The sequence below is a fragment of the Rhodovulum sp. YNF3179 genome (genome assembly GCF_050586465.1).
Lineage (GTDB): Bacteria > Pseudomonadota > Alphaproteobacteria > Rhodobacterales > Rhodobacteraceae > CAJXYS01.
Map to the genome: position 1 here is coordinate 106,159 of NZ_JBOCEG010000005.1, position 223,739 is coordinate 329,897.

The 223,739-nt window shown below is 68.7% G+C and carries 212 protein-coding genes and 1 tRNA gene (2 of these 213 only partly in view); 117 read left to right on the plus strand and 96 right to left on the minus strand.

The window, feature by feature from the left end:
- The 3 genes in view from ACQ5SP_RS10320 to ACQ5SP_RS10330 are tightly spaced (at most 41 nt apart) and all read right to left on the minus strand, a layout consistent with a single transcriptional unit that may run on beyond the window.
- Positions 1 to 142, minus strand: partial view of a VOC family protein gene (locus tag ACQ5SP_RS10320; protein WP_430938285.1) — the 5' portion only. It extends 401 nt beyond the left edge of the window; 142 of the gene's 543 nt are visible here — the first part of the coding sequence; its start codon is at positions 140 to 142; its stop codon lies beyond the left edge, outside the window.
- Positions 143 to 183: 41 nt separating this feature from the next.
- The gene (locus tag ACQ5SP_RS10325) at positions 184 to 387 is read right to left on the minus strand and encodes a DUF2783 domain-containing protein (RefSeq protein WP_430938286.1); all 204 of its coding nucleotides are present in this window, start codon (positions 385 to 387) and stop codon (positions 184 to 186) included.
- An 11-nt stretch (positions 388 to 398) separates the two neighbouring features.
- The gene (locus tag ACQ5SP_RS10330) at positions 399 to 2,018 is read right to left on the minus strand and encodes an FAD-dependent oxidoreductase (protein WP_430938287.1); all 1,620 of its coding nucleotides are present in this window, start codon (positions 2,016 to 2,018) and stop codon (positions 399 to 401) included.
- Positions 2,019 to 2,120: 102 nt separating this feature from the next.
- Between ACQ5SP_RS10330 and ACQ5SP_RS10335 the strand changes: the two genes are divergently transcribed.
- Positions 2,121 to 2,687, plus strand: coding sequence for an HdeD family acid-resistance protein (locus ACQ5SP_RS10335; RefSeq protein WP_430938288.1), 567 nt, complete (start codon positions 2,121 to 2,123; stop codon positions 2,685 to 2,687).
- A 61-nt stretch (positions 2,688 to 2,748) separates the two neighbouring features.
- On the opposite strand, the gene ACQ5SP_RS10340 is transcribed toward ACQ5SP_RS10335, so the two are convergent.
- The 6 genes from ACQ5SP_RS10340 to kbl all read right to left on the minus strand — a co-directional run bounded on the left by ACQ5SP_RS10340 (position 2,749) and on the right by kbl (position 9,208).
- Positions 2,749 to 3,699, minus strand: coding sequence for an MBL fold metallo-hydrolase (locus ACQ5SP_RS10340; protein WP_430938289.1), 951 nt, complete (start codon positions 3,697 to 3,699; stop codon positions 2,749 to 2,751).
- Positions 3,700 to 3,782: 83 nt separating this feature from the next.
- Positions 3,783 to 5,066, minus strand: a complete 1,284-nt coding sequence (gene fahA, locus ACQ5SP_RS10345) for a fumarylacetoacetase (protein ID WP_430938290.1) — start codon at positions 5,064 to 5,066, stop codon at positions 3,783 to 3,785.
- A 72-nt stretch (positions 5,067 to 5,138) separates the two neighbouring features.
- Entirely contained in the window at positions 5,139 to 6,500 is a 1,362-nt protein-coding gene (gene hmgA, locus ACQ5SP_RS10350) for a homogentisate 1,2-dioxygenase (RefSeq protein ID WP_430938291.1), read from the minus strand.
- A 175-nt stretch (positions 6,501 to 6,675) separates the two neighbouring features.
- Positions 6,676 to 6,936, minus strand: coding sequence for a hypothetical protein (locus tag ACQ5SP_RS10355; protein ID WP_430938292.1), 261 nt, complete (start codon positions 6,934 to 6,936; stop codon positions 6,676 to 6,678).
- A gap of 44 nt (positions 6,937 to 6,980) precedes the next feature.
- Positions 6,981 to 8,006, minus strand: coding sequence for an L-threonine 3-dehydrogenase (gene tdh / locus ACQ5SP_RS10360; RefSeq protein WP_430938539.1), 1,026 nt, complete (start codon positions 8,004 to 8,006; stop codon positions 6,981 to 6,983).
- A 14-nt stretch (positions 8,007 to 8,020) separates the two neighbouring features.
- Positions 8,021 to 9,208, minus strand: a complete 1,188-nt coding sequence (gene kbl, locus ACQ5SP_RS10365) for a glycine C-acetyltransferase (protein ID WP_430938293.1) — start codon at positions 9,206 to 9,208, stop codon at positions 8,021 to 8,023.
- A 177-nt stretch (positions 9,209 to 9,385) separates the two neighbouring features.
- On the opposite strand from kbl, the gene ACQ5SP_RS10370 reads away from it, so the two are divergent.
- The 6 genes from ACQ5SP_RS10370 to ACQ5SP_RS10395 all read left to right on the plus strand — a co-directional run bounded on the left by ACQ5SP_RS10370 (position 9,386) and on the right by ACQ5SP_RS10395 (position 14,176).
- Complete coding sequence (locus ACQ5SP_RS10370; RefSeq protein WP_430938294.1) at positions 9,386 to 9,814, plus strand: MarR family winged helix-turn-helix transcriptional regulator; 429 nt, start codon at positions 9,386 to 9,388, stop codon at positions 9,812 to 9,814.
- Positions 9,811 to 10,446, plus strand: a complete 636-nt coding sequence (gene maiA / locus ACQ5SP_RS10375) for a maleylacetoacetate isomerase (protein ID WP_430938295.1) — start codon at positions 9,811 to 9,813, stop codon at positions 10,444 to 10,446. Before ACQ5SP_RS10370 ends, maiA begins: the two co-directional genes overlap by 4 nt.
- Positions 10,447 to 10,449: 3 nt before the next feature.
- Positions 10,450 to 11,625: an acetyl-CoA C-acyltransferase family protein gene (locus ACQ5SP_RS10380; RefSeq protein WP_430938296.1), complete on the plus strand. Its 1,176-nt coding sequence runs from the start codon at positions 10,450 to 10,452 to the stop codon at positions 11,623 to 11,625.
- A 165-nt stretch (positions 11,626 to 11,790) separates the two neighbouring features.
- Positions 11,791 to 13,008, plus strand: coding sequence for a TsoY family (seleno)protein (locus ACQ5SP_RS10385; protein WP_430938297.1), 1,218 nt, complete (start codon positions 11,791 to 11,793; stop codon positions 13,006 to 13,008).
- 105 nt (positions 13,009 to 13,113) lie between these two features.
- The gene (locus tag ACQ5SP_RS10390; protein ID WP_430938298.1) at positions 13,114 to 13,467 is read left to right on the plus strand and encodes a CidA/LrgA family protein; all 354 of its coding nucleotides are present in this window, start codon (positions 13,114 to 13,116) and stop codon (positions 13,465 to 13,467) included.
- Positions 13,460 to 14,176, plus strand: a complete 717-nt coding sequence (locus tag ACQ5SP_RS10395) for an LrgB family protein (RefSeq protein WP_430938299.1) — start codon at positions 13,460 to 13,462, stop codon at positions 14,174 to 14,176. The genes ACQ5SP_RS10390 and ACQ5SP_RS10395 overlap by 8 nt, the downstream gene beginning before the upstream one ends.
- Before the next feature lie 129 nt (positions 14,177 to 14,305).
- Here the strand turns inward: ACQ5SP_RS10395 and ACQ5SP_RS10400 are convergent, their stop codons facing one another.
- Positions 14,306 to 15,958 (minus strand): thiamine pyrophosphate-binding protein, encoded by a 1,653-nt coding sequence (locus tag ACQ5SP_RS10400; protein ID WP_430938300.1) that lies wholly within the window; start codon positions 15,956 to 15,958, stop codon positions 14,306 to 14,308.
- 127 nt (positions 15,959 to 16,085) lie between these two features.
- Between ACQ5SP_RS10400 and ACQ5SP_RS10405 the strand changes: the two genes are divergently transcribed.
- The gene (locus tag ACQ5SP_RS10405; RefSeq protein WP_430938301.1) at positions 16,086 to 16,649 is read left to right on the plus strand and encodes an NADPH-dependent FMN reductase; all 564 of its coding nucleotides are present in this window, start codon (positions 16,086 to 16,088) and stop codon (positions 16,647 to 16,649) included.
- 6 nt (positions 16,650 to 16,655) lie between these two features.
- Here the strand turns inward: ACQ5SP_RS10405 and ACQ5SP_RS10410 are convergent, their stop codons facing one another.
- On the minus strand, positions 16,656 to 17,054 hold the full coding sequence (locus ACQ5SP_RS10410) for a VOC family protein (protein WP_430938302.1): 399 nt from the start codon (positions 17,052 to 17,054) through the stop codon (positions 16,656 to 16,658).
- 38 nt (positions 17,055 to 17,092) lie between these two features.
- Between ACQ5SP_RS10410 and ACQ5SP_RS10415 the strand changes: the two genes are divergently transcribed.
- Positions 17,093 to 17,908: an FAS1-like dehydratase domain-containing protein gene (locus ACQ5SP_RS10415; RefSeq protein WP_430938303.1), complete on the plus strand. Its 816-nt coding sequence runs from the start codon at positions 17,093 to 17,095 to the stop codon at positions 17,906 to 17,908.
- 10 nt (positions 17,909 to 17,918) lie between these two features.
- Here ACQ5SP_RS10415 and ACQ5SP_RS10420 read toward each other — a convergent pair whose 3' ends face one another.
- Positions 17,919 to 18,971, minus strand: coding sequence for an NAD(P)/FAD-dependent oxidoreductase (locus ACQ5SP_RS10420; protein ID WP_430938304.1), 1,053 nt, complete (start codon positions 18,969 to 18,971; stop codon positions 17,919 to 17,921).
- 52 nt (positions 18,972 to 19,023) lie between these two features.
- Between ACQ5SP_RS10420 and mnmD the strand changes: the two genes are divergently transcribed.
- Together mnmD and ACQ5SP_RS10430 are read left to right on the plus strand one after the other, a co-directional pair.
- On the plus strand, positions 19,024 to 19,710 hold the full coding sequence (mnmD, locus tag ACQ5SP_RS10425; protein WP_430938305.1) for a tRNA (5-methylaminomethyl-2-thiouridine)(34)-methyltransferase MnmD: 687 nt from the start codon (positions 19,024 to 19,026) through the stop codon (positions 19,708 to 19,710).
- Entirely contained in the window at positions 19,707 to 20,573 is an 867-nt protein-coding gene (locus ACQ5SP_RS10430) for a DMT family transporter (protein WP_430938306.1), read from the plus strand. Before mnmD ends, ACQ5SP_RS10430 begins: the two co-directional genes overlap by 4 nt.
- Here the strand turns inward: ACQ5SP_RS10430 and ACQ5SP_RS10435 are convergent.
- Entirely contained in the window at positions 20,570 to 22,525 is a 1,956-nt protein-coding gene (locus tag ACQ5SP_RS10435) for a lytic transglycosylase domain-containing protein (protein ID WP_430938307.1), read from the minus strand. The two genes, ACQ5SP_RS10430 and ACQ5SP_RS10435, sit on opposite strands and share 4 nt — an antisense overlap.
- Before the next feature lie 148 nt (positions 22,526 to 22,673).
- Here ACQ5SP_RS10435 and dapA point away from each other — a divergent pair, with 148 nt between their 5' ends.
- The 10 genes from dapA (at position 22,674) to arfB (ending at position 29,255) form a co-directional block, all read left to right on the plus strand.
- Positions 22,674 to 23,549, plus strand: coding sequence for a 4-hydroxy-tetrahydrodipicolinate synthase (dapA, locus tag ACQ5SP_RS10440; protein ID WP_430938308.1), 876 nt, complete (start codon positions 22,674 to 22,676; stop codon positions 23,547 to 23,549).
- A gap of 7 nt (positions 23,550 to 23,556) precedes the next feature.
- On the plus strand, positions 23,557 to 24,051 hold the full coding sequence (locus ACQ5SP_RS10445; protein WP_430938309.1) for a TrmO family methyltransferase domain-containing protein: 495 nt from the start codon (positions 23,557 to 23,559) through the stop codon (positions 24,049 to 24,051).
- 45 nt (positions 24,052 to 24,096) lie between these two features.
- Positions 24,097 to 24,573, plus strand: coding sequence for an SsrA-binding protein SmpB (smpB, locus tag ACQ5SP_RS10450; protein WP_430938310.1), 477 nt, complete (start codon positions 24,097 to 24,099; stop codon positions 24,571 to 24,573).
- Positions 24,574 to 24,672: 99 nt separating this feature from the next.
- On the plus strand, positions 24,673 to 24,936 hold the full coding sequence (locus ACQ5SP_RS10455) for a hypothetical protein (RefSeq protein ID WP_430938311.1): 264 nt from the start codon (positions 24,673 to 24,675) through the stop codon (positions 24,934 to 24,936).
- 41 nt (positions 24,937 to 24,977) lie between these two features.
- Positions 24,978 to 25,151: a hypothetical protein gene (locus tag ACQ5SP_RS10460; protein ID WP_430938312.1), complete on the plus strand. Its 174-nt coding sequence runs from the start codon at positions 24,978 to 24,980 to the stop codon at positions 25,149 to 25,151.
- A 78-nt stretch (positions 25,152 to 25,229) separates the two neighbouring features.
- A complete protein-coding gene (sseA, locus tag ACQ5SP_RS10465; protein ID WP_430938313.1) occupies positions 25,230 to 26,081 on the plus strand; it encodes a 3-mercaptopyruvate sulfurtransferase in 852 nt (283 codons plus the stop codon).
- Positions 26,078 to 26,644: a GNAT family N-acetyltransferase gene (locus tag ACQ5SP_RS10470; RefSeq protein WP_430938314.1), complete on the plus strand. Its 567-nt coding sequence runs from the start codon at positions 26,078 to 26,080 to the stop codon at positions 26,642 to 26,644. The genes sseA and ACQ5SP_RS10470 overlap by 4 nt, the downstream gene beginning before the upstream one ends.
- A 10-nt stretch (positions 26,645 to 26,654) precedes the next feature.
- The gene (locus tag ACQ5SP_RS10475; RefSeq protein WP_430938315.1) at positions 26,655 to 27,839 is read left to right on the plus strand and encodes an aromatic amino acid transaminase; all 1,185 of its coding nucleotides are present in this window, start codon (positions 26,655 to 26,657) and stop codon (positions 27,837 to 27,839) included.
- A gap of 115 nt (positions 27,840 to 27,954) precedes the next feature.
- A complete protein-coding gene (locus tag ACQ5SP_RS10480; protein ID WP_430938316.1) occupies positions 27,955 to 28,575 on the plus strand; it encodes a queuosine precursor transporter in 621 nt (206 codons plus the stop codon).
- 257 nt (positions 28,576 to 28,832) lie between these two features.
- Positions 28,833 to 29,255 (plus strand): alternative ribosome rescue aminoacyl-tRNA hydrolase ArfB, encoded by a 423-nt coding sequence (gene arfB, locus ACQ5SP_RS10485; RefSeq protein WP_430938317.1) that lies wholly within the window; start codon positions 28,833 to 28,835, stop codon positions 29,253 to 29,255.
- Positions 29,256 to 29,258: 3 nt separating this feature from the next.
- Here arfB and ACQ5SP_RS10490 read toward each other — a convergent pair whose 3' ends face one another.
- The 3 genes from ACQ5SP_RS10490 to pncA form a co-directional block, all read right to left on the minus strand.
- Positions 29,259 to 29,873 (minus strand): DUF2238 domain-containing protein, encoded by a 615-nt coding sequence (locus ACQ5SP_RS10490; protein ID WP_430938318.1) that lies wholly within the window; start codon positions 29,871 to 29,873, stop codon positions 29,259 to 29,261.
- A 76-nt stretch (positions 29,874 to 29,949) separates the two neighbouring features.
- On the minus strand, positions 29,950 to 31,242 hold the full coding sequence (gene pncB / locus ACQ5SP_RS10495; protein WP_430938319.1) for a nicotinate phosphoribosyltransferase: 1,293 nt from the start codon (positions 31,240 to 31,242) through the stop codon (positions 29,950 to 29,952).
- 59 nt (positions 31,243 to 31,301) lie between these two features.
- On the minus strand, positions 31,302 to 31,913 hold the full coding sequence (gene pncA / locus ACQ5SP_RS10500) for a bifunctional nicotinamidase/pyrazinamidase (protein ID WP_430938320.1): 612 nt from the start codon (positions 31,911 to 31,913) through the stop codon (positions 31,302 to 31,304).
- A 94-nt stretch (positions 31,914 to 32,007) separates the two neighbouring features.
- Here pncA and ACQ5SP_RS10505 point away from each other — a divergent pair, with 94 nt between their 5' ends.
- A complete protein-coding gene (locus tag ACQ5SP_RS10505; protein ID WP_430938321.1) occupies positions 32,008 to 32,916 on the plus strand; it encodes a rhodanese-related sulfurtransferase in 909 nt (302 codons plus the stop codon).
- Positions 32,917 to 32,924: 8 nt separating this feature from the next.
- Here ACQ5SP_RS10505 and ACQ5SP_RS10510 read toward each other — a convergent pair whose 3' ends face one another.
- The 11 genes from ACQ5SP_RS10510 to mutM form a co-directional block, all read right to left on the minus strand.
- On the minus strand, positions 32,925 to 33,356 hold the full coding sequence (locus tag ACQ5SP_RS10510) for a DUF5333 domain-containing protein (RefSeq protein WP_430938322.1): 432 nt from the start codon (positions 33,354 to 33,356) through the stop codon (positions 32,925 to 32,927).
- A gap of 142 nt (positions 33,357 to 33,498) precedes the next feature.
- Positions 33,499 to 35,916, minus strand: coding sequence for a DNA topoisomerase (ATP-hydrolyzing) subunit B (gyrB, locus tag ACQ5SP_RS10515; RefSeq protein WP_430938323.1), 2,418 nt, complete (start codon positions 35,914 to 35,916; stop codon positions 33,499 to 33,501).
- 127 nt (positions 35,917 to 36,043) lie between these two features.
- Entirely contained in the window at positions 36,044 to 36,664 is a 621-nt protein-coding gene (locus ACQ5SP_RS10520; RefSeq protein ID WP_430938324.1) for a LysE family translocator, read from the minus strand.
- The gene (locus tag ACQ5SP_RS10525; protein WP_430938325.1) at positions 36,661 to 37,095 is read right to left on the minus strand and encodes a VOC family protein; all 435 of its coding nucleotides are present in this window, start codon (positions 37,093 to 37,095) and stop codon (positions 36,661 to 36,663) included. Before ACQ5SP_RS10525 ends, ACQ5SP_RS10520 begins: the two co-directional genes overlap by 4 nt.
- Before the next feature lie 4 nt (positions 37,096 to 37,099).
- A complete protein-coding gene (recF, locus tag ACQ5SP_RS10530) occupies positions 37,100 to 38,203 on the minus strand; it encodes a DNA replication/repair protein RecF (protein ID WP_430938326.1) in 1,104 nt (367 codons plus the stop codon).
- A 67-nt stretch (positions 38,204 to 38,270) separates the two neighbouring features.
- A complete protein-coding gene (gene dnaN / locus ACQ5SP_RS10535) occupies positions 38,271 to 39,389 on the minus strand; it encodes a DNA polymerase III subunit beta (RefSeq protein ID WP_430938327.1) in 1,119 nt (372 codons plus the stop codon).
- A 124-nt stretch (positions 39,390 to 39,513) separates the two neighbouring features.
- Positions 39,514 to 40,902, minus strand: coding sequence for a chromosomal replication initiator protein DnaA (gene dnaA / locus ACQ5SP_RS10540; RefSeq protein WP_430938328.1), 1,389 nt, complete (start codon positions 40,900 to 40,902; stop codon positions 39,514 to 39,516).
- A 23-nt stretch (positions 40,903 to 40,925) separates the two neighbouring features.
- On the minus strand, positions 40,926 to 41,375 hold the full coding sequence (locus ACQ5SP_RS10545) for a rhodanese-like domain-containing protein (RefSeq protein ID WP_430938329.1): 450 nt from the start codon (positions 41,373 to 41,375) through the stop codon (positions 40,926 to 40,928).
- A 252-nt stretch (positions 41,376 to 41,627) separates the two neighbouring features.
- Positions 41,628 to 41,894, minus strand: coding sequence for a 30S ribosomal protein S20 (gene rpsT, locus ACQ5SP_RS10550; protein WP_430938330.1), 267 nt, complete (start codon positions 41,892 to 41,894; stop codon positions 41,628 to 41,630).
- A gap of 174 nt (positions 41,895 to 42,068) precedes the next feature.
- On the minus strand, positions 42,069 to 42,845 hold the full coding sequence (locus ACQ5SP_RS10555) for an enoyl-CoA hydratase (RefSeq protein WP_430938331.1): 777 nt from the start codon (positions 42,843 to 42,845) through the stop codon (positions 42,069 to 42,071).
- Between the two features lie 60 nt (positions 42,846 to 42,905).
- On the minus strand, positions 42,906 to 43,772 hold the full coding sequence (gene mutM, locus ACQ5SP_RS10560) for a bifunctional DNA-formamidopyrimidine glycosylase/DNA-(apurinic or apyrimidinic site) lyase (protein ID WP_430938332.1): 867 nt from the start codon (positions 43,770 to 43,772) through the stop codon (positions 42,906 to 42,908).
- A gap of 84 nt (positions 43,773 to 43,856) precedes the next feature.
- Between mutM and ubiE the strand changes: the two genes are divergently transcribed.
- Positions 43,857 to 44,606, plus strand: a complete 750-nt coding sequence (gene ubiE, locus ACQ5SP_RS10565; protein ID WP_430938333.1) for a bifunctional demethylmenaquinone methyltransferase/2-methoxy-6-polyprenyl-1,4-benzoquinol methylase UbiE — start codon at positions 43,857 to 43,859, stop codon at positions 44,604 to 44,606.
- Between the two features lie 3 nt (positions 44,607 to 44,609).
- Positions 44,610 to 46,139 carry a 2-polyprenylphenol 6-hydroxylase gene (gene ubiB, locus ACQ5SP_RS10570; RefSeq protein WP_430938334.1) on the plus strand — a complete coding sequence of 510 codons (1,530 nt, stop codon included), beginning with the start codon at positions 44,610 to 44,612 and terminating at the stop codon, positions 46,137 to 46,139.
- Positions 46,140 to 46,153: 14 nt separating this feature from the next.
- Here ubiB and ACQ5SP_RS10575 read toward each other — a convergent pair whose 3' ends face one another.
- Together ACQ5SP_RS10575 and ACQ5SP_RS10580 are read right to left on the minus strand one after the other, a co-directional pair.
- A complete protein-coding gene (locus tag ACQ5SP_RS10575) occupies positions 46,154 to 46,825 on the minus strand; it encodes a flagellar hook capping FlgD N-terminal domain-containing protein (RefSeq protein ID WP_430938335.1) in 672 nt (223 codons plus the stop codon).
- Positions 46,826 to 46,836: 11 nt separating this feature from the next.
- The gene (locus ACQ5SP_RS10580) at positions 46,837 to 48,210 is read right to left on the minus strand and encodes a flagellar hook-length control protein FliK (RefSeq protein WP_430938336.1); all 1,374 of its coding nucleotides are present in this window, start codon (positions 48,208 to 48,210) and stop codon (positions 46,837 to 46,839) included.
- A 106-nt stretch (positions 48,211 to 48,316) separates the two neighbouring features.
- Between ACQ5SP_RS10580 and ACQ5SP_RS10585 the strand changes: the two genes are divergently transcribed.
- The 6 genes from ACQ5SP_RS10585 to ACQ5SP_RS10610 all read left to right on the plus strand — a co-directional run bounded on the left by ACQ5SP_RS10585 (position 48,317) and on the right by ACQ5SP_RS10610 (position 52,049).
- Positions 48,317 to 48,604: a rod-binding protein gene (locus ACQ5SP_RS10585; RefSeq protein WP_430938540.1), complete on the plus strand. Its 288-nt coding sequence runs from the start codon at positions 48,317 to 48,319 to the stop codon at positions 48,602 to 48,604.
- Positions 48,591 to 48,932 carry a flagellar protein FlgN gene (locus ACQ5SP_RS10590; protein ID WP_430938337.1) on the plus strand — a complete coding sequence of 114 codons (342 nt, stop codon included), beginning with the start codon at positions 48,591 to 48,593 and terminating at the stop codon, positions 48,930 to 48,932. Before ACQ5SP_RS10585 ends, ACQ5SP_RS10590 begins: the two co-directional genes overlap by 14 nt.
- Before the next feature lie 222 nt (positions 48,933 to 49,154).
- On the plus strand, positions 49,155 to 50,375 hold the full coding sequence (locus tag ACQ5SP_RS10595) for a flagellin (protein WP_430938338.1): 1,221 nt from the start codon (positions 49,155 to 49,157) through the stop codon (positions 50,373 to 50,375).
- A gap of 71 nt (positions 50,376 to 50,446) precedes the next feature.
- The gene (gene flaF / locus ACQ5SP_RS10600) at positions 50,447 to 50,824 is read left to right on the plus strand and encodes a flagellar biosynthesis regulator FlaF (RefSeq protein WP_430938339.1); all 378 of its coding nucleotides are present in this window, start codon (positions 50,447 to 50,449) and stop codon (positions 50,822 to 50,824) included.
- A complete protein-coding gene (gene flbT / locus ACQ5SP_RS10605) occupies positions 50,821 to 51,225 on the plus strand; it encodes a flagellar biosynthesis repressor FlbT (RefSeq protein ID WP_430938340.1) in 405 nt (134 codons plus the stop codon). The genes flaF and flbT overlap by 4 nt, the downstream gene beginning before the upstream one ends.
- Complete coding sequence (locus ACQ5SP_RS10610) at positions 51,222 to 52,049, plus strand: DUF1217 domain-containing protein (RefSeq protein WP_430938341.1); 828 nt, start codon at positions 51,222 to 51,224, stop codon at positions 52,047 to 52,049. The genes flbT and ACQ5SP_RS10610 overlap by 4 nt, the downstream gene beginning before the upstream one ends.
- On the opposite strand, the gene ACQ5SP_RS10615 is transcribed toward ACQ5SP_RS10610, so the two are convergent.
- Positions 52,043 to 53,386, minus strand: a complete 1,344-nt coding sequence (locus tag ACQ5SP_RS10615) for a FliI/YscN family ATPase (protein WP_430938342.1) — start codon at positions 53,384 to 53,386, stop codon at positions 52,043 to 52,045. The two genes, ACQ5SP_RS10610 and ACQ5SP_RS10615, sit on opposite strands and share 7 nt — an antisense overlap.
- An 88-nt stretch (positions 53,387 to 53,474) precedes the next feature.
- On the opposite strand from ACQ5SP_RS10615, the gene ACQ5SP_RS10620 reads away from it, so the two are divergent.
- Genes ACQ5SP_RS10620 through ACQ5SP_RS10660 form a run of 9 tightly spaced genes read left to right on the plus strand, consistent with a single transcriptional unit; the run spans position 53,475 to position 58,015 of the window.
- A complete protein-coding gene (locus tag ACQ5SP_RS10620; protein ID WP_430938343.1) occupies positions 53,475 to 53,861 on the plus strand; it encodes a FlgB family protein in 387 nt (128 codons plus the stop codon).
- An 8-nt stretch (positions 53,862 to 53,869) separates the two neighbouring features.
- Complete coding sequence (flgC, locus tag ACQ5SP_RS10625) at positions 53,870 to 54,250, plus strand: flagellar basal body rod protein FlgC (RefSeq protein WP_430938344.1); 381 nt, start codon at positions 53,870 to 53,872, stop codon at positions 54,248 to 54,250.
- Positions 54,251 to 54,266: 16 nt separating this feature from the next.
- Positions 54,267 to 54,554 (plus strand): flagellar hook-basal body complex protein FliE, encoded by a 288-nt coding sequence (gene fliE, locus ACQ5SP_RS10630; protein WP_430938345.1) that lies wholly within the window; start codon positions 54,267 to 54,269, stop codon positions 54,552 to 54,554.
- A gap of 2 nt (positions 54,555 to 54,556) precedes the next feature.
- The gene (locus ACQ5SP_RS10635) at positions 54,557 to 54,823 is read left to right on the plus strand and encodes a flagellar biosynthetic protein FliQ (RefSeq protein ID WP_430938346.1); all 267 of its coding nucleotides are present in this window, start codon (positions 54,557 to 54,559) and stop codon (positions 54,821 to 54,823) included.
- Positions 54,824 to 54,826: 3 nt separating this feature from the next.
- The gene (locus ACQ5SP_RS10640; protein WP_430938347.1) at positions 54,827 to 55,543 is read left to right on the plus strand and encodes a flagellar hook-basal body complex protein; all 717 of its coding nucleotides are present in this window, start codon (positions 54,827 to 54,829) and stop codon (positions 55,541 to 55,543) included.
- Positions 55,544 to 55,558: 15 nt separating this feature from the next.
- The gene (flgG, locus tag ACQ5SP_RS10645; RefSeq protein WP_430938348.1) at positions 55,559 to 56,344 is read left to right on the plus strand and encodes a flagellar basal-body rod protein FlgG; all 786 of its coding nucleotides are present in this window, start codon (positions 55,559 to 55,561) and stop codon (positions 56,342 to 56,344) included.
- Entirely contained in the window at positions 56,341 to 56,778 is a 438-nt protein-coding gene (gene flgA / locus ACQ5SP_RS10650; RefSeq protein WP_430938349.1) for a flagellar basal body P-ring formation chaperone FlgA, read from the plus strand. The genes flgG and flgA overlap by 4 nt, the downstream gene beginning before the upstream one ends.
- A gap of 8 nt (positions 56,779 to 56,786) precedes the next feature.
- Complete coding sequence (gene flgH / locus ACQ5SP_RS10655; RefSeq protein ID WP_430938350.1) at positions 56,787 to 57,512, plus strand: flagellar basal body L-ring protein FlgH; 726 nt, start codon at positions 56,787 to 56,789, stop codon at positions 57,510 to 57,512.
- A gap of 8 nt (positions 57,513 to 57,520) precedes the next feature.
- A complete protein-coding gene (locus ACQ5SP_RS10660) occupies positions 57,521 to 58,015 on the plus strand; it encodes a flagellar basal body-associated FliL family protein (protein WP_430938351.1) in 495 nt (164 codons plus the stop codon).
- On the opposite strand, the gene ACQ5SP_RS10665 is transcribed toward ACQ5SP_RS10660, so the two are convergent.
- The 10 genes from ACQ5SP_RS10665 to ACQ5SP_RS10710 all read right to left on the minus strand — a co-directional run bounded on the left by ACQ5SP_RS10665 (position 58,003) and on the right by ACQ5SP_RS10710 (position 67,813).
- Entirely contained in the window at positions 58,003 to 58,401 is a 399-nt protein-coding gene (locus tag ACQ5SP_RS10665) for a hypothetical protein (RefSeq protein WP_430938352.1), read from the minus strand. The two genes, ACQ5SP_RS10660 and ACQ5SP_RS10665, sit on opposite strands and share 13 nt — an antisense overlap.
- Positions 58,398 to 59,465, minus strand: coding sequence for an EscU/YscU/HrcU family type III secretion system export apparatus switch protein (locus ACQ5SP_RS10670; protein WP_430938353.1), 1,068 nt, complete (start codon positions 59,463 to 59,465; stop codon positions 58,398 to 58,400). The genes ACQ5SP_RS10665 and ACQ5SP_RS10670 overlap by 4 nt, the downstream gene beginning before the upstream one ends.
- Positions 59,462 to 60,238 (minus strand): flagellar biosynthetic protein FliR, encoded by a 777-nt coding sequence (locus ACQ5SP_RS10675; RefSeq protein WP_430938354.1) that lies wholly within the window; start codon positions 60,236 to 60,238, stop codon positions 59,462 to 59,464. Before ACQ5SP_RS10675 ends, ACQ5SP_RS10670 begins: the two co-directional genes overlap by 4 nt.
- Positions 60,235 to 62,319, minus strand: coding sequence for a flagellar biosynthesis protein FlhA (gene flhA, locus ACQ5SP_RS10680; protein WP_430938355.1), 2,085 nt, complete (start codon positions 62,317 to 62,319; stop codon positions 60,235 to 60,237). Before flhA ends, ACQ5SP_RS10675 begins: the two co-directional genes overlap by 4 nt.
- Positions 62,319 to 63,062, minus strand: a complete 744-nt coding sequence (locus ACQ5SP_RS10685) for a lytic transglycosylase domain-containing protein (RefSeq protein ID WP_430938356.1) — start codon at positions 63,060 to 63,062, stop codon at positions 62,319 to 62,321. Before ACQ5SP_RS10685 ends, flhA begins: the two co-directional genes overlap by 1 nt.
- A 71-nt stretch (positions 63,063 to 63,133) precedes the next feature.
- Positions 63,134 to 65,362, minus strand: a complete 2,229-nt coding sequence (locus ACQ5SP_RS10690; protein ID WP_430938357.1) for a hypothetical protein — start codon at positions 65,360 to 65,362, stop codon at positions 63,134 to 63,136.
- On the minus strand, positions 65,359 to 66,228 hold the full coding sequence (gene motA / locus ACQ5SP_RS10695) for a flagellar motor stator protein MotA (protein WP_430938358.1): 870 nt from the start codon (positions 66,226 to 66,228) through the stop codon (positions 65,359 to 65,361). The genes ACQ5SP_RS10690 and motA overlap by 4 nt, the downstream gene beginning before the upstream one ends.
- A gap of 78 nt (positions 66,229 to 66,306) precedes the next feature.
- Positions 66,307 to 66,897 carry a MotE family protein gene (locus ACQ5SP_RS10700; protein WP_430938359.1) on the minus strand — a complete coding sequence of 197 codons (591 nt, stop codon included), beginning with the start codon at positions 66,895 to 66,897 and terminating at the stop codon, positions 66,307 to 66,309.
- Positions 66,894 to 67,307, minus strand: a complete 414-nt coding sequence (locus ACQ5SP_RS10705) for a hypothetical protein (RefSeq protein WP_430938360.1) — start codon at positions 67,305 to 67,307, stop codon at positions 66,894 to 66,896. Before ACQ5SP_RS10705 ends, ACQ5SP_RS10700 begins: the two co-directional genes overlap by 4 nt.
- An 11-nt stretch (positions 67,308 to 67,318) precedes the next feature.
- On the minus strand, positions 67,319 to 67,813 hold the full coding sequence (locus tag ACQ5SP_RS10710) for a flagellar basal body-associated FliL family protein (protein WP_430938361.1): 495 nt from the start codon (positions 67,811 to 67,813) through the stop codon (positions 67,319 to 67,321).
- A gap of 133 nt (positions 67,814 to 67,946) precedes the next feature.
- Here ACQ5SP_RS10710 and fliF point away from each other — a divergent pair, with 133 nt between their 5' ends.
- Genes fliF through fliP form a run of 4 tightly spaced genes read left to right on the plus strand, consistent with a single transcriptional unit; the run spans position 67,947 to position 71,114 of the window.
- A complete protein-coding gene (gene fliF / locus ACQ5SP_RS10715) occupies positions 67,947 to 69,500 on the plus strand; it encodes a flagellar basal-body MS-ring/collar protein FliF (protein ID WP_430938362.1) in 1,554 nt (517 codons plus the stop codon).
- Entirely contained in the window at positions 69,497 to 70,096 is a 600-nt protein-coding gene (locus ACQ5SP_RS10720) for a hypothetical protein (protein WP_430938363.1), read from the plus strand. The genes fliF and ACQ5SP_RS10720 overlap by 4 nt, the downstream gene beginning before the upstream one ends.
- Positions 70,089 to 70,382: a FliM/FliN family flagellar motor switch protein gene (locus tag ACQ5SP_RS10725; RefSeq protein WP_430938364.1), complete on the plus strand. Its 294-nt coding sequence runs from the start codon at positions 70,089 to 70,091 to the stop codon at positions 70,380 to 70,382. The genes ACQ5SP_RS10720 and ACQ5SP_RS10725 overlap by 8 nt, the downstream gene beginning before the upstream one ends.
- A gap of 3 nt (positions 70,383 to 70,385) precedes the next feature.
- Complete coding sequence (fliP, locus tag ACQ5SP_RS10730; RefSeq protein WP_430938365.1) at positions 70,386 to 71,114, plus strand: flagellar type III secretion system pore protein FliP; 729 nt, start codon at positions 70,386 to 70,388, stop codon at positions 71,112 to 71,114.
- Between the two features lie 91 nt (positions 71,115 to 71,205).
- Here fliP and ACQ5SP_RS10735 read toward each other — a convergent pair whose 3' ends face one another.
- From ACQ5SP_RS10735 to ACQ5SP_RS10775, 9 genes are all read right to left on the minus strand, one after another.
- Positions 71,206 to 72,327 (minus strand): flagellar basal body P-ring protein FlgI, encoded by a 1,122-nt coding sequence (locus ACQ5SP_RS10735; RefSeq protein ID WP_430938366.1) that lies wholly within the window; start codon positions 72,325 to 72,327, stop codon positions 71,206 to 71,208.
- The gene (locus ACQ5SP_RS10740) at positions 72,327 to 73,331 is read right to left on the minus strand and encodes a flagellin (protein WP_430938367.1); all 1,005 of its coding nucleotides are present in this window, start codon (positions 73,329 to 73,331) and stop codon (positions 72,327 to 72,329) included. The genes ACQ5SP_RS10735 and ACQ5SP_RS10740 overlap by 1 nt, the downstream gene beginning before the upstream one ends.
- A 2-nt stretch (positions 73,332 to 73,333) precedes the next feature.
- Complete coding sequence (flgK, locus tag ACQ5SP_RS10745; protein ID WP_430938368.1) at positions 73,334 to 74,788, minus strand: flagellar hook-associated protein FlgK; 1,455 nt, start codon at positions 74,786 to 74,788, stop codon at positions 73,334 to 73,336.
- A gap of 37 nt (positions 74,789 to 74,825) precedes the next feature.
- Positions 74,826 to 76,127: a flagellar hook protein FlgE gene (locus ACQ5SP_RS10750; RefSeq protein ID WP_430938369.1), complete on the minus strand. Its 1,302-nt coding sequence runs from the start codon at positions 76,125 to 76,127 to the stop codon at positions 74,826 to 74,828.
- A gap of 87 nt (positions 76,128 to 76,214) precedes the next feature.
- Positions 76,215 to 77,042 (minus strand): flagellar motor protein MotB, encoded by an 828-nt coding sequence (locus ACQ5SP_RS10755; RefSeq protein WP_430938370.1) that lies wholly within the window; start codon positions 77,040 to 77,042, stop codon positions 76,215 to 76,217.
- 85 nt (positions 77,043 to 77,127) lie between these two features.
- Positions 77,128 to 77,203: transfer RNA gene (locus ACQ5SP_RS10760), tRNA-Thr, on the minus strand.
- Between the two features lie 46 nt (positions 77,204 to 77,249).
- Positions 77,250 to 78,827, minus strand: a complete 1,578-nt coding sequence (locus ACQ5SP_RS10765; RefSeq protein WP_430938371.1) for a heme biosynthesis protein HemY — start codon at positions 78,825 to 78,827, stop codon at positions 77,250 to 77,252.
- Between the two features lie 13 nt (positions 78,828 to 78,840).
- A complete protein-coding gene (locus tag ACQ5SP_RS10770; protein WP_430938372.1) occupies positions 78,841 to 80,409 on the minus strand; it encodes a mitofilin family membrane protein in 1,569 nt (522 codons plus the stop codon).
- A 92-nt stretch (positions 80,410 to 80,501) separates the two neighbouring features.
- Positions 80,502 to 81,212 carry a uroporphyrinogen-III synthase gene (locus ACQ5SP_RS10775; RefSeq protein WP_430938373.1) on the minus strand — a complete coding sequence of 237 codons (711 nt, stop codon included), beginning with the start codon at positions 81,210 to 81,212 and terminating at the stop codon, positions 80,502 to 80,504.
- A 71-nt stretch (positions 81,213 to 81,283) separates the two neighbouring features.
- Here ACQ5SP_RS10775 and tsaD point away from each other — a divergent pair, with 71 nt between their 5' ends.
- The 5 genes from tsaD to ACQ5SP_RS10800 are packed head-to-tail and all read left to right on the plus strand — an operon-like array spanning position 81,284 to position 84,464.
- On the plus strand, positions 81,284 to 82,375 hold the full coding sequence (tsaD, locus tag ACQ5SP_RS10780; RefSeq protein WP_430938374.1) for a tRNA (adenosine(37)-N6)-threonylcarbamoyltransferase complex transferase subunit TsaD: 1,092 nt from the start codon (positions 81,284 to 81,286) through the stop codon (positions 82,373 to 82,375).
- Positions 82,372 to 83,340 (plus strand): NAD(P)H-dependent glycerol-3-phosphate dehydrogenase, encoded by a 969-nt coding sequence (locus ACQ5SP_RS10785; protein ID WP_430938375.1) that lies wholly within the window; start codon positions 82,372 to 82,374, stop codon positions 83,338 to 83,340. The genes tsaD and ACQ5SP_RS10785 overlap by 4 nt, the downstream gene beginning before the upstream one ends.
- Positions 83,340 to 83,612, plus strand: coding sequence for a YciI family protein (locus ACQ5SP_RS10790; protein WP_430938376.1), 273 nt, complete (start codon positions 83,340 to 83,342; stop codon positions 83,610 to 83,612). The genes ACQ5SP_RS10785 and ACQ5SP_RS10790 overlap by 1 nt, the downstream gene beginning before the upstream one ends.
- Positions 83,612 to 84,025 (plus strand): EVE domain-containing protein, encoded by a 414-nt coding sequence (locus tag ACQ5SP_RS10795; RefSeq protein WP_430938377.1) that lies wholly within the window; start codon positions 83,612 to 83,614, stop codon positions 84,023 to 84,025. Before ACQ5SP_RS10790 ends, ACQ5SP_RS10795 begins: the two co-directional genes overlap by 1 nt.
- A 55-nt stretch (positions 84,026 to 84,080) precedes the next feature.
- Positions 84,081 to 84,464 (plus strand): DUF1761 domain-containing protein, encoded by a 384-nt coding sequence (locus ACQ5SP_RS10800; RefSeq protein ID WP_430938378.1) that lies wholly within the window; start codon positions 84,081 to 84,083, stop codon positions 84,462 to 84,464.
- 219 nt (positions 84,465 to 84,683) lie between these two features.
- Here ACQ5SP_RS10800 and ahcY read toward each other — a convergent pair whose 3' ends face one another.
- Positions 84,684 to 86,075: an adenosylhomocysteinase gene (gene ahcY, locus ACQ5SP_RS10805; RefSeq protein WP_430938541.1), complete on the minus strand. Its 1,392-nt coding sequence runs from the start codon at positions 86,073 to 86,075 to the stop codon at positions 84,684 to 84,686.
- Between the two features lie 136 nt (positions 86,076 to 86,211).
- On the opposite strand from ahcY, the gene ACQ5SP_RS10810 reads away from it, so the two are divergent.
- A complete protein-coding gene (locus tag ACQ5SP_RS10810; RefSeq protein WP_430938379.1) occupies positions 86,212 to 86,805 on the plus strand; it encodes a YfbR-like 5'-deoxynucleotidase in 594 nt (197 codons plus the stop codon).
- Positions 86,802 to 87,275: a GNAT family N-acetyltransferase gene (locus tag ACQ5SP_RS10815; RefSeq protein ID WP_430938380.1), complete on the plus strand. Its 474-nt coding sequence runs from the start codon at positions 86,802 to 86,804 to the stop codon at positions 87,273 to 87,275. Before ACQ5SP_RS10810 ends, ACQ5SP_RS10815 begins: the two co-directional genes overlap by 4 nt.
- A gap of 10 nt (positions 87,276 to 87,285) precedes the next feature.
- Here the strand turns inward: ACQ5SP_RS10815 and ACQ5SP_RS10820 are convergent, their stop codons facing one another.
- Together ACQ5SP_RS10820 and ACQ5SP_RS10825 are read right to left on the minus strand one after the other, a co-directional pair.
- Complete coding sequence (locus ACQ5SP_RS10820; RefSeq protein WP_430938381.1) at positions 87,286 to 87,840, minus strand: ActR/PrrA/RegA family redox response regulator transcription factor; 555 nt, start codon at positions 87,838 to 87,840, stop codon at positions 87,286 to 87,288.
- A gap of 68 nt (positions 87,841 to 87,908) precedes the next feature.
- Complete coding sequence (locus ACQ5SP_RS10825) at positions 87,909 to 88,532, minus strand: SCO family protein (protein WP_430938382.1); 624 nt, start codon at positions 88,530 to 88,532, stop codon at positions 87,909 to 87,911.
- Positions 88,533 to 88,632: 100 nt separating this feature from the next.
- Between ACQ5SP_RS10825 and regB the strand changes: the two genes are divergently transcribed.
- From regB to trxA, 9 genes are all read left to right on the plus strand, one after another.
- A complete protein-coding gene (regB, locus tag ACQ5SP_RS10830; RefSeq protein WP_430938383.1) occupies positions 88,633 to 90,030 on the plus strand; it encodes a sensor histidine kinase RegB in 1,398 nt (465 codons plus the stop codon).
- 153 nt (positions 90,031 to 90,183) lie between these two features.
- Positions 90,184 to 90,465, plus strand: coding sequence for a hypothetical protein (locus ACQ5SP_RS10835; protein ID WP_430938384.1), 282 nt, complete (start codon positions 90,184 to 90,186; stop codon positions 90,463 to 90,465).
- 61 nt (positions 90,466 to 90,526) lie between these two features.
- Positions 90,527 to 91,834, plus strand: a complete 1,308-nt coding sequence (locus tag ACQ5SP_RS10840) for a PAS-domain containing protein (RefSeq protein ID WP_430938385.1) — start codon at positions 90,527 to 90,529, stop codon at positions 91,832 to 91,834.
- Positions 91,835 to 91,875: 41 nt separating this feature from the next.
- On the plus strand, positions 91,876 to 92,382 hold the full coding sequence (gene tsaE / locus ACQ5SP_RS10845) for a tRNA (adenosine(37)-N6)-threonylcarbamoyltransferase complex ATPase subunit type 1 TsaE (RefSeq protein WP_430938386.1): 507 nt from the start codon (positions 91,876 to 91,878) through the stop codon (positions 92,380 to 92,382).
- On the plus strand, positions 92,375 to 93,394 hold the full coding sequence (locus ACQ5SP_RS10850; RefSeq protein WP_430938387.1) for an aminoglycoside phosphotransferase family protein: 1,020 nt from the start codon (positions 92,375 to 92,377) through the stop codon (positions 93,392 to 93,394). The genes tsaE and ACQ5SP_RS10850 overlap by 8 nt, the downstream gene beginning before the upstream one ends.
- Complete coding sequence (locus tag ACQ5SP_RS10855) at positions 93,373 to 94,080, plus strand: nucleotidyltransferase family protein (RefSeq protein ID WP_430938388.1); 708 nt, start codon at positions 93,373 to 93,375, stop codon at positions 94,078 to 94,080. Before ACQ5SP_RS10850 ends, ACQ5SP_RS10855 begins: the two co-directional genes overlap by 22 nt.
- The gene (addB, locus tag ACQ5SP_RS10860; RefSeq protein ID WP_430938389.1) at positions 94,073 to 97,012 is read left to right on the plus strand and encodes a double-strand break repair protein AddB; all 2,940 of its coding nucleotides are present in this window, start codon (positions 94,073 to 94,075) and stop codon (positions 97,010 to 97,012) included. The genes ACQ5SP_RS10855 and addB overlap by 8 nt, the downstream gene beginning before the upstream one ends.
- A complete protein-coding gene (gene addA, locus ACQ5SP_RS10865) occupies positions 97,009 to 100,398 on the plus strand; it encodes a double-strand break repair helicase AddA (protein ID WP_430938390.1) in 3,390 nt (1,129 codons plus the stop codon). Before addB ends, addA begins: the two co-directional genes overlap by 4 nt.
- Before the next feature lie 62 nt (positions 100,399 to 100,460).
- A complete protein-coding gene (trxA, locus tag ACQ5SP_RS10870) occupies positions 100,461 to 100,781 on the plus strand; it encodes a thioredoxin (protein WP_430938391.1) in 321 nt (106 codons plus the stop codon).
- Positions 100,782 to 100,839: 58 nt separating this feature from the next.
- On the opposite strand, the gene ACQ5SP_RS10875 is transcribed toward trxA, so the two are convergent.
- Genes ACQ5SP_RS10875 through ACQ5SP_RS10885 form a run of 3 tightly spaced genes read right to left on the minus strand, consistent with a single transcriptional unit; the run spans position 100,840 to position 104,052 of the window.
- Positions 100,840 to 102,078: a bifunctional folylpolyglutamate synthase/dihydrofolate synthase gene (locus ACQ5SP_RS10875; protein WP_430938542.1), complete on the minus strand. Its 1,239-nt coding sequence runs from the start codon at positions 102,076 to 102,078 to the stop codon at positions 100,840 to 100,842.
- 32 nt (positions 102,079 to 102,110) lie between these two features.
- Complete coding sequence (gene accD, locus ACQ5SP_RS10880; protein WP_430938392.1) at positions 102,111 to 103,103, minus strand: acetyl-CoA carboxylase, carboxyltransferase subunit beta; 993 nt, start codon at positions 103,101 to 103,103, stop codon at positions 102,111 to 102,113.
- 58 nt (positions 103,104 to 103,161) lie between these two features.
- Entirely contained in the window at positions 103,162 to 104,052 is an 891-nt protein-coding gene (locus ACQ5SP_RS10885) for a lysostaphin resistance A-like protein (RefSeq protein WP_430938393.1), read from the minus strand.
- A gap of 116 nt (positions 104,053 to 104,168) precedes the next feature.
- On the opposite strand from ACQ5SP_RS10885, the gene ilvD reads away from it, so the two are divergent.
- The 4 genes from ilvD to ACQ5SP_RS10905 all read left to right on the plus strand — a co-directional run bounded on the left by ilvD (position 104,169) and on the right by ACQ5SP_RS10905 (position 109,428).
- Complete coding sequence (gene ilvD / locus ACQ5SP_RS10890; protein WP_430938394.1) at positions 104,169 to 105,932, plus strand: dihydroxy-acid dehydratase; 1,764 nt, start codon at positions 104,169 to 104,171, stop codon at positions 105,930 to 105,932.
- A complete protein-coding gene (locus tag ACQ5SP_RS10895; RefSeq protein WP_430938395.1) occupies positions 105,913 to 106,587 on the plus strand; it encodes a hypothetical protein in 675 nt (224 codons plus the stop codon). The genes ilvD and ACQ5SP_RS10895 overlap by 20 nt, the downstream gene beginning before the upstream one ends.
- 70 nt (positions 106,588 to 106,657) lie before the next feature.
- Complete coding sequence (locus ACQ5SP_RS10900; protein ID WP_430938396.1) at positions 106,658 to 107,317, plus strand: DUF6478 family protein; 660 nt, start codon at positions 106,658 to 106,660, stop codon at positions 107,315 to 107,317.
- A 77-nt stretch (positions 107,318 to 107,394) separates the two neighbouring features.
- A complete protein-coding gene (locus ACQ5SP_RS10905; protein WP_430938397.1) occupies positions 107,395 to 109,428 on the plus strand; it encodes an FAD-dependent oxidoreductase in 2,034 nt (677 codons plus the stop codon).
- Positions 109,429 to 109,490: 62 nt separating this feature from the next.
- Here the strand turns inward: ACQ5SP_RS10905 and ACQ5SP_RS10910 are convergent, their stop codons facing one another.
- From ACQ5SP_RS10910 to pip, 5 genes are all read right to left on the minus strand, one after another.
- Complete coding sequence (locus tag ACQ5SP_RS10910) at positions 109,491 to 111,047, minus strand: ABC transporter substrate-binding protein (RefSeq protein WP_430938398.1); 1,557 nt, start codon at positions 111,045 to 111,047, stop codon at positions 109,491 to 109,493.
- 85 nt (positions 111,048 to 111,132) lie between these two features.
- The gene (locus tag ACQ5SP_RS10915) at positions 111,133 to 112,785 is read right to left on the minus strand and encodes an ABC transporter ATP-binding protein (protein ID WP_430938399.1); all 1,653 of its coding nucleotides are present in this window, start codon (positions 112,783 to 112,785) and stop codon (positions 111,133 to 111,135) included.
- Positions 112,786 to 112,789: 4 nt separating this feature from the next.
- Entirely contained in the window at positions 112,790 to 113,968 is a 1,179-nt protein-coding gene (locus tag ACQ5SP_RS10920) for an ABC transporter permease (protein WP_430938400.1), read from the minus strand.
- The gene (locus ACQ5SP_RS10925) at positions 113,965 to 114,963 is read right to left on the minus strand and encodes an ABC transporter permease (protein WP_430938401.1); all 999 of its coding nucleotides are present in this window, start codon (positions 114,961 to 114,963) and stop codon (positions 113,965 to 113,967) included. The genes ACQ5SP_RS10920 and ACQ5SP_RS10925 overlap by 4 nt, the downstream gene beginning before the upstream one ends.
- An 87-nt stretch (positions 114,964 to 115,050) precedes the next feature.
- Positions 115,051 to 116,034: a prolyl aminopeptidase gene (pip, locus tag ACQ5SP_RS10930; RefSeq protein ID WP_430938402.1), complete on the minus strand. Its 984-nt coding sequence runs from the start codon at positions 116,032 to 116,034 to the stop codon at positions 115,051 to 115,053.
- A gap of 62 nt (positions 116,035 to 116,096) precedes the next feature.
- Between pip and ubiG the strand changes: the two genes are divergently transcribed.
- Entirely contained in the window at positions 116,097 to 116,840 is a 744-nt protein-coding gene (ubiG, locus tag ACQ5SP_RS10935) for a bifunctional 2-polyprenyl-6-hydroxyphenol methylase/3-demethylubiquinol 3-O-methyltransferase UbiG (protein ID WP_430938403.1), read from the plus strand.
- Positions 116,841 to 116,981: 141 nt separating this feature from the next.
- Here the strand turns inward: ubiG and ACQ5SP_RS10940 are convergent, their stop codons facing one another.
- From ACQ5SP_RS10940 to ACQ5SP_RS10955, 4 genes are read right to left on the minus strand one after another with little or no spacing between them, the layout of a single operon-like run.
- On the minus strand, positions 116,982 to 117,425 hold the full coding sequence (locus ACQ5SP_RS10940) for a MarR family winged helix-turn-helix transcriptional regulator (protein WP_430938404.1): 444 nt from the start codon (positions 117,423 to 117,425) through the stop codon (positions 116,982 to 116,984).
- Positions 117,422 to 118,255, minus strand: coding sequence for a carbon-nitrogen hydrolase family protein (locus ACQ5SP_RS10945; protein ID WP_430938405.1), 834 nt, complete (start codon positions 118,253 to 118,255; stop codon positions 117,422 to 117,424). Before ACQ5SP_RS10945 ends, ACQ5SP_RS10940 begins: the two co-directional genes overlap by 4 nt.
- 3 nt (positions 118,256 to 118,258) lie before the next feature.
- Positions 118,259 to 118,519, minus strand: coding sequence for a glutaredoxin 3 (gene grxC, locus ACQ5SP_RS10950; RefSeq protein ID WP_430938406.1), 261 nt, complete (start codon positions 118,517 to 118,519; stop codon positions 118,259 to 118,261).
- Positions 118,520 to 118,552: 33 nt separating this feature from the next.
- Positions 118,553 to 119,287 (minus strand): double zinc ribbon domain-containing protein, encoded by a 735-nt coding sequence (locus ACQ5SP_RS10955; RefSeq protein ID WP_430938407.1) that lies wholly within the window; start codon positions 119,285 to 119,287, stop codon positions 118,553 to 118,555.
- A 42-nt stretch (positions 119,288 to 119,329) separates the two neighbouring features.
- Between ACQ5SP_RS10955 and ACQ5SP_RS10960 the strand changes: the two genes are divergently transcribed.
- Both ACQ5SP_RS10960 and hemH read left to right on the plus strand, forming a co-directional pair.
- Positions 119,330 to 120,187, plus strand: coding sequence for a methyltransferase domain-containing protein (locus ACQ5SP_RS10960; RefSeq protein WP_430938408.1), 858 nt, complete (start codon positions 119,330 to 119,332; stop codon positions 120,185 to 120,187).
- Positions 120,188 to 120,229: 42 nt separating this feature from the next.
- The gene (gene hemH, locus ACQ5SP_RS10965) at positions 120,230 to 121,288 is read left to right on the plus strand and encodes a ferrochelatase (RefSeq protein ID WP_430938409.1); all 1,059 of its coding nucleotides are present in this window, start codon (positions 120,230 to 120,232) and stop codon (positions 121,286 to 121,288) included.
- Between the two features lie 19 nt (positions 121,289 to 121,307).
- Here hemH and mutT read toward each other — a convergent pair whose 3' ends face one another.
- From mutT to ACQ5SP_RS10980, 3 genes are read right to left on the minus strand one after another with little or no spacing between them, the layout of a single operon-like run.
- A complete protein-coding gene (gene mutT, locus ACQ5SP_RS10970) occupies positions 121,308 to 121,709 on the minus strand; it encodes an 8-oxo-dGTP diphosphatase MutT (RefSeq protein ID WP_430938410.1) in 402 nt (133 codons plus the stop codon).
- Positions 121,706 to 123,088 (minus strand): bifunctional glutamate N-acetyltransferase/amino-acid acetyltransferase ArgJ, encoded by a 1,383-nt coding sequence (gene argJ / locus ACQ5SP_RS10975; protein ID WP_430938411.1) that lies wholly within the window; start codon positions 123,086 to 123,088, stop codon positions 121,706 to 121,708. Before argJ ends, mutT begins: the two co-directional genes overlap by 4 nt.
- A gap of 18 nt (positions 123,089 to 123,106) precedes the next feature.
- A complete protein-coding gene (locus ACQ5SP_RS10980) occupies positions 123,107 to 123,961 on the minus strand; it encodes a peptidylprolyl isomerase (RefSeq protein ID WP_430938412.1) in 855 nt (284 codons plus the stop codon).
- A 210-nt stretch (positions 123,962 to 124,171) separates the two neighbouring features.
- Here ACQ5SP_RS10980 and secA point away from each other — a divergent pair, with 210 nt between their 5' ends.
- The 3 genes from secA to ACQ5SP_RS10995 all read left to right on the plus strand — a co-directional run bounded on the left by secA (position 124,172) and on the right by ACQ5SP_RS10995 (position 129,925).
- Positions 124,172 to 126,898, plus strand: coding sequence for a preprotein translocase subunit SecA (gene secA / locus ACQ5SP_RS10985; protein WP_430938413.1), 2,727 nt, complete (start codon positions 124,172 to 124,174; stop codon positions 126,896 to 126,898).
- A 222-nt stretch (positions 126,899 to 127,120) separates the two neighbouring features.
- A complete protein-coding gene (locus ACQ5SP_RS10990) occupies positions 127,121 to 128,335 on the plus strand; it encodes a hypothetical protein (RefSeq protein WP_430938414.1) in 1,215 nt (404 codons plus the stop codon).
- A 105-nt stretch (positions 128,336 to 128,440) separates the two neighbouring features.
- Positions 128,441 to 129,925, plus strand: a complete 1,485-nt coding sequence (locus ACQ5SP_RS10995) for a substrate-binding domain-containing protein (protein ID WP_430938415.1) — start codon at positions 128,441 to 128,443, stop codon at positions 129,923 to 129,925.
- Here ACQ5SP_RS10995 and radC read toward each other — a convergent pair.
- From radC to sfsA, 3 genes are read right to left on the minus strand one after another with little or no spacing between them, the layout of a single operon-like run.
- Complete coding sequence (radC, locus tag ACQ5SP_RS11000) at positions 129,916 to 130,668, minus strand: RadC family protein (protein WP_430938416.1); 753 nt, start codon at positions 130,666 to 130,668, stop codon at positions 129,916 to 129,918. The two genes, ACQ5SP_RS10995 and radC, sit on opposite strands and share 10 nt — an antisense overlap.
- Positions 130,669 to 130,728: 60 nt before the next feature.
- The gene (gene map, locus ACQ5SP_RS11005) at positions 130,729 to 131,541 is read right to left on the minus strand and encodes a type I methionyl aminopeptidase (protein WP_430938417.1); all 813 of its coding nucleotides are present in this window, start codon (positions 131,539 to 131,541) and stop codon (positions 130,729 to 130,731) included.
- A gap of 50 nt (positions 131,542 to 131,591) precedes the next feature.
- Positions 131,592 to 132,320 (minus strand): DNA/RNA nuclease SfsA, encoded by a 729-nt coding sequence (gene sfsA, locus ACQ5SP_RS11010; protein WP_430938418.1) that lies wholly within the window; start codon positions 132,318 to 132,320, stop codon positions 131,592 to 131,594.
- 46 nt (positions 132,321 to 132,366) lie between these two features.
- On the opposite strand from sfsA, the gene ACQ5SP_RS11015 reads away from it, so the two are divergent.
- From ACQ5SP_RS11015 to ACQ5SP_RS11030, 4 genes are read left to right on the plus strand one after another with little or no spacing between them, the layout of a single operon-like run.
- A complete protein-coding gene (locus ACQ5SP_RS11015; protein ID WP_430938419.1) occupies positions 132,367 to 133,101 on the plus strand; it encodes a competence/damage-inducible protein A in 735 nt (244 codons plus the stop codon).
- On the plus strand, positions 133,098 to 133,826 hold the full coding sequence (locus tag ACQ5SP_RS11020) for a GNAT family N-acetyltransferase (protein ID WP_430938420.1): 729 nt from the start codon (positions 133,098 to 133,100) through the stop codon (positions 133,824 to 133,826). The genes ACQ5SP_RS11015 and ACQ5SP_RS11020 overlap by 4 nt, the downstream gene beginning before the upstream one ends.
- Before the next feature lie 39 nt (positions 133,827 to 133,865).
- A complete protein-coding gene (locus tag ACQ5SP_RS11025) occupies positions 133,866 to 134,420 on the plus strand; it encodes a peroxidase-related enzyme (protein ID WP_430938421.1) in 555 nt (184 codons plus the stop codon).
- Positions 134,417 to 135,358, plus strand: coding sequence for an OmpA family protein (locus ACQ5SP_RS11030; protein ID WP_430938422.1), 942 nt, complete (start codon positions 134,417 to 134,419; stop codon positions 135,356 to 135,358). The genes ACQ5SP_RS11025 and ACQ5SP_RS11030 overlap by 4 nt, the downstream gene beginning before the upstream one ends.
- Before the next feature lie 22 nt (positions 135,359 to 135,380).
- On the opposite strand, the gene ACQ5SP_RS11035 is transcribed toward ACQ5SP_RS11030, so the two are convergent.
- Complete coding sequence (locus tag ACQ5SP_RS11035; RefSeq protein ID WP_430938423.1) at positions 135,381 to 136,286, minus strand: LysR family transcriptional regulator; 906 nt, start codon at positions 136,284 to 136,286, stop codon at positions 135,381 to 135,383.
- A gap of 398 nt (positions 136,287 to 136,684) precedes the next feature.
- Between ACQ5SP_RS11035 and rimP the strand changes: the two genes are divergently transcribed.
- From rimP to ACQ5SP_RS11070, 7 genes are all read left to right on the plus strand, one after another.
- On the plus strand, positions 136,685 to 137,263 hold the full coding sequence (gene rimP / locus ACQ5SP_RS11040) for a ribosome maturation factor RimP (protein WP_430938543.1): 579 nt from the start codon (positions 136,685 to 136,687) through the stop codon (positions 137,261 to 137,263).
- Positions 137,260 to 138,909, plus strand: a complete 1,650-nt coding sequence (nusA, locus tag ACQ5SP_RS11045) for a transcription termination factor NusA (protein ID WP_430938424.1) — start codon at positions 137,260 to 137,262, stop codon at positions 138,907 to 138,909. Before rimP ends, nusA begins: the two co-directional genes overlap by 4 nt.
- A 24-nt stretch (positions 138,910 to 138,933) precedes the next feature.
- Positions 138,934 to 139,593 carry an RNA-binding protein gene (locus ACQ5SP_RS11050; RefSeq protein WP_430938425.1) on the plus strand — a complete coding sequence of 220 codons (660 nt, stop codon included), beginning with the start codon at positions 138,934 to 138,936 and terminating at the stop codon, positions 139,591 to 139,593.
- A complete protein-coding gene (gene infB, locus ACQ5SP_RS11055) occupies positions 139,590 to 142,076 on the plus strand; it encodes a translation initiation factor IF-2 (protein ID WP_430938426.1) in 2,487 nt (828 codons plus the stop codon). The genes ACQ5SP_RS11050 and infB overlap by 4 nt, the downstream gene beginning before the upstream one ends.
- A 117-nt stretch (positions 142,077 to 142,193) precedes the next feature.
- A complete protein-coding gene (gene hslV, locus ACQ5SP_RS11060) occupies positions 142,194 to 142,754 on the plus strand; it encodes an ATP-dependent protease subunit HslV (RefSeq protein WP_430938427.1) in 561 nt (186 codons plus the stop codon).
- Complete coding sequence (gene hslU / locus ACQ5SP_RS11065) at positions 142,751 to 144,061, plus strand: ATP-dependent protease ATPase subunit HslU (RefSeq protein ID WP_430938428.1); 1,311 nt, start codon at positions 142,751 to 142,753, stop codon at positions 144,059 to 144,061. Before hslV ends, hslU begins: the two co-directional genes overlap by 4 nt.
- A gap of 71 nt (positions 144,062 to 144,132) precedes the next feature.
- A complete protein-coding gene (locus ACQ5SP_RS11070) occupies positions 144,133 to 145,356 on the plus strand; it encodes an MFS transporter (protein ID WP_430938429.1) in 1,224 nt (407 codons plus the stop codon).
- Between the two features lie 30 nt (positions 145,357 to 145,386).
- Here the strand turns inward: ACQ5SP_RS11070 and ACQ5SP_RS11075 are convergent, their stop codons facing one another.
- The 3 genes from ACQ5SP_RS11075 to ACQ5SP_RS11085 are packed head-to-tail and all read right to left on the minus strand — an operon-like array spanning position 145,387 to position 147,705.
- The gene (locus ACQ5SP_RS11075) at positions 145,387 to 146,004 is read right to left on the minus strand and encodes a Smr/MutS family protein (protein WP_430938430.1); all 618 of its coding nucleotides are present in this window, start codon (positions 146,002 to 146,004) and stop codon (positions 145,387 to 145,389) included.
- A gap of 4 nt (positions 146,005 to 146,008) precedes the next feature.
- Positions 146,009 to 147,052, minus strand: coding sequence for a murein transglycosylase A (mltA, locus tag ACQ5SP_RS11080; protein ID WP_430938431.1), 1,044 nt, complete (start codon positions 147,050 to 147,052; stop codon positions 146,009 to 146,011).
- Positions 147,049 to 147,705 (minus strand): Tim44/TimA family putative adaptor protein, encoded by a 657-nt coding sequence (locus ACQ5SP_RS11085; RefSeq protein WP_430938432.1) that lies wholly within the window; start codon positions 147,703 to 147,705, stop codon positions 147,049 to 147,051. Before ACQ5SP_RS11085 ends, mltA begins: the two co-directional genes overlap by 4 nt.
- Positions 147,706 to 147,823: 118 nt before the next feature.
- Here ACQ5SP_RS11085 and ACQ5SP_RS11090 point away from each other — a divergent pair, with 118 nt between their 5' ends.
- On the plus strand, positions 147,824 to 148,339 hold the full coding sequence (locus ACQ5SP_RS11090; protein ID WP_430938433.1) for an FxsA family protein: 516 nt from the start codon (positions 147,824 to 147,826) through the stop codon (positions 148,337 to 148,339).
- 82 nt (positions 148,340 to 148,421) lie between these two features.
- Complete coding sequence (secB, locus tag ACQ5SP_RS11095; RefSeq protein WP_430938434.1) at positions 148,422 to 148,931, plus strand: protein-export chaperone SecB; 510 nt, start codon at positions 148,422 to 148,424, stop codon at positions 148,929 to 148,931.
- Here the strand turns inward: secB and dnaQ are convergent.
- From dnaQ to ACQ5SP_RS11115, 4 genes are read right to left on the minus strand one after another with little or no spacing between them, the layout of a single operon-like run.
- Positions 148,928 to 149,611, minus strand: coding sequence for a DNA polymerase III subunit epsilon (dnaQ, locus tag ACQ5SP_RS11100; protein WP_430938435.1), 684 nt, complete (start codon positions 149,609 to 149,611; stop codon positions 148,928 to 148,930). The two genes, secB and dnaQ, sit on opposite strands and share 4 nt — an antisense overlap.
- A gap of 1 nt (position 149,612) precedes the next feature.
- Complete coding sequence (gene coaE / locus ACQ5SP_RS11105; protein WP_430938436.1) at positions 149,613 to 150,221, minus strand: dephospho-CoA kinase; 609 nt, start codon at positions 150,219 to 150,221, stop codon at positions 149,613 to 149,615.
- Positions 150,218 to 151,060, minus strand: a complete 843-nt coding sequence (locus ACQ5SP_RS11110; RefSeq protein WP_430938437.1) for a shikimate dehydrogenase — start codon at positions 151,058 to 151,060, stop codon at positions 150,218 to 150,220. Before ACQ5SP_RS11110 ends, coaE begins: the two co-directional genes overlap by 4 nt.
- Positions 151,057 to 151,656 (minus strand): Maf family protein, encoded by a 600-nt coding sequence (locus tag ACQ5SP_RS11115; RefSeq protein WP_430938438.1) that lies wholly within the window; start codon positions 151,654 to 151,656, stop codon positions 151,057 to 151,059. Before ACQ5SP_RS11115 ends, ACQ5SP_RS11110 begins: the two co-directional genes overlap by 4 nt.
- Positions 151,657 to 152,092: 436 nt before the next feature.
- On the opposite strand from ACQ5SP_RS11115, the gene hemJ reads away from it, so the two are divergent.
- From hemJ to ACQ5SP_RS11150, 7 genes are all read left to right on the plus strand, one after another.
- Positions 152,093 to 152,542 (plus strand): protoporphyrinogen oxidase HemJ, encoded by a 450-nt coding sequence (hemJ, locus tag ACQ5SP_RS11120; protein ID WP_430938439.1) that lies wholly within the window; start codon positions 152,093 to 152,095, stop codon positions 152,540 to 152,542.
- A 140-nt stretch (positions 152,543 to 152,682) separates the two neighbouring features.
- Complete coding sequence (gene rho, locus ACQ5SP_RS11125; RefSeq protein ID WP_430938440.1) at positions 152,683 to 153,954, plus strand: transcription termination factor Rho; 1,272 nt, start codon at positions 152,683 to 152,685, stop codon at positions 153,952 to 153,954.
- Positions 153,955 to 153,988: 34 nt separating this feature from the next.
- The gene (gene mnmE, locus ACQ5SP_RS11130) at positions 153,989 to 155,281 is read left to right on the plus strand and encodes a tRNA uridine-5-carboxymethylaminomethyl(34) synthesis GTPase MnmE (RefSeq protein WP_430938441.1); all 1,293 of its coding nucleotides are present in this window, start codon (positions 153,989 to 153,991) and stop codon (positions 155,279 to 155,281) included.
- A 12-nt stretch (positions 155,282 to 155,293) separates the two neighbouring features.
- The gene (gene mnmG, locus ACQ5SP_RS11135) at positions 155,294 to 157,159 is read left to right on the plus strand and encodes a tRNA uridine-5-carboxymethylaminomethyl(34) synthesis enzyme MnmG (RefSeq protein WP_430938442.1); all 1,866 of its coding nucleotides are present in this window, start codon (positions 155,294 to 155,296) and stop codon (positions 157,157 to 157,159) included.
- On the plus strand, positions 157,156 to 157,776 hold the full coding sequence (rsmG, locus tag ACQ5SP_RS11140) for a 16S rRNA (guanine(527)-N(7))-methyltransferase RsmG (protein WP_430938443.1): 621 nt from the start codon (positions 157,156 to 157,158) through the stop codon (positions 157,774 to 157,776). The genes mnmG and rsmG overlap by 4 nt, the downstream gene beginning before the upstream one ends.
- Positions 157,769 to 158,581, plus strand: coding sequence for a ParA family protein (locus ACQ5SP_RS11145; RefSeq protein WP_430938444.1), 813 nt, complete (start codon positions 157,769 to 157,771; stop codon positions 158,579 to 158,581). The genes rsmG and ACQ5SP_RS11145 overlap by 8 nt, the downstream gene beginning before the upstream one ends.
- Positions 158,582 to 158,594: 13 nt before the next feature.
- Positions 158,595 to 159,524, plus strand: a complete 930-nt coding sequence (locus tag ACQ5SP_RS11150) for a ParB/RepB/Spo0J family partition protein (RefSeq protein WP_430938445.1) — start codon at positions 158,595 to 158,597, stop codon at positions 159,522 to 159,524.
- Here the strand turns inward: ACQ5SP_RS11150 and ACQ5SP_RS11155 are convergent.
- Genes ACQ5SP_RS11155 through rph form a run of 4 tightly spaced genes read right to left on the minus strand, consistent with a single transcriptional unit; the run spans position 159,502 to position 162,341 of the window.
- Positions 159,502 to 159,852 (minus strand): YbaN family protein, encoded by a 351-nt coding sequence (locus tag ACQ5SP_RS11155; RefSeq protein WP_430938446.1) that lies wholly within the window; start codon positions 159,850 to 159,852, stop codon positions 159,502 to 159,504. The two genes, ACQ5SP_RS11150 and ACQ5SP_RS11155, sit on opposite strands and share 23 nt — an antisense overlap.
- 3 nt (positions 159,853 to 159,855) lie before the next feature.
- Positions 159,856 to 161,052, minus strand: coding sequence for a radical SAM family heme chaperone HemW (hemW, locus tag ACQ5SP_RS11160; RefSeq protein WP_430938447.1), 1,197 nt, complete (start codon positions 161,050 to 161,052; stop codon positions 159,856 to 159,858).
- On the minus strand, positions 161,012 to 161,620 hold the full coding sequence (gene rdgB / locus ACQ5SP_RS11165; protein ID WP_430938448.1) for an RdgB/HAM1 family non-canonical purine NTP pyrophosphatase: 609 nt from the start codon (positions 161,618 to 161,620) through the stop codon (positions 161,012 to 161,014). Before rdgB ends, hemW begins: the two co-directional genes overlap by 41 nt.
- Before the next feature lie 4 nt (positions 161,621 to 161,624).
- A complete protein-coding gene (gene rph, locus ACQ5SP_RS11170) occupies positions 161,625 to 162,341 on the minus strand; it encodes a ribonuclease PH (protein WP_430938449.1) in 717 nt (238 codons plus the stop codon).
- 137 nt (positions 162,342 to 162,478) lie between these two features.
- On the opposite strand from rph, the gene hrcA reads away from it, so the two are divergent.
- Both hrcA and grpE read left to right on the plus strand, forming a co-directional pair.
- Positions 162,479 to 163,543, plus strand: coding sequence for a heat-inducible transcriptional repressor HrcA (gene hrcA / locus ACQ5SP_RS11175; protein WP_430938450.1), 1,065 nt, complete (start codon positions 162,479 to 162,481; stop codon positions 163,541 to 163,543).
- Between the two features lie 16 nt (positions 163,544 to 163,559).
- Entirely contained in the window at positions 163,560 to 164,159 is a 600-nt protein-coding gene (gene grpE, locus ACQ5SP_RS11180) for a nucleotide exchange factor GrpE (protein WP_430938451.1), read from the plus strand.
- Here the strand turns inward: grpE and mutS are convergent.
- Positions 164,123 to 166,783, minus strand: a complete 2,661-nt coding sequence (mutS, locus tag ACQ5SP_RS11185; protein WP_430938544.1) for a DNA mismatch repair protein MutS — start codon at positions 166,781 to 166,783, stop codon at positions 164,123 to 164,125. The two genes, grpE and mutS, sit on opposite strands and share 37 nt — an antisense overlap.
- A 158-nt stretch (positions 166,784 to 166,941) precedes the next feature.
- Here mutS and ACQ5SP_RS11190 point away from each other — a divergent pair, with 158 nt between their 5' ends.
- Together ACQ5SP_RS11190 and ACQ5SP_RS11195 are read left to right on the plus strand one after the other, a co-directional pair.
- Positions 166,942 to 169,206 carry an NADP-dependent malic enzyme gene (locus ACQ5SP_RS11190; protein WP_430938452.1) on the plus strand — a complete coding sequence of 755 codons (2,265 nt, stop codon included), beginning with the start codon at positions 166,942 to 166,944 and terminating at the stop codon, positions 169,204 to 169,206.
- Positions 169,203 to 170,081, plus strand: a complete 879-nt coding sequence (locus tag ACQ5SP_RS11195; protein WP_430938453.1) for a ribokinase — start codon at positions 169,203 to 169,205, stop codon at positions 170,079 to 170,081. The genes ACQ5SP_RS11190 and ACQ5SP_RS11195 overlap by 4 nt, the downstream gene beginning before the upstream one ends.
- Positions 170,082 to 170,126: 45 nt before the next feature.
- Here ACQ5SP_RS11195 and dnaJ read toward each other — a convergent pair whose 3' ends face one another.
- Together dnaJ and dnaK are read right to left on the minus strand one after the other, a co-directional pair.
- Complete coding sequence (gene dnaJ, locus ACQ5SP_RS11200) at positions 170,127 to 171,278, minus strand: molecular chaperone DnaJ (protein ID WP_430938454.1); 1,152 nt, start codon at positions 171,276 to 171,278, stop codon at positions 170,127 to 170,129.
- Positions 171,279 to 171,354: 76 nt separating this feature from the next.
- Entirely contained in the window at positions 171,355 to 173,277 is a 1,923-nt protein-coding gene (gene dnaK, locus ACQ5SP_RS11205) for a molecular chaperone DnaK (protein ID WP_430938455.1), read from the minus strand.
- Positions 173,278 to 173,503: 226 nt separating this feature from the next.
- On the opposite strand from dnaK, the gene ACQ5SP_RS11210 reads away from it, so the two are divergent.
- Positions 173,504 to 174,130, plus strand: a complete 627-nt coding sequence (locus ACQ5SP_RS11210) for an alpha-ketoglutarate-dependent dioxygenase AlkB family protein (RefSeq protein WP_430938456.1) — start codon at positions 173,504 to 173,506, stop codon at positions 174,128 to 174,130.
- A gap of 18 nt (positions 174,131 to 174,148) precedes the next feature.
- Here ACQ5SP_RS11210 and ACQ5SP_RS11215 read toward each other — a convergent pair whose 3' ends face one another.
- Positions 174,149 to 174,970 carry an ABC transporter permease gene (locus ACQ5SP_RS11215; RefSeq protein WP_430938457.1) on the minus strand — a complete coding sequence of 274 codons (822 nt, stop codon included), beginning with the start codon at positions 174,968 to 174,970 and terminating at the stop codon, positions 174,149 to 174,151.
- Positions 174,971 to 175,082: 112 nt separating this feature from the next.
- On the opposite strand from ACQ5SP_RS11215, the gene cysQ reads away from it, so the two are divergent.
- The 8 genes from cysQ to ACQ5SP_RS11255 all read left to right on the plus strand — a co-directional run bounded on the left by cysQ (position 175,083) and on the right by ACQ5SP_RS11255 (position 184,404).
- The gene (gene cysQ / locus ACQ5SP_RS11220; protein ID WP_430938458.1) at positions 175,083 to 175,880 is read left to right on the plus strand and encodes a 3'(2'),5'-bisphosphate nucleotidase CysQ; all 798 of its coding nucleotides are present in this window, start codon (positions 175,083 to 175,085) and stop codon (positions 175,878 to 175,880) included.
- Positions 175,881 to 176,678, plus strand: coding sequence for a 3-deoxy-manno-octulosonate cytidylyltransferase (kdsB, locus tag ACQ5SP_RS11225; protein WP_430938459.1), 798 nt, complete (start codon positions 175,881 to 175,883; stop codon positions 176,676 to 176,678).
- Positions 176,675 to 177,961 (plus strand): glycosyltransferase family 2 protein, encoded by a 1,287-nt coding sequence (locus tag ACQ5SP_RS11230; RefSeq protein WP_430938460.1) that lies wholly within the window; start codon positions 176,675 to 176,677, stop codon positions 177,959 to 177,961. The genes kdsB and ACQ5SP_RS11230 overlap by 4 nt, the downstream gene beginning before the upstream one ends.
- Before the next feature lie 107 nt (positions 177,962 to 178,068).
- A complete protein-coding gene (galU, locus tag ACQ5SP_RS11235; protein WP_430938461.1) occupies positions 178,069 to 178,962 on the plus strand; it encodes a UTP--glucose-1-phosphate uridylyltransferase GalU in 894 nt (297 codons plus the stop codon).
- Positions 178,963 to 178,995: 33 nt separating this feature from the next.
- Positions 178,996 to 180,207 (plus strand): glycosyltransferase family 4 protein, encoded by a 1,212-nt coding sequence (locus ACQ5SP_RS11240; RefSeq protein ID WP_430938462.1) that lies wholly within the window; start codon positions 178,996 to 178,998, stop codon positions 180,205 to 180,207.
- 41 nt (positions 180,208 to 180,248) lie between these two features.
- Entirely contained in the window at positions 180,249 to 181,259 is a 1,011-nt protein-coding gene (locus tag ACQ5SP_RS11245) for a glycosyltransferase family 2 protein (RefSeq protein WP_430938463.1), read from the plus strand.
- Positions 181,256 to 182,959, plus strand: coding sequence for a beta-1,6-N-acetylglucosaminyltransferase (locus ACQ5SP_RS11250; protein WP_430938464.1), 1,704 nt, complete (start codon positions 181,256 to 181,258; stop codon positions 182,957 to 182,959). The genes ACQ5SP_RS11245 and ACQ5SP_RS11250 overlap by 4 nt, the downstream gene beginning before the upstream one ends.
- Positions 182,959 to 184,404, plus strand: coding sequence for a nodulation protein NodH (locus ACQ5SP_RS11255; RefSeq protein WP_430938465.1), 1,446 nt, complete (start codon positions 182,959 to 182,961; stop codon positions 184,402 to 184,404). Before ACQ5SP_RS11250 ends, ACQ5SP_RS11255 begins: the two co-directional genes overlap by 1 nt.
- Before the next feature lie 7 nt (positions 184,405 to 184,411).
- Here the strand turns inward: ACQ5SP_RS11255 and ACQ5SP_RS11260 are convergent, their stop codons facing one another.
- The 7 genes from ACQ5SP_RS11260 to ACQ5SP_RS11290 form a co-directional block, all read right to left on the minus strand.
- On the minus strand, positions 184,412 to 184,876 hold the full coding sequence (locus tag ACQ5SP_RS11260) for a PTS sugar transporter subunit IIA (protein ID WP_430938466.1): 465 nt from the start codon (positions 184,874 to 184,876) through the stop codon (positions 184,412 to 184,414).
- A gap of 34 nt (positions 184,877 to 184,910) precedes the next feature.
- Positions 184,911 to 185,486 carry a ribosome hibernation-promoting factor, HPF/YfiA family gene (gene hpf, locus ACQ5SP_RS11265; RefSeq protein ID WP_430938467.1) on the minus strand — a complete coding sequence of 192 codons (576 nt, stop codon included), beginning with the start codon at positions 185,484 to 185,486 and terminating at the stop codon, positions 184,911 to 184,913.
- A gap of 244 nt (positions 185,487 to 185,730) precedes the next feature.
- On the minus strand, positions 185,731 to 186,492 hold the full coding sequence (gene lptB, locus ACQ5SP_RS11270; RefSeq protein WP_430938468.1) for an LPS export ABC transporter ATP-binding protein: 762 nt from the start codon (positions 186,490 to 186,492) through the stop codon (positions 185,731 to 185,733).
- Complete coding sequence (gene lptA, locus ACQ5SP_RS11275; protein WP_430938469.1) at positions 186,489 to 186,989, minus strand: lipopolysaccharide transport periplasmic protein LptA; 501 nt, start codon at positions 186,987 to 186,989, stop codon at positions 186,489 to 186,491. Before lptA ends, lptB begins: the two co-directional genes overlap by 4 nt.
- A 13-nt stretch (positions 186,990 to 187,002) precedes the next feature.
- Entirely contained in the window at positions 187,003 to 187,611 is a 609-nt protein-coding gene (locus ACQ5SP_RS11280; protein ID WP_430938470.1) for a hypothetical protein, read from the minus strand.
- 4 nt (positions 187,612 to 187,615) lie between these two features.
- On the minus strand, positions 187,616 to 188,593 hold the full coding sequence (locus tag ACQ5SP_RS11285; RefSeq protein ID WP_430938471.1) for a KpsF/GutQ family sugar-phosphate isomerase: 978 nt from the start codon (positions 188,591 to 188,593) through the stop codon (positions 187,616 to 187,618).
- Positions 188,594 to 188,602: 9 nt separating this feature from the next.
- A complete protein-coding gene (locus ACQ5SP_RS11290) occupies positions 188,603 to 189,214 on the minus strand; it encodes a ribonuclease D (protein ID WP_430938472.1) in 612 nt (203 codons plus the stop codon).
- A 745-nt stretch (positions 189,215 to 189,959) separates the two neighbouring features.
- Here ACQ5SP_RS11290 and ACQ5SP_RS11295 point away from each other — a divergent pair.
- The 8 genes from ACQ5SP_RS11295 (at position 189,960) to ACQ5SP_RS11330 (ending at position 210,772) form a co-directional block, all read left to right on the plus strand.
- Complete coding sequence (locus ACQ5SP_RS11295; protein WP_430938473.1) at positions 189,960 to 190,490, plus strand: LuxR C-terminal-related transcriptional regulator; 531 nt, start codon at positions 189,960 to 189,962, stop codon at positions 190,488 to 190,490.
- 234 nt (positions 190,491 to 190,724) lie between these two features.
- Entirely contained in the window at positions 190,725 to 192,587 is a 1,863-nt protein-coding gene (locus ACQ5SP_RS11300) for a sensor histidine kinase (protein ID WP_430938474.1), read from the plus strand.
- Between the two features lie 34 nt (positions 192,588 to 192,621).
- Positions 192,622 to 193,023, plus strand: coding sequence for a response regulator (locus ACQ5SP_RS11305; RefSeq protein ID WP_430938475.1), 402 nt, complete (start codon positions 192,622 to 192,624; stop codon positions 193,021 to 193,023).
- A 243-nt stretch (positions 193,024 to 193,266) separates the two neighbouring features.
- Entirely contained in the window at positions 193,267 to 203,532 is a 10,266-nt protein-coding gene (locus tag ACQ5SP_RS11310) for a peroxidase family protein (protein WP_430938476.1), read from the plus strand.
- A gap of 250 nt (positions 203,533 to 203,782) precedes the next feature.
- Positions 203,783 to 205,489 (plus strand): type I secretion system permease/ATPase, encoded by a 1,707-nt coding sequence (locus ACQ5SP_RS11315; protein ID WP_430938477.1) that lies wholly within the window; start codon positions 203,783 to 203,785, stop codon positions 205,487 to 205,489.
- 26 nt (positions 205,490 to 205,515) lie between these two features.
- Positions 205,516 to 207,366, plus strand: coding sequence for a calcium-binding protein (locus ACQ5SP_RS11320; protein ID WP_430938478.1), 1,851 nt, complete (start codon positions 205,516 to 205,518; stop codon positions 207,364 to 207,366).
- Positions 207,363 to 208,691, plus strand: a complete 1,329-nt coding sequence (locus ACQ5SP_RS11325; protein ID WP_430938479.1) for an HlyD family type I secretion periplasmic adaptor subunit — start codon at positions 207,363 to 207,365, stop codon at positions 208,689 to 208,691. Before ACQ5SP_RS11320 ends, ACQ5SP_RS11325 begins: the two co-directional genes overlap by 4 nt.
- An 86-nt stretch (positions 208,692 to 208,777) precedes the next feature.
- Positions 208,778 to 210,772 (plus strand): vanadium-dependent haloperoxidase, encoded by a 1,995-nt coding sequence (locus ACQ5SP_RS11330; RefSeq protein WP_430938480.1) that lies wholly within the window; start codon positions 208,778 to 208,780, stop codon positions 210,770 to 210,772.
- A gap of 30 nt (positions 210,773 to 210,802) precedes the next feature.
- Here ACQ5SP_RS11330 and ACQ5SP_RS11335 read toward each other — a convergent pair whose 3' ends face one another.
- Together ACQ5SP_RS11335 and ACQ5SP_RS11340 are read right to left on the minus strand one after the other, a co-directional pair.
- On the minus strand, positions 210,803 to 211,852 hold the full coding sequence (locus ACQ5SP_RS11335) for a permease (protein ID WP_430938481.1): 1,050 nt from the start codon (positions 211,850 to 211,852) through the stop codon (positions 210,803 to 210,805).
- A gap of 55 nt (positions 211,853 to 211,907) precedes the next feature.
- Positions 211,908 to 212,225 (minus strand): ArsR/SmtB family transcription factor, encoded by a 318-nt coding sequence (locus tag ACQ5SP_RS11340; RefSeq protein ID WP_430938482.1) that lies wholly within the window; start codon positions 212,223 to 212,225, stop codon positions 211,908 to 211,910.
- Between the two features lie 254 nt (positions 212,226 to 212,479).
- Between ACQ5SP_RS11340 and ACQ5SP_RS11345 the strand changes: the two genes are divergently transcribed.
- The 7 genes from ACQ5SP_RS11345 (at position 212,480) to ACQ5SP_RS11375 (ending at position 223,580) form a co-directional block, all read left to right on the plus strand.
- Complete coding sequence (locus ACQ5SP_RS11345) at positions 212,480 to 213,517, plus strand: substrate-binding domain-containing protein (RefSeq protein ID WP_430938483.1); 1,038 nt, start codon at positions 212,480 to 212,482, stop codon at positions 213,515 to 213,517.
- 76 nt (positions 213,518 to 213,593) lie between these two features.
- Positions 213,594 to 215,057 carry a phosphate ABC transporter permease subunit PstC gene (gene pstC / locus ACQ5SP_RS11350; protein WP_430938484.1) on the plus strand — a complete coding sequence of 488 codons (1,464 nt, stop codon included), beginning with the start codon at positions 213,594 to 213,596 and terminating at the stop codon, positions 215,055 to 215,057.
- Positions 215,054 to 216,412, plus strand: coding sequence for a phosphate ABC transporter permease PstA (gene pstA / locus ACQ5SP_RS11355; RefSeq protein WP_430938485.1), 1,359 nt, complete (start codon positions 215,054 to 215,056; stop codon positions 216,410 to 216,412). The genes pstC and pstA overlap by 4 nt, the downstream gene beginning before the upstream one ends.
- A 21-nt stretch (positions 216,413 to 216,433) precedes the next feature.
- Positions 216,434 to 217,228, plus strand: coding sequence for a phosphate ABC transporter ATP-binding protein PstB (gene pstB / locus ACQ5SP_RS11360; RefSeq protein ID WP_430938486.1), 795 nt, complete (start codon positions 216,434 to 216,436; stop codon positions 217,226 to 217,228).
- 11 nt (positions 217,229 to 217,239) lie between these two features.
- Complete coding sequence (gene phoU, locus ACQ5SP_RS11365; RefSeq protein ID WP_430938487.1) at positions 217,240 to 217,980, plus strand: phosphate signaling complex protein PhoU; 741 nt, start codon at positions 217,240 to 217,242, stop codon at positions 217,978 to 217,980.
- Positions 217,980 to 218,672 (plus strand): phosphate regulon transcriptional regulator PhoB, encoded by a 693-nt coding sequence (phoB, locus tag ACQ5SP_RS11370; protein WP_430938488.1) that lies wholly within the window; start codon positions 217,980 to 217,982, stop codon positions 218,670 to 218,672. Before phoU ends, phoB begins: the two co-directional genes overlap by 1 nt.
- Before the next feature lie 312 nt (positions 218,673 to 218,984).
- Positions 218,985 to 223,580 carry a Hint domain-containing protein gene (locus ACQ5SP_RS11375; protein WP_430938489.1) on the plus strand — a complete coding sequence of 1,532 codons (4,596 nt, stop codon included), beginning with the start codon at positions 218,985 to 218,987 and terminating at the stop codon, positions 223,578 to 223,580.
- Here the strand turns inward: ACQ5SP_RS11375 and ACQ5SP_RS11380 are convergent.
- A protein-coding gene (locus tag ACQ5SP_RS11380; RefSeq protein WP_430938490.1) for a hypothetical protein crosses the window boundary here: on the minus strand, positions 223,577 to 223,739 show its end. Its footprint extends 1,643 nt past the window's final position; only the last 163 of its 1,806 coding nucleotides appear in the window; its start codon lies off the right edge, out of view — the gene reads right to left on this strand; it ends in the stop codon at positions 223,577 to 223,579. The genes ACQ5SP_RS11375 and ACQ5SP_RS11380 overlap by 4 nt on opposite strands.

Below are 223,739 nucleotides of genomic sequence, written 5' to 3' on the forward strand. Positions count from 1 at the left end.
GATCGGGCTCGTGGGTCGAGGGCACGTGATCCTCGGCGATGGCGAGCACGAAATCCATGTTCAGCATCGTGGTATACCAGTCGACCGTCTCCTTGGCGTCCTTGCACCGATAGGCGACGTGGTGGATTTTCTCGATCTTCATCTTTCTGTCCTTTCCCGGGGTGCGCGTTTCCCGTGGGATGCTCAGTCGTGATGCCCGGCGGCCTGCGCGGCCTCCATCGCCTGCGAGAGGACCTCGCGGTCCCCGATATGGTTGGCCAGGACCAGGATCAGGCGGGCGTTGATCGCGTCGCTCTCGGCCTTGTCCCGGCCTTCGTGCAGCGCGAGCAAATCGGCGTAGAACCCGTCCGCGTCATCGATGTTCGGCGTTGTGATGAGTGTGCTCATGGGGTGTCTCCTCAGGCCCGGCCGGTCGCCTGGCGCAGCGCGGCGCGCACGGCGGCCTCGTCGAAATCGGTCCAGCGCGCCGCGACATGCTGGTCCGGGCGCATCAGGTAGACGGCGCCCGGCGCCGCGCCGAGGTATCTCTCGGCCAGGAGGGGGTCGGCATCGGGCGCCACACGCAGGGCATGCGCGGCGATGCCGTCGGCCTCGACCGTGTCCGGCACCTCGACGCCGATCGCAAGCAGCTGGAAGCGGTCGCCGAGGCGGTCCATCAGCCAGCCCTCGCCCGTCGGCGCGTCCGACGCGGGCGCGCCCGGGCGGGTGCGCGGCGGCAGGCCCGGCGCATCCGCACCGTTCAGCGGCCCGCCATCATAGGTGCAGGGCACGGACAGGCGCCCGGAATTGACCAGCGGCCGCGCGAAGTCGTTCTCTTCGGCCAGATCCAGCACCGCGTCGCGGAAAATGCGGCTCGTCTCGGATTTCGGCGTGATGAAATCGGTCGAGCGGCTAGAATTCAGGATATTCTCGTCCGCGCCGTAAACCCGTTCGGCGTCGTAGCTGTCGAGCAGGCGCTCGGGCGCCTTGCCGTCGAGCACCAGCTTCAGCTTCCAGACAAGGTTCTCGGCGTCCTGGATCCCGCTGTTGGCGCCGCGCGCCCCGAAGGGGCTGACCTGGTGCGCGGAATCGCCGGCGAAGACCACGCGGCCGTGGCGGAACTTCTCCATGCGGCGGCACTGGAAGGTGTAGATCGACACCCATTCCAGCTCGAAGCGGGCTTCCTCGCCCAGCATCTCCCTGAGCCGCGGAATCACCTTCTCGGGTTTCTTTTCCTCTTCCTTGTCGATGTCCCAGCCGAGCTGCAGGTCGATCCGCCAGACATTGTCCGGCTGCTTGTGCAGCAATGCCGACTGGCCGCGGTTGAAGGGCGGGTCGAACCAGAACCATCGCTCGGTAGGGAAATCGGCCTCCATCACCACGTCGGCGATCAGGAAGTTGTCCTCGAAGACGCGGCCGACGAAATCGAGCCCCATCATGCCGCGGATCGGCGAGGCCGCGCCGTCGCAGGCGATCAGCCAATCGGCTTCCAGCTTGTACGGGCCCTCGGGCGTGTCCACGTCGAGACGGACATGGTCGGCATGGTCGGCGAGATGGGTGATCCGGTTCAGGCCGCGAATCTCGACCGGCTTGCCCTCGGCCTGCAGCGCGCGCACGCGGTCGACCAGGTATTTCTCGAAGTGGTACTGCTGAAGGTTGATGAAGGCCGGGCGCTTGTGGCCTTCCTCGGGAAGCAGGTTGAAGTCGAAGATCCTGCGCTCGTCGAAGAACACCTTGCCGAGGTTCCACGTGACGCCCTTCCGGACCATCTCTTCGCCGCATCCGAGCCGGTCGAGGATTTCCAGCTGCCGCTTGGCAAAGCAGATCGCGCGCGAGCCGAAGCTGACCTTGTCGTTGTCGTCCAGCACCACCACCGGCACGTCCTGCCGGGCGAGATCGATCGCCGCTGCAAGCCCGACCGGACCCGCGCCGACGATGACGACGGGATGGCGGACCGCCGTCTCGGCGTCCTGGTCCTGAGACCGTTCGTAGGGATAGAGCGGGGTCTCGAAAATCTTCTGCTGCTGGTCGTCTGGCATCGGCCTTACCCTTGATGGACGGTCACTGTCGGGGCGGCATGGAACCGCAGGCGCGCCGTCCCCGTTTTCCGCCCGAATGGATTACGAAAGGAGTGGTTGCCCATGACCCCGACGACAGATCCGCACCTGGACCCGCATGGCTGGGCGGCGCCCGTCGACTGGCGCTGGATGCTCGCGCTGGGGATCGTCATGCTCCTCGGCGGCGTGCTCGCCTTCCTGAACCCCTTCATCGCCTCGCTGACGGTTGAGGCCATCGCCGGCGCAACCTTCCTCGTCGCCGGCGCGGTGCAGGCCTGGATGGCGTTTTCCGATGACGGCCAGGACCGCAATGCAAGGCTCTTGAACGGCATGCTCGGCGCGGCGCTGATCGTGCTGGCGGTGCTGCTGCTGGCCAACCCCCTGGCCGGGCTGGTGACGCTGACCCTCGCCGTGGCCGCGCTGTTCCTGGCCTTCGGGATCCTGCGCAGCGTGATCGCGTTCCGGCTGCGGCCACACGCCGCCTGGGGCTGGATGCTGGCCTCCGGGCTGATGTCGGTCGCCCTGGCGCTGCTGATCTTCCTCACCCTGCCCGAGGCCGCGCTCGGGCTGCTCGGGCTGTTTCTCGGCGTGGACCTGGTGATGTCGGGGGCGATGTCGCTCGGCATCGCGCTGGGTGCGCGCAAGGGCTGAGGCGGGCCGGGCGGCGCCTGCCGCCCGCCCCCGCCGGGTCCGGTGATCGCGCGCGGCCCGGTCATCCCTGCAACTGCTCCCACATCTCGAGGTCGCGCTGCGCGGTCCAGATCCGCGGCGTATCGATCCCGCGGGCCTCGTCATAGGCGCGGGCGACGTTGAAGGGCAGGCAGTGCTCGTAGATCGCGTAGTCGCTGAACTTCGGATCACACTCGGCGCGCACCGCGTCCCAGGCGTCCTTGAGGCTGCCGCCGCTGGCCGCGACCCTGGCCGCGGGCCGGTAGGTGCTTTCCACGAAGTCGCGGGTGTTCTCGATGGCGGCGGTGACCATCTCGTCGCCCACCAGCGCGTCGCCCCGGCCCGGCGCGATGCTGCGCGGCGCGAAGGCGGCGATCTCGCCGAGGGTATCGCCCCATTCGGTCAGGTGGCCATCGCCACAGTAGCAGGCCGAGTGGTATTCGACGATATCGCCGGTGAACATCACCTCCTGGTCGGGCACCCAGACCACCGCGTCGCCGGCCGTATGGGCCCGGCCCAGATGCATGATGTCCACCCGGCGATTCCCGAGATAGACGGTCATCGAGTCGCTGAAGGTCGTGGTGGGCCAGGTCAGGCCCGGGATGCTTTCATGCCCCTCGAAGAGCCGCGGGAAGCGCTGGAACTCGCTGTCCCAGTCTTCCTGCCCGCGCTCCACCACCATCGCGCGGGCATCGTCGGACATGATGATCTGGTTCACCGGGTAGGCCGAGGCGCCAAGCACCCGCACCGCGTGGTAGTGGGTCAGCACCAGATGCGTGATCGGCTTGTCGGTGACCTTGCGGATCTCCTCGATCACCTTGTTCGCCAGCCGCGGCGTGGCCTGCGCCTCGATCACCATCACGCTGTCGTCGCCGATGATGACGCCCGAGTTGGGATCGCCTTCGGCGGTGAAGGCCCAGAGCCCCTCGCCGATCTCGGTGAAGCTCGTCTTCTTCTCGGTCATGTCGCCTTGCGACGCGAATGCCTTTGCCATGGGTCTCTCCGTCGCCCCGGGGCGTGCCGCCGGGGTCCTGTCTTGCGCGTTTCAATCATCCCGGCCGCGACCGGGACCGCTCGTCACTTCGTCCAGTCGGGTTCCTCGACGGCCGGCAGCAGCTTGCCGCGGCATGCGCCGAAACCGATCCGGTAGCCGTCGCCCTGCGCCCAGCCCCGCAGCGTCAACGTATCGCCGTCCTCGAGGAAGCTCCGCTCCTCGCCGGTATCGAGCCGGACCGGCTCCTTGCCGCCCCAGCTGAGTTCCAGCAGGCTGCCGCGGCTCTCGCGGGTCTCGCCCGAGATCGTGCCGGAGCCGAGCAGGTCCCCCGCGTTCATCGCGCAGCCCGAGACGGCGTGATGCGCCAGCTGCTGGGCAGAGGAATAATACATCTCGCGGAAGTTGGTGCGGGTGATGGTCGTGGGCTTGCCGGCGTGTTCCGGCTCGAGATCCACCTCGAGCGCGATGTCGTAGATCATCGGCCCCGGTTCGCGCAGATAGGGCAGAAGCTCCACCTCGCGTTCGGGGGTCGAGGTGCGGAACGGCTCCAGCGCGGCCTTGGTCACGATCCAGGGGCCGATCGTCGTCGCCGTCGCCTTGGCCTGGAAGGGGCCGAGCGGCTGGTATTCCCAAGCCTGGATGTCGCGCGCCGACCAGTCGTTCAGAAGCACGTAGCCGAAGATCATGTCGTCGGCCTGGCTGACCGTCAACGGGCGGCCCATCTCCGACGACTGGCCGACCACGGCCCCCATTTCCAGCTCGAAGTCGAACCGTTTGCACGGGCCGAAATAGGGCACCTCGGCCGTGGGCGGTTTCAGCTGGCCCAGCGGGCGGTGGATCTCGGTGTCCGAGACCACGACCGTCGAGGCGCGGCCGTTATAGCCGATCGGGATGTGCAGCCAGTTCGGCGGCAGCGCGTTCTCGGCGCCGCGGAACATGGTGCCGACATTGGTCGCGTGGTTCCGGCCGGCGTAGAAATCGGTGTATTCCGACACCACGAGCGGCATGTGCAGATCCGCCTCGGCCATGGGCACCAGCGCCTTCTCGCGCAGCGCCGCGTCGTCGCGCAGCGCCGGGTCGCCATCGGCCTTCAGCAGCTCGATCAGGCGGGCGCGCAGGGCATCCCACGCCTTGGGCCCGAGTTCCATGAAATCGTTCCAGAACGGCATGTCGAAGACCGCCACCTCGTCCGGGGTGACGAGTCCCGCCTCTTCGAGCACGGCCATGTCGAGGATCATGTCACCGATCGCGACACCGCAGCGCGGCGTCCCGTCGGAAACCGAGAACACCCCGCAAGGCAGGTTGTTCAGGGGAAAGTCCGTCTCGGCGGAGTTCGCGCTCTCCACCCAGCTTTGCAATAGGGCCACGGGGCCTCCCTCGTCTGTCTGTTTCCGAGAAGTCGAGCGCCCCGGCCCGGCGGGCCGGGGCGCGGTCCGGTTCTACTTGATGCCCGGCGTGCCGTCGAATTTCTTCTCCAGCCCGTCCCAGCAGTCGATATAGGTTTCCTGCAGCGGCGCCTCGGTCGCGGCGAACTCGGTCAGGTGCTGCGGGAAGCGGGTCTCGAACATGAAGGACATGGTATTGTCCAGCTTCTCCGGCCCCAGCTCGGCGTTGGACGCACCCTCGAAGGCATCGCGGTCCGGGCCATGCGGCAGCATCATGTTGTGCAGCGACATGCCGCCCGGCACGAAGCCCTCGGGCTTGGCGTCGTAGATGCCGTAGATGTTGCCCATCAGCTCGGACATGATGTTCTTGTGGTACCAGGGCGGGCGGAAGCTGTGCTCGGCCACCATCCAGCGCTCGCGGAACAGCACGAAGTCGATATTCGCGGTGCCCTCGACGCCCGAGGGCGCGGTCAGCACGGTGAAGATCGACGGATCGGGATGGTCGAACAGGATCGCGCCAACCGGGCTGAAGGTCCGCAGGTCGTATTTGCAGGCGGCGTAGTTGCCATGCCAGGCCACCACGTCCAGCGGGCTGTGCGGGATCTCGGTGGCGTGGAACTGGCCGCACCATTTCACCACCACGCGGCTCGGCACCTCGCGGTCCTCGAAGGCCGCGACCGGCGTCTTGAAATCGCGCGGATTGGCCAGGCAGTTCGCGCCGATCGGGCCGCGGTTCGGCAGGTCGAACTTGGCGCCATAATTCTCGCAGACGAAACCGCGCGCCGGGCCGTCGACAAGCTCGACGCGGAAGACCATGCCGCGCGGCAGGATCGCGATTTCCTTGGGCTCGAGATCGATGATGCCGAGCTCGGTGTAGAAGCGCAGGCGCCCCTCCTGCGGCACCACCAGCAGCTCGCTGTCGGCCGAGTAGAAATACTCATCCTCCATCGACTCGGTGATCAGGTAGATATGCGCCGCCATGCCGACCTGGGTATTGACGTCGCCGGCGGTCGTCATGGTCCGCATGCCGGTGAGGAAGGTCAGCCTTTCCTCGGCATGGGGCACCGGATCCCAGCGATACTGCCCGAGAGAGATCACGTCCTCGACGATGTGCGGGGCGGAGCGGAAATAGGGCAGGTCGATCCGGGTGAACCGGCCGGTGTGCTTCACCGACGGCCGGATGCGGTAGCACCAGGTTCGCTCGTTCTGGCCGCGGGGCGCGGTGAAGGGCGTGCCCGAAAGCTGCTCGGCATAGAGACCGTAATTGCATTTCTGCGGGCTGTTCTGGCCTTGCGGCAGCGCGCCCGGCAGCGCCTCGGTCTCGAAGTCGTTTCCGAAGCCCGGCATGTAGCCCGCGACGGTGCCGGTGGTTTCGGCGGCCTTCACCATCTCGCGGGGGGATGTTTCGATGTTCATTGCGCGTTTCCTCCATGCGAAAGCATGTCTCGCCGCATATGCCCGGCATATGCGTGATTCCCGTGCGGACCATATCGTTGCATTTGCAACGATGTCAAGAAATCCGCGCCGGCCCACCCCCGGCGCCGGGCGTCGCGGATCACCGTGAACGCGAAGCGCGGCACCACGGGGCGGATCAGTTCCTCGGCTTCCGCTTCGCCCGGCCGTTCTTGCGAATCCAGGCCGCCAGCGACTTCACGTCGATCGCGATCACCGCGACGCCCAGGGGCAGCATCCAGAACCCCAGCACGGGCAGCGCCCCGAACACGCCACCGACCATCAAAAGCAACCCGACCACCGCGCGCAGACCGGGCGGCACGCGCCGCCGCACCCAGTCCATCACGCCGTTCCAGGCGCGCCGGGCCCGTTCGGTCCTCTTGCCTTTCTTCCGGTCCATCCGCGACATCTAGGGCCGCGGACCCGGCGATGCAAAGCACCGCATCACGTCCAGTCCAGCACGACCTTGCCGCTGGACCCGGACCGCATCGCGGCGAAGCCTTTCTCGTAATCGGCCACGGGAAAGCGGTGGGTGATGACCTTTCGCACGTCGAGCCCGTTCTGCAGCATCGCGATCATCTTGTACCAGGTCTCGAATATCTCGCGCCCGTAGATGCCCTTGATCGTGATCGCCTTGAACACGATCCGGGTCCAGTCGACCGGCGCGGGCCTGGGCGGGATGCCCAGCATCGCGATCCGCCCGCCCATGACCAGCGCCTCCACCATCTGGTCGAAGGCCGCCGGCGCGCCCGACATCTCGAGCCCGACGTCGAAGCCCTCGGTCATGCCGAACTCGGCCATGACCGTGCGCAGGTCGGTCTCCACCGGGTTCACGGGCCGGATATCGGCGACACGGCCGGCCAGCGCGAGGCGGTCGGGGTTTATGTCGGTGATGACGACATGGCGCGCACCGATATGGCGGGCGACCGCACCGGCCATGATGCCGATCGGCCCCGCCCCGGTGATCAGGACGTCTTCGCCCACCAGGTCGAAGGACAGCGCCGTGTGCACGGCGTTGCCGAGCGGGTCGAGGATCGCGCCGATCTCGTCGTCGATGTCGTCGGGCAGCGGTACCACGTTGAATGCCGGCAGGCGCAGGTATTCGGCAAAAGCCCCGGGTTCGTTCACGCCGATCCCGCGCGTCTCGGGATCGAGGTGAAACCGCCCGGCACGGTATTGCCGCGAGTGATGCCCGATCAGGTGACCCTCGCCCGAGCATCGCTGGCCGATCTCGAGATCCTCCACAGAGCGGCCGATCTCGACGATCTCGCCGGCGAATTCATGGCCGGTGACAAGCGGCACGGGAACCGTAGCCCGCGCCCAGTCGTCCCAGTTCCAGATATGGATGTCGGTGCCGCAGATCCCGGTCTTGTGAATGCGGATCAGGACGTCTTCGGGGCCGATCTCCGGCACCGGTTCGCGCTGCAGCCAGAGGCCTTCGCGCGGCGCGGCCTTCACCAGCGCCTGCATCGTGTTCGCGCGCGTCATATCGCCCCCACGTGCCGGCCAGCACTGGAAAACGCCTCGAGCGCGCGGTCGAGATCCGCGCGGGTCAGCGCCGCGTTCATCTGCGTTCGGATACGCGCCGTCCCCTTCGGGACAACCGGGTAGAAGAAGCCGGCGGCATAGACACCCTCGGCGAAGAGCGCCCGCGCCATGTCCTGGGCCAGCCGCGCGTCACCCAGCATGACCGGCACGATGGGATGCTCGCCCGGCAACAGGTCGAACCCCAGCGCCGTCAGCCCCTCGCGCCAGTAGGCGGCGTTCTCGAAGAGCCGCGCGCGCAGGTCGTCGCCGGCCTCCACCAGGTCAAGCGCGGCGAGGCCCGCCGCCAGCACCGCCGGCGGCAGGGCGTTGGAAAAGAGATAGGGCCGCGAGCGCTGGCGCAGCATCTCGATCACCGGTTTCGGCCCGGCGGTATAGCCGCCGATGGCCCCGCCCAGCGCCTTGCCGAGCGTGCCGGTCAGGATATCGACCCGGTCGGCCACGCCGTGATGGGCCGGCGTACCTGCCCCACGCGGGCCCATGAACCCGGTGGCATGGCAGTCATCCACCATCACCAGCGCGTCGTGGCGCCGGGCGAGATCGGTGATCTCCGGCAGCTTCGCCAGGTAGCCATCCATGGAAAACACCCCGTCCGTGGCGATCATCACGAAACGCGCGCCGTCGGCGCGGGCCTCGGCCAGCCGGCTTTCAAGCGCATCCATGTCGGAATTCGCATAGCGGTAGCGCCGCGCCTTGCAGAGCCGCACGCCGTCGATGATCGAGGCGTGGTTCAGCGCGTCCGAGACGATCGCGTCCTCGGGGCCCAGCAGCGGCTCGAACAGCCCGCCATTGGCGTCGAAACAGGCAGCATAGAGGATCGCGTCCTCCGTCCCGAGGAAGGCGGCGAGCCGGTCCTCCAGCGCGCGGTGCAGGTCCTGCGTGCCGCAGATGAAGCGCACGCTGGCCATGCCGTAGCCGTGATCGTCCATCGCGGCCCTGGCAGCCGCGATCAGGTCCGGGTGATCGGCCAGCCCCAGGTAGTTGTTGGCGCAGAGATTGAGCACGTCTCGCCCGCCCACCGTGACATGCCCGCCCTGCGGCGAGGTGATGAGGCGCTCGTGCTTCATCAGCCCGTCGGACTCGATCCCGGCAAGCCCGTCCCGCAGATGGTCCAGAAAATCGGTCATCGACGCCTCCACCGTTCCGGAACAGCATAACGGACAGAAGGGCCGGCGATGCAACAGTCGTGACGGGAACGGGGAAAATTCCCGGGAAACCGCGCTGGCCGCCGCATCCCGGGCCGCGCCACATGCGCCCGCAACACGTCGCTTGACGCGACCGGTGCATTTGCAATGATCGCGGGCATGAGCGGCTTCGACCTCGACGGGTTTCTTCCCTACCAGCTTACGGTCCTTGCGGGACGCATGAGCCGGGCGTTCTCGGAACGCTACCGGCAGAAATTCGGAATCTCGATCCCCGAATGGCGGGTCGTCGCCCATCTGAGCCAGACCGGCCCGGTGAGCGTGCGCGAGATCTTCGAGCGGGTGGACATGGACAAGTCCAAGGTCAGCCGCGCGGCGGCACGGCTCGAGGTCGCGGGCTATGTCACAAAACGCCCGCATCCCGAGGACCGCCGTCTCGTGGAGCTTTCGCTCAGCGACAAGGGCAAGGCGATGATGGCGGAACTCGGCCCCATCGCCGACAGTTTCGAAACCGAAATGCTGGGTGAACTCGGCCCCGAGGCGGAAGACTTTCGCCGGGCCGTTCGGCGGCTTCTGGAGATGACCGGATGAGCGTCGTGCTTTACGATTACTGGCGCAGCTCGGCGGCCTACCGGCTGCGGATCGCGCTCGGGCTGCTGGAGATTCCGCACGATGTCGTGCCGGTCAACCTTCTGACGGGTGAGCATCGCGGCCCCGAGAACCTGGCGCGGAACCCGCAGGGGCTCGTCCCGACGCTGGAAATCGACGGGCGGACCATGACCCAGTCGCTGTCGATCCTCGAATATCTCGACGAAACGCGCCGGGCGGGCTTCCTGCCCGAAGACCCGGCCGGACGCCAGCGTGTGCGGGCGCTCTCCTACGCCATCGCGATGGAAATCCATCCGGTCTGCAACCTGTCCGTGGCGAAATACGCCGCCGAACACTCCGGCGGTGGCGTGACCATGCAAGGCTGGATGCAGCAGTTCATCCCGCGCGGCCTGGCCGGGGTCGAACGGATGCTCGGCGACGGGATGGCCGGCACCTTCTGCCATGGCGACGGGATCGGCATGGCGGATATCTGCCTCGTCCCGCAGATCTACAATGCCCGGCGCTGGGAAGTGGATCTGACGCCGTTTCCCCGAATCTGCGAAATCATGGCGAACCTCGAAGACCTCGCGGCGGTCCGCGCCGCCCACCCAGACAATCACAAACCGGATGACTGACCCATGACCGACATCGTAATCCTGGACGGCGCGCGCACCGCGATCGGCACCTTCGGCGGCACCCTGGCCGGGACGCCGCCCATCCAGCTCGGCGCCCACGCGGCGCGGGCCGCGCTCGACCGTGCAGGGGTGGAGGGCGGCCAGATCGGCCAGGTCGCCTTCGGCCACGTGATCAACACGGAGCCCCGCGACATGTATCTCTCGCGCGTCGCCGCGATGGAGGCCGGCATCCCGGAAACGACGCCGGCAATGAACGTGAACCGGCTCTGTGGCTCCGGCGCGCAGGCGGTGGTGTCGGTCGTGCAGGCGCTGATGCTGGGCGACGCCGATTTCGGCCTTGCCGGCGGGGCCGAGAACATGAGCCGCTCGCCCTACATCCTGCCCCAGGCCCGCTGGGGCCAGAAAATGGGCGACACCGGCGCGCAGGACATGATGCTGGGCGCGCTCAGCTGCCCGTTCGGCACCGGGCATATGGGCGTCACGGCGGAAAACGTCGCCGCCGAGCACGGGATCAGCCGCGACGATCAGGACGCTTTCGCGCTCGAGAGCCAGGCCCGTGCCGCCCGCGCCATCGCCGGGGGCCGCTTCGCCGACCAGATCGCCCCGATCGAGGTCCGGGTGAAACGCGACACGGTCGCCTTCGCCACCGACGAGCATCCGAAGCAGACCACCGCCGAGGCGCTCGCCGGGCTCCGGCCGGTTTTCCAGAAAGACGGGACCGTGACCGCCGGCAATGCCAGCGGCATCAATGACGGCGCGGCGGCGCTGGTTCTGGCCCGCGCCGAGGCCGCCGAGAAGGCCGGGCTGAAGCCGAAGGCGCGGCTTCTCGGCTATGCCCATGCCGGCGTCCGGCCTGAGGTGATGGGGATCGGCCCTGTTCCGGCGGTCGAGCGCCTGATGGCGCGAACCGGCCTTTCGGTCGCGGATTTCGACGTGATCGAATCCAACGAGGCCTTCGCCGCGCAGGCGCTGGCGGTCAACGAGGGGCTCGGCCTCGACCCGGCGAAGGTCAATCCCAACGGCGGCGCCATCGCGCTCGGCCACCCGGTGGGCGCGACCGGCGCCATTCTCGCGGTCAAGGCGCTCTACGAGTTGGAGCGGACCGGCGGGCGGTACGCATTGGTGACCATGTGCATCGGCGGCGGACAGGGAATCGCGCTCGCCCTGGAACGCCTCTGAGCCATCGGGCGGCGGGCACTGACCGGATGACCGGCGCGCCCCGCGCCGGCGCCGTTTCCCTTTCCCGGGGACACGGGAATTTTCTGCGCCTGACTTGATTCAGATCAATTGCAATATGACTATGTATATATACATAGGCAGCAATGAATGTATCAGGAGGCAACCATGTCACTCTCACTGCCCCGCATGGGCGATAAATACTCGCCCCTCTACTTCCTCGCCTCGCTTGGCGCAGGCGGGCTTACCGTCACCTTCTTCATGTACCTGATGTTCTGGGTGCCGCATCCAGGTCAGCCCGTCCCGGTGTTCGAGGACCTGATGGCCGCCTTCGCCACCGGCGGGCCGCTGATGCAGGCCACGATCGCCGCGGCCATGGCCGGGATCGCGGTCTTCGCCTTCCTCAATATCCGCTACCTGGTCTGGAACCTCCGCTCCTATGCCGCCTTCGCCGGGACCGATGCCTTCCGGGCCCTCAGGCAGTCCAACGCCGAGACCCAGATCCTTGCGATGCCGCTGGCGCTCGCCATGTCGGTGAATGTCGGCTTCATCCTCGGCCTGGTCTTCGTGCCGCAGCTCTGGACGGTCGTGGAATACCTCTTCCCCATGGCGATCCTCGCCTTCCTCGCCATCGGCTATCTTGCCTTCCGCCAGATCGGCGGCTTCCTCGGCCGCGTTCTCGTCAAGGGCGGCGGCTTCAGCCACAAGGCCAACAACTCCTACGCGCAGCTTCTGCCGGCTTTCGCGCTCAGCATGGTGGGCGTCGGCCTCGCCGCGCCCGCCGCGATGAGCACCACGCCGCTGGTCGCCGGCATCTCGATCATCGCCTCGACCTTCTTCCTGGCGGCGGCCCTGATCTACGGCGCTGTGGCGCTGGTTCTGGGCGTCCATGCCATGATGGAACACGGTGCGGCCGAGGAAGCGGCGCCGACGCTGATGGTCGTGATCCCGATCCTGACGGTGCTCGGCATCCTGATGCTGCGCCAGGAGCACGGCCTGCACGTCCATTTCGGCGTCGAGGGCGCGGCGGGCGACACGCTGGCCTTCCTGGGCAGCCTTCTCTCGGTGCAGGTGCTGTTCCTGATGCTGGGGCTGCTGGTGCTGAACGGGCAGGACTACGCCCGCAAGTATCTCTCGGCCGGGGGCAAGCGATCGCCCGGGTCCTACGCGCTGGTCTGCCCGGGCGTCGCGCTCAGCGTGATGCTGCACTTCTTCGTCAACAAGGGCCTCGTCGGGGCCGGTATCATCGCCCAGTTCGGCATCGCCTACTGGGGGCTGACCGCCATAGCGCTCGGCTTCCAGGTCGCGATGATCGCACTGGTTTTCTGGCTGAACCGGCTGCATTTCGCCCCCGAGGCGGGCGCGCGGGCCATCCCGGCGGAGTGACCCGGTCGCGATCTCGCGGAACGGGCGCCCCCGGCGGGCGCCCGTTTCTCTTTCAGCCGGCGCCCCCGGCCGCTAGGATCGCCCGGCCAGCGGCGCAGGGGGCAGATGATCCGCACCGTCACCATTCTTCTCGGCTTCCAGCTCCTGGGCGAGGTCATCGCCCGGGGTCTGGGTCTCATCGTGCCCGGCCCGGTCATCGGCATGGCCCTGCTTCTGGCGCTGCTCTGGACCCGCCCCCGCCTGGCCGGGTCGATCATGCCGACCGCGCAGGGGCTGCTGGCGCATCTCTCGCTGCTCTTCGTGCCGGCGGGTGTCGGCGTGGTGGGGCATGCCGGCGCCCTGGGCGCCGAAGGCCCCGCGATCGTCATCGCGCTCGTCGCCAGCACGGTCCTGGCGATCGCCGTCGGTGCGCTGGTCTTCACCGGGGTCGCACGGCTGACCGGGGACGGCGATGACTGACTTCACCGAAATCTGGAGCTACCTGGCCGAAACGCCGCTGCTCTGGCTGGCGGCCACGCTCGGCGCCTATGTCATCGGCGATGCGCTGCACCGCCGCGCAGGTGGCACCCCGCTGGTGAACCCGGTTCTCGTCGCCGTGGTCATCCTCGCCGCGGCGCTTGCCCTGACCGGCACGCCCTACGCCACCTATTTCGAAGGCGCGCAATTCGTCCATTTCATGCTGGGCCCGGCCACGGTGGCGCTGGCCGCGCCGCTGCACGCGAACCTCGCCAAGGTGCGGAAATCCGCCGTGCCCATGGCGGCGGGCCTGCTGGCCGGGTCCGGCACCGCGATCCTGTCCGCGCTCGGCATCGCCTGGGCCCTTGGCGTCGACGCGGCGACGCTGGCCGCGCTCGCGCCGAAATCGGCCACCGCGCCGGTGGCGATGGGCGTGTCGGAGGCGCTCGGCGGCTCACCCACGCTGACGGCCGTGATGGTGATCTTCACCGGCATCACCGGGGCGATCCTGGCCGCGCCGGTTCTGAACGCGCTCCGGCTCCGCGACTGGCGGGCCCGCGGTTTCGCCACCGGCGTGGCGTCACACGGAATCGGCACCGCGCGGGCCTTCCAGGTCGACGAGACCGCGGGCGTCTTCGCCGGCGTCGGCATGGGGCTGAACGCGATCCTGACCGCGCTCCTCGCGCCGCTCGTGCTGGCGCTCTTCGTCTGAGGGCCGCGGTTTCGCGCGCAGGGCGCGCGAGGATATTTGGACCACTTGGAAGGGGCAGGCCGCACGCACCCTCCAAGTGGCGGAAATATCCCCGCCGGAGGCATGAACCGCCGCGCAGCGGCGATGCCGTCAGCCGCGCGCCCTGACCTCGGACAGGGTCTGCGCCGTGGACAGGGCCTCCGGGTCGAGCTTCAGCTCGATGATCGCGGGCACCCCCGCGGCAAGCGCCCGGTCCAGCGCGGGCGCGAACGCGGCCTGTGTCTCGACGGTTTCGCCATGTCCGCCATGGGCCCGGGCCAGCGCCGCGAAATCGGGATTGGCCAGCGTGGTGCCGCTGACGCGGCCGGGATAGGCGCGCTCCTGGTGCATGCGGATCGTGCCGTAGATCCCGTTATTCGCCACGATCACCACGATATTGGCGCCGTATTGCGTCGCGGTGGAGAATTCCTGCCCCGTCATCTGGAAACAGCCATCCCCCGCGAAGCAGATCACCGGGCGGTCGGGGTGGGCCAGCTTGGCCGCGACGGCCGCCGGCAGGCCGTAGCCCATCGAGCCGGAGGACGGGGCCAGTTGCGTGCCATGTTCCCGGAAGCGGTGGTAGCGGTGAACGAAGGCGGCGTAGTTGCCGGCCCCGTTCGTCAGGATCGCCTCCCGCGGGAGAACCTCGCGCAGGTGGCCGACCGCGTCGGCCATCCGCACCGCGCCGGGCAGGTCCACGGGCGTCTGCCAGTGCAGGTAGTCCTCGCGCGCGGCGTGGCGCCAGTTCACCCAGGCCGGCGCCGCCGGCGCGCTGGTTCCGGCCAGTTCGGCGACCAGCGCCGGCGCCGGCGCGGCCAGCGCGATGTCGGGACGGTAGACGCTGCCGGGCGTATCCGGGTCCGGGTGCACGTGCAGGATGGACTTGCCGGGTTCGGCGGGATCCACATGGGCGTAGCCGCCGGTCTCGATGTCGCCGAGACCGGCGCCCAGAACCAGCAGGCAATCGGCCTCGCGCAGCCGGAGCGCGAGGCGCGGGTTCATGCCGACACCCAGATCCCCGGCATAGCAGGGGTGGTCGTTGTCCATGTAGTCCTGGCGCCGGAACGCCACGGCGACCGGAAGGTCCCAGGCCGCCGCGAAGCGTTCGAGATCGGCCGCCGCGGCGCCGGACCAGGCCGGGCCGCCCGCGATGACGAGCGGCCGCTCGGCCCGTGCGAGCGCCCCGGCGATACGCGCCGCATCGGCCGGCGCGACCGCCTGGTCAGGGCGCGTCGCCCGGGCGAGATTGCCGACCACGGCCTCGGCGGACAGCATGTCCTCGGGCAGGGCCAGCACCACCGGCCCCGGCCGCCCCGATACCGCCAGATGGAAAGCGCGGCCGACATATTCCGGGATACGGTGCGGATCGTCGATCTCTGCCACCCATTTCGCCAGCGGTGCGAAGAAGCGGCGATAGTCCACCTCCTGGAAGGCCCCGCGGTCACGGTGGCCCCGTGCGATCTGTCCCACGAAGAGCACCATGGGCGCGGCGTCCTGCATCGCGACATGGACCCCGGCAGAGGCGTTGGTCGCGCCCGGCCCGCGCGTGACCAGGGCGACGCCGGGCGCGCCCGTGAGCTTGCCATGGGCGGCCGCCATCATCGCCGCGCCGCCTTCCTGGCGGCAGACGACGTTCTGGATGGCGCTGCCATGCAACCCGTCGAGCACCGCGAGAAAACTTTCTCCTGGGACGGAGAAGACCCGCTCCACGCCCTCGGTCGCCAGCTGATCGACCAGGATCTGCCCGCCGTGCCTCGCCTGCATGTCGCTCTCCCTCGTTGCCGGTACGGGTCATGGATGCGCCCCCGCGCGCGGCCCGTCAAGCCGCGGGCGGTTGCGAGACCGGCGCTGCGGTTTACATCCCTGTGGAGGGCACCGGATGGAGACACACATGAGCAAACCCGTTCTGCTGGGGATTTCGGGCTCGCTGCGCGGCGGCAGCTACAACACGAAACTGATCCGCGAGGCCGCGCGCCTCTTCGGCCCGGCCGATTTCGCCGAGGCCGATCTGCGCCTGCCGCTCTACGACGGCGATCTCGAGGATGCCGAGGGCATTCCCGCAAGCGTGCAGCGCCTGGCCGACCAGATCGCGGGGGCCGACGCGGTGGTCATCTCGACCACCGAGTACAACAAGGCGCCCTCGGGCGTCCTGAAGAACGCTCTCGACTGGGTGAGCCGGACGGACGGCACCCCTTGGAAGGACAAGCCGGTCGCCATCATGTCGGCCACCGGCGGTCGCGCCGGAGGGGAGCGCACGCAGTTCGCGCTGCGGCTGATGATGGTGCCGTTCCAGCCGAACCTTCTGATGGGTCCCGAGGTGCTGGTCGGCAACACTTCCGACCAGTTCGACGCATCGGACCGGCTGACCAACGCGCGCAACGCCAAGGCGCTCGGCGCGCTGATGAAGCGCCTGCGCGAGGCCGCCGGATTTCCCGCGGCCGAGGCCGCGGCCTGACCTGTCTCAGTCCGGCGTCGCGATCTCGATGAGGTTCCCGTCCGGGTCGCGCAGGTAAAGCGACCGGATAGGCCCCGTGGCACCGGTGCGGGCCACCGGGCCGGCTTCCACCGCGACCCCGGCGCGGGCCAGATGCGCCTGCCAGTCCAGGAGATCGTCCCCCGTCAGAAAACAGAGATCCGCCGCGCCGGGCATCGGTGTCGCCGCCTTCGGCGCGAACTCTTGCCCGGCCCTGTGCAGGTTGATCTTCTGGGTTCCGAACTTCAGCGCCATGCGCCGGGTGCCATCGGCACCGGTGAAGGCTTCGGGCCGCATTCCAAGGACATCGCAGTAGAACGCGACCGTCCGGTCAGGGTCGGACACGGTCAGCACCAGGTGGTCGAGCACTTGCAGGGTGGGCGTCATTCGGGCTTATCTCCGGCAGAACAGGTGATGGGGGCATCATGCACGAGGCAGAGGGAACGCGGCAAACACGGATCGACGTCATGGACCCGGCCCGCGCGGCGGCCCTGCACGCGGCCCTCGGCCGGCCGGGCCCCGCGCCGGAGGCCGGCGACCCGCTGCCGCCCTTCGGGCACCATCTCCATTTCTGGGAGGCTCGCCCGCCGGCCGCGCTCGGCCGCGACGGGCATCCGGCGACCGGCGGGTTCATCCCCGATCTCGGCCTGCCCCGGCGCATGTGGGCCGGCGGGCGCCTGGATTTCGCGGCCCCCGTCCGGCTGGGCGCGGCGGCCGAACGGATCAGCACCATCGCACGGGTGACACGGAAGAGAGGGCGGACCGGGCCGCTCGCCTTCGTGACGCTGCGCCACGAGATCCGGCAGCACGGCCGGGTCTGCGTGACAGAGGACCAGGATCTCGTCTACCGCGAGGATCCGGATCCCTCCGCGCCGGCACCGGTCGCACCGGCCGCGCCCACCGACGAGGACGTGGCGGAGCGCGCGACCTACGACACGACCCTGCTGTTCCGATACTCGGCGCTGACCTTCAACGGGCACCGGATCCATTACGACCTCGCCTATTGCCGCGAGGTCGAAGGGTATCCCGGCCTCGTCGTGCACGGCCCGCTGCTGGCGCAACAGCTCATGCTGATGGCCGAGGCACGGCTGGACGGGCTGGCGCGGTTTTCCTTCCGTGCCACGGCGCCCCTGTTCCATTTCGAGACCGCGACGCTTTGCGCACGGACCGCGGAGGACGGCCTGGCGCTCTGGGTGCGGGGGTCGGACGGCCGGCTCTGCCTGACGGCGGAGGCGGGCTAGGGTCACGACCCTAAGGCCGGATCGACGCCTCGACCCGGAACTCCGCCGGGATGCGGTCGCGGCCCTCGAGCACGAGATCGGCCATGATCCGTGCCACCCCGGGCGCGATTCCGAAGCCGATCTTGAAGCCGCCATTGGCAATGAAGACCCCGTCGCGCAGCGGATGCGGGCCGAGCATCGGCGCGCGTGTCCGGGCGCGCGGGCGCACGCCGGCCCAGCGCGCGATCACCGGCGCGTCTTCCAGCGCCTGGCAGGCGGCGACGGCCCGCGCATGAAGCGCGTCCAGCTGGTCGTCGGTCGTGTCGGGCGCCTCCCAGTCGCGTTCGCTGGTCGAGCCGACCGCGACCGTTCCGTCGCCATGGGGCACGATATGCAGCCCGTCCACGAAAAGCTGCGGGCGCTCCGCCGCCGCGAAACCGAGGCTCAGCGCCTGGCCTTTCACCCCCGCACCCACGGGCTGGCAGAGGTCGGTGGAGAGATCGGAAAGCCCCTCGTGGCCCGTCGCCAGCACGAGCGCCCCGGTCGCCCCCGGCGCGGCGGACCCGCGATCGATCCGGCCCCCGCGGGCCTCGATGGCGGCGGCGAGCGCGCGGCACGCGGCGGCGGGGTTCATGCGCGCGGTCAGCGTGTCGTGGATCAGGTAGCCGCTCGGGCTGGACGGCGCCCAGCCATCGGCGGGGGCCGCGATCACCTCCCATCGGGCGGCATCGCCCCAGGTGTCACGGGCGGCATCGGCCCGCGCGCGGGCAAGGTCCAGGCCACGGGCGTCGGCGACGGGCTGCAGGCGGCCGGTTCGCGCGTAGCCGGGCGAGACGCCGCCGGCCGCCGCCACCTCGGCCCAGAACGCCCCGGCGGCGACGAGGCTCTCGAACTGGAACTGTTTCTTGGGGTTCCAGCCGTCGGGCGTGTGCGGGGCAAGCGCGCCGACCACCCCGCCGGAAGATCCGGCGCCGACATGGCGTTTCTCCACCACGCGCACGGACGCGCCGCGGCGCAGGCATTCCCAGGCCACGGAAAGGCCGAAGATCCCCGCCCCCAGCACGGTCACCTCGGTCATTGCCATTCCCTTCTGTTCCTCCCATGCTCCGCCGCGACAGGTTACCTCGGGACATCGCATGGCAGAGGACACGCAGCAAGCGGCGCAGATCGCCTGGGGCCGGGGCGGCACGCCGGTCTCGACCCGGTTCGACGATCCGTATTTCTCGCTGGAGGACGGGCTGGCGGAAACCGCGCATGTCTTCCTGGACGGCAACGCCCTGCCCGCGCGGTTCCGGCCGGGTTTTCACATCGCGGAACTCGGCTTCGGCACCGGGCTCAACATGCTGGCCGCGCTCCGACTCTGGCGCGAGAGCGGCCAGGAGGGCCGGCTGCGCTACACGAGCTTCGAGGCCTTTCCGATGGATGCGCCCGACATGCGGCGCGCCCTCGCGGCCTTTCCCGACCTGGCGCCGGTCGCGGCGCCCCTGCTCGCCGCCTGGGAGCAGGGCGAAACCTGGATCGTCACGCCGGATCTGCTGGCCGAGATCGTGATCGGCGATGCCCGCGCGACGCTGCCGCGCTGGACGGGCAAGGCGGACGCCTGGTTCCTGGACGGCTTTGCGCCGGCGAAAAATCCCGAGCTTTGGGAACCGGCCCTCATGGCGGAGGTCGGCCGGCACACGGCCGCCGGCGGCACGGTGGCCACATACACGGCGGCGGGCGAGGTGCGCCGCGCGCTCGAAGCCGCGGGTTTTGCCGTGACCCGCGTGCCGGGTTACGGCCGCAAGCGCCACATGACCACCGGCCGGATGGAGGCCTCGTGAGCCAGTCGAACACCCGTCTCGGCGTTCTGCTGATGATCGCCACCACCTTCGTCTTCGCGGCGCAGGACGGCATCTCGCGGCATCTCGCGGGTGAATACAACGTCCTGATGATCGTGATGATCCGCTACTGGTTCTTCGCGGCCTTCGTCATCAGCCTGGCCGTGCGCAAGGCCGGCGGCATCGCGGCCGCCGCCGCGACGCGACAGCCGGCGCTGCAGATCTTTCGCGGCGTGCTGCTGGCCGGCGAGATCTGCGTCATGGTCGCCGCCTTCGTGGCGCTCGGCCTGGTGGAGAGCCACGCGATCTTCACCTCCTACCCGCTTCTGATCGCCGCCCTGTCCGGCCCGATCCTCGGCGAACGCGTCGGCTGGCGGCGCTGGACTGCCATCGCGGTCGGCTTCGTCGGGGTGCTGGTCATCCTGCAGCCGGGGATCACCGTGTTTTCACCGGCAGCCCTGATCCCGTTGACCGCGGCGCTGATGTTCGCGCTTTACGGGCTGCTGACCCGCTATGCCGCGCGGCTCGACACGACGGCCACGAGCTTCTTCTGGACCGGCACGACGGGGGCCGTCGCGATGACCACGGTCGGGCTGTGGTTCTGGGAACCGATGACCGCGCCCGACTGGGGCTGGATGGGCCTGCTCTGCGTCACCGGGGCGACCGGGCACTGGCTGCTGATCCGGACCTACGAGGTTGCGGAGGCCAGCGCGGTGCAGCCCTTCGCCTATCTCCAGCTGGTCTTCGCCTCGACGATCGGCCTGACGGTCTTCGGCGAGCGGCTGGAGCCCAATGTCGCCATCGGGGCCGCCATCGTGGTCGGCGCGGGGCTGTTCACGCTCTGGCGCGAGCGGCAGGCGCGCTAGTTCCGGCCCTCCAGCTCTGCCGAGAGCGAATGCGGCGGCGGCGCGCCGCGCAGCCGGGCGCGGTAGACGAGCAGGGATTCCATCACGCGCATGACGTAGTTCCGGGTTTCCCGGAAGGGAATGTGCTCGATCCAGTCGACCGGGTCGGTCCCCGCGCTGCGCGGGTCGCCGAAGCGTTCGATCCAGTCGTAGACCCGGCTCGGCCCGGCATTGTAGGCCGCCGAGACGAGCACCATGGACCCGTCGAAGGTTTCCACCAGCTCGGCCAGGTAGGCCGCGCCGAGGGTCGCGTTGTATTTCCAGTCCAGCGTCAGGCGCTCCGGCGCGTAGTCCAGACCCGTCTTGCCGGCCATCGCCTCGGCGGTGGCGGGCATAAGCTGCATCAGGCCGCGCGCGCCGACCGGGCTGATCACCAGCGGGTCGAACTCGCTTTCCCGCCGCGCGATGGCCAGCGCCACCTCGACGGCGACGGGCACCTCCATCTGCGCCAGGGCGGTCAGGGGATAGTAGCTCTTGGGGATCGTCACGCCCTGCCGCGCCGCCTGTTTCGAGATCATCAGCGCGATATGCGGCCGCCCGATGTCCAGCGCCAATTCGCCCAGCTGCGCCAGTTCCTGCGGATCGAGCGATTCGGCCAGGTGCACGAAGAACCGTTCCGACAGGTTCCGGTCACCCGCCTCGTGCAGGAGCAGCGCGGCCGCGAGGACCGAGCTGGTCGCGAAATCGGCCGCGCGCCAGTCGGGCACCGCGCCGGTGCCCGCGAGCGCCGGATCGGGGGGCAGCCCGGCGGCCTCCGCGGCCAGCTGGCCGTAAAAGCTGGTCTGATGTTCCGCCCCGGCCGCATAGGCCGCCGCCGCCGCGGCCTCCTGGCCCAGCGCTGCGTGCGCCCGGCCGAGCCAGTAGCCCGCGCGGCCCCGGCTGATCGGCGTCTCGACATAGGCATCGAAGCGCTGGAAATGCTCGAGCGCGGTTTCGGGGTCGTCGCGCTGTGTCAGCGCGATATAGCCGGCCAGCCATTCCAGGTCGGCGTAGTCGGACCCCTCGACCAGGTGATGGCGCGCGGCAAGCTCGTAGGCGAGCGCCGCCTCGCCCGCGCGCATCGCCGCGCGGGCGAAGGATCGGCGGCGGTTCGACCAGGCCCCGGGGCGGCCCAGCGCAGCGGCCGACTCGCTGCGTGCGCGCAGCAGCGCGCGGGCGTCGTCGTCGCGTCCCTTCCGCAGCCGCCAGAGGAACCGCTCATAGGCGAGCCCCGGATCGGCGGCCAGCGGTTCGGGCACCGCCGCGATCCGCGCATCGACCCCGGGCGCCAGCGCCCGCAGCGCGATCCGGGCCTCGGCCAGCTTGCGCCAGTTCGCGCCGACATGCGGGAACATCCGCCGCGCGGCGTCTTCGGCACCCTGCCAGAGCAGCATGTCCAGCCGCGCCTCGTGGTGGGGCGCGAGGATGTCGGGGAACGCCGCCAAAAGCAGCTTCTCGTCGCCCTCGTTCAACTCGAGTTCGCGCCAGGCCCGTACGACCTCGGCGCCGGCATCGCCCACACGGCCCAGCGCCGAATAGGCGCCCGCCAGCCGCACGATCCCGGCGCCGGTATCCGGGGGGCTGTCCCGGAAATAGGCGACCACGTCCCCCGGATCGGCATCGGCCGGGATCTGGGGTTCGCCCTTGCGGCGCAGATAGGGCAGGCCCGGCCAGTCGCCGTTGCGGGCCAGGAAAGCGCGGTAATCGACCCAGAAACCGGCCCCGGCCCGAAGCTTGATCCATTCGACGATGTCGCCCGCGGCCGGCGAGTCGATCCCGGCGACGGCATCCGCCGCCCGCGCCCAGTCACCCGAGCGGCTCGCCGACAGGGCCTCGGACAACGCCTCGCCGCGTTCCGTCACCGCGGCCGCGGGCGCGGGTCCGGGCAGGACCAGCGCCAGAGCGGCCAGGAGCGGGGCGAGAAAAAGACGCATGACGAGCCTCGGGACACGCGGCATGGGATGGACTGTAGTGGCGGGGCGGTCTATTGCAACGGCCAACTTGGCAAAGCCTGCGCCGGTCTATAGGGTCCGGGCGGTTTTGCGCCGACGACGCCGGGCTGCGACAGAGAAGGAGCGTGTCATGTTCAAAGGGTCGATTCCCGCACTCGTGACGCCGTTCAGGAACGGCGAAGTGGATCTCGACGCGCTCAGGGCGCTGGTGGAATGGCATGTCGAGGAAGGCAGCCACGGGCTGGTCCCGGTCGGCACCACCGGCGAGAGCCCGACGCTCAGCCACGAGGAACACGAACTGGTGATCGAAGAGGTCGTGAAGGCGGCCGACGGGCGCATCCCGGTCATCGCCGGGGCCGGGTCCAACAACACGGACGAGGCGATTCGCTTCATGCGCCACGCCGAGGCGGTCGGCGCGGACGCGGCGCTGGTCGTGACGCCCTATTACAACAAGCCGACCCAGCGCGGCATGATCGAGCATTTCCGCGTTCTGCACGATTGCTGCACGCTGCCGATCATCATCTACAACATCCCCGGGCGTTCCGTCGTCGACATGGCGCCCGACACGATGGGCGAGCTGGCGAAGCTGCCGCGGATCATCGGCGTCAAGGACGCCACGGGCGACGTCGTCCGCGTCTCGCGCCAGCGCGAGACCTGCGGCGCCGATTTCATACAGCTGTCCGGCGAGGACGCCTCGGCGCTGGGCTTCAACGCGCATGGCGGGGTCGGCTGCATCTCGGTCACGGCGAACGTGGCGCCGCGTCTCTGCGCCGAGTTCCAGGAAGCGACGCTTGCCGGCGACTATGCCAAGGCGCTGACCTTCCAGGACCGGCTGATGCCGCTGCACACGGCCATCTTCCTCGAACCCGGCCTGGCCGGCGCGAAATACGGGCTTTCGGTTCTCGGCAAGTCCGGCGACGAGGTTCGCTTGCCGCTGACGACCCTGCTGCCCGAAACCCGCCAGCGGATCGACGACGCGATGCGTCACGCCGGCCTCATCAACTGAGCGCCGGATGCACGACCGCGGCAAGCCTCCCCGCCCCGGCGAGATCGTCCTGGACCGCGTGCCGGGCACGGGCGACGGGCCGCGGATCGCGTTCATCGGCCGTATCCGCACCCCCTGGGGGCCGGGGGACGCGCCGCGGAACCTGCGCCAGGCCCGCGAGCGCGGGAAACCGGCACGCATCCTGCTCGAGCCGGACTACGCGCCCGGCCTGCTGGGGCTGGAGGTCGGCCAGGCGATCGTCGTGTTCTACTGGATGGACCGGGCACGGCGCGACCTGATCCGCCAGAACCCCCGCCACACCGACGGCGTCCGCGGCACGTTCGCGCTGCGCTCGCCGGTCAGGCCGAACCCGGTATCGCTGGCGACGGTGCGGATCACCGGGCTCGATGCCGCGGCCGGCGAGATCGAGATCGATGCGATCGACTGTTTCGACGACACGCCGCTGGTCGATATCAAGCCGTGGATGTCCACGATCGACGTGCCGCCCGGCGCCGATCTCTGATCGCGCCTTTTCCCGGGCCGCGGGATGGCCTATATCCCCTCGGCCATGGCCAAAGCGAAATCAGACCCGAACTACAAGGTGATCGCCGAGAACCGGCGTGCAAGGCACGACTACGCGATCGAGGAAGATCTCGAATGCGGGATCATGCTCGAGGGCTCGGAGGTGAAGTCGCTCCGGCAGGGGCAGGCCAATATCGCCGAGAGCTATGCCAGCGTCGAGGATGGCGAGTTGTGGCTGATCAACAGCTACATCGCCCCCTACGAGCAGGCCAAGACCTTCGGCCACGAGGAACGGCGCAAGCGCAAGCTGCTGGTCAACAAGCGCGAACTGGCGCGGCTCTGGAACGCGAGCCAGCGCCAGGGCATGACGCTGGTGCCGCTGGTCCTCTATTTCAATCACCGCGGCATCGCGAAGCTGAAAATCGCCATCGCCAAGGGCAAGAAGACCGTCGACAAGCGCGAAACCCAGAAGAAACGTGACTGGCAGCGCCAGAAACAGCGGCTTTTGCGCAACCAAGGCTGAAATTCTCGGCCGGCATAACACGTTTCGGTTGCCGCTCTGCGCCTGGTCCGTAGCCTGTGCCGGGTGAGTTGATTTGTGTGTCAGTGTCGCAGGTTGCGTATGATCGAGACGATTGCATTCCACATCGCCGCGGGGAGCCTCGGGGGCAACCTCGCCGGCGGTCTGCTGAAACAGCTCAATCTCGGACTGGGCGGAAACACGCTCTGCGGACTGGCCGGCGGCGCACTGGCGGCCGGCGCCGGGGCGGTGGCCGGCACGCTGGCGACGAGCGGCGGCCTGCCGGCGCTGGTCATCGGCGGGTGCGGCGGGGCGACCCTCATGGCGCTGGCAGGACTGCTGCGCGAGATTCGCGGGTCCGGCTGACCCGCTTCGCGACCAATGCCAACCTGCTGTCGGGATGCCTGGTGTGCTGCGTGATCGTGCTGATCTATCTCAGTGACCACGTGGCGCGCGACACGTCGTTGATCAACGCGGGGCTGTTCGTCGGGACCGTGTTGCTGCTGGTCTTCGGCTTTCCCTGCATCATGCTCGAGATCGGTGTCGCGGCACGGCGGACCGCAACCGACCCCTGCGACTGAGGTGGGCGCAGCCCTGCGCGCTTGCCTCCGCGGGGTCAAGCGCGTAACTCCGTGTGTCAGAACGCAGAGGAGCCCGCGATGCCTCAAGACGACCCGAAAACGCTCGTATCCACCGACTGGCTGGCGCAGCATCTGAACGACCCGGACCTGCGGGTGCTGGACGCCTCGTGGTACATGCCCGATGCAGAGCGTGACCCGAAAGCCGAATATGCCGCCGCCCATATCCCCGGGGCCCGGTTCTTCGATATCGACGAGATCGCGGACACGCGCTCGGAGCTGCCGCACACGGCGCCCCCGCCCGAGAAGTTCATGAGCCGCATGCGCGCCATGGGCGTGGGCGACGGCCACCAGGTCGTGGTCTATGACGGCGCGGGGCTCTTCTCGGCGGCGCGCGTCTGGTGGCTGTTCAAGCTGATGGGCCATGACGACGTGGCCGTGCTCGACGGCGGCTTGCCGAAATGGCAGGCCGAGGGCCGCCCGATCGAGGACATGGCCCCGATCCTGCGCGAACGTCACATGACCGCCCGGCGCCAGGCGCATCTGATCAAGGACGTCACCCAGGTGGCGGAGGCCTCGAAGCTGGGCGCGTCACAGATCCTCGACGCGCGCTCGCCCGGCCGCTTTGCCGGGACCGAGCCCGAGCCGCGCGCGGGCCTGCGCGGCGGGCGCATCCCCGGCTCGCGGAACCTCCATTACCGCGCCCTGCTGAACGAGGACGGCACGATGAAGGATCCCGAGGCGCTGAAATCCGTCTTCGCCGCGGCTGGCGCCGATCTCGGCAAGCCGGTCATCACCACCTGCGGGTCGGGCGTCACGGCCGCGATCATCAACCTCGCGCTCGAGCGGGTCGGTCATCGCGCCCATGCGCTCTATGACGGGTCCTGGGCCGAATGGGGCATGTTCGACGAGCTGAAAGTGGAGACCGGATGACCCGCCAGCCAGCCGGAACCGAGGTCGCCTACACCGTGACCTGGCTCGAGATGACGGAGCGGCCGGGCTACCCGTGGCCGCATGCGCCCGCGAACATCCCGGTCACGCTGCTGCCCTCCGACACGCCGCCGGTCTGGTACTTCCTCGCGCTCTACGACGCGGTGGGGCGCGACCACGCCTGGGAGGACATGCACGCGGAAGATCCCGAGACGGTCCGGGCGATGCTGCACCACCCGGACGTGACGCTCTACACCCTGCTCTCGGACGGCTGGCCGCACGGGTTCTTCCTGCTGGACTGGCGCCGGCCCGGCACCTGCGAACTGGCCTATTTCGGCCTCGTCCCCGAGGCGGTTGGCCGCGGGCTCGGCACGTTCCTGCTGCAGACGGCCGTGCATACGGGCTGGGACCGCGATGGCATCGAGAAGATGACCGTCAACACCTGCACGCTGGATCACCCCCGCGCGCTGATTAACTACCAGAAAAACGGCTTCGCGCCGGTGCGGCAGGAAGAGAGATCCCGTATACTCACCCGCGACCGCGACCTGTCGCGCATCCCAGAATGAAAGGCAGACCATGTTTGGCGCACTGAAACCACTTCCGGCCGACAAGATCCTGCAACTCATGCAGATGTATCGCGAGGACCCGCGCGAGGAGAAAGTCGATCTCGGCGTCGGCGTCTACCGCAACGCCGAGGGTGTGACCCCGATCATGCGGGCCGTGAAGAACGCGGAAAAGCAGCTCTGGGAAATGGAAACGACCAAGGCCTATACCGGGCTGGTCGGCGATGCCGGCTACCACAAGGCGATGACGGATCTCGTGTTGGCCGACTCGGTCGATCGCGCGCGTATCGCCGCCGCGCATACGCCGGGCGGCACGGGGGCGATCCGCCAGTCGCTGGAGCTGATCCAGATGGCCGCGCCCGAGGCGCGGGTCTTCGTCTCGTCGCCCACATGGCCGAACCACCTGTCGATCCTCAAGCATCTGAAGGTTCCCTTCACCGAGTACCGCTATTTCGACGACGAAAGCCGCGCCGTCGATTTCGACGGCATGATGGCCGATCTCGAGCAGGTGAAGCCGGGCGACGTGGTGCTGCTGCATGGCTGCTGCCACAACCCGACCGGCGCCAACTTGAACCCCGTCCAGTGGCAGCAGGTGGGCGACCTGTTGCTGGAAAAGCAGGCGATGCCCTTCATCGACATCGCCTACCAGGGCTTCGGCGACGGGATCGAGAAGGACGCCGCAGGCGTGCGCCACCTGGCCGGGCGCGTTCCGGAAATGCTGATCGCGGCGAGCTGTTCCAAGAATTTCGGCATCTACCGCGAGCGGACCGGCATCGTCCTGGCCATCGCGCCCGACGAGAAGACGCGCGACGTCACACAGGGCAGCCTGGCGCATCTCAACCGCCAGAACTTCTCGTTCCCGCCGGATCACGGGGCGCGGCTGGTGACCATGGTGCTGGAGACCCCGGCGCTGAAGGCCGACTGGATGGACGAGCTGGAAGACGTGCGCCTCGGCATGCTGGATCTGCGCGAGCAGCTGGCCGGAACGCTGCAGCAGATGACCGGCTCGGATCGCTTCTCCTTCATCAAGGAGCATCGCGGCATGTTCTCGCGGCTGGGCGCGACGCCCGAGCAGGTGCAGGCCATGCGCGAGAGCCACGGCATCTACATGGTGGGGGACTCGCGCATCAACATCGCCGGGCTCAACAAGGATACCGTGCCGATCCTGGCCGAGGCCATCGTCAAGGCCGGCGTCTGAGGCCGGCCCGAGATTTCCCTTGATCTGCCGGCGCGGCGGGCGTATGCCGCCGCGTCACCGGCCCCGCGCGGGCCGACAAGTCGCCGCGACCTTGTATAAAAAACGGAGCACAGTCATGTCCCGCTACCTGCCCGGCGTGATCGCGATGGCGATCATCGTCGTCACCTCCAACATTCTCGTGCAGTTCCTCTACGGCCAGTGGCTGACATGGGGGGCCTTCACCTATCCCTTCGCCTTCCTTGTCACCGACGTGATGAACCGCATCTACGGCCCCGCCGCCGCGCGCAGGGTCGTCTTCGCGGGGTTCGTCACCGGGGTGATCTGCTCGCTCATCGGCACCCAGATCCAGGGCGAGTTCGGCCCGCTCGTAACCTGGCGCATCGCGCTGGCCTCGGGGTCGGCCTTCCTCGTGGCGCAGATGCTGGACGTGGCGATCTTCGACCGGCTGCGGCAGGGCGCGTGGTGGCGCGCACCGCTGGCCTCGTCGCTGATCGGCTCGACGCTGGACACCGCGCTTTTCTTCTCGATCGCCTTCTCGGCACAGCTGGCCTTCCTCGAGCCGGCGAACGACGTGGCCTGGGCCAACGAGGCGCTGCCGCTCCTGGGTGCGGGTCCCGTCGCGCCGCTCTGGGTGTCGCTCGCGGTCGCCGATTACGGCGTCAAGCTGGCCATCGCGGCCGTCGCGCTGGTGCCCTTCCGCCTGATCGTGGACCGGCTGAGGGCACAGGTAGCGTAAAAACTTTTGACAAACACAAAATCTGTGGCACGCTTCCTGATAACGGCAACAGAGCAGAAAGGAGGTGGTCCAGTGTCTAGAGTGATATTGGAGAAAGAGGTCGGGCATCATCGGAGGGTTTTCGCCTAGGGCAGCCCCGACGCGGGACCCTTCGATGGGGCAGGACCCACCTGGCCCATCTCCTTTGATCTCGGGAGGGCCGTCCGGAACGCCGGGCGGCCCTTTCTCGTCTCGTGGTGCGGCTCTATGCTGCCCGCATGATCCGCATCACCGAAGATATCGCCATCGAGGACTGGGAGGTGACCGAGCATTTCGTGCGATCCTCGGGTCCCGGCGGGCAGAACGTGAACAAGGTGGCCACCGCGGTCGAGCTGCGCTTCGAGGCGGAGCGCTCGCCCCATCTGCCCGATCCGGTGAAGCGGCGGCTGCGGCGGCTGGCCGGGCGGCGCTGGACCGCCGACGGCGCGGTGCTGATCCGGGTCGAGGACACGCGCAGCCAGGCGCGCAACCGCGAGATCGCCCGCGACCGGCTCGCCGCGCTGATCCGCAAGGCCACCGAGACGCCCAAGCGCCGCGTGCCGACCCGCGTGCCGCACGGCCAGAAACGCAAGCGGCTCGCGGCCAAGAAGAAGCGCGGGCAGACCAAGGCGTTGCGCGGCCCCGTGGAGGGCGAGGACTGACCGCTAGCGCCGCCCGAACCCGATCAGCGCCACCGCCACCCCCGCGCCAAGCGCGTTGAAGACGAGGTCGAGCGCGGTGTTGTAGTAGCCGCCCACATTCGTCTCGGGCACCAGCAGGACGGCGGTGAACTCGATCATCTCGTTCAGCGCCCCCAGCCCCATCGCCCCGAAGAGCGGGTAGACCAGCGCCGTCACGCTGCCCCGCGTCGCCGGGAAATGCCGCGTCATCAGGTGCCAGAGCAGCCAGGCCGTGACCCCGAACCCGTAGGCATGCACCGCCTGGTCGTATTTCAGGATCATGTAACGCTCGGTCTCGACCAGCGGCAGCAGCGGCATGGAATAGAGCACCGAGTCCCCGACCGGCACGCCGCCCCCGGCCATGTGCAACAGCCCCCAGAGGCTCAGCGCCCAGAGCATCACCGGCGGGAAGGCCGCGCGCGCAAGGTTGAGGCCAACCAGCGCGATCAGCCCGGCCATGGTGATGACGTAGACGATGAACTCGAAATTGCCGATGGCGAAGAACCAGGCGGTGAAGCCCAGCACATAGGCGAGCGTCACGCCAGCCACGGCCCATTCTGCGCGGGTCGGATGGGCGGCCTGTGCGGTGGGGCGGGTCATCGGCAAAGGATGGCGCGACGCGGGCGGGGTGGCAAGGGCGGGCAGGCAGTCGACGCTGCCCCCGACGCCATGGCCGTCACACCACGACCTCCATCCGCTCCTGTTCGCCCACCCCGAAGACGCGCTTGTAGCGGGCGATCTCGTCGACCGGCCCGGTCGCCTTCTCGGGGTTGTCCGACAGCTTCACGCAGGGCCGGCCCTCGGCCTCGGCGGCCTTGCAGACCAGGCTGAAGGGCGCCAGCCGGTCGCCGTCCACCAGCCCGCGGAAATCGTTGGTCAGCAGCGTTCCCCAGCCAAAGCTCACCCGCACCCGGTCGCGGAAACGCGCATGCAGGTCCGCGATCACCTCCACGTCCAGCCCGTCGGAGAAGATCACCAGCTTCTCCCGCGGGTCCTCGCCACGGGATGTCCACCAGGCGATGGCGCGCTCGGCCCCGGTGGCCGGGTCGCCGGAATCCACGCGGATGCCGGTCCAGCCCGCCAGCCAGTCCGGCGCGTTCTCGAGGAAATTCTCCGACCCGAAGGTGTCGGGCAGGATGATCCGCAGGTTGCCCGAATGCTCCTCGTGCCAGTCGGCCAGCACCTGGTAGGGCGCACGGGCGAGGTCCGCGTCGGTGTCGGCCAGCGCGGCATAGACCATGGGCAGTTCGTGGGCATTGGTGCCGATGGCCTCCACCTCGCGGTTCTTGGCGATCAGGCAGTTCGAGGTGCCGACGAAGGCCTCGCCCAGCCCCTCCATCAGGGCCTGCACGCACCAGTCCTGCCAGAGGAAGCTGTGCCGCCGCCGGGTGCCGAAATCCGCCAGCTTCAGCCCGCCGAGCCCGCGCAGCCGCTCGACCTTTTCCCAGAGCTTGGTCATGGCGCGGGCATAGAGCACCTGCAGCTCGAACTTGCCCATCTCGTTCAGCACCGCGCGCGAGCGCAGTTCCATCAGCACGGCCAGCGCCGGTATCTCCCACAGCATGACCTCCGGCCAGGCGCCCTCGAAGGTCAGCTGGTACTGGTCGCCGCGGCGTTCGAGATGATAGTCCGGCAGGCGCAGGTTCTCGAACCATTCCATGAAGTCCGGCCGGAACATCTGCCGCTTGCCGTAGAACATGTTGCCGCGCAGCCAGGTCGATTCCCCCCGGCTGAGGCTGAGCGAACGGATATGGTCGAGCTGCTCGCGCAGTTCGCCCTCGTCGATCAGGCGGGCCAGCGGGATCTCGGCGCTGCGGTTGATCAGTTCGAAGGTCACGCGCGTATCGGGCTTGTTGCGAAAGACCGACTGGCACATCAGAAGCTTGTAGAAATCCGTATCGATCAGCGACCGGACGATCGGGTCGATCTTCCAGTGGTGATTGTAGACACGCGTGGCGATATCGACCATGGGGGCCTCCGGCTGCGGCAGCGGCCCCCGTTAAAGCAAGGCCGGCAGGCGCTGTCCAGCTAGTGGCCGAGTTCCACGCCCGCCGCCTTCATCGACTCGAGCGCCTCCTCGAGCGAGGACTCGAGGTCGATGGCACGGCAATGCTGTTCCAGGACATGGGTGCGGAAACCGAGCCGCGCCGCGTCAACGGCCGAGTAATGGACGCAGAAATCAAGCGCGAGGCCGACCAGCGTCACCGTGTCGACGCCGCGTTCGCGCAGGTAGCCCTCGAGCCCCGTGGGCGTCTCGTGATCGTTCTCGAAAAAGGCCGAGTAGCTGTCGATCGCCGGGCGGAAACCCTTGCGGACGATCATCTGCGCCCGGTCCGTGTCGAGATCCCGGTGGAAGGCCGCGCCGGTGGTGCCCTGCACGCAGTGGTCCGGCCAAAGCACCTGCGCCCCGTAGGGCATCTCCGTCACCTCGAAAGGCGATTTGCCCTCGTGCTGCGAGGCGAAGGAAGAATGGCCGGCCGGGTGCCAGTCCTGGGTCAGGATCACCACCTGGAACGCCTCCATCAGCGCGTTGATCCCCGGCAGGATCGCGTCGCCGTCGGGCACCTCGAGCGCGCCGCCGGGGCAGAAATCGTTCTGCACGTCGACCACGATCAGGGCTTCGGTCTCGGGACGGGTCATGGCATTCTCCTTTGCCTTGCTCCGGGGGTATGCAACCCCTGCCATCGCGTCAATGGCGTTGCGGCCCGGCGGGTATCGGGCGTATGGGGGGCGCATGACGCATGTAACGGTCGCCGCACTCTACCATTTCGTCCGCCTGCCGGACCCTGCCGTGTTGCGCGCGCCCCTGCGCCGGCTCTGCACGGACGCGGGCCTGCGCGGCTCGCTGCTGCTCGCGCCCGAAGGGATCAACGGCACGGTCGCCGGACCGCGCGCGGGGATCGACCGGCTGTTGGCACATCTGCGGGCGATCCCCGGAATGGAAACGCTCGAGCACAAGGAGAGTTCCGCCGCCGAGATGCCCTTCGGCCGGATGAAGGTACGGCTGAAACGCGAGATCGTGACCATGGGCCAGCCCGGGGTCGACCCGCGGGCCGGCACCGGCCACTATGTCGACCCGGCGGACTGGAACGCCCTGATCGCGGCGCCGGACGTCGCGGTGATCGACACACGCAACGCCTACGAGGTGGCGATCGGCAGTTTCGAGGGGGCGATCGATCCCGGCACGGAACGGTTCGGCGACTTCCCCGTCTGGTGGGCCGCCAACCGCCACCGCTTCCACAACAAGCGGATCGCGATGTTCTGCACCGGCGGCATCCGCTGCGAGAAGTCGACCAACTACCTGCTCGGCCAGGGGGTGGAGGACGTCTACCACCTCAAGGGCGGCATCCTGAAATATCTCGAGGAGGTGCCGGAGGCCGAAAGCCTCTGGCGCGGCGACTGCTTCGTCTTCGACGGGCGCGTGTCAGTCGGGCACGGCCTGCGCGAGGGGCCGCATGTGCTCTGCCATGCCTGCCGACGGCCCCTGACGCCCGAAGACACGCGGCACCCCGACTACGAGGCGGGCGCGGCCTGCCACCATTGCATCGACGAATACGACGAGGCCGACCGCGACCGGTTCCGGGAACGCCACCGGCAGGTCCGGCTCGCCGCGGCGCGCGGCGCGCGGCATCTCGGCGGCTGACACGCCCGTCAGTGTTCGCGCAGAAGGTAGCCGATCAGGCTGTTGCGTTCGATTTCCGCCCGGCCCAGGCGGCAGTAGCTTTCGATGTCGCCTTCCACCACGTCGTGACGTTCCAGATAGGCGTCGCGCAGCCGCCGCATCCGGTCCTGTTCCGCTTCCGACTCGATGAAGGCCTCGACCTGTTCGCGGGTATAGCCGAGATCCCGCGCCCGGTTTTCCAGGTCGTAGCGGCCGCGCAGCACGCGGAACCACCGTGGCGAGATGGTCGGACAGGCCTTGCGGATCTCGTCACCCACCGCGGCGGCGAAGAGGCGGTTGTAGATGTAGTCCTGCTCGCGCAGCGGCGGCAACTCGCCGTTCGCGCCGGCAGGCGTCGCAACGGCAAGGGCGGCGGCCAGCAAGCCGGCGGCAAGCGATGGGTGGTGGCGCGATCCCGGCATGGGACTCCTAGTCGGACGGTTACGGCTCTGGCTTGCAATATAGGAAGGACGCCCGACTTGGCGAAGACTCCGCGCGCCACGGCATCACCGCGGCGCGGAATCCCGCCGAGGCAGGTCCGCCCCCCCGCCGCCGGGGGATGGCTCAGAAATCCAGGTTCTCGACGCTGAGCGCGTTCTGCTGGATGAACTCGCGGCGGGGCTCCACGACGTCGCCCATCAGCTTGGTGAAGATGTCGTCGGCTTCGGCGACGTCCGCGACCCGGACCTGCAGCAATGTCCGCGCCTCCGGGTCCAGCGTCGTTTCCCAGAGCTGGTCGGGATTCATTTCGCCCAGGCCCTTGTACCGCTGCAGCGTGAGCCCGCGCTGCCCCTCGTCGAGGATGGCCTCGAGCAGCTCTGTCGGGCCATGGATCAGCTCGCGCTTTTCCTTGCGGCCCAGAACCGCCGGAACGCCGTAGATCTCTTGCAGGCTCTCCGTGAACCCGGCCAGCTTGCGCGCCTCGCCCGACCGCAACACCGGTCCGTCGAGCGTGCGCACCTCTTCGACGCCGCGCAGCACGCGCGTGAAGCGCAGACCCGCATCCTGGGTCGGACGACCCTGCCAGCCGCGTTCGTATTCGAGCGCCACGAGATCCAGCCGCTCGGCCACCGCGTCGGCAGTGGCCTGCGGATCGGCATCCACCTGTCCCGGCACGAGGGCCCCGGCGATCGCCGCCTGCTCGAGGATGTGGCGCGGGTAGTGCGTCGGGAAGGCGGTGAGCACGCGGCGCACCTGGCGCGCCTCCTCGACCAGCCGGGCCAGGTCCTGGCCGGTGATCTCCTCGCCGTTGCCAAGCCGCAGGACGGCGCCGTCGACGCCCTGTGCAATCAGGTAATCCTCGAGCGCCGGCTCATCCTTCAGGTACACCTCGGACTTGCCGCGCATCACCTTGTAGAGCGGCGGCTCCGCGATGTAGAGATGCCCGTTCTCGATGATCTCGGGCATCTGGCGGAAGAAGAAGGTCAGCAACAGCGTCCGGATATGGGCGCCGTCGACATCCGCGTCCGTCATGATGATGATCTTGTGATAGCGCAGCTTCGACAGGTCGAACTCGTCACGGCCGATCCCCGTGCCGAGCGCGGTGATCAGCGTGCCGATCTCCTGGCTCGACAGCATGCGGTCGAACCGGGCTCGTTCCACGTTCAGGATCTTGCCACGCAGCGGCAGCACCGCCTGGTTGGCCCGTGCCCGGCCCTGCTTGGCCGACCCGCCGGCCGAGTCGCCCTCGACGAGGAAAAGCTCCGACAGCGCCGGGTCCTTTTCCTGGCAGTCGGCGAGTTTGCCCGGCAGCGAGGCGACGTCCATCGCCGTCTTGCGCCGTGTCAGCTCGCGCGCCTTGCGCGCGGCCTCGCGGGCCAGCGCGGCCTCGACGATCTTGCCCACGATCATCTTGGCCTCGTTCGGATGCTCTTCGAACCACTCCGAAAGCTTTTCGTTCAACAGCCCCTCGACCGCCGGGCGCACCTCCGAGCTGACGAGCTTGTCCTTGGTCTGCGAGCTGAATTTCGGATCCGGCACCTTGACCGACAACACGCAGGTGAGCCCCTCGCGGGCATCGTCGCCGGTGAAGGAGACCTTTTCCTTCTTCGCCAGTCCCGAGCTGCTGGCATAGAGGTTGATGGTTCGCGTCAACGCGCCCCGGAAGCCCGCCATATGCGTGCCGCCGTCGCGCTGCGGAATGTTGTTGGTAAAGGGCAGGACCGTCTCGTGGTAGCCGTCGTTCCACCACAGCGCCACCTCGATGCCGATGCCGTCACGTTCACCCTCGATATGGATGGGCTCGGTGATCATCGGATGCTTGTTGCGATCCAGGTAGCGCACGAATTCCCGCACGCCCCCGTCGTAATGCATGTCGATTTCCTCGGCCTCGGCCGGGCGCTCGTCGCGCAGGCGGATATGCACGCCGGAATTCAGGAAGGCGAGTTCGCGCAGGCGGTGCTCGAGCGTCCTGAAACTGTAGTCGCGGTTCGAGAACGTATCCATCGAGGCGAGGAAGCGCACCTCGGTGCCGGTCTTGCCGCCGGAATCGCCCACCACCTCCAGATGCTGGGCGGTCTCGCCGCGTTCGAAACGGGCATGGTGTTCCTTGCCGTCCCGCCAGATGCGCAGCTCGAGCCAGTCGGACAGGGCATTGACCACGGAAACGCCGACGCCATGCAGGCCACCGGACACCTTGTAGGAATTCTGGTCGAATTTCCCCCCGGCATGGAGCTGGGTCATGATGACCTCGGCGGCCGAGACGCCCTCTCCCTGGTGGATGTCGACGGGGATGCCCCGACCGTTGTCGGTGACCGAGATGCTCTCGTCGGCATGAATCGTGACGGTCACCAGGTCGGCGTGCCCGGCAAGCGCCTCGTCGATGCCGTTGTCCACCACCTCGTAGACCATGTGGTGCAGGCCGGAGCCGTCATCGGTGTCACCGATATACATGCCCGGGCGTTTGCGAACGGCCTCCAGGCCCTTGAGAACCTTGATGGATTCCGCGCCGTATGCCTGCCCGGCCTGGTTTTCTTCGGTCATGTCGGGAAACCCTCTTGTCTTTGGCCGACAGGATATAGGTTTCCCCCGGGAATGTCACGCCGCAAGCCCGACTATTTCCGTCGCGATTTCAGGGGCTTGGGATGATTCGAATCGGGGATCGGGCGGCTCAGGTGAAGGGGATCGCCAGGCCCACGGCGATCAGCAGAATGCCGGCCGCGATATTGGTCCGCCGCAGCGCGTCCGGCGAGGTCAGAACCGCCCGCACCCTGTCGACGAACGCGGCCATGAACACGTTGCCCAGAAGGGGCACCAGCATCGATACGGCGCAGATCGCGGCGATGTCGAGCACGGTGATCCGGCTGATGTCGAAGAAGCCCGGCAACACCCCCATGTAGAACAGGATCGCCTTGGGATTGCCGATGATCACCAGCACCCCCGCCCAGAAGCCGGCCCACATGCCGGGCCGGGTCAGGCGGCTGTCCCCGTCGATCTTGCGGTCGGCGTGCCGGATCAGGAGCGTCCCCATCACCAGGAAGATCAGGCTCGCGCCATAGCGCAGCGCGATCAGGAAATCGGAATAGACCGAAACGATCCAGGCAACGCCGAAAATCGCCAGCAGCGGCCAGAGCGCATCGCCGATCACCACGCCCAGCGCCAGGGGCCAGGCGGCATGGAACCCGCCCGATAGCGCGCGCGCCAGCAGCGCGACCCAGACCGGCCCCGGCGTCAGGAAGAGCGCCAGGACGGCACCGGCATAAAGCAGAAGCTGCGCGGCGGTGACCGTCATGGCGCCTCCGGCAGGGTGACCGCCCCGGCGTCGTCGAGCGGCCAGAACGGGTTCATCGCCATTTCCCACACATGCCCGTCCGGATCGGCCCAGTAGCCGGAATACCCGCCCCAGAAGACCGTCTCCGGTGGCTTCAGCGCCGTCGCGCCGGCCGCCAGCGCCGCGGCAAAGGCCGCGTCGACCGCGGCCTCGGTGGCGAAATTCTGCGCCAGCGTCACCGCCCCGGTGCCCAGTGCCGCGTCCGGCCGGCCCTGGTCGGCGGCGAGCGCGGCGCGCCCGAAGAGCGTCAGGACCTGGCCCGGCAGCCGGAAAAACGCGACGGCCTCCTGCGAGGCGGGCGCTTCCCGCCAGCCCAGCGCCTTGTAGAAGGCCCGCGACCGGGCAAGGTCCGAACAGCCGAGCGTGATGACGCTGATGCGTTGCGGGGTCATGATCCTACGTCGCCTCCACCCGTGACAGTCCGTCCGCCGCGGTGACGTGCAGATACGCCGCCCGCGCGCCCAACGCCTCGAACAGCTCGCGCCCGGTCCCCGTCATCCAGGCCTGCGCGCCGAGCGCCACGATCTCGTCGTAGAGCGCCGCGCGCCGGTCGGCATCGAGATGCGCCGCCACCTCGTCGAGCAGCAGGATCGGCGGCGCGCCGAAATCCTCCGCAAGGGCGCGGGCATTGGCAAGCACCAGCGAGACCAGCAGCGCCTTTTGCTCGCCGGTCGAACAGAGGCGTGCCGCGATGCCCTTGGCCGCGTAGACGCCGACAAGATCCGCGCGATGCGGCCCGGCCAGCGTGCGCCCGGCCTGCAGGTCGCGGGGGCGGCCCCGGGCCAGCGCGTCCGCCAGCGCCTCGGCCGTTTCGGGCAACGCCACGCCGTCGGGCCCTTCCAGCGCCAGCTCCGCCGCGGGAAACGCCGTCTCGGCCCCGGCCTGCGCGGTCGCCAGGCGGTGCAACGCCGCCAGCCGGTTCTGCATGATGTCGGCCCCGTGTGCCGCCATCTGCCGCTCGAGCGCAGCGTACCAGCCCGGATCCTCGACACCCTCCTTCAGAAGGCGGTTGCGCTCGCGCATGGCCTTCTCGTAGGCGAGCACCGCCTCGGCATGGTCGGGCGTCAGGCTCATCGTCATCCGGTCGAGAAAACGCCGCCGCCCTTCCGCGCCCTCGATCCAGAGCCGATCCATCGACGGTACCAGCCAGAGCACCCGCAGCAAGCGACCCAGCGCGACCTGCGGGGACGCCTTGCCATCGATCCGCACCTGCCGGGGGCCGGCATCCTCCACCCAGGTCTCGACCTCGTGGCTCGACCCGGGCGTCTCGACCAGCGCCGACACCTTCCAGCCCGGGGCGCCCGGGCGCGCCATCTCGTCGGCGCCGGCCCGGCGCAACCCGCGCCCCGGCGAGAGCAGGGAGATCGCTTCGAGGATATTCGTCTTGCCGGCGCCGTTCGGGCCGTGGATCGCGACCGGGCGCCCGTCGCACGACATCCGCAGCGCCGCATGGGACCGGAACTGCGCCAGCGTCAGTCCTGTCAGCGCCAGCCGGGGCATGGAACGGCCTTTCCAAGTGGCGGAAATATCCCCGCCGGAGGCATGATCCGCCGCGAAGCGGCCAGGATCACACCCGCATCGGCATGACGACGTAGATCGCCGAGGTGTCGTCGCCCTCGCGCATCAGCGTCGGGTCGCCGGCGGAATTGAACAGGAACACGGCGTTCTCGCGATCGACCTGGCTTGCGATCTCCAGCAGATACTTGGCGTTGAAGCCGATCTCGAGGCGCTCGTCGCCATAGGCCACGGCCAGTTCCTCCTCGGCCGCGCCCGCGTCCGGGGCATTGACCGACAGCACCAGCCGGTCCTCGTCAAGCTGCAGCTTGACCGCGCGCGACCGCTCCGACGACACCGTCGCCACGCGGTCGACGGCCTTGGCGAACTCCGCCGCGTCGACCTCGAGCTTGCGGGTGTTGCCCATGGGAATGACCCGCGTGTAATCGGGAAAGGTGCCGTCGATCACCTTGGAGGTCAGCGTGATCTCGGGCGTGGCGAAGCGCACCTTGGTTTCACTGACCGAAACCGCGATCTCGGTGTCGTCGTCGTCCAGAAGCTTGCGCAGCTCGCCGACGGTCTTGCGGGGCACGATCACGCCCGGCATGTCCTCGGCGCCGGCGGGCAGCGGCGCGTCGATCCGGGCGAGCCGGTGGCCATCGGTGGCGACGCAGCGCAGCACGCGGCCGTCTTCGCCCTCGGCGACGTGCATGTAGACGCCGTTCAGGTAATACCGCGTCTCCTCGGTCGAGATGGCGAATTTCGACTTGTCGAAAAGCCGGCGCAGCACGGGGGCGGGCGCGGCGAAATTCGAACTGTATTCCGACGACGCCATCACCGGGAAATCTTCCTTGGGCAGCGTCGCAAGCGAGAAGTTGGAGCGCCCGGCGCTGACCTCGAGCCGGCCCGAGGCGCCGTCATCGGCCAGCGTGACCAGCGCACCGTCGGGCAGCTTGCGCACGATCTCGTGGAGCGTGTGGGCCGCAACGGTTGTCGCGCCCGACCGCTCGACCTGGGCCACGGCCTTGTCCACCACCTCGATGTCGAGATCGGTGGCGCGAAAGCTGACGGAATCGCCGTCGGCCTCGATCAACACATTGGCGAGGATCGGGATGGTGTTCCGGCGTTCGACGACGGATTGCGCCTGGGCCATCGCCTTGAGCAGCGCGGCACGCTCTATGCTGATCTTCATACCCTCGTTCCTTCGGCTGTCGGGGCGGCGAGACTAGCCGAACCGACCCGTAACACAATGGTTTTCTCAGGACTGTCCGACGAACCGGGCAGAGGGTCAAGAGGCGCGCCGCCACGCGCGCCCCTCACGCCTCCAGCATGCGGCGCAGAAGTTCCACGTCCTCGTCGATCTGGTTGTCGACGGCGCGCAGTTCCTCGATCTTGCGCACGGCGTGGATCACCGTCGTGTGGTCGCGCCCGCCGAAGCGCCGGCCGATCTCGGGCAGGGACTTGGACGTCAGCGTCTTGGCCAGGAACATCGCCACCTGCCGCGGCCGCGCGATGGTGCGGGTGCGCCGCGTCGACAGCAGGTCCGTCATCCGCAGATTGTAGTGGTCGGCCACCTTGCGGATGATCTCGTCGATGGTGACCTTGCGATCGGAGGCCCGCAGGATATCGGCCAGGCAGTCCTGCGCCAGGTCCAGTGTCACCTCGCGCCCGACCAGCGAGGCAAACGCGAAGAGCCGCGTCAGCGCGCCCTCGAGGACCCGCACGTTCGTCGAGATGCGGTGCGCGAGGAATTCGAGCACGCCGTCCGCGATCTTGAGATCGGGATACATGCTGCGCTGCGCCTCGACCTTCTGCTGGAGGATCCCGAGCCGCAGTTCGTAATCCGTCGGGTGCAGGTCAACCACCAGGCCCCATTGCAGGCGCGACTTGATGCGTTCCTCCAGCCCGTCGATCTCGCCCGGCGCCCGGTCCGCCGAGATGATGATCTGCTTGTTCTGGTCCACCAGCGCGTTGAAGGTGTGGAAGAACTCGTCCTGGGTCGAGTCCTTGCCGGCGATGAACTGCACGTCGTCGACCATCAGAACGTCGACGGAGCGGAACAGCTCCTTGAAGCCGATCATGTCCTTGAAGCGCAAGGCCTGGACGAAGCGGTACATGAACTGCTCGGCCGAGAGATAGACGACCTTGGCCCGCGGGTTCCGCCGCTGCAGGTCCCAGGCGATGGCGTGCATCAGGTGCGTCTTGCCAAGCCCCACCCCGCCATAGAGGAACAGCGGGTTGAAGGTGACCGACCCGCCCTCGGCCACGCGGCGGGCGGCGGCATGGGCCAGCTCGTTCGGCTTGCCGACCACGAAGGTCTCGAAGGTGAAGCGGACATCGAGCGGCGCGCCCGGCAGGTCGATGTCGTCGCGGCCGGGCGCATCCGGCGCGACCATGGTCTCGTCTGCCGGCGCCTCCGCCGGAGCCGCCCGGTCGGCCTCGGGGGTCTCGACGGCGGCGCCGCCCGATTTCACGCAGAAGTCGAGCCGGTGCACGTCCATGTCGTTGCGCCCGAGGGTGCGCAGGATCTCGTCGCCGAAGTTCCGCGACACCCAGGTCCCCATGAAGGAGGTCGGCACGAAGAACCGCGCCACCCCGTCGGAGATTTCTCCGAACTCGAGGGGCTCTATCCAGTTCTTGAAGGCATCTTTTCCAACCGATTGCAAAAGCTCAGAGCGTACACGTCCCCAAGTGTCGTGCGTCATTTCCAACCCGTCATTTTATTCGTTCAAGACTGCCGCCAGGGCAGCCCCCGGGCCTTCCAACCATTGGTCGTGCCCCGGTGTTTATTTGCATCCAAATCGCCCTCGAAGCCCTCGGCCACGTTAATACACTCGGCCCTTTGCCCGCGCGCCTGGAGTTCCGCAGCGAAAGCGGTGGCAGCCTCCATGGAACGCGCCCCGGACCGGCAGATGAAGAAGACCTTGGACGGCAGCGTGTCCCCGAACTCTTCCATCAGCGCCGCGGAGAATGCCGGGTTGACCGCCATGTCGGGGAACTGGCGCCACTCGTGCAGGATCACCGAGCGGCTCAGCGTCGACAGGTCGGGCACACCGACAAACCCCCATTCCGGCCGGGTTCTGACATCGATCAGCACGGCATCCGGAGTATCTTGCAGCTCTTTCCAGGTTTCGTCAGGCAATACCTCGGAAACGCTCGGACTCCGGTCCGCGCTCATCGCAGCTTCCCCCAAAGGCGGTTTGAATCGCTTGTCGAAGCTAGCAACAGGCTCACATGGGCGGCAACTTATCTTCGCGCTTGACTCTAAGCTTGCTGATTCCGAATCCCCGAAACTGTTACAGAAACGTCGCAGCCGGCAACCGACGCGGGTTCAGGACGCCCATTCGATGGGCAATCGACCACCCGAAACGCAAAAGGCGCGCCCGGAGGCGCGCCTTGCTGTCATCAAACCGTCAATGGAGCGGACGGCTCAGGCGCCGAGCGCCTTAACCCGGGCCGACAGGCGCGAAAGTTTGCGCGACGCGGTGTTCTTGTGCATCACGCCCTTGGTGACGCCGCGCATCAGTTCGGGCTGAGCCTTGCGCAGCGCCTCGGCCGCGGCTTCCTTGTTGCCGCCGGCGATCGCTTCCTCGACCTGGCGCAGATAGGTGCGGATGCGCGACCGGCGCGCCTTGTTGACGGCATAGCGGCGCTCGTTCTGACGGGCGCGTTTCTTGGACTGGGGCGTATTGGCCATGTGCGTGTTCCCTTCGTGGGGTCGGTATCAATTTGCGTTTGCGCGGGATGACCCCACCCCGGGTTCGCTACCGGGCGATTCTGGCCAAGGCGGGCCTCACGCGCATGTCTGGACCGGGCGTATAGAGAAAAGCCTGGCGATTGCAAAGGCCCTTTTTGGCGGGCCTTGCCGGGATCACTTGTCGCGGAACTGCGGCTCGCGCTTCTCGAGGAAGGCGGACATGCCCTCTTTCTGGTCTTCCGTGGCGAAGAGCGAGTGGAAGAGGCGACGCTCGAAGAGCAGCCCCTCGCGCAGCGTCGTCTCGTAGGACCGGTTCACCGCTTCCTTCACCGCCAGCGTCGTGATCTGCGATTTCTCGGCGATCTTCTGGGCGGCGGCCATCGCCTCGTCCATGAGCTTCTTGGCGGGCACCACGCGGCTGACGAGCCCGGCGCGTTCAGCCTCTTCGGCATCCATGAAGCGCCCGGTCAGATGCATGTCCATCGACTTCGACTTGCCGACGAACTTGGTCAGGCGCTGGGTTCCGCCGATGCCGGCGACCACGCCGAGATTGATCTCGGGCTGGCCGAACTTCGCCGTGTCGGCCGCGATGATGAAGTCGCACATCATCGCCAGTTCGCAGCCCCCGCCCAGCGCGTAGCCGGCCACCGCCGCGATGATCGGCTTGCGACAGCGAAGCATCTGCTCGACCTCGGCGCCGAACAGATCCTCGGTGAAAACCTCGACGAAGCTCTTCTCGGACATCTCCTTGATATCCGCCCCGGCCGCGAAGGCCTTGGACGACCCGGTCAGCACGATCGCGCGGACCTTGTCGTTGTCTTCGGCTGCCTTCAGCGCCTTGGCGAGCTCGGACAGCAGCGTGCTGTTGAGCGCGTTCAGCGCGTCCGGTCTGTTGAGCTTTATCAGCGCGACGTGGTCCTCGACCTCGACGATCAGCGTCTCGTAAGCCATCCGGGAACCCTTTTGATGATCTCGGCCAGATTCCTTACCAGCTATCGGCCCGCGTTCAACCTATCTCTGGCATCCCGGACAATAGAAAGTCGACCGTCCCGATTGAACGATCCGCGCGATCGTTCCGCCGCAGGCGTCGCGGCGGCATGTCTCGCCCTCGCGCCCATATACGGCGAACGCGTGCTGGAAATAGCCGAGTTCGCCGTCGGCCTGTCGGTAATCGCGCAGCGAGGATCCCCCGGCCGCAATCGCGTCCTGCAGGACCGCCCGGATGGCCGGCACCAGGCTCTGCAGCCTTTTTTGGCCGAGATTCCCGGCCTTTCGCCGCGGCGAGATGCGCGCCCGCCAAAGCGCCTCGCAGACATAGATGTTGCCGAGCCCCGCCACGACCCGCTGATCGAGCAAGGCCGCCTTCATGGGCGTGCGGCGCCCGGCAAGCCGCGCCGCCAGGTACGACTCGTCGAAGGCGTTGCCCAGCGGCTCCGGCCCGAGGCCGGCCAGCAGCCAGTGTTCCTCCGCGGTCGCGGTCGCCACCAGGTCCATCGCCCCGAAACGCCGCGCGTCGTTGAACGTGATTCGCGCGCCCCCCTCCATGTCGAGCACGACATGGTCATGCTTATCGGGCGCCGGATGGTCGTGGTGGAACTGCGCCACGGCGTGGCGCGCCGCATCGGGCAGGCTGACCAGCAGCCGCCCCGACATGCCCAGATGCACGATCAGCGTCTCGCCGGAGGACAGCGCCAACAACAGGTATTTCGACCGCCGCCCCAGGTGCAGGACGCGTTGACCGGTCAGCCGCGCGGCGAGCCGGTCGGGCAGCGGCCAGCGCAGATCGGGGCGCCGCACATCGGCACGCGCGATCCGTTTTCCAGCCATCACCGGCTCCAGCCCCCGGCGCACGGTCTCGACTTCGGGCAGTTCGGGCACAATCGCCTCCGTTCGGAAAGGACGCATTGCTCCGCCCCTCAGGCGCCCTATAAGGAGGGGGAGTTTCAGCCGAGTGCAAGACCCATGACCGACGCGCCCAAAACGACCCATTTCGGCCGCCAGACCGTGCCCGAGGACCAGAAGGCCGGGATGGTCCACGGCGTCTTTACCAACGTCGCCTCGAAATACGACGTGATGAACGATGTCATGTCCATGGGCATCCACCGCGTCTGGAAGGATGCGATGATGGACTGGCTCGCCCCCCGAAACGGCCAGCGCCTGCTGGACGTGGCCGGCGGCACCGGCGACATCGCCTTCCGCTTCCTCGATCGCGCGCCCGGCGCCACCGCGACCGTTCTGGACATGACCGAGAGCATGCTGGTGGAGGGCCGCAAGCGCGCCGAGGCCGCGCAGCTTGCCGACCGGCTGGACTGGGTGGTGGGCGACGCGATGGCCCTGCCCTTCGAGGATAACAGCTTCGACGTCTACACGATCTCCTTCGGCATTCGAAACGTGACCCGGATCGAGGATGCGCTGACCGAGGCCTTCCGCGTGCTGCGGCCGGGCGGCCGGCTGATGGTCCTGGAATTCAGCCAGCTGCCGAACCACGGGCTGCAATGGCTCTACGACCGCTACTCTTACAACGTCATCCCGGAAATGGGCCGCCTGATCGCGAATGACCGCGAGAGCTACCAGTATCTTGTCGAAAGCATTCGCCGCTTCCCCGATCAGGAGAGCTTTGCGGCGATGATCCGCGCGGCGGGCTTCGAGAACGTCAAGTTCCGCAACCTGACCTTCGGTGTCGCCGCGCTTCATTCCGGCTGGAAAATCTAGGCCATGCGCGGACCCCACAATATCTGGAGCCTGATCCGCACCGGCGCCACCTTCGAGCGCACGGGCGCCATGGGGGTCGCGCTCAAGGCCGTGAACGCGCCGCCCCAGATGCGGCTCGCCGCGCGGGTGGTCGGCTGGCCGTTCAAGTGGCTCGGCGCCAAGGGCGACCCGACCATGCCCCCGGTGACCCGTGCGCTGACCGCCATGGGCCCGGCCTACATCAAGTTCGGCCAGATCCTGTCGACACGTCCCGACGTGGTGGGCGACGAGCTTGCCCAGCAGCTTCGGGTTCTGCAGGACAAGCTGCCGCCTTTCGACACCGCCACCGCCAAGGCCTCCTTCGAGCGGGAAATCGAGATCGCCGCCGACGCGGCCTTCAGCGAATTCAGCGAACCGGTCGCGGCCGCGTCGATCGCGCAGGTTCACCGGGCGCGGCTGCGCAGCACCGGCCGCGACGTCGCGGTGAAGATCCTGCGCCCCGGCATCGAACGCGCCTTCCGCCGGGACATCGACGCCTTCTACTTCGTCGCCAACATGATCGAGCGGCTCTCCCCCGCCTCGCGCCGGCTGAAACCGACGGACGTGATCGCCCATTTCGAAGGCGTAGTGATGAAGGAGCTGGACCTGCGTCTCGAGGGCGCGGCGGCGGCGGAATTCGCGGCCTCGACCGCCGACGATCCGGGTTTCACCGTACCGGAAAACCACTGGCCGCTGTCAGGCCGCCGGGTGCTGGTGCTGGACTGGGTGGGCGGTATTCCCATGGGGGACGTGCCCGCGCTGCGGGCCGCCGGTCACGACCTGACGGCCCTGGGCGAACGCGTGCTGCAGATGTTCCTTCGCCACGCGCTCCGGGACGGATACTTCCACGCGGACATGCATCAGGGCAATCTCAAGGTGTCCGACAGCGGCGACATCGTGGCGCTGGATTTCGGGATCATGGGGCGGATCGACGAATACACGCGCCGGGTCTACGCAGAGATCCTGATGGGCTTCATCCGCAAGGACTACCGCCGCGTGGCCGAGGTGCATTTCGAGGCCGGCTACGTGCCCGCCGACCGCGACATCGACGCCTTTGCCCAGGCGCTAAGATCGGTGGGCGAGCCCATCTTCGGCATGGACGCGAGCCAGATCTCGATGGCAAAGCTCCTGGCCTACCTGTTCGAGGTGACCGAACGCTTCGGCATGGAAACCCGGACGGAGCTGATCCTGCTTCAGCGTACCATGGTGGTGGTCGAGGGCGTGGCGCGGTCGCTTCATCCGAACATCAACATCTGGGAAGTCGCGCAGCCCGTTGTCGAGGATTACATCCGCACCAATGTCGGCCCGCGCGCCTTTGCCCGCGACCTCGCCGAGACGGCGAAGGTCCTGGCCCGGTTCGGGCCGCGTCTGCCCAAGCTCGCCGAAGCCGCGATCATGGCGCAAGTCGACCCGCCGCAGCCGGACCCGCCGCGCCGGGGATGGCACCCGGTGGCCTGGGCCGCGCTGGGCGCCGCCGCGTCGGCCGCGGGTTTCGCCGCCTATCTCGGCCTGTGAACGCCGGGGGCCGATCAGTCGTCGGGCGCGCGCACCGCACTGATCTCGGAAGCCGGCACCTCCGCCCCGCCTGCCAGGACGAGAAGCGTGCGCTCGCCGTCGAGCCGGGCCTCCCGCACCGCGGCGTAGACCTCGGCGGGGTGTGTCTCCGTCTCGCCGCCGGAGGTCTCGCTCTCTACCGTGAAGCTGTAGCGCCCGGCCGGCAGGATCGCGCCGTTCGCATCGGCGCCCGTCCAGACGACGGGACCGTCCGCGACGGTCAGCGGCAGCGACTGCACGATGCGCCCCGCCGGATCCTGGACCACGAGCCGCGCGCTCTCGGCGCCGGTGGCGAAGCGCGGCACCAGTTCCAGCGGTGTTCCGTCGAAATCGGCCGGCACCGCGGCGCGGGCTTCCAGCCCGACCCACCCCGCCAGCGCCGTCGCGTCGGCGGCGCCAAGCTGGCTTTGGATGGCGGTCAGCAGCGAATTGGTCTGCACCTGCTGTTCGACCCCCGAAAACGTCGCCAACTGCATCGCGAAGTCGTTGCTGTCGAGCGGGTTGAGCGGATCCTGATGCTTGAGCTGCTCGGTCATCATTTTCAGGAACGTCTCGAAATCCGAGGTCACCATCTCGGCAGCGCCGAGCTGCGGGGGTGACGATGCCGCGGATCCGGCTCCGGCCGTTGCGGGATTGATCGGGTCCATCTCCTGTCCTTTCAGAGCCTGATATCCATGCCGCCATCGGTCGCCGCGCGGAGCGTGATCCGCTGCGCCGCATCGGTTTCGCCGGTGGTCTCTTGCGCCGCGAGGCCCGCGGAGACGGGCGTTCCGGCGGCCTGGTCCCCGCCGCCGTCCTGGCGGGCAAAGCTGAAGCCGGCGGTGCCGAGACCCAGCCGGGCGAAATCCTGCGCCAGCATGTCCACGTGCCGCCGGATGAGTTCGAGGGTCTCGGGCCGCTCGACCGACATCGCCACGGTGACGCCCTGATCGGTCAGGCTCAGGGTCATGCGCACCTGCCCGAGTTCCTGCGGCTCGAGACGGATTTCCACCGGCCGGCCTGGATCGAGGCGCGCCGCCTCGGCCAGCTGGGCCGAGACCGCGCGGGCCAGCGCGGGCGGCGTCTGTGCACCGCGGTCGGCGGCCAGGGGTCCGGAAGCCTGGAAAACGCGCTCCGCGCCCGGGCGATCCCCCGGACGCAGATCCGACGCGGCGGCCGGATCCTCGAAAATCCCCATCATTTCGGGACCGGCCGCGCGGCCCGTGGTTTCCGCCGAACGCCCCCCGGGCGCGGAGGGGCCGGCGGGCACCGCCGCTGGCGACGGCGCATCGATCCTGGGCGCGGCGGCGGGGGCGGGCCGGGCGGTCGTGGCGCGCAGGCGCGCTTCGACGCGCGGGGGCAGGTCCGCCCCATCGGCCATGGGCAGGGCTCTGGCCCGGGGCGCTGGGGGCGCCGCCAGCGGGGCCGCGGCAGTGTCGGGCCGCGCGCGCGGCATCTCGGTCCCGGGGGGATCCACGGGGCGGCCCGGATCGCCTGCCCGCACCTCCGGCACGGTCGGCGCGGTCGGGGCGCCCGCCCCGGACGCCGGCGCGAGCGGGGCCGGGGCATGGGCGGGCGGCGAGGCAGGCCCCCGGGCCGGCGGCCGGGTCGTCTCGGCGCGGCCGGGGTCGGCCATGGGGGGCGCCGGCGCCGCCTGCGGCCAGGCGGCCGGCACATCCGCCGCACCGCGGCCAAGGCCCGCCGGCATTGCCGCGCCGTCCTTTGCTGGGGGCGGTGCCGGATCGGCCTCGGGCGCCGGGACGAGGCCCGCAACGGCGACGTCGGTCATGTCCAGCCCGACCGCGTGTCCGGCTGCGGCCCGATCGGCCCGGCCCGGCGCGACGCCGGCCTCGTCTGGCGGATCGGCGGCCGTATCCTCGCCCGGCCCGTCGGTGGGGTCGTGACCGGTTCGTGCCAGGACGGCGACGAATCCCACCCGGACGACGGGCACGGAGCCGTCGGCCGGCACAGCTGTGGCGCCGGGCCCGTCGCCGCTGGCGCGGGACGGTGCGGCGTCGCCGCGCGGCTCGGTCGGCAGGATCAGGATATGCACATGCGCCTCCGGATTTCTGTCACCGGGGCAGCTTGCATGGCGCGGGTTACCGCTTCTTTACCCGTGCGGGGGAAAATCCGGAAACTTGTCAGGAATCGAGGCCGATATGCAGATCACGCCACATCCCGCCGCCCCGCCGCCCGCCCTGCGCCCCGAGACGGAGGACCGGCTGCGCGACGCGGCCCGCGCGCTCGAGGCGAGTTTCATCTCGCAGATGCTGAAATCCGCCGGTCTCGGCGAGACCCCGTCCGCCTTTGGCGGCGGCGCGGGCGAAGACCAGTTCGCGTCTTTCCTGCGCGACGCCCAGGCCCGCGCCCTGGCAGAGGCCGGCGGCTTCGGCCTGGCGGAGTCGATCTTCGAGTCGCTCAAGGGGCGGGCCGATGACCCGGCGTGACGTTCGCGAACTGGCCAGCCTGATGGATCGGGAGCGCCGGCTCCTGCTATCCGGCGATCTCGCGGCCCTGGCCCGTCTCGTGCCCGAGAAAACCCGGCTCGCCGCGGCCCTGCCAAGCGCCGGGGTCGACCGCGAGACCGTCGAGGCGCTCTCGCGCTCGGCCCACCGCAACGCCCGGCTGCTGGCCGCCGCGCTGAGCGGCATACAATCCGCCCAGCTCCGGCTTTCCGCCGCGCGCGACACGCCCCCGAACCTCGAGACCTACGACCGCGGCGGTCGCCGGCAGACGCTGGGCGGCGCGGGGATCCGCCACGATCACAAGGCCTGAAGGGGATGGTCCGCAATTCGCCTAAAATCAGCGGCTTCCGCGGCCCAACCCGTTAATAACCCGTTAGGATTTGCGCCGCAGTCTCGCCCCCGCATCCCGAAGCGGATGGCGCGGCCCGCGGAACACCGTGACCCGCAAAAGTCAGAAGGACGTGAGCGGCCGCCCCCGGGCGGCGAAAGGAACAGCGGTGTCAAAGACATCGCCGCATGGAAGGAAATGCACATGTCCAGCATCCTCACGAACACCAGCGCGATGATCGCGCTGCAGACCCTGCGCGGGATCAACGCCAATCTCGAATCCACGCAGAGCCAGATCTCCACCGGCAAGGCGGTGGCCACGGCCAAGGACAACTCCTCGGTATGGGCGATCTCCAAGGTGATGGAATCCGATGTGAGCGGGTTCACCGCCATCTCCGAAAGCCTGTCGCTCGGCGAGTCCACCGTCGCCGTGGCGCGCCAGGCGGCCGAGACGGTCACCGATCTCCTGACGCAGATGAAAGAGAAGATCGTCGCTGCGCAGGAAAACAACATCGACCGCGCCAAGGTCCAGTCGGACGTCGCGGCGCTGCGCGACCAGATCGCCTCCGTCGTCGGCGCGGCCCAGTTCAACGGGCTGAACCTGGTCGATGGCAGCGTCGCCAGCACCGATGTGCTGTCCTCGCTCGACCGGGATGCCTCGGGCAACGTGACCTCGTCCTCGATCACGGTGAGCGCGCAGGATCTCTCGACCGGCGGCTACGCGGCCAAGGACGTTCTGACCGGCTCGACCGGCGCCTCGACCAATGCCGACAGCGCGGCCTTCACCATCGACACCGGCGGGTCCACCGGCAACATCGTCACGAACGAATCGAGCGATACCTTCGCGGCCGGCGACCGGATCATCCTGTCGGTCGAAGACCAGACCGTCGCCTACACGGTCACCGCCGAGGACGCCGCCGCCTCCACCACCGGCGATATCGTGGCGCTGGGTCTCAAGGCCGCGGTCGACGCGCTGGGCATCAGCGACGCCACCGGCGCGCTCGACATCGACTACGACAGCGGCACGCCCGGCACCCTGGTCTTCACCAACAACACGGGCGAGGATGTCGCGATCAGCGCCCAGTTCGAGAATGCGGGGTCCGGCGGGCTCGGCCTTCTGGCCGGGATCGACGTCTCCTCGCAGGTCGGCGCCGCCAACGCGCTGGGCAACATCGAGTCGTTGATCCAGACTGCGGTCGATGCCTCCGCCGCTTTCGGCACCGCCGAGACCCGGATCGACATCCAGTCAAGCTTCGTGTCGAAGCTGACGGACTCGATGACCGCCGGGATCGGCTCCCTCGTCGATGCTGACATGGAAGAAGCCTCGGCGCGGCTGCAGGCGCTCCAGGTCCAGCAGCAGCTGGGGACCCAGGCGCTGTCTATCGCCAACCAGTCGCCCCAGAACATCCTTTCGCTCTTCCGGTAAGGGCCACGGGGCGGGGCGGCACCGCCGCCCCGCCCCTTCCCTGAACACCCACAGGACCGGAGGAGTCCCCCATGAACGCCACCGACATGGCGCGCACGGCCTATGGCGGCCCGGCCGCGCCCGTGCGCAGCGCGCGCAGCACCGAGTACGAGATCTTCGCCCGTGTCACCCGCCGCCTGAAAGATGCCGCCGACGCGGCCGAACCGCGGCTCGGCCCGATGGCCGAGGCGCTGCACCAGAACCGCCGGCTCTGGGCGATCCTGGCCGCCGATCTCGCCGGCGACGACAACGCCCTGCCCGAGGCGCTGCGCGCCCAGCTCGTCTCGCTCGCCGAGTTCACCCGCCAGCACACGCAGCGCATTCTTCGCGGCGAGGCGCAGCCGGACGTTCTCGTCGAGATCAACACCGCCGTGATGCGCGGACTGAGGCCGGAAGGAGTCCCGGAATGACCGGTCTCGTCCTGAAACTCGGGCCCCAGGAACGCGTGCTCGTCAACGGTGCCGTGATCGAGAACGGCGCCCGGCGCGGCCGCTTCAGCGTGCTCACGCCCGGCGCCAAGATCCTGCGGCTGCGCGACGCGATCCATCCCGAGGCCGCGAACACGCCCGTGCGGCGGGTCTGCTACATCGCCCAGCTGGTCCTGTCGGGCGACGCGGAGCCGGACGCCGCGCGCATCCAGCTGGTGCGGGGGATCGAGCAACTCAGCCAGGTCTTCACCGATTCCGACAGCCGCCAGTACCTGGACCGCGCCACCGAGGATATCCTGCAGGACCGGTTCTACCCGGCCCTCAAGGCCCTGCGGGCGCTGCTGCCCCGGGAGGAGCGGCTGATGGCCGCAAGCAAGAGATGAGCTTCCAGCCCGTCCTTCCCCTGGGCGGGCTGGCCGGGTTGCGCTTTCTCGACCGCACCCTGGACCGGCAGAGCGCGGCGTTCGTCCAGGCCCCCGAGATCCAGCGAAACACCGATCATTTCCGCGCCCGGATCGGCCAGATCGATACCGCCGCCGCGCTGGTCTCGGATCGCAGGGTTCTCGAGGTGGCGCTCGGTGCCTTCGGGTTGCAGGACGATCTCGGCAACCGCTTCTTTATCCGCAAGGTGCTGGAAGAGGGCACCCTTTCCGCGGACGCGCTGGCCAACAGGCTGGCCGATCCCCGGTATGCCGAGTTCGCGCGCGCCTTTGGCTTCGGGGATTTCGCAACGCCGCGCACGCAGCTGAGCGACTTCGCCGACGACATCGTCGCGCGCTACGAAACCCGCAGCTTCGAGGTCGCAGTCGGCCGGCAGGACGAGTCGCTGCGGCTCGCGCTCGAGGCCCGGCGCGCGCTGGGCGAGATCGCCGGAAGCGACGCGACCGAGCGCACCAAGTGGTTCCAGGTGCTCGGGGCACCGCCGCTTCGCAAGGTGTTCGAGACCGCGTTCGGGCTGCCGGCAGCTTTCGCGACGCTGGATATCGACCGCCAGGCCGACGAGATGCAGGCGCGCGCCGCGCGCGCCTTCGGCGGGGACAGCATCGGCCAGTTCTCCGACCCGGACCGGGTCGAGGCGCTGGTCCGTCGCTTCCTCGCGCAGGCACAGCTTGCGGCCGGCCCGCCGGCATCGGCGCCCGGCATGGCGGCGCTGTCTCTCCTGCAGTCGACCGGCAGCGCGCGGTCGATCCTCGAAGCGCTTTACTGATCCGCACCGCTCGCCGGGTCCGGCCGCGCAAGCAGCGTCTCCAGCCGGGCGAAACTCGCCGCGACGCCGTCCGGTGCGGGCTCGGCCAGGAAGGCGTCGAGCCCGGGCCAGAGCGCCACGGCCTCGTCGATCTGCGGATCGCTGCCCGTGGTGTAGAGCCCGGCCTGGATCATCATCTCGGACCGGTCATAGGTGCCGAGCACGCGCCGCGCCCGCGAGATCAATGCGTTCTCGGCGGTCGTCGCGGCGGCCGGCAGGCTGCGCGACACCGATCGCAGGAGATCGATGGCGGGGAAGCGGCCCCGCTCGGCGATCGCGCGGTCGAGCACGACATGGCCGTCAAGCACCCCGCGCAGGATGTCGGCCACCGGTTCTTCCATGTCCGAGCCCGGCACGAGCACGGTGAAGACCGCCGTGATATCGCCCTGCGCGCCCGTGCCGGGCCCCGCCCGTTCGCAGAGCGACATGATCATGTGCCCGGTCGATGGCGGATAGCCCCGCAGCGACCCCGATTCGCCCCCGGCGAGCGCGACCTCGCGATGGGCGTCGGCGAAGCGGGTGATCGAGTCGGCCAGCAGCAGCACGTGCCGCCCCTGGTCGCGGAAATGCTCGGCCACCGTCATCGCCGCCAGCGCGCAGCGCCGGCGCGTCAGGGCCGACTTGTCCGAGGTCGCGGTGACGATGACCGCCCGCGCCATGCCCGCGGGGCCGAGCACCGTTTCGACGAAATCGCGCAGCTCGCGCCCGCGTTCGCCGATGAGACCGATCACCACGACATCGGCGGCCAGGCCACGCGCGAGCGCGCCGAGCAACGAGGACTTGCCCACGCCCGATCCCGCGAAGAGACCCAGCCGCTGACCGCGCACGACGGGCAGCAGGGTGTCGAAGACCGCGAGCCCGGTCTCGAGCCGCGCGCCCAGTCCGCGGCGCTGGCCGGCATCCGGCGGCGCCGCGCGATAGCGCCGCGCCTGCGATCCGCGAAACAGGGGCCGCCCGTCGAGCGGCCGGCCATAAGGATCGACGATGCGCCCGATCCAGCCGTCATCCGGCGCCAGCGACGGGTGGCCCAGGAGCCGTACCCGGTCGCCCACGGACAGCCCGTCCACCGCGCCGCCGGGCAGCAGCGTCACCGTATCGCCGGACAGGACGACGACCTCCCCCTCGACGGGGGCGCCGGCCACGGGTTCCACCCGCAGCATGTCCCCGAGCGCGACCGAGGTACCAAGGCCGCCCACCTCGACGGCGCCGCGGGCGATGGCGGTGACCCGCCCCAGGGCATGCGCGGGTCTTATGGCCGCGATCTCGGCGGCGAGCGGCGCGTAGTCGGTGAAGGTCATGCGGGTCTCCATCCCTGTTTTCTCGCCAACCGTTTCTAAAGGAATCGCGCTTAAGCCTTGGTTGAAACCGATCGAGGGAGAAGCCCCGATGCCCGAGCAGCTCGAGATCATCCAGATGGCGCAGTCGATGGCGCGGCACGCCGCCGCGCGCAGCGCCGCCATCGCCCGCAACATCGCCCATGCGGACACGCCCGGTTACCGCGCCGTCGACCTGCCGCCCTTCAGCGAGGTCTACCAGCCCGTCCAGCCGGCCCGGCTGCGCGCCACGCGCCCGGGCCATATTTCGCAGGCCGGCGCGGACCTGCCGCGGGCGGACCACGCCGCCCGCCCGGTCGAGTCGCCCGACGGCAATACCGTCGCGCTCGAGATCGAGATGATGAAGGCGATCGAGTCCCGCCGCGCCCATGACCGCGCGGTCGCGGTCTACGGCAAGTCCCTCGACATTCTCCGCGCCAGCCTCGGCCGCATCCGATAGGTCCCGAAATGAATGCTCTGAACACTTCGATGGCGCTGGCCGCCAGCGGCATGCAGGCCCAGGCCACCCGCCTGCGCCTGACATCCGAGAACATTGCCAATGCCGACACGCCCGGCTTTCACCGCAAGACCGTGATGTTCCGCGACGCGGTCGAGGGCGACCGGGTCACGCTCGGCCCGGTCCGGCTCGACCCGACCGCGCCCGACCGCATTTACGACCCCGCCCACCCGCTGGCCGACGCGACCGGGCATTACCGCGGCTCGAACGTCGATCTCCTGGTCGAGATCGCCGACGCCCGCGAGGCCCAGCGCAGCTACGAAGCCAATCTCAAGATGTTCGACCAGGCCCGGCAGATGTCGAGCGGCCTGATGGAACTGCTCCGCCGTTGATCTAGGAGGATCCAGAATGACCCCGGCAAGCACCATCGCCCCGAATCTCTACTCCGCCGCGCGATCCGCGACGGCCCCGACCCCCCAGGCCGACGCCGCGTCGCGCCTCGGCGATGCCGCCAGGGGTTTCGCGGAGACGCTGCACCATGGCGAGACCACCGCCAAGGCAGCCATGGTCGGTGACGCCGACGCCCACGCGCTGGTGGAGGCCCTCGCCGCGACCGAGCTCGCGGTCGAGACGGCGGTCACGGTCCGCGACAAGGTCGTCGAGGCCTACCAGGAAATCCTGCGGATGCCGGTCTGACGATGACCGAAGCCCTGTTTTACGACACGCTCCGCCAGGGGCTCTGGGTCGCGGTGCTGATCTCGGCGCCGATCCTCGGCGTCGCGCTGATCGCGGGTGTCGCGGTCGGGCTGTTCCAGGCCCTGACCTCGATCCAGGAACTGACGCTCACCTTCGTGCCGAAACTGCTGGCGATCGTCGCGGTCTTCTGGGTGAGCATGGGCTTCATGAGTGCCTTGCTGACGAATTTCTTCAGCCGGCAGCTTCTGCCCCTGATCGCCGGGAGCTGACCCATGGACACCACCGGCTACACCACCCTGACGCGCCAGTCCGGCCTGATGCACGAGATGCGGGCGCTGGCCAACAACATCGCCAATCTGGGCACCACGGGCTTCCGCGCCGAGAGCGTCATCTTCACCGAACATGTGCGCGCCCTGGGCGAGAGCGCGGGCTCGCTGTCCATGGCGACCGCCGCGGCCCACGCGACCGCCGCCGGGCAGGGCGCGCTGACCCGAACCGGCGGGGCCTTCGATCTCGCGATCGAGGGGCCGGGGTTCTTCCAGCTCGAGACACCCGCCGGCCCGCGCCTGACCCGCGCCGGGGCCTTCCTGCCAAACGCCGCCGGGGAGCTGTCCACGCCCGATGGCTACCGGCTGCTCGACGCCGGCGGCGCACCGATCTTCGTGCCCCCGGATGCGGCGGCGGTCACGATCGCGGCCGACGGCACGCTCAGCGCCGATGGCCGGCCGCTGGCCCAGATCGGCCTGGTCCAGCCGGAGAGTCCCGTCGACCTCCGCCGCGAGGATGGCGTGCGGTTTCGTGCCAAAGGGCCGCTGGCGCCGGTCGAAAGCCCGGTGATCCAGCAGGGCTTCCTGGAACAATCGAACGTCGACCCCGTGATCGAGACGGCCCGGATGATCGAGGTCCAGCGCGGCTACGAGCTTGGCCAGGCCTTCCTCGAGCGCGAGGACGAGCGCATTCGCAACGTGCTCCGGACGCTCGGCAAGTAACCGAAAGGACATTCCATGCGCGCCCTCAAGATCGCCGCCACGGGCATGAGCGCCCAGCAGACCCGGGTCGAGGTCATCTCGAACAACCTGGCCAACATGAACACCACCGCCTACAACGCGCGCCGCGCCGAATTCGCCGACCTGCACTACCAGCAGGTGGCGCGGGCCGGCGCGATCAACGCGTCCGACGGCACGGTGCTGCCGGCGGGCGTCCAGCTCGGCCTCGGCGTCCGGCCCTCGGCCGTGACGGTCAACGTCGCCCAGGGCTCGCTGTCGCAGACCGACGGGGATCTCGACCTCGCCATCGACGGGCCGGGCTACCTGGAAGTGACGCTGCCCTCGGGCCTGCCGGCCTACACGCGCGACGGGGCGCTCAAACGCTCGGCCGACGGGCTGATCGTCACCGCCGACGGCCACGCGGTGGCCCCCGACCTCACCATTCCCGACGACGCGCGCAGCCTGTCGATCAATGCCGATGGCGAGGTCTACGCCTATTTCGCCGACCAGGTGGAACCGGAATTGCTCGGCCAGTTCTCTCTGGTGGGGTTCTCCAATGAAAAGGGCCTCGAAGCGATCGGCTCCAACCTCTTCCTGGAGACCCCGGCCTCGGGGGCCGCCCTGGTCGGCACGGCCGGGGAAAACGGTCTCGGCACCTTCCGCCAGGGCTATCTCGAGGATTCCTCGGTCGACGCGGTGCGCGAGGTGACGGAACTGATCGAGGCGCAGCGCGGCTACGAACTCAACGCCAAGGTCATCACGGCGGCCGACCAGATGCTGGGGGCGACGACGCAGATCCGATGATCCAGGCCACCGCTCTCCTCCTCGCCACGCTCGCCCTTGCATCGCCCGCCGGGGCCGAAACCGTGATCGCCGCCCGCACGATCCCGAGCCATGCGGTGATCGGGCCGGCCGACCTCTCGCTGCATCCGGGCCGTGTACCCGGCGCGCTCGACGACCCGGCAGAGGCCATCGGCCGCGAAGCCAGGGTCATTCTCTATGCGGGGCGGCCGATCCGCCCGGGCGATATCGGCCCGCCCGCCCTGATCGAACGCAACCAGCTGGTCACCATCGTCTACCGCCGGGGCGATCTCGAGATCCTGGCCGAAGGCCGCGCGCTCGGCCGGGCGGCCGAAGGCGAGCGGCTCCAGGTGATGAACCTCGCCTCGCGCGCCACCGTCACCGGCAAGGTCACCGGCACCGGGGCGGTCCGCGTCGCCTCCGGTCCACAGAAATGAGGCCCGCCATGCACCGCATCCTTCCCGTCCTGGTCCTGGGCATGATCGCCGGCTGCGCGCGGCTGGACCATGTCGGCAAAGCCCCGGATTTCTCGCCCGTCTCGGCAAGCCGCGAATACGCCGCCATGGCCCATGGCGGCCCGGCCTATGGCGCACGGAGCGGCATCCGCGGCGAACCGGCCTCGCTCTGGCGCGGCGGGCGGGATTCGCTGCTGGGCGATCGGCGCGCACAGCAGCGCGGCGATATCCTGACCGTGGTGATCGAGATCGACGAAAGCGCGCAGATCGCCAACAGCACCGCGCGGTCGCGCTCCGGCTCCGAGAGCATGTCGGTACCGGAATTCCTGGGGCTGCCGCAGCGCCTGGCCGAAGAGCTGCCCGATGGCGCCGGGATGGATCCCGCGGTGAGCGCCAATTCCTCCAGCAGTTCCAGCGGGGACGGCTCTGTCAGCCGTAACGAGAAGCTGACCCTGCGCGTCGCCGCAACCGTGGTGGAGGTAATGGGCAACGGCCACCTGAAGATCCGCGGCACACAGGAGGTGCGCGTCAACTTCGAGCTGCGCGAGTTGCTCGTCACGGGCTTCGTGCGACCCGCGGACATCTCGCGCCGCAACGAGATTACCTATGACAAGATCGCCTCGGCGCGGATTTCCTATGGCGGACGGGGACACATCACCGACGTTCAGCAGCCGCGCATCGGCCAGCAGCTGGCCGATATCTTCCTGCCGTTCTGAGGTTCCGGATGGCCAAGGTTCTTCCCGTTCTGTTCGCGTTGCTCGGTCTCGGCGCCGGTATCGGGGCCGGGTATTTCCTGCGTGTCCCGGACCCGCCGCCGGAAGAGACCGCCGCCGCCGACTGCCCCGCGCCGGGGCCGGAGGCCACGCCGGACAAGATGCCGCCGCCGGACTCTTCGCCGCGGAACTACGCCAAGCTGACGAACCAGTTCGTGGTGCCGCTCGTGTCGGACGGGGCGGTCACGGCGCTCATGGTTCTCTCGCTCAGCCTCGAGGTTGCACCGGCCGCCGCCGAACGGGTCTATGAACAGGAGCCACGGCTGCGCGACGCGTTCCTGCAAGTCATGTTCGAGCATGCCAATGCGGGCGGATTCACCGGCAACTTCACCCGGATCGAGAGCCTCGGCCCGCTGCGCCGCGCGCTGCTGGAAGCCGCGCAGAACACGCTCGGCCCCGAGGTGAGCGACGTTCTCGTGACAGATATCCTGCGTCAGGACAGCTGAGAGCCGTCGGCCGCGCGCCGCCGTGCGCGATTGCGGATAAAGGCGGCGGTCTCGGCCTCGGCCAGCCGCTCGGATACCCTTTGCCGCCCGAGATCCCGCGCCGCCCGCGCCCGCGCGCCCGCCTCGTGCGCAAGCGCTGCGGCAAGCGCGGTGTTGAGCTCCGCGCGCCGCGCGGCATGACGTGCCCGCCATGCCCGGTCGATCGTGGCGCGCACGGCCGGATCGCCGGCCCAGCCCAGCGCCTGCGCGGTTTCGGCATCGAGCGCGTCGATCTCGGACTCCAGCCGCCGGCGCTCGGCCACGGCCTGGCGCAGCGCGGCGAGCGCGGCATCGGACGCCGCCGCGGTCAGCCGGCCCAGCGCCGCCATGTCCCGCCGCCCCGTCATGCCTGCCGCGCCCGGGCCCGGCGCCGCATCGCCTCGGCGAAGCGGATCGCGGCGGCGACGGCCTCGTAGTGCTCGGGACGGATCTCCTGGCCGATGTCCACGCTCGCATGGAGCGCCCGGGCACAGGGCGGATCGCGGTGGATCGGGACCCCCGCGGCCTGCGCGGTCTCGCGGATGCGCGCCGCGATCTCGTCGACCCCCTTGGCCACGCAGACCGGGGCGCGCCCGGACCGCCTGTTCCAGCGCAGCGCGACCGCGAAATGCGACGGGTTCACCACGACCACGTCCGCCCCCGGCACGTCGTTGAGCATCCGGTTGGTGGCGATGTCCTGCCCGCGCTGCCGGCGCTCGCGTTTCATGTGCGGATCGCCCTCGGTCTGGCGCGACTCTTCGGTCAGCTCGCGGTGGGTCATCATGTTCTTGCGGCGGTGCTCGGCGACCTGCCAGAGGTAATCCACCGCCGCGATGGCGATCGTCAGCGCCAGAACGGCACCCAGGAACCCGAGGAGAAGTTCGCCCATCAACAGGCTCACCTGTCCCGGATCGCCGCGCAGGCTGCCGACGAGCGGGTCGCGGCGCGCCAGCAGGAACATGCCCACCGCGGCGGAGGTGACGAAGAGCTTGACCGCGCTCTTGGCGAACTCGAAGAGCCCGGCGCGGCCGAAGCGGTTCTTGGCCACCGAAACCGGCGAGATGCGCGAGAGCTTCGGCGTCAGTTTCTCCGGCGCGAAGACGAAGCCGCGCTGCGCCGCGACCGCGCCGACCACGAAAAGCAACGGCAGCCCCAGCACCGGGGCAAGTGCCACGCCGATCTCGCGCAGGAACGCGCCCGCCGGGGGCGCACCGCCCGACGCCGCCCGCTCGAGCCAGGCGGCCATCGCGGCGCCGGCCCGATCCGCGGTGAAGGCCCCGCCCGCGGCAAAGGCGAGGATCAGCCCGGCCAGCCCCGCGGCCGCGTTCAGGTCGGTGGACCGCGCCAGCTCTCCGCGGCGCCGCGCGTCGTCGAGTTTCTTCTGGGTCGGCTCGAAACTCTTCTCGGCGCCGTCCTCGGGCATCTGGCTCATGGGCGGGCCTCGAAGGGATTGGCCAGCAGGCCGTCGGCCCAGGCAAGCCAGACCGGCAGCATCAGCGGCAGCGTGACCGCCAGCAGGACGAGCCCGCCGAAGGTGATCGCCGGCGCCCCCACGAAGGCCACCATGAGCTGCGGCATGGCGCGGTTAATGACGCCCAGCGCCACGTTGTAGATGAGCGAGGCGATCAGGAACGGACCGGCCAGCGAGAAGCCGAGCGCCAGCGCCTCGGCGATGCGGCCTATGCCCCACTCGGCCGCCCCCCCGGCCAGCGGCATCTGCCCGGCCGGAAGCGTGTCGTAGGACAGGATCAGCGCCGCGGCGATCTTGACGTGCAGCCCCTGCATCGCCGCCAGCGCCAGCGCGGAGACGACCATGAGATTGCCCATCGCGGGCAGCGGTTCCGCCGCCGCGCCCCCGAAAAGCTGTGCCAGAGAGGTCGCCTGCGCGGCCAGCGCACCCGCGAACTGCAGCGCGACGATGATGAGCCGCATCACGATGCCGAGCGACAGCCCCGCCACGGTTTCGGTCAGGACGAACCGCCAGGGCATCGCCCCGGTCATGTCGGCCGGCAGGGTCGGCGCCACCGCCGGGAAGACCACCGCCGTGAAGGCCAGTGCCAGCACCAGGCGCACGCGCTGCGGCACACCCTGCTGGCCGAAGCCGGGCATCAAGGCCATGACCGCGCCCACCCGCAGAAAGACCACGAATGCGAGCGCGAGGCCCTCGCGCGTCCAGGCCGCGAGATCCGCCAGCGCCCCGGTCATGCCGCCACCATTCCCATCAGCGCGGGCTTGGCGTGGGTGCCAACCTCCTCGAAGGAGAGCACCGGGTTCGCGATCCCCTTGGCCGACAGAACGCTGCGCAGGAAACGCCGGCGATGGGCGCTGGTGACGATGGCCGGGTAGGCCCCGCCCTCGCCGGCGCGGGCGATCTTCTCGGCCACGGCCGCGGCCAGGCGGTTGAAGGTCTCGGGCGGCAGGGCCACGTCCGGCGCGCCGCGCTCCGCGCCGGTCTGGTAGGTCTCGAAGACCTGCTCCCAGTCAGAGGCGAGCTGGATCAGCGGCAGCGTGCCGTCCTCGCGCCGCAGCCCGGCCACCATCTGGAAGCCGAGCCGGCGGCGCACATACTCGCAGATGGAGTCGGGACCGGCGGCGCCGGGGCGGGCCTCGGCGATCGTCTCGAGGATCAAGGGCAGGTTGCGGATCGAAACCTGTTCTTCCAGCAGCAACCGCAGCACCGCCAGCAGCACGTCGACGGGCACCTTGTCGGGGATCAGTTCGTCCAGAAGCCGCCTGTTGGCCGCGGCCCGCGCCGGATCGGAAAGGTTGCAGAACTCGTCCAGCAGCCGGCGCAGGGCCTTCAACGTCATCAACCGCGAGAAGTTGCGTTTTATGACCTCGAGAAGATGCGTCGCCAGCACCTCGGTCGCGGTCACGACCGTATCGCCGGCCAGCGCGGCCTCTTCCTTGGCCTCCGGCGGGATCCAGCGCGCGGGCGCCCCGAAAACAGGTTCCCGGACACGGTCCTCGGCCCCGGGATCCGCGGCACCCTGCTCGAGCACCAGGACCCGGTCGGGTTCAAGCCGGTCACGGGCCTGCTCGACCCCGTGGATCCGCACGACATAGGTTCCGCGCGGCAGACTCGCGTTATCGGTCAGGCGGATCTCGGGCAGGATCATCCCGAAGGACTCGGCGATGTGATTGCGCATGCTGAATATGCGCGCGTCCAGCCCGGTCGCCGGATCCATCGCCATGGGAACGAGGTCGGTCGCGAATTCCACGTGGATCTCGTCGAGATCGAGCACGTCGCCGATCTCGCTGCCGGCGGGCTTGGGCTCCGGCGCCGGGGTGACCTCGGCCGCCGCGGCCTGCGCGGCGATCCGGCGTCCGACCCACCAGGTCGCCGCGCCCAGCACCGCCGCGCCCCCGATGAACGGCAAAAAGGGCAGCCCCGGCACCAGCGCGAAAAGCGCCATCAGCAGCCCGACCGTGCCCAGCGCGGCCGGGTGGCGGCCGAGCTGGCTGAAAATCGCGAAATCGGTCGCACCCGTCGCACCACCGCGGGCGAGCAGCAGGGCCGAGGCGATGGAGATGATGACGGCCGGGATCTGGGTCACCAGCCCGTCGCCGACGGTCAGGATCGCATAGGTTTCGAAGGCCTGCGAGAGCGGCATGTCATGGATCAGCGTGCCCATGGCCAGCCCCATCACGATGTTCAGAAGCGTGATCAGCAGCCCCGCCACCGCGTCGCCCTTGACGAATTTCGACGCACCGTCGAGCGACCCGAAGAACGTCGTCTCGGCCTGTTCGGTCTCGCGGCGGCGCTTGGCCTCGGTATGGTCGATCGCGCCGGCCGACATGTCGCTGTCGATGGCCAGCTGCTTGCCTGGCATCCCGTCGAGCGCGAAGCGCGCCCCGACCTCGGCCATGCGGGCGGCCCCCTTGGTGATGACGATGAAGTTCACGATCATCAGGACGCCGAAGACCACCAGCCCGAGAAACAGGCTGCCGCCCATCACGAACATGGCGAAGCCCTCGATCACCCCGCCGGCCGCGGCGGTGCCGCTGTGGCCCTCGCCGATGATGAGCTTGGTCGACGAGACGTTGAGCGACAGCCGGAGCATCAGCGAGGCCAGCAGAACCGTCGGAAAGGCCGAGAAATCCAGCGGCCGTTCGACGAAGAGCGTGACCGTGAAGATCAGGATCGCCAGTCCGAAGGACGCGGCAAGACCGGTATCGAGCACCCAGGCCGGCATCGGCAGGATCATCATCACGATCACCGCCATCAGCGCCAGCGCCAGCAGCACCGTCGGGCGGAACAGGGCGGCGGGGTCGAAGGCGGGCATCAGCGCGTTCCTGCCCCGACGAAGGGGCCGAACAGCGCGGCCTCGCGCAGCGGTACGAGCGAGCCGCGGGTGGCGGTTTCCGTCCGGCCGGGCTGCAGCAGCGGATAGCGGTTGGCCCCGGCACGCGACACGGGGGCGGGCGGCGCTTCGGGCGCGCGCTCCGCCGGCGGCGCCGCCGCGACACGGGCGAGGTGCCGCTCGAAGCGGGCGCGGTAACGGCTGGCCAGTGCGGGGGTGCGCGAGTGGTAGGCCCCCGCCGCGGCGGGCCATGTGCCCGTCTCGGCATAAAGCTTCTGCAGGAAATGCGCGGCATAGAGGGCGCCGGCCTCGGGCTCGAACATCTGCGCGGCCGAGTCGAACGCGGCCCCGTGCCAGCGGAAATTGATCTGGAAACAGCCGATGTCGAAACTGCGGGCGCCGCGCGCCTGGTGGCGCCGGACATAGGCCTCGGCCTCTGCGCGGCTATCGAACCAGTGACCGGCCCCTTCCATGTTGACGGTCCATGGCCAGGGGCTGATCCGGCCGTCACGCGCGCGGCCGGTCTCGGTCAGGGCGATGGCGCGCAGCACCGCGACCGGAACCCCGGTCCGGCTGGCGGCCATCCGGGCGGCGCGGTCGCAGAGCTGCGCGGGATCGCCTGCCGCCCGGGCGGGCAGCACGGCGAGCACCATCAGCACCGCGACCCCCAAGAGGCAGCGGATTCCGGTCAGGGGTGTGGGGCGCGGGTGCGGTGTCTGGGGCATGGACCGTCAGTTCTTGCCGATCTCTCTCTGGACCGGGCTACCGGCCCGGCGTTGAGATTCGGTAAGCGACGTCACTCCGGCGGGGCGGGTGCCTTGTCTTCGGGCACGCTGTCCAGCAGCGCCCGCAGCGCGCGGCGGGTCTCGGCGCTCTCGTCGAGGAGCGCCCGCGAGGTTGCGAGACCGGGGCCGGGGCCGGCCGGGGCCGGGGCCGCGTCCAGAACCAGCGATACCGCCTCGCGTTGTTCGGCCGTTCCGATTTCGGCCACCTGGTCCCAGCGGCCGGCCCGCCAGGCGAAGGCGGACAGATCGGCCGCATCGGCGGCCTGCTCGGCCGCGGCGAGGGCGGTGTCATGGCGCCCGAGACGCGCCAGGGCGCGACTGCGGACCGCCTCGGTGCGGGCGCCTGCAAGGCGGTTGAGCGCGGACAAGGCGGCCTCGGGGTTGTCGAGCGCGAGATGGATCTCGGCCCGGAGCAGCCGGTCCTCCGGATCGGGCGGATCCGGGCTGTCCTTCAGCAGCGCAAGGGCGGTCTCGGCAAGCCCGGCTTGCATCAGCCGGCGGGCCAGATCGCGCCTCTGCGCCGGGGTCACGACCTCAGCCGTCAACAGGTCGCGATGGGCGAAGACCCCCCGGGCCAGGTCCGCCGGATGCGCGTCCGAGATCATGCGAGACAGGATCTCCGGCAGGGCCGCCATCGCCGCCGGGGCGTCACCGGGCGCCGCGGTCACGCGGGCAAGCTCGTCCAGCGCCGCGTTATGCGCCCCGTTCTGCGCCAGCGCCAGAAGCTCCACCCGCTTGAGCTCGGCACCCTCCCCGGTGCCACGCCGCTCGAAGGCATAGGCGGCAGCGGTTTCCACGAGCCGCGCAGGAACCGCGCGATCCTGCGCGACCAGCAACTCGACCAGGTCGATCAGGGCCCGGGGCGAGAGCGCATCATCGGCCGCGACGACCGTGTCAAGCCGTGCCGCCGCGCTGTCGGCATCGCCTCTTTCCCGGTCGAAACGGGCCTGCATGACGGCAAGGCCGCTGGTCTCGGCACCGCCGGCGCGCTCGATCGCGGCGCGCACGGACGCCGCCAGCCCGTCATGCCCGGCATCGAGCAACCGCTCGGCGAGGACCGGCCCGAGATGGCGACGGATCGCGAGCGGCAGGGCCGAGAAATGGCGGCGGATCTCGGGCGCGTTGACGGGGGCAAGCGGCGCCAGTTCGGTCCGGGCCAGCACCGCCCAGAGCGCCGCCGGTCCGGGACAGGCGAGTTGCCCCTGCAGGGGGTTGCCGGCGGGCGCCCTGCCCGCGTCCATGATCGCGGCGAGGGCATCGAGAAGCGGCGCTTCGGGATCATCCTCCGCGAATTCCGCGAGGACCGCGCGCGCCTCGGCCCCGAAGCCGTAATGGATGTAGACCCGCGCAAGGGTTCGCACCGCGACGGGGTCCGGGCGATCGAACTCCCCCATCACGGCCCGGCGCGCGGTGGCGATGTCGGCGGCGGCCTCGCCCGTGCCGCCCCAGCCGGCGAGGTCCAGCTCCGCTTCCGCGGTGCAGGGGGCGGGCGCAGGCGTGTCGGGCAGCGGCTTGGCCCGGTCGCGGTCGACCGCGGTTTCGGCGGCGACGTTGTCGACTTCGCGGTCGGGGTCCGGCGGCAGGGCCCCGGCATCGGGATCGGCCGGGTCGAGCGGGGCCTCCGGGGCGGGATCGACGAGGCCCTGGGACAGGGCCCGCTGCATCTGTTCCAGCACCATCTGCCGGGCCGCATCGACCCGGGCGGAGTCGGTTACCGGTTCCGGTTCCGGCGCCGGCACGGGCGGCCGGGCCGGCGGCGCCGGCCGAGGCGCCAGCGACCCGTCGAGCCCGGCCTCGCCGCGCAGTTCCGGGCGGAGGGTGATGGGCAGCACGGGATCGGGGAGGGCGGCATCGGCCGCGGCGGCGGGTCGGGGCCAGGCGCTGTCCGCCGGACCCTCGATATCGACGACGACCCAGGACGGCCCGAAGCGAAAGCCGCGCGCCGTGCAGTCACAGTCGAGATCGATGACGAGGCGCCCCGGCCCCGGCTGGCGCAGCCCGCCGATGCGATCGCGCCCGATCCGTTCGAAAACGGCCGCGCTGTCGAACCGGTGGGATCCACCCGTGGTCAGCTCGTAGCCGCGCGCCCCGCGCGCCAGCTGCCAGCCGGCCGGATAGCTCTCGAAGGCCAGCACGAGCCGCGTGAACGCCCCGTGCTCGCCGGAACGCACCGGCACCGCGTCGCCCAGGGCGGGCCCGGCGGCCAATGCCAGGATCATTGCGGCGATCGATCCCCTCATGCGGCGGCCTTCTTCAGGTCTTTCAGCGCCTCTTCCAGCGCGTTGAAGCTCGGCCGGTAGGGCTCGGGCGTGTTCTGGCGGCCGACCTCGATGCAGATATTGGTCGGGTGGTTGTAGAGATTGGCGACCAGCACCTCGCGGATCAGCTGGTAGAAGTGCTGTTCTTCCTCGGTCACCGTCTTGAGCTTGCCGGCCGCGGGACCGACGAAGCCGTAGGACAGGAAAACCCCGAGGAAGGTACCGACCAGCGCGCCCCCGATCATCTTGCCGAGGATCTCCGGCGGCTGGTCGATCGAGCCCATCGTCTTGATGACCCCGAGCACCGCGGCCACGATGCCGAGGGCGGGCAGGCCGTCGGCCATGGTCTGCAGCGCGTGGCTGGAATGCAGCGCGTGCTTGAAATGCGTCTCGATCCGCTTCTCGAGAACCTCCTCGACCTGGTGCGGATCGTCGTAGTTCATGGAGGCCGCGCGCAGCGTGTCGCAGATCAGTTCGACCGCCTCCCGGTCGGCCAGGATCTTCGGATAGCGGCCGAAGATCTCGCTGGTCTCCGGCGTTTCGATATGTTCCTCCAGCGCGACGGCGTTCTGCCGGCCGAGCCGGATCAGTTCGAAGAGCAGGCAGAGCAGGTCGTTGTAGTCCTGCGGCTTCCATTTCGCGCCCTTGAAGACCTTGGCGACGTCCTTGAGGGTGTGCTTGATCCCGGCCATGTCGTTGGACAGCACGAAGGCGCCGGTCGCCGCGCCGCCGATCATCATCATCTCGAAGGGCAGGGATTTCAGGATGATTCCCAGCTTGCCGCCGGCCGCGAGATACCCACCGAAAACCATGGCGAAGGTCACGACGATGCCGATGATGCCGATCATGTACCTCTCTCCCTGCGGGTCCCGTGGCGCAGCGGCATCCTCTCAGCCACGGGTTAAGAAACCCTCATCCGGGGTGCGTCATTCGGTCGGCGCGGCGGCATTCCGGCCGGCCAGGATCACGCTGATCGCATAGGCCACGCCGGGTTCCAGGCCGGACAGGATTTCCGCCGCGGCCTCGGGACGCATGCGGCCAAGGAAGCCGGCCGCGAAATCCGGGGCCATGCTGGCGAAGACCTGCGACGCGACGGCTGGCTTCATGTTCTCGTAGACCGCGGTCAGCCGCGCGAGATCCTTCTCGGCCGCCTCGTCGGCGATGGCCAGCGTCCGGGCGAGTTCCTCTTCCGCGGCGACGAGTTCGGCCATCTTGCGCTCCACCGCTTCCTCGGCGAGGCGCAACGCCTGGCGACGATCCTCGAGCCGCGCCTCGCGCGCGTCCAGCGCCGCGCTGCGGGTCCGGATCGCCTCTAGCAGTTCCGGGATCTCCCCGGGCAAGCTGCAGGCGGCGGCCTCCGCCGCCGCATCGGTGGCGGTGCTGCCGACCGCGGCCTCGACCGCGGCGCGGGCCGTGGCGAAGTCGGCCGTGCCGAGCCGCAAGAGGCCGGATCCTGCCAGAAGCACCGCGATCAGCGGCAGCGCGACGGCGCGGCGGCGCAGACGCAGGGCGCTCATCCCAGGTCCTCCGATTCCATCTGGCTGTGGCGGCGCGAGGCGAAGGCCCCGGCATCCCCGCGCCTTTTACGTCCGGGTTTGCGCGCGGCGCGCGGGGCATCGTCGGGTTTCGGCGCCGGGTCCGCATCGGGCAGATCGTGCAGCGCGGCCATCAGCACCTCGAGCCGTGCGACGGCGGCCTCTGCGCGCTCTGTTTGCGCCGCGAGGGCGTCGCCGGAGGCCCCTGCCGCGGTTTCCGCGCGTTCCAGCGCGCGGGTCATCTCGCCGACCTGCTGCGACAGAACGGCGATCGCCGCGCCAAGCCCATCGTCAAGCCGGTTCAGGCGCCGGAGACGGCGCGACAGGATCAGGCAGTAAAAGGCCGCTGCCAGCGCCCCGGCCATCATCAGGAAATCGGCGATCAGGGTCATGGCAGCCTCCGTCAGTTCAGGACAAATTCGGTAATCAGCAGATCGCGCACCCGGCCCTCGCCGGTGACCACCTGGACCCGGCGCAGCATCTGCGCGCGCAGCCGCACCAGCGCGGCGGGATCCGAGAGCAGCGCGGTGTCCACCGCCCGCAGATACCCGTTCAGCACATCGAGGATGCGGGGCAGCAGGCTCTTGACCTCGGCCTCGTGGGTGCCCGGCACCTCGAGCTGGGCATGAAACCGCAAATGCCGATTCGCCGAACCCGGGCCAAGCGAGACGACCAGCGGCTTCAGGTCGACGAAGGCGATGTCGGGCAGGGGGTCCGGCGGGGGCTCGGCCGTCTGGGCCTTTTCGGCCTCGGCCCCCGATGGAAAGGCGATCAGCCCGGAATAGGCCGCGTAGAACCCGCCCGCCCCGAGCACAAGCGCCAGCACCAGCCCGGCGATCGCGCCCTTGCGACCGCGTTTCGGGGCCGGGGCCTCTTCGGTTTCGGTTTCGTTCGCCATCTCTGCCTGTCTCCCGCTTCTGCCGGACAAGGCGTCTATACCCCCGGGGTGGCTAACCGATTCTTAAGGCCGATCCCCGAATGATCGCGCTGACAGACAGGGCCAGAAGGCCCGGAACCACAGGGGACGTCCCGTGCAGCAACTGCTCTCGGTCTGGAATGCATTGACGCCGCAGCGCCGCGCGATCGTCGCGCTGGCAACGGTCGCGATTGTCGTGGCGGTGCTGCTGCTCGGTCGGCTGGCCTCCGCGCCCGGCATGGCCCTTCTCTATTCGGGGCTGGACCCGGCCGCGGCGGGCGACGTGGTGACCGCACTCGAGACGCGCGGCGTCGCGCACGAGGTGCGCGGCACCGCGATCTACGTCGATTCGACCCGTCGCGACTCGTTGCGGATGGAACTGGCGGCCGGCGGGTTGCCGGCCTCCGGCCCCTCCGGCTACGAGATTCTCGACGGGCTCTCCGGTTTCGGCACCACCAGCCAGATGTTCGACGCCGCCTACTGGCGCGCGAAGGAAGGCGAACTCGCCCGCACCATCATATCGGTTCCCTCCATCCGGGCGGCCCGCGTCCATATCGCCAACCCGGTCTCGCAGCCCTTTCGCCGCGACCTGACGCCAACGGCCTCGGTCACGGTCACCGCCGGGGCCGGCGGCCTGACGGCCGAGACCGCACGCGCGCTGCGCCACCTCGTCGCCTCGGCCGTGCCCGGCCTCTCGGCCGCCGAGGTCTCCGTCATCGACAGCGAGACCGGGCTGGTCGGCACCGGCGATGCCGGCGCGGCCCCGGCGGCGGACAGCCGCGCCGCCGAACTCAAGGAAAACGTTCAGCGCCTGCTCGAGGCCCGCGTCGGGCGCGGCCGGGCCATGGTCGAGGTCTCGATCGAGCCGGTGACCGACCAGGAGAAGATCATCGAACGGCGCTTCGACCCCGAAAGCCGGGTCGCCATCTCGACCGAGACCGAGGAAAGCACGAACACCGAACAGAACACCGGCCCGGCCGCCGTCACGGTCGCGAGCAACCTGCCGGACGGGGATGCGGCCGCCGAACAGAACGCGTCGCGCCAGGGCGCCGAGACCCGGGAACGCGTGAACTACGAGGTCTCCGAAACCCAGCGCGAGCTGCTGCGAACCCCCGGCGCGATACGCCGGCTGACCGTGGCCGTGCTCGTGGACCAGCTGCGCGAGACCGGCCCGGACGGCGAGGAAATCCTGACCCCGCGCAGCGACACGGAACTCGCCGCGCTCGAGGAGCTGGTCAAATCCGCCGTCGGGTTCGACGCGGGCCGCGGGGACGTCGTCACCATCAAGACCATGGCCTTCAGCACGGGTCCCGCGGCAGGCACGCTGGCCGCGCCCGGGCTGCTGGCGCGGCTCGGGCTCGACGTCATGAGCATCGTGCAACTTCTGGTGCTGGCCGTCGTCGCTCTTCTGCTGGGGCTTTTCGTGCTGCGCCCGATCCTTACCCGCCCGGCGTCGGGACCCTTGCCTGAACTTGGTCCGCCGCTGCCCGACACGGATCTGCCGGCCGGCGCCACGCCGCCGGAGGAGGACCCCGTCACGGCCCCTGATGCCGTCGCACTGATCGAGGAAGACCCGGTCGCGCGGCTGCGCTCGCTTATCGCGGAACGCCAGGACGACACCGCAGAGATCCTGCGCAGCTGGATCGAATCGCGGGAGGAGCAGACATGACCGGCCCGGACCTGAAGCTCGACGATTTCGACCAGGACGGCGCGGCCGCGTCACCGCTCATCACCCGGACCGGCGAAGCCTGGGAGTCGGCCCGCGCCGCGGCCTTCGCCGAGGGGTTCGAGGCCGGGCGCGAGATGGAGCGCCACGAACAGCGGGCCGCCGCGGAGACGGCGAGATGCGATATCGCGGAGGCGCTGCAGGCGCTGGACTTCACCCATGCCGCCGCGCGCCGCCAGGTGATCGAGTCGCTGCGCCCGCTCGTGACCGCACTGGCGCATGTGCTGGTGCCCCGCATGGCCGAGACCGGCCTCGCCGACCACCTGGCACGCGAGCTCCACACGCTGGCCGAACGCACGGCCGGCGCGCGGGTTACGCTGCGCGTCGCCCCCGGGCAGCGCGATGCCCTCGCGGCCCAGACCGCCGGCACGGTCGCGGATCCCGAGATCGTCGAGGATCCGTCGCTCGGCCCGAACGAGGTGCTTCTCGGCGCCGGCGCGCTCGAGCGGCATATCGACATCGACGGCGCGCTGGCGGAAATCGCCGGGCGCATCGCGGATTTCGACACCCTGACGGAGGAGATGCAGACCCATGGCTGACGACACGGAACAGGAACCTGCCGCGCCCCGCACGCCGACGGGGAACCCGCTGCATCACGTGCCCCTGGAAATCACCGTCTCCGTCGGGCGCGCGCGGCCGCTGATCGGCGAGCTGATGGCCCTTGGCGAAGGCGCGGTCCTCGCGCTCGACAGCCGGGTCGACGACCCGGTGGAACTCTACGCGGGCGACAGGCTGATCGCGCGCGGCCGGCTCGAGGAGAGCGCCGCGGACGGCGGGCTCGCCGTGCGCCTGACCGAGATCGCCGACTTGCGCTCGGGCCTCTGACCGATGCGCGCCGCGGTTCCGGCTTCCGTCCTGGTCCTCGCGCTGGCGGCGGTTCCCGCGACGGCGCAGGACATCACCCTGTCCCTGGGCGAGGGCGATTCGCTGACGTTGCGCAGCATCCAGCTCTTCGTGCTGATCACGCTTCTGAGCCTCGCGCCGGGCATCGCGGTGATGGTCACCTGCTTTCCCTTCATCGTCACCGTGCTCTCGATCCTGCGCCAGGCGCTCGGCCTGCAGCAGGCACCGCCCAACATGCTGATCATCAGCTTGGCGCTCTTCCTGACCTGGTTCGTCATGGAACCGGTCTTCACCGCGGCCTGGTCCGGGGGCGCCCGCCCCCTGATCGATGGCGAGATCGCGGTGGAGGAGGCCATCCCACGCACGCTGGACCCGTTCCGCGGCTTCATGGCCGCGCGGCTCGACCCGGCAACGTTCGACACCCTGGCGGCCCTGCGTGAAACGACGGCCCCGGCGGGCGGGATGGCCGAGGCGCCCCTGTCGATCCTGGTGCCGTCCTTTCTCCTGAGCGAGGTCGAACGCGCCTTCCAGATCGGGTTCCTCATCTTCCTGCCCTTCCTCGTGATCGATCTCGTGGTCGCGGCGGTGCTGATGTCGATGGGCATGATGATGGTGCCGCCCGCCATCGTGGCGTTGCCCTTCAAGCTCGCCTTCTTCGTCATGGCGGATGGCTGGGCGCTGCTCTCGGGCGCGCTGGTGCGCAGCTACTTCTGAAGGCGTCCGAACGCGGCCGGCCCGGCAGGACGCCGGGCCCTGTGCGCCGTGCCCGCCGCGCGGGGCAGGCGCGACGGGCCGCCCGCGGGCATCACCGCACCTCGAGGTCGGCATGCAGCGCGCCGGCGGCCTTTACGGTCTTGAGGATATCGATCATGTCGCGCGGCGAGACCCCGAGCGCGTTGAGACCCGAGACCACGTCCGAGAGCGACGTACCTTCGGCGATCTCGGCCAGCCCGATTCCGGGTTCTTCCTCGATCCCGACATCGGTGCGGGGCACCACGATCGTCTCGCCCTCGGCGAACGGGTTGGGCTGCACGACGGCGGGCGTTTCGTTGATCCGCAGCGTCAGGTTGCCCTGGGAAACCGCGACGCGGCTGATCCGCACGTCGGCCCCCATCACGATGGTGCCGGACGCCTGGTCGACCACCACGCGGGCCCGGGCCTCGGGCGCGACGCGCAGGTTTTCCACCTGCCCGATCACATGCGCCGGCGAGGGAGCCCGCGCCGTTGCAAGGTCGATGCGCACGGTGCCGGCATCCAGCATCCGCGCGACGGGCCGGCCATAGGCGGCGTTGATCGCGGACTCGATCCGCATGGCCGTGGTGAAGTCGGGATCGCGCAGCGCCAGGCGCAGCGTGTCGAGCGCGGCGAAATCGAAATCGACCTCGCGTTCGACGCGGGCGCCGGCGGGAATGATGCCAGCCGTCGGCACCCCCTGGACGACGCGCGCGGCGTCACCCTCTGCCGCGGCGCCACCGGCCAGGATCGTGCCCTGGGCGACGGCGTAGATTTGCCCGTCGGCGGCGTTGAGGGGGGTCATGATCAGGGTGCCGCCCTGCAGGCTCTTGGCGTCGCCGATGGCCGATACGGTCACGTCGATACGGCTGCCGGCCCGGGCGAAGGGCGGCAGCACGCCGGTGACCAGCACCGCGGCCACGTTGCGGGGGCGGAACTGCTCGCCGCTGACATTCACGCCGAGCCGTTCGAGGATGTTGGTCATGATCTCTTCGGTAAAGGGCGCGTTCCTGAGCCCGTCACCGGTGCCGTTCAGCCCGACCACCAGGCCGTGGCCCACGAGATCGTTGCCCCGCACCCCGTCGAAGCTGACGAGATCCTTGATGCGGATCGATCCCGCACAGGCCGGGCTCGCCAAAAGGGCCAGGCCGGCGACCAGTGCCAGGAGAGCCGTGCGAACGCGGTTTAACGCCATCACCGCAGGTAACGCGTCAGCGAGAGATCGGACAGCCGCGCCGTCGCGGCATAGAGCGTCTCGAGCTGGAGGCGCGCGGCCTCCAGCGCCGACGCGGTGGCGTAGGGATCGGCATCCTCGATCCGTCCACGCGCGAGTTCGAGCGAGGCCTTCTCGGCCGCGCTTGCGGCATCGACCCGGTCGATCCGGTCTTCCGCCGCGCCGATACCGGCGCGCAGGCCAATGAGATCTTCCTCGGTCGTGCGCAGCTTGGCACCGGCGAGATCCGCGAGGCGGGCGCGTTCCAGGTCGCTGAGCCCGGGAACCCCGCCATCGATGAGCGCCCCGGCGGCAAGGCCCGCCAGCGTCGCGCGGATCTCCGGTGCCAGCGCCGTGACGTCCAGCGCGACGCGGTCGCTCTCGGACAGCCGCAGCGGCTGAAGCGGTTGCGCATCACCGAGATAGGCGGTCGTCTCGTAGCCGCCGCCCGCGCCGAAATAGGTCTCGACCAGCGACAGCGCATCCGCCGCCGAGACGGCGCCGGACACCAGCGTTTGCAGGTCGCCAAGCATGTCGTCCGGCGCGACGAGCGCGGCGCGGTCGACGGCCTGGCCCGCGAACAACGTCTGGCCGCCGGCATCCCCGTTGAGCGCCCCGATCGCGGTCTCGAACGCATGGCGGGCGGTCTCGCCCGCAGCCGACAGGCCCGCACCGCGATCGGCGGCGTCGCCCATCAGCGCATCCGCCGCCGTGCGCCCGGCCGTCTGAACCGACTCCAGATGCGTCTGGATCATCTCCGCGCGAAGCGCGGCTTCCGCGCGCACCCGCGCGAAGCTTTCCATCAGCGTCAGCCGATGTCGGATCGCCGAAAGCGGCCGGAAATCGCCCCTGACCGTTTCGGCCAGATCGGCCTTGCGCCCCGAGCCGAGCTCGTCGGTCAGCCGGGCGACCTGCGCTGTCATCCGCGCCGTATCCCGCCGGGTCTGGAAGTGCTGCACCAGATCGCCAATGGACTGAAACGTCATCTCTAAATCTCCAGAAGGCGCGCGATCATGTCGTCGGCGGTCTGCATCACACGGGCATTCGCGGCATAGGCCTGCTCGATCAGCAGAAGCTTCTGCATCTCCTGGTCGGTATCGACGCCGAGCGCCCGCTCGTCCCGCAGATATCCCTCGACGAGGAAGGCGGCATGGGTCTGGTCCGCCTCGGCCGACTGCTGGCGCGCGGAGACGTCCGAGAGGAAGGCCGCCGCCAGCCCGGCCGCGTCGCCGGGCGTGGCCCAATCGCCGGTTACGGGCGTCCGGTCGGCCGCCAGCGCATCGGACATGGCGATCAGCAGGCCGGCCTCGCCAACCGGTCCCGGGGCCGCCGCGCCCAGCCCGTCGCGCAGCCGCCAATGGGTGCCGGCCTGGTCCGGGTCAACCAGGGCGTTGAGCGCGAGCCGCCCCGCCAGGCCCGGTTCCTCGGCAGGATCGAGCGCGGCCCCGGCATCGGTAAACAGGCCCGGCGCTCCGGGCGCGAGCGTCGGGTCGACGGACGGGTCGGCGAACCGCTCGATCAGGTCCCGCGCCAGCGCGTCGATCTGCGCATCGGCGGTGACCGCCCACTCGTCCCGCACCGAGAACTGCGCCGCCAGCGATCCACCTGCCAAGGGCGCCGAATCGCCCGCGGTCGCCACCGCCCGGCCGTTCAGGGTCAGACCGGACAGCGCCCCGCTGCCGATGGTCATCGCCGGGTCGATGTAGCCGGTCGCGGTGAAGCCCAGTTCGGCAGGGCGCCCGTCGAGCAGGGCCGACCCGTTCGGCGTGTAAAGCGCGACCTGCCCGCCTTCCCTGGGAACCTCGCGGATCGGGATGATCTCGGAGACCCGGTCGATCAGGCGCTGTCGCTCGTCGAGAAGGCCGCTCGGATCGCGCCCGGCACCCTGCAGCAAGCGGATCTGGCCATTCAGATCCGCGATCCGGGCCAGCGTATCGTTCACCTCGCGCACCTGGTTCGCGATTTCCCGGTCCGCCGTCATGCGGGCGGTCTGGATCTCGGTGGAGATCAGGTTGAATTGCCCGATGAGGCGATCCGCGGACCCCGCCACGGCGGCGAGACGGGACGCATCGTCCGGCCGGCTCTGGGCCTCGGCGAGGGTGGCGGAGAATTCGGCGAACAGGGTCCCGAGCGCACCAGGATCGCCCGGAAGGCCGGTCACGCGCTCGAGGCCGGCGTGAAACCCGGCATCGACCGATGCATGGGCCTCGGCGCCCGCGGCGAGCCGGCGTCCGGCGATGGCGGTCTGGTCCACGATGCGCTGAATGCCGTCGATACGCACACCCGCGCCCTGGCCCGCGACCGCCACGGAGGAAAGCATGATCTCGCGCCGGCCATACCCTTCGGTCATCGCGTTCGCGATATTGTTGGACACGACTTCCGTCGACCGCGCAGCGGCGGTCAGGCCGGAGAGGGCGTTGTTCAGGGTGCTGGCGATACTCATCTCTCACTCCGCTTGCAAGACCGGGCCCCTTGCGGGGTCACCGCTTGATGTTGGTTGTCTCCTGCAGCATTTCGTCGACGGTCTGGATGACCTTGGCGTTCGAGGAATAGGCGCGCTGGGTCTGGATCATCTGCGTCAGCTCACCGGCCACGTCGGTCGCGGATTCCTCGCGCGCGAAGCCGATGAGACCACCCACCGGACCGTCCCCGGCATCCCAGAGGTAATAGGACCCGCTCTCGCCGGATATCCGGTAGGTCTGGGCGCTTTCCGAGGTCAGCCCGTTCGGGTTGGGCACGTCGACCAACGGGATCTGGTAGATCGTGCGCGTGAAGCCGATATCGTAGATCGCCTGCACGAGACCGTTCTCGTCGACCTCCACCGAGGTCAGGATCCCGACCGGCGAGCCGTCCTTGGTGATTCCGCTCGGGGCGAAATCGTCGGAGAGCTGCGTCAGCCCGCTGGGGTCGCCGGGCGCCCCGATGTCGACGTCGATGGGCCCGCTGGCCGTGGTGACCGTGACCAGCCCGGTTGCCGGGTCATAGGCCCCGCCCGTGGTGGTGGCGACCGAGGCCACGGTGCCACCATCGATCCGGCTGTCATCGAAGGTCACCACGTATTCGCCGATGGTGGCCCCGCCACTGGCGCTGTCGGTGATCGTCACCGTCCATTCGTTGGAGGCGCCGGTGCCCGGGATCGTCGGCGTGAAGCTGATGTCGAGTGTCTCGGTCGTGCCGAGATTGTCGTAGTATTCTATCGCGATACCGAAAGGACCGCCGGTGGCACCCGCCCGGGTCTCGGTCGCGGGCAGGTTCATGCCGAGGCCGATTTGGGTGGTCGGATCGCCTTCGAACTGGTTGAGGTTGATGCGGATCGGTTCCAGCCCCGACATGCTGTCGCGCGCATAGGCCGGGATGCTGCCATCCGACGCCGCCGGCCAGCCGAGCAGCACCTGGCCGGCCTCGGTCCGGAGGATGCCCTCGGAATCCGGGCGGAAGGAGGCCGTGGTGGTCAGAAGCAGCGGGTAGCCGCCGGTGGCGTTGTCCACCGCCGTGGCGGTGGTCACCGGCAGGAAACCGCGCCCGGCCACGGCAAGATCGGTCGGGTTGTCCGTCGTGACCAGCGTGCCCTGCTCATCGATCTCGCGGGTCGTGGTCGCCCGGACACCGCCGGCCGAGTAGCGGCCGCTGGTGTCGCCGATCACCATCGACTGGAACTCGGCAACCGAGCGCTTGTAGCCGAAGGTCGAGGAGTTCGCGATGTTGTCGGAGATCGTGGCGAGGCGGCTGGCATTCACGTTGAGCCCGGCCACCCCGGCATTGAGCGAAGAAGAGATCGTCATGCGCACGCCTTTCTGTGCAAGGTCAGGGCCTGCACCGACTATCCGCATGGCGGTTTAACAGGACGCTAACAGATAAAATGCGCCGGATTACCGGGTCCCTGCGCCGCTGCGCAGCAGGGTGATTTCCAACCGGTTGTTGCGGACGTCCATCCGGTCGGGCTCGGTCGGGCGGCGATCGGCCCAGCCTGTGACCCGCTGCACCCGCTCCGCGCCGAGGCCGTCCCCGACGAGCTGCAGGCGCATGGCCTGCGCACGCCTGGTGGAGAGATCCCACACCGGGTTCCTGGCCAGCACGACCGGGTGGGCCCTGCTGTGGCCCGCGACGGCCACTTCGTTGGAGACCAGGGCGAAGACCTCGGCCAGCATCGCCGACAGCGCCTCGAGCACCGGGCGCGGCGTCGTCGTCCCCGGCGCGAAGAGCGGGCTGCCCGGCAGGTCGAAAAGCTCGACGATCAGGCCCTCGTCGGTGACGCGGGTGCGGATATGGTCGCGCAGGCTGTCGGCGACCGCGCTCTCGCCACTGTCGGCGGCAAGTTGCTCCGCGATGGCCTCCAGCGCCGCGGTTTCATCCCGGGCAACCTCGCCACGCGCGCGGTTGAGCGCCGTCGGGTTGGCGTTACTGGCACCGGTCCCGTCATGGGCCAGCGTGTCCTCGGACATGACGCTCTGGCCGCCGAGCGCCCCCTGCCCGCCGCCCGAGACCCGGTGCACCGGGATCGTCGGGCTGAAATAGTCGGCAATGCCCTTGCGCTGCTTTTCCGTCGTCGCGTTCAAAAGCCACATCAGCATGAAGAAGGCCATCATCGCGGTGACGAAATCGGCATAGGCGACCTTCCAGGCCCCGCCGTGATGCCCGTCGCCCCCGACGAGTTTCTTCCGCTTGATGATGACCGGCCGCAGATTGTCCTGCGCCATCGCACACCCCTCTCGCATACCCCGTCACCGGGCTAGCAAAGGCATGTGAACGGCACCTTAACGCGGGCGCTGGCTGGAGGTGAGGTGGTGCCGGTGAAGGGACTCGAACCCCCGACCCCATCATTACGAATGACGTGCTCTACCAGCTGAGCTACACCGGCACGGGGTGAGCGGGCGTTTAGCAAGTTCCGGCGCCGAGGTGTAGCCCTAATTTTTCGTTTTTTCCTCTTCGTCGCCGGCGGTCTGTTCCACGGGCGCGGCGGTCTCTCCGGCCGGCCCGGTCGCGCCGTCGCCGGGGGCGGTGGCGGGCTCTTGCGCCGAGGTCTCGTCCGGGGCCGGCTCTTCGGGCGCGCTCTCCGGCGTGATGTCCTCGACCCCGGCCTCCGGTGTGCCCGGCGCGGGCTTGTCGAGCGAGCCGACGATCAGGGGCAGCATTTCCGCGGTGCCGGCGACGACCTCCGCGCTCTCGGGCGGCTCCTTCCAGGCCAAGGTGTCGACCGCGCCGCAATTCTCGCAGGCGGGGGCCCAGGCCGGGTGGATGTGGTTGCAGTTCTCGCAGATCCATTGCGGACCACGCGGTGCCGCGAGCGCCTTGGTCAGCCAGGCCCGCACGATCGCGTCGGGCGCACCCTCGCCGCGCTCGATCGCGGCCATGATGGTCAGCGCACGCTGGGTCGGGTGCGTTTCGGGCAGATCGCCCAGGGCCCGCTTGGCGCCGGGGAAATCCTCGGCCGCGATGGCCAGTTCCGCGGCCAGCATCTTCGATTCCGGGTGGTCCGGCTTGGCGCGCAGCAGTACCTGGAAGCGCTTGACCCGGGCCTCGGGCGTTTCCTCGGGCTCGATCTCGGCGAAGGCGGCGGCGAGATCGGGATGCGGATGCGCGTCCCAGGCCTTGCGGATGATCTTGACCGCGGCCCGTTTCGCGCCCGCGCTGATCTTGGCGCGCGCGGCCATCACCGCGCCCGGCACCAGCTCGGGCGACATGCGGTTGGCCTGCAGGATGGTCCGGGTCGCGCTGTCGGTCTGCCCCTCGGCCAGCGCCTCGCGGGCCTCGGCCAGCGCCAGGACGGCGTCGCGCCGGGTATGGACGTTGCGCGGCAGGTTCGACGACCGCAGCTTCTGGGCCAGGGTCTTGCGGGCGCCATGCCAGTCTTCCTTGTCGGCCTGCAGGCGGAAGAGCGTGTCCTGCGTCGCCTCGTGCCTGGGCTTGAGCGCGAAGGCCTTCTCGGCCAGTTTCAGGGCCGTGTCCGTATCGCCCTCGGCCAGCTTCTGCTGCATCAGGCCCTGAACCCCGACGAAGCGCGTCCGCTCGTCCTGAACCAGGCGCTTGTAGACCTCGATGGCCTTCTTGGTGTCGCCGGTAAGCTCGGCGGCCTGCGCCGTCAGCAGGTTGGTCAGGTCCGGCCGCCCGAGATAGCGTTCGGCCTTGGCGGCCTTGGCCATGGCCAGGCGCCCCTCGCCCGAGGCGAGCGCCATCATCCCGTCGGCCAGCGCCTCGAAGCCGCGGCGTTCGCGGTTGCGGTCGAAATAGCGGGTGATCGCCGTCTCGTCCCCGTTGACGAACCGCAGCACCGCGACGACCAGCCCCGCGAGCTTGAGACCGATCCAGAGCACGATCACCAGAACGATGAAGGCGATGACCGCCGCCAGCGGCGTCAGGGTGAATTCCATGCCGCCGGCGGCGACGCGGATCGCCCCGCCGGTCTCGATCAGGAACCCGGCCCCGAAGGCCAGCAGGGCCACGAGGCCCACGAATATGATGATTTTCAGAAGGGACCAGAGCATCCGCGCGCCTTTCTCAGTTCGTGCCCGCGGGCGTGCCGAGCCCGGCCAGCGCGGCCATCGCCGCGCGGCGCGCCTCTGCATCCGCGATCCAGTCCGACATGGCCGCGCGGCCCTCGGCGGGAAGCGCCTCGAGTTCGGTCATGGCGCCGCCCAGGTCACCGGCCTCGAGTGCCGCCTGGGCCCGCGACAGCACCGCGTCCGGGTCGTCGCCCTCGCGCGGCGCCAGCGACCGTGCGCCCACCTGGGCCCGCAGGAAGGCGCTGAACCGGTCGCCCCAGCCTTCGCCCACGGTGACCTTGAGCGATTCCCGCAGCCCGTCGCGCGCGGCGGCGGGGAAGCGGCGCTGCAGGTCGGCCAGCGTCGCGATGCCGCCCGCGGCATGGTCCGTCAGCGCGGCGGGCAGATCGCCGCCGGCCGCGTCGCCCAGATCGGCCATCGCGCCCGCATAGGGCTGGCCGGTCTCGATCGCCGCGCGCAGCCGGCTGAGAGCGACGCCGCGATCCGCGGCGCGGGCCGTCTCGGCCAGGCTCTCGGCGCGGGCCTCCGCGGCGGCGATCCGCTCGGCGGCGCTCGAGGCCGCGGTCTCGACCTGCTCGGCCAGGGCTTCGTTCCGGCTGCGCTGCTCTTCCAGCGCCGCCTGCATCGCCTGCAACTCGTCACGATAGGTGCTGATCGCCGACGCGGCCGCCTCTGCGCCCTCGGCATCGAGCCCCTCGGCCGCGATCCGGTCGACGCGGTCGCTCAGCGAAGAGAGGCGCTCCTCTACGCCGGCCAGCCGATCCGAAAGCGCCGCGGCACGATCGTCGAAGACGGCCGTGGCCTCGTCGATCCGGGCGGCGAGGCGACCCTCGAGGGCGGCCGTATCCGGCGCCTCGGCCGCCGCGCTTTCGGCAGCGGTAACGCGGCTTTCCACTTCGGCGAGGCGTGTCTCGAGGGCGGCGCGGGCCTCGGCGGCCTCTTGCTGCAGGGCGGGGTCGCCACCGGTGGGCCAGCCTTCGGGAATGACGTAGCGCGCGGCGGCGAAGCCGATCGCGGCGGCGACCACGCCACCCAGAACCAGCGGCACGAACCCGCCGCCGCCGCCACCCCCGTTATCGGCGGGTGGCCTGGCGCCGGAATCGCCGCCGCCGCCGGTGGCGGCCGGCCTGGCGTCCCCGGCGGGCGCCCTGGTGTCCGCGCCCGAGGCCTTGCCGGCCTCTGCCTTGGCCGGCTCGGCGGTCTTGGCCGCGCCCGATCCCGTCCCGGCCTTGTCCCCGGCGTTCCCGGGCTTGTCCGGGGCCTTGGACGTCTTGGCCCCGGCGCTTCCCGGGGGCGCGCCGGTGGCACCGGACGCTTTCGGGGTCTTTGGCACCGTCGATGTCTTTTCGGCTGTCTTGTCCGCCGCGGTCGCCGGTTTGGCCGGATCACTCTTGGCCCGGGTGTCCGCACCCGTGGGCGTGGCCTTGCCCGAATCGGCGGCTGCCGGTTTCTGCGCCGGGGCGGTCCCGGGTTTCGGCGCGGTGTCCGGTGTGGTCTTGTCCGGCGCGGTGTCGCCTGTCTTCGTCTTGCCCGTATTGCCTTTGGAAGAGGTCGGTCGTGCCACGTCGGCGGTCCTTTCGGTCGGAATCGATGCAGGCGAGCAGTCGAGGCAAGCTTAGAACAGCGGCCATACCGCCACAAGGCAACCGGTCTGCGTCATTTCCATCCAGCCAGGAGTTCCAGCATGGCCGCACCGTCGGGCCGCGCCGCCGTTTCCGCCCGCGCGGCGAGATCGGCGGGCAGCGCCGCGCGGACGGCCGCGCTCAGGCAGACCGGGTGAACCCGGGTGCGGGCAGCCGCGGGCACCGCTTCGCCAAAGAGATCCGCCGTACGCGGCGAGAAGAGCGGCGCCAGAACCGGACCCGCCCCGGAGAGCGCGGCCTCCGCACCAGCCGTGAGCGGGCGGGCGACCTGCGCGTAGATCACGACGTCCTCGGCCGCCAAGCCGGCCGCGCGAAGACGTTCCACCAGCTGGCCGGCACGATGCCGCCCGCGAAGATGCAGGATCCGGCCGTCACGCGGGCCGTCGCGCGTCACGAGGGCCACGAGATCGTCGACGTCACCGGCGGCGGACCGGGCCGCAAGGCCCGCGTCCACGGCCGCGGCGGCGGTACGGTCTCCGACGCAGAAGGCGGGACGCCCGGCCAACCCCCAGCGCGCCGTCGCCACCCGCACGCCGGATTCGGAGGTGAAGACCAGCGCGGCGGCACCGGCGACGTCCACATCCGCGACAACGGGCGCGATGTCCATGAGCGGCGACAGGACAATGTCGAAATGCCCCGGGCAGCGCGCCTCGACCTCGGCCGCGAAGCGCGACGCCTGCGGCTCTGGGCGCGTGACGAGCAGGACGGGGCGCGGGTCGGGCACGGCATCACCGGGATTGTCTGGACACGCTCCCGGTGTTACCTGCCTCGGACCGCATTCACAACGGGGCGCGCATGGCCCGGACACTCACCCTTCTCGGCCTGGAGAGCAGCTGCGACGAGACCGCGGCGGCCGTCGTGCGCCAGGCCGAGGGCGCCGCGCCCGAGATCCTGGCCTCGGTCGTCGAGGGCCAGGCGCAGCTGCATGCGGCCTTTGGCGGGGTCGTCCCCGAGATCGCGGCCCGCGCCCATGCCGAGAAACTCGATCTCTGCGTCGAGGCCGCGCTGGCCGAGGCGGCTCTCGACCTGTCCGATCTCGACGCCATCGCCGTGACCGCGGGGCCCGGCCTGATCGGCGGGGTGCTCGCCGGTGTCATGTGCGCCAAGGGCATCGCCGCCGGGGCCGGCCTGCCGCTGGTGGGCGTCAATCACCTGGCCGGGCATGCCCTGACGCCGCGGCTGACCGACGGCCTGGCCTTTCCCTACCTGATGCTGCTCGTCTCGGGCGGGCACGCGCAGTTCCTGATGGTCCGCGGCGCCGAGCGCTTCGCCCGGCTCGGCGGCACCATCGACGACGCGCCGGGCGAAGCCTTCGACAAGACGGCGAAGCTTCTCGGCCTGACGCAACCCGGCGGCCCCGCGGTCGAGGCCGCGGCCGCCACCGGCGACGCGGCGCGGTTTGCCTTCCCGCGCCCGCTGCTGGACCGGCCCGGCTGCGACCTGAGCTTCTCGGGCCTCAAGACCGCGCTGATGCGGGCCAGGGATGAGCTGGTCGCGGCGCAGGGCGGGCTGCATGAACAGGACCGGCGCGATCTCTGTGCGGGGTTCCAGGCCGCGGTCGCCGACGTGCTGACAGAGAAGACGCGCCGCGCGCTGGCCGCCACCGGCGACGACCGGCCCACCGCCTTCGCCGTGGCCGGGGGCGTCGCGGCCAATGCCACGATCCGCGCCCGGCTCGAGGCCGTGGCCGCCGATCACGGGCTGCCCTTCGTCGCGCCGCCGCTCAGCCTGTGCACCGACAATGCCGCGATGATCGCGTGGGCGGGGCTCGAACGCTTCCGGGCCGGTCAGCGCGACGGGTTCGACCTGACCGCGCGGCCCCGCTGGCCGCTCGACACCGCCGCGCCGGCGCTCGTGGGATCCGGCCGCAAGGGGGCCAAGGCATGAGCGGCGTCCTGGTCGCCGGCGCGGGCGCTTTCGGCACCGCGCTCGCCGTCACGCTCGCGGCCGAGGGGCGCGCCGTCCGGCTCTGGGCACGGAACGCCGCGCAGGTCGGCCGGATGATCGCGGACCGCGAAAACCGCCGGTCCCTGCCCGGGGTGACGCTGCCCGAGGCGCTGACCCCCGTCGCGGATCTTGCGCCGGCGCCCGGGCAGACGGTGCTGATCGCGGTGCCCGCGCAGAAGCTCCGCGCGTTTCTCGAGCGGAACGGATCACGGCTGTCGGGCCAGCGGCTCGTCTCGTGTTGCAAGGGCGTGGAGCTCTCGACCGGGCTCCGGCCCAGCGAGGTGATCGCCGCCGCCCTGCCGGACGCCGAGACCGCGGTCCTGACCGGGCCGAGCTTCGCGGCGGACATCGCGCGGGGCAAGCCGACGGCGCTGACGCTCGCCGCGCGCGACGCGGCGACCGGCAGGCGCCTGCAGGCGGAGCTTTCGACCGAAACGGTGCGGCTTTACCGCACCACGGACCTGGCGGGGGCCGAGCTTGGCGGGGCGCTCAAGAACGTGATCGCCATCGCCTGCGGCATCGCCATCGGGGCCGATCTGGGCGACAGCGCCCGCGCCGCGCTGATGACCCGGGGCTATGCCGAGATGGTGCGCCTGGCAACGGCCCTCGGCGCGGAGCCGGCCACGCTGGCCGGGCTTTCCGGGCTGGGTGACCTGGCGCTGACCTGCACCTCGCTCCAGTCCCGCAACTTCGCCTTCGGCCACGCGCTGGGCCAGGGCACGGCGTTCGACCCGGCCAAGACGGTCGAGGGCAAGGCCACCGCGCGGGCCGTGGCCGGGCTGGCGGCCGCGCGTGGCATCGACATGCCGATCACGACCATGGTATCCGCCGTCCTGGAAGAGAGCGTCACCATCGCCGAGGCCATGGATGCCCTGCTCGCCCGCCCGCTGAAGGAGGAAGACTGATGCTCGTCGCCCTGACCGCCCGGGACAAGCCCGGCCACCTGTCGGTCCGCAAGGCCAACCGCGCGGCCCACCTCGCCTATGTCGAGGAAACCGGGGTCGTGGCACAGGCCGGGCCGCTGCTGGACACCGACGGCGAGATGTGCGGCTCGCTGGTGATCCTGGACGTCCCCGACATGGCGGCGGCCGAGGCCTGGGCGTCCGGCGATCCCTATGCCAGGGCCGGGCTGTTCGAGACGGTGTCCCTGGACACCTGGAAGAAGGTGATCGGCTGATGGCGTACTGGCTGTTCAAGTCAGAGCCCGCCACCTGGTCCTGGTCCGACCAGGTCGCCAGGGGCGCCGCGGGCGAGGAATGGGACGGTGTCCGGAACTACCAGGCCCGCAACATGATGCGCGAGATGCGCGTCGGGGACCGCGGGTTCTTCTATCACAGCCAGACCGAGAAGGCCGTCGTCGGCATCGTGGAGGTCATCGCCGAGGCGCATCCGGACTCGACCACCGACGACCCGCGCTGGGAATGCGTCGACGTGAAGGCCGTCGAGGCGCTGCCGCGGCCCATCACGCTGGACGTGATCAAGGATGACCCGCGGTTGTCGGAGATGGTGCTGGTCAGGAATTCGCGCCTGTCGGTGCAGCCGGTGACCGCGGCCGAATGGAAGATCGTCTGCCAGCTTGGCGGACTCTAGATTTCCAGCATATCTTGCCGCATACTCTAACCAGACAACAAGATATGGATCGTCTATGGATCTTCTCCCGATAATCGCCAGTGCCGGCGCCGCGTGGCTCTTCGGGGCTGTCTGGTACATGCTGATGGCCGGCCCCTGGATGCAGGCCACCGGCCTTTCGGACCGCGACGTGGATCGCAAGGATCCGCTGCCCTACCTGCTGAGCCTGATTTTCCTGACGCTCGTCGCGGGGATGACGTCTTACGTCTTCGTGATTGCCGGCGTGGACAGCGTGAGCGAGGGGTTCTGGACGGGGCTGGGGCTGGGGCTCTTCGTCGGCGTGCCATGGATGGCCAGCAGCTACATGTTCGCCAAGCAGCCGATGCACCTGATGCTGATCGACGGCATCTACGCCATGATCGGCAACGCGATCATCGGGGTCGGGCTGACGCTGTTCTGATTCCGTCGGACGCATGGAAAAAGGAGGGCCCCGTCGCCGGAACCCTCCTCACCCCACGTGCTCCCATCGGGCACCACACGCTCTTGAAAAGGTCCGGCCGTCCTGGCCTGCCCGACCTGTCTACGCGGACCGGGCGCGGCCGGCAACTCCGAAGCGTTTCGGATTTGAGGCAACTCCGCGCGATCCGGGGCCGGCCGGTCCGCCGGCCCCGCCGGCCTGTCAGTAGCGGTAATGCTCGGGCTTGTAGGGCCCGTCGACCGAGACGCCGATGTAATCCGCCTGATCGGGGGCGAGCTCGGTCAGCCTGGCCCCGATTTTCCGAAGGTGCAGGGTCGCGACCTTCTCGTCGAGATGCTTCGGCAGGACGTAGACCTCGTTGCCGTACTGGTCGCCCTTGGTGAAGAGTTCGATCTGCGCCAGCACTTGGTTGGTGAAGGAGGCGCTCATCACGAAGGAGGGGTGGCCCGTGGCGTTGCCGAGGTTCAGCAGCCGCCCCTCGGACAGCAGGATGATCCGGTTGCCCGAGGGCATCTCGATCATGTCCACCTGGTCCTTGATGTTCGTCCACTTGTGGTTCTTCAGGGACGCGACCTGGATCTCGTTGTCGAAGTGGCCGATATTGCCCACGATCGCCATGTCCTTCATCGCGCGCATGTGCTCGATGCGGATCACGTCCTTGTTGCCCGTCGTGGTGATGAAGATGTCCGCGCTGTCCACGGCATCCTCCAGCGTCACCACCTCGAAGCCGTCCATCGCCGCCTGCAGCGCGCAGATCGGGTCGATCTCGGTCACCTTCACCCGCGCGCCCGCGCCGCGCAGGCTCGCCGCCGAGCCCTTGCCGACGTCGCCATAGCCGCAGACCACCGCCGTCTTGCCCGCCATCATCGTGTCGGTCGCGCGGCGGATACCGTCCACGAGGCTCTCCTTGCAGCCGTACTTGTTGTCGAATTTCGACTTGGTCACGCTGTCGTTCACGTTGATCGCCGGGAACGGCAGGTGGCCCTTCTCCATCATCTTGTAGAGCCGGTTCACGCCGGTCGTCGTCTCCTCGGTGACGCCGCGGATCGCGTGGCGCTGCTTGACGAACCAGCCGGGGCTCTCGGCGAGGCGCTTGCGGATCTGGGCAAACAGCGCCTCTTCCTCTTCGGACTCGGGCCGGGCGATCAGGTCTTCCTCGCCTTCCTCGACCCGCGCGCCGATCAGGATGTAGAGCGTCGCGTCGCCACCGTCGTCGAGGATCATGTTCGCGCCGTCGGCGAACTGGAAGATCCGGTCGCAGTAGTCCCAGTATTCCGCCAGCGTCTCGCCCTTCACCGCGAAGACCGGCACGCCGGACTCGGCGATCGCCGCGGCCGCGTGGTCCTGCGTCGAGAAGATGTTGCACGACGCCCAGCGCACCTCGGCGCCCAGCGCCACGAGCGTCTCGATCAGGACCGCCGTCTGGATCGTCATGTGAAGCGACCCCGCGATCCGCGCCCCCTTCAGAGGCTGCGACGCGCCGTATTCCTCGCGCAGCGCCATCAGACCGGGCATCTCCGTCTCTGCAATGGCAATCTCCTTGCGGCCGTACTCGGCCAGGGAGAGATCCTTGACGATGTAATCCTTGGGCATGGGGGGCTCCGTCATGCTGAAAACCGTTGACCGGCACTTAGCACCGCCGCCGCGTGCCGGCAACTCGCCCCGTGCATTTACAGCGATGGCCAGAGCGGCTACCTCCGGATCGGACGCCCCGCGAACGGATCAGGACATGGCCAAGGAACCCCGCGCCTGGCAGCGCATGCTCTCGGGCCGCCGGCTCGACCTGCTGGACCCGACACCGGTCGATATCGAGATCGAGGACATCGCCCATGGCCTGGCCTTCGTGGCGCGGTGGAACGGCCAGACCTTCGGCGACTTCCCCTATTCGGTCGCCGAGCATTCGCTGCTGGTCGAACAGATCCTCGGCCGGCTGCAGCCCAAGGCGCCGGTCAGGTGGCGGCTGGCGGCGCTCTTGCACGACGCCCCGGAATACGTGATCGGTGACATGATCTCACCCGTGAAAGCCGCCGTCGGTCCCGGCTACGGCGAGCTGGAGGCGCGCCTGGCCGCCGCCATCCACCTGCGTTTCGGCTTGCCGGCCACCTTGCCCGCGACGGTCAAGAAACAGATCAAGCGCGCCGACCGCATCTCCGCCTGGCTGGAAGCCACCCAGATCGCCGGGTTCAGCCAGGTCGAGGCGAACCGCTTCTTCGGCCGCCCGCGACCCGAACAGATCGAGGGTCTGCGGATCGCCCTGCGGCCCCCGGTCGAGGTGCGCGCCGCCTACACCGCGCGCCACGCCGCGCTCATCGCGGCGCTATGACCCGTGACATCCGTCCCGCCGGTCCCGCGGATCGCGATGCGATGGCCGGCATCCTGAACCGGATCATCCGGGCCGGCGGTCTGACGGCCCGGACACGGCCGGTATCGGCAGAAGAGATCGGCGACTGGATGCGCACGGCCGGCGACAGGTCCGCCTGGCATGTCGTCGCGCGGGCCGATGGCGCGATACGGGGCGTCCAGTGGATCGCGCCCCATCCCGAGCTGCCGCCAGAGGCCTGTGACATCGCGACCTTCGTGTCGCTGGCCGAGCGGGGGCGGGGACTGGGAACCGCCCTCTTGCAAGTGACGCTCGAGGCCGCCCGCGAGCGCGATTACGGCTGGATCAACGCCTGTGTCCGCAGGGACAACGCCGGGGCACGCGCCTTTTACGGGTCGCGGGGCTTCGTGCACTGGCGGGACTGGCCGGACGCGCCGGTGGCCCCGCGCATCCTGATGCGCCGGGACCTGTAGCCGCCGGCGCCTAGCGCGGGCTGCGCTTGGCCAGGATGCGCTGCAGGGTGCGGCGATGCATGTTCAGCCGCCGCGCGGTTTCCGAGACGTTGCGGTCGCAGAGTTCGTAGACCCGCTGGATGTGTTCCCACCGCACGCGGTCCGCCGACATCGGGTTGTCGGGCGGCGGCGGAAGATCGTCGGTTTCCGCGAGAAGGGCGTTGGTGATGTCGTTGGCGTCGGCGGGCTTGGAAAGGTAGTCGGTCGCGCCCATCTTCACCGCCGCGACCGCCGTCGCGATGGCACCGTAGCCGGTCAGCACGATGATCTTGGCGTCGGGTCGCTTTTCGCGCAGCACCTCGACGACGTCCAGCCCGTTGCCATCTTCGAGCCGCAGGTCGATCACCGCGTAGGCCGGCGGCCGCGCGGTCGCGATCGCCTGTCCGGCCGCCACGGACATGGCCGTTTCGGGGGCGAAACCGCGCTTTTCCATCGCGCGCGACAGCCGGCGCAGGAACGGCTCGTCATCGTCTACGAGCAACAGCGAATTGTCTTCGCCGATCTCCCGCTGTGTTCGTTCCGTCATGCCGCCCCAACCCCTCGAAACTGTAACATTCACGACGTTTTAGAGCGCGGCGGTGCTGCGGTCAAATGTCACGACGCGGCGTCGAGGAAGCAGCCGACACGGTCGGCCATCTGTTCGGGCGTCAGCTCTCTCCGGAAGAAGTCGACGAAACCGTCTTCGGGCATCACCAGGTAGCTGAAGGTGGAGTGATCGACCAGGTAATAGTCCGGGTCGTCGCTCTCCTGCTTGCGGTAATAGGTGCGATAGGCCTGGCTCGCCGTCTTCACCTGCTCGGGCGAGCCGGTGAGGCCGACCATCTCGGGATGCATCACCTCGGCGAATTCCCCGACGACCTCGGGCGTGTCGCGCTCGGGGTCGATGGAAATGAAGACCGGCTGCACGTCGTAGCCGCGCTCTGCCAGGACGTCGATCGCGGCGGCGTTGCGCGACACGTCCAGGGGGCAGACATCCGGGCAGAAGGTATAGCCGAAATAGAGCAGGGACGGCTTGGTGATCACGTCGGCGTTCGTGACCGTCTCGCCGGCGCCGTTCACCAGTTCGAACGCCCCGCCGATATCCCCCGACCCGGCGATCTGGCCCTGGCGGCAGGCGGCATAGGGGTCGTCGCCGCGGCCCATGTAGACGAAGGTCGCGATGGCGCCGAGCATGGCGACGGCCAGGGCACCGGCGGTCAAAGCGTAGAGTCTGCTCATGGAAATGCCTTCCCGAAATGCGTTCCCGTTGATCGGTTAAGATCGGCGCTCTATCAAGAACCTGCAATCCGAGTGTGACAATGCATCCCATGACCGCCTGATGGCCGATCTCTCTGCCTCCGTCCTGGCCACCGAATCGCGCAGCGAGTGGGTGCGCCTGCGCACGCTGATCCTGCTCCGGTGGCTGGCCATCGCCGGGCAGTCGGCCGCGATCCTGTTCTCGACGCTCTATCTCAAGCTGCAGATCGACATCGGGCTCTGCTTCATGGCGATCGGCGCCTCGATGATCTCGAATCTCGTGGCGATGTTCGTCTACCCCGAGACCAAGCGCCTGAGCGAACGCGAAGCGCTTCTGACGCTGCTGTTCGACCTGTCGCAGCTGGCTTTCCTGCTTTACCTGACGGGCGGGCTGAACAACCCCTTCGCGCTGCTGATCCTGGCGCCGGTGACCATCTCGGCCACCGCGCTGCGGCTGCAGGCGACGCTGTTCCTCGGGATGATGGCGATCCTGCTGATCTCGGTGGTGGCGCTCTGGCACGTGCCGCTCCGGACCGAACAGGGATTCGTGCTGCGGATGCCGCAGCTCTTCGTCTACGGGTTCTGGATCGCGCTGGTGATCGGCATCGCCTTCCTCGGCGCCTATGCGCGGCAGGTCACGGTGGAGATGCATGCCATGTCCCAGGCGCTGCTGGCCGCGCAGATGGCCCTCTCGCGCGAGCAGAACCTCACCAATCTCGGCGGCGTGGTTGCCGCCGCCGCCCATGAACTCGGCACGCCGCTGGCAACCATCAAGCTTGTCAGCTCCGAACTGGCCGACGAACTCTCGGACCGTCCCGAGCTGGCCGAGGACGCGGCGCTGATCCGCGACCAGGCCGATCGCTGTCGCGATATCATGCGCAGCATGGGGCAGGCCGGGAAGGACGACCTGCACCTGCGCCACGCGCCGCTGGGCGCCGTCCTGCGCGAGGCCGCCGACCCGCATTCGGAACGCGGCAAGTCGATCCATTTCAATTTCGCGCCCGAACGGGGCGCCGACGGGGTCCAGCCGGAAATCTGGCGGCAACCCGAGATCATTCACGGCCTGCGCAACCTGGTGCAGAACGCCGTCGATTTCGCCGAGGCCAATGTCTGGATCGATGCGCGCTGGGGCCGGGATACCGTGACCGTCCGGATCTTCGACGACGGCCGCGGTTACCCGCCCGATCTCCTCGGGCGGATCGGCGATCCTTTCGTGCGCCGGCGCCGCACGGCGCAGGACCGTGCGCAGCGCCCCGAATACGAGGGGATGGGGCTGGGTCTTTTCATTGCCAAGACGCTCCTGGAACGCTCCGGCGCCGAGGTCACCTTTGCCAACGCGTCCGACCCCTTCCTCGACCCGTCCGAGCGCCCGGAACGCAGCGGCGCAATCGTCGAGGTCCTCTGGCCGGCCGCGGCCGTGATCGTCGATCCGGACGCGCTCAAGGCCCCGCTGGGAGAAAACCAGCCGATCCGCATCTGAGGGCCGTGCAGACCGGCGCCGGCATGGCGCGAAAGACCCCGTAAACCATCGTGGCGGCCCCGGCGTGCTCAGCCCGGCGTTTCATGCTACGCTTTCATTGTCATGCTTGCGGGCTAGGGTCCGTGACGCGCGCAGCTTGCCAAGGGGGATAAGATGCATCTTGCCGTGATGTTCGCCATCATCATGACCGGGGCGTCGATATATTTCTTCCTCTGCGTCCCGGTCGTGACATGGCTGATCAGCGACCCGGGGTTCGACTTTGTCCGGCAAATGCATCCGCGCGCGGAACTGGCCACGATCTTCTCCCTGTCGGCGATCTATACCTCGATGCCCTTCGCATGGGCCGAGAAGCGCTATTTCCGGATCATGGAGCGGCGCGACACGGATGCCGAGCCCGGCGACGACACCGGCGCGGCAGCACGCGCCGACCGGTAACTTTTGGTTAACGAACCTTTCCTAGCCTCCACCTGATGCGGGGATACGCGGCAGGCGGGACATGGTTCATCTCGATCTTCAGACGATGCTTTACATCGCCGCGACCTGTATCCTGACGGGTGCCGGCGTGCTGGCGCTGCTCCTCCGGGCCGATCGGCACCGCATGCGCCGCGACCCCGCCACGCCCGGCACCGATACGGCTGACCAGGGGCTCGGCGGCGGCGATGCCTGGAACGCCCGGCTGTTGCAGACGGTCGAAGACGCACCGATGCTGGTCTGGCACGAAACGCCCGAGGGACGCATCACCTGGGCCAACGCGGCCTATCGCGCGCTCGTCGTGCAGGCCGGGTATGGCGAACCCGACACCGCGGGCGAGATGCCGCTCGTCCACCTGTTTCCACCCGACCCGGAAAACCAGGTCGATGACGGGCCGCCCGGCCGCGTGGCCGTGCATCACCGCACCGGCGAAAGGACATGGTGGTTCGAATGCCAGGTCCAGCAGGCGGCCGACGGCAGCGTCCTGCGCTACGCGGTCTATGCCAACCCGGTCGTTCGGGCCGAGGACGCGCTGCGCAACTTCGTGCAGACCCTCACCCAGACCTTCGCGCATCTGACGATCGGGCTGGCGATCTTCGACCGCGGCCGGCAGCTCGCGCTGTTCAATCCCGCGCTCAGCGAACTGACCCGGCTGCAGCCGGAATGGCTCAGCACCCGGCCCGCGCTCTACGCCGTCCTGGACCGGCTGAGGGACATGCGCATGATGCCCGAACCCAAGGATTACGGCAGCTGGCGCCAGCGCATGGCCGATCTCGAGAAAGCCGCCACCGATGGCACCTACGAGGAAACCTGGCTCCTGCCCACGGGTCAGACCTACCGCGTCATCGGCCGTCCCCATCCGGAGGGCGCGGTGGCCTTCCTCTTCGAGGACATCACCGCCGAGGTGTCGCTGAAGCGCCGCTTCCGCTTCGAGCTGGAACTCAGCCAGTCCGTCCTGGACAGCCTGGAACAGGCGGTCGCCGTCTTCTCGTCCTCGGGACGGCTCGTGGTATCCAACGCCGCCTATGCCGGCCTGTGGGGGGTGGATCCCAGCACCACGCTGGGCGAAATCGGGATTCTCGAGTCGATCCGCGCCTGGGAGGCCGCGACCGAACCATGCGAGGCCTGGGCGCGGGTCCACAACTTTGCCAGCCGCTCGAACGGCCGCCAGGTCTGGACGGCCCAGGTCTGTATGCCGGGTGACGCGGCCGGAAAGCTTCACTGCCGTTTCGTGCCGCTGGCGCGGGGCGCCACGCTCTGCACCTTCATGCCGGACACCGCCGCGGGCCGGGCGGACCGGGCCGATGCACCGGCGCTGGTCGAACCGGACTGATCTGCCCTTGCGGGGGCGGGGCACGGCGATAGAGTTGCGCCATGACCGCCGCCGATGCAGACGCCCCCGCTTTCTCTGCCAGCTGCCGCCTGGCCGGCGCCGCCGCCACCGATGCCTTCGCCCGGGCGCTGGCCCCGCGGCTGGGTGCCGGGGACACGCTGCTTCTGGGCGGCCCGATCGGGGCCGGGAAAACCGCCTTCGCCCGGGCGCTGATCGAGGCCCGCGGCGTGGCCGAGGACGTGCCGTCGCCGACCTTCACGCTGGTCCAGACCTACCACGCGGACGGGCTGGAGATCTGGCACTGCGATCTCTATCGCGTGACCCGGCCCGACGACGTGCTTGAACTCGGGCTCGACGAGGCGTTCGACGACGCGCTCTGCCTTGTCGAGTGGCCGGACCGGCTGGGCGATCTCGCCCCGGCGGATGCCCTGCGGCTCGATTTCGCGCTGGTCGGGAGCGACCCGGATGCGCGGGCGCTGGCCGCCAGCGGCCCGGCGCGCTGGTCCTGGGTCGGCAGGCTTATGGCGGAGGGACCCGCCCATGGCTGATCGCGCCGCCTGCAAACACGCCTTTCTCGAGCGGGCAGGCTGGGCCGACGCGGCGCGCGCGCATCTCGCCGGCGACGCCTCGAACCGAAGCTACGCGCGGTTGCGCCGCGGTGCGCAGAGCGCCGTTCTCATGGATGCGCCGCCCGCGCGGGGCGAGGATATCCGCCCCTTCACCCGGATCGCGCGGCACCTGGCCCGGCTCGGTCTGTCCGCCCCCGCCATCCTGGCAGAAGATCCCGAGCACGGCTTTCTTCTGCTCGAGGACCTGGGCGACGCGCTCTTCTCGACGGTCGCGGAGGCGCAGCCGGAGCTGGAAGAGACGCTCTACGCCGCCGCGGTCGGGGTGCTGGCCGAACTGCACGCCCATCCCGTTCCCCCGGGGATCGCGGCCTACGATCCGCCGCTGATGGCCGGGCTGTCGGGCCTCGTGCTCGACTGGTACCTGCCCGCGGCCCTGGGCCATCCCGCGCCCGAAAGCGCCGAGGCCCTGCGCGCGGCCGTCGAGGCCGCGACCGCGTCCCTGGCCACGGACCGCCCGGTCCTGGTCCTGCGCGACTACCATGCGCAGAACCTGATCTGGCTGCCCGAACGGCAGGGGCCGGCCCGGGTCGGGCTGCTGGATTTCCAGGACGCGATGGCGGGCCACCCCGCATACGATCTGGTTTCCCTGCTCGAGGACGCCCGGCGCGATACCTCCGCCGCGCTCCGCGCGGCCATGTATGCACGCTACGCCACCGAGACCGGCACCGATCCGGAGAGCCTTGCGCGGGCCGTCGCGATCCTCGGCGCCCAGCGCAACCTGCGCATCCTCGGCGTGTTCGCCCGACTCTGCCTGCGTGACGGCAAACCCGGCTATGTGGACCTGATGCCGCGGGTCTGGGACCACCTGCAGCGGGATCTCGCCCACCCGGCCCTTGCGGCGTTGCGCGCGATCGTCGACGATCACCTTCCCGCCCCCGATCCCGACCTGCAGGCCAGGATGAAAGCGCAATGTCCCGCCCCGACTCCCTGATGATCTTCGCCGCCGGGTTCGGCACCCGCATGGGCGCGCTGACGCGCGACCGGCCGAAGCCGATGATCGACGTGGCCGGCCGGCCGCTGATCGACCACGCGCTGGCGCTGGGCGCCGCCGCCGGGATCGGGCGCATCGTGGTCAACCTGCACTACAAGCCCGAAACCCTGCGCGCCCACCTGGCGGGGCGCGGCGTCGCGCTGTCCGAGGAAACGCCCGATATCCTCGATACCGGGGGCGGGCTGCGGCATGCCCTGCCCCTGCTCGGGGCCGGCCCGGTCTTCACGCTGAATTCGGACGCCGTCTGGACCGGGCCGAACCCGCTGGCGCGGCTCGCCGCCGCATGGGCGCCGGACCGCATGGACGCGCTGCTGATGCTGGTGCCCGCCGCGGCGGCCCGCGGCCATGCGGGCACGGGCGACTTCCTGCCGGATGCCGAGGGGCGGTTGACCCGCACCACCGGCGGCGCCGGGCGGGCGCTGGTCTATACCGGGGCGCAGATCATCCGGACGGACGGCCTGGCGGACGTCGCGGACAGGGTCTTTTCGCTCAACCTTCTCTGGGACAGGATGATCGCGGAGGGGCGGCTTTTCGGCCTGACACATCCCGGTGGCTGGGCCGATGTCGGCACGCCCGAGGGCATCCCGCTCGCCGAGGCGATGCTGGCGGAGGCGGCGGATGTTTGAGCCGCGGCACACGCCCCGTTTCTTCGCGCTGCCCCCCGGCTGCGACTATTCCCGCGCCCTGGTCGAGGGCCTGCGCACCCGCCTGTCCGATGCCGCCCCCGAGGCCATCGCGCGCGTCGAGCTTTACGTCAACACGCGGCGCATGCAGCGGCGGCTCAAGGCGCTCTTCGCAGAGTCGGGCGCCGGGTTCCTGCCGCGGATCGCGCTGGTCACCGACCTGGCCGAAGACCCGCATCTCGCCGACCTGCCGCCGCCCGTACCGGCCTTGCGCCGGCGGCTGGAACTCGCCCAGGCGGTGGCGCAGCTGCTCGACAGCCAGCCTGATCTCGCGCCACGGGCCGCGATCTACGATCTCGCCGACAGCCTCGCCGGGCTCATGGACGAGATGCGCGGCGAGGGGATCGCACCCGAAGACCTGCGCCGGCTCGACGTGTCGGATTTCTCGGCCCACTGGAAGCGGAGCCTGGCCTTCATCGACGTGATCGCCCGGTACTGGACGCCGGACCAGCCGCCCGACACGGAGGAACGCCAGCGGCACGTGGTCGAGCATCTCGCCGCACGCTGGCGCGAGGCGCCGCCGCACCACCCGGTGATCGTGGCCGGCTCGACCGGGTCGCGCGGGGCGACGGCGCTCTTCATGCAGGCGGTAGCGCGCCTGCCGCAGGGGGCGGTCGTGCTGCCCGGCTTCGATTTCGACATGGGCATGCAGGTCTGGGGCGCGCTCGACGACGCGCTGACCGGCGAGGACCATCCGCAATTCCGCTTCCGCCGCCTGATGCAGGGGGCCGGGATCGCCCCCGAGGATATCCGGCCCTGGTCTGACACGGCCCCGGCCAACCGGGCCCGCAACCGGCTCGTGTCGCTGGCCCTGCGGCCTGCGCCCGTGACCGACCAGTGGCTGGCCGAGGGCCCGCACCTGCCGGATATCGACGGCGCAACCCGCGACATGACGCTGGTGGAGGCCTCCTCGCCGCGGGCCGAGGCCCTGGCCATCGCGCTGCGCCTGCGGGCCGCCGCCGAAGCCGGCGAGACCGCCGCGCTCATCACCCCGGACCGTGTGCTGACCCGGCAGGTCACGGCGGCGCTCGATCGCTGGGGGATCGTGCCCGACGACAGCGCCGGACAGCCCCTGCCGCTCTCGGCGCCGGGGCGGCTCTTCCGGCAGGTGGCCGCGCTGTTCGGCGTGCGGCTGACGGTGGAGCATCTGCTGGCGCTGCTGAAGCACCCGCTTGTCCATTCCGCGCCGGGCACCCGTGACGACCACACGCTCCGGACCCAGCGGCTGGAGCTCGACCTTCGCCGTCACGGCCCCGCCTTCCCGACCGGCACCGACCTGCGCGCCTGGGCGGCGCGCCAGGTGCGTGATCCCGGGGCGATCGCCTGGGCCGACTGGCTGGCCGCCGCGCTGGACGGGCTGGAACGGATCGGCACGCGCCCGCTGACCGACCACGTCGCGCAGCATGTCGCCCTGACCGAGCGGCTCGCCGCCGGGGCTGGTGCGGCGGCCGGGACCACCGGCCGGCTTTGGGAGGAGTCCGCCGGCGAGGAGGCGCGCAAGACCATCGACGCGCTCGTCGCCGAGGCCGACGCGGGCGGGTCGCTTTCGCCCGCCGATTACGCCGCGCTGTTCCGCTCGGTCCTGGACCGGGAAGAGGTGCGCAATGCCGTGCAGGGTCATCCCGCGATCATGATCTGGGGCACGCTCGAGGCCCGGGTGCAGGGGGCCGATGTCGTGATCCTCGGCAGTCTCAACGAGGGGATCTGGCCGCAGATCCCGCCGCCCGATCCCTGGCTCAACCGCCAGATGCGCAAGGCAGCGGGCCTGTTGCTGCCCGAACGGCGGATCGGGCTCTCGGCGCATGATTTCCAGCAGGCCGTCGCCGCGCCGGAGGTGATGCTGACCCGCGCCATCCGCGACGCGGAGGCCCCGACCGTCGCCTCGCGCTGGCTCAACCGCCTGACGAACCTGCTCGGCGGGATCGGCGCCCACGGCGCCCGGTCGCTGGAGGACATGAAAGCCCGCGGCCAGGTCTGGCTCGACCGGGCGGCCGCGCTGGAAACCCCGGTCACGCCGCTGCCGCCGGCCCCGCGCCCGGCCCCGCGCCCGCCGGTCGCCGCACGACCGGCCGCGCTGTCGGTGACACGCATCAAGACGCTGATCCGCGATCCCTACGCGATCTATGCGCGGGACGTGCTGCGCCTGAAACCGCTCGATCCGCTGCGCCCGCAACCCGACGCGCCGCTCCGCGGCACGCTGGTCCACGAGGTTCTGCACCGTTTCGTCGACGAGACCCGCGCCGGGCTGCCCGCGCATGCCGAAGCCCGGCTGATTGAGATCGCGACCGCGGTCATGGAGCGCGGCGCCCCCTGGCCGGCCGCGCGGCGCATATGGCTGGCACAGCTTGCACGCGTCGCCGCGGCATTCCTGCAAGACGAGGCCGCGCGCCGGGCGGAGGCGACGCCGCTGGCGCTGGAGGTGCCCGGCAAGCAGGCGCTGGACGGCATCGACTTCTCGCTGACGGTGAAGGCCGACCGGGTCGACCGGACCCCGGACGGCAAACTCCTCATCTACGACTACAAGACCGGCGCGCCGCCCTCGGAAAAGGAGGTCACCCATTTCGACCGCCAGCTGCCGCTGGAGGCGGCGATGGCGGAGCGCGGCGGCTTCGAGGGACTCGCACCGGCGCCGGTGGCCGGGCTGCGCTATATCGGGCTCGGCGCGAAGCCGGGCCAGGTCGCGATTTCGACCGATCTGGTGCGCCCCACCTGGGACGAGCTGCATCGCCTTGTCGCGGCCTACGCCACGCGCGAGACCGGCTACGCGTCGCGCGCCCGTCTGCAACGGCGGACGGATACGGGCGACTACGATCACCTTGCCCGGCACGGCGAATGGGACGACACCGCCCCCCCGACACCGGAGGACGTGGAATGACCGCCCCCGCGGATCCGACCGTCGCGCAGAACCGTGCCGCCGCGCCGGACAGCTCGGTCTGGGTGTCCGCCAACGCGGGATCGGGCAAGACGAAGGTGCTGACCGACCGGGTGGCGCGGCTGCTTCTGGGCGGAACGGCCCCCGCGCGTATCCTGTGCCTGACCTATACCAAGGCCGCCGCCGCCGAGATGCAGAACCGGCTCTTCGCGCGGCTCGGCAGCTGGTCGATGCTGGACGAGGCAGAGCTGACGGCCAAGCTGCAGGACCTTGGCGTCGCCCCCGGCGCGATCGACAGCGAAACGCTGCGCCGGGCGCGCACCCTCTTCGCCCGCGCGCTTGAAACGCCGGGTGGCCTGAAGATCCAGACGATCCATTCCTTCTGCGCCGCGCTCCTGCGTCGCTTTCCGCTCGAGGCGGGCGTCTCGCCCCAGTTCTCCGAGATGGAGGACCGCGCCGGCAAACGGCTGCGCGCCGAGATCGCAGAGGACCTGGCGGAACGTGACCCGACCCTCTTCGACGGGCTGGCGCGGCACCTGTCGGGCGAAGATCTCGACGCCCTTCTGTCGGAGATCGTGCGGCAAGGGGACGCTTTCGAGGCGCCGCCGGAGGCCGACAGGATCTGGCGATCCCTCGGACTGGCCCCCGGCACGACGTTCGCGGACATCTGGGCCGAGGCCATCGGCCCCGGCGATGCCCGCCTTCTGGCCGAGGTGATCCCGCTGCTCGCCGCGGGCACCAAGACCGACGCCAGGGCGGCGGCGAAACTGGCGGAGGTCGATCTTTCCGCGCCCACGCCGGGCGCGTTGCAGGCGCTCGAAGGCGTGCTGCTCTTCGGAGAGAATGCCGCGCTGCCCTTCGGGGCGAAGATCGATTCCTTCCCGACCAAGGCCACGCGCGAGACGCTGGGCGACCGGAAAGATGTGCTCGACTCGCTGATGCAGCGCATCGCCGATGCCCGTCCCCGCCGTCTGGGCCTCGCCGCCGCGGAACGGACGCTGGCGCTGCATGGCTTCGCACACCGGTTTCTCACCGCCTACACGGACCGCAAGCAGGCGCAGGGCCTTCTCGATTTCGACGACCTGATCCACCGGGCGCAGGCCCTGCTGTCCGATCCCGCGGTGGCGCAATGGGTGCTGTTCCGGCTCGACGGCGGGATCGATCACATCCTGGTCGACGAGGCGCAGGACACCAGCCCGGCGCAATGGCGCGTGATCTGGCGCCTCTCCGAGGAATTCACCGCCGGTCACGGCGCCCGCCCCGAGACCGAGCGCACGGTTTTCGTCGTGGGCGACGAAAAGCAGTCGATCTATTCGTTCCAGGGCGCCGATCCGGATGCCTTCGGCGCGATGCGGGCGCGTTTCGACCGCCACCTCGCCGATATCGGCAAGCGCCTGGACCGCACGGACCTGCATTTCTCTTTCCGCTCGGCGGCGGCGATCCTGCGGGTGGTGGACATGACCTTCGAGGGACCGGCGGCACGCGGCGTGTCGGCCGAGATCACGCACCGCGCCTTCAAGTCCGAGATGCCGGGCCGGGTGGATGTGTGGCCGTTCCTGCCCAAGTCCGAGAGCGCGGACCCCCCGGCCTGGTACGAGCCCGTCGATACGCCGGCCGACGACGACCCGGGCCTGGAACTGGCGCGGCGGATCGCGGGGGAAATCCGCGGGATGATCGACCGGGGCGAGCAACTCGTCGAACAGGACCGCGACGGCCCCCGTCCGCGCCGGATCACGCCCGGCGACGTGCTGATCCTCGTGCAAAGGCGCTCGGACCTGTTCCACGAGATCATCCGCGCGCTGAAATCCGCGGAGCTGCCGGTCGCCGGGGCGGACCGGTTGAAAATCGGCGCCGAGCTGGCGGTGAAGGACCTGACAGCGCTCATCTCCTTCCTGTCCACCCAGGAGGACGACCTCTCGCTCGCCGCCGCGCTGCGCTCACCCCTCTTCGGGCTGTCCGAAGCCGATCTCTTCCGGCTGGCCCATGGCCGCAAGGGCTATCTCTGGGAAAGCCTGCGGGCACGGGAAGACGCGTTTCCGGGGACGCTCGCCATCTTGCGGGATCTGCGGGACCACGCCGGGTTCCAGCGGCCGTTCGAGCTGCTGGAACGCATCCTGACACGCCACGGCGGCCGCGACCGGCTGATCGCGCGGCTCGGGGCCGAGGCCGAGGACGGCATCGACGCGCTCCTGGCCGAAGCGCTCTCCTACGAACGCGCCGAGGTGCCGAGCCTGACCGGCTTTCTCGCCTGGCTCGGGTCCGACGAGGTGGAAATCAAGCGCCAGATGGACAGTGCCGGCGACCAGGTGCGGGTGATGACCGTTCATGGCGCCAAGGGCCTCGAGGCCCCGGTGGTGATCCTGCCCGACACGGCCCGGCGACCGGTGACCGTCAGGGACCAGGTCTACCGGCTGGCCGATGGCCTGCCGGCCTGGGCGACCTCCCGGCCCGACATGCCGCCCGCCATGGCCGAGCGTCACGCCGCGCTCAGGGCCCGGCAGGAGGACGAGCGCATGCGGCTGCTCTACGTGGCGATGACCCGGGCGGAGAACTGGCTGATCGTCTGCGGCGCGGGCGATGCCGGCAAGGCACCGGCCGACAGCTGGTACGGGCTGGTGGCCGACGGCACCGAGCGCGCCGGCGCCGTGGCCCATGATTTCACCGGCGGGCGCGGGCTGCGCTTTGCCGCCGGCTCCTGGCCGGCCCCGGCCGGCGGACCCGGCCCGGCGCGGGCCGGCGGTGGCGGCCCCCTGCCCGAATGGGCGCACCGGCCCGCGGCCACCCCGCCGCGCCCGGCCGAGCCACGGGCGCCCTCGGACCTGGGCGGGGCGAAGATCCTGCCCGGCGAGGCGGAAGGCCTGTCCGAGGACGCCGCCAAGCGCCGCGGACGGCAGGTGCACCTGCTGCTCGAGGTGCTGCCCGAACACCCGCGGGCGGACTGGGCGGAAATCGCCGCGCGGTTGCTGTCGCGCGGCATCGACGCCGCCACGCCGGCCGAGCTGGAGGCGCTGCTGGACGAGGTGCGGCCGATCCTGACCGATCCCGCGCTAGAGACGCTGTTCGCGACCGATACGCTGGCGGAGGTGTCCGTAACGGCGGAACTGGCCGAGCTGGGCGGCCAGCGGATCATGGGGCAGATCGACCGCCTGATCGTGGGCCCGGACCGCGTCATGGCGGTGGATTTCAAGACCAACGCGCTGACGCCCGCCCGCCCCGAGGAGACCCCCGAAGGCCTGCTGCGGCAGATGGGCGCCTATGCGGCGGCGCTGGGGCAGGTCTACCCCGATCGGCGCGTCGAGACGGCGATCCTCTGGACCCGCACGGGCGTGTTGATGCCCCTGCCGCACGAGCGCGTGATTGCGGCGCTCGGATCGGCCCCGGCACCTTGACCATTCCCGGGGGCGCCCATACCTTCGCGGGCAACACCCCATCCAGAGCCCAGGAGGCCCCCATGGCAACAGTTGCAGTCACCGACGACACCTTCGACGCCGAAGTGAAGAATTCCGACATCCCGGTCATCGTGGATTTCTGGGCGGAATGGTGCGGCCCCTGCAAGCAGATCGGACCCGCCCTGGAAGAGCTGTCGGCCCAGTACGAGGGCAAGATCAAGATCGCCAAGGTGAACGTGGACGAGAACCCGAACTCCCCCGCGCAGCTGGGCGTTCGCGGCATCCCGGCGCTCTTCATGTTCAAGGACGGCCAGGTCGTCTCGAACAAGGTCGGCGCCGCGCCCAAGGCCGCGCTGCAGAGCTGGATCGACGAATCGATCTGAGCCGCGCCGCGGTTCCGGCCGGTACAGGGCGCCCGCCGGGCGCCCTTTTTCTTGGGCGTCAGCCGTTTTCGCGCAGCACCCGCCCCGCGAGGTAAAGCGAGCCGCAGATCAGGATGCGCGCCGTCGGCGCCTCCGCGACGATCCGCGCCACCGCGTCGGCGACCGACGCGGCCTCGGCCGTATCGTGGCCCGCGGCACGGGCGGCGGCGGCGGTCTCGGCCGCGGGCAGGGTCGCCGTCTCGCCCGGGATTTCCACGGCGTAGAGCCGTTCCGCCCGCCCGGCCAGCGGGCGCATGTAGCCGCCGATATCCTTGGTGTTGAGCATCCCGCAAACCATGTAGGTCGGCCGCGCGGGCAGCCGGCCCAGCGCCTCGGCGAGCGCGGCACCGGCGGCGGGGTTGTGCCCCCCGTCAAGCCAGAGCTCGGCCCCCGGCGCGGCCGCGACAAGCGGCCCATGGCCGAGGCGCTGCATCCGCGCGGGCCATTCGGCGCGGGTCAGCGCCGCCTCGCAGACGGTCTCGTCGGCGCCGAGCCCGCGCAGGACGGCCAGGGCCGCGCCCGCGTTCTGCACCTGGTGCGCGCCGATCAGGGCAGGCCGCGGCAGGTCCAGCAGGCCGGTTTCGTCCTGGAACACGAGCCGGCCGCGTTCCTCGGCCACGTGCCAGTGCTGGCCATGCACCGACAGGGGCGCGCCAAGACGGTGCGCCCTGGCCTCGATCACCTCGCGCGCGGCCTCCTCCTGCGGGCCGACGATGCAGGGCACGCCCCGCTTGATGATGCCGGCCTTTTCCCCGGCGATGGCGGCGAGCGTGTCGCCGAGATATTGCTGGTGATCCAGCGAGACCGGCGTGATCACGGTCGCCGCGGGCCGCGCGATCACGTTGGTGGCGTCAAGCCGGCCGCCCAGCCCGACCTCGAGCAGGCACCAGTCGGCGGGGGTCCGGGCGAAGGCGAGGAGCGCGGCCACCGTGGTGATCTCGAAATAGGTGATGGGTGCGCCGTCATTGGCGCGCTCGCATTCTTCCAGCACCTCGGCCAGCGCGGGTTCGGAAATCAGCTCCCCGGCCAGGCGGATCCGTTCGTGGAACCAGGCCAGGTGCGGCGAGGTGTAGGCATGGACCCGGTCGCCCCGCGCCTCGAGCCCGGCGCGGATCATGGCCAGGGTGGAGCCCTTGCCGTTGGTCCCGGCGATGTGGATCACCGGCGGCAGGTCGTCCTGCGGATTGCCGAGCCGGTCGAGCAGCCGCCAGACCCGGTCGAGCGTCAGGTCGATGATCTTCGGGTGCAGGGACATCATCCTTGCGAGGATGACGTCGCTCTCGGCCCCGCTCACGCCTTGGGGTCCTTGCCGGACGTGGCGTCGGCCTCCTGCTCGGCGGGCTGCGGCGTCTCTGCCGGCGCGGCCGCGTCACCGGCCGGGGCGACGACGGTTTCGGGCAGGTCGGGCTTTGGCAGATCGCCCTTCACCGGCGGCGGCTCCTTAAGCAGCATCCGCAGGATCGACACCAGCTCGTCACGCAGCGCGCGCCGGTCGGTGACGCGGTCCAGCATCCCGTGATCCAGCAGGTATTCCGCGCGCTGGAACCCCTCGGGCAGTTTCTCGCGGATGGTCTGCTCGATCACGCGGGGCCCGGCGAAACAGATCAGCGCGTTGGGTTCGGCGATATGAACGTCGCCCAGCATCGCGTAGCTTGCCGTCACGCCGCCCGTGGTCGGATGGGTCAGCACGACGATATAGGGCAGGTTCGCCTCTTTGAGCATCTCGATGGCGACGGTCGTGCGCGGCATCTGCATCAGGCTCAGGATGCCCTCCTGCATCCGCGCCCCGCCTGCGGCCGAGAACAGCACCAGCGGACGCCCGAGCGTCACCGCGCGTTCCGCCGCGGCGATGATCGCGTTGCCCACATACATGCCCATGGACCCGCCCATGAAACTGAAGTCCTGCGCCGCCGCGACGATGGGGGTGCGGCCGATCTCGCCCTCGGCGACGAGCATCGCCTCCTTCTCGGCGGTGGATCGCTGGGCGGCCTTCAGCCGGTCGGGATAGCGCTTCTGGTCGCGGAAGTGCAGCGGATCCGCGATCGGGGTCGGTACCTTGACCTCGGAGAAGACACCGCCGTCGAAGAGCGCCGCGAAGCGCTTGCGCGGCGTGATGCCCATGTGATGCCCGCAATTGGTGCAGACATTCAGGTTTTCCGTCAGCTCACGGTGAAACAGCATCGTCCCGCAGCCGTCGCACTTGGACCAAAGGTTCTCGGGCATCTCGCGGCGCGAGAAGAGAGAGTTGATCCGGGGCCGGACGTAGTTGGAAATCCAGTTCATGCGGGCCTCGCCAAGCGGTGACGCCCCGACAGATAAGCCCCGCCCGGCGGAAATGCAATCAGCGGCGGACGAGGCGGCGGCAGGCCAGCCAGGCGAGGATCATCACCGCCGCGTCGAACAGGTAGATCGGCCGCGTGAAGTCGATCTCGTCGGCCGAGAAGCCCGTGACGTAGAGGCTGAGACCGGTGATCGTGCCGTCTACCGAAACGATGAGCAGCGCCAGCACGTTGTTGGCCATGTGGAATCCCATCGCCGCGCCGATACTGCCGGTCCGGGTCGTCAGATCGGCGGCGATCAGGCCGAACACCGTCGCCGCCACGACCAGAACCCAGGCCACGCCCCCCTCGCCGTTGTAATGCGCGATGCCGAACAGAAGCGCGGGCAGAAAGAACCAGAAGAAAGGCGCGCGGAACCGCGCGGCCAGCTGGGTCTGCAGATAGCCGCGGAAGAACATCTCCTCGGCACCGATCTGCAGCAGCACCAGCCCCAGCGCCGGCAGGATCCAGACCAGCCAGCGGTCGAGCGGCTGGTTGGGCACCGGGTTTCCGAACACGAGGTAAAGCATCCCGGAGCCGCCGATGAGCACCGTCACCGCCCCGAAACACCGGAAGAAGTCGCGCCAGAACAGCCCTGCATCCGTCCCGAAGAGCGTTCTGGCCGGGCGCTTGTGCAGCACGCGCGCCGCCACCACGGCGCCGAGCGCCATGCCCCCGAACGACGCTAGCAAGAGCGCCGTCTGCGCCGCGCTGCCCGTGCCGCGAAAGCCCTCGACGATCCACGGGATCGCGCCGGGCCCGCCGATCAGCCGCGCGGCGATCACCTCGCCCGCGACGAAGAGCGCGTAGACGAAGACCGCCAGCACGATGCCGAGGATCAGCCGCCAGAGCGCGGGGCGATGGCGGGCGGGCGCCACCATCTCGGAAAAGGCATCGGTCCAGAATCGCGACATCGGCGTCTCCCTCTCTGCACAAGAGGCTAGCCCGCGCCCCTGCCGCGGCAAACGCGCTTGTGCTGAACCCTCCGCTCGCCTATTCCGGAAGGCGACCGACGACAAGGGAGGCCGCCATGCTCAAGCGCCGTTTCGACAAGTCCAGACTGCCCAGCCGACACGTGACCGAGGGCCCGCAGCGGGCGCCGCACCGGTCCTATTACTACGCGATGGGGCTATCGGAAGAAGAGATCGCGCAGCCCTTCGTGGGCGTGGCCACCTGCTGGAACGAGGCCGCGCCCTGCAACATCGCGCTGAGCCGCCAGGCGCAGGCCGTCAAGCTGGGCGTCCGCGCGGCCGACGGCACGCCGCGCGAGTTCACGACGATCACCGTGACCGACGGGATCGCCATGGGCCACGAGGGCATGCGCTCCTCGCTGGCCTCGCGCGAGGCCATCGCCGACACGGTGGAGCTGACGATGCGCGGGCATTGCTACGACGCGCTGGTGGGCCTCGCCGGCTGCGACAAGTCCCTGCCGGGGATGATGATGGCCATGGTCCGTCTGAACGTGCCGTCGGTCTTCATCTATGGCGGCTCGATCCTGCCGGGCAAGGCACCCCAGATCGACGAGATCCCGGAAGATTTCCGCACCCGCGACCTGACCGTGCAGGACATGTTCGAGGCCGTCGGCCGGCACCAGAACAACGAGCTGTCGGACAAGGCGCTCGACGCGCTGGAGCGGGTCGCCTGCCCGTCCGCCGGGGCCTGCGGCGGCCAGTTCACCGCCAACACCATGGCCTGCGTGTCCGAGGCGATCGGCCTTGCGCTGATGAACAGCTCGGGCATGCCGGCACCCTACGAGTCCCGCGACCAGTATGCCGAGGCCTCCGGCGCCGCGGTCATGGAGCTGCTGGAAAAGAACATCCGCGCCCGCGACGTGGTGACCCGCCAATCGCTCGAGAACGCCGCCCGCGTCGTGGCCTGCACCGGCGGCTCGACCAATGCCGGCCTGCACCTGCCGGCCATCGCCCACGAGGCGGGGATCGAGTTCTACCTCGACGATGTCTGCGAGATCTTCCGCGACACGCCCTACTTCGTCGATCTCAAGCCGGGCGGCCAGTTCGTCGCCAAGGATCTCTTCGACGCGGGCGGGATCCCCGTGGTGATGAAGGAGCTGCGCAAGGCCGGGCTGATCCACGAGGATTGCATCACCGCGAGCGGCAACTCCATCGGCGAGGAACTCGACAAGATCGACCGCGAGGCCGATGGCCGCGTGATCTACCCGATCGAGACCCCGCTCACCAAGACCGGCGGCGTCGTCGGCCTGAAGGGCAATCTCGCCCCCGAGGGCGCCATCGTTAAGGTCGCGGGCATCGCCGCGGAGAACCAGGTCTTCACCGGCGCGGCCCGCGTCTTCGAGAGCGAGGAAGACGCCTTCGCCGCCGTGAAGGCGCGCGAATACGAGGAAGGCGAGGTGATCGTCATCCGCAACGAGGGCCCCGCCGGCGGCCCCGGCATGCGCGAGATGCTGGCGACCACCGCCGCGCTGTCCGGCCAGGGCATGGGCAAGAAGGTGGCGCTGATCACCGATGGGCGCTTTTCCGGCGCGACGCGCGGTTTCTGCGTCGGCCATGTCGGCCCCGAGGCGGCGCAGGGCGGGCCCATCGCGCTGCTGAAGAATGGCGACATGATCACGATCGACGCGGTCAGCGGCGCGCTGTCGGTCGACCTGTCGGACGCGGAACTGGCCGAGCGGCGCGCGGCCTGGGCCGGCCCGCGTGAGACCAACTACGCCTCCGGCGCGGTATGGAAATTCGCCAAGCTGGTGGGCCCGACCTACAAGGGCGCCGTCACCCATCCCGGCGCCGACGCGGAGACCCATGTCTACATGGATCTCTGAGCGACGCCTGCCGACGCTCCTCCTCTGTCTCGGGCTGGCCGCGTGCGTGCCGGGCGGCCCCTTCGCCACCGCCCGGGACAGCACCACGCTGACGGTCGGCGGCAACGCCGTCACCGTGGCCGGGCCCGGGGGCTTCTGCATCGACCCGGGCGCCACCCGCGAGACGGCGGAGAGCGGCTTCACGCTCTTCGGGAACTGCGCCACCATCGCGGGGCGGGCCGACTTGCCCCAGCCCGATCTGCGCGCGGTGCTGACGGCCACGGTGTCGGGGGGCGCGGGCGCGGCCACCATTGCCGGATCCATCGACGCGCTGGACGGCTATTTCCGGTCGACCGCCGGGCGCCGGGCGCTCAGCCGCACGGGCGACCCCGCCACGGTCGAGGTGCTGGAGACCTTCCAGAACGAAGCCGTGTTCTACATTCACGCCCGCGATGCCAGCCCCGGCTTCGCGCCCGGCATGTCGCCCGATTACTGGCGGGCCTATTTCGATCTCGCGGGGCGGATCGTCGCGGTGTCCGCCATCGGTTTCGACGCGGCGCCGCTGTCACGGGCCCAGAGCCTGGCCGCCCTGCGCGCTTTCGCCGCCCGCATTCGCGCGGCCAATGCCCCGGAGGCGGCGGCCGCCACGGGGCCCCGCCCCGCAGCCCCGGTTTAGGCCAAGAGTAAGGTTCCCCGCGTACGAGTTTACCCATGTCCGATCGTCCAAAACCTGCGAAACCTGTTCCATGCCGGCGCGTATGACCCCGGGCCGCGCCCACCTCTGGGCCCGCTACGCCACGCGCCGCAGGGCGCGGCGGTTGCAGGCCCAGCACGCCGCCCCGGCCGATTGCGACGGGCTGCCGGTTCCGCCCGGCAGCCTCTGGGGATGGCGTCCGGAGGCCTGGCGCACCCGGCTGGCGGCCCCGGCCGCGCCCGCCAGTGGCACATCGGTCGCGGCGGACATGGTTCTGTTTCACGACGGGGACAGCGCCGCGCTCGTCCTCGACCAGGCGGCCGGGCAGGGCCCGCCCCCCCACGGGGTCGGGATCGCGGCCACCGGCTTCCGCGGGTCGTTCCTATCGCTAGCGATCACGCTGCCGGGGGCCGGCCACCGGGCGATCGCGCGCGACCAGCTTCTCCGCTGCGACGTCGAGATAGCCGGCGATGCGGCCGCGCAGATCTACGCGCGGCTCAACGTTCAGAACGGGCCGGACCGCGTCGAGGCGATCCGCCATGTTCCGACCGCCCGCGGGTCGCTCGCCGTGACCTTCGACCTGGCCTGCATGGATTTCAGCCCGGTGCGGGTGGAACGGATCTGGCTCGACCTGATCTTCAACGATCTCGGCACCGGGCGCGTCCTGATCGGTGATCTCCTCCTGTCGCGGCAGCGCCGCGCCGCGCTCTGATCGGCTGACGCCGCGTTGCGCGTGACAGGGCGGCCCCGCGCCGTCATGCTGGCGCCGATCTGCCCCGGAGGAGCCCCATGACCGACGCGCCCTATCCGCATCTTCTCTCGCCTCTGGATCTCGGCCACGTGACCCTTCGCAACCGGGTTCTCATGGGCTCGATGCATACCGGCCTCGAAGAGACCAGGGACTGGGGCCGCGTGGCGGAATTCTACGCCGCACGGGCGCGCGGGGGCGTGGCGCTGATGGTCACCGGGGGCATGGCGCCGAATCCCGAAGGCGGCGTCTTTCCCGGTGCGGCCGGGCTCTATACCGCCGGGGACATCGCCAATCACCGCGCGGTCACCGACCGTGTCCACGACGCCGGGGGCCGCATCGCGATGCAGATCCTCCATGCCGGGCGCTACGCCTACGGCCCGGACTGCGTCGCCCCGAGCCCGCTCAAGTCGCCGATCTCGCCCTTCCGCCCGACGGCGCTGGACGAGGACGGTATCGAGAAACAGATCGCGGATATCGCCACCGCGGCGGCGCGGGCCCGCGAGGCAGGCTATGACGGCGTCGAGGTCATGGGATCCGAGGGCTATTTCCTCAACCAGTTCCTCGTCACCCACACAAACAAGCGCCGCGACCGCTGGGGCGGATCCTACGAGAATCGCATGCGCCTGCCGCTCGAGGTGGTGCGCCGGGTACGCGCCGCGGTGGGCGACGACTTCATCCTGATCTACCGGCTTTCGATGATCGACCTGGTGCCCGACGGCTCCACCTGGGACGAGGTCGTGACCCTGGCGCAGGCGGTGGAGAGAGCCGGCGCCAGCATCATCAATACCGGGATCGGCTGGCACGAGGCCCGCGTGCCCACCATCGCCACCAGCGTGCCGCGCGCCGGTTTCGCCTGGGTGACGAAGAAGCTGATGGGAGAGGTGGACATCCCCGTCATTACCTCGAACCGGATCAATACCCCCGAGATCGCCGAGGGCCTGCTGGCCGACGGCTGTGCCGACATGGTGTCGATGGCCCGCCCGTTCCTGGCCGATCCGGATTTCGTGGCCAAGGCCGCGGCCGGGCGGGCCGACGAGATTGCCCCCTGCATCGCCTGCAACCAGGCCTGTCTCGACCATACCTTTTCGGGGAAGATCTCCACCTGCCTGGTCAATCCGCGCGCCTGCCACGAAACGGAACTCGCCTACAGCCCGGCGCCGGCACCCCGGACCGTGGCCGTGGTCGGCGCGGGGCCGGCCGGGCTGATGGCGGCGCTGGTGGCCGCCGAGCGCGGGCACCGCGTGACGCTCTTCGACAAGGCCGACACGCTCGGCGGTCAGCTGAACATGGCCCGCCTGATCCCCGGCAAGGAGGAATTCGACGGCTTCGTCGCCTGGTTCAGAACCATGGTGGACCGCGCCGGGATCGACACGCGGCTCGGCACCGCGCCGGGGGCCGACGACCTGACCGGCTTCGACGCGGTGATCGTCGCCACCGGGGTGATGCCCCGCGACCCGGGCATCCCCGGACAGGACGGCCCCAACGTGCTCAGCTATGTCGACGTGCTGAAGGGCGGCGCCCCGGTCGGCGATCGGGTCGCCATCGTGGGCGCGGGCGGTATCGGGTTCGACGTGGCGGAATTCCTCGTCACGGGCGGGGACAGCCCCACCGTCCACCCGGCGGAGTGGCGGCGGGAATGGGGCGTCGGGGATCCTTCGGAGACCCGCGGCGGCCTGGCGCCGGAAGGCCCCCGCCCGGCGCCCGCGACCCGGCAGGTCGTGCTCTTGCAGCGCAAGGCGGAGAAACCGGGCCGGCGGCTCGGCAAGACCACGGGATGGATCCATCGCGCGGCGCTCAGGATGAAAGGCGTCGAGATGATCGGCGGCGTCAATTACGAGCGGATCGACGCCGACGGGGTTCACGTCTCCTTCGGCGCGGAGCGCGGCGACCCGCGCCTGATCCCGGCGGACACCGTCGTGCTCTGCGCCGGGCAGGAGCCGGAGCGCGGCCTCGCCGACGACCTGGCCGCGCGCGGCGTGACCGCGCATGTGATCGGCGGCGCCGACGTCGCCGCGGAGCTTGACGCCAAGCGGGCCATCGACCAGGGCGCGCGGCTGGCCGCGACGCTCTAGGCGGCGAACGAAAACGGCCCGCACAAGGCGGGCCGCTTCCTGTCACGGGTATCGCGCGCGGATCAGGCGAACCACCAGCGCTCGGCCATTCTGGCGTTGTCCATCTGCCAGAGATTGCCGATCGTCTCGGGGGTCTGAACCTTGTTGTTCACAGCCTGGACCCAGTTGGCGAACATCGGGATCACGACGCCACCGTCATCGCGCAGGATCTGCTGCATCTCGGTGTACATCTCGCGTCGCTTGGCGCTATCGAGTTCGGCCCGCGCCTCGAGCAGAAGATTCTGGAACCGGTCGCTGTCTTCGCGCCCCCATTGCGTGTCGTTCCACGGCACGCCTTCCTCGTAGGCCGACGAGAACATCCAGTCCTCGGTGGCCCGCCCAGACCAGTAGCAGGCGCACCAGGGCTTCTTCAGCCAGACATTCGACCAGTAGCCGTCGGCAGGCTCCTGCACCACGTTGATGTTTATGCCGGCGGCCTTCGCCGATGCCTGATAAAGCTGGGCCGCGTCCACGGCCCCCTGGAACGCCGCCTCGGAAGCCGAGAGATCGATGTCAAGGCTGTCGAGCCCGGCCTCCTTGAGATGGAACTTGGCGCGGTCGGGATCGTAGCTCAGCTGTTCCAGGTCATCTGCGAAATACTGGTTTGCCGGACCGATCGGCGTGTCATTCGCGACCCGGCCGTGACCCAGCAGGATCTTGTCCACCATCTCCTGGCGGTTAATCGCGTATTTCAGCGCCTTGCGCACATTGACGTCGTCGAATGGCGCAACGTTGGTGAGCATGGGAAAGGTAAAGTGCTGATTACCCGTCACTTCCTGGATCTGGACCGTCGGGCTCGCGCGCAGAAGTGACTCCGTCTTGAAATCAACTCGACTGATCGCGTCGACCTGACCGGTCAGAAGCGCATTCATCCGTGCGGTATTGTCATTGATCGCGATGAATTCGAGCTCGTCGAACCAGCCGGCTTCGCCATCCTTGTAATGACCGTCGACGCGCGTCGCGACCATTCGGACACCCGGCTCGAAGGTTTGCGCACGATAGAGACCGGTGCCGATCCCGTTGGCGATGGCCTCCTCGATCTGACCTGCAGGATAGATCAGAAGATGGTAATCGGACATCAGATACGCGAAATCTGCATTTCCGGAATCCAGCGTGAACTGAACCTGGTAGTCCCCGAGCTTCTTCATCTCCTGGACGGCCGCAATGATGGGCTTGGCCGCCGATTTCGATCCCTCGGCGACATGGAGTTGCATCGACTCGATCACATCGTCGGCACCGAACGCCTTGCCGTTGTGGAACGTCACGCCCCGGCGCAGGTTGAAGGTCCAGACCTTGGCGTCCGGCGTCGCCTCCCAGCTCTCGGCGAGTTCGCCGACAAGGGAGCCGTCGGCCGCGACTTCGGTCAGATTGTCGAAAACGGCGCCGTGGCCCGATGCCTGCATGAAGATGTCGGAATGGGTGCGCCCGTCCCAGCTGTCCGAGCTGTTGGCTCCAGACAGGCCCACGCGAAGCCGGCCCCCACGTTTGGCCTGTGCGCGCACGGGCAGTCCACTTGCGGCCAGGACGCCGGCGGCGGCACCGGCCTTGAGTACGCCTCGTCTCGAAAAGTCGATTGGCATGGTCATCTCCTGTTGGGTCTTCGGATTTTGGTGTCCCGGGATCGTGCCCGGGTCGGTTCCGGGATGTCCCTCATCCCGTTATCGCTCATATTTTTTCGGAGGCGGCATCCCCGATGTTCTCGACGCCGCGCTCGCGCAGCAGGTTCGTCAGCCAGTCCGGATCCATCTCGGGCACGGAACTGAGCAGCAGGTCCGTGTAGGGATGGTGCGGTGGCTTGAACATGTCTCGCTTCACTCCCTGCTCGACCACTTCGCCATTCTTCATCACCACCACCTCGTCGGCAATGGCCCGCACGGTGGCGAGATCATGGGTGATGAACATGTAGCTGAGCCCAAGCTCGTCCTGCAGCCGCGCCAGCAGCTTCAGGATACCCTCGGCCACGAGCTGGTCGAGCGCGCTCGTCACCTCGTCGCAGATGATGAAGCTCGGCTCCGCCGCAAGCGCCCGGGCGATGCCCACGCGCTGCTTCTGCCCGCCGGACAGCTCCGAGGGCAGGCGGTCGCGGAACTCTGCCGGGTCAAGCTCGATCTGCTCCAGAAGATCGTCCACCCGGCGGCGCTTGTCGCGGCCCCGGAGCCCCATGTAGAACTCGACCGGGCGGCCGATGATCTCGGCGATGGTCTTGCGCGGGTTCAGCGCCGTGTCGGCCATCTGGTAGATCATCTGGGCCTGGCGGAGCTGCATCTTGGACCGTTTTCGGTAATCGAGCGGCAGCGCCTCGCCGTCGAACTCGATCACCCCCTCGAAGGGTGGCAGCAGCCCCGTGATGCAGCGCGCCATGGTCGACTTGCCCGACCCGGATTCGCCCACCACCGCCACGGTGCGGCCGCGGTGGATGTCGAAACTGACGTCGTGCAGCACGGGTTGGGTACCGTAGGCCGCGCTGACCCCGCGCACGCTGACCACCGGCACGGCATCGGTTTCCGGCGCCGGCTTCTCGGGCCGCTTGAAGCTGCGCACCGCCCAGAGGGACTTGGTGTAGTCCTCGCTCGGATGCGAGAGCATCCGGCGCGTCTCGGCCTCCTCGACCTCGTCGCCGCGCAGCAGCACCTTGATGCGGTCCGCCATCTGCGCGACCACCGCCAGGTCGTGCGTGATGTAGATCGCCGCCGTGTCGTACTGGTCGACGATGTCGCGGATCGCGGCCAGCACCTCGATCTGGGTGGTCACGTCCAGCGCCGTCGTCGGCTCGTCGAAAATGATCAGGTCGGGCCGGCAGGACATCGCCATCGCCGTCATCGCCCGCTGGAGCTGCCCGCCAGAGACCTGGTGCGGGTAGCGGAAGCCGATCTCCTCGGGATTGGGCAGGCGCAGCTGCTCGTAAAGCCGCACCGCGTCCTTCTCGGACTCGGCCTTCGACATCACCCCGTGCTGCACCGGCGCCTCGGTATGCTGATCGATCAGCCGGTGCGCGGGGTTGAAGCTGGCCGCGGCCGACTGGGCGACATAGGCGATGCGCTTGCCCAGGAGGTGCCGCTTGGCCGAGGCCGAGGCCTGGAGCAGCTCGATCCCGTCGAAGGCCACCGACCCGCCCGAGATCCGCACCCCGTCGCGGGTGAAGCCCATCGCGGCCAGGCCCAGCGTGGACTTGCCGGCGCCCGACTCGCCGATCAGGCCCAGCACCTCGCCCTTGCGCAGGTCGAGATCCACGCCCTTGATGATCGGCGTCCATGTCTCGTCGCTGCGCCCCTCGATATGCAGGTCGCGGATCTGGACGAGAAGGTCACGTGTGCTCATCGCCTCAATCCTTCAGGCCCGAGGACTGATACAGCATCCAGTCCACGACGAAATTCACCGCCACGGTCAAGAGCGCGATCGCGCCGGCCGCCATCAGCGGCAGGGCCGCGGTCAGCGGGCTGACGCCGGCAAAATTGATGAACTGGCTGAGATCGCGCACCATCGTGCCCCAGTCCGCCAGCGGCGGCTGGATCCCGACGCCGAGGAACGACAGCGCGGCGATGGTCAGGAAGACGAAGCAGAAGCGCAGCCCGAATTCCGCCAGCAGCGGCGCATAGGCGTTCGGCAGGATCTCGCGGAAGATCAGGTAGGTCAGCGTCTCGCCCCGAAGCTTCGCCGCCTCGATATAGTCCATCACCACGATATTCGCGCCCACCGCCCGGGACAGCCGGAACACACGGGTGGAATCGAGCACCGCGATGATGACGATCATGTAGACCGTCAGCAGCCATTTCTCGGACCCGGCCCAGGCCGACGCGATGGTCATCAGCAAGAGCGCGAAGATCAGCGACGGGATCGCCATCAGCACGTCCACGCCGCGGCTGAGCAGCTGGTCGAGCCAGCCCCCGAGCGTCGCCGCGAGAAAGCCGAGACTGGCCCCAAGCAGGAACGCCAGGCAGGTGGTGACGAAGGCGATGCCGACGGTGTTCTGCGCGCCGTAGATCAGCCGGCTCAGCAGGTCCCGGCCGATCTGGTCCGTGCCGAGCAGGAACCGCGGATCGCCACCGGTCTCGGGATTGCCGCCCGGCAGGACGTTGACCCGCTCGAAGACCTGTTCCTGGCCGAAGGGCGCCAGCACGTCGGCGAAGATCGCCACCACGGCATAGACCAGGATCACGAGGATACCGAACGCCGCCGTCAGCGGCATCTTGCGGAACAGCTTGCGGGTGCCCGGTGTGCCGACATGCCGCCCGAGCAGCCGGAAAGCCCAGCCCGCCGCCGCGAAGAACAGGAAGCCCTGCACGGCCCAGCGGAAGAAGACGACCCGGTCGACGAAGTAGAGCTGCACCGTCCAGTAAAGCGCCGCCGCCGCGAGCAGGAAGCCGAAGGCGACCGCGTAACTCATGTCGCGGAAATAGGGGCGGGTGCGCGGGTGCGGCAGCTGCTGGCCGGCCCAGCGAAAGACCCAGGCGCCCCCGAAAAGGATCGCGGCCCAGAGCGCGATATGGAGCCAGACGCTCATTTCGGATGCCTCAGCCGCGGGTTGGACAGGATCGACAGGATGTCGGCCAGCAGGTTCAGCAGGATATAGGCGGCCGCGAAGATCAGGCAGCAGGCCTGCACCACGGGAATGTCGCGGATCTTCACGCTATCGACGAAGAGCTGCCCGATGCCGGGATAGACGAAGACCACCTCGACCACGACCACCCCGGTGATCAGGTAGGCGAGGTTCAGCGCGATGACGTTGATGATCGGCGCCAGCGCGTTGGGCAGCGCGTGCTTGACGATCACCCGCAGCGGCGAAATGCCCTTGAGCCGCGCCATCTCGATATAGGGGCTGGCGAGCAGGTTGATGATCGCGGCCCGCGTCATCCGCATCATGTGCGCCGTGACCACCAGGGTCAGGGTCAGCGCCGGCAGCAGCGTGCGCTCCAGCCGTTCGCCGAAGGACATGTCCGCGTAGATGTTCGACAGCGACGGCAGCATCGGGTTCAGCACCGCGAGGAACAGGATCAGGATATAGGCGAGGAAGAATTCCGGGCTCGAGATCGAGGTCAGCGTCCCGATATTGGCCGCGCGGTCGAAGATCGAGTTGCGGAAGAGCGCCGCCAGAACCCCCAGGATCAGCGAGAACGGCACCGCGATGGCGGCCGTCACCCCGGCCAGGAAAAGGGTGTTCTCGAAGCGCGGCGCGACCTGTGCCGCCACGCTGCCAAGCCCGCTTCCGGTTTCCGCCCCGGTGAAACTGCGGAAGTTCGCGGCGGCGAAGCTGGTGCCGAAATCGCCCTGCAGCACCCCGCCCAGCCAGTCGAAATACCGCGTGATCGGCGGCTTATCGAGACCGAGATCGCGGCGGATGGCCTCCACCGCTTCCGGCGTCGCCCCCTGCCCGAGAATGGCCTGCGCGAAGTCGCCCGGCAGCATGTTCACCGCGGCGAAGATGATGACTGAGACGAAGAACAGCGTGACCAGACCGAGTCCCAGGCGCTGCGCGATGATACGGGCTACGGATTGCACCCGTGCTCCCCCGGTTGTTTGTGTCGTTTTCAGACACGTTAACGGCTGAAAACGACATGTCAAACAGCCAAGAGGGTCGGGGCCGCTTTACCCGGCCGAAAGGCTTACCCGCATGCGATCCATCACCCGCAAGAGCTCGCCGCTGATCCCCGGCTCGGACAGGGCGTGTCCGGCGGTGGGCACCATGCGCAGGTCGGATTTCGGCCAGCGCCGGGACAGCTTCCGCGCAGAGGCCGGCGGGCAGATCATGTCGTAGCGGCCCTGCACGACGACCCCGGGAATATGGGCGATCCGATCCATGTTCGCCAGGATCTGGCCGTCCCGTTCCAGGAAGCCGGCATTGTGGAAATAGTGGTTCTCGAGCCGCGCGAAGGCGCGCGCGTAATCGGCCGGGCTCTCGCCCGGGTGGCGGTCCTGTTCGAGCGCGGCCAGCGCGTTTTCCCAGGCGACCCAGGCGCGCGCGCAGCGCGTCTGCTCGGCCATGTCGTCCCCGAAAAGCCGCGCGTGATAGGCGGCGATGGGCGCGTCGCGCTCGGCCTCGGGCAGGGGCGCGAGGAACTTGTCCCATTCCTCGGGCCAGAAGAGCGCGGCGCCGCCGCCGTAGAACCAGTCAAGCTCGGCCCGGGTCATCAGGAAGACGCCCCGCAGGATCAGCGCCGTGGCGCGCTCCGGATGGGTCTGCGCGTAGATCAGCGCCAGCGTGGCCCCCCAGGACCCGCCGAAAACCGCCCAGCGGTCGATCCCGAGCGTCTCGCGGATGCGTTCGATATCGGCGACGAGATGCCAGGTCGTGTTCGCCTCGACGCTGGCATGGGGCCGCGAGCGGCCACAGCCCCGCTGGTCGAAGAGCACCACGCGATAGCTCGCCGGATCGAAGTAGCGCCGCATCGCCGGGCTGCAGCCGCCGCCCGGCCCGCCATGCAGCACGACCACCGGGATCCCGGTGGGATTGCCGCATTGCTCGACATAGACGCGGTGTCCGTCACCCACGTCCAGCACGCGCTGGTCGAAGGGGGCCACCTGCCGGTAGAGGGTCGGCACTGTGCGCATTTTGCTTACGGACTTTTCCATGAACGGCCTATATAGAGCGGGGACGCCACCAGCCACCTTTGCAACTCGCGTTGGAGATGTCCATGCAGTCCGCCAGCACGATCGATCCCGCCGAAGTCGCCAAGTTCGAGGCCATGGCGGCCGAGTGGTGGGACCCGAACGGCAAGTTCAAGCCGCTGCACATGCTCAACCCCTGCCGCCTCGACTACATCGTCGGCCAGATCGCCGCCGAATTCGACCGCGACCCGACCGCAGAGGCGCCCTTCGCCGGGCTCCGGCTGCTGGATATCGGCTGCGGCGGCGGGCTGCTGTCCGAACCGATGGCGCGCCTCGGCGCGGCGGTGGTCGGCGCGGACGCGGCCGCGCGCAACATTCCCGTGGCCGAGCTTCACGCGCGACAGGCGGGGCTCGAGATCGACTACCGCCACACCAGCGCCGAGGCCCTGGCCGCCGCGGGCGAGACCTTCGACGTCGTGCTCAACATGGAAGTGGTCGAACACGTGGCCGACCCGCTCTCCTATCTCACGGCCTGCCAGCAGCTGCTGAACCCCGGCGGGCTGATGGTCTGCTCGACCATCAACCGCAATGCCAAGAGCTTCGCCATGGCCATTGTGGGGGCGGAATACGTCATGCGCTGGCTGCCGAAAGGCACGCATGAATGGTCCAAGTTCATCACCCCCGACGAGCTTTATGCGCTCCTGCGCGAGGCCGGTCTGGAGCCTGTCGACCGCAAGGGGTTCGTCTTCAACCCGGTCAGCTGGTCCTGGGGCCTCTCCGCCCGCGACCTGTCGGTGAACTACGTGACCGCCAGCGTGAAGCGCGCCTGACCGCAGCTCGGCCGCCCAAGCTCGGCATCGGCCGGGCCCTGCCCGGCCTTTCCCGGCAGAAAGAACGGGCCCCGCGGCCGCGCAGCGGGTGCGGGGTGAGGAAAGGCGCGGCGCCGGAGGCGCCTCCGCAGGGTTCCCGCCTCAGCCGTCGTCTTCCAGCCGGTTGCGCAGCTCGCGCAGCACCGGCAGCGCCGCGCGCACCTTCTCGGCGCCGATCGCGCGCACCACGTCGTGCAGGATCGGGCCGATGGCCGCGATCGCCGCGTCGCGGGCCGACCGCCCGGCCGGGCTGATCGAGACGAGCTTGCGGCGCGCGTCGTCCCAGTCGGGCCGGATATGGACGTATCCGGCCACCTCGAGCTTGTGCAGCGTGTTGGTCATCGCCCCGCGGGTCAGGTGAAAGCTGCGCGCCAGCTGCGCCGGGGTGCGTTCGGCGTTGAGCCGGGCGAGGTGGTTCAGCACCGAGAAATGGCTGAGTTCCATCCCCTTGGGCAGCGCCCGCGAGATCCGGTTGCGCGCCAGCTGGTCGGCCATGAAGATCTCGCCGAAAAGCGCGACGGCCAGGGGATCGTTCGGTTCACTCATGGCGCGCCATCATAGGGCCGGTCATGGCCGATCGCGGGCACGCGCCGGCGCGCCCGGTCCACCGCGTCCATGTCGAGATCGACGAGGGTCACGTCGGGCGCCGTGCCGCCATCGGCCAGCACCTCGCCCCAGGGCCCCACCGCCAGGCTGTGCCCATGGGTTTCCCGGGCCTTGCCGCGGCTGGCCGCGTGCTGCCCGGTCTGCGCCGGGGCCAGGACGAAACAGCCGGTCTCGATGGCGCGGGCCCGCAACAGCGTTTCCCAATGCGCCGCACCCGTCACCGGCGAGAAGGCCGCGGGCACCGACAGGATGCGGGCGCCGGCCTTGGCGAGATCGCGGTAGAGATGTGGAAAACGCATGTCGTAGCAGACGGTCATCCCCAGCCCGCCCCAGGGCGTTTCGGCCAGAACCATACGGTCGCCGGGGCGGAAACCGCTCGATTCCCGGTAGGACTCGGTCTCGGAGATGTCCACGTCGAACATGTGGATCTTGTCGTAGCGCGCCGCGATCTCTCCCCCGGGTGTCACGAGAAGGCTGCGATTCGCAAACCGGCCCTCGGGGTCATCGGTCCGCAGCGCCAGCGACCCGATCAGCAGCCAGACCTCCAGCTCCGCCGCGACGGTGCGGAGCCGGGCCAGCGTCGGATCGTCCGCTTCATGGTGAAGATGGGCCCGCTGATGGGTTCGGCTCGTGGAGACGATGTTCGTCACCTCGGGCGTCAGCACCAGCTCGGCACCGGCGGCCGCGGCCTCGCGCACCCGCGCCTCCGTCACCGGCAGGTTCTCGTCCGGCAGATCCGAGGCCGTGAGCTGGACGAGACCGGCGCGCATGGGTCAGCCCGCCTTCAGCATCGGGTCGAGCTTGCCGGCACGTTCCAGCGCGTAAAGCTCGTCGCAGCCGCCCACATGGGCGCCGTCGATGAAGATCTGCGGCACGGTGTAACCGCCACCCGCGCGTTTCACCATCTCGGCGCGCCGCTCGGGATCGCGGCCGACGTCGATCTCGGCGAAGCCGACGCCCTTCTTTTTCAGAAGCCGCTTGGCGGCGATGCAGAACCCGCAGAAGCGGGTCGTGTAAATCTCGACCTGTGACATCCGGTTACCCTTTCCTCGGGGGACTATAGGGATTTAGGTAACCTTCGCAACGCGCGCCAGAACCGCGACATCGACGCGCGCCCCGCCGGCGGCCAGCACGGCCTCGGCCGCCGCGGCCAGCGTGGCCCCGCTTGTCATCACGTCATCGACCAGCAGGACGGGCCGCCCTTCCGCCTGCGCCCCGTGGCGCGGATGCGGCCGCAGGCAGCCTGAAAGCGCCGCGTGACGCGCGTCGCGGCCCAGCCCGTCCAGCATCGGCGTCGGCCGTGACCGCACCAGCAAGTCCGGGCAGACGGCACAGCCCGTCTCGCGCCCAAGCGCGACGGCAAGCAGCGCCGCCTGGTTGTAGCGCCGCGCGAAGAGCCGCCGCCAGTGCAGCGGGACCGGCACGATCAGCGTGTCGGGCGACAGCAGCGGCGCGGCCGCCCTTGCCATCCATGCCCCGGCCGGGCGCGCGAGATCGGTCCGGTCGCCGTGCTTCAGCCCGAGAACGAGCCGGCGCGCCGTGCCCTCGTAGCGCAGGGCCGCGCGCCCGCGCGCCCAGGGCCGGGGCGCCGCGAGACAGTCGTCGCAATGGAGGCTGGCCGGATCCTCGTCCGGCCCGGCCGCGGCGGCCAGCGGCTGGCCGCACATGTCGCACCCCGCACCCGACAGGAAGGCCATGTCCCGCCAGCAGGTCCCGCAGAGGCCGAACTCCGTCTCGACCGGGGCGGCACAGCCGAGGCATTGCGGCGGGTAGAGCAAACGGAGGGCGGATTGCAATCTCACGCGAAGGTCCTAGGTTGCGCCCATCTTGGTGGAGACCGCCCGATGCAGACACCGACACGCCTGACAGACCGCACCGCGCTGGCGCGTTTCCGCGCCCGGGCCCGGCGCGACCCGAACTCTGCACTCTTCCTGCACGATCGAGCGGCCTCCGAACTGCATGAAAGACTGGCCGAGGTTAAAAGGTCGTTTAGCGCGCCCGCCATCGTCACGGGCTTCCCCGAAGCCTGGGCCGGGGTTCTGCCGGGCGCGACCGTCGTTCCGGATGCCGAGACGCTGGACCTGCAGCCGGGGCGGCACGATCTCGTCGTGCATGCGCTGGCGCTCCACTGGGCCGACGACCCGGTCGGCCAGCTCGTGCAGTGCCGCCGGGCGCTGCAGGCGGACGGGCTGTTCATGGCCATGCTTTTCGGCGGCCAGACGCTGGCGGAACTGCGCGCCGCGCTGGCCGAGGCCGAATCGCGCCTGACCGGCGGGCTCAGCCCCCGCGTGCTGCCGATGGGCGAGATCCGCGACCTGGGCGCGCTGTTGCAGCGGGCCGGGTTCGCGCTGCCCGTCGCCGACTCGGCCCCGCTGACCGTGCGCTATGAAAGCGCCTTTCACCTGATGCGCGATCTGCGCGCCATGGGCGAGACCAACGCGCTGGCCCAGCGCCACCGCGCACCGGCCCGCCGCGCCCTTTTCACCGAGGCCGCGCGCATCTATGCCGCGCATCACGCCGGGGCCGACGGGCGCGTCCCCGCCACGTTCGAAACCGTCTGGCTGACCGGCTGGGCGCCGCACGAGTCGCAGCAGAAACCCCAGCGGCCGGGCTCCGCCACGGCCCGCCTGGCGGATGCGCTCGGCACCGAGGAATACGATCCGACCGCGACTCCGCGGCGTCTTGACCGTGACGGGTCATGAGCTAGGACAACGCCGGATGCCACAGGCCCGCGAGGACGAGACATGAACGACATGACGCCGCCGACCCCCCTGCCCCACGCCCCCGCCGACCATCCCGCGGTCCGGTTCGGGAAAACCGGCGTCCTGATCGCCAATCTCGGCACCCCGGACGCGACCGATTACTGGTCGATGCGCCGTTACCTGAACGAGTTCCTGTCGGACCGCCGGGTCATCGACTATTCGCCCTGGATCTGGCAGCCGCTTCTGCAGCTGGTCATCCTGACCAAGCGGCCGTTCTCCTCGGGCGAGGCCTATCGCGGCATCTGGAACACCGAGGCGGATGAAAGCCCGCTGATGACCATCACCAAGGAGCAGACGGCGAAGATCACGGAGCGCATGAAGCAGCGCTATGGCGACGACGTCATCGTCGATTTCTGCATGCGCTACGGCAACCCCTCGACCGAGTCCAGGGTCAACGCCCTGATCGAGAAGGGCTGCGACCGCATCCTCTTCTTCCCGCTCTACCCGCATTATGCCGGCGCCACGAGCGCCACGGCGAACGACCAGTTCTTCCGGTCCCTGATGAAGGCCAAGTGGCAGCCGGCCGCGCGCACCGTTGCGCCCTATTTCGAGCATCCGCAATACATCGACGCGCTCGCGCGGTCGGTGGAAACGGCCTATGGCGACCTGGACGAGCGGCCGGACGTCCTGGTGACCTCCTATCACGGCGTGCCGAAGCGCTACCTGCTCGAAGGCGACCCCTATCACTGCCAGTGCCAGAAGACCTCGCGCCTGCTGAAGGAACGGCTCGGCTGGGAAGACGGCGAGATCGTCACCACCTTCCAGTCGCGCTTCGGACCCGAGGAATGGCTGAAGCCCTACACCGTCGAGGAAGTCGCCCGGCTTGCCGAGAGCGGCAAGAAGAAGATCGCCGTGATCGCGCCGGCCTTCTCGTCGGACTGCGTCGAGACGCTTGAGGAGATCAACGAGGAGATCAAGGAGAGCTTCGAGGAAGCGGGCGGCGAAAGCTTCACCTATATTCCCTGCCTCAACGCCGACGCGGCGCATATCGACGTGCTCTCGACCGTGATCGAGGACAACCTGAAGGGCTGGCTCGACTGAACCGGCGCGCGCGGGCGGCTCAGAGCCAGTCGCGCAGGATCGGGATCAGGGGGATGTCCGCCGGCGGCATCGGGTAGTCGCGCAGCGCCTGCTTGCGCACCCAGGCCATCGCCTGGTCCTCGCGCGCGTGCGGCGTGCCCTGCCATTTCCGGCAGGCGAAGAGCGGCATCAGCAGGTGGAAGTCGTCATAGCCGTGGCTGGCGAAGGTCAGCGGCGCCAGGCAGCTTTCCCAGGTGTTGATGCCAAGCTCTTCCTCCAGTTCGCGGATCAGCGCGGCCTCGGGGGTTTCGCCGGGTTCCACCTTGCCGCCCGGGAATTCCCAGAGCCCGGCCATGGATTTTCCCGCGGGACGCTGGGTCAGCAGCACGCGGCCGTCTGCGTCGATCAGCGCGACGGCCGAGACCAGAACGGTTTTCTTCATGAGCGGTAATCGGCGTTGATGGCGATGTACTGGTGGGTGAGATCGCAGGTCCAGGCGGTGTAGCCCGCCTTGCCGAGCCCCAGGTCGACGCCGATCCGGATCTCGTCGCGCTGCATGTAGGCCGCGCCGTCCGCCTCGCGGTAACTCTCGGCGACCCAGCCCTTCTCGGCCACGAGGATGTCGCCCAGGCGGATCGTCAGCGCGTCGCGGTCGACCGGCGCACCGGATTTGCCCACGGCCATGACGATCCGGCCCCAGTTCGGATCCTCGCCCGCCGCCGCGGTCTTCACCAGCGGCGAGTTCGCGATGGCCAGCGCGACCTTGCGCGCCGCGGTGGGGCTGGTCGCCCCGGTCACGGCCACCTCGATGAATTTCGTCGCGCCCTCGCCGTCGCGGACGACCTGCTTGGCGAGATCCTCCATCACCCCGCGGAGTGCGGCGGCAAAGGCGCGGCCCGCCGCCGACCGTGCCGAAGTGATCGGCGCCATGTCGGCCTTGCCCGTGGCCGCCAGAAGCAGCGTGTCCGAGGTGGAGGTATCGCCGTCCACGGTGATCGCGTTGAAGGTGGGACCGGTCAGGTTGGACAGCATAGATTGCAGGACCGGCTGTTCGATCTTCGCATCGGTGAAGATGAAGACCAGCATGGTCGCCATATCGGGCGCGATCATGCCCGAGCCCTTGGCGATCCCGGCGATACGGATCGGCGCGCCGCCGATCTCGAGCTCGGCCGACGCGCCCTTCGGGTAGGTGTCGGTCGTCATGATCGCGCGCGCGGCGTCTTCCAGCCCGCCCGCGCCGAGCCCGGCCTTCAGATCGGCGATGGCGCCGGTGACCTTCTCGACCGGCAGCGGTTCGCCGATCACGCCGGTGGAGGCCGTGAAGACGTGGCGCACCGGCACGTCCAGCGCCTTGGCCGCGCCCGAGGTCACCGCCTGAACCGCCGCCGCGCCGGCCGCGCCGGTGAAGGCGTTGGAGTTGCCGGAATTGACGAGGATCGCGAAGCCGCCCTTGCCTGCACCCTTCCCGGCCAGGCCGGCGATCTTGGCCTCGCAGTCCAGCACGGCCGCCGATCGGGTCGCCGATTTGGTGAAGACGCCGGCCATCGACGTGCCCGGCGCGAGACGCGCCAGCATCACGTCGGTCCGGTCGGCATAGCGCACGCCGGCCGCGGTGGCCGAAAGCGCGACCCCCGCGATCGAGGGCAGCGGGGGAAAGCCGCCGGCGGGTGCCAGCGGCGACACGTCCGGCGCCGCGGGGGCGGCGCCGGCCTTCAGTTTCTTGCGCAGCTTGGCGGCCTTGCGCTTCAGCTTGCGGATTTCCGCCTTCAGATCCTTGATCTTCGTCTTCGCGGTCCCGCTCTTCCCGGTCTTGGCGGCCATGCCACGCCCTTTCGCGCCTTACTCCTGATCGAACACCGTTACATCGCGGATGACCGAGGGATCAATATCCACGTCGGCGCGCTCGATCTCGGCGGCCTCCGTCAGGGCGGTCACGGCCTGGTCCAGCTTCTGGCCCTGCAACTCCCCGAGGATGTCGGCCCGCACCTCTTCGAGGGCCGGGGCTTCCTTCTGCCGGGTGTCGTTCAGCTTGATGACATGCCAGCCGAACTGGGTCTGGACCGGGCCGGCCACGGCGCCGGTTTCCATCTCGAGCACCGCTTCCTCGAAGGGCGCGACCATCATGCCCTCGGAAAACCAGCCCAGCTCGCCGCCGCGCGGCCCCGACGGGCCGGTGGACCGCTCCTGCGCCAGCGCGGCGAAATCGCCGCCATCCTCGAGCAGGCCCAGGATTTCCCGCGCTTCGTCCTCGGTCTCCACGAGAATGTGAGAGGCGTTGTATTCCGTGCCCGCCGCCGCGTCGGCATAGCGGGCCCGGTAGGCTTCCTCGATCTCGGCCTCGGACACTTCCTGTCCGCTCAGGCGCTGGATCATCTCGCTGGCGAGGAAGGCGCGGCGCTCGTTCTCGAAGGCGCGTTCCTGCTTGGCGTTCAGGTCGCCCTCGATCTCCTGCTGGAGCACGGTCTGCTGCACAAGCTGGTCCAGCATGCCGTTGAACAGAACCTCGTCGGGCAGGTTCTGGTACTGCTCGGGCAGACGTTCGCGCAGGGCGACCAGGTGACCGAGCGTGATCTCGGTTCCGTTCACCGTCGCCAGCACGGTGCCCGGCGCCGGCGTCTCCTGCGCCGTCGCAGCCGATGCCGCCAGGCCGGCGGCCAGCGCGGCGCCCGCAACCAGTTTCGACAGTCTTGCCATGGGAATTCCTCCTCTCCGGGCCGCGTGCGGACCCTGTCGCACGGGCGTCCTGACCGGCGCGGTCCGTTGACACCCATTCCGAGGCCCCTTACATGCGATCACGGTCGCACGGTCCGGGACCAGCCTCTCACCGCACCTTGTATGTATAGCGGAAAGCGGGGACAACCGGGTCCGGTACACGAAGCCGTCAGGGCGGAGAGAAAGGCAGACATGCTGGGTCTTGGAACAATGGCGAAAAAGGTCTTCGGCACGCCGAACGACCGGAAGATCAAGTCCACCCGCCCGATCGTCGAGAAGATCAACGCGCTCGAAGCGGATTACGAGAAGTTCTCTGACGACGAGCTGAAGTCCAAGACCGAAGAGCTGCGCAAGCGCCACGGCGATGGCGAGTCGCTCGAGGCGCTGCTGCCCGAGGCCTTCGCCAACTGCCGCGAAGCCGCCAAGCGGGCCCTAGGCCTGCGGGCGTTCGACGTGCAGCTGATGGGCGGGATCTTCCTGCACCAGGGCAACATTTCCGAGATGAAGACGGGCGAAGGCAAGACGCTGGTCGCGACCTTCCCGGCCTACCTGAACGCGCTGACCGGCCGGGGCGTGCATATCGTGACGGTCAACGACTACCTCGCCCGCCGCGACGCGGAATGGATGGGCAAGGTCTACGGCGCGCTCGGCATGACGACGGGCGTGGTGGTGCCGTTCCAGGACGACGCCGAGAAAAAGGCCGCCTACCAGGCCGACATCACCTACGCGACGAACAACGAGCTCGGCTTCGACTACCTGCGCGACAACATGAAGTCCGAGCTGAAGGACATGGCCCAGCGCGGGCATTATTTCGCCATCGTCGACGAGGTGGACTCGATCCTGATCGACGAGGCCCGGACGCCGCTCATCATCTCCGGCCCCAGCCAGGACCGCAGCGATCTCTACACCGCGATCGACGGCTTCATCCCCGAGATCACCGACGAGCATTTCACCCTCGACGAGAAAAGCCGCAACGTCACCTTTACCGACGAAGGCAACGAGTTCATCGAGGCGCGCCTGCGCGAAGAGGGCCTGCTGCCCGAGGACCAGTCGCTCTACGACCCGGAATCCACGACGCTGGTGCACCACGTCACCCAGGCGCTGAAGGCCCACAAGCTCTTCAGCCGCGACAAGGATTACATCGTCCGCGGCGACGAGGTCGTGCTGATCGACGAATTCACCGGCCGCATGATGCCCGGGCGGCGCCTGAGCGACGGGCTGCACCAGGCCATCGAGGCCAAGGAAGGCGCCAGCATCCAGCCCGAGAACGTCACCCTCGCCAGCGTGACCTTCCAGAACTATTTCCGCCTCTACGAAAAGCTCTCGGGCATGACCGGCACCGCCGCGACCGAGGCCGAGGAATTCGCGGAAATCTACGGGCTGGGCGTGGTGCAGGTGCCGACGAACGAACCCATCGCCCGGAAGGACGAACACGACCAGATCTACCGCACGGCGAAGGAAAAGTTCGACGCCATCGCCGAAGAGATCAAGGCCGCCCACGAGAAGAACCAGCCTGTCCTCGTCGGCACGACATCGATCGAGAAGTCGGAATTCCTGTCCAGCCTTCTGAAGAAGGAAGGCGTGCCGCACAACGTTCTGAACGCCCGCCACCACGAGCAGGAGGCCAAGATCGTGGCCGATGCCGGCAAGCTCGGCGCGGTGACGATCGCGACCAACATGGCCGGGCGCGGGACCGACATCCAGCTTGGCGGCAATGTCGAGATGAAGGTCATGGAGGCGCTGGACGAGACCCCGGACGCCGACCCCGAGGACCTGCGGGCCCAGATCGAGGCCGAGCACGCCGACGAGAAGAAACAGGTGCTCGAGGCCGGCGGCCTCTACGTTCTGGCGACCGAGCGTCACGAATCCCGCCGGATCGACAACCAGCTGCGCGGCCGGTCCGGGCGCCAGGGCGATCCGGGACGGTCCAGCTTCTTCCTCAGCCTCGAGGACGATCTGATGCGGATCTTCGGATCCGAACGGCTCGAGAAGATGCTCTCCACCCTCGGGATGAAAGAGGGCGAGGCAATCGTCCACCCCTGGGTGAACAAGTCACTGGAAAAGGCCCAGGCCAAGGTCGAGGCGCGCAACTTCGACATCCGCAAGCAGTTGCTGAAGTTCGACGACGTCATGAACGATCAGCGTAAGGCGATCTTCGGCCAGCGCCGCGAGATCATGGAGGCCGAGGATCTTTCCGAGATCGTCCAGGATATGCGCCACCAGGTGATCGACGACCTGGTCGACACGCATATGCCCCCGAAAAGCTATGCCGATCAGTGGGATATCGAGGGTCTCACGGCCGCGGTGAGGGAAAAGCTCGGCCTCGATGTCGACGTGGCCGGCTGGGCCGACGAGGAAGGCGTGGACGACGAACAGGTCCGCGAACGGCTCTACAGCGCCTCCGACGCGTTCATGGCGCAGAAGGCGGCCCAGTTCGGCCCCGAGAACATGCGCCAGATCGAGAAGTCGATCCTGCTGCAGTCGATCGACGGCAAGTGGCGCGAGCATCTGCTCCGGCTCGAACATCTGCGCTCCGTCATCGGCTTCCGCGGCTATGCCCAGCGCGATCCCCTGAACGAGTTCAAGACCGAGGCGTTCCAACTGTTCGAGACGCTTCTGAATTCGCTGCGGGTCGAAGTGGCGGAGAAGCTGTCGCGTATCCGCCCGCTGACGCCCGAAGAGCAGGAACAGATGATCGCCGAGATGAAGGCCCAGCAGGAGGCCATGCAGAAGGCCGCCGACCAGCCGCCCCTCCCCGAGACGGGCGCCGGCGGCGGGGCCGCCGCGACCCCGGCCTTCGACGAGAACGACCCCTCCACCTGGGGCAATCCCGGCCGCAACGCCCCCTGTCCCTGCGGGTCCGGCAAGAAATTCAAGCACTGCCACGGCCGGCTGGCCGATCCCGCGCGCACGGCCTGACCGAAGCCGGAGGGCCGTCCGAATGTGGCGGAACCGTGTCACAGGTCTCGTGGGTGCCGGTCCCGGGTCCACAAGATATCTGATTCCGGGGGACGTTCCGGGCCAGATATGCGGTGCGCGCTCAGAAACCGCGACCACAAAAAGACCTAAATTGTTTCAATCTCTTCTCCGATTGTTATCGGCATACTGGACCCAACGCGGAATTGGATCTGGAGTCGAAACATGCGCCTTTCCGAGCGCAAGCTGGCAATCCTGACAGGGGTCTTCTTCGCCGTCGCGATGACGAACGTCTCGCAGAACGGCGACGCGGCCATCGCCTTCCTGGCGCGGATGGCCGATCAGCCGCAATTCGTGGCCGACACCTCTGCCCCGCAGGTCGAGGCGCAGGCCCGCCAGGCCGGGACCGCCCGCGAGACCGCCGCGGGCCAGGTCCGCCAGCCGGCCGTTCCGGACAGCGCCGGGATCCGCACCGGCGACATGACCGATCCGAACCCGCGCCGCAGCCCGACCATGCTGGACCTGAGCCAGATCGAAACCGGGTCGATCATCGACTCGCCGGCGGATCTGGCCGACAAGGTCGACCCGATCCTGACCTTCGATCCCGAGGGCGGCGCGCTGATGCTGCCCCGCGACGTCATGCTGCCCGCCGCCACCCTGCCCGACCGCATGTCCGGCCTGCCCGCGCGCGTCGCGGCGCTGCAGTTCGACCCGACGCGCCCGATCAGCGACGCCCAGCGCGCGCTGAGCCCTTATGGCATGCCCTGTTCGATCTCGCTGGCGGCCTCGGTCCGGCCCGGCGCGCTGGTCTCGGTCACGCTGGATGCGCCCTGCCACCCGCGCTCGCGCGTCGAGATCAGCCATGACGGGCTGGCCGTCGCGTCGCGGACCAATATCTATGGCGGGCTCCATGTCCTCGTGCCCGCGATGGCCCGGCAGGCAAGGATCGTGGCCCGCCTGCCCAGCGGTCAGACCGCATCCATCGTCACCCATGTCCCGGACATGGACAGGATCCAGCGCGTGGCGCTGCAATGGCGCGGGTCCGCCGATCTCGATCTGCACGCGCTCGAATTCGGCGCGACCGGGACCGATACCGGCCATGTCTGGGCCGGCAACGCGCGCAGCGCCGATCATGCCGTGCGGGTCGGCGGCGGCTTCCTGACCGTGCTGGGCGATCCCGACGTGGCCGACCCGATGATGGCCGAGGTCTACACCCTGCCGATGACCGACTGGACACCCGCCGGCACCGTGCGCATGGAAGTCGAGGCCAGCGCGGAGGACGATGACTGCGCCGTCGAGATCGACGCCATGACGCTGATCCGGGCACCGGGCGCCGAGAACTCGGATGTCGGCCTGCGCTTTGCGCTGCCGCCCTGCGGCGGCAAGGAGCCTCTCGTCTTGAAAAACGCCGTCCCAGACCTGAAGATCGCCCGGAACTGATCCTGATCCGAACCCCTGGTGCGACCCTTGTTTTCCCGTTTGGCGGCGCTCGCCGTCCTTGTACTGAGTCTCTCGGCCGCGCCGCTCCGCGCCCAGGACGTCACCTTGACCGCGCGCGACGGCAGTCTCAGCCTGCCGGGCACGCTGCTGCAATACGACGGTGAGTTCTACCGCATCGACACGCGCTACGGGCCGATGACGCTGGCCGCCGACGGCGTCCGGTGCAGCGGTCCGGGCTGTCCCGGCCCGGGGGATGCCGTCGCGCGGGTGGCGATCTCGGGTGCCCGGCAGATGGGGCTGGTGCTGATGCCCGCCTTCATCGAGGGCTATGCCCGCCAGCACGGCCTGACCGCGGTCAAGCGGATCGACGACGAGACCCATTTCAGCTACGCGCTCCGGGCCGGCGACGGCACGCCCGTGGCCGAGATCGCGATCCGCGCCAGCACCACGGACGAGGGGATCGCCGACCTGGTCGCCGCCGAAGCCGACCTCGCGCTTGCGCTGCGCCCGGTCACCGCGGCCGAGGCCGGGATGGCCCGCGAGGCCGGGATCGGAGAGCTGACCGACCCCCGCCGCGCGCGGATCGTGGGACTCGACGCGCTGGTGGCGGTCGTGGCGCCGGAGAACCCGGTCACGGCCCTGACGGTGGCCGAGCTGTCGGCGATCTTCAGCGGCGAGATCCGCAACTGGCGCGATCTGGGCGGGCCCGACGCCCCCGTCATCCCCGTGATCCGCGCGGGCGGTGCGGGGCAGACGCGGCTGCTGGCGGCGCGGTTCCCCGGGGCGGGCGGCATCACCGCCGGGCCGCACCTGTCCTACGCGCCCTCGGCCCCGGCCCTGTCGGACCGGGTGGCCGCCGATCCCTTTGCCATCGGGCTCGTCAGCTATTCCGAGATCGGCAATGCCAGGCCGCTGGCCATCGCGGGCGCGTGCGGCTTTCGCATCGCGCCCGATCCGGCGGCGATCAAGGCAGAGGACTATCCCCTGACCGAACGGCTCCGGGTCTATACGCCCGCGCGCCGGCTGCCCCGTTTCGCGCGCCAGTTGCTGGCCTATCTCGAAACCGAGGCCGCGCAGGCGCTGGTGCCGGCCACGGGATTCGTCGGGCAGGCGGTCACGCCGGTGCCGCTCGGCCGGGACGGTCAGCGGCTGGCCAAGGCGGTGACCGCCCTCGATGCCGAAACCGGTCTTGCGGAATTGCGCGAGATGCTCGCCACGCGCGGCCAGGCGCAGCGGCTGTCGGCCGGGTTCCGCTTCGAGGACGGCACGGCCACGCTCGACCCGCGGGCAGAGGTCAATGTCCGGCTTCTGGGCGACCGGATCGCGGCCGGCCGCTATGACGGCAAGACGCTGATCTTCGCGGGGTTCTCGGACTCTGCCGGCGGCGCGGCGGTCAACCTGCGGCTTTCGCGGGACCGGGCGGCCGCCGCGCGCGACGCCGTGCTTGCGGCGGCGGGCGATGGCGAGCCGTCGCGGCTGGCGGTCCGCGCCGTCGGGTTCGGAGAGCTCTCGCCCATTGCCTGCGATGACTCGGACTGGGGACGGCGGCTGAACCGGCGGGTCGAGGTCTGGCTCGCCGATCAGAGATAACCCTCGGCGCGAAAGCTGAACTCGCGGCCCTTGCCGATCACCAGGTGATCGTGCACCGTCAGCCCAAGCACCTCGGCCGCGTCGACGATCTGCCGCGTCACGAGGATATCGGCCTCCGACGGGGTCGGATCCCCCGAGGGATGATTATGCACGAGGATGAGCGCCGAGGCGCTGAGTTCCAGCCCGCGCTTGACCACTTCGCGCGGGTAGACCGGCACATGGTCCACCGTGCCGCTGGCCTGCTGCTCGTCGGCGATGAGGATGTTCTTGCGGTCGAGGTAGAGCACCCGGAACTGTTCCGTCTCGCGATGGGCCATGCAGGTCCGGCAGTAATGCAGCAACGCGTCCCAGCTGGCGATGACGGCGCGGTCGAGCACGCGGGCGCGCGCCATGCGCTCGGCCGCGGCGGCGACGATCCTGAGTTCCTGGATCACCGACTCGCCCACACCGGGCAGGGCGGTCAGCCGCGCGGACGGGGCCGCCAGCACCGCGTTGAAATCCCCGAATTCCATCAGCAGTTGCTTGGCCAGCGGTTTCACGTCGCGGCGCGGAATCGCGCGGAACAGCACCAGTTCCAGCAACTCGTAATCCGGCATGGCCTCGGCGCCGCCCTGCATGAAGCGCGCGCGCAACCGCTTGCGATGCGCGACCTGGTGCGGTTCGGGACCGGCCCGGCGCCGGGTCCGAACCGGCTCGAATCCGGGCAGCGGGGCCTCGGAGAACTGGCGGGGCGGCGGACTCATGGGCCGACGCTCCGTCGATTCCGGTTAATGGACCGTTAAACCCCGGCGGGCGACGCCGCGTCAGCCCCAGGTCGGATGAAACTTTCCGGCGGGCGAGGGGGTAAAGATCTCTACCCCGTCCGCGGTCACGCCGACGGAATGCTCGAACTGGGCCGAGAGGCTCTTGTCGCGGGTCACCGCCGTCCAGTCGTCGGCCAGCACCTTGGTCTCGGGGCGGCCCAGGTTCACCATGGGCTCGATGGTGAAGAACATGCCCTCCTCGAGGATGGGTCCGGTGCCGGGCCGGCCGTAATGCAGGACGTTGGGCGGGGCGTGGAACACCCGGCCCAGCCCGTGCCCGCAGAAGTCCCGCACCACCGACATGCGCTGGGCCTCGACATAGGCCTGGATGGCATGACCGATATCGCCGAAGGTGTTGCCCGGCCTGACCGCCTCGATGCCCTTCATCAGCGAGTCGTGCGTCACCTGGATCAGGCGCTCGGCCTTGCGGCTGAGCTTGCCGGCGACATACATCCGGCTGGTGTCGCCGAACCACCCGTCGACGATCACCGTGACGTCGATGTTCAGGATATCGCCGTCCTTCAGCACCTTGTCGCCGGGAATGCCGTGACAGACCACGTGATTGACGCTGATGCAGGAGGCGTGCCGGTAGCCCTTGTAGCCGATGGTCGCCGATTTCGCGCCCGCCGCGTTCACCTTGTCCTCGATGACGCGGTCGATTGCCGCCGTCGTCACGCCGGGCTGCACGACGTAGCAGAGATCGTCGAGGATCTCGGCGGCGAGCCGCCCTGCCTTGTGCATGCCGTCGAAATCCGCCGCCTCGTGGATGCGGATGCCCTCTTTCGTCACTCTGCCGCGGTGCCGGTCGTCCACGGGGTCGCTCCTTCGTTGATTTCGCGCCCTAGATAAGGCGAAATGCGCCGCTATGCCAGTGGGGGCCGTGCCTGCTGTGCCGGATCGACGGGCAGGGGGGCCGCGAAACCGACGCCATCGGTGCCGATCCGCGTGCCGAAGGCCAGCATCTCGACGCCCGCCGCCCGCGCGAGATCGAACGCCGCCGCGTAGGCCGGGTCGATATCGCCGGCAAGCCGGAACGCGTCGCAATCGGTGCGCTGCACGAGGTAGAGCATCACCGCGCGATGCCCGGCCGCCACCATGTCGGACAGCTCGGCGAGATGCTTCGCGCCGCGGGCGGTGACGCAGTCGGGGAACTCCGCCCAGCTGCCGTCACGGCGCAGGTGGACGTTCTTGACCTCGACATAGGTGGCGCCCGCCGGCCCCTCGAGCAGGAAGTCGACCCGGCTGCCCCGGCCGTATTTCACTTCCGGCCGGACGCTGTCATAGCCGGAGAGCCCGGGCACCGCCCGATGCTCCAGCGCCGCGCGGACGACGCGGTTCGGCACCCCGGTGTCGATGCCGGCGAAATGGCCGCCGCCGAGGTCCACGAGTTTCCACGAGAATTTCAGCTTCTTCTTCGGATCGTCGTTGGGCTCGACCCAGATGCGGGCGCCAGGATCGGCCAGCCCGAGCATCGCGCCGGGGTTGGGGCAATGGGCGACGGCCTCGGTCCCGTCCGCGAACCGGATATCGGCCAGGAACCGCTTGTAGCGCCGGATCAGCCGGGCCGGCACGAGAGGGGTTTGAAAGCGCATGGCGCGGACCTATACCTGTCCCGCATGGCAGGCAAGGAGCGGCACGATGGGCAACCCGACGGCGGGGATGGTGGTGATCGGCGACGAGATTCTCTCGGGCCGGACGCGGGACGCGAACATGCACCATCTCGCGGGGCGCCTGACCGCGGCGGGCATCGACCTGGCGGAGGTGCGGGTCGTGCCGGACGTGCAGGCGCGGATCGTCGCGGCGCTGAACGCGCTGCGGGAGAGCTGCGACCACGTCTTCACTTCGGGGGGCATCGGGCCGACCCATGACGACATCACCGCCGACGCGGTGGCGGCGGCCTTCGGCGTGGGTGTCGATGTTCGCGCAGACGCCCGGGCCATCCTGGCCGAGCATTACGCCAAGACCGGGCGCGACCTGAACGCGGCGCGTCTGCGCATGGCGCGCATCCCGGACGGCGCCGCGCTGATCGAGAACCCGGTCTCGGCCGCGCCGGGCTTTTCGCTTGGCAACGTGCATGTCATGGCCGGCGTGCCGTCGGTTTTCGAGGCGATGGTCGCATCCGTCCTGCCGACGCTGACCGGGGGGGCGCCCCTGATCTCGCGGACCCTGCGCGTGGACGAGCCCGAGGGCGAGGTCGCGGCCGTGCTCAACGGGGTGGTCGGCGATCACGCGGATCTTTCTTTCGGCTCCTACCCCTTCATCGCGGGGCAGGTCTACGGCACGCGGATCGTTATCCGCGGCACCGACGACGCGCGCATCGGCGCGGCGCTGGCGGTGCTGGCCGCCAAGTTTCCCGGCGCGGTGGAGGAATGAGCACGCCCGACCACGCCCGCCTTTTCGCGGCGCTGGACGCCACCTGGCCCGCGGCGGAATTCCGGCGGCTGGGCCCCTGGACGCTGCGGCGCGGGGATGGCGGCGGCAAGCGCGTTTCCGCGGCCACGGCGGAGGGCGCCGTCACCGGCGACGACATCGACCGGGCGGAAAGCGCCATGCGCGACATGGGACAGGCCCCGCTCTTCATGATCCGGCGCGGCGATACGGCGCTGGACGGGCTGCTCGCGGAGCGCGGCTATGCCGTCGTCGACCCGGTGCATGTCTTCCTGGCCCCGGTCGCGACCGTTGCCGCGGCCGCCCCCGACCCGATGGCCTGCTTCACCGTCGAAACGCCGCTTGCCATCATGCGCGACATGTGGGCCGCCGGCGGGATCGGACCGGAACGCCTGGCGGTGATGGCCCGGGCGCAGGGGCCCCGGACATGTCTCTTCGCGCGCACCCATGACCGGCCCGCCGGCGTCGGCTTCGTCGCGATCCACGAGGATATCGCCATGTTGCACGCGCTGGAGGTGCCGGAGGCCTTTCGCCGGCGCGGTGCGGCACGGAACATCTTGGGTCGCGCCGCGCAATGGGCGCAAGATCATGATGCAGCGTGGTTTTCAGCGGTCACAACAGGCGAAAACCTGCCGGCACAGCGGCTCTTTTCTGGCCTGGGGCTGCGTTCTGTGGATAATTACCACTACCGAACGAAACAATCCGGGTAAGCCGGGGGCCGTAGGCAGGTGACGGAAGAACAATCCAAGGTGACGGCACTTGATTTGCCGCCGGTCGATCCCTTGCCGGACGACACGCGGCGGTATTTCGAGGTATGCGCGGAAAAGCTCGGCCTCGTGCCCAACGTGCTGCGCGCCTATGCCTTCGACATCGACAAGCTTAACGCCTTCACGGCGATGTATAACGACCTGATGCTCTCCGACAGCGGGCTCAGCAAGCTCGAGCGCGAGATGATCGCGGTCGTGGTCTCTTCGATCAACCGCTGCTGGTACTGCCAGGCCGCCCATGGCGCGGCGGTGCGTCAGCTGTCGGGCGACCCGGTCCTGGGCGAGGCCCTGGTCATGAATTACCGCGTCGCCCCGCTCGACCCGCGTCAGCGCGCGATGCTCGACTTCGCGGCCAAGCTGACCGAATCCAGCAGCCGGATCGAGGAAAGCGACCGGGCCGCCCTGCGCGCGGCCGGGTTCGGCGACCGCGACATCTGGGATATCGCGGCGGTGGCCGGGTTCTTCAACATGACGAACCGCATTGCCTCGGCAACGGATATGCAACCCAATCCGGCGTATCACGGGGCGCACAGATGACCCGGACCGCCCGCATACTGGCCCTTGCGGCCCTGGCCTGCCCGCTGCCTGCCTCGGCCGACCTGGCGCTCGATTTCCCGGGCGCCGCCAGCCAGAGCGCCGAGGAAATCGTCGGTGCCGCCAGCTACCGTCTGCCGGTGGGCCCCTATGCGGACTCCGGTCTCGAGACCATCCGCGCCGAGGGCACGATCCGCCAGGCCGCCTGGCGCACCGCCACGCCGCAGCTCAGCACGCTGGAGCTGCTGTCGACGCTGCGCGAACAGCTGACGGACAAGGGCTTCAGCATCCTCTTCGAATGCGAGACCGAGGGATGCGGCGGTTTCGATTTCCGCTTCGCGGTCGACCTGATCCCCGAGCCCGAGATGCATGTGGACCTGGGTGATTTCCGCTACCTGGCCGCGCGCCGCGTCACGAACGGCAAGCCGGATTATGTCGGGCTCATGGTCAGCCGCAGCCTCGAGTCCGGCTACGTGCAGATCACCCGCATCGCCGATGACCAGAAGGCCGCCGAGATCGTCGCCAAGTCGACCAAGTCGGATGCGACCCGGCCGATCGAAGCGGGATCGCTTGCCGCGCAGCTGAACGATGCCGGCGTCGCGGTGCTTTCGGACCTCGACTTCGGCGTTGGATCGGCGGAGCTGGCCGGCGACGACTACGCCTCGCTGGACGCGCTGGCGCAATATCTCGAGGCCAACCCCGGCCACAGCATCGCGCTGGTCGGCCACACGGATTTCGCCGGATCGCTCGACGGCAATGTCGCGCTGTCGAGGAAGCGCGCGACCTCGGTGCTCGATCGGCTGGTGGGGCGCTACGGCATCGATCCCGCGCGGCTCGACGCGCAGGGCGTCGGCTACCTGGCCCCGGTGGCCAGCAACGAGACCGATACCGGCCGCGCCAAAAACAGAAGGGTCGAGGTGGTTATCACCTCGACCCAGTAAGTGCACCAACGCACAGGGAACTCTACCAGGTTTCGGGGCCCTTGTCCTTGAAGTGCTCGACGAGAAAGTCGATCATCGCGCGCACCTTGGGCTGCGTGTAGCGCCCGGGCGGATAGACCGCGTAGATCGACTGGGTCTCTACCGGCAGCTCCGGGATCGCCTCCTCGATCAGGCCTTCGGCCATCTTGTCGGCGTAGAGGAAGCTCGGAAGGTACGCGATCCCCAGGCCCGAAACCGCGGCGTTCAGCAGCGACTGGCCGTCATTCACGGTCAGCCAGCCCGACGCCCGGACCTGGCGTTTCTCGCCGGTGGGCGAGGTCAGCTTCCAGACATTCCCGCTCGACTGGTTCGTGTAATGGAGCAGCTTGTGCTCGGTCAGGTCGTCGATCCGCTTGGGCCGCCCGTACTGTCTGAAATAGGAGGGCGCACCGACAAGCCGCTTGTTGGTCTCGGTCAGCTTGCGCGCCCGCAGCGAGCTGTCCTCGAGCTCACCGACCCGGATCGACAGGTCGTAGCCCTCGGAGATCAGTTCGACATGGCGGTTGTTGAGAACCATGTTCACCGTGACTTCGGGATAGCGCAGCAGGAAATCCCCCAGCACCGGCGACAGGTGATTCACCCCGAAATCCGTGGCGACGGACACGCGGAGCAGGCCGCTCGGCGCGTCCTGCATGGCCGTCACCATCGCGTCGGCCTCGCCGGCGTCGTTCAGAACGCGGCGCGCCCGGTCGTAATAGGCCAGCCCGATCTCGGTGGGGCTGACGCGTCGCGTGGTGCGGTTCAGCAGCCGGGCACCGAGCCGGCTTTCCAGCGCCGAGACATGCTTCGACACGGCCGATTTCGATATTCCGAGCTTCCGGGCCGCGTCGGTGAACCCGCCCTGGTCCACCACGGTCGCGAAGGCTTCCATTTCTGTCAGTCGATCCATACGACCTTCCTCAGGTACGCGAACAATCTGGCCCATGGATGCCCCGCGATTGGGGCAAGAATTGGGAACGGAACAGACAATGTAGCGGCCTTCGCCGTGCACTGTGGAAGCGGAGGAAACGGCGCCCGGGCGCGGAACCCTTGTTTTGCGGGACCAACGGCCCTGCATTCGGTCCGCAAGCCGCGGCATCCGCCTCATGGCCCGCCCGGGTTTTTTCGCCCCGAAACGCGGGCAGGGCGCGGCCGGCGCGATTTGCACCGCGAAGGCTTGCGTTTCCCCGGGACTCGTCCTATATCGCTCTCAACAGCGGCGATCGGGCGTCCAAAACCCGGTCCCACCGGACAAGTTCGAACGGGCCGCGGGCCCGTTTTTTTGTTTTGACCCGTTTCATCGGAGGAATCGTGGCAGACCTCGTCGCGAAAGCCGCCATCGACCAGCGCCTGGCCGAGATCGTTCAGCCCGTCATCGAGGGGCTTGGATTCGAGCTCGTGCGGGTGCGGCTTCTGGGCGGCAAGACCAAGACCGTGCAGATCATGGCCGAACGCCCCGAGGGCGGCATCGAGGTCGATGATTGCGCGCGCATTTCCACCGCGGTCTCGGCCGTGATGGATGTCGAGGACCCGATCGACGACCACTACACGCTCGAGGTGTCGAGCCCCGGAATCGACCGGCCCCTGACCCGGCTCAAGGATTTCGACGACTGGGCCGGCTACGAGGCCAAGCTCGAGACCTCCGAGCTGATCGACGGGCGCCGCCGCTTCAAGGGCGTGCTGCGCGGCGTCGAGGACGACGAGGTCCTGATCGACGTCGCCGAGGGCACGATCGGGCTGGAATTCGACTGGCTGTCGGACGCGAAACTCGTGCTGACCGACGACCTGATCACGGAAATGCTGCGCCAGCGCAAGGCCCAGGGCCTGGACGAAGGCGCCTATGACGAAATCGAAACGGACGACACCCCGGAAGAGGATGTGAAATGAGCATCACGAGCGCAAACCGCCTGGAACTTCTCCAGATCGCCGACTCCGTCGCGCGCGAGAAAATGATCGAGCCCGAACTGGTGATCGAGGCGATGGAAGAGTCCATGGCCCGCGGCGCCAAGTCCCGCTACGGCTCGGAGCTCGACATCCGCGCCCATATCGACCGCAAGACCGGCGACCTGACGATGACCCGGGTGCGGACCGTGGTCGACGAGGTGGAAAACCACTTCCAGGAAATGACCGTCGAGGACGCGCGCGCCTTCAAGGACGATCCGCAGGTCGGCGACGAGATCATCGACGAGCTGCCGCCGCTCGAGATGGGCCGGATCGCGGCGCAGTCGGCCAAGCAGGTGATCCTGCAAAAGGTTCGCGACGCCGAGCGCGAGCGCCAGTACGAGGAATTCAAGGATCGCATCGGCACCATCATCAACGGCGTCGTCAAGCGCGAGGAATACGGCAACATCATCGTCGATGTCGGCCGGGGCGAGGCGATCCTGCGCCGCAACGACAAGATCGGCCGCGAGAGCTATCGCAACGGCGACCGCATCCGCGCCTTCATCAAGGATGTCCGCCGCGAGACCCGCGGCCCGCAGATCTTCCTGAGCCGCACGGCGCCGGAATTCATGGCCGAGCTGTTCAAGATGGAAGTGCCCGAGATCTACGACGGCATCATCGAGATCAAGGCCGTGGCCCGCGACCCGGGCTCGCGCGCCAAGATCGCCGTGATCTCCTATGACAGCGGCATCGACCCGGTCGGCGCCTGCGTCGGCATGCGCGGCTCGCGCGTGCAGGCGGTGGTCAACGAGCTGCAGGGCGAGAAGATCGACATCATTCCGTGGAACGAGGATCAGCCGACCTTCCTCGTGAACGCGCTTCAGCCGGCCGAGGTGTCGAAGGTCGTTCTCGACGAGGAAGCCGAGCGCATCGAGGTCGTGGTGCCCGACGAGCAACTCAGCCTCGCGATCGGGCGGCGTGGCCAGAACGTGCGCCTGGCCAGCCAGCTGACCGGGCTCGACATCGACATCATGACCGAGACCGAGGAGTCCGAGAAGCGCCAGGCGGAATTTGCCGAGCGCACGTCGATGTTCATGGAAACGCTCGACCTGGACGAATTCTTCGCCCAGCTTCTCGTTTCCGAAGGCTTCGCCACGCTCGAAGAGGTGGCCTATGTCGATATCGACGAGCTGCTGGTGATCGACGGGGTGGACGAGGACACCGCGAACGAGCTTCAGACCCGCGCCCGGGAATGCCTCGAAGAGATCAACCGCAAGGCGCTGGACCATGCGCGCGAGCTTGGCGTCGAGGACAGCCTGGTTGAATTCGACGGCCTGACCCCCCAGATGATCGAGGTGCTGGCCCAGGACGGCATCAAGACCCTCGAGGATTTCGCCACCTGCGCCGACTGGGAACTCGCCGGCGGCTGGACCACCGTTGACGGCGAGCGCGTCAAGGACGAGGGCCTGCTCGAGAAATTCGACGTTTCGCTCGAAGAGGCGCAGAACCTCGTCATGACCGCGCGCGTCCAGCTTGGCTGGGTCGACCTGGCCGATCTCGAGGCCGGCGCGGAAGACGGCGAAGACGGCGCCGAGGACGGCGACGCGTCCGCGCCCGGCGACGGCACGACAACCGAGGAGGCCGGAGCCTGAGCCGCAGGCCCGCGGGAGGCGCGCGTGACACGCGGCGGCCGGGATAAGGATCGGGACGAAGGGCCCGAACGGCGCTGCATCGCCACGGGCCGGTCGCAACCTGCGACGGGGCTGATCCGGTTCGTCGTCGGTCCCGGCCACGAGATCGTGCCCGATATCGCCGGCAAGTTGCCGGGACGCGGGATCTGGGTCTCGGCCGACCGGGCAGCGCTTGAAAAGGCCGTGCGGAAGGGCCATTTCCCACGCGCGGCGCGGGCCAGGGTGACCGTGCCCGCGGATCTCGCCGAGCGGGTCGAACAATTGCTGGCCCGGCGGGTGATCGAATTGCTCTCGATGGCCCGGAAAGCCGGCGATGCGGTCGCTGGCTTCGAGAAGACGAAAGCGGCGCTCGCGAGCGGCGAGGCCGTCGCCCTGATCCAGGCCGCGGACGGCTCGGAGCGGGGCAAGACGAAACTGCGCCCGCCACCGGGCGAAAACACGCATGTCACCTGCCTGAGCGCCGCAGAAATCGGTTTGGCATTCGGGCGTGAACATGTGATACATGCGGCCCTGATGACTGGCGGACTCGCAACACGTGTTGTAGAGGAAGCCGCGCGGCTCTCGGGCGTCCGCGGAACGACGAGCTCGGTTACGAGCCGTCCGGTCGATACGCGGCCGGGCGAAAAAGGTGTTGGAGACGTATGAGCGACAAGGACAAGAAACCCCTGGGTCTTCGCGGCGGGCCGCGGTCTGGCCATGTGAAGCAGAGCTTCAGCCACGGCCGCACGAAATCCGTCGTGGTCGAGACCAAGCGCAAGCGCGTGGTGACGCCGAAGCCCGGCGCCGCGGCCAAGTCCGGCGGCGGCCAGCAGACGAAAGGCCCCTCGCCCTCTGCGCCGCGCCCGGACGGGATTTCCGACGCCGAGATGGAGCGCCGGATGAAGGCGCTCGCCGCGGCGAAGGCGCGCGAGGCCGAAGATGCCGAGCGCCGCGCCGAGGACGAGCGCAAGCGCGAGGAAGAACGCGCGCGCAAGAAGGCGGAAATCGAGGCCAAGGAGCGCGAGGAGCGTGAACGCGAAGAGCGCGCCCGCCAGAAGGCCGAGGAAGAGGAACGCGCCCGCGCGGACGCAGAGCGCAAGGAAGCGGAGCCCGCGCCGGCCGCCGCCCAGCCCGCGGCACCCGCCCCGGACGCCGAACCCGGCCGCGCCCCCGATCGCAAGGCCCCCAAGAAGGCCGAGCGCAAGCCCGAGGAGCCGCGCCGCGAGAAGGCCGGCAAGGGCGGCGATCGCCGCCGGTCGGGCAAGCTGACGCTGAACCAGGCGCTGTCGGACGAAGGCGGCCGCCAGAGATCGGTCGCCGCGATGCGCCGCAAGCAGGAGCGCGCCCGCCAGAAGGCGATGGGCGGCACCCAGCAGCGTGAAAAGGTCACCCGCGACGTGCAGCTTCCCGAGACCATCGTGGTCTCGGAACTGGCCAACCGGATGGCCGAACGCGTCGCCGACGTGGTGAAGGCGCTGATGCAGAACGGCATCATGGCGACCCAGAACCAGTCGATCGACGCCGATACCGCGGAGCTGATCATCGAGGAATTCGGGCACCGCGTCGTGCGCGTCTCGGACTCGGACGTCGAGGACGTGATCGACCAGGTCGAGGACGATCCGAAAGAGCTGAAACCGCGCCCGCCGGTCATCACGATCATGGGCCATGTCGACCACGGCAAGACCTCGCTGCTCGACGCGATCCGGAAGGCCAACGTGGTCTCGGGCGAGGCCGGTGGCATCACCCAGCATATCGGCGCCTACCAGGTGACGACCGATGGCGGGACCGTGCTGACCTTCCTCGACACGCCGGGCCACGCGGCCTTCACCTCCATGCGCTCGCGCGGCGCGCAGGTGACGGACATCGTTGTGCTGGTGGTGGCGGCGGACGACTCGGTCATGCCGCAGACCATCGAGGCGATCAACCACGCCCGCGCGGCCGGCGTGCCGATGATCGTCGCGATCAACAAGTGCGACAGGCCGGGCGCGGACCCGGACAAGGTGCGCACCGAACTGCTGCAGCACGAGGTCATCGTCGAGAAGATGTCCGGCGACGTGCTCGACGTGGAAGTGTCCGCGATCAACGGCACCGGGCTTGACGAACTGCTCGACAATATCGCGCTGCAGGCCGAGCTGCTGGAACTGAAAGCCAACCCCGACCGCGCCGCCGAAGGCGCCGTGATCGAGGCCCAGCTCGACGTCGGGCGTGGCCCGGTGGCCACGGTGCTGGTCCAGAAGGGGACGCTGCGCCAGGGCGACATCTTCGTCGTGGGCGAACAGTGGGGCAAGGTCCGTGCGCTGGTCAACGACCACGGCGAGCGCGTCAAGGAGGCCGGCCCGTCCGTGCCGGTGGAGGTTCTCGGCCTCAACGGCACGCCCGAGGCGGGCGACGTCCTGAACGTCGTCGAGACCGAGGGACAGGCCCGCGAGATCTCTGAATACCGGACCGAGCAGTCCAAGGAGAAGCGCGCGACCGCGGGGGCCGCGACCTCGCTCGAGCAGCTCATGGCCAAGGCCAAGGAAGACGAGAACGTCGCCGAGCTGCCGATCCTGGTGAAGGCCGACGTGCAGGGTTCCGCCGAGGCGATCGTCCAGGCGATGGAGAAGATCGGCAACGAGGAGGTGCGCGTCCGCGTCCTGCACTCCGGCGTCGGCGCCATCACCGAGACCGATATCGGCCTCGCGGAAGCTTCGGGCGCACCGGTGATGGGCTTCAACGTCCGGGCCAACGCGCCGGCACGCCAGGCGGCGAACCAGAAGGGCGTCGAGATCCGCTATTACAGCGTCATCTACGACCTGGTGGACGACGTGAAGGCGGCGGCCTCTGGCCTGCTCTCGGCCGAGGTGCGCGAGAACTTCATCGGCTATGCCGAGATCAAGCAGGTCTTCAAGGTGACCGGCATCGGCAAGGTGGCCGGCTGTATCGTCACCGAGGGCCTCGCCCGCCGCTCGGCCGGCGTGCGCCTGCTGCGCGACAACGTCGTGATCCACGAGGGCACGCTGAAGACGCTCAAGCGCTTCAAGGACGAGGTCAAGGAAGTCAACATGGGCCAGGAATGCGGCATGGCCTTCGAGAACTACGAGGACATCCGCGAGGGCGACGTGATCGAGATTTTCGAGCGCGAGGAAATCGAACGCTCGCTCGACTGATCCGGCCCCGTCCGACAGAGAACAGCCCCGGCCCCCGTGCCGGGGCTTTTCATTTTCCGGCCCCGGCTTGTGCCCCGCGGCAGCGAAGGCCATATAGGGCCGAGCGACGGAGGATGCATGACCGAGACGAGCGATTTTCCCGGCTGGCACGGGACCACCATCATCGGCGTGAAGAAAGGCGGCGCGGTCGTGATCGCCGGGGACGGGCAGGTGAGCCTGGGCCAGACGGTGATCAAGGGCACCGCCCGCAAGGTGCGCCGGATCGCGCCCGGCGGCTACGAGGTCGTGGCGGGGTTTGCCGGATCAACCGCCGACGCCTTCACGCTGCTCGAGCGGCTGGAAACCAAGCTCGAGGCGACGCCGGGCCAGTTGCAGCGCGCGGCGGTGGAACTGGCGAAGGACTGGCGCACGGACAAGTATCTCCAGAAACTCGAGGCGATGCTCATCGTCTCGGACGGAGCGCAGATGTACGTCATCACCGGCGCGGGCGACGTGCTCGAGCCCGAGCATGACGTGGCCGCCATCGGGTCGGGAGGCAATTACGCGCTGGCCGCGGCGCGCGCGCTGATCGACAGCGACAAGGATGCCGACGAGATCGCCCGCACCGCCATGGCGATCGCGGCCGATATCTGCGTCTACACCAACGGCAACCTGACCGTGGAGAAGATTTCTCAATGACCGACCTGACCCCGCGCGAGATCGTCTCGGAACTCGACCGTTTCATCATCGGGCAAAAGGACGCCAAGCGCGCCGTCGCGGTGGCGCTGCGCAACCGGTGGCGGCGCAAGCAGCTCGATGCCGAGATGCAGGAAGAAGTCTATCCGAAGAATATCCTGATGATCGGCCCCACCGGCGTCGGCAAGACCGAGATCAGCCGCCGGCTGGCCAAGCTGGCCCGCGCGCCCTTCATCAAGGTCGAGGCGACGAAATTCACCGAGGTGGGCTATGTCGGCCGGGACGTGGAACAGATCGTGCGCGACCTGGTCGAGAACGCCATCGCCATGACCCGCGCGCAGATGCGCGAGGACGTCAAGGCCAAGGCCCACGCCAACGCCGAGGACCGGGTCATCGACGCGGTGGCCGGGCCCGATGCGCGCGGGCAGACCCGCGAGATGTTCCGCCGCAAGCTGCGCGACGGCGACCTCGACGACAAGGAAATAGAGCTCGACGTCGCCGACAGCTCCAACCCCATGCAAATGCTCGACATTCCGGGCCAGCCCGGCGGGGGCAACATGGGGATGATGAACCTGGGCGATATCTTCGGCAAGGCCTTCGGCGGGCGCACCGTGCGGCGGAAAATGACCGTAAAGGACAGCTACGGCGTCCTGATCGCCGAAGAGGCCGACAAGCTGCTGGACGAGGAGACCGTCAACCGCAGCGCGCTGAAATCCGTGGAAGAGAACGGCATCGTCTTTCTCGACGAGATCGACAAGGTCTGCGCCCGGGCCGAGGCCAAGGGCGGCGATGTCAGCCGCGAGGGCGTCCAGCGCGACCTGCTGCCGCTGGTCGAGGGCACGACGGTGTCCACCAAGTACGGCGCCGTGAAGACCGATCATGTCCTCTTCATCGCCTCGGGCGCCTTCCATATCGCCAAGCCGTCGGACCTGCTGCCCGAGCTGCAGGGCCGCCTGCCCATCCGCGTCGAGCTGCGCGCGCTGACCGAGGCCGACTTCGTCCGCATCCTGACCGAGACCGACAATGCGCTTACCCGGCAGTACACGGCGCTGATGGGCACCGAAGAGGTCACGGTCGACTTCACGGAGGACGGCATCGCCGCGCTTGCCCGGATCGCCGCCGAGGTGAACCAGGCGGTGGAGAATATCGGCGCCCGGCGCCTCTACACGATCATGGAGCGGGTCTTCGAGGAACTTTCCTATACCGCGCCCGACCGCGCGGGCGAGGCCATTACGGTCGACGCCGATTTCGTCGAAGAGCACCTGGGCGCGTTGTCCCGATCCGTGGACATGAGCCGCTACGTGCTCTGACCCCCCGCCCGGCCCGGCGCACCGGGCCGGATCCCCTTGCACATCCGCGCCCCCGCGCCTATGCGCGTCGCATGGCGCTTGTCGATTTCCTCCGCCAGAACGCCCGGTGGCTCGCCGCGGGGGTGCTTCTGACGTTCTGCTCGTCTTTCGGGCAAACCTATTTCATCTCGATATTCGCCGGCGAGATCCGCGCCACCTTCGGCCTGTCGCACGGGCAATGGGGGGGCATCTATACCATGGGCACCATGGCCTCGGCCGCGGTGATGGTCTTCGCGGGCGGGCTGACCGACCGGTTCCGCGCGCGCAGCATCGGCGCGCTGGCGCTGGCGTTCCTGGCCCTGGCCTGCCTTGCGATGGCCACGGTACCCGGCGTGTGGCTCCTGCCCGTGGTCATCTTCGCGCTGCGCTTCGGCGGGCAGGGGATGAGCGTGCATATCGCCATGGTCGCGATGGCGCGCTGGTACGTGGCGTCCCGCGGCAAGGCGATTTCCATCGCGGCGCTCGGCGTTGCGGCTGGCGAGGCGTTTCTGCCGATGATCTTCGTCGCGCTGATGACGATCCTTCACTGGCAGACGCTCTGGGTGGTGGCGGCCTGCCTGCCGCTGCTGGCGATCCCGGTTCTGGCCGGGCTGTTGCGGGTGGAGCGCACGCCCCGATCCATGGGCACGGCAAGCCAGTCCGCCGGGATGGGCGGGCGCCACTGGACCCGTGCGGAGATGCTGCGCCATCCTCTTTTCTGGCTGTCGGTTCCCGCGCTGCTGTCCCTGCCGGCCTTCGGGACCGCGCTGTTCTTCCAGCAGGTCCACCTGGCCGAGACCAAGGGCTGGGCCCTGGTGGAGTTCGTGGCGCTCTTCCCGATCTTCACCGCGATCAGCGTCGGGACGATGGTGCTGGCGGGCTGGGCGCTGGATCGATGGGGCACCGCGCGGCTGATGCCGCTTTACCAACTGCCTTTCGCCGCCGGCATGGTGGTGATGAGCCTTGCCGAGAGCATCGCCGGCGCGGCGCTGGCCATGGCCCTGCTCGCCCTGTCGCAGGGCGCGAATTCCGCGCTGCCGCAGGCCTTCTGGGCCGAGTTCTACGGCACCCGCCATATCGGCGCGATCAAGGCCACCGCGACGGCCGTCATGGTGCTCGGCACCGGGCTCGGCCCCGGGCTGACCGGGGGGCTGATCGATCTGGGCTACAGCTTTCCCGAACAAATGTTCGGAATTGCCGCCTATATCGTGCTCGCGGCCATCCTGATCGCGGTCGCGGTCCGCAGGTCCGCCCCGCTTCTGCCCGCACGCGCATAGGGCGCAGGCCCTTTTCTGAATATTTATTCGTTATCTTTGCCTGCGAAGATACACGTAATAGGCCCCGCTGCCGCCATGGCTTTGATGTGCCTCGCTTACCTGCAGAACCACCCGCGTGAGCGGCGGCGCGGAAAGCCAGCCCGGGACGTGATGCTTCAGCAGCCCCCGCCTGGCCGGGATCGGCCCCTCGTCGCGCGCCTGCCGGCCCTTTCCGGTAATGACCAGCACCAGCCGCTTCCCCGTGGCCTGTGCCGAGAGGATGAACGACACCAGCGCCGGATGTGCCTGGTCGAGCGTCATGCCATGCAGATCCAGCCGTGCCTCGGGGGTCAGCTTGCCGCGGCTCATGCGGGCGTGGGTTCGCTTGTCCATCGTCACGGGGCGCTTCGCCAGGCGATCGCCGAGAGGCGCCGCCAGGTCATGGCCGGGGGTTTTCCCATCCGCCCGCTCCCCTATGCGGAAGCTGGGGATCGCGGTTTCCGCCCGGTCGCCGCGCACCGGTTTCTCCGCGCGGACCGCGTGCGGCGCCGCGGGTTCGGACGGGGCCGCCTTCCGTTCGGGATGGAGGGGGTCGGCGCTGTCCGCAACCCGCTGCCAAAGCGCGTGTTCATCCTCGGTCAGGCGGCGGGGCTCCTTGCGACGCGACACGGGATCAGCCCCCCGACGCCATGCGAAAGGCCTGTTCGATCGGCAGCAAGACCACCAGCCGCCCCGGGTCACGCACCCGCCCGGCCTCGCGCCCCGCGGCATCGCCCGTGCCATAGAAGATGTCCGCGCGCTGCGGTCCCTTGATGGCGGAACCGGTATCCTGGGCCACCATCAGCCGCCGCAGCGGCTGCACGCCATCCTTCTCGATCCAGACCGGGGCGCCGAGCGGTGTATGGGCGGGATCGACGGCGAGGCTTCGCAGCGCCGTCAGGGGGCGGTTCATCGCCCCGAGCGGCCCGCGATCGGCGGCCACGTTGTCGAGCTTGCGGAAGAAGACATAGGAGGGGTTATGGTTCAGCAGCGCGCGTCCCTGCGCCGGGTTCCGCCGGACCCAGTTGCGGATCACCTGGGCGGAAACCTGGTGGGATGCATAGACGCCGCGGCGCACGAGCTCCTGCCCGACGGAACGATACTCGTGGCCGTTCTTGGCCGCGTAGCCGACCCGGATGACCCGCCCATCGGGCAGCCTGATGCGCCCGGACCCCTGCACATGCAGGAAAAACGCGTCCACCGGATCGTCGAGCCAGGCGATCTCCAGGCCTTGGCCAGCCAGCACGCCTTCGGCGATTTCGGCGCGGGTATACCAGCGCTCGCCGTTCGGAAGATCGGCGGGGCGGGCATGAATGGGATAGCGGTAGCGGTCGTCGGGCACCAGCGCGCCATTGAGCTCGGGCTCGTAATAGCCGGTGAAAAGCGCCTCCGACCGCGGGCTCACGACCACCGGCTGGAAAAAGAGCTCGAAGAAGGTTCGCGCATCCGCCGCATCGGCCGCGAGCGCACAGATCGGCCCCCATTCCGGGGCCTCCATGTCGGGGCAGGTTTCGCGGAAAACCTTCAGCGCGGCAGGGTGGTCATCCTCGGCCCAGCCGTCGAGCGCCGCGAAGTCGAGAACCTCGATCTCAGGCTCGGCCGCGGCCATGCCCGCCATCAGCAGCAGTGCCGCCCCGGCCGCCGCGGCCCACTGCCATGTGAGCCGCGCGCACCTCATTCACCCGTGGCGACCAGCTGCCAGTTCGGATCGTCCGTGCCCATGACGCGCCCGAAGGTCCAGACGTCACGCTGGCGCTTGATCTCGGTCGGGCTGCCCTCGACGATCTCGCCCTCGGCGTTCCGCACGACCGAGGTAAGCTCCCCGGTGAATTTCACCGTCACCTCGGCCTCGCCGGACTGCTTGTCGAAACTGGCATCGGCGACGCCGATGTCGCGCAGGCCCACGAAGCTCGCCTCGATGCGGAGCCCCTCGGCCTCGCGGGCGGCGACGGCGCCCTCGAAGGCCTCGTAGACCTCGGCCGCGAGATATGGCCGGACCTCTTCCATGTTGCCGTTCTCATAGGCCATGAGGATCATCTCGTAAGCGCCGCGCGCGCCCTGCAGGAATTCCCCCACGTTGAAGGAAGGCTCCACCGCCTTCATGTCGGCCAGGGCCGAGGCGGCATCGGATCCTTCCTTGACGTGATCGGCGATGTCGGTGTCGACGCCGCCCTCGATCACCTCGAAATCCCGACGCGCATCGCGCCGCGACGGACCCTCAAGGGGCGGTTTCTCGAACCCCTCTCGCGTGCCCAGGACGCTCTTCAAGCGGAGGATCAGGAAGATGGCGATCCCGGCGAGGACTATCAGCTGAATGACAGCGGAACTCATTTCGGTAAGGACCCTTTCGCGGCAACGGGGTTTTGTATCGGGCAAGACGTCACATATGTAAGTCACGGGGTGGGTCGAGTCTACCTCACCCCGGGCAATACAATGGCAGGTGCAACGGATGTGGTTGTTTTTTCTTTTCGTGGCGGTTCCGATCCTGGAGATCGCGCTCTTCATCCAGGTCGGCGGCGCGATCGGGCTGTGGCCGACGCTCGGTATCGTCATCCTGACCGCCATCGCGGGCACCTACCTGGTGCGCACGCAGGGCCTCCAGGCGCTGCAAAGGCTGCAGACCGCCCTCGAGCGCGGCCAGGACCCGGCGATCCCGCTGGTCCATGGCGCGATGATCCTGGTCGCCGGCGTCCTGCTGCTGACCCCGGGCTTTTTCACCGACGCGGTGGGCCTGTCCTTCCTGATCCCGCCCATTCGCGCCGCGATCATCCGCTTCGCGGGGCGTCACGTGGTCGCGCGCGGCGTCAGCTTCCGGATGCAGGGCCAGCACCGCGCTGGCCCGCAGTCTCCGCCACGGGATCCGGATACGGTGGACGCGGACTACACCGTGCTCGACGAAGACGCGGACCGGCCGGGCCGGGACGACACGGACCACCGCGGCGGATCGGGCTGGACCCGCCCCTGAGGCCAACCACCGGATTGCCGGTCCCGCCCCAACCTGCTAGACGAACCCCCGATTTCGAGTGCCCAGCCGCCAGGAGAGACCGATGGCCGAGACCCAAGACAATGGCAACGGCGACGCGCAGGCGTCGCAGCCCCCGCAGCAGCCCCGGATGCAGATCCTGGGCCAGTTCATCCGCGACATGTCCTTCGAGAACATCGCGGCGCAGAAGAGCCTGCAGGGCCAGACCCAGCCCGAAATATCGGTCCAGGTCGGCATGGACGCGCGCAAGCGCCAGCAGGACAACCAGTATGACGTGATCGTCAAGATCTCCATCACGTCGAAGACCAAGGAAGAGGGCGACCCGATCTTCCTGCTGGAACTGGAATACGGCGGTGTCTTCCAGGTCGAGAACGTGCCCAGCGAGCAGCTGCATCCCTACCTTCTGATCGAATGCCCGCGGATGATCTTCCCCTATATCCGCCGGATCGTCAGCGACGTGACGCGCGACGGCGGCTTCCCGCCGCTGAACCTGGACAATATCGACTTCGTCCAGCTCTACCGCCAGCAGATCGCGCAGCGCCAGGCGGAAAGCCAGCAGACGCAGCCCAACTAACGGGCCCAGAGCGCCTTGTCGCCGAGGTCCGCCACGAACGCCTCGTGGGCTTCGGCCTCGGCCCTGGTCAGGCGCGAAGCCAGGGGGCGCGGACGCGGGCCCGGCGCCCAGTCCGTGCCGCCGGCGCCGGTGCCGCCGCGCGTGGTCGCGGCCAGCCCGAAATCGGGCTGGCGGCCGCCGATAAGCTCCAGGTAGACCTCCGCGAGAAGCTCCGAGTCCAGAAGCGCGCCATGCAGCGTGCGCGCGGCATTGTTGACGCCGAAGCGACGGCAGAGCGCATCGAGCGAATTTCCCGCGCCCGGGAACTTGCGCCGGGCGATTTCCAGCGTATCGACCGCCCGCTCCAGCGGGATTGCGGGACGGCGGGCCCATTCAAGCTCGGCATTGATGAACCGCATGTCGAAGCTGGCGTTGTGGATCACCAGTTTCGCGTCACCCACGAAATCGATGAAGGCATCGACCACGTCGGTGAAAACCGGCTGGTCGCGCAGGAACTCGTCACCCAGGCCGTGCACGGCGAAGGCCTCGGCCGGCATGGCGCGCTGCGGATTGATGTACTGGTGGTAGGTGCGCCCCGTGGCGACATGGTTGTGAAGCTCCAGCGCGCCGATTTCCACGATCCGGTCGCCCGTCGTCGGGTCCAGCCCCGTGGTTTCGGTATCGAGCACGATCTCGCGCATCTCAGCCCCGCCTTGCCGTCAGCTTCCCGATCAGTTCTTGCACCGCCGCGCGCGCCGCATCAAGGGTCCGGGTTTCGATGACGTAATCGGCGCGGCGGCGCTTCTCGGCATCCGGCATCTGCTTGGCCAGGATCCGATCGAAATGGGTCTCCGTCATGCCCGGCCGGGCCAGCACCCGCGCGCGCTGAACCTCTGGCGGCACGGAGACCACCACGACGGCATCGACCAGCGCCGCGCCACCGGTCTCGAACAGGAGCGGAATGTCCAGCACCACAACCGGCGCGCCCGCGGCCGCGGCATCGGCGAGAAACGCCTTGCGATCCTCGGCCACAAGGGGGTGCACAGCCGCCTCGATCCTGGAAAGGGCTTCGGGATCCTCGGCGATCCAGGCCTTGAGCACGGCGCGGTCCACGGCCCCGTCGACGATCGCGTCCGGGCAGAGCGCGCGGATCGGTTCGACGGCGGCGCCGCCGGCGGAATAGGCGCGATGCACCGCGGCGTCCGCGTCCCATACCGGGACGCCGGCGGCGCGGAAGAGCCCTGCCGTGGTGGACTTGCCCATCCCGATGGACCCGGTCAGGCCCAGGACGAACGGACGGTCATCGCTCATGCGTTCAGAACCACCGAGCGCACCGCGTCGTCGACCTCGGGGCGCTGTCCGAACCAGGTCTCGAAACCCGGCACCGCCTGGTGAATCAGCATGCCCAGCCCGTCGACCGTCTGGCAGCCATGCGCCTGCGCCCGCTCGAGGAGACCGGTTCGAAGCGGTGTGTAGACGATATCGGTGACCAGCGCCGTGGTCGGCAGACCGGAGATATCGACGCTCAGCTCGGGCTTGCCCGTCATGCCCAGCGACGTGGTGTTCACCAGGGTCGCGGCCTCTTCCATGAACTCCGCCACGCGGGTCCAGTCGACCACCTTTATCCGGCCGCCGAAATGATCCTTGAGCATGTCCGACCGCGCCCGGGTCCGGTTCGTCAGGACGATCCGGGGCACGCCCTCGTTCAGCAAGGCCGAGATCACCGCCCGCGCCGCGCCGCCCGCGCCGAGAACGATGGCCGGGCCCGCGGCCGCCCGCCAGCCGGACGCGTTCTGCTTGAGATTGGCGACGAACCCGTAGCCGTCCGTGTTGTCGGCATGGATGCTGCCGTCGGCCCGGAACGTCAGCGTGTTCGCGGCGCCGATCAGCGCCGCCCGGTCCGATACGCTGTCGGCCAGCGTCACCGCGACTTCCTTGTGCGGGATGGTGATGTTGACCCCGCGAAAGCCCATCCGGGGCAAGGCGCGCAACACGTCGGAAAGATCCTCGGCCGCGACGGGCATCGGGATGTAATGACCCCTGATCCCGTAACGCCCGAGCCAGTGAGCGTGCAGCGCCGGCGATTTGCTGTGATGGATCGGCTGGCCGATAACGCCCGCCAGCGGGATCTGTTCGCCCTGCGCCGTCATCCTTCCAGCACCCCCCGAGTGGTCAGATAGTTCAGGAGCGGCAACAGCGGCAGCCCCAGCACGGTGAAGTAATCACCATCGACCTGCGCGAAGAGACGCACGCCCTCTTCCTCCAGCTTGTAAGCACCGACAGAGTCCAGCACGGATGCGCCCTGCCGGGCCAGGTAGTCCTGCAAATATGTATCGGAAAACGGCCGCATGACCAGTCGCACCTGTCCGATATGCCGCCAGACCGGCTGTCCGTCCTCGTAAATCACCGCCGCCGACAGCAACATGTGACGCTTGCCGCGCAGCATCCGCAGCTGGTCCGCCGCCTCGTCGAGATCCGCGGGCTTGGCCAGGATCCGATCCTCGAACGCCAGCACCTGGTCGCAGCCGATGACCAGCGCCGATGGCGACCGCGCCGCCCCGCGGCGCGCCTTGGCTTCGGCCAGGGCATCGGCGATATCGCGCGGCGGCGCGCCGTCGGCGGTGAGGCTGGCGCGGATCGCGTCTTCGTCCAGCCGGACCGGGTCCGCGGTGAACCGCACGCCGGCATTGGCCAAAAGGGTCTGGCGGATCGCCGATCCCGACGCCAGGACGATCGGGCTGCTCATGGGAAGACTCTGTGGATGACTGGCATGCGAACCCCGGTACAAGAGGGGGCAACTGCGCCCCCTGACAGGGCATCGGCGAATTGCGCCCGCTATGTCAAGAAACCGACCCGGCTTATCCACCGTGGGCGATATTTTTCCCGCCTGTGAGTCTCTCGCGCCATAGGCGGCATAGTCGGGGGCGGAACCCTAAAAACGGGCGTGACATCCACGGGGGTAAATTACTTAAACCATTGATTATAAGTCGTAATCTGGAACGATCCCCAAGGCTGTATAACCTTGTTCCCGCACTGTCCAACCCCCGGTTCCCGCCATGTGGATCTGTGCAGAAGTCGGGAATTCCCACTCATCCCCAGCGCATACAACAACATCATCTTTTCAATTACTCTTTTATTCTTTTAAGGAAGGTCCGGACACCTGATCGCCAAGAGCTGAGAAAATGACCGACTGGCTGGCCACGCTCTATCCCTGGACGAAATCCCTGCATGTGATCGCGGTGATCACCTGGATGGCCGGGATCTTCTACCTGCCCCGGCTGTTCGTCTATCACACCGAACGTGCGTCGGAGGGACCCGCGCTGACCGGAACGCTCGAGGTGATGGAATCCAAGCTGCTGCGTCTCATCATGAACCCGGCGATGATCGCCACCTGGGTCTTCGGTCTGGCCCTGGTGTTCACGCCCGGCATCGTGGACTGGGGCATGATCTGGCCCTGGGCCAAGGCGGCGGCGGTGATCGCGATGACCTGGTTTCACCACTGGCTCGGGCTGCGGCGGAAGGAACTGGCCGCGGGAACCTGCACGGTCTCGGGGCGTGGCTTCCGGATGATGAACGAGCTTCCGACGCTCCTGATGATCGTCATCGTGATCGCGGTGATCGTCAAATTCTGAAGCTGCGTTTGACAGGCAGACGCCCGAGGGTGTAAAGCAGCGGCGTCCGGCCGTCCGGCCATGACGCCAATCCAGAATATCGCTCCCGTCGAAGGCCATGGCCTTCGGGTGACGCAATTCCCCGTATCCAGGCGAGACCTATGTCCGAAAATCAACTTTTCCTGTCCGATCTCAAGGCACAAAGCCCGGCCGAGCTGCTGGCACAGGCCGAAGAGCTGGAAATCGAAGCCGCGTCCTCGATGCGCAAGGGCGACATGATGTTCGCCATCCTGAAGGCCCGCGCGGAAGAAGGCTGGGAGATTTCCGGCGACGGCGTGCTCGAAGTGATGCAGGACGGTTTCGGCTTTCTGCGCTCGCCCGAGGCGAACTACCTTCCCGGTCCGGACGACATCTATGTCAGCCCGGATGTGATCCGCCAGTTCGCGCTGCGCACCGGTGACACGGTGGAGGGCGTGATCCGCGCCCCGCGCGAGAACGAGCGGTATTTCGGGATTACCAAGGTCACGAAGATCAATTTCGAAGATCCCGAGAACGCGCGCCACAAGGTGCATTTCGACAACCTGACGCCGCTCTACCCCGATGAGCGCCTGACCATGGAAATCGACGATCCGACGATCAAGGATCGCTCGGCCCGCGTGATCGACCTGGTCGCGCCCATCGGCAAGGGCCAGCGGAGCCTGATCGTCGCACCGCCGCGGACCGGTAAGACCGTGCTGTTGCAAAACATCGCCCATTCGATCGAGCGCAATCATCCCGAGTGCTACCTGATCGTCCTGCTGATCGACGAGCGCCCGGAAGAGGTGACCGACATGCAGCGGAACGTGAAGGGCGAGGTAATCTCCTCGACCTTCGACGAACCTGCCACGCGCCACGTCGCGGTGTCGGAGATGGTGATCGAGAAGGCCAAGCGCCTCGTCGAACACAAGCGGGACGTCGTGATCCTGCTCGACTCGATCACGCGCCTGGGCCGCGCCTACAACACGGTGGTGCCGTCCTCGGGCAAGGTTCTGACCGGGGGCGTGGACGCCAATGCGCTGCAACGGCCCAAGCGTTTCTTCGGGGCGGCCCGGAACATCGAGGAGGGCGGCTCGCTCACCATCGTCTCGACGGCGCTGATCGACACCGGCTCGCGCATGGACGAGGTGATTTTCGAAGAGTTCAAGGGCACCGGCAACTCGGAACTGATCCTCGACCGCAAGGTGGCCGACAAGCGTGTCTTCCCGGCGATAGACATTCTCAAATCCGGCACACGGAAAGAGGAACTCCTTGTTCCCAAAGGAGATTTGCAGAAAATGTTCGTTCTGCGGCGGATCCTGAACCCGATGGGCGTGACCGACGCGATCGAGTTCCTGCTGTCGAAACTGAAGCAGACGAAGACCAACGACGAGTTCTTCGACTCCATGAACACCTAAGCGTCGCCGGTCCGGCGCCGGGGGCGCGAGACCCATGGATACGATCTACGCATTGGCAAGTGCCCGCGGCAAGGCGGGGGTCGCGGTGATCCGCCTGTCGGGCCCCGCGGCACAGGATGCCGCGCGCCGGCTCTGTGGATCCCTGCCGCCGGCCCGGAAGGCCGGCCTGCGGACCCTGTGCGACGCATCCGGTGCACATCTCGACGAAGCGCTGGTGCTGGCCTTCGAGACCGGCGCAAGCTTTACCGGCGAGCCGGTCGTGGAATTCCACCTGCACGGCAGCCCGGCAATCGTCAGGGCCGTTCTGCGCGAGCTTGGCTCCCAGCAGGGGGTGCGCCTGGCCGATCCGGGGGAATTCACGCGGCGGGCATTGATGAACGGGCGCCTGGACCTCGCCCAGGTCGAGGGCCTGGGTGATCTCATCGAGGCGGAAACGGAGGCGCAGCGGCGCCAGGCGCTCCGTGTCCTCGAGGGTGCGCTGGGCGCGCTGGCCGAAGGCTGGCGATCCCGGCTGATCCGCGCGGCGGCATTGTTGGAGGCCACGATCGACTTCGCCGACGAAGACGTCCCGGTCGACGTCACGCCCGAGGTGCTGGATCTCGTGGACGGCGTCGCGGCCGATCTAAAGGCCGAGGCCGCCGGGGCCCGGGTTTCCGAACGCATCCGCGACGGGTTCGAGGTCGCGATCGTGGGTCCGCCCAATGCCGGGAAGTCCACCCTGTTGAACGCGCTGGCCGGCCGGGAGGCGGCGATCACGTCGGAAATCGCGGGCACGACACGTGACGTGATCGAGGTCCGCATGGATCTGCACGGCTTGCCTGTTACCATATTGGACACTGCAGGCCTGCGTGAGACACAAGATGTAGTAGAAGGGATCGGGATTGAACGTGCCGTGACGCGCGCGCGGGAGGCCGATCTCCGGGTGTTTCTCGGCGTGGGCGAGGCCGGGTTTTCAGGGCTTGAACCCGGCGGGGACGACATTCTCGTCGCGGCCAAGGCCGACCTGGGGGCCGCTGACCGGGGCCTTCCGGTGTCGGGCAAGACGGGCGCGGGTCTTGCGGCGCTGATCGACAGGATTACATCCATTCTCGAAAACCGGGCCTCCGGTGCGGCGACAGCGACCCATGAGCGTCACCGGCTGGCGATCGAGTCTGCCCTTGGGGCTATGGAATCGGCCCGGAGTGAAGTATGTAGGGGCCCGGACAGGGCAGAATTCGCGGCAGAGGAGCTGCGCCGGGCGATCCGGGCGCTGGACTCGCTGATCGGCCGGGTGGATGTCGAACACCTGCTGGACGAGATCTTTGCCAGTTTCTGCCTGGGAAAATGAGGATTGTTTCACGTGAAACATGATTTCGACGTGGTTGTGATCGGCGGCGGGCACGCCGGAACGGACGCGGCGCATGCCGCGGCCCGGATGGGCGCGCGCACCGCGCTGGTCACTCTGCGCTTCGACTCCATCGGGGTGATGAGCTGCAACCCGGCCATCGGGGGCCTTGGCAAGGGCCATCTGGTCCGCGAGATCGACGCGCTGGACGGCGTCATGGGGCGCGTTGCGGACAAGGCCGGTATCCAGTTCCGGCTGCTGAACCGCCGCAAGGGTCCCGCGGTGCAGGGCCCGCGGGCGCAATCCGACCGCAAGATATACCGCACGGAGATGCAGCGCGAGATCGCGGCGACGCCGGGATTGACCGTGGTCGAGGGCGAAGCGACGGATTTCGTGATGCAGGGCGATCGCGTCGCAGGCGTGGCGCTGGCCGATGGCAGCCGGCTTTCCGCCGGGGCCGTGGTGCTGACCACCGGGACCTTTCTGCGCGGCGTCATCCATATCGGCGACGTCTCGCGCCCGGGCGGGCGCATGGGCGACAAGCCCGCGATCCGGCTTGCCGAGAGGATCGATTCCTTCGATCTGCCGCTGGGACGGTTGAAAACGGGCACGCCACCGCGCCTCGACGGCCGAACCATCGACTGGGACAGCCTCGAGGCCCAGCCTGGAGACGAAAATCCGGTGATGTTCTCCTTCCTGTCGGACCGGCCCTTCGTCCGGCAGGTGTCCTGCGCGATCACCCACACGAATTCCCGAACCCACGAGATCATTCGCCGCAACCTTGAAAAATCGGCGATGTATGGCGGCCATATCGAGGGCGTGGGCCCCCGGTACTGCCCGTCCATCGAGGACAAGATCGTGCGCTTTGCCGAGAAGGACTCGCACCAGATCTTCCTGGAACCGGAGGGGCTGGACGACACCACGGTCTATCCTAACGGGATCTCGACATCGCTGCCCGAGGCCGTGCAGGAAGACTATGTGCGCTCGATCGCCGGGCTTGAGAGTGCCCGCATCGTGCAACCGGGCTACGCGATCGAGTATGATTACGTCGATCCCCGCGCCTTGGCGCCGACGCTGGCGGTCAAGTCCGTGCCCGGTCTTTACCTGGCCGGCCAGATCAACGGGACCACGGGTTACGAGGAGGCCGCGGCACAAGGTGTTGTGGCCGGTCTGAATGCGGCACGCGAGATACAGGGGCGAGAGCCCGTCATTTTCAGCCGCGCCGACTCCTATATCGGCGTCATGGTCGACGATCTCGTAACGCGCGGTGTGACCGAGCCGTACCGGATGTTCACCTCGCGGGCGGAGTTCCGGCTGTCGCTGCGGGCGGACAATGCCGATCAGCGGCTGACTCCGCTGGGCCTGTCGCTCGGTTGCGTGGGATCCGAGCGCCGGGTGGCCTTCGAGACCAAGATGGCGGAGCTCGACGCGGCCCGAACCACGCTCGAAGCGCACAGCCTCACCCCGAAAGAGGCGCGGTCGGCCGGGCTGAAGGTCGGCGAGGACGGCACGCGCCGGACCGGGATGGATCTCCTGGCCTTTCCGGACATCGATTTCGCGCGCCTTGCCGAGGTCTGGCCGGCGCTCGAGGATATCGCGCCCGAGATCCGCAGGCAGGTGGAGCGCGACGCGCTTTACGCGCAATACATCGAACGCCAGAAAAACGACGTGGCTGCGTTGCAGAGGGACGAGGCCCAGGCGATTCCGGCGGATTTCGATTACGCGGCGGTCAACGGGCTGTCCCACGAACTGCGCGGCAAGCTCGAACAGGTCCGGCCCCTGACGCTGGGGCAGGCCGGCCGGATCGACGGGATGACGCCCGCGGCGCTGACCCTGATCCTGTCGCGGCTTCGGCAGAACGCGGCCCGTCGCAGCGCATGAGCCGCGACGCCTTTCTGGCCGCGCGCGATGTTTCACGTGAAACACTGGAGCGTCTGGATATCTACGCGGCCTTGCTGGCCAAGTGGAACCCGGCAATCAATCTCGTCTCCAGGGCCAGCCTCGCGGATCTCTGGACGCGCCATTTCCTTGATTCCGCACAGCTTTTCGACCTCGCGCCGGGGCAGGCGCAGCGCTGGGCCGATCTCGGATCCGGGGGCGGATTTCCCGGGATGATCGTTGCGATCCTCGCCGCGGCGGAACGGCCCGGGTTTTCCGTCACCCTTGTCGAGAGCGATGCACGCAAATCGGCCTTCCTGGTCCGGGCCGCGCAGGAAACCGGCATCGCCGTGGACATTCGCACGGCGCGCGCCGAGTCGCTGCCGAGCCTGCAGGCGGATGTCGTCTCGGCACGTGCCCTGGCCCCCCTATTGCGGTTGTTACCCTTGGCGCAACAACATCTGGTAGAAGGCGGCGTGGCGCTTCTCCCGAAAGGGGCCCAGCATGCGCAAGAGATCGCGGCGGCCCTTGAAACCTGGCGCTTCGAGGTTCAGAAATATCCAAGCCGCACCGACAGCGCAGGCGTCATTCTCAAGATCGGAGGCATCAGCCGTGTCTGAGTCCGGAACGGGCCGTCGGCCCAGAATCATCGCGGTCGCGAACCAGAAGGGCGGGGTGGGCAAGACCACGACGGCCATCAACCTGGGCACCGCGCTGGCCGAGGCGGGGAAACGGGTGCTGCTGCTGGATATCGATCCGCAGGGCAACGCCTCGACCGGCCTTGGTGTCGATCTCGACCGGCGGCGCATGACAACCTACGACCTGCTGCTGGAAGAGGCCGCGATCGAGTCGGTCGTGCAGGAAACCGATGTCGAGAATCTCTGTATCGCGCCGGCGACCACAGACCTCAGCTCGGCCGATGTGGAGCTCGTCTCCAAGGAGCGGCGTGTCTTCCTGCTGCGCAACGCGTTGCGCCAACAGGCGCTGTCGACATACGGATTCGACTATATCTTGATCGACTGTCCGCCATCTCTCAACATGTTGACGGTCAACGCGATGGTTGCGGCCCATTCCGTGCTGGTGCCCCTGCAATGCGAATTCTTCGCGCTCGAGGGGCTGTCGCAACTGATGCTGACGGTTCGCGAGGTCCGGCAGACGGCCAATGCCAACCTGCGGATCGAGGGCGTCGTCCTGACGATGTATGACAGCCGTAACAACCTGTCCCGGCAGGTCGAATCGGATGCCCGCGACACGCTGGGCGAACTGGTCTTCAAGACCGTCATCCCGCGCAACGTCCGTCTGAGCGAGGCGCCCTCCTTCGCGATGCCGGCGCTGATGTACGACACGCAGTCCAAGGGCAGCCAGGCCTATCGCGCCCTTGCCAAAGAGCTGCTCGACAAGCACGCCGCTGCGGTCGCGGCCTGACGAAGGGGTGGGAATGAGCAAGAAAAACCAGAAAAACCGGGGACTTGGCCGCGGGCTGTCCGCCCTCATGGCAGATGTCAACCTCGAGGCGCAGGATGGCGACACGGCCGAAGAGTCGGGGCAGGGCGCCCTGCCGCGCCCCGACACCTATGTCCCGATCGAGAAACTTGCCCCGAATCCGGACCAGCCCCGGCGCGATTTCGTGCAGGAAAATCTCGAGGAACTCGCCGCCTCGATCCGGGAAAAGGGCGTCATCCAGCCGCTGATCGTGCGTCCCGATCCCAGCGTCGACGGAACCTTCCAGATCGTCGCCGGCGAACGGCGCTGGCGCGCGGCGCAGCTTGCGCAGCTGCACGACCTGCCGGTGCTGATCCGCGATCTCGACGATACCGAGGTTCTCGAGGTCGCGATCATCGAGAACATCCAGCGCGCCGATCTGAACGCCGTCGAAGAGGCGATGGGGTATCGCCAGTTGATGGATCGCTTCGGTCACACGCAGGAAAACCTCGCCAGGGCGCTCGGCAAGAGCCGCAGCCATATCGCCAATGTCATGCGCCTGCTGGGCCTGCCCGAGGAAATCCTGGGTTATCTGCGGGACGGAAAGATAAGCGCGGGACATGCCAGGGCACTGATCACCGCGGATGATCCGACCGGCCTTGCGCGCAAGACGGTGGAAAAGGGCCTCTCGGTGCGCGAGGTGGAGCGGCTCGCGAAAAAACCCAAGGGGACCGGCAAGCCGCGGCAGCGCCAGCAGGGCGGCGAGAAAGATGCCGATACCCGCGCGCTGGAGGCCGACCTGTCCGCGAATCTGGGACTGAAGGTGGTGGTCGATCACAAGCCCGGCGGCGAGGCGGGGGCGGTGACGATCCGCTACGGCACGCTGGACGATCTCGACCGGCTTTGCCGGCTTCTCGGGAACGTCAGCCCGGACGACTCCATATAAAGACGAGCACCCCGCCGAGCACGACCGCCTGAACCGCCAGTATCGCCGGGCGTACACCCAGCAAAACGGAGATCCCGAACGCGATCAGCACGGAGATCGTGGCGATCCGCTTGGCCGGGCGGCGGATCGCGCCGAAGCGCCGCCAGTCTTCCAGCGGCGGGCCCAGCCTGGGATGGCGCACAAGCCAGTCATGGAGCCGTTCGGACGACCGCGCGAAGGCATAGGCGGCAAGCAGCACCAGCGGCACGGTGGGCACCAGCGGCAGGACGGTCCCGACCAGCCCAATTCCCAGACAGATCAGCCCGAACGCCAGCCAGAGCCAGCGCATGCCTCAGTCCCCGCCCAGAAGATTGCGCAGCACGGCATTCAGGACAGGACGACCGGCCGGCGTGAGGCGGAGCGATTCCTCCCGGAGCTCGACCATGTTCAATTCCTGTAAGCTATTGATTTTATTGATATCGACGTAGTCCTGATCCAGCTGACGCAACCGGCGCAGATCCACGCCTTCGGCCATGCGCAAGGCCATCATCAGGTATTCAGCGGCCTGATCGGATGCGGACAGCGCATTGCGCGGGCGTTCGCCGTTGCCGCCGGTCTCGACCGCCTCGAGCCAGGCGCCGGGGGCCAGCGGGGTTTCGGTGGCGTAGCGCTGCCCGTACAGCGTCAGGCGGCCATGGGCGCCGGGGCCGATCCCGGCATAGTCGCCGTACCGCCAGTAGATCAGGTTGTGGCGCGATTCCGCGCCCGGCACGGCATGGTTCGAGACCTCGTAGGCCGGTAGCCCCGCCGCGGCGCAGATCTCTTGCGTCGCCGCGTACATGTCGGCGCCGAGATCGTCGTCGGGCAGCCCGGCAAGCCGCCCCGCATCGTGGAGTCGCCCGAAGGCCGTGCCGGGTTCGATGGTCAGCTGGTAGAGCGACAGGTGATCGGCCGCCATCGCCAGCGCCTCGCGCAGTTCGGCCTGCCAGGCCGCAAGGGTCTGGTGTTGGCGGGCGTAGATCAGATCGAAGCTGACCCGGGCGAAGCTTTGCCGCGCCACGTCGAAGGCGGCGCGGGCCTCGGCGGCGCTGTGCAGCCGCCCCAGACGGCGCAGGTCGTCGTCATTCAGCGCCTGGAGTCCCATCGACACCCGGTCCACGCCCGCGGCCCTGTAGCCGGCAAACCGTCCGGCTTCCACCGAGGTGGGGTTGGCCTCGAGCGTGACTTCGAAGTCATTGGCCGTGGCCCATGTCGCCCGCACGCGGTCCAGGATCGCGGCGACGAGGTCGGGATCCATGAGACTGGGGGTGCCGCCGCCGAAAAACACGGATCGCAGCACGCGGCCCTGCGTTTCGGCGCCGAGCCGGTCGATCTCGGACAGGTAGGCGCGCTGCCAGCGTGCCTGGTCGATGGTGGCCACGACATGGGAATTGAAGTCGCAATAGGGGCATTTGGCCTGGCAGAAGGGCCAGTGGAGATAGAGCCCGAACCCCCCGGCCTGCCAGTCCTCAGCCGTCAAAGAAGGCGGCGACGAATTTTCTGAAGGCATCTGCACGATGGCTCATCCCGTGCTTTTTCGCCGGGTCCATTTCGCCGAAGGTTTCGGTCTCTCCCGCGGGCAGGAAGACCGGGTCGAAGCCGAAGCCCCTGTCGCCGCGCATGGGCCAGACGACACGGCCCTCGACCTTGCCTTCAAATAGGGCGTCTTCGCCGTCGGGCCAAGCCACGCAGAGCGTGCAGCGAAACCGTGCGGTGCGGGGCTCGGGGGCGCCCTTTTCCTCGAGCCGCTGCCAGACCTTTTCCATCGCCATCGGGAAATCGCGCCCGGCCGGGGTTTCCGCCCAGTCGGCGGTGTGGACACCGGGCTGACCATCGAGCGCGTCGACCTCGATCCCGCTGTCGTCGGAAAGCGCCGGAAGGCCGCTCTCGCGGGCGGCGTGGTGGGCCTTGATCCGGGCATTGCCGGCGAAGGTCTCTTCGGTCTCCTCCGGCTCCTCGAGCCCGAGCTCGCCGGCCGATGTCACGGCGATGCCATACGGCGCCAGAAGCGCGCCGATCTCGCGCAGCTTGCCCGCGTTATGGGTCGCGATGACCAGCGTATCGCCCAGTGCGCGCATCGGATCAGCCCGCCACGGCGGCCGTCTGGGCCGCGACAAGCTCGTCGACGCCCTTGGCGGCCATGTCGAGCAGCTGATCCAGCGCGTCGCGCGAGAAGGGCGCGCCTTCGGCGGAGCCCTGAACCTCGACGAAGCCGCCCCGCCCCGTCATCACGAAATTGGCGTCCGTCGCGGCCTCGCTGTCCTCGGCATAGTCGAGATCCAGCACGGTCTGGCCGCCATAGATCCCGCAGCTGATCGCCGCCACGTGGTCGATCAGCGGGTCCGACGTCACCATGCCGGCCTTGAGAAGCTTGTTCACCGCCAGCCGCAGCGCGACCCAGCCGCCGGTAATGGCCGCGCAGCGCGTGCCGCCATCGGCCTGGATCACGTCGCAGTCCACGGTGATCTGGCGTTCGCCGAGCGCCACGCGGTCGATACCCGCCCGCAGCGACCGCCCGATCAGGCGCTGGATTTCCACGGTGCGGCCGCCCTGCTTGCCGGCGGCGGCCTCGCGGCGCATGCGGGTGTTCGTCGCGCGGGGCAGCATGCCGTATTCCGCCGTGACCCAGCCGAGGCCGCTGTTCTTCAGGAAGGGCGGCACGCGATCCTCGATGGTCGCGGTGCACAGCACATGGGTGTCGCCCATGCGGATCATGACCGCGCCTTCGGCATGTTTCGTGACGCCCGTCTCGATTGAAATCGGGCGCATTTCATCTATCTGTCTACCAGAGGGACGCATGAAAAATCCTTGTATTGCAGGCTGTCGCCACATACCCACAGCGCCCTGCACGAGTAAAGGGCAATGTCCCGATTGATCTTGGCGGCGGGCGCGGTTTAATGGCCGGCAGCCGTGATGCACCAGGCAGGTTCGAGGCAATGAACGACGGGTCCAGCCTGTTGGCAGAAATGAACGAGCGCAGCCGCGAGGTTTTCCGGCGGCTGGTCGAGGCGTATCTCGACACCGGCGCGCCCGTCGGCTCGCGCACGCTGGCGCGGTCGATGACCGAAAAGGTCTCGCCGGCGACGATCCGCAACGTGATGCAGGATCTCGAGTATCTCGGCCTGCTCGACAGCCCGCATATCTCGGCCGGCCGCGTGCCCACGCATGTCGGGCTGCGCCTGTTCGTCGACGGGCTGCTCGAGGTGGGCGATATCTCGGCCGAGGAGCGGATGCAGATCGAGAACACGATCGGCAACGACAAGCGCGACATGTCGACCATGCTGGACCGTGCGGGATCGATGCTGTCGGGCCTGACCCAGGGTGCGAGCCTGGTGCTGGCGCCCAAGCACGAGGCGCCGATCAAGCACGTGGAATTCGTCGCGCTGGGTCCGGACCGCGCGCTGGTGGTGCTGGTGACCGCCGACGGTCATGTCGAGAACCGGATCTTCACCCCGCCGATCGGGCAGACCCCGTCCGCGATGCGCGAGGCGGCGAATTTCCTGAACGCCGTGGCCGAGGGCAAGACGCTGTCGGAACTGCGCGCGGTCATGGAGCGCGACATCGCCGACCGCCGGCGAGAGCTGGACATTCTCGCCCAGCAGATGGTCGAGAACGGGCTGGCCGTCTGGGAAAACGAGGGCGTGCTGCATGAACGGCTGATCGTGCGCGGCCGGGCGAATCTGCTCGAAGAGATGGAGGCGGCGGAAGACCTGGCGCGGGTGCGCGAGCTTTTCGACGACCTCGAGCGCAAGCGCGACATCGCCCAGTTCCTCGAACTGACCGAGGAAGGCGACGGCGTGCGCATTTTCATCGGCGCAGAGAACAAACTTTTTTCGTTATCGGGTTCCTCTCTGGTGGTCTCTCCATATATGAACGCGGACCGGAAGATTGTCGGCGCCGTGGGCGTGATCGGACCGACCCGGCTGAATTACGGGCGGATCGTTCCCATCGTGGACTACACGGCGCAATTGGTCGGCAGGGCCCTGTCCGACCAGAGCTGAGCAAGAGGTGACAGGAATGTCCGAACCGAAACGGGACGAAATGGCAGAAGAGACAGCGGTCGCGGAAGAGACGGCCCCCGCCGAAGGCGAGGGGCTGGACGCCCTGGCCGAGGATGGCGAGACGGACGCGCTCCGCGCCGAGCGGGACGAACTGAAGGATCGCCTGCTGCGCGCTATGGCCGATGCCGAGAACGTGCGCAAGCGTGGCGAGCGCGACCGCCGCGAAGCCGAGATCTACGGCGGCACCAAGCTGGCCCGGGACCTTCTGCCCGTCTACGACAACCTCAACCGTGCGCTCGCCGCGATGGACGAGGCGGAGCGCGAGACGGCCAAGAGCGTCGTCGAGGGCGTCGAGCTGACCCTGCGCGAACTGGTCAACGCCTTTGCCAAGCACGGGATCGAGCCCGTTTCACCGCAGGTCGGCGACCCGTTCGACCCGCAGCTTCACCAGGCCATGTTCGAGGCCCCGGTGCCCAGCGTGAAACAAGGCAACATCGTGCAGGTGATGGTCGAGGGCTTCACCATTCACGACAGGCTTCTGCGCCCGGCGCAGGTCGGCGTGTCCTCGACCCCGGCGGGTCAGGAAAACGAGGGGTCGGAGTCCGAGGACGGGTGACCGTCCAATAGGCCCCGCAGCTCGTAGACCAGATCCAGGGCTTCGCGCGGCGTCAGGTCGTCGGGATGGGCCGCCCTGAGGCGGTTCTCCACCGGCGACGGCGCCGCGGCGCTGTTTCGCGGGGCGGGCGCCGCCGGCGCGGCCGAAAACAGCGGCAGGTCATCGACCAGCGTTTCGGCGCCGGATCCCTTTTCCCGGTCGCCTTTCTCAAGGGCTTCCAGCACCACGCGGGCGCGGTCCACGACACTTGCCGGCAGCCCGGCGAGCCGTGCCACCTGCACGCCGTAAGACCGGTCCGCGGCGCCCTTGTGCACCTCGTGCAGGAAGATGACCTCCCCTTCCCATTCCTTGACCGACACCGTGGCGTTTTCCAGCCCGTCGAGCCGCGCCGAGAGCTTGGTCAGCTCGTGGTAATGCGTCGCGAAGAGCGCGCGGCAGCGGTTCTGCTCGTGCAGGTGTTCGAGCGTCGCCCAGGCGATGGAGAGCCCGTCATAGGTCGCGGTGCCGCGCCCGATCTCGTCGAGGATCACCAGCGCGCGGTCGTCGGCCTGGTTCAGGATGGCGGCGGTCTCGACCATTTCCACCATGAAGGTGGACCGGCCACGCGCCAGGTCGTCAGATGCACCCACGCGCGAAAAAAGTTGTGATATCAAACCTATAGATGCGCTTTGGGCCGGCACCCAGCCCCCCATCTGCGCAAGGATCGCGATCAGCGCGTTCTGGCGCAGGAAGGTCGACTTACCGGCCATGTTGGGGCCAGTCAGCAGCCAGATATGGGCGCCGTCCCCGTCATCCGACAGGGCGCAGTCATTGGCGATGAAGGGCGCGCCCTCGGCCTTGAGAGCCCGCTCCACGACCGGGTGGCGCCCGCCCGCGATCTCGAACCGGCGCGAGCCGTCGATCTCTGGCCGGCACCAGTCCTCGGCGACGGCAAGCTCCGCCAGCGCGGCGGCGAGGTCGATTTCCGCCAGCGCCCGCGCCGCGGCGCCGATGCCGGCGGCCGAGTCGACCACGGCGGCGCGCAGGGCCTCGAAGATGCGCTTCTCGATCTCCAGCGCGCGGCTTCCGGCGTTGAGGATCTTCGTCTCCAGCTCGGACAGCTCGACCGTGGTGAAGCGCACCGCGTTGGCGGTCGTCTGGCGGTGGATGAAGGTCTCCGACAGCGGCGGGCTCATCATCCGCCCGGCATGGGTGGCCGGCGTCTCGATGAAATAGCCCAGCACGTTGTTGTGCTTGATCTTCAGGGAATTGATCCCGGCCTGGTCGATATATTGCGCCTGCAGTCCCGCGATCACGCCGCGGCCCTCGTCGCGCAGCGTCCGCGCCTCGTCGAGATCGCCGTCGAAGCCGCCGGCGACGAAACCGCCGTCGCGGGCCATCAGCGGCGGCTCGGCCACCAGCGCGCTGTCGAGCAGATCGAGGGTGGCGTTATGGCCCGCCGTTTCGGCCAGGGCCTCGGCCAGGATCTCCGGCAGCTCCGCGCCGTGGAGGATCGCCGGCAGCCCTGCCGCCTGGGTCAGGCCGGCCCGGATCGCGGCCAGGTCCCGCGGCCCCCCGCGCTCGAGCGCCAGCCGCGACAGGGCACGGTCCATGTCGGGGATGCGGCGCAGGGCCGTGCGCAGCGCGTCGCGCAGGCTGTCGTTCTCGACCAGGAAGCTTACCCCGTCCTGCCGGGTCTGCACCGTCCTCAGATCGGCCGAGGGGCTGCTCAGCCGCCGCTCCAGCAGGCGCGCGCCCCCGGCCGTCACGGTGCGGTCGATCACCGCCAGGAGCGAGCCGGCCCGCCCGCCGTTCAGGCTGGCGGTCAGCTCGAGATTGCGCCGGGTCGCGCCGTCGATCTGCATGGCCTGGTGCTGGGCCTCGCGCACCGGCGGGCGCAGCAGCGGCAGCTTGCCCTTCTGCGTGATCTCCAGGTACTCGACGATCGCGCCCATCGCCGCCAGTTCCGCCCGGCCGAAACTGCCGAACCCGTCCAGCGCACCGACCCCGTAAAGCGCCTGCAGACGCTTTTCCGCGGCCGTGCTGTCGAAACTCGCCCGCGCCATCGGGGTCAGGGCCGCGCCCGTCTCCTCGACCGCCGCGCGATAGCTGGCCTCGAGCGTCTCGGGCAGCAGCACCTCGCGCGGGGCGAGCCGGGCCAGTTGCGGGCCGAGCCGCACCGCCGCGCAGGGCATCACGCGAAACTCCCCGGTAGAGATATCGACCCAGGCCAGCGCGGCGCCGTCGCGCACCTCGGCAAAGGCGGCGAGGAAATTGTGGCTGCGGGCCTCCAGAAGCGCGTCCTCGGTCAGCGTGCCGGGGGTCACGAGCCGCACCACGTCACGCTTCACCACCGCCTTGGAGCCGCGCTTCTTGGCCTCGGCCGGGTCTTCCATCTGCTCGCAGACCGCGACGCGGAACCCCTTGCGGATCAGGGTCAGAAGGTAGCTTTCGGCCGAATGGACCGGGACGCCGCACATCGGGATATCCTGGCCCAGATGCTTGCCGCGCTTGGTCAGCGCGATGTCGAGCGACTCGGCCGCCGCCGCGGCATCCTCGAAGAACATCTCGTAGAAATCACCCATGCGGTAGAAGAGCAGCGCGTCGGGATACTGCTCCTTCAACTCGAGATACTGCGCCATCATGGGCGTTACGGACGGTTTCTCGACGTTCACGCGGCCCCCCAACCTGTCGGACCGGAATCTAGCGAAGCGCCCCGGAGGGGGAAAGCCGAAACCGGCAATCAGTTGTGGGCGCGCTGCCGAGCCTGTATCACGCGATCTGGGACGGAGGAGAGGCACGCATGGCCCGCAAGAACAGATTCACCGACGAAGAGGCGCTCGCCTATCACCTGGAGCCGAAGCCGGGCAAGCTCGAGGTCAACGCCTCGACGCCGATGACCACGCAGCGCGATCTGAGCCTGGCCTACAGCCCGGGCGTGGCCGTGCCGGTACAGGCCATCGCCGACCGGCCCGAAACGGCCTATGACTACACCACCAAGGGCAACATGGTCGCGGTGATCTCCAACGGCACCGCGATCCTGGGCATGGGCAATCTCGGCGCGCTCGCCTCCAAGCCGGTGATGGAGGGCAAGGCGGTGCTCTTCAAGCGCTTCGCCGACATCAACTCCATCGATCTCGAGGTGGATACCGAGGATCCGGACGCCTTCATCAACGCGGTGAAGCTGCTGGGCCCGTCCTTCGGCGGCATCAACCTCGAGGACATCAAGGCGCCGGAATGCTTCATCATCGAGCAGCGCCTGAAAGAGCTGATGGACATTCCGGTGTTCCACGACGACCAGCACGGGACGGCGGTGATCTGCGCGGCGGGGCTGATCAACGCGCTGCACCTGTCGGGCAAGAGGCTGGAAGACTGCCGGATCGTGCTCAACGGTGCGGGCGCGGCCGGCATCGCCTGTCTCGAACTGATCAAGGCGATGGGCGCCGACCCGGCGAAATGCATCGCCTGCGACACGAAGGGCGTGATCTACCAGGGCCGCACCGAGGGCATGAACCAGTGGAAGTCGGCGCATGCCGCGAAGACCGACCATCGCACGCTCGAAGAGGCGATGAAGGGCGCCGATGTCTTCCTCGGCGTCTCGGTCAAGGGCGCGGTCACCCAGGACATGGTCGAGAGCATGGCCGACAACCCGGTGATCTTCGCCATGGCCAATCCCGATCCCGAGATCTCCCCGGAAGAGGCCCATGACGTGCGGCCCGACGCCATCGTGGCGACCGGGCGCAGCGACTACCCGAACCAGGTCAATAACGTTCTCGGGTTTCCCTATCTCTTTCGCGGCGCGCTGGATGTGAACGCCCGCGCCATCAACGACGAGATGAAGATCGCCTGCGCCGAGGCCCTGGCGCGCCTGGCGCGTGAGGACGTGCCGGACGAGGTGGCGATGGCCTATGGCCGCAAGCTGACCTTCGGGCGCGACTACATCATCCCGACCCCCTTTGACCCGCGGCTCATTCATACCGTGCCGCCGGCGGTGGCGAAGGCGGGCATGGACACGGGCGTCGCGCGGCGGCCGATCGTCGACATGGATCGCTACGAGCACGACCTGAAGGCGCGGATGGATCCCACCGCCTCGATCCTGCAGGGGCTCTATGCGCGCGCCCGCCACGCCCAGGCGCGGATGATCTTTGCCGAGGGCGACGATCCGCGCGTGCTGCGCGCGGCCGTGGCCTGGCAGCGGTCGGGCCTTGGCAAGGCGATCGTCGTGGGACGCGAGGCCGACGTGAAACAGAAGCTGGAAACGGCCGGGCTGGGCGACGCCGTGCGGGAGCTGGAGGTCGTCAACGCGGCCAACACCACGCATCTCGAGACATACAAGGCGTTTCTCTACCAGCGGCTTCAGCGCAAGGGCTACGACCAGCACGACATTCATCGCATGGCGGCGCGTGACCGGCACGTCTTCTCGTCGCTGATGCTGGCGCATGGGCATGGCGACGGCATGATCACCGGCGCGACGCGGAAATCGGCCCATGTGATGGACCTGATCAACCACGTCTTCGACGTGACCCCCGGCAGCGGGGCGATGGCGGCGACGGCGGTTCTGCGGCGGGGGCGGATCGTCCTGATCGCGGACACGCTGGTGCATGAATGGCCGCTGGCCGACGACATGGCCGATATCGCGACCAGCACGGCGCGGGTCGCGCGGACGCTGGGGCTGGAGCCGCGGGTCGCCTTCGTCAGCTTCTCCAATTTCGGCTACCCGCGCTCGGAAAGGGCCGAGAAGATGCACGAGGCCCCGGCGCTGCTCGACCGGCGGGGCGCCGATTTCGAGTACGAGGGCGAGATGACCGTCGACGTGGCGCTGAACCCCGAGGTGCAGGCCAACTATCCCTTCCAGCGGCTGAGCGGCCCGGCGAACATCCTCGTGGTGCCGGCGCGGCACTCGGCCTCCATCTCGGTCAAGCTGATGCAGGAGATGGGCGAGGCCACGGTGATCGGCCCGATCCTGACGGGCGTCGACCGGCCCTTGCAGCTCTGCTCCACCACCTCGACGGTGAACGATATCCTGAACATGGCGGTGATGGCGGCCTGCCGCGTCGGCGAGTCATGACGATCTTCAACCTCGGCTCCATCAACGCCGACCAGTTCTACGGCGTGCCGCGTCTGCCCGGTCCGGGCGAGACGGTCGCGGCGACGGCGCGGCACACCGGCCTGGGCGGCAAGGGCGCGAACCAGTCGGTCGCCGCCGCGCGGGCGGGCGCCCGGGTCGCCCATATCGGCGCGGTCGGCATGGATGGCGGCTGGGCCGTGGAACGGCTGCGCGCCTACGGCGTCGACGTGCGCCACGTCGCGGTGACGGATCAGCCCACGGGGCACGCGATCATCAACGTGGACGGCGCCGGCGAGAACGCCATTGTGATCTTTCCCGGCGCCAACCGGGCGCAGGACCGCGCCCGGATCGATGCGGCCCTGGCCGAGGCGCGGCCCGGCGATATCCTGCTCTTGCAGAACGAGACGTCATGCGTGCGGGACACCGCGCGTCTGGCGCGGGCAAAGGGGTGCAGGGTGATCTATTCCGCCGCGCCGTTCGATGCGGCGGCCGTGCGCGAGGTTGCCGACCACATCGACATGCTGGTGCTGAACGCCGTTGAGGCCGCGCAGCTGGCCGCGGCGCTGGGCGTCGCGGGCGATGCGCTGCCGGTAGGCGAGGTTCTGGTCACACACGGGGCCGACGGCGCCGTGTGGCGGGGCGACGCCGGGATCGTCGAGGTTCCGGGCATCGCGGTGACCGCGGTCGACACCACCGGTGCGGGGGACACTTACCTCGGCTATTTCGCCGCCGGCCTCGACGCCGATCTTCCGGTCGAAGAGGCGATGCGGCTGGCCGCGGGCGCGGCTGCGCTGAAGGTCACGCGCCCGGGCACGGCGGACGCGATCCCGGCCCGCGACGAGGTCGAGGCCTTCCTCGCCGACAGAAAGACATAGCCCGGGCCGGGGGCCCGGGCCGGCGCGCCGCCGTGGCGGCGGGCCTCAGCCCTTCATGCCGTCCCAGAAGCTTTTCACCTTGCTGAAGAAGTTCGAGCTCTGCGGGTTGTTGCCGTCGCCGAGGCTTTCGAACTCGCGCAGCAGCTCCTTCTGCCTGGACGACAGGTTCACCGGCGTCTCGACGGAAAGCTCGATATACATGTCGCCCCGGCCCGCGCCGCGGATGGGCGGCATGCCCTTGCCCTTGAGCCGCATCTGCCGGCCCGACTGGCTGCCGGCCGGGATCTTCACGCGTGACCGGCCGCCATCGATGGTGGGCACCTCGATCTCGCCGCCGAGCGCGGCGCTGGTCATGCTGACCGGCACGCTGCAGAACAGGTTCGCCCCGTCGCGCTCGAAAATCGGGTGATCGGCCACGTCGATGAAGATGTAGAGATCGCCCGTGGGGCCGCCGCGCAGCCCTGCCTCGCCCTCGCCGGCCAGGCGAATCCGGGTGCCGGTCTCGACACCGGCGGGTATATTGACGCTGAGCGAGCGATCCTTGTTGACCCGTCCCGCGCCGCCGCAGGCCGTGCAGGGATTCTTGATGATCTGGCCCATGCCCGAGCAGGTCGGGCAGGTGCGCTCCACCGTGAAGAAGCCCTGCTGCGCCCGCACCTTGCCCATGCCCGAGCAGGTCGGACAGTTGGTCGGTTCGGCGCCGCCGGCCGCGCCCGAGCCGTGGCAGACGTCGCACGCGACGGAGCCGGGAACGCTGATCGTCTTCTGGATGCCCTTGAAGGCCTCTTCCAGCGTGATGCGCATGTTGTAGCGCAGGTCCGATCCACGGGTGGCGCGCTGGCCGCCGCCGCGGCCGCCGCCCATGAAATCGCCGAACAGATCTTCGAAGACGTCCGAGAACGCCGAGGCGAAATCGGCGTTGCCGCCGCCGAACCCGCCGCCGGGCCGGCCGCCGCCGCCGCCCATGCTGCCGTCGAAGGCCGCATGGCCGAAGCGGTCATAGGCCGCCTTGCGTTCGGGATCCTTCAGGGCGTCATAGGCCTCGTTCACTTCCTTGAACTGGGCCTCGGCGTTGGGGTTGTCCGAGTTCCGGTCGGGGTGAAGTTCCTTGGCCTTCTTGCGATAGGCTTTCTTGATCTCGTCGTCGGACGCGCCCTTCGAGACGCCCAGAACCTCGTAGTAGTCGCGCTTTGCCATGGGTGTCGGTCCTTTGCCAAACGCGCGGGCCGATCCGGGTTTTCCGGACCGGCCCCCGTAGGTTCGCGGTTACGTCTTACGAGCGCTTCTGATCGTCGTCGAGATCCTCGAAATCGGCGTCGACGATGTCCTCGTCGACCCCCGAGGGCCCGTCATCCTCGGTGCCGGACTCGGCGCCGCCGCTCTCGTCCTGCTGCGACTTGTAGATCGCTTCGCCCAGCTTCATCGAGGCTTCGGTCACGTTCTGGATGCCCGACTTGATCTTGTCGGCGTCGTCGCTCTCGATCGCTTCCTCGAGCGCCTTGAGAGCAAGCTCGATCGCCTCGACCGTGGCCGGGTCGACCTTGTCGCCATGCTCCTCGAGCGACTTCTTGGTGGAATGGACGAGGCTCTCGGCCTGGTTCTTGGTTTCCACCAGCTCCTTGCGCTTCTTGTCCTCTTCGGCGTGGGACTCGGCGTCCTTCACCATCTGGTCGATCTCGTCCTCCGAGAGGCCGCCCGATGCCTGGATGGTGATCTTCTGTTCCTTGCCGGTGCCCTTGTCCTTGGCGGACACGTTGACGATGCCGTTGGCGTCGATGTCGAAGGCGACCTCGATCTGGGGCATGCCGCGCGGTGCCGGCGGGATGTCCTCGAGGTTGAACTGGCCCAGCAACTTGTTGTCGGACGCCATCTCGCGCTCGCCCTGGAAGACCCGGATCGTCACCGCGGACTGGTTGTCCTCGGCGGTGGAGAAGATCTGGCTCTTCTTGGTCGGGATCGTGGTGTTGCGGTCGATGAGGCGGGTGAAGACGCCGCCCAGCGTCTCGATGCCCAGCGACAGCGGCGTCACGTCGAGCAGCACGACGTCCTTCACGTCGCCCTGCAGAACGCCGGCCTGGATCGCGGCGCCCATGGCGACGACCTCGTCCGGGTTCACGCCCTTGTGCGCGTCCTTGCCGAAGAACTTGGCGACTTCCTCGGCCACCTTGGGCATCCGGGTCATGCCGCCGACGAGGATGACCTCGTCCACCTCGTCCTTGGCGATCCCGGCATCCTTCAGGGCCGCGGCACAGGGCTTCAGCGAGCCGGAGATCAGGTCGCCGACCAGGCTTTCCAGCTTGGCGCGGGTCAGCTTCATGACCATGTGCAGCGGCTGGCCGGTGTCCTTGTCCATCGAGATGAACGGCTGGTTGATCTCGGTCTGCGACGACGAGCTCAGCTCGATCTTGGCCTTCTCGGCGGCCTCCTTCAGGCGCTGCAGCGCCATCTTGTCGTTGGTCAGGTCGACGCCATGCTCTTTCTTGAACTCGTCGGCCAGGTAATTGACGATCCGCATGTCGAAGTCCTCGCCGCCGAGGAAGGTATCCCCGTTGGTGGACTTCACCTCGAAGAGGCCGTCGTCGATTTCCAGGATCGTGATGTCGAAGGTGCCGCCGCCGAGGTCGTAGACCGCGATGGTCTTGCTGTCCTTCTTGTCGAGCCCGTAGGCCAGCGCGGCCGCCGTCGGCTCGTTGATGATGCGCAGCACCTCGAGGCCGGCGATCTTGCCGGCGTCCTTGGTCGCCTGGCGCTGGGCGTCGTTGAAATAGGCCGGCACGGTGATGACGGCCTGGGTGACGTCCTCGCCCAGGTAGCTCTCGGCGGTCTCCTTCATCTTCTGCAGGATGAAGGCGGAGATCTGCGACGGCGAATACGTCTCGTCCTTGACCTTGACCCAGGCGTCGCCCTGGCCGCCGTCGACGATGGCGTAGGGGACGAGTTTCTTGTCCTTCTCGACCTCGGCGTCGCCCATGCGACGGCCGATCAGCCGCTTCACGGCGAAGACCGTGTTTTCCGGGTTCGTGACCGCCTGGCGCTTGGCCGGCTGGCCCACGAGACGTTCGTTGTCGGTAAAGGCCACGATCGACGGCGTGGTGCGCGCCCCTTCAGCGTTCTCGATCACGCGCGGCTGCGAGCCGTCCATGATCGCGACACAGGAGTTGGTGGTCCCAAGGTCGATCCCGATGACTTTGCCCATGTCCGTTCCTTTCCTTTCGGCGAATATGTGGACGCCGGATCCGATTACGGCCTCCGGCCTCCGATCCCCATGACCGGGCGGGTCGGCCCGGCTTCAAGTTCGAGTGGCTATATAGGAGTGAGCCCTTGGGGCTGCAAGCGGTCGCAGGCTGCGATATGACACCTGGACGAGGGGGAATCCGTAGGATTTTCCGAAGCCCGCCGCCCGCAGAGGAGCCGAAGGCCAGATGACCGACCCCGCAGACCCGCCGGAACCGAGCCGCCGCATTCGCGGTGTCGCGCTGTATGACGGGTTCCTTTCGGCCGCCGGGCAGGCCCGCCTTCTCGAGGATCTGCGCGCGGTCGCAAGGGCGGCGCCGATGTTCACGCCCGAGACGCGCCGGGGCCGGAAAATGTCCGTGCGGATGACGTCGGCCGGGAAATACGGCTGGTATTCCGACCGGCGGGGCTATCGCTACATCGATTGCCACCCCTCCGGCACGCCCTGGCCGCCGATTCCCGACTCGGTCCTCGCGATCTGGCGCGCGGTCGGCAGCACCCGGCGCGACCCGGATTGCTGCCTGATCAATTATTACGGCGAGGGCACCAGGATGGGGCTGCACCAGGACCGGGACGAGGCGGATTTCGGCTGGCCGGTGGTATCGGTGTCGCTCGGCGACGAGGCGCTCTTCCGGATCGGCAACACCACGCGCGGCGGCAAGACGGAATCGGTCTGGCTGCGATCGGGCGACGTGATCGTGATGGGGGGTGCGGCGCGGCTGGTCTATCACGGGATCGACCGGATCCGCTTCGGCAGCTCGGCGCTTCTGCCGGATGGTGGGCGTATCAACCTGACGCTCAGGGTGGTGGACTAGCGCGCGGCGCCGCCTTGGCTACTGGCGTGCGGCCCAGCTCGCGGAGGCGCGGCGGCGGGTGTAGAACTCGCCCATCAAGCCCAGCATCAGGCAGGTGACGGCCAGGATCGCCGGGTAGCTTTCGGTGGTGTGGCGCGGGAAATAATTGACGAAGGCCGCGCCGCGCGCCTGGTCGATGGTGTGGAACAGCGGGTTCCAGGTGAAATAGGGCAAGAGGAATCCCGGCAGCTGGTTGACCACGAACATCTTGCCGCTCGAGATCATGTTGGCGCGCATGTAGACCATCGACACCAGCTGGACGAGCCCCGGCGCCCAGGGCTTCAGGGCGAGGAAAACGAGCCCGATGGCCGCCCCGCTCGCCCAGGCGAGGATGAAATTGCGCATCAGCCCGGCCGGGTCGTGGATTTCCACCGGCCGCCACGCGACATGCACGCCGATCAGGATCACCCCGAACGCGAGCAGCTGAAGGTAGAGCGCGGCCAGCGCCGCCGACGAGATGCTGACCAGCGTGTTCATGGGCGCGTGCTTCATCATCGGCGAGGTCGGACCCTCGGCCCCGAGCACCGACGACAGGGCCTTGTTGTGGGTCAGGAAGAGAAAGACGCCCGACATCAGATAGACGATGAAATCGCCCCGGACCGGCGCGCCCTTCATCCCGAGGATCGAGAACATCGCGTAGAAGACCGCGACGAGGATCACCGCCTGCGCCATGTTGCTCAGCAGCCCGAGAATGGCGTTGCCGCTGCCTTTCCGGACGTTGCGAACGGTGGCGTGATAGGTCAGGGACAGGAGCGAGAAGACGCGGGCGACCCGGCTGCGCTTGGCCTGGCGCTGGAACATGGCGGACCTCGTTACGCGATTCCGTCCTTTATCGGGGCGGATACTTGCTGTTGATATAACAGCAGGACGAGATGCGGGAAACCGGGCCGCGCCCGGGCGGAAGGAGAGCGACTTGGACTACGCGAAGCTGGCCACCACGCTGCGGCGTGTTGCCCTGGACGCCGGGGCGAAGATCATGGAGATCTACGAGGCCGATGATTTCGAGGTGCGCGCCAAGAGCGACGCCAGCCCCGTGACCGAGGCCGACGAGGCCGCGGACGCCCTGATCTTCGCGGCGCTGACGGAGGCCTTTCCGGGTGTCCTGATCGTCACCGAGGAACAGGCCGACAGCCACGCCCGCGCCGCGCAGGACTTCCTGATCGTGGATCCGCTCGACGGCACCAAGGAATTCGTCAAGCGCCGCGGGGATTTCACCGTCAACATCGCCTATGTCTGGGACGGCGTCCCGGTGCGCGGGATCGTCTATGCCCCGGCCCGCAGGCGGCTCTTCTACACCGATGCCGATGGCCGGTCGGTCGAGGAAACCGGCAGCTTTACCCCCGGCCTCCACGGCGAGACGCATCCGCTGCGGGTTTCGACCCCGGACAACGACGCGCTGATGGTGGTCGCCTCGAAGTCGCATCGCGACCAGGCCACCGACGACTATATCGGGCGTTACGAGGTCCGCGACATGACAAGCGCCGGGTCGTCGCTGAAATTCTGCCTGGTCGCCTCGGGCGAGGCCGATCTCTACCCGCGGCTCGGCCGCACCATGGAATGGGATACGGCCGCGGGCGATGCGGTGCTGCGCGGGGCGGGGGGCGCGGTGGTGCGCTTCGACGATCACGCGCCGCTGCGCTACGGCAAGCCGGGATACGAGAACCCGTTTTTCATCGCCTATGCCCCCGGCGTCGATCTGAAGGAGGCCTGAGTGTCCGTGCTCGTCGTCATTCCCGCGCGTTACGCCTCCAGCCGGTATCCGGGCAAGCCGCTGGTCGAGCTGCGCGGCGCGGGGGGCGGAAAGAAGCCGCTGATCCGCCGCAGCTGGGAGGCCGCGATGGCCGTCTCCGGCGTGGATCGGGTCGTCGTCGCGACCGATGACGCGCGGATCCGCGACGCGGCAGAGGGTTTCGGGGCCGAGGTCGTGATGACCTCGCCCGACTGCGCCAACGGGACGGAGCGCTGCGCCGAGGCCGCCGCCACGCTGGACTGGGCCGGCCTCGTGGTGAACCTGCAGGGCGATGCGCCGCTGACGCCGCCCTGGTTCGTCGAGGCGCTGGTCGCGCGGCTCGCCGCCGACGACAGCATAGGCATGGCGACGCCGGTGCTGCGCTGCGACGCCGAGGCGCTGAACGGGTTTCTCGAGGATCGCAGGCAGGGCCGCGTCGGCGGCACCACCGCGGTCTTCGCGCAGGATCGCCGGGCGCTCTACTTTTCCAAGGAGGTCATCCCCTACACGGGCAAGGCCTACGGCCCCGGCGACGAGGTGCCGGTCTTCCATCACGTCGGGGTCTATGCCTACCGGCCGGCGGCGCTGGCCGCCTATACGCGCTGGGCGCCCGGACCTCTCGAGACGCTGGAGGGGCTCGAACAGCTTCGCTTCCTCGAGAACGGCGCGCCCGTTCTCTGCGTCGAGGTCGAGGCTCGCGGCCGCGCTTTCTGGGAACTCAACAACCCCGAGGACGTTCCCCGCATCGAGGCCAAGCTCGTGGAGATGGGCGTGGAATGACCCTGCCGGTGGCCAGCGTCGTCGTCGCCTCGCGCGGCCGACCCGCCGCGCTGCGCCGCCTTCTGACCGCCCTGCGCTTCCAGGATCATCCCGCGTTCGAGGTCGTCGTCGTCAGCGACGAAGAGGGCGCCGCGATCCTCCGGGCGCCGGGCGTGGCGCCGGACGTGAAACACGCGCCCTTCGGCGCCGCCAACCTGTCGGCGGCACGCAACCGCGGGATCGCCCAGGCCGCCGGCGCGGCCGTCGCCTTCATCGATGACGATGCGGTGCCGGAACCCTCGTGGCTGCGCCGGCTGACCGCGCCGCTCGCAGAGCCCGACGTGGGGGCGGCCGGCGGGTTCGTGCGGGGCCGCAACGGCCTGTCCTTCCAGTGGACGGCGCGGCAGGTCGACGGCTTCGGGGTCCATGCCCCGCTCGATGTCGATCCGGAGGCCGCGACCGTGCTGCGTCCCGGTGATGGCTGGGCCGTGAAGACCGAGGGCACGAACTGTGCCTTTCGCCGGGACGTCCTGGTGCGGCTCGGCGGTTTCGACGAGGCCTTTCGCTTCTATCTCGACGAGACCGACCTGAACTGGCGCCTCGCCGAGGCCGGCTGGGCCACGGCCATCGTCCCCCGGGCCGAGGTGCATCACATGATGGCGGCGGGCCCCTATCGCCGGGCCGATCGCGTGCCGCGGGACCTGTTCGAGATCGGGGCCAGCCAGGCCTATTACTGCACCCGGCACGGGACGGCGGCGGGGCGCGACCGGGCGCTGGGCGCGTTCCACGCCGCGCAGCGCCGCCGCGTCCTGACGCATATGGTCGCGGGCCGGGTCGAGCCGCGCGACGTGCGCCGGCTCATGACGGGCCTCGAGGCCGGCCTCGCAGAGGGCGCGTCCCGGGCGCCCCGCATGGCCCGGCTGACGCGGCCGCCGGCCGCCTTTCGCCCCTTTGCCGCGCACGGTCCGGATGCCGCGGGCGTGGTGCTGGCCGGGCGGCGCCGCCACTGGCCGCGGCTCCGCGCGGAGGCGGCGGCGCGGGCCGCCGCGGGCGAGATCGTCACCGTTTTGGAGCTGAGCTTCAGCCCGGCCTACCACCGGGCCGGCTTCGCGGATGACGGGTATTGGTGGCAGCGGGGCGGTGTCTATGGCCGCGCGCTCCGGGACGCGCCCCGCCTGCGCCCCGCAACCCTTTCCGGCCGGGCCATGGCCGAGGCACGCCGGATCGCGCAGGTCCGGCCCGTGTCGGAGGTCGGGATCGACGGCGCCCCGCCGAAGCCGCTTGCGGGAGATCCCGGGGCGTGACCGCCGGCGGATTCCGGCTCTCGCCTTTCCGTTCGGGTTTCTGTTAGCTTCTTCCGGCATGACAGGCGAAACGCGGCGGCAGCCCAGAAGAAGACAAGGTGAAGCGTATGGTTAAGAAGGTTACGAAGGCGATTTTCCCGGTCGCGGGACTCGGCACGCGTTTCCTGCCGGCGACCAAGTCCATCCCGAAAGAGATCATGACGCTGGTCGACCGCCCGCTGATCCAGTACGCCATCGACGAGGCCCGCGCCGCCGGGATCAAGGAATTCATCTTCGTCACCTCGCGCGGGAAATCCGCGCTCGAGGATTATTTCGACAGCGCCCCCCAGCTCGAGGCGGAACTCCGCAAGAAGGGCAAGGACGACCTGCTCGATATCCTGAAGACCACCACGATGGACAGCGGCGCCATTGCCTATATCCGCCAGCAGAAGCCGCTCGGGCTGGGGCACGCCGTGTGGTGCGCGCGCCGGCTGATCGGCAACGAGCCCTTCGCGGTGATGCTGCCCGACGACGTCATCGCCGGCGACGTGCCCTGCCTGGCCCAGATGGTCGAGGCCCATGCCGAGACGGGCGGCAACATCGTCGCCGCGATGGAGGTCCCGAGAGAGAAGGCCAGCGCCTACGGCCTGCTCGACGTGGGCGAGGAAAACGGGCCGCTCCTGTCGGTCAAGGGCATGGTCGAGAAGCCCCGGCCCGAGGATGCGCCCTCGAACCTGGCCGTGATCGGGCGCTATATCCTGACGCCCAACATCATGAAGAATCTCAACCGCATCAAGGCGGGCTCGGGGGGCGAGGTGCAGCTGACGGACGCCATCGCCGCCGAGATCGCGATTTCCGACGATGTCTACGGCTACCGGTTCCGTGGCCACCGGTTCGACTGCGGGTCCAAGGCCGGCTTCCTGCAGGCGACGGTCGCCTTCGGGCTTGCCCGCGAGGATCTGCGCGACGAGTTCTCGGAGTATATCCGCAGCGTCGCGGCGCAGGAAACCGCGGCGGAGTAGCGGGCACGGCCCCGGCTGGCCGCGTCCCCGGCCATGACCACGCGCTGCCTCGATATCACGCGTCTGGTCTCGCGCATCGGGCGCGGACCGCTGACCGGTATCGATCGCGTGGAACGGGCTTATCTGCGGGCGCTGCTGTCCCGCGACGATCCGCTGGTGCTGCTTGCCGCCGTGGGCGGGCGGTTTCTCATGCTGGACCGGTCGGCGGGCGTCATGCTCGACCGCCGTCTCGACGCCCCGCAGGACTGGGGGCCGATGGATCTGCGCGCGCTGATCGGCAGGGACAGCCCGGCCTTGCGGCGCCGCGCGGAGTCCGATCTGCGCCGCGCCGCGATCGATGCCGCCGGCCGGCGGGGGCTTGCGGCCTTGCTGGCGCGGCATCTCGGCGGGGACGGGCGTTATCTGAACGTCGGTCACAGCAACCTGGGCGTCCCGCTCTTCGACGCGCTGGCGCGGCTGCCCTGGATCCAGGTCACGGTCTTCATCCACGACACGATCCCGCTCGATCATCCCGAGTGGCAGCGGCCGGGCATGGCCGCCGGCTTCGCGCGGCGTCTCGGCCGCGTCGGGGCGCGGGCGGACCTGGTGATCTACAACTCGGCGGTCACGCGCCACCGCGCCGAGGCGCAGTTCCGCCGCCGCGGCCGGGTGCCGCCCGGTTTCGTCGCGCATCTCGGCCACGATCCGGTCCCGCCCGGAGACCCGCCCACGCTGCGCCCGGGCCATCCCTATTTCGTAACGCTCGGCACCATCGAGCCGCGCAAGAACCACGCACTGCTTCTGGATGCCTGGGAAACGCTTTGCCGGGACATGGCGCCGGAGGCGGTTCCGCATCTGCATATCGTCGGGCGGCGGGGCTGGGCCAACGCGGCCGTTTTCGCGCGTCTCGATACGGCACCTTTCATGGGCCGGCAGGTCTTCGAGCACAGCGCCCTCGAGGATGCGGCGGTCGCGGCGCTGCTGCGCGGCGCGCGCGCGCTCCTGTTCCCGAGCCGGGACGAAGGTTTCGGCCTGCCGCTGGTCGAGGCCGCGGCCGCGGGCGTGCCGGCGATCTGCGCCCCGCTGCCGGCCTTCCGCGAGGTCATGGGCGGCTATCCGCTTTACCTGGACCCGGACGACCCGTATCTTTGGGCATCCTGTGTGCGCACCCGGGCGGCCGATCCGACGACGGCGCCGGGCGGCGGCGCGGGTCCGGTCGTACCGAGTTGGCGACAACATTTTGGCAGGGTCTTGGACCTAACCTGACCCGGCCGTTTGTGCGCGTCGCATCGTGAGAAGTGTGCGTGGTGAGTGTTCTGAGGACCTATAGGCTCCGGCTGGAGCGCAAGCGGCGTCTGCTGAGAGCCGCGCGCAAATCCCGCGAGCTGCGGCCGGTCGCGGACCGCACGGCGCGGATCCGGCGCGACGATCTTTTCCTGTTCTGCACGCTTCGGAACGAACGTGTCCGGCTGCCCTTCTTCCTCGCGTATTATCGCGCCCTCGGCATCGGGCATTTCCTGTTCGTCGACAACGGGTCGACCGACGGGTCCGGCGGCTACCTGGCCGGCCAGCCGGACTGTTCGGTCTGGACCACCGGCGCCAGCTACAAGCGCGCCCGTTTCGGCATGGACTGGATCACCTGGCTGCAGCGCCGGCACGGGCACGGCCACTGGACGCTGGTCGTCGATGTCGACGAGTTCTTCGTCTATCCCTTCTGCGAGACCCGCCCGCTGCGCGCGCTGACGGACTGGCTCGACGCGTCGTCGATACGGTCTTTCGGGGCGATGCTTCTGGATCTTTATCCCGACGGACCCGTCGCCGAGGCCCGGTACCGCGCCGGCGACAACCCGGTGGACAGCTTGCCGTGGTTCGACAGCGGCAACTACACGATCCGGCCCAATCCGGTTTATCGCAACCTCTGGATCCAGGGCGGGCCGCGGGCGCGCGTGTTCTTCCCGCACCGACCGGCCCATGCCCCCGCGCTGAACAAGATCCCGCTGGTGCGCTGGCACCGCTCCTATGTCTATGCCAGTTCCACCCACATGCTGCTGCCCCGCGGCCTGAACCTCGTCTACGACGAATGGGGCGGCGAAAAGGCCTCAGGCTGCCTGCTGCACACCAAGTTTCTCGACACCTTCGCGGACAAGGCCGCCGAGGAAAGCGCCCGGCGCGAGCACTATGCCGCCAGCCGGGAATACCGTGCCTATGACCGCGCGGGGGCGGGCACGCTCGGGTTCCGCACCCCCTGGTCGGAGCGGTACGAGGACTGGCGCCAGCTCGAGTCGCTCGGTCTGATATCGCGGGGCAACTGGGCATGACGGTCGGTTTCGTCATGCTGGTGCACGAGGCGCTCGGGCGTGCCGGGCAGGTGGCGGCGCACTGGGCCGATCAGGGCAGCCCGGTGGTGATCCATATCGACCGGCGCGTGCCGCGCCCCGAGGCCGATGCGCTGCGCGCCCGGCTGGCCGACCGCCGGAACTGCCTGTTCTCGCCCGCGACGGCCTGCGAGTGGGGCACCTTCTCGATCGTTCGCGCGACCCAGGCGGCGGTGGCCGGGATGCTGGCCGAAAACCCCGGGGTCAGCCATGTTTTCCTGGCCAGCGGCGCCTGCGTGCCGCTCCGCCCGGTGGCGGATCTCGAGGCGTTCCTCGCGGCCCGGCCCGGCATCGATTTCATCGAGTCGGTCACCACGGACGAGGTGCGCTGGGCCGTTGGCGGGCTCGACCGGGAAAGGTTCACGCTGCGGTTCCCGTTTTCCTGGCGGCGGCACAGGCGGCTTTTCGATGGCCATGTCGCGCTGCAGCGCGCGCTGGGCGTATCGCGCCGCATCCCGCAGGGCATCGAGCCGCATCTCGGCTCGCAATGGTGGTGCCTGACCCGCCGGACCCTCGAGGCGATCCTCGAGGATCCGCGCCGGCGGGAATTCGACCGGTATTTCCGGCGGGTCTGGATCCCCGACGAGGCGTATTTCCAGACCCTCGTGCGGCGGCATGCCCTCAACGTCCAGAGCCGGTCGCTGACGCTGTCTAAATTCGACTTCCAGGGCAAGCCGCATGTTTTCTACGACGATCATCTCGAGCTGCTGCGCCAGTCCGACTGTTTCGTCGCCCGCAAGGCCTGGCCGCATGCCGCCGGGCTTTACGCCGCCCTGCTCGCCCCGCCCACCCCATCCCGGCACCCGGCCACACCGAACCCCGGGGCGGTAGACCGCGTGTTCGCCCGCGCCCTGGCCCGCCGGACCGAGGGGCGCGCCGGGCTCTACATGCAAAGCCGATACCCGAACCGGGGCTGGGAAAACGGGCGCAGCTGCGCGGAGTATTGCGTGCTGCACGGCTTCGACGCCGTCTTTCCCGGCTTCGAGGCCTGGCTCGATCGCCGCAGCGACGCGGCCGTGCATGGCCGGCTTTTCGCTATGGACAGGGTGCATTTCGCCGGGGGCGCCGAAACCCATGCCGGCAATCTCGGCGACAATCCGCGGCTGCGCGACTACGATCCGCGGGCGTTCCTGACGAACCTGCTCTGGAACACGCGCGGCACGCGACAATGCTTTCAGTTCGGTCCCGAGGACAACCAGGCCATCACCCGCTTCCTCGCCGAGGATCCGAACGCGCAGGTCGCGGTCATCACCGGGGCCTCGCTGATCCCGCTTTTCCAGGCCGGGCTCGACTTCGCGCGGACCCGCAAGATCGCCGCCCGCCACCAGCAGATCGAGACCGCCTTTCTGGCGTGCCTGCGGCGGTCGGGGAAAGGCAGGGCGCTGCGTGTCTGGACCCTGGCCGAATTCCTGGAGGACTGGATGACCCATCTGGACGGCACCCTGGCCGGAACGGGCCTGGCCGCGGGCATGCCGCCGGCCGACGCGCCCGAGATCGCCTGCCTCGACGGGTTCGGCGCCTTCCTCGACCGCCTCCGGAACGAGGGAATGCACCCGCAGCTTTGCGGTGACATCGCCGCCATTCACCGGCTGACGGACGGGGGTGCGCCCACGCCGCGGCCGCGGCTCTCGGTGGTGCGCTGATGGCAGGGCGATACGACGGGTTCGTGGTGCTGGCCGCGATGCGCACCGGGTCCAACCTGCTGGCGGACCGGTTGAACCAGATCGAGGGCCTGCGGTGCCACGGCGAGTTGTTCAACCCGCATTTCCTGGGCGCCCCGGGGCAGCAGGCGGCCTTCGGTGTCAGCCGCGCGGCGCGCGAGGCCGACCCGATGCGGCTGCTCGCCGCCATGCGCGCGGCCACGCCGGATGCCCTGACGGGGTTCCGCCTGTTTCCCGATCACGATCCCCGGGTCCTGGCTGCCCTGCTCGCGGACCGGCGCTGGGCCAAGATCGTGCTCAGCCGCAACCCGCTGGAGAGTTTCGTCTCGCGCGGGATCGCCGCCAAGACAGGCCAGTGGCAGCTCACCGCCGTGAAGACCGCGAAAACGGCAAGGATACGGTTCGACCCCGACGCCTTCGAGGCCCATCTCGGCGCGCTCGACGACTTCCGCCGCCACGTCCGCGCGGTGCTTCAGAAAACCGGGCAGGGCGCGTTCCATATCCATTACGAAGAGCTTGGCGACCCGGAGGTTCTGAACGGCCTCGCGCGGTTCCTGGGGGTGGAGGCGCAGCTGAGGGCGCTCTCTTCCCGCCTCAAGAAGCAGAACCCGGCCGATCTGCGCGAATGCGTCACCAATCCCCGGGCGATGGAACGTGCCCTGGCGCGACGTGACCGCTTCGGTCTGGACGATCCGCCCGAGTTCGAGCCGTCCCGCGGCCCGGCGGTGCCACGGATACAGGCGGGCGCCTGCGCCCCGTTCCTGTTCCTGCCGATCCTGGGGGCGCCCGTCGAAACGGTCGTGGACTGGCTGGCCCGCCACGAGATCGCGGCGGGCGGGGCCAGCTTGATGCCGGCCTTCGATCGCAAGGCCCTGCGGCAGTGGAAACGCCGGCACCCGGGCCACCGCAGCTTCACGGTGATCCGCCACCCGCTGGCCCGCGCGCATGAAAGCTTCTGCCGCTACATCCTCGCGCGGGGGCCGGGAACCTATGGTGCGATCCGCGAACGGCTTGCGAATCATCACGGCCTGGCCCTGCCCGAAGACCCGGCCGAGGCCGCCTACGACGCCGCGGCGCACCGCGCGGCGCTGCTTGGCTTCCTCGGCTTCGTGAAGCGGAATCTCTCGGCGCAGACGGGTCTTCGCACCGATCCCGCCTGGGCGAGCCAGACCGCCCTTGTGCAGGGCTTCGCAGCCGCCGCGCCACCCGATCTGGTGATCCGCGAGGAGAGGCTCGCCGCGTCGCTGGCCTATCTCGAAGAGATGACCGACCGGCCACATCTGCCGGTCGCGGGCGCGCCGCCGCCCCCGGTGGCCCCGGTCACCCTGGCCGATATCTACGACACCAGGCTAGAGGCCGCGGCGCGCGCGGCCTATCAGCGGGATTACATGATGTTCGGGTTCGGCGCCTGGGCGCCGCCGGGGTAGGCTGCGCCTACGCCGCCTTGGAAGATTTCTGTTCCGTCAGGACGGCGTAGAGCGTCGAGGGATCCTCGTTCGCCCGCAGCTTGGCGCAGACCGCCGCGTCGCGCAGCGTGCGCGAGACCAGCGCCAGAGCCTTCAGGTGATCGACGCCCGAGGCTTCCGGCGCGAAAAGCGCGAAGACCAGGTCGACCGGCTGGCGGTCGACCGCGTCGAAATCCACCGGTTTCTCGAGGCGCAGGAACACGCCCCGCACGCCATCGAGGCCGGCGAGCCGCGCATGAGGCAGCGCGACGCCGTGGCCGACGCCGGTCGGCCCGAGGCTTTCCCGGTCTTGCAGCGCGTCGAACGCCGCGCTTGCAGACAAGCCGTAGGTCGTCGCGGCGAGTTCCGACAGGTCCTGGAGAAGGCGCTTCTTGCTGGTCGCGTTGGACGCGACCTTCAGCGCCACAGGGCTGAGGATATCCGAAATGTCCATCTCGGGCCTTTCAGGTATGCCGCCTTGGCGGGTGTCAGTCAGCCTTGCGGGGGTCGATCCAGCCGATGTTGCCGTCGTCGCGTCGATACACGACATTGACCCCGTTATGTCCTTCGTTGCGGAAGACGAGCACGGGGGCCCCGGCCAGTTCCATCTGCATGACCGCCTCGCCAACGGAGAGCGAAGGCACCTTCGTCTCCATCTCGGCGACGATGATCGGCTGCAGCGACTCGGGTTCCGATTCCTCGGGTTCTTCCGACGAGGCGAGGATATAAGTGGAAGCCCCGAAGGATTCAACCGGGGCAGAGCGTTCGCGGTGGTGATTCTTCAGGCGGCGCTTGTAGCGGCGCAGCTGCTTTTCCATCTTGTCGCAGCATTTCTCGAAAGAGGCATAGATTTCAGTGGCATGGGCCTTGGCCTGGGCGGTCAGACCGGTGGACAGGTGGACCGTGGCCTCGCAGACATATTCATGTGCGTCCCGCGAAAACACCACGTTCGCGTCGGTCGGGCGTTCCGCGTACTTGTTGACGACGGCCCCGAGCCCGTCCTCGACATGAGTCTTGAGCGCGTCGCCAATGTCGATCTGCTTGCCGCTGATTTGGTAAAGCATTGTGCCTCCTCGGATTTATTTTATACGCGGCCCACGGCCCGGCCTGCCGGCGCGGCGGCGCCCGTGGCGGAGCATGGGTTGCAAGGCAGGAACCGCTGCCCGGGCCCCCGGGTCGCGTTCGGTACGGCGCTGTCGGAAGGGGCCGGTCGAACGATGGCGGTATGCACTCTCATTCCTAACATTTGGCTACAGTCGCGGGTCCGATGTCAACGTCTCACGGACGGAATCCACGCTCCGCGGCCGGTCAATAGATACGGAAATTCTGACCGAGATAGACCCGGCGCACATTCTCGTCCCGGACGACCTCTTCGGCGGTGCCGCTCATCATCACCGCGCCGTCATGCAGGATGTAGGCCCGGTCCACGATCTCGAGAGTTTCGCGGACGTTGTGATCGGTGATGAGCACGCCGATTCCCCGTGTCTTGAGTTGTGCGACCAGCGCACGGATATCGCCGACGGCGATCGGATCGACGCCCGCGAAAGGCTCGTCGAGCAGCAGGTATTTCGGGTCCGAGGCCAGGCAGCGCGCGATTTCCACCCGCCGGCGCTCGCCGCCCGACAGCGCCAGCGCCGGTGCCCGCCGCAGGTGACCGATGGAGAATTCCGAGAGCAGTTCCTCCAGCCGTTCCCGGCGTTGCAGGCGGTCCTTTTCCGAGATTTCCAGGATCGAGAGGATATTGTCCTCGACGGTGAGTCCCCGGAAGATCGAGACCTCCTGTGGCAGGTAGCCGATTCCAAGGCGCGCACGGCGATACATCGGCAACACGGTCACGTCGCGACCGTCGAGCATGACGGTGCCCGCCTCTGGCAGAACGAGCCCTGCGATCGCGTAGAAACAGGTGGTCTTGCCCGATCCGTTCGGCCCGAGGAGCGCCGCGACCTCGCCGCGCTCGAGGTCGAGGCTGACGTCGCGGATCACCGGCTTCTTGCGGTAGCTCTTGCGCAGATTGTGGATGCGCAGCCCGCCCTCGCCACCGGCGAGGCTCAGGCCCTCGGGCGGCGTCATTCGGACTCCTCCGGTTGCAGGATCGTGCGCACGCGGCCTTCCATGACACCGGTGCCCGACTGGAGATCGACGACGAAGCGTTCGCCGGAAAGCGCGTTGCGCCCTTGGGTCAGGATCACGTCGCCGGTCATCACCACGTCGCCCGAGGCGATCGTGTAGACGGCATCCTGCGCCTCGGCCGCCTCGGCCCCGTTGGTCAGGACGACGTTGCCGCTGGCATGGAGGCGCCGGATCTCGCCGGTCGCATCCTCGGACCCGGCATATTCAACGCGGACCCGGTCGGCCGCGAGACGCATCTCGCCCTGGCCCACGACGACATTGCCGGAAAAGACGGCTATGCCGTCCGCCTGGTCCACCTCTAGCTGGTCGGCGGTGACCTCGACCGGCAGCGTCGTGTCGTGCTTCAGCCCGCCGAAGGGCACCTGCGCCCCTTGAGCGAAGACCTGCGCTGCGACCAGGAACGAAACCGCGACAGCGGCGGGGATCAGTTTCAGCATGGAAATCCGTCGTCTAATCTTTGGGCTCGTATACCAGCTTCACGCCATCCTTGAAAACCAGAACGTATCCGCCCTGCCCCGGACCCGGCCCGGCCACCAGCATCCGGCCCGCCGTCAGCCGTCCCGGGGGGCCGTCGGCGGCGACGTTGCCGGTCGCCTCCATCCGGGTCTGGTCGAGGCGGGCGGCCATGCTGTCGGCGGTGATGCGGTACCCCGTGCTGGTATCGATCCGGACGCCGCCGTCCAGTGCAAGGCTCTCGGTGCTGGTGCGCAGCGTCCCGGTCGCCGCGGTGAAGTCGAACCGCACGCCGCCCGGAGCCGCGTAGCGTCCCGCGATGTCGCTGGCCGAGACCTTTCCGGGATCGTCCGCGTCCGGGGCGATGCTTTGGGCCCGCACCTCGAGCGCCGCGCCGTCCTCGGTCAAGCCGGCATAGCGGGGCGCGCCCATCCGTTCGCCGCGCGCGAGTTCCTCGAGCTCGACTTCGGAAAATGGCAGCTCTCCGGGGCCGGTCCGTTCCTCGGAAAAGAGGAACAGGGTCGCGAGCAGGCCGAGGGCCAGCATTGGCAGCAGGATCTTCGACCAGTAGACGAAGCGAGAATACGTGTTGTCGCGGCCGGCCATCGGCCTAGACCACGCCGGCCCGCAGGCAGTCATGGATGTGGATCAGCCCCTCGGCCGGGCTGCCATCCCCCGCCCCGGTGACGAAAAGACAGGTGATCTTGTAGCGGTTCATCAGCGCCACCGCCTCTTCGGCCAGCTGGTCCGGGGCGATGGTCAGGGGCGACCCGGTCATCACCTCGCCCGCGCGGCGTTCGAGCAGGCCGTCCATGTGCCGACGCAGGTCGCCGTCGGTGACGATCCCGGCCAGCGCGCCGTCCGCCTCGGTCACGCCCACGACGCCGAAGCCCTTCTGGCTCATTTCCAGCAGCGCTTCGGTCATCGGCGTGTCGCGCGTCACGAGGGGCAGTTCGTCGGCCGGGTGCATGAGGTCGCCCACCTTGGCCAGCCGCGCGCCGAGCTTGCCGCCGGGGTGGAACTCGCGGAAATCGGCCGGGGTAAAGCGGCGGTGTTCCATCAGCGCCACCGCCAGCGCGTCGCCCAGCGCCAGGGTCATGGTGGTCGAGGTGGTGGGTACGATGCCCTGGTCGCAGGCCTCCTCGGCCGGGGGCAGGACGATCGCCACGTCGGACTGGGCCAGCAGCGTGCTGCCCGCGCGGCTTGCCACGCCGATCAGCGGGATCGAGAAGCGGCGGGTATGCGCGATGATGTCGGCCAGTTCCGGCGTCTCGCCGGAGTTCGACAGGACCAGCGCCACGTCGCCCCGGGACAGCATGCCCAGATCGCCGTGGCTGGCCTCGGCGGGGTGGACGAAATGCGCCGGCGTCCCGGTCGAGGCCAGCGTCGCCGCGATCTTGCGGGCGATATGCCCCGACTTGCCCATGCCCGAAACGATGATGCGGCCGTCGGCCTCGAGCATGGTCTCGACCGCCGCGACGAAGCTTTCGTCCAGCGCGTCGGCCAGCAGGTCCAGCGCATGGGCTTCGCGCGCCACGACCCGGCGGCCGGCGGAGAGAAAGGCGTCCTTGTCCATGCGCTTGAGCATAGCCCCTATCTAGTGGGCGAAAATGTCGATTTCCGGCCAGCCGGCGAGATCCAGCCGAGCGCGGGTCGGAAGGAAGTCGAAACAGGCCTGCGCCAGGTCCGTGCGCCCCTCGCGCGCCAGGCGCGCGTCGAGCTCGGCTTTCAGCCGGTGCAGGTGCAGGACGTCCGACGCCGCGTAGTCGAGCTGCGCCTCGGAAAGCGTTTCCGCGCCCCAGTCGGAGCTTTGTTGCTGCTTGGAGATGTCGACCGACAGCAGTTCCTGCAACAGGAACTTCAGGCCGTGGCGGTCGGTGTAGGTGCGGATCAGCTTGGATGCGATCTTGGTGCAGTAGACCGGGGCGGTCAGAACGCCGAACGCCTGGAGAAGCATGGCGATGTCGAAGCGCCCGAAGTGAAAGAGCTTCAGCACCTCGGGATCGGCCAGCATCCGGGTCAGGTTCGGCGCCGCGGTCTGGCCCCTGGCGATCTGCACCAGGTGCGCGTCGCCGTCACCGCCGGACATCTGCACCACGCAGAGCCGGTCGCGATGCGGGTTCAGCCCCATGCTTTCGCAGTCGATGGCGACGACCGGCCCCAGATCGAGACCGTCCGGCAGGTCGCCCTGATACAAGTGGTTTGCCACGTCCATCCCTTTCTGTCGCCGCGTGGCGGTGGGATCAGGCACCGCAGGCGGCACCGTCACGGCCCCGCCGGTGCTTATCCAATCCGCCCGCCCCTGTTCAAGGCTTTTCCCTGCGCGCCGCGGCGCGCCCTGCGCGGCGATGACGCGTCCGGGGCGGCCGGACCGTGGTGCACCTGCGGCGCGGCGTTTCGAAAATCACACCGGAAAATATGTCGAAGTGAGCGCTATACACTCTTATTGGGAAGGGAATTTCAGGCTGGAATTTGCGAAAACGAAGGCCGTCGGCATTCCCCTGCATGTTGGCATGACCGTTGACCACCGGTCAAAAGGCGCCCGGCAATTCCCTCGCCCGGGCGTCTTTTTTCATGACCCTCTGGCGACGCGACCACCGTGCCGCATGGCCCGCGCCGAGCCCCGACCCCCTTTCCACAAAGGGTTCGCGGCCCGGTATCTTATAGGTGTGCCCCTCACCCTATTACCGTCTGGCAGGATATTTGCCGCTGGCTATTGTCGTTCGAGTTATCGATGCGACAGAATCGAGTAGAAGACCGGCCGGTATCCGGCCATGAAAACAAAAATTATTGAGGCAGTGTCGCCGGACGAATTTTGCAGGGACAGGACTGCTGTAAGTCTGGAGAGACGCGTGATTGAAGTTTATGTCGTTTGCGACAGCCCGTTTACGCGGGCGGGCGTTCAGCATTCCGTATCGAGCTTGGGCGACTTCGCGGTCGTCGGTGCGTCCGGCATGTCCGATGCCACCGTCGCCGAGATCGCCGTGCTTGCGCCCGATGTCGTTGTTCTGGACATTTGCGGCAGCACGGCCCCCAAGGCGCCGATCAACCGTATCCGCCGGGCCTGCGAGCGCACGCGGGTCGTGGCGATCTGCAATTGCGAGTCGGTGGATCTCGCGGTGAAGGCGCTCGACGCCGGTGCCGCGGGGATCCTGACCGTGGCCAGCGAAGTGACCGAGCTGCGCAGCGCGATCCGGCGCGCGATGCAGGGCGACAATTACGTCGAGCCCGACATCGCCGTTCGCATCTTCGACCATCTGCGCCAGACCGAGAAGCTGCGCAAGGAGGCCGAGCAAATGCGGCTCACGCTGCGCGAGGAGCAGGTCGTCGGCTGCCTCATGGAAGGCATGACCAACCGCCAGATCGCAGAAAAGCTGGCGATCAGCGAGAAGACGGTCAAGCATTATGTCGGCACGCTCAAGGGCAAGTTCTGCGCCGCCAACCGTCTCGAGATCGTCCTTCATGCCCAGCGGCTGTCTCTCTGAGACGCCATGCGACGTCGCGACGGACGGATCCTCCCGGGCGAATGGGACCAAAGTCCCATGACCGGCCGGACCTTGGGCTCTTTCCCGGAAAGCCTCGTCCGGGCCAGCTGGCGGCCCGCACCGGCCGGCCGGGCGGGCCGGTTCCGGCGCAGCCTGCGCCGGGCGGATGGCACCGGCGGACCGGCGGGGACCTAGCGCCGTGAGGGCACGGCGCGCCTTTGGAGACGAACGACCATGCAGAACGCGACGATCGACACGGCCGGGGCCGCGCCCGCAGGCGGCGGGGCCGTCCGGGGGCCTCTCGGCGCACTGAGGCGGGTGTTCTGGCCCTTGCAGAGACAGGTGGCGCTGGCGTTCTGCCTGTCCATCCTCATGGTGACGGCCGCGCTTCAGTTCTGGAATTACCGCACCTTCTTCGCGACCGAACTCGAGCGTACCGAGGAGAAACATCTCGTCATCGCCGAGAACCTCTCGCTGTCGCTCTCGCGGTACATCAACGATGTCGCCCGCGTCTTCCTGCACACCCAGACCGAACTGGCGATGGACGCGCCCGATGGGCCGAGCTTCCAGTTCATGCAGGATTTCGATCTCGACGCGGTCGCGATCCTGTCGGCAGGCAACACGGTCGAGTCGTTCTATTCCGTCGACGGGGCCCTGATCGGGCTGCCGGGCGAGTTCGTGCTCGAAAGCCTGCGGATCGGCGCGAACCGGGCGCTCGGCGGGGTCCAGGTGTCGGACGTGCAGTCCATCGGCGGGAAACGCTATCTCGTGTTGGGGTATCGCCTGTCCGGGGACCGTCTCGCGATCGGCTACCTGAACCTGCGCTACGTCAAGGAGGTTCAGCAGCGGATCTCGTTCGGCGAACTCGGACACTCGGCGATCTTCGACCACACGGGGCGGGCGCTTGCGCATCCCTCGCCACGGATCGAGGCGAACATGATGGACGCGTCCGGGATCCCGATCGTGTCGCGCATGCTGAACCGGGAAACCGGCGTGGACCAGTTCTATTCCCCGCCCATGGATGCCGACATGATCGCGGGGTTCACTTTCGTGCCCGAAACGGGCTGGGCCGTGATGGTGCCGCAGCCGGTGCGCGAGCTGTCCGACGCGGTCAATCGCAGCCTTCTGCAAACCTACGCCATCGCGATCCTCGCCGCCCTGATCGTGGGTTTCATCGGCTGGCAGATCGCGCGCGGCATGGTGCGCCCGATCCGGCATTTCACCACGCTCGGCTCGCGCATCGCGGCCGGCGATTACGACGTGAAGCTGCCGGACCGGGAAGGCTCTTCGGCCGAGATGTCGATGCTGAACGAGGCGCTGAAGAACATGGTCGGCAAGGTGCGCGCCTCCGACGCGCGGCTGCGCGAGGCCCTGCGGCTGGAGGAAGAGGAAAACCTTCGCAAGAGCGAGTTCATCGCCATCGCCAGCCACGAGTTGCGCACGCCCCTCAACGGGGTGATGGGGATGCTTACCGTGTGCCGGGAATACAGCACCTCCGACGAGATCGCCAATTACCTCACCGTCGCGCAAAGCTCCGCGGGCCAGCTGAACGGAATCGTCGACGAGATGGTGCTCTATGCGGAGGGCGAGCTGGACCAGATCACCGTGCAGCCGGCCCCCTTCGACCTGGCGCGCGAGATGTCGGGCCAGGCGCTGATCTTCGAGGAAGAGGCCGGCAAAGCCGGGCTCGGCTTTACCTACGCGGGGCCGAAGCCCGATCCCGGCGCGATCGAGACCGACCGGAACCGCGTGATGCAGATCCTGTCGAACATCGTGTCGAACGCGATCAAGTACACCGAGGACGGCAGCGTGGGCCTTGTCGTCCGGGTCGATCGCGACGCGGATGGCGGCCGGCCCTGGCTGCATTTGCAGGTGACGGATACCGGCATCGGGATCGACCCGCGGGAAATCGGCCGGATCTTCGAGCCCTTCCACCAGCTCGACACCTCCTTTGCGCGCAGTCACCGCGGTCTCGGGATCGGCCTCTCGGTGGCCAGGAACATCGCCCGCAGCCTCGGGGGCACGATCACCTGCGAGAGCGAGAAGAACGTGGGAACAAAATTTGATGTTCACATACCGATCAAGATGCAATCATAGGCGCCCGGGAGACCTCCGACGGAAGGGCGACAGCTTGGGTGTTGGCAGCAAGATCCTCGTGGTCGACGACGACCCGACCAACCGCTTGGTCGTGCGGCTGCTGATGGAAAAGCGCGGCTACGAAGTGCTCGAGGCCGAAGGCGGACAGGCGGCGCTGACCATCTTTGACCAAGAGGGCGCGGATGTCGTGCTGATGGATCTCAGCATGCCGGGCATGGACGGCTTCGAGGCGACACGCCGTCTGCGCGCCGACTCCCCGGCCGGCGCGCGGGTGCCGATCATCGCGCTGACCGCGCATACCACGCGGGACGAACAGGACCGCTGTTTCGAAAACGGCATGAACGGCTTCCTGCCCAAGCCGTTCGATTCGAAGCGGGCCGAAAGCCTGCTGTCGCTTCTCGACTTCGAGAGCGGGTCCGGCGGCAAGCCCAGCTGACCGGTCCCTGATCCTTTCGAGAGGGCCCGCGGTTTCGATCGCGGGCCCTTTCGATTCCGACCGGGCCCACCGGGCCGGGGCCGTGTCCGACTAAGGTCCGACAGGGCCGGGACCCAAAGTGCGGGACGCGGTGCGACCGGGGCCGCATCCGCCCAAGCCTGATTTCACCCATCTTGGCGCCAATCGCGACGGGGCAACTGTGCCTTCCGTCGCCCGGACAACCCGAAGCTGGAGAGCGTCAAGATGGTTTACGTCAACACGAACGACCTGAAGCATATTCTGGAACAGATCCGCATCGCGGAGCAGCATGCCGCGGGGACGCCCCTGGCCGAACTGGTCCCGGATCCCCTGCTGCCGCAAGGCCTGCGCCTCACCGATGGCTCGATGAACAACCTGACCCCCGGCCAGGAACGGTTCGGCGCCGCGGACGAGGTCATGCCGCGGCTGCTCGAGTCGACGCATCTGACGCAGCCCGCCGAGGCGCATCAGGCCGAGGCGAACATGCGCACCGGCCAGCCGACGACCTACACGCAGACCTCCGGGTCGGTCTATGACTCCGAGCCGCGGGTGATCTCCAACCTCATCGCGGACCAGACGCTGTCCAACCCGGCCGCGGTCGCCGCGGCGCTGGGCCACGCCGGTCTCGCCGGGCAGGAGATGCTGACGGTCGCGAACGAGATCGTGCAGGCGCATCAGCGCGCCCTGGACACCCGGGCGGCCACCACGAATGCCGACCAGGCGCTGCAGCTGCAGCGCGAGACGCTTCAGGCAGCCGTGGATGCCATGACCTTGAGCCTGCAGTCCGCCGCCGCGGACGTCCGGACCAAGACCGAGGCCAAGACCGAGTCCGACCGGACGGTGACCGCGGCCGAGACGACGCTGGGCCAGGAAAGCGCGACCCTGATGGCCATGCAGACGAGCGGCACCGTCGGCGAAGCGCAGACGGCGCTGGAGACGGCGCAGGGTCTCATGACCGAGGCCGAGAACGCCCTGAACCGGGCCGAGTCCGACCTCGCCTCTGCGCGCTCGACCGCGGCCTCTGCACTTGCCATGCGCAACGCCAAGCAAGGCGAGATCGACGAGCTTGAAACCCGGAAAAAACAGGCGGACCAGGATCTGCTGGATGCGCAGGATCTCCTGTCGCGGGCCCGGACCACCCTGGCGGCCGAAACCGACAGCTCGGGCGACGTGATTGCGGCCGAGGGAGCCGTCGCCGCGGCCGAAGAGGCCGTCGGCCTGGCTGAGGCCGCGGTCGCGGACCTCGAGGGCCGTCTCGCGACGGCGCGCAGCGAACTCTCGACGCTCGACAGTGAGCTTGCGACGGCCGAGGCGGACGTGACCGCCGCCGAGGGGCGCCTCGCGGAGGCGCGGGATCTCGCGCTGCAAACGCAAGGCGAGCTGGACGCCGCGCAAGGCACCTACGACATCGAAGTCAACCAGGAAGGCGTGGCACGCGCGGCCTTCCTGAGCGTTTTCCTGGACGCGGACGCGACCTTCTCCGAGAAATCCGCGGCGGCGTCTGCGTGGACGATGGCGCGGAACGAGTTGGCGGATGCCGAATCGGCGCTTGCCACCGCCCGGGGCAACGACGAGGCGGCCGATGCCGAGGTGGTGACGCGCGAGAACGCGCTGGCCGACGCCCGCGATCTGGTCACCTCTCTGACCGGTCAGCGGGACGCTGCACGCGCCACGCGCGACGACCTTGACGGCCAGCTGACGACTGCGAGGCAGGACCTTCAGGGCAAGAAGGCCACGCTGCAGGACGAGCAGGGGCGGCTCCAGACCGCGCAGGACAACAACGCGGCCTATGTGACGGCGCAAAGCGCGGTCCTGGCGGCAGAGACGGCCGTTCAGGAGGTTGAAAAAACCATCAGCGACCTGGAGTCGGCGCTCGTGACGGCCAATGGCGCGCTGCAGACCCTTGAAAGCAACCTCATCGACGCGGATGCCGACGTAACCCGCCTCCAAGGTGTCGTGGAGACCGCCACCGCCGAGGTCGGCATGGCCGAGTCGGCCGTCACGCAGGCACGCGGCGAATTGCAGGCGGCGCAGTCGGCTGACTCGGGCATGCTGGCCCAGATGATGGTCGTGGCCGAGGCGACGGCCGCCGTTCAGTCCGCGATGGACGCGGCCGCGCTGGCCGACAAGGAGCTTGCGACGGCAGAGGCCGCGCACGGCGAGATGGAGGCCAGCCTGACCGCGACATCCGCCGAGCTGTCCGCCCTCGATCAGCCCGGCGCCGCCGAAGCCGCCCTTGCCGCGGCCGAGGCTGCCGCGACCGAGGCGCAGACCGCGCTCGACACCCTGCTGGCGACCCATGGCATCGAGATGGACGGCGAGAACGTCCTGCTTCCCGACGTGGCCCCGGACGAGGGCCTCTCGGCCCCCTACAACGCGTGGATGACGCTCTTCGGGCAGTTCTTCGATCACGGTCTGGACCTGGTCGAGAAAGGGGGCAGCGGCACCGTGTTCATCCCGCTGCAGCCCGATGATCCGCTCTACGATCCAGCATCGCAGACCAATTTCATGGTGCTGACCCGCGCCACCAACCAGCCCGGCCCGGACGGGATGCTCGGCACCGCGGACGACATCCGCGAGCATGGCAACAAGACGACGCCCTGGGTCGACCAGAACCAGACCTACACCTCGCACCCCTCGCACCAGGTGTTCCTGCGCGAGTACGATTTCGCCGCCGACGGCACCCCCGTGTCGAACGGCTACCTGCTGCACGGCGTCACCGGCGGCATGTCGACCTGGGGCGACGTGAAGGCCCAGGCGGCCGAGAAGCTCGGCATCCAGCTCAACGACAGCGATGTGCTGGACGGCCCGCTCCTGGCGACCGATCCCTATGGCAACTTCGTCCCGGGCCCGAACGGCCTGCCGCAGCTGGTCGTGCCGAACCCCGATTTCGGCACGGTCGACGGCGCCCCCGAGCACATCCTGGTCGAGGGTGACCTCGACACCCCGGTCGACGCGTCGCAGGCGGTCCGCAACGGGCATGCCTTCCTCGAGGATATCGCGCATGGGGCGGTGCCGGGCACCTTCACCAACCGGATGACCGGCGAAACCCTCGACAAGGCCGCGGATCCGGACTCCGACACCGGCAACGCGATCATCCCCAACCAGTTCGGTCAGAACGAGACCTACGACGACGAATTGCTGGATCGTCACTTCATCGCGGGCGACGGTCGCGGCAACGAGAACTTCGGCCTGACGGCGGTCCACCACGTGTTCCACTCCGAGCACAACCGCCAGGTCGCCGAGATGAAGCAGACCATCCTCGACAGCGGGGAAATCGACTTCGTCAACGCGTGGCTGGCCGTGCCGATCACCGAGGACGATCTCGCCGTGGTGACCCCGGCGGATCTGGCCTGGGATGGCGGGCGCCTCTTCCAGGCGGCGAAATTCTCCACCGAGATGCAGTATCAGCACCTCGCCTTCGAGGAATTCGGCCGCCGCGTGCAGCCCTCGATCGGCGAGTTCCTCGTCAACAGCTCGCAGGAGATCGACGGTGCCATCTTCGCGGAATTCGCGCATGTGGTGTACCGCTTCGGCCACTCGATGCTGACCGAGAACGTCAAGACCATGTCGCCGGACGGCCAGACCACGACGAACGGTCTGATCGAGGCGTTCCTGAACCCGGTCGCGTTCGACCAGGACCGGCAGCTGACGTCCGACGAGGCGGCCGGCGCCGTGGCGCGCGGCATGTCCCGCGAGACCGGGGCCAATATCGACGAGTTCGTGACCAGCGCCCTGCGCGACAACCTGCTGGGGCTGCCGCTCGACCTGTCGGCGCTGAACATCGCCCGGGGGCGCGATGTCGGCGTCCCGTCGCTCAACGCCGCGCGCGAGCAGTTCTACGCCGCGACCGGCAGCGCGTTCCTGAAGCCCTACGAGACCTGGTCGGACTACGCCGCGAACCTCAAGAACCCGGCGTCGATCATCAACTTCATCGCGGCCTACGGCACCCACGAGACCATCGTGAACGCCACGACCGTGGTGGAAAAGCGCGACGCGGCCACCGACCTCGTGCTCGGCGGCGACGGCGCCCCGGCCGACCGGCTGGACTTCGTCAACGGCACCGGCGCCTGGGCGGGAACCGAGACCGGCATCAACGATGTCGAGTTCTGGATCGGCGGCCTGGCCGAGGAAATCATGCCCTTCGGCGGCATGCTCGGCTCGACCTTCGGCTTCGTGTTCCAGCACCAGATGGAAAACCTGCAGAACGCCGACCGCTTCTACTATCTGGGCCGGACCGCCGGCATGAACATGCTGGGCGAGCTGGAAAACAACTCCTTCGCGTCGATCATCACGCGCAACACCGACATCAAGGATGGCGGGGCGAGCATCCCGGGCGACATCTTCTCGTCGATGAGCCACATCCTCGAGGTGGACCAGTCGGTGCAGGTCGAGCCCGACCCGGTATCCGACGCCTTCGACCCGTTCCTTGCGGGCATGGGCGGCGCCCTGGTCGAGCGTGCGACGGCCGAGCCCGGTGCGCCGCTGGTCGAGGGGGCGCGCGCTTACGACAACAAGCTCCAGTTCAACGGGGGCGATCACGCCGTGCTTGGCGGCACCGGTGACCGCGACATCCTTGTCGGCGGCCTCGGGGACGACACGCTCTGGGGTCGGGACGGTGACGACGTTCTGATCGGCGACGCGGGCGTGAACACGCTGCGCGGCGGTGCCGGAAACGATATCCTCAAGGATGGCGACGACATCAGCTTCCTCCATGGCGACGAGGGCGACGACGTCATCTCCGCCGGGGGCGGCGCGGGCGAGCTGATCTTCGGCGGCCGGGGCAACGACGCCATCATGTTCGGCACCGACGACGTCAAGCATGCCTTCGCGGGCATGGGCAACGACTTCGTCATCGGCGGCGCCGGGGCGGATATCGTCGACGGCGGCGAAGGGGACGACTGGATCGAGGGCGGCGACGGTTTCGACTTCCTGGTCGGCGACAACAACGACCCGCTCGGCGGGTCGCGGGTGATCGGCCACGACGTTCTGATCGGCGGGCCGAACGACAACGACCTGCACGGCGAAAGCGGCGACGACATCCTGTTCCAGGGCCAGGGCACCCATGTGAACCTTGCCGAGCTGGGCTATGACTGGATCGCGCACAAGGGCATGGCGACCCATGCCGAGGTGGACCTGACCAAGCGCCTGACGACCGAGCAGACCGAGTTCTTCCGCGATCGCTACATCGATGCCGAGGCCGTGTCCGGGACCGGGCATGACGACCTGATCTGGGGCGACAACCGGATCGGCAACGCCCCGCCGGTCGACGGGGCCATCCTGGACAACGAAGTCACGCTGTTCGGCAACGAACTGACCCAGGAGGGCGTGGACCGCATCGAAGGCCTGCGCGAGCTGCTGGCCGACATGATGGGTGTCGGCCCCGACGACCTGTTCACCGGCGGCAACATCCTGCTCGGCGGTGGCGGCAGCGACACCATCCAGGGCCGTGGCGGCGACGACGTGATCGACGGCGACAAGTGGCTGGATGCCCGGATCTCGGTCCGCGATCCGCAAGACCCGGCGGTCGAGCTGCAGAGCATCGACAGTCTCGAGGAGATCATCCCCCAGCTTCTGGACGGCAGCATCTCGCCCGGCCAGCTGGAGATCACCCGCGAGATCGTCGACCGCGGACAGGAGGGCGACGTGGACGTCGCGGTCTTCTACGACGTGATGGCGAACTACAGCATCCGCGGCAACCCGGATGGCAGCGTCACGGTCACGCATGTCAACGTCACCCAGGGTCCGACCCCGATCGACCCGATCAACGGCGATCCCAACCCGATCCTGGGCGACGGGTCCGACCGGCTGACCAACATCGAGGTCCTGCGCTTCGCGGACCAGGAGGTCGACCTGCGCGTCAACCCGCCCGGAGACGGCGTCATCGTCGGCACGGCGGGCGACGACGAACTGACCGGCGCGGCCGGGATCGACGCGATCGTCGGTGCCGGGGGCGATGACGAGATCAACGGCCTCGGGGGCAACGACCTGCTCTTCGGTGACGCCGGGAACGACACCTTCGTCTGGGATGCCCCGCTGGGCGGGTACGACATCGTCGACGGCGGTGCGAACCGCGACGGCGTCACGGATATCGACGTCGTCGAGATCAACGGCGACGGCACCGAGGAGGCGCTCACCATGTACACCGTGGCCGCCTGGACCGATGCCGGCGGCGCCGCGCCGCTGGACCCGGCCTCGGAGATCATCCTGACCCGCACGGTCGACGGCGTCGAGACGGCGATCATGGAGATCCGCAACATCGAGGAGGTGGTGATCAACAACGTGCAGGGCGCCGAGACGATCAGCGCCGTGGGCGATTTCACCCAGACCTCGCTGGCGCCGAACACGATCTTCGTGAACGGCACGGCCGGCGACGAGATCATCGACTTCTCGGGCTTCCTCTCGACGCAGCGTGTCGTGGTCGACGCCGCCGCCGGCGCCGACGAGATCACCGGCGGCGCGGGCAGCGACCTGCTGCAGGCCGGCGATGGCGACGACACCCTGACCTGGAGCGTCGGCGGCGGATCCGACGTGGCCGACGGCGGTGCGGGTGAAGACATCTACACCGTCAACGGCGACGCCTCGGACGAGACGTTCCGCGTCTACGCGGCGGATGCCTGGACCGGCGCGGCCCCCGAGGCCGGGACCGACATCGTCATCACCCGCGATGCGGGCGAGGGCGAGCAGGTGATCGGCCAGCTCCGCAACATCGAGGAGATCCAGATCAACACCGCGGGCGGCGCCGACAACGTCGAGGTTATCGGCAACTTCGATCCGACCGCGCTGAACTTCAACACCATCACCATCGACGACGATGATGGAGGAGATAACGTGAATATCGAGAACCTGACCTCGGTCCACCGGATCCTGTTCCGCACCGAGGGCAACGACAACACCATCGTGGGCCCTGTCCGTGACACCGACGTGGTGATGCTGCCGCAGGCCTTCGACATGTCGGCCATGACCCGCAGCACGGATGCCGCGACGGGCATGGTCATGCTCTCGGACGGCAACAACAGCGTGTCCTTCACGCCGGCCGCGCCGGACGTCGAGCCGGGCATCGTCCGGGCCGGCACGCCGCAGGCCGCGGCCTTCGAGAGGGCGACGATCGACCCGGCCACCGGCGAGGCGATCGTGCCGCAGGGCGTGCTGGTGCTCGACAGGCTCGACGTGGACGCGCTCGAGTACATGGTCGGGGCGACCGAGCAGGCGCCGGTGCTGCCGGCCGAGGACGGCGAGGTTCGTGAGCCGGGCGAAGCGACCGTGATGCGCGGTGTCCGCGACCTGCCGGGGTTCGAAAACAACCTGGCGAACCCGGGCCAGGGGGCGGCCACCAAGCCGTTCATCCGGATCACCGAGGCGCGTTACGGCGAGGGCGAGGTGACGGACGAAGCCGGCAACGTGGTCAACCGAGAGATCAACCCGATCTTCGAGGGCATCGATCCGCGCGACGTCTCCGACGCGATCGGCGACCAGGAGGCGGGCACGGCCAAGGCGGCCTCGGCCAACATGTTCCTGATGTCCTTCGGCCAGTATTTCGACCACGGCCTGACCTTCATCCCGAAGGGGGACAGCGGTGCCCCGGTCCATATCGACGGACCGGACACCCCGATGCGGGACAACTTCGCGGACCTGACCCGTGCCAAGGTGGTCGGTTTCGAGAACGGCGTGCCGCAGCACGAGAACATCACCTCGCCCTTCGTGGACCAGAACCAGGTCTACGGCTCGTCGGCGCAGATCGGACGGCTGCTGCGCGAGCCCGGCGAGAACGGCGGCCTCGGCGCCGAAGTTCTCGGCGGTGCGCTCGACCCGTCGCGGCCCGAAGGCACGGACTTCAAGCTTCTGCCGACGCTGCGCGAGGCGCTCACGGCCCATATCGACGCCGGGACCGTGTTCGAGGCCCCGGACGGCACCATCGTGACGCTGGAGCAGTACTACCCCGGCCTGCTGAAGTCCGACACCAGGACCGAAGACGGTCTCTATGCCGACTTCGATGCCGCGCAGGTTGATTTCCTCGTGAAAGACTTCATGGACGAGGGCTGGCCGCTGCTGATCGACATGAACCCGTTCATCGATCCGCTGGATCACATGATCGGCGGCGACGGCCGGGTAAACGAGAACATCGGGCTGACCTCGATGCACACGATCTTTGCGCGCAACCACAACTACTTCGTGGAGCAGTTGAAGATCGCGGGCTTCGATGGCTCTGACGAGGATCTCTTCCAGGCCGCGAAGATCCTGAACGAGGCGGAGTATCAGCAGGTCGTCTTCAACGACTTCGCGGATGCGCTCATCGGCGGGCTCGAGGGTTCGGGCCGTCACGGTCACGACGACTACTTCCCCGAGACCGATGCCTCGATCAGCCACGAATTCGCGGGGGCGGTCTATCGCCTTGGCCACTCGATGATCGGCGAGACGCTGACCGTGATGGGACCCGATGGGCAACCGAAGGACGTGCAGCTCTTCGACGCCTTCATGAACCCGTCCAACGACGCGGACGGCTTCAGGTTCGTTACACGGGGACCCGAGCCCGAACTACTGACCGGCCAGGATGCCGTCGATGCGCTGGAAAAGGGGCCGATGGGTTACGTCCCGCAGCCCGGCTATGCCGAACTCGGCGCGGGTGCGGTGCTTGAAGGCATGGCGCAGCAGCCCTCCGAGGAGATCGACTTCAATATCGTCGATACCGTCCGCGACAACCTCGTACGGATCAACGCGGACCTCTTCTCCTTCAACGTGGCCCGCGGCTGGGATCTCGGTATCGGGACGCTGAACCAGGTGAAGATGGATCTGCGGGACTCGACGGATCGCTACATCAGCGAAGCCATCGAACTCTCGGACATGACCATGGACCCCTACGTCTCGTGGTATGACTTCCAGACCCGGAACACCCTCTCCGATACCGTGATCGAACAGTTCAAGGCGGCGTATCCCGATCTGCTGCTGACCCCGGACGAGATCGAGAGCTTCCAGTCGGTGAACCCGAGGATCGACCTGGCCCCCGCCGATCCGGCGGAGTATCCGGATGCGCCGGACGGCAGCATGATCGTCAAGGGCATCGACCGGGTGGATCTCTGGGTCGGCGGCCTGGCCGAGAGCCACATCAAGGGCGGTGTCATGGGTCACACCTTCTGGGTGGTGATGCACGAGCAGCTCGACCGTCTGCAGGAAGGCGACCGGTTCTACTACACCGACCGCCTGGGCGAGATGCCGGCCTATGCCAACTTCATCTCCAACAGCACGATGGCGGATGTGGTGGCCCGCAACACCGGTATCGAAGGGCTCGGCGAGAATATCTTCAGCTACCAGCCGGAGAACCCGGACGAGGCAGAAGAGCCCGCCACACCGGATGCGCCCATGGCAGAGGCCAACGCGCCTGAGGATCAGAACGATGGGCAGAACGATGGCCAGAACGATCCCCAGGACGTGACCGGGACGGGCGACGACACCGCCAACCACGCCGCGGACGACGAGACCGGGGCCGGGATGGGCGACGACGCCGCCAACCCCGCCGCGGACGACGAGGCCGGGGCCGGGACGGGCGAAAGCGCCGAAGCCACGGAAGAGGAGACCGGCGACGCTACCCAGGAGACCCAGCACGGCACCGGGGGCGCCCAGGACACGTCCGGCGCCGGCGCCGCCAGTGTCGAGGACGAGATCCTCATTGGCACCGCGGCGAACGACGCCCTGGTCGGCGCGGCGGGCGACGACGTGCTGCGCGGCGACGATGGCGACGACCTGCTCATCGGGGCCGGCGGACGGGACATGCTCTTCGGCGGCGCCGGGGATGACGACATCCTTGCGGGCGCGGGTGACGACATGCTCTATGGTCGCGACGGCGCGGACCGCATGATGGCCGGCGCTGGCGACGACCTCGTCGAAGGCGGCGCCGGGGACGATGTCATCCACGGGGAAGACGGGGACGACACCTTCCTCGCCACTGCCGGGGACGACGGCATCGACATCTACTTCGGCGATGCCGGTGCCGACACGATCGACCTCTCGGCCATCCAGGAGAACCTGCAGGTTCGCCTCGGGTCCGCCGGCGGCGATCGGGGCTCCGTCAGCGGCCGTGACGCGGACTCGGCCCTCGGGACCGATACGCTCTGGAGTGTCGAGAACGCCATCGGCGGGGCCGGGGACGATGCCATCGTTGCCAGCGAGGCCGTGAACCTCATGGATGGCGGTGAGGGCGACGACGTCTTCATCTTCGAGACCGTGTCGGGCGCGGACGGCGACATGATCCGCGGCTTCAGCGTGGGCGACCAGCTCTGCTTCAGCGACATCGACGCGGATGCATCGATGGACGGCGACCAGGCCTTCACGCTGGCAGGCGCGGGCATGACCGCCGGCGCGGGACAGCTGAGCGTCGCCCACGACTCGGCCGGGGGCCACGACGTCACCCTGGTCCGCGGCGAAGCCGACGGCGAGACCTTCGAGGTCACGCTCAGCGGTCACCATGATCTCAAGGAGGAGAACTTCATCCTCTGATCCGGACGCCAATCTCCGCTTGCGGCAGCCGGCCTTCGGGCCGGCTGTTCGCGTTCAGGCTCCGCCGCATGGTCCCGGGTCCATTGGACCTTGGTAGCATCTCCGGTCGGACATAGCGCCGAGGCCGGGCTGTCCGCCCCATGCCATCTTGCCGGTGAAGATCGCCAGGCCCGCGGGGCCGTTCACGGCGCGTGAAATGGAGTGACCAATGTCGGCAAAGCATAGCAAGCAACGTGCAAAGGAGACGCGGGTGGCGCGACTCACGGCGGGGATGCGCTCTGCCGCGCTTTTCATTCTCGGCCTGTCCGGGGTCATCAACATTCTGGCCCTGACCGGCGCCTTCTACATGATGCAGATCTACGACCGCGCCCTGCTCAGCGGCAGCGTGCCCACGCTGGTGATGATCTCGATCCTGGCGCTCGGGCTCTACACCTTCCAGGGCGGGCTGGACGTCGTCCGGTCGCAGATCCTTCAGCGGCTCGGCGCGCGGTTCGACCAGCGCGTGGCGCCGGCGGCGCACCAGATGACGCTGGACATGCCGCGCTTCGGCTTTTCGCTGGCCGAGGCGCTGGAACGGGGCCGCTACGTCGACACGCTCCGCGGGTTCTTCTCGGGGCCTGCGCTGGTCGCGCTGTTCGATTTGCCGTGGATGCCGGTGTTCCTGGCGTTCGTCTTCTTCCTTCACCCGTTCCTGGGCGCCCTGACGCTTGGCGGCGCGGTCTTCCTGACCTGCCTGGCCGTGCTGACCGAGCTGCTGAGCCGCAAGGCCAACCGCGAGTCGAACCGCGCCGCGGTCGCGCGCAGCACCGTGGCCGAGGCCAATGCGCGCAATGCCGACGTTATCAAGGCGATGGGGTTTTCCAGGCGCGCGCTCGCGCATTTCCAGAAGGTCAACGACGAGCACCTGCGCCTGAATTCCCGGGCCAGCGGGGTCACCGGCACCGTCGGCTCGATTTCCAAGGTGCTGCGGATGATGCTGCAATCGGCCGTGCTGGGGCTCGGGGCCTATCTGACGATCATGGGCGAGATGTCGGCCGGTGCGATCATCGCGGCGTCGGTGGCCGCGGCCCGTGCGCTGGCCCCCATCGACGCCTGCATCGGCAACTGGAAGAACATCATCATGGCCAAGGCGGCCTATGAAAAGGTCAAGGAGACCGTCGCCGCCCTGCCCGACGAGACGCAGCCGATGCAGCTGCCGGACCCGACGGAGCGTTTCGACGTCAGCGGCGTCACCGTCGTCGCGCCGGCCTCGGGCAAGGTGCTGCTGTCGGATATCTCGATCTCGCTCGAGAAGGGGCAGGCGCTTGGCCTGATCGGCCCGAGCGGCGGCGGCAAGTCCTCGCTGATGCGGGCGATGGCCGGGGTCTGGCCGGTCTTGCGGGGCCATGTCCGCATGGACGGCTGCGACCTGACCCAGTGGAGCGAGGACGCCATCGGCCGGTCCTTCGGCTACCTGCCCCAGGACTACACGCTGTTCGACACCAGTATCGCGCGCAACATCTCACGGCTGGCCGATCCCGATCCCGAGAAGGTCATCGCGGCGGCCAGGGCCGCCGGGGTGCACGAGATGATCACCGCGCTGCCCGATGGGTACGAGACGGATCTCGGGTCGGGCGGTATCAACCTGAGCGGCGGCCAGACCCAGCGTCTCGGCCTAGCGCGGGCGCTCTATGGCGATCCCTTCATCGTCCTGCTGGACGAGCCGAACTCCAATCTCGACGCCGCGGGCGAGCAGGCGGTCAACGCCGCGATCCACGGCATCAAGGAGCGCGGGGGCATCGTCGTGGTGATCGCCCACCGTCCCAGCGCGCTGGAGCATGTCGACCTCGTCGGCGTGATCCAGGGCGGTCAGCTCGTCAATCTCGGGCCGAAGGAAGAGGTCATGCGCGTGAAGCCGTCCCGAACCGCGGCCCGGAGTCCGGCCGCCGACGCCAAGCCCAGGACCGAAGTGGCCTGACCCTCGTCCAACCGCGGAGAAAGACCATGATCCCCGTCCATGCCAGAAAGCCGCAGCCGAGCCTTGGCCAGCAACAGCTGGACGCCATGCGCTCGCTGCGCCGCGACGAAGACGACACGTCCAATCGCAAGGCGTTCGTGCTGCTCGGCTCCATACTTGCCGTGATCGCCTATCTGCGCTCCTTCATCGACCCGGGCGAGGCCTTCGCAAACGCGGCCCGCCCGAAGCCGCGCCCCGAGTCCGAGGACAAAGGCGGGGACGCGTTGATCCCCGCAGAGGTCCGCGAGGCGTTCCTCGCCGACGAGCCGACCGGAAGCCTGCCCGGCGACGGTGCCGGCCAAGGCGCCGGTGAGGCAGGGCAGGAAGCGTCCGCCATGACGCAGCGCACGATTCCCGGCAGCGACAACCAGAGCTTCCTGATCGGCGTCGACGATCCGCCCGTCTTCGATTTCTCGGACCTGCCGCCGCCGCCGGACGTGACGGTGCGACAAGTGCGGCTCGACGGTTTCGACGAGTTCGCCCTGTTCGACCCGGGCCCCGGCGCCTCGGCGTCCGGATCGCGCCCGGTCTCTGCGCCGCCCCCGGCCGCGCGCCCGTCCCGGGGATCGGACGAAGAGGATGGCGGGGTGCCCGGCGGTGACGAGATTCCGGTCCCGCCGCCTGCCAACGACAACGAACCACCGGCGCAGGACGGCGCGGCCGGCGGCGGTGCCACCGAGGACCCGGCGGCGGAGCCCGGTCAGGGTGACGATGATGACGCCGGCGGCGCGGGTGCTGCCCCGGGCGCCCAGGGCCCCGCGGCCGGTGAAGACGACGATCCCGGCGCGGGGGTCGGTGCCGGCGACACCGGGACTGGCGGGGCCGGCGGCGATCCGGGCGCGATCTGCGGTGACGGTGGACATGTCCCGCAAGACCCCGATGACGCGCGCGGCTGCGCCGGCGAGATGCCGCATCACGCCGCCCCGATCACGGGAACGCACGGGCGCGATCTCATCCTCGGCACGCCGGGCGACGACGATATCCTGGGCCGTGCGGGCGCGGACCGGATCGATGCCCGCGAGGGAACGAACACCGTTTTCGCCGGCGCCGGCGACGATCACGTCCTTGGCGGTGCCGGGCGCGACATCCTTGCCGGCGATGCGGGTGACGACACCCTCGTCGCCGAGGCCGGCCGGGACACGCTGATAGGCAGCGCGGGCGACGACCGGCTCTTCGGCGGTCCTGGTGACGACCTCGTGCGCGGCGGCGCCGGAGACGACATCATCCATGACGGGCCGGGGCGCGACACCGTCCTCGGCGACGGTGGCGATGACCATGTCGTCGTCACGGCCGATGCCGACCCGGATGTCTTCCACGGCGGCGACGGGACCGATACGCTGGATCTCTCTTCTGCCGAGGGCCTCGTCCATGTGGACATGGACGAAGGCGTGATCGAATGGGCGGACGGCAGCGTCGATCTCTTCACCTCCTTCGAACGCTTCGTCGGCATCCCCGGCGGCGAGACCCGCCCGGGCATGGAGGGGCGCGACGAAGACGGACCAGCCTTTCACAAGGTGCTCGGTTTCGGGGTGGGGGATCGCCTGAAGCGCGACGACGACATGATGCGGCTCGACGATTTCTCCGACCCTGCCGGCCCGGCCCACCGGGTGGAGGGATCCGAGCTTGCCGCGCGGATCGAGACGATGTCGGGCGCGACCCCCGATCGGCAACCGACCCGGCTGGCCTTCGAGGCGCAGGCCGACAAGGTCGTCACGGATCGCCTCTTCGGGGACGATCCGCGCGGCATGAACAAGATCGACTTCGAGAGCCGCATCGCCCGCGAGACCGGCGATGACGCGTTCGACACTCTGACCTCTTACCAGGAGTTTGCGGCATGACCGAGAAGAAAGCAGCCAACGGAACCGGCCAGAAAACCTACTCGATCACCGGCCATGTGATCTCCGGCGTGGTGATCTGCGGCCTGCTGGGCGCCGCGGTCTTCGGCTGGGCCGCCCGCGCGGAGCTTTCCGGCGCCGTGGTCGTGCCGGGCGAGGTATCGGTGGACCGCGACCTGCGGGTCGTTCAGCACCGCGACGGCGGCATCGTCGGGGACATCGTCGTGGACGTGGGCGACACGGTCGCGAAGGGTGACGTGCTCCTGCGTCTCGACGACGCGGCGGCGCGCACCGAGAAGGCGATCCTGCACGACAAGATCGTGGAACTGTCGATCCGGCTGAGCCGCCTCGAGGCCGAGCGCGACCTGCACGCGCGTTTCGAGCTGCCGGCGGGGCTCGGGCAGTTCGACGTGAGCGCGGCGGAAATCGCGGCGATCCATGCCGGCGAACGGCGAATTTTCGAAGGCAAGATGGCGTCCTTTACCAGCCAGCGCGAGCAGCTGGAGCTGAGCATCGACCAGGTCAATGTCGAGATCGAGGGGCTGGACTCGCGGCTGGACGCCAAGGAGGACGAAATCGGCCTCGTCTCTGCCGAGAATGCCCGGATCGAATCGCTGACCACGCGCAAGCTCAAGGCACAGAACGCGCTGTTCTCCATCAACCGCGAGCATGTGCGCCTGATCGGCGAGCGGGGCGAGATCGTCTCGGCGCTGGGCCGCGCGCGCAGCCGGGTCAGCGAACTGGAGCTTCAGATCCTGTCGCTGGCCGATACCGTCCGGACGGATGCGCAGCGCGAGATCCGCGAGATCGAGACGAAGCTGTCGGAACTCAACGAGCGGCGCCTCGTGATCGAGGATACGCTCTCGCGCACCGAGATCCGGGCGCCGATCGCGGGCCGTATCAACGACCTGAACGTCAACTCGATCGGCGGGGTGATCACCCCGGCGCAGGTGCTGGCCACGATCGTGCCGGCGGATGCCGAGCTGGTCTTCAAGGGCCAGGTTCCGGCCGTGCAGATCGAGCAGGTGACCGTCGGCCGCCCGGCCCGGATGCGCTTCCCGGCCTTCGAGCAGAGCAAGACGCCCGAAATCTTCGGCACGGTCGATTACGTCGCGGCGGCCGCCACCACCCCCGAGAAGAACGCACCGGGCGCGGTCTACGCCGTGACCGTCGAAACCCCGGCCGCGGAACTGGCGCGCCTCGGGGGCCGCGCGTTGCGCCCCGGCATGCCGGTGGAGCTTTACATCACCACCGAGGAACGCACCGCGCTCTCCTACCTGGTCAAGCCGTTCCAGGACCAGCTGGCGCGCGCCTTCCGGGAACGCTGAGCCCGATCCGGGCGCCCTCGGGTGCGCCCGGAGGATCCGCCGCACCCTGCACATGACCCCCGAACCGGACACGCGGAGCGACAGGAATGATGAACACGAAAGATCCCGAAGACGCCCGCGAAATCGGGGAGGCGCGGCGGGAAGAGGCGCAGGACAGGCGCGAGGCGGCGCGAGAAGCCGCGGCCGAGGCTGCGGAACGCGCCCGTGAAATGGCAGCCGAACGCCGCGAGGCCGCACGCGAGCGCCGCGAGGAAGATGCCGGATCGGCGGTGCTGCCGGGACTGCGCCAGGACTACGATGTCCTGTTCGACGGCGAAGATCTCGTGGCCCGCAACCGCTTCACCGGTGTGGAAACCGGGCTGGAGGACATCGCGACGCTGCGTTTCGACGACGTCTCGGTCACGCGGTCCGCCCTCTTCGAGACCCTGTCCGCCGAGACCGTCCTGGTCGCGACCGGCGGGCCGGGACAGCTCCAGGTCAACACGCCGGATCCGACGCCCAGCGTTCTCTGGGACCAGGTCGTGCAGGCCGTCGTCGCGGATCTCGCGGTCGGCCCCACGCTGGCCGCCCGGAGCTACGCGCTGTTGCACACGGCCATCTACGACGCCTGGGCGAGCTTCGACGCCGACGCCGCCCGCGTATCGATCGATATCGAGGGTGACAACATCCGGTTCGCCGCGCCCGACCCGGAGACCCAGGAGGCAGCGATGCACGTCGCCGCCCATCATGTTCTGACCGCGCTCTTTCCCGAGAAGGCGGGCGTTTTCGATACCGTTCTCGCGCAGCGCCTCGAGCTCGACGAGGTTCCGGCCACGGCGGCCGAGGCCGGCATGGATGCGGCCGAGGATCTGCTCCACTACCGGGCCGGAGAACTGGCGCGCGCCGCGGATACGGCCGATCCCTACAGCCCGGTGAACGCCGGACCGGACGCCGAGCGTGTCGATATCGCGCGCTGGACGCCGGTTCCGCAGGGCGTCCTGTCGGATACGCCGGACGAGCTTCAGACCTTCCTGACGCCGGAGTTCCGCGTGCTCGAAGGCTTCGGGCTGCCGGAACGACCGGATGGGACCACGGATTTCGAGGCCACGCGCCCCGAAGGCCCGGAACCCTTCTTCACCACGGCGCAGCAGGGCGCGTCGCTCGACGTCGAGGCGCGCACCGTGACCCTGGCCGCCGAAGCCGAGATCGCGGGCCGGGCCTATGCGGCCGGCGAGACCGTCGCCGTCGACAAGGACCTGATCGGGCCGGTCATCAATCCCGATTTCATCCGGCAGGCCGAAGACATCGTCGCGGCCAGCGCCGGGCTCACCGAGCGCGAGAAGCTCGTCGCCGAGTTCTGGGAAGACGGCAAGGGCACCTCTTTCCCGCCGGGCACCTGGATGACCTTCGCCCAGTATGTCTCGGAGCGTGACGATCACGGCATCGCCGAGGACGCGCTTCTCTTCATGACGATGGGCAATGCCGTCTTCGATGCCGCGATCGCGACCTGGGACGCCAAGGTGCATTTCGATTATGCCCGCCCGGTCACGGTGATCCGCGATCTCGGCGCGCTCGGGCTGATCGGGGAGCCGGGCACGGACGCGCTGACCGGCGAGACCGGCTACGTGATCGAGGCCTATGCCGGGGTCGATCCCGAAACCGGCGAGAGCCTGGGTACGCGAACGATCCTCGCCGAGAACTTCATCACCTACCAGCTGCCCGGGGGCGAGTTCTCGCCGCCCTTCGCGGAATACACATCCGGCCACAGCACGTTTTCCGCGGCCGGGGCCGAGGTGCTGCGCGCCTTTACCGGCTCGGACAGCTTCGGGGCCTCCGTCACGCTGGCGCCGGGCACGAGCGACTTCGACCCGGCATTGCCGGCGCAGGAAACGATCTTTGCCTGGGACACGTTTTCCGAGGCGGCCGAGGGCGCCGGCCTGTCGCGGATCTACGGCGGCATCCATTTCGAGGACGGCGATCTCGACGGGCGCGCGACGGGCGAGACCTACGGTACGGATGCCTACGACCTGGGCACACGCTTCGCGGAGGGGGACATCACCGATGCCGATCGCCCCTTCTTCGAGGAGTATTTCGTCCTTTAGCGTCGATGCCGCCCCGGCCGGGGCATCGGGTCAGGCGAGGGTCCAGAGCTGGAACAGAAGCCCGGCCGTGAATGCCCCCGAGAGCGAGAGCGCGAGGTAAAGCAGGAAGACGCGCGGCTTGACCAGCGCCCAGACGGCGATGGCGGCGGGCAGCGACGTCACCCCGCCGGCGACGAGAAAGGCAAGACCGGCCCCGTGCGCCATGCCCTGGTCGATCAGCCCGCCGACCAGCGGCAGCGCCGCGTAGCCGTTCAGGTAGGCGGGCACACCCACCACCGTGCCGAGCGCGATCGGCGCCAGGCCCGTGCCACCCAGGACGGAGGTCACCGTCTCGGCCGGGATGAAGGCGAGCATCAGGCTTTCCAGCAGGAAGGCGAGCGTCAGCCACTTGGCCAGGAACAGCGTCACGCTCAGCGCCTCGCGGCCGAATTTCGCGCGCCGGTCCGCGTGGGCCCAGAAGCGCCAGACAACCGGCTTGGGATCGTGGATCTTGCGCCCGCCGCAACCGCCGTTCCCGATGCCCGGACGGAGCGGATCGGAGAGCCCGCCATGCGCCGACAGAAGGTGCACCGCCCAGCCGCCGAACAGGCCGAGCCCGACAGCGGCCAGCGTCTTGGCGACGGCGAATTCCAGGCCGAGCACCCCGGTCGTCAGGACGAACATCGACGGGTCCATGACCGGCGAGGCCAGCCAGAACGCCATCACCGCCGAGAGCGGCACGCCCATGGCCAGGAGCGCTGCGATCAGCGGGATCACCCCGCAGGAGCAGAACGGTGAAAGCCCGCCGGCCAGCGCGGCCAACAGGATCATCACCGCCGGCGCCCCCGTGAAGGCCCGGGCGATCAGGTTGTCCGCCCCGGTCGCCCCGGCCCAGGCCGCCAGCAGGATCGACAGCACCAGGAAGGGGGCCGTGTCCAGCAGGGACCGGGTCGTGAAGACGAGCGAGTCGCGCGCCTGCGCGGCGTCGAGTACCGCGACCGCGGCGAGGATCAGGGCCGAGGCCATCCAGACACGATGGTCGCGCCACAGAGACCGCAAGACCAGTGCGGGCCGGGTCGCGACGAGGCTTGTATCGGTCATTTGCAAAGCTCCGGCATCTTGATCGTGTCTGGGCGAGTGGCCCGGTGCGTGCGGGTCATGTTGCGGATTCTTCCGTCGCGACCCGAACGCCTACGCAGCATTCCGCGGTCAGGAAGGTCAGAACCCGCGTTATGGCGGGGTAGTCGGCGCGGTTGAAAACCTCGCGCCCGCGCTTTTCCTGGATCACCAGCCCGGCATCCACCAGCGTCGAGAGATGATGGGCCAGCGTCGAGGCGGGCAGCCCGAGATGCGCGCCGATATCGCCGACGCGCAGCCCCTCGGCGCCCGCCTTGACCAGAAGGCGGAAGATCGACAGGCGGGCATCATGGCCGAGAGCGGCAAGCGCGCGGGCGTTGGGACTGGTCATGCTCATGGGCCCAATATAACCAGAAAACTAGTTTTGTAAATATTTTTCGAATCACATCGTCCGGTGCGCGCCCGGCCCGGCGGCGTCCAGCCGCGAAGATCGGGCCGGAGTCTGCCGTCCGGCGATATATCTAAAGGTCAAAGGCCGAGGCTTCATAAAACTGTTACAAAAGTTTTACAAAAGGTAAGCGCAGCCGATCTAGTCACCGCAGCGAGGGCACGGCTCGCGTGCCCCGGACCCGAGAACTGAGGAGCGAACGAATGTCTTTCGCAAAAACCACCGCGTCTGCCCTTGCTATCGCGGCCGTCTCGGCCACCGCCGCCGCGGCTCGTGACAACGTCCAGGTCGCCGGTTCGTCCACCGTGCTGCCCTACGCATCCATCGTCGCCGAAGCCTTCGGCGAGAACTTCGAATTCCCGACCCCCGTTGTCGAATCGGGCGGGTCGTCCGCCGGTCTCAAGCGCTTCTGCGAAGGCGTCGGCGAGAACACCATCGACATCGCCAACGCGTCGCGTGCCATCCGGTCCGGCGAAGTCGAGACCTGCGCCGCCAACGGCGTGACCGACATCATCGAGGTCCGCATCGGCTATGACGGCATCGTCTTCGCCAGCCAGATCGACGGGCCGGCCTTCACCGCTTTCGAGCCCTCCGACCTGTTCAACGCCCTCGGCGAGAAGGTCCTGGTCGACGGCGAGCTCGTCGACAACCCGCACAACACCTGGGCCGACTTCAACGCCGACCTGCCGGACGTTGAAATCGCCGCCTTCATTCCGGGCACCAAGCACGGCACCCGCGAAGTCTTCGAAGAGAAGGTCCTGCTGCAGGGCTGCGAGGACACCGGCGCCATGGAAGCCATGATGGCGGCCGGCATGTCGGAAGACGACACCGAGGATGCCTGCATGGCGGTGCGCGCCGACGGCAAGTCGGTCGACATCGACGGCGACTACACCGAGACGCTGGCCCGCATCGACTCCAACCCGAACGGCGTCGGCGTCTTCGGCCTGGCGTTCTACGAGAACAACACCGACACGCTGAAGGTCGCCACCATGGGCGGCATCGCGCCGTCGACCGAGACCATCGCCTCGGGCGAGTACCCGGTTTCGCGTCCGCTGTTCTTCTACATCAAGAAGGCGCATATCGGCGTGATCCCCGGCCTGAAGGACTACGCGTCCTTCTTCGTCTCCGACGAGATCGCCGGCCAGGGTGGCCCGCTCGCCAACTACGGCCTCGTGCCCGATCCGGAACTGGGCGACACCCAGGCGAAGATCGAGAACGAAGTGACGATGAGCGAAGAGTAATTTCTCTCTCGCGGTGGGGGCGGCGGTTGCCGCCCCCATTCCCTTTTAGGTTCTTTCAACTCTCGACGGAGCGGATATGCCCTTATTCTGGCTGATCCTGATCGTGCTCGCCTTGGCGGCGGCGGGATATGTCGCGGGGCGCCGGCGGGCGCTGGCCAGTGCCGGCGGCAGCAGCCATGGGCTTCATTCGCTACCGTCCTATTACGGTTCCAACGTTGCGCTGTCGGCCCTGGTGCCGGCTTTCGCGATCCTGGTGGGGTGGCTTCTCGTCCAGCCCCTGGTCATCGAGAACAGCGTCTCGGGAATGATCCCGGAGCGCGCCATCGACGAGGGCAGTTCGCTCAGCCTGGTCATGAGCGATGTGCGCCGGGTGGCCGACGGGCTCGACACCGCCGTCGCACAGGGCGCGATGACCCCGGAAGAGGCCGGCTCGATCCGTAGCGAATTCACGGATGTGCGGGAACGGCTAGGGGCGGTCGGCGTGGCGCTCGGCTCCGACGTCGGCCCCGAGGTTCTGCGCGCCGCGCAGCGCTACCGCGCCATGAGTTCCACCGGCAACCTGCTGATGACCCTCGCGGTTCTCGGCGCAGCCGTTGGCGGCTTCGGTTTTTCCTATATTCGCACGCACCGCGATTTCCGTGCGCGCAACGTGGTCGAGGCCGGTGTGCGGCTTCTGCTTCTTTTCGCCGCGTCGATCGCGATCCTGACCACGCTGGGCATCATCCTGTCGCTGATCTTCAACACGATCGAGTTCTTCAAGCTCTGGCCGCCTGCCGAGTTCTTCCTCGGCACCACCTGGCAGCCAAGCTTCGGCGGCGGCTCCGAGCTGGGCGTCCTGCCCCTGCTCTGGGGCACGTTCTACATCTCGCTGATCGCGCTGGCCGTCGCGGTGCCCATCGGCCTTTTTGCGGCGGTCTACCTGTCGGAATACGCCTCGAAGCCGGTGCGCGCCTTCGCAAAGCCGATGATCGAGGTGCTCGCCGGTATCCCGACCATCGTCTACGGTCTCTTCGCCCTCCTGACGGTCGGGCCGATGCTGATGGCGGTCTTCGGTCGCGACGGGCTTGGCTGGATGCAGGCCGGCACCGCCGTGATGACCGCCGGGCTGGTCATGGGCATCATGCTGATTCCCTTCGTCAGCTCGCTCAGCGATGACATCATCAACGCCGTGCCGCAGGCGATGCGGGACGGGTCTTACGGGCTGGGCGCCACCAAGTCCGAGACCGTGCGCCAGGTGGTTCTGCCCGCCGCGCTGCCGGGCATCGTGGGCGCGATCCTGCTGGCTGCAAGCCGCGCCATCGGCGAGACGATGATCGTCGTGCTGGGCGCCGGCGCTGCGGCGCGGCTCAGTCTCAACCCCTTCGACGCCATGACGACGGTGACCGCCAAGATCGTCAGCCAGCTGACGGGCGACGCCGACTTCGCCTCGCCGGAGGCGCTGGTGGCCTTCGCACTCGGCATGACGCTCTTCGTCATCACGCTGGGGCTGAACGTTCTGGCGCTCTACATCGTGCGCAAGTACCGGGAGCAATACGAATGACCGACGCCACCGCTTCCAACGCGGCGCCCGACGCCCCGCGCAAGGGCTCGCTCCTGGATCAGGATGACCGCACGCGGCGCCGCAACGCGGCCGAAGCGCGCTTCAAGGCCTACGGGATCGCCGCCGTCGGCGTCGGCCTCGTCTTCCTGATCGCGCTGGTCAGCGCCATCATTTTCAACGGGGTGGGCGCGTTCCAGCAGACCTTCGTCGATGTCGAGGTCTATCTCGACCCCGAGAAACTCGACAAGCAAGGCAATCGCGACCCTGCCGACCTGCGCAAGGTCTCGACCTTCGGCTACAAGCCGCTGATCCGCGAGGCGCTTTTCGCCAAGGTGCAGGAGCTGGGCATCGAGACCGAGATCGAGAGCGCGAACGAGGTCGAGGCGCTTCTCTCGGCAAGCGCGCCGGCGCAGGTGCGCGATTTCGTCATCGCGAACCCCGACAGGCTCGGCGATACCGTGGCCTTCAAGATGCTCGCGTCCAGCCGGGTGGACGGCTACCTCAAGAACCGGGTCACGCGTGACTCCATCGCCCGCGACAAGAACATCGACGCCGTGCATCTCGACCTGACCGATGCGCTGCGCGACGCGGGCGTGGTGGAAAAGACCTTCAACCTGTCCTTCATCACCGGGTCCGACGCCTCCGAGAGCCGGGCGGAACAGGCCGGGCTGGGCGTTTCGATGCTCGGCTCGTTCTTCATGATGCTGGTGGTGCTGGGACTCAGCCTGCCCATCGGCGTCGCGGCCTCGATTTATCTCGAGGAGTTCGCGCCGCAGAACAGGTTCACCGACCTGATCGAGGTGAACATCTCGAACCTGGCTGCCGTGCCGTCGATCGTGTTCGGTATCCTGGGTCTGGCGGTGTTCATCCAGTTCATGCACCTGCCGCAATCCGCCCCGCTGGTGGGCGGACTGGTGCTGACGCTGATGACGCTGCCCACGATCATCATCTCGACACGCGCCTCGCTGAAATCGGTTCCGCCCTCGATCCGCGACGCGGCGCTCGGGGTCGGCGCCTCCAAGATGCAGGCCGTGTTCCACCACGTTCTGCCGCTCGCGATGCCGGGCATCCTGACCGGCACGATCATCGGCCTGGCGCAGGCGCTGGGCGAGACCGCGCCGCTGCTGCTGATTGGCATGGTGGGCTATATCGCGACGAACTATCCGGACGGGCTCGCCTCGGGCTTTCTCGATCCGAACTCGGCCATGCCGGCCCAGATCTACGAATGGGCCAAGCGCGCCGACCCGGCCTATTACGAGCGCGCCTGGGGCGGTATCATCATCCTGCTGGTCTTCCTGCTGACGATGAACATCGTGGCCATCATCCTGCGCCGCCGTTTCGAGCGCCGCTGGTAACTCGAAGAGAAGGACCCGGCGATGAAAGATTTGCGAACCACGGAGCAAGAAATGACCGCAGAGCTGAAGATTACGGCCCGGGACGTCCAGGTCTTCTACGGCGACACGCACGCGATCAAGGATGTGTCGGTCGATATCGAGGACAAGACGGTCACCGCCTTCATCGGGCCGTCGGGCTGCGGCAAGTCGACTTTCCTGCGCTGTCTGAACCGGATGAACGACACCATCGACGTCGCCCGGGTCGAGGGCGACATCCTGCTCGACGGCGAGGACATCTACGACAAGAAGGTCGACCCGGTGCAGCTGCGCGCCAAGGTCGGCATGGTGTTCCAGAAGCCGAACCCCTTCCCGAAGTCGATCTACGACAACGTCGCCTACGGCCCCAAGATCCACGGCATGGCCAGGAACAAGGCGGAGCTTGACGAGATCGTCGAGACCGCGCTGCGCCGGGCCGCGCTGTGGGACGAGGCGAAGGACCGGCTCGACGCGCCCGGCACCGGGCTCTCGGGCGGGCAGCAGCAGCGCCTGTGCATCGCGCGGGCCGTGGCGACGGCGCCCGAGGTGCTGCTCATGGACGAGCCCTGCTCGGCGCTCGACCCCATCGCGACCAGCCAGGTCGAGGAGCTGATCGACGAGTTGCGGGCGAACTACTCGGTCGTGATCGTGACCCACTCGATGCAGCAGGCCGCGCGGGTCAGCCAGAAGACGGCCTTCTTCCACCTGGGCAATCTCGTCGAATACGGCGAGACCGGACAGATTTTCACAAACCCCGAGGATCCGCGCACGGAATCCTACATCACCGGCCGGATCGGCTGAGGGAGCCCCCGATGATCGAGCAAGAACACATCTCCTCGGCATATGACCGCGACCTGGAGGGCATCCAGGCGCTCATCATGAAGATGGGCGGCATGGTCGAGACGGAAATCGCCGAATCCGCCAAGTCGCTCGAATTGCGCGACGAGGAACTCGCCCGCAAGGTCGTCCGGAGCGACCGCCAGGTCGATTCGCTCGAAGAGCGCGTGGACGAGGAAGCCGCCCGCCTGATCGCGCTGCGCCAGCCGGCCGCCTCGGACCTGCGCACGATCCTGTCGGTGATGAAGATCGCCGCGAATCTCGAGCGGGTCGGGGACTATTCCAAGAACATCGCCAAGCGGACCTCGGTGCTGGTGCAGATGGCGCCGGTCGAGGGATCCTCCGGCGCGCTGCGCCGCCAGGCCAAGGCCGTCGAGCTGATGCTGCGCGATGCGCTCGACGCCTATATCCACCGCGACGTGGCGCTGGCCCAGGACGTGCGCGACCGCGACCGCGAAGTCGACCAGATGTACAACTCGCTCTTCCGCGAGTTCCTGACCCACATGATGGAAGACCCGCGCAACATCACCGCCTGCATGCACCTGCACTTCATCGCCAAGAACATCGAGCGTATGGGCGACCATGTCACCTCCATCGCCGAGCAGGTGATCTACCTCGTCACCGGCGAGAAGCCGGATGTCGAGCGCACCAAGGGCGACAAGACCTCCAGCACGATCTTCGAGCCGGACCTGCGCGACGACGAGGGAGATGACTAATGTCCCCGGCTTCCATTCCGATGGTTCTGGTGGTCGAAGACGAGCCGGCGCAACGCGAGGTGCTGGCCTACAACCTGGAAGCCGAGGGGTTTCGCACCGCTAAGGCCGAGAACGGCGAGGAGGCGCTGCTGCTCACCGAGGAGGAGGCGCCGGACCTGATCGTCCTGGACTGGATGCTGCCCAACGTCTCGGGAATCGAGGTCTGCCGACGGCTGAAGACCCGGCCCGAAACCCGGAACATCCCGGTGATCATGCTCTCGGCGCGCTCCGAAGAGGTCGATCGCGTGCGCGGCCTGGAGACCGGCGCCGACGACTACGTCGTCAAGCCCTACTCCGTGGTGGAGCTGATGGCCCGCATCCGCGCGCAGCTGCGGCGCACGCGGCCCGCCGCCGTCGGGCAGAAGCTGACCTTTGACGACATCGTGCTCGACTCCGAACAGCACAAGGTGTTCCGCGGCGACGAGACGCTGAAGCTCGGCCCGACCGAGTTCCGGCTACTGGCCGCCTTCATGGAAAAACCGGGTCGCGTCTGGTCGCGTGAGCAGCTTCTGGATCGTGTCTGGGGGCGGGACATCTACGTGGATACGCGCACGGTCGATGTCCATATCGGCCGCCTGCGCAAGGCGCTCTGCCAGCATGGCGGCACGGACCCGGTCCGCACCGTGCGCGGCGCGGGTTACGCGCTGGGATAGCGGCTTTCGAAACGCCGGGTGACCGGCGCCGCCCGATCTTCGCGTTCACGCTAAATATTTTTTAGGGTTTGGCCCCTTCTCGACATTTGATATCGTCGCCTACGGGTTTCTGGGCCGACGCTGCGCATGCGGACGCCCGTGACCCGGCCGATGATCGGCTGTTTGTTGAAGTGGTATGCGCCTCGGCACAGCTGCCTCCCGGGTTTCGGAGGGGCGCCGGGTGCCGTGACCGCCATGCGGAGAAGCGCGCAGGTCGGTGCCACATTGGCACAGGGCATGCCGTGCGGATCGCAGGCGGAGTGGGTGGTGTAAATGGCGTATCAAGTGTTGCGGTCCTACAAACTGGTCGGAGCGGAAGCGGATGGGCACCTGGGGCGCTCTGTCGCCGCGGTCGGCGCCGTGCCGGAGGGGACGAAGCCGGGGCTTCTGATCGGTGCCTCCGGGGCAGGCACGACAGGCACGACCTATCGAATCGACCTCGCGGATCTTGCAGCGCTCGACGCGGCGGACGGTGACGAGTTTGACGGGCTCATCCGCGAGTCCGACCTGCCGTCCATCACCTTAACGGCCACCTACAGCTTTGTCGGCCCCGATGCTGAATGGACCGGCTATCAGGCTGTCGGCATCGGCGATGTCGACGGGGACGGGTTCGACGAACTGCTGATCGCGGCATCGGAGAGTTCTCCCGACGCTGGTGCCGTCTACCTGGTCTCGAGCCGCGATCTCGAGGCGCTGGATACCCATGGTGGCGTGGCGCGCGACCAGGTGATCGATCTTGGGTCGGTCGCCGCCTATACGGAATCCGGTGACGGCCGCAGTTACCGGATCGTGACAAGCATCGCAGACACCAATGAGCTAGGGCAGTCGCTCTCGTATATCGGCGACTTTGACGATGACGGGCGGGCCGACCTGCTGATGACGTCGTGGCATCAGTACAACCGCGACGAAGGGGGCGAGCGCGTTGGTTATGGCGGCTCTGCCTACCTGATATCGGGGGCCGAACTCGAGGCACTGGACGAGGCCGGCAGCGCCGATGGAGCGACCCGCGACGGGGAGGTGGACCTGGCCGATATTGAAGGGTTTACCGGTAATTCCGTCCAGTTTCGGGATGTTCCCCAACACAACACGCCGGTCGAGGCGGTTTCGGGAACCGGCGATGTCGATGGCGATGGCCGGCCGGATATCCTGATCGGCGCGCAGTCTTACAACTCGGATTATCCGGGTCATGCCTTCCTGGTGACGGGCGCCGACCTGGAGGATCTCGACAATGTTTACGGGCCGGATGGCGTGCTCAGCCTTGCGCGGATGGATCAGCTGCCCGACGGCGCGACCTCTTATCATTTCATCGGCGCAGGCCCGGGCGATCAATCCGGTTATGACGTGTCGATCGTCGGCGACCTCGACAATGACGGCCGGGACGATCTGCTGATCGCGGCCTATGTCGGGGGCAAGGTTTACGTGGTCAGCGGCGCCGATCTCGAGGGCCTCGCCAATGCAGACCGCGAAATCAACCTCGCGGGCATTGCCACAGGCAGCGGATCTTTCGAAATCGACACAGCGGGAGAGGTTACGGTCACCGCCGTCACTGATATCGGGGATGTCGATGGCGACGGCCATGACGACATCGCCTTTGGCGGCATATTCGGGGCTGGCAGAACCTACGTGCTCGGCGGTGCCGATCTTGTGGCCGCCGATGATCTGGACAACAGCCGTGATGGAAAGATCGACGCGACGCTCATTCCCCAGCTTCAGGTCGCTGGTCACCTTGGCTACCTTTTCCAGGGCGCCAGCAGTAGCTACGCCGGAATCAGCGCGCCGGCCGGCGATCTTGACGGGGATGGCCGCGCTGACTTGCTGATCGGGGCCTATCGCGAAGACGTCGAAGATATCTCCGGCTACGATGCTGCCGGTGCCACTTACGCGATCATGGCGGCCGATTTCGCCGCGGCCGACGATGTCGGTGACGGCACCGGGCAGGACGGCATCATCGCCCTCGATGCTATCCACTATGACGGCATCGTGCAGGGCACGGCCGGGGACGACCAGATCGATACCGCCTACCTGGCTGACCCGGGGCTCGACCGGCTCGACCGGTTCGACGCGCTCGACAATTCGAACGACGACGAGATCGAGGCCGGCGACGGCGATGACACCATCGTGGCGAGCGCCGGCGACGACGACATCGACGGGGGCGCTGGGCACGACACCTACCGGGCCGCGGACGATGCGTTGATGGGCTACCGGCTCATCGGGGACAGGAGCACCGGCTATTCGCTCGCGCAGACGGGCGACATGAACGGCGACGGGCTGGACGACCTGCTCATCGGCGCGAGATGGGCCGGCGTTACGGACAGCGGTGCATTCCAGCAAGACGGCAGGACCTATCTGGTCACCGGCGCGGCGCTGGAGCAGGCAACGCCGGTGGCCGACACCGCCGGTGTCATCGACCTGGACACGATTGCCGGGGTCGAGGGTGCCTATACCTTCAAGGGGGCCACGCTGCAGGATCTGTCCGGGGCGGCCGTCGCGTCGCTTGGCGATCTCGACGGTGACGGGAACCGGGAACTGCTGATCGGGGCCCCTAACGCGGGCGCATTTAGCGCCGGCAAAGCCTATCTCGTCGCGTCAGGCTCTTTCGCCGCCGCCGACACCGACGGGGATGGCGTGATCGATCTGGGGGATGTCGCCGGGACGGGCCTGTCCTTTCAGTTCGATGCCAATTCCGGAAACATTCTGGGCAGGTCGATTGCCTCGGCAGGCGATGTCGACGGGGACGGGTTCGAGGACCTGATCGTGGGGGCCCCGATCGCGACGTACGACCCGACCCCCGGTTCGGCCTATCTCGTCACCGCCCAATACCTTCGCGACCACCATGATTCTGTCGGCGACGGCGTGATCGACCTGCCGGACGCCGCGGACGAAGCCGACATCTACCGGATAGAGGGCGCGGCTGACGCGTCCACCGGATGGGTAGTTGCACCGGCCGGCAATGTCGTGGGGGACGGGCGCGCCGACCTGATGATCTGGTCGCCAGGGAACGGTGATCAACTCGCTCCTGTCCATCTTCTCGGCGCGGAGGCGTTCGATGGCGTCGCGGCGGATGGCGTGATTGAACTGGACCCTATCGCCAGTCTTGCGAACTCCTACAGGTTCCAGGGCTTCGCCCATACTGTCAGTGACGCTCACCAGATACCGATGACCACGGGGGATGCCGATGGCGACGGGCAGACCGATCTGCTGATCGGTCCGCATCTGGTCAGCGGCGCGGACCTCGCGGGCCTGGACGCCGACGGCGATCAAGTGATCGCGCGGTCCGACATTGCCGGCAGCCAAGGGTCCTTCAGCCTGACTTTGGGATTCCCTTACCCTGACCTTGGGGTGAGCACCGCCTTCGTCGATGCGCTTGGGGACGACCGGCAGGAACTTCTGATCGGCTTCTCGGATGCCGCTGGCCTCCGCTCTTCCGGTACCGTCTACCTCGTCTCCCACGACGATCTGGTCGCTGCCGCGGATGCCGACAGGCAGGTCGATCTGACCACGATCCTCAGCCCCGGATCCTCCTACCGGTTCATTGGAGATGTGCTCGACCGGGTCGGCAACGCGGTGTCCTCGGTCGGCGACGTCGACGGCGACGGCCGCGAGGACCTGATCATCGGCGCGTCGCGGGCCGAATGGGAAGGGCACGACACCGAGGGCGAGGCCTATCTGATCCGGTCGTCCGATCTTGCCCATCTCGATGCGGCCGACGACATTGCCGACGGCACGATCGATCTTGACCATGTCGGAATGCTCGCCGAACAGACCCTGGACGTCACGATCTATGACGACGCGACGGGCACCGCCATCAAGGGCGGCACGGGGTATCCCGGGACCGATACGCTCACCAACGTCGAGCATTACGTCGCCGACAAGGGTGCCGGGCACGACCGCATCACCCTGAACAACACCGCGGCGCAGGTGTTGTTCGACCGCGATGTCGACGTTTCCGATCTTGATGGGGCCATCGGAACCTTCGACCCCGGCAACGGGGGCGCCGACATCGCCTTCGGCGGCGCCGGCGAGCCGACGCTGCCGGAGATCCTCGCCGGTATCCAGGCCGGCGACCCGGGTTACGCGGCGGGCGGCCGGTTCACCATCACCTCCGGCGACGAGTCGGGGCAGGTCGGCAATATCTCCTTCGAGAACTTCGAGACCATCGATTTCGGCATTGTCTGCTTCGCCGCGGGCACCCTGATCGACACCCCCGCCGGGCCGCGCCCGGTCGAGCAGATCGCCGCCGGTGACGCGGTGCTGACCCGCGACCGCGGCGCGCAGCCGGTGCGCTGGTCGGGGGCGCGGCGGGTGTCAGCCGCCGCGCAGATCGCCAACCCCAGGACACGGCCGATCCGCATCCGGGCCGGTGCGCTCGGCCCGGGGGTTCCCGCGCGGGATCTGCGCGTGTCGCGCCAGCACCGGATCCTGTTGGCCGATCCGGACACCGGAAACGAGGTACTGCTGGCCGCGATCAAGCTGGTCGGGCGCCCCGGGATCACGCGCGACGACAGCTGCACACCGGTGGCGTATCACCACCTGCTCTGCCCGCGCCACGAGATCCTGAGCGCGCATGGCGTCCCGGCCGAAAGCCTGCTGCTGGGCCCGCAGGCCCGCAAAATGCTGACCCCGGCACAATGGGCGCAGATCTCGCGGGACTGCGCCGATCTCGTGGCCCGCCCCGGCCCGGCGGCCCGGCCGATCGTCAGGCGTGCCGCGGCCGCGCTGACCGTTCCGCGGAGCACCGCGGCGAAGGCCGAAGGCCTTCGGCGTCGGACGCGGCACGAGAACCCGGCGCCCCATTTTGCCCGGCCGCCCGTATCGACCGCCGATGTTCCGGGGGCGCGCGAAACCGAAACCGCGCCCCCGCCATTCTAGTCCGGCCGTGTCCAGGAGTCCGGGCGCCGGCCCTCGCTCGCGGTCCGTATCGACTGCGCCGTGTTTTCCAGTGACACGAGAACGTCCGAGATCCGTTCCTGGAGCCGATCCTTTTCGGCCGCGTCGTCGCGTGTCTCCCGCGCGGTGGCGGCGATCTGG

Coding starts and splice junctions, on each gene's coding strand:
- ACQ5SP_RS10325 (WP_430938286.1), bottom strand. CDS start 387: ATGAGCACACTCATCACAACGCCGAACATCGATGACGCGGACGGGTTC.
- ACQ5SP_RS10330 (WP_430938287.1), bottom strand. CDS start 2,018: ATGCCAGACGACCAGCAGCAGAAGATTTTCGAGACCCCGCTCTATCCC.
- ACQ5SP_RS10335 (WP_430938288.1), top strand. CDS start 2,121: ATGACCCCGACGACAGATCCGCACCTGGACCCGCATGGCTGGGCGGCG.
- ACQ5SP_RS10340 (WP_430938289.1), bottom strand. CDS start 3,699: ATGGCAAAGGCATTCGCGTCGCAAGGCGACATGACCGAGAAGAAGACG.
- hmgA (WP_430938291.1), bottom strand. CDS start 6,500: ATGAACATCGAAACATCCCCCCGCGAGATGGTGAAGGCCGCCGAAACC.
- ACQ5SP_RS10355 (WP_430938292.1), bottom strand. CDS start 6,936: ATGGACCGGAAGAAAGGCAAGAGGACCGAACGGGCCCGGCGCGCCTGG.
- tdh (WP_430938539.1), bottom strand. CDS start 8,006: ATGCAGGCGCTGGTGAAGGCCGCGCCGCGCGAAGGCCTCTGGCTGCAG.
- kbl (WP_430938293.1), bottom strand. CDS start 9,208: ATGACCGATTTTCTGGACCATCTGCGGGACGGGCTTGCCGGGATCGAG.
- ACQ5SP_RS10370 (WP_430938294.1), top strand. CDS start 9,386: ATGAGCGGCTTCGACCTCGACGGGTTTCTTCCCTACCAGCTTACGGTC.
- maiA (WP_430938295.1), top strand. CDS start 9,811: ATGAGCGTCGTGCTTTACGATTACTGGCGCAGCTCGGCGGCCTACCGG.
- ACQ5SP_RS10380 (WP_430938296.1), top strand. CDS start 10,450: ATGACCGACATCGTAATCCTGGACGGCGCGCGCACCGCGATCGGCACC.
- ACQ5SP_RS10385 (WP_430938297.1), top strand. CDS start 11,791: ATGTCACTCTCACTGCCCCGCATGGGCGATAAATACTCGCCCCTCTAC.
- ACQ5SP_RS10390 (WP_430938298.1), top strand. CDS start 13,114: ATGATCCGCACCGTCACCATTCTTCTCGGCTTCCAGCTCCTGGGCGAG.
- ACQ5SP_RS10395 (WP_430938299.1), top strand. CDS start 13,460: ATGACTGACTTCACCGAAATCTGGAGCTACCTGGCCGAAACGCCGCTG.
- ACQ5SP_RS10400 (WP_430938300.1), bottom strand. CDS start 15,958: ATGCAGGCGAGGCACGGCGGGCAGATCCTGGTCGATCAGCTGGCGACC.
- ACQ5SP_RS10405 (WP_430938301.1), top strand. CDS start 16,086: ATGAGCAAACCCGTTCTGCTGGGGATTTCGGGCTCGCTGCGCGGCGGC.
- ACQ5SP_RS10410 (WP_430938302.1), bottom strand. CDS start 17,054: ATGACGCCCACCCTGCAAGTGCTCGACCACCTGGTGCTGACCGTGTCC.
- ACQ5SP_RS10415 (WP_430938303.1), top strand. CDS start 17,093: ATGCACGAGGCAGAGGGAACGCGGCAAACACGGATCGACGTCATGGAC.
- ACQ5SP_RS10420 (WP_430938304.1), bottom strand. CDS start 18,971: ATGGCAATGACCGAGGTGACCGTGCTGGGGGCGGGGATCTTCGGCCTT.
- mnmD (WP_430938305.1), top strand. CDS start 19,024: ATGGCAGAGGACACGCAGCAAGCGGCGCAGATCGCCTGGGGCCGGGGC.
- ACQ5SP_RS10435 (WP_430938307.1), bottom strand. CDS start 22,525: ATGCGTCTTTTTCTCGCCCCGCTCCTGGCCGCTCTGGCGCTGGTCCTG.
- dapA (WP_430938308.1), top strand. CDS start 22,674: ATGTTCAAAGGGTCGATTCCCGCACTCGTGACGCCGTTCAGGAACGGC.
- ACQ5SP_RS10445 (WP_430938309.1), top strand. CDS start 23,557: ATGCACGACCGCGGCAAGCCTCCCCGCCCCGGCGAGATCGTCCTGGAC.
- smpB (WP_430938310.1), top strand. CDS start 24,097: ATGGCCAAAGCGAAATCAGACCCGAACTACAAGGTGATCGCCGAGAAC.
- ACQ5SP_RS10455 (WP_430938311.1), top strand. CDS start 24,673: ATGATCGAGACGATTGCATTCCACATCGCCGCGGGGAGCCTCGGGGGC.
- sseA (WP_430938313.1), top strand. CDS start 25,230: ATGCCTCAAGACGACCCGAAAACGCTCGTATCCACCGACTGGCTGGCG.
- ACQ5SP_RS10470 (WP_430938314.1), top strand. CDS start 26,078: ATGACCCGCCAGCCAGCCGGAACCGAGGTCGCCTACACCGTGACCTGG.
- ACQ5SP_RS10475 (WP_430938315.1), top strand. CDS start 26,655: ATGTTTGGCGCACTGAAACCACTTCCGGCCGACAAGATCCTGCAACTC.
- ACQ5SP_RS10480 (WP_430938316.1), top strand. CDS start 27,955: ATGTCCCGCTACCTGCCCGGCGTGATCGCGATGGCGATCATCGTCGTC.
- arfB (WP_430938317.1), top strand. CDS start 28,833: ATGATCCGCATCACCGAAGATATCGCCATCGAGGACTGGGAGGTGACC.
- ACQ5SP_RS10490 (WP_430938318.1), bottom strand. CDS start 29,873: ATGACCCGCCCCACCGCACAGGCCGCCCATCCGACCCGCGCAGAATGG.
- pncB (WP_430938319.1), bottom strand. CDS start 31,242: ATGGTCGATATCGCCACGCGTGTCTACAATCACCACTGGAAGATCGAC.
- pncA (WP_430938320.1), bottom strand. CDS start 31,913: ATGACCCGTCCCGAGACCGAAGCCCTGATCGTGGTCGACGTGCAGAAC.
- ACQ5SP_RS10505 (WP_430938321.1), top strand. CDS start 32,008: ATGACGCATGTAACGGTCGCCGCACTCTACCATTTCGTCCGCCTGCCG.
- ACQ5SP_RS10510 (WP_430938322.1), bottom strand. CDS start 33,356: ATGCCGGGATCGCGCCACCACCCATCGCTTGCCGCCGGCTTGCTGGCC.
- gyrB (WP_430938323.1), bottom strand. CDS start 35,916: ATGACCGAAGAAAACCAGGCCGGGCAGGCATACGGCGCGGAATCCATC.
- ACQ5SP_RS10520 (WP_430938324.1), bottom strand. CDS start 36,664: ATGACGGTCACCGCCGCGCAGCTTCTGCTTTATGCCGGTGCCGTCCTG.
- ACQ5SP_RS10525 (WP_430938325.1), bottom strand. CDS start 37,095: ATGACCCCGCAACGCATCAGCGTCATCACGCTCGGCTGTTCGGACCTT.
- recF (WP_430938326.1), bottom strand. CDS start 38,203: ATGCCCCGGCTGGCGCTGACAGGACTGACGCTGGCGCAGTTCCGGTCC.
- dnaN (WP_430938327.1), bottom strand. CDS start 39,389: ATGAAGATCAGCATAGAGCGTGCCGCGCTGCTCAAGGCGATGGCCCAG.
- dnaA (WP_430938328.1), bottom strand. CDS start 40,902: ATGACGCACGACACTTGGGGACGTGTACGCTCTGAGCTTTTGCAATCG.
- ACQ5SP_RS10545 (WP_430938329.1), bottom strand. CDS start 41,375: ATGAGCGCGGACCGGAGTCCGAGCGTTTCCGAGGTATTGCCTGACGAA.
- rpsT (WP_430938330.1), bottom strand. CDS start 41,894: ATGGCCAATACGCCCCAGTCCAAGAAACGCGCCCGTCAGAACGAGCGC.
- ACQ5SP_RS10555 (WP_430938331.1), bottom strand. CDS start 42,845: ATGGCTTACGAGACGCTGATCGTCGAGGTCGAGGACCACGTCGCGCTG.
- ubiE (WP_430938333.1), top strand. CDS start 43,857: ATGACCGACGCGCCCAAAACGACCCATTTCGGCCGCCAGACCGTGCCC.
- ubiB (WP_430938334.1), top strand. CDS start 44,610: ATGCGCGGACCCCACAATATCTGGAGCCTGATCCGCACCGGCGCCACC.
- ACQ5SP_RS10575 (WP_430938335.1), bottom strand. CDS start 46,825: ATGGACCCGATCAATCCCGCAACGGCCGGAGCCGGATCCGCGGCATCG.
- ACQ5SP_RS10585 (WP_430938540.1), top strand. CDS start 48,317: ATGCAGATCACGCCACATCCCGCCGCCCCGCCGCCCGCCCTGCGCCCC.
- ACQ5SP_RS10590 (WP_430938337.1), top strand. CDS start 48,591: ATGACCCGGCGTGACGTTCGCGAACTGGCCAGCCTGATGGATCGGGAG.
- ACQ5SP_RS10595 (WP_430938338.1), top strand. CDS start 49,155: ATGTCCAGCATCCTCACGAACACCAGCGCGATGATCGCGCTGCAGACC.
- flaF (WP_430938339.1), top strand. CDS start 50,447: ATGAACGCCACCGACATGGCGCGCACGGCCTATGGCGGCCCGGCCGCG.
- flbT (WP_430938340.1), top strand. CDS start 50,821: ATGACCGGTCTCGTCCTGAAACTCGGGCCCCAGGAACGCGTGCTCGTC.
- ACQ5SP_RS10610 (WP_430938341.1), top strand. CDS start 51,222: ATGAGCTTCCAGCCCGTCCTTCCCCTGGGCGGGCTGGCCGGGTTGCGC.
- ACQ5SP_RS10615 (WP_430938342.1), bottom strand. CDS start 53,386: ATGACCTTCACCGACTACGCGCCGCTCGCCGCCGAGATCGCGGCCATA.
- ACQ5SP_RS10620 (WP_430938343.1), top strand. CDS start 53,475: ATGCCCGAGCAGCTCGAGATCATCCAGATGGCGCAGTCGATGGCGCGG.
- flgC (WP_430938344.1), top strand. CDS start 53,870: ATGAATGCTCTGAACACTTCGATGGCGCTGGCCGCCAGCGGCATGCAG.
- fliE (WP_430938345.1), top strand. CDS start 54,267: ATGACCCCGGCAAGCACCATCGCCCCGAATCTCTACTCCGCCGCGCGA.
- ACQ5SP_RS10635 (WP_430938346.1), top strand. CDS start 54,557: ATGACCGAAGCCCTGTTTTACGACACGCTCCGCCAGGGGCTCTGGGTC.
- ACQ5SP_RS10640 (WP_430938347.1), top strand. CDS start 54,827: ATGGACACCACCGGCTACACCACCCTGACGCGCCAGTCCGGCCTGATG.
- flgG (WP_430938348.1), top strand. CDS start 55,559: ATGCGCGCCCTCAAGATCGCCGCCACGGGCATGAGCGCCCAGCAGACC.
- flgA (WP_430938349.1), top strand. CDS start 56,341: ATGATCCAGGCCACCGCTCTCCTCCTCGCCACGCTCGCCCTTGCATCG.
- flgH (WP_430938350.1), top strand. CDS start 56,787: ATGCACCGCATCCTTCCCGTCCTGGTCCTGGGCATGATCGCCGGCTGC.
- ACQ5SP_RS10660 (WP_430938351.1), top strand. CDS start 57,521: ATGGCCAAGGTTCTTCCCGTTCTGTTCGCGTTGCTCGGTCTCGGCGCC.
- ACQ5SP_RS10665 (WP_430938352.1), bottom strand. CDS start 58,401: ATGACGGGGCGGCGGGACATGGCGGCGCTGGGCCGGCTGACCGCGGCG.
- ACQ5SP_RS10670 (WP_430938353.1), bottom strand. CDS start 59,465: ATGAGCCAGATGCCCGAGGACGGCGCCGAGAAGAGTTTCGAGCCGACC.
- ACQ5SP_RS10675 (WP_430938354.1), bottom strand. CDS start 60,238: ATGACCGGGGCGCTGGCGGATCTCGCGGCCTGGACGCGCGAGGGCCTC.
- flhA (WP_430938355.1), bottom strand. CDS start 62,319: ATGCCCGCCTTCGACCCCGCCGCCCTGTTCCGCCCGACGGTGCTGCTG.
- ACQ5SP_RS10685 (WP_430938356.1), bottom strand. CDS start 63,062: ATGCCCCAGACACCGCACCCGCGCCCCACACCCCTGACCGGAATCCGC.
- ACQ5SP_RS10690 (WP_430938357.1), bottom strand. CDS start 65,362: ATGAGGGGATCGATCGCCGCAATGATCCTGGCATTGGCCGCCGGGCCC.
- motA (WP_430938358.1), bottom strand. CDS start 66,228: ATGATCGGCATCATCGGCATCGTCGTGACCTTCGCCATGGTTTTCGGT.
- ACQ5SP_RS10700 (WP_430938359.1), bottom strand. CDS start 66,897: ATGAGCGCCCTGCGTCTGCGCCGCCGCGCCGTCGCGCTGCCGCTGATC.
- ACQ5SP_RS10705 (WP_430938360.1), bottom strand. CDS start 67,307: ATGACCCTGATCGCCGATTTCCTGATGATGGCCGGGGCGCTGGCAGCG.
- ACQ5SP_RS10710 (WP_430938361.1), bottom strand. CDS start 67,813: ATGGCGAACGAAACCGAAACCGAAGAGGCCCCGGCCCCGAAACGCGGT.
- ACQ5SP_RS10720 (WP_430938363.1), top strand. CDS start 69,497: ATGACCGGCCCGGACCTGAAGCTCGACGATTTCGACCAGGACGGCGCG.
- ACQ5SP_RS10725 (WP_430938364.1), top strand. CDS start 70,089: ATGGCTGACGACACGGAACAGGAACCTGCCGCGCCCCGCACGCCGACG.
- fliP (WP_430938365.1), top strand. CDS start 70,386: ATGCGCGCCGCGGTTCCGGCTTCCGTCCTGGTCCTCGCGCTGGCGGCG.
- ACQ5SP_RS10735 (WP_430938366.1), bottom strand. CDS start 72,327: ATGGCGTTAAACCGCGTTCGCACGGCTCTCCTGGCACTGGTCGCCGGC.
- ACQ5SP_RS10740 (WP_430938367.1), bottom strand. CDS start 73,331: ATGACGTTTCAGTCCATTGGCGATCTGGTGCAGCACTTCCAGACCCGG.
- flgK (WP_430938368.1), bottom strand. CDS start 74,788: ATGAGTATCGCCAGCACCCTGAACAACGCCCTCTCCGGCCTGACCGCC.
- ACQ5SP_RS10750 (WP_430938369.1), bottom strand. CDS start 76,127: ATGACGATCTCTTCTTCGCTCAATGCCGGGGTGGCCGGGCTCAACGTG.
- ACQ5SP_RS10755 (WP_430938370.1), bottom strand. CDS start 77,042: ATGGCGCAGGACAATCTGCGGCCGGTCATCATCAAGCGGAAGAAACTC.
- ACQ5SP_RS10765 (WP_430938371.1), bottom strand. CDS start 78,827: ATGCTCTGGTCCCTTCTGAAAATCATCATATTCGTGGGCCTCGTGGCC.
- tsaD (WP_430938374.1), top strand. CDS start 81,284: ATGGCCCGGACACTCACCCTTCTCGGCCTGGAGAGCAGCTGCGACGAG.
- ACQ5SP_RS10785 (WP_430938375.1), top strand. CDS start 82,372: ATGAGCGGCGTCCTGGTCGCCGGCGCGGGCGCTTTCGGCACCGCGCTC.
- ACQ5SP_RS10790 (WP_430938376.1), top strand. CDS start 83,340: ATGCTCGTCGCCCTGACCGCCCGGGACAAGCCCGGCCACCTGTCGGTC.
- ACQ5SP_RS10795 (WP_430938377.1), top strand. CDS start 83,612: ATGGCGTACTGGCTGTTCAAGTCAGAGCCCGCCACCTGGTCCTGGTCC.
- ACQ5SP_RS10800 (WP_430938378.1), top strand. CDS start 84,081: ATGGATCTTCTCCCGATAATCGCCAGTGCCGGCGCCGCGTGGCTCTTC.
- ahcY (WP_430938541.1), bottom strand. CDS start 86,075: ATGCCCAAGGATTACATCGTCAAGGATCTCTCCCTGGCCGAGTACGGC.
- ACQ5SP_RS10810 (WP_430938379.1), top strand. CDS start 86,212: ATGGCCAAGGAACCCCGCGCCTGGCAGCGCATGCTCTCGGGCCGCCGG.
- ACQ5SP_RS10815 (WP_430938380.1), top strand. CDS start 86,802: ATGACCCGTGACATCCGTCCCGCCGGTCCCGCGGATCGCGATGCGATG.
- ACQ5SP_RS10820 (WP_430938381.1), bottom strand. CDS start 87,840: ATGACGGAACGAACACAGCGGGAGATCGGCGAAGACAATTCGCTGTTG.
- ACQ5SP_RS10825 (WP_430938382.1), bottom strand. CDS start 88,532: ATGAGCAGACTCTACGCTTTGACCGCCGGTGCCCTGGCCGTCGCCATG.
- regB (WP_430938383.1), top strand. CDS start 88,633: ATGGCCGATCTCTCTGCCTCCGTCCTGGCCACCGAATCGCGCAGCGAG.
- ACQ5SP_RS10835 (WP_430938384.1), top strand. CDS start 90,184: ATGCATCTTGCCGTGATGTTCGCCATCATCATGACCGGGGCGTCGATA.
- ACQ5SP_RS10840 (WP_430938385.1), top strand. CDS start 90,527: ATGGTTCATCTCGATCTTCAGACGATGCTTTACATCGCCGCGACCTGT.
- tsaE (WP_430938386.1), top strand. CDS start 91,876: ATGACCGCCGCCGATGCAGACGCCCCCGCTTTCTCTGCCAGCTGCCGC.
- ACQ5SP_RS10850 (WP_430938387.1), top strand. CDS start 92,375: ATGGCTGATCGCGCCGCCTGCAAACACGCCTTTCTCGAGCGGGCAGGC.
- ACQ5SP_RS10855 (WP_430938388.1), top strand. CDS start 93,373: ATGTCCCGCCCCGACTCCCTGATGATCTTCGCCGCCGGGTTCGGCACC.
- addB (WP_430938389.1), top strand. CDS start 94,073: ATGTTTGAGCCGCGGCACACGCCCCGTTTCTTCGCGCTGCCCCCCGGC.
- addA (WP_430938390.1), top strand. CDS start 97,009: ATGACCGCCCCCGCGGATCCGACCGTCGCGCAGAACCGTGCCGCCGCG.
- trxA (WP_430938391.1), top strand. CDS start 100,461: ATGGCAACAGTTGCAGTCACCGACGACACCTTCGACGCCGAAGTGAAG.
- ACQ5SP_RS10875 (WP_430938542.1), bottom strand. CDS start 102,078: ATGATGTCCCTGCACCCGAAGATCATCGACCTGACGCTCGACCGGGTC.
- accD (WP_430938392.1), bottom strand. CDS start 103,103: ATGAACTGGATTTCCAACTACGTCCGGCCCCGGATCAACTCTCTCTTC.
- ACQ5SP_RS10885 (WP_430938393.1), bottom strand. CDS start 104,052: ATGTCGCGATTCTGGACCGATGCCTTTTCCGAGATGGTGGCGCCCGCC.
- ilvD (WP_430938394.1), top strand. CDS start 104,169: ATGCTCAAGCGCCGTTTCGACAAGTCCAGACTGCCCAGCCGACACGTG.
- ACQ5SP_RS10895 (WP_430938395.1), top strand. CDS start 105,913: ATGTCTACATGGATCTCTGAGCGACGCCTGCCGACGCTCCTCCTCTGT.
- ACQ5SP_RS10900 (WP_430938396.1), top strand. CDS start 106,658: ATGCCGGCGCGTATGACCCCGGGCCGCGCCCACCTCTGGGCCCGCTAC.
- ACQ5SP_RS10905 (WP_430938397.1), top strand. CDS start 107,395: ATGACCGACGCGCCCTATCCGCATCTTCTCTCGCCTCTGGATCTCGGC.
- ACQ5SP_RS10910 (WP_430938398.1), bottom strand. CDS start 111,047: ATGCCAATCGACTTTTCGAGACGAGGCGTACTCAAGGCCGGTGCCGCC.
- ACQ5SP_RS10915 (WP_430938399.1), bottom strand. CDS start 112,785: ATGAGCACACGTGACCTTCTCGTCCAGATCCGCGACCTGCATATCGAG.
- ACQ5SP_RS10920 (WP_430938400.1), bottom strand. CDS start 113,968: ATGAGCGTCTGGCTCCATATCGCGCTCTGGGCCGCGATCCTTTTCGGG.
- pip (WP_430938402.1), bottom strand. CDS start 116,034: ATGGAAAAGTCCGTAAGCAAAATGCGCACAGTGCCGACCCTCTACCGG.
- ubiG (WP_430938403.1), top strand. CDS start 116,097: ATGCAGTCCGCCAGCACGATCGATCCCGCCGAAGTCGCCAAGTTCGAG.
- ACQ5SP_RS10940 (WP_430938404.1), bottom strand. CDS start 117,425: ATGAGTGAACCGAACGATCCCCTGGCCGTCGCGCTTTTCGGCGAGATC.
- ACQ5SP_RS10945 (WP_430938405.1), bottom strand. CDS start 118,255: ATGCGCGCCGGTCTCGTCCAGCTCACGGCCTCGGATCTGCCGGACGAG.
- grxC (WP_430938406.1), bottom strand. CDS start 118,519: ATGTCACAGGTCGAGATTTACACGACCCGCTTCTGCGGGTTCTGCATC.
- ACQ5SP_RS10960 (WP_430938408.1), top strand. CDS start 119,330: ATGCAGACACCGACACGCCTGACAGACCGCACCGCGCTGGCGCGTTTC.
- hemH (WP_430938409.1), top strand. CDS start 120,230: ATGAACGACATGACGCCGCCGACCCCCCTGCCCCACGCCCCCGCCGAC.
- mutT (WP_430938410.1), bottom strand. CDS start 121,709: ATGAAGAAAACCGTTCTGGTCTCGGCCGTCGCGCTGATCGACGCAGAC.
- argJ (WP_430938411.1), bottom strand. CDS start 123,088: ATGGCCGCCAAGACCGGGAAGAGCGGGACCGCGAAGACGAAGATCAAG.
- ACQ5SP_RS10980 (WP_430938412.1), bottom strand. CDS start 123,961: ATGGCAAGACTGTCGAAACTGGTTGCGGGCGCCGCGCTGGCCGCCGGC.
- secA (WP_430938413.1), top strand. CDS start 124,172: ATGCTGGGTCTTGGAACAATGGCGAAAAAGGTCTTCGGCACGCCGAAC.
- ACQ5SP_RS10990 (WP_430938414.1), top strand. CDS start 127,121: ATGCGCCTTTCCGAGCGCAAGCTGGCAATCCTGACAGGGGTCTTCTTC.
- radC (WP_430938416.1), bottom strand. CDS start 130,668: ATGAGTCCGCCGCCCCGCCAGTTCTCCGAGGCCCCGCTGCCCGGATTC.
- sfsA (WP_430938418.1), bottom strand. CDS start 132,320: ATGCGCTTTCAAACCCCTCTCGTGCCGGCCCGGCTGATCCGGCGCTAC.
- ACQ5SP_RS11015 (WP_430938419.1), top strand. CDS start 132,367: ATGGGCAACCCGACGGCGGGGATGGTGGTGATCGGCGACGAGATTCTC.
- ACQ5SP_RS11020 (WP_430938420.1), top strand. CDS start 133,098: ATGAGCACGCCCGACCACGCCCGCCTTTTCGCGGCGCTGGACGCCACC.
- ACQ5SP_RS11030 (WP_430938422.1), top strand. CDS start 134,417: ATGACCCGGACCGCCCGCATACTGGCCCTTGCGGCCCTGGCCTGCCCG.
- ACQ5SP_RS11035 (WP_430938423.1), bottom strand. CDS start 136,286: ATGGATCGACTGACAGAAATGGAAGCCTTCGCGACCGTGGTGGACCAG.
- nusA (WP_430938424.1), top strand. CDS start 137,260: ATGAGCATCACGAGCGCAAACCGCCTGGAACTTCTCCAGATCGCCGAC.
- infB (WP_430938426.1), top strand. CDS start 139,590: ATGAGCGACAAGGACAAGAAACCCCTGGGTCTTCGCGGCGGGCCGCGG.
- hslV (WP_430938427.1), top strand. CDS start 142,194: ATGACCGAGACGAGCGATTTTCCCGGCTGGCACGGGACCACCATCATC.
- hslU (WP_430938428.1), top strand. CDS start 142,751: ATGACCGACCTGACCCCGCGCGAGATCGTCTCGGAACTCGACCGTTTC.
- ACQ5SP_RS11070 (WP_430938429.1), top strand. CDS start 144,133: ATGGCGCTTGTCGATTTCCTCCGCCAGAACGCCCGGTGGCTCGCCGCG.
- mltA (WP_430938431.1), bottom strand. CDS start 147,052: ATGAGGTGCGCGCGGCTCACATGGCAGTGGGCCGCGGCGGCCGGGGCG.
- ACQ5SP_RS11085 (WP_430938432.1), bottom strand. CDS start 147,705: ATGAGTTCCGCTGTCATTCAGCTGATAGTCCTCGCCGGGATCGCCATC.
- ACQ5SP_RS11090 (WP_430938433.1), top strand. CDS start 147,824: ATGTGGTTGTTTTTTCTTTTCGTGGCGGTTCCGATCCTGGAGATCGCG.
- secB (WP_430938434.1), top strand. CDS start 148,422: ATGGCCGAGACCCAAGACAATGGCAACGGCGACGCGCAGGCGTCGCAG.
- dnaQ (WP_430938435.1), bottom strand. CDS start 149,611: ATGCGCGAGATCGTGCTCGATACCGAAACCACGGGGCTGGACCCGACG.
- coaE (WP_430938436.1), bottom strand. CDS start 150,221: ATGAGCGATGACCGTCCGTTCGTCCTGGGCCTGACCGGGTCCATCGGG.
- ACQ5SP_RS11110 (WP_430938437.1), bottom strand. CDS start 151,060: ATGACGGCGCAGGGCGAACAGATCCCGCTGGCGGGCGTTATCGGCCAG.
- ACQ5SP_RS11115 (WP_430938438.1), bottom strand. CDS start 151,656: ATGAGCAGCCCGATCGTCCTGGCGTCGGGATCGGCGATCCGCCAGACC.
- hemJ (WP_430938439.1), top strand. CDS start 152,093: ATGACCGACTGGCTGGCCACGCTCTATCCCTGGACGAAATCCCTGCAT.
- rho (WP_430938440.1), top strand. CDS start 152,683: ATGTCCGAAAATCAACTTTTCCTGTCCGATCTCAAGGCACAAAGCCCG.
- mnmE (WP_430938441.1), top strand. CDS start 153,989: ATGGATACGATCTACGCATTGGCAAGTGCCCGCGGCAAGGCGGGGGTC.
- rsmG (WP_430938443.1), top strand. CDS start 157,156: ATGAGCCGCGACGCCTTTCTGGCCGCGCGCGATGTTTCACGTGAAACA.
- ACQ5SP_RS11150 (WP_430938445.1), top strand. CDS start 158,595: ATGAGCAAGAAAAACCAGAAAAACCGGGGACTTGGCCGCGGGCTGTCC.
- ACQ5SP_RS11155 (WP_430938446.1), bottom strand. CDS start 159,852: ATGCGCTGGCTCTGGCTGGCGTTCGGGCTGATCTGTCTGGGAATTGGG.
- hemW (WP_430938447.1), bottom strand. CDS start 161,052: ATGCCTTCAGAAAATTCGTCGCCGCCTTCTTTGACGGCTGAGGACTGG.
- rdgB (WP_430938448.1), bottom strand. CDS start 161,620: ATGCGCGCACTGGGCGATACGCTGGTCATCGCGACCCATAACGCGGGC.
- rph (WP_430938449.1), bottom strand. CDS start 162,341: ATGCGTCCCTCTGGTAGACAGATAGATGAAATGCGCCCGATTTCAATC.
- hrcA (WP_430938450.1), top strand. CDS start 162,479: ATGAACGACGGGTCCAGCCTGTTGGCAGAAATGAACGAGCGCAGCCGC.
- grpE (WP_430938451.1), top strand. CDS start 163,560: ATGTCCGAACCGAAACGGGACGAAATGGCAGAAGAGACAGCGGTCGCG.
- mutS (WP_430938544.1), bottom strand. CDS start 166,783: ATGATGGCGCAGTATCTCGAGTTGAAGGAGCAGTATCCCGACGCGCTG.
- ACQ5SP_RS11190 (WP_430938452.1), top strand. CDS start 166,942: ATGGCCCGCAAGAACAGATTCACCGACGAAGAGGCGCTCGCCTATCAC.
- ACQ5SP_RS11195 (WP_430938453.1), top strand. CDS start 169,203: ATGACGATCTTCAACCTCGGCTCCATCAACGCCGACCAGTTCTACGGC.
- dnaJ (WP_430938454.1), bottom strand. CDS start 171,278: ATGGCAAAGCGCGACTACTACGAGGTTCTGGGCGTCTCGAAGGGCGCG.
- dnaK (WP_430938455.1), bottom strand. CDS start 173,277: ATGGGCAAAGTCATCGGGATCGACCTTGGGACCACCAACTCCTGTGTC.
- ACQ5SP_RS11210 (WP_430938456.1), top strand. CDS start 173,504: ATGACCGACCCCGCAGACCCGCCGGAACCGAGCCGCCGCATTCGCGGT.
- ACQ5SP_RS11215 (WP_430938457.1), bottom strand. CDS start 174,970: ATGTTCCAGCGCCAGGCCAAGCGCAGCCGGGTCGCCCGCGTCTTCTCG.
- ACQ5SP_RS11230 (WP_430938460.1), top strand. CDS start 176,675: ATGACCCTGCCGGTGGCCAGCGTCGTCGTCGCCTCGCGCGGCCGACCC.
- galU (WP_430938461.1), top strand. CDS start 178,069: ATGGTTAAGAAGGTTACGAAGGCGATTTTCCCGGTCGCGGGACTCGGC.
- ACQ5SP_RS11240 (WP_430938462.1), top strand. CDS start 178,996: ATGACCACGCGCTGCCTCGATATCACGCGTCTGGTCTCGCGCATCGGG.
- ACQ5SP_RS11250 (WP_430938464.1), top strand. CDS start 181,256: ATGACGGTCGGTTTCGTCATGCTGGTGCACGAGGCGCTCGGGCGTGCC.
- ACQ5SP_RS11255 (WP_430938465.1), top strand. CDS start 182,959: ATGGCAGGGCGATACGACGGGTTCGTGGTGCTGGCCGCGATGCGCACC.
- ACQ5SP_RS11260 (WP_430938466.1), bottom strand. CDS start 184,876: ATGGACATTTCGGATATCCTCAGCCCTGTGGCGCTGAAGGTCGCGTCC.
- hpf (WP_430938467.1), bottom strand. CDS start 185,486: ATGCTTTACCAAATCAGCGGCAAGCAGATCGACATTGGCGACGCGCTC.
- lptB (WP_430938468.1), bottom strand. CDS start 186,492: ATGACGCCGCCCGAGGGCCTGAGCCTCGCCGGTGGCGAGGGCGGGCTG.
- lptA (WP_430938469.1), bottom strand. CDS start 186,989: ATGCTGAAACTGATCCCCGCCGCTGTCGCGGTTTCGTTCCTGGTCGCA.
- ACQ5SP_RS11280 (WP_430938470.1), bottom strand. CDS start 187,611: ATGGCCGGCCGCGACAACACGTATTCTCGCTTCGTCTACTGGTCGAAG.
- ACQ5SP_RS11285 (WP_430938471.1), bottom strand. CDS start 188,593: ATGCTCAAGCGCATGGACAAGGACGCCTTTCTCTCCGCCGGCCGCCGG.
- ACQ5SP_RS11295 (WP_430938473.1), top strand. CDS start 189,960: ATGTCCGATGCCACCGTCGCCGAGATCGCCGTGCTTGCGCCCGATGTC.
- ACQ5SP_RS11300 (WP_430938474.1), top strand. CDS start 190,725: ATGCAGAACGCGACGATCGACACGGCCGGGGCCGCGCCCGCAGGCGGC.
- ACQ5SP_RS11310 (WP_430938476.1), top strand. CDS start 193,267: ATGGTTTACGTCAACACGAACGACCTGAAGCATATTCTGGAACAGATC.
- ACQ5SP_RS11320 (WP_430938478.1), top strand. CDS start 205,516: ATGATCCCCGTCCATGCCAGAAAGCCGCAGCCGAGCCTTGGCCAGCAA.
- ACQ5SP_RS11325 (WP_430938479.1), top strand. CDS start 207,363: ATGACCGAGAAGAAAGCAGCCAACGGAACCGGCCAGAAAACCTACTCG.
- ACQ5SP_RS11330 (WP_430938480.1), top strand. CDS start 208,778: ATGATGAACACGAAAGATCCCGAAGACGCCCGCGAAATCGGGGAGGCG.
- ACQ5SP_RS11335 (WP_430938481.1), bottom strand. CDS start 211,852: ATGACCGATACAAGCCTCGTCGCGACCCGGCCCGCACTGGTCTTGCGG.
- ACQ5SP_RS11340 (WP_430938482.1), bottom strand. CDS start 212,225: ATGAGCATGACCAGTCCCAACGCCCGCGCGCTTGCCGCTCTCGGCCAT.
- ACQ5SP_RS11345 (WP_430938483.1), top strand. CDS start 212,480: ATGTCTTTCGCAAAAACCACCGCGTCTGCCCTTGCTATCGCGGCCGTC.
- pstC (WP_430938484.1), top strand. CDS start 213,594: ATGCCCTTATTCTGGCTGATCCTGATCGTGCTCGCCTTGGCGGCGGCG.
- pstA (WP_430938485.1), top strand. CDS start 215,054: ATGACCGACGCCACCGCTTCCAACGCGGCGCCCGACGCCCCGCGCAAG.
- pstB (WP_430938486.1), top strand. CDS start 216,434: ATGAAAGATTTGCGAACCACGGAGCAAGAAATGACCGCAGAGCTGAAG.
- phoU (WP_430938487.1), top strand. CDS start 217,240: ATGATCGAGCAAGAACACATCTCCTCGGCATATGACCGCGACCTGGAG.
- phoB (WP_430938488.1), top strand. CDS start 217,980: ATGTCCCCGGCTTCCATTCCGATGGTTCTGGTGGTCGAAGACGAGCCG.
- ACQ5SP_RS11375 (WP_430938489.1), top strand. CDS start 218,985: ATGGCGTATCAAGTGTTGCGGTCCTACAAACTGGTCGGAGCGGAAGCG.